Source organism: Polaromonas sp. DSP2-3-2b2, assembly GCF_049895905.1.
In the GTDB taxonomy this organism is placed as follows: domain Bacteria; phylum Pseudomonadota; class Gammaproteobacteria; order Burkholderiales; family Burkholderiaceae_C; genus Polaromonas.
Map to the genome: position 1 here is coordinate 1 of NZ_JAFCTH010000001.1, position 229244 is coordinate 229244.

Here is a 229244-nt window from a genome sequence, read left to right on the forward strand (position 1 = left end):
AAAGAAAAGGCTTGGCGTCCTGGTCGATCAGTCGCTTGCGCATGATCATGCAGGCGGGCTTGCCGAGGTCGGTGGTGCCCAGGTTGCTATGCAGCTCGGCATCCGTTTGCAGCAGCCCCACTGCTTTTTGCAGTGGAGCCAGTGCATCCCCAACCCGCCCCTGCTGCAGGAGTATGGTTCCAAACATTTTCCAGCCAAATCCGTATCCGGGAAAGCGCGTCGTGAGTGATCGGGCCAACACTTCCGCTTCCGTGAGCCGCCCTTTGCCGTACAAGGCCATCAAGGCATTGACTTCTTTGGCACCTGGTGTTTTTTTTCTGCTGCTGTGCAGTGCCGCTTGCCTGGCTGGCTTTACTGACTGCGCCAGCACATCGGATGGCGCTGCACCCGGTGGGCCTTCGTTCAGGCGCCCTGCCAGCACTTGCACCTCATCGCCCTGCAATCCGTGCTCACGCCCCAGCGCCAGCACCTGCTGCGCAGTTTGCGTTTCGTCGGCTTGAATCAGCGCGTCGATGTAACTCAACCAGTATTGCTGCTGCTCCGGCCTGGCTTCGAGTGCTGCGGCCAGGTAAGGCAGCCCGGCACTGGCTTGCTTTGCCTGCACTGCCAGAACGCCCAGGCTGTGGTTGGCCTCCGGGTGATCCGGCTGGGTTTGCAGGATGGATCGGTAGATCGTCTCGGCTTCTTCAAGCTGGCCGGATTGCTGATGATTCAGCGCCAGTTGAAGGGCCTGTGCCAGAGACTGCTCCAGGTCTTTCAGCGCTTGCGCCATGGCCGGATCGGCGGGTTGCTGCGGGGGGGTGGAAACGGTCATAGTAGGTGAATTAACACATCAAATCGGGCTCTAGCGCATACAGGACGGGCGCAAGCAGCTATGAATAACAGAGCAGTTCAGCCTCAAGCCGCCATGTTCATGATTTCCTGATACGCCGCCACGACCTTGTTGCGCACCTGGATCCCCGTTTGAAAGCCAATACCGGCTTTCGCCATATCGACCATCACGTCGTTTAGCGCGACGCCGGGCTTGCCCATTTCAAACGCTTCGGCCTGGCGGGACGCGCTTTCCTGCGCACTGCTGATGCGCGCCAGCGACTTTTGCAACTCGCCGGCAAAGCCGCCGGCAGCTGCTTCGCCGCCAGAAGCCGGCGCGGCGCCCATTGACGGGGCCAGGGCGCGCATTTGCTGCAGGACGGATTCAATGGACGAGATGGACATTTGTGTGGGGTGGCTGCGGATGAGCCCATGGGTAAGGATGGACTGAAGCGTAGCAGCGCGACTTTGCCCGGCATCGCGGCAAAAGATGGCAAAAGCCCCGGCTATTCAGCCGATCAAGCGCAGGCCTGCACTCTGACAATCGTCCAATAAGGCCGGGGTGCCCTGGCTGCCATGCACGGGCCAGCCCCTTTCCCTCCCCACACCACTCGCTCTATGCCACCCCTTGCCCTGCCGCGCTACCTGCCTTGCCTGTTCGCCTTGCGCGCTGCTGACCTGCGCCGCACGGCGCTGGACTGTTAACGCATGAGCACCCTTGCCGCCGGAACTGGCGCGCAGGCAGCGCCTGGCGCCCTGCCCTTCCTGCAGCAGCTGCGCGCCAACCCGCGCCTGCCGCTGATGATTGGCGCGGCTTTTGCCGTGGCGGTCATTGCCGCCATGTGGATGTGGAGCCGCCAGCCCGACTACGGCGTGCTCTACAGCAACCTGTCGGACCGCGACGGCGGCGCCATCATTGCCACGCTGCAAAAGATGAATGTGCCGTACAAGTTTGCCGAAGGCGGCGGCGCCCTGCTGGTGGAAAAAAGCAAGGTGGCCGAAGCGCGCCTGCGCCTGGCCGCTGAAGGCCTGCCCAAGGGCGGCACGGTCGGCTTCGAGCTGATGGACAACCAGAAATTCGGCACCAGCCAGTTTGCCGAACAGATCAACTACCAGCGAGCATTGGAAGGCGAGCTGGCGCGCTCGATCAATTCGATCTCGGCGGTCGAGTCGGCGCGCGTGCACCTGGCGCTGCCCAAGCCGTCGCTGTTCGTGCGCGACCAGAAAAAACCCAGCGCGTCGGTGGTGCTGTCGCTGCACCGGGGGCGCAGCATTGACGAGGGCCAGGTCAGCGCCATCGTGCATTTGATCTCCAGCAGCGTGCCCGAGCTGTCGGACAAAAGCATCACGGTGGTGGACCAGACGGGCAAGCTGCTGTCGGCAGCCAATTCAGGAACGCGCGGCCTGGACGTGAGCCAGCTGAAATACGCGCAGGAAATCGAGCAGGGCTATATCCGGCGCATCGAGGCTATCTTGCAGCCGCTGATGGGAACGGCCAACGTGCATGCGCAGGTGGCGGCCGAGATTGATTTTTCGGTGGTCGAGAACACCGACGAGAAATACCGGCCCAACCAGACGCCAGGCAGCGCGGCGATTCGCAGCCAGCAGTCGAGCGACTCCATCCAGACCGGCAGCAACCCGGCAGGCGGCGTTCCAGGCGCGCTGAGCAACCAGCCGCCGGTCAACCCGGTGGCGCCGATTGCCACGCCGGCAGTGCCTGCCGCTGGCCAGGCGGCGGCGGCAGCGGCCGCAGTGCCGCCGGGAAGTACCCGCAAGGACGGCACCATCAACTATGAGCTGGACCGCACAATTCGCCATGTGCAGCAAGGCGCGGGCGGCATCAAGCGGCTGTCGGTGGCGGTGGTGGTCAATTACCGGGACACGGTCGATGCGCAGGGCAAGCGCACGGCCAAGGCCTTGAGCGCCGCCGAACTGGAGCAGGTCAACAACCTGGTCAAGGAAGCCATGGGCTTTAGCGCCGACCGGGGCGACTCGGTGAACGTGGTGAACAGCGCGTTTGCATCCGACGCCGCCAACGTCGTTGAACTGCCGCTGTGGAAGCAGCCCGAAAACATCGAGCTGGCCAAGACCGGCGGGCAGTATTTGCTGATCGGCATGCTGGCGCTGTTTGCCTGGTTTGCCGTGCTGCGGCCCTTGCTGCGCAAACACCTGACCCCCCCGGCCCTGCCGCTGGCAGAGCAAGAAGAACTGGCGCTGCCAGCCCCGGGCACCGCGGAACAGACGCCGTCGCCAGCGCAGACCGCAGCCAGCCGCCAGGTCGAAGCCAAGGCTCGGCGCGAGCAGCGCAACGCCGAAAACATTCAGTACGCGCACGCCACTTCTGCGAAGAACCCGCAGGTCGTGGCCATGCTGATCAAGCAATGGATGGCTGAAAAAGATGAATAAGCACATAAGAAAAAGTGCCATTTTGCTGATGTCGCTGGGCGAAGAAGGCGCGGGCAGCGTGCTGCAGCACATGTCGCCGTCTGAAATCGGGCTTCTGGGCGAAGCCATGGCCAAGCTGACGCAGGTCAAGCAAGACGAAGCCAATGCCATCCTGGAAGAGTTCAGGGTCGAGACCGAGCAGTATTCGGCGATTCACATCAATTCCAGCAGCTACCTGAAAACGGTGCTGAACAAGGCGCTGGGCAACAACCGCGCAGCCTCCCTGATCGAAAGCATCTTTGAGCCCAGCGAGGCGGCCACGGGCATTGAACGCCTGAATTTCCTGGAGGCCGGCGAGGTGGTCGAGCTGATCCATGACGAGCATCCGCAGATCATTGCCACGCTGCTGGTCCACATGGACCGCGATAAAGCCGCCGCCGTACTTGAAAAACTCCCCGAGCGGACGCGCGACGATGCGGTCATGCGCATCGCCACCTTTGGCGGCGTGCAGCCGGCGGCGCTCAAGGAGTTGACCGATGTGCTGAACAACATGCTGTCGGGCGAAGGCACCAAGCGCAGCCGCCTGGGCGGTGTGCGGGCTGCGGCGGAAATCGTCAACCTGATCAACAGCGCGCAGGAGGAAAGCGTGATCAAGCACCTGCGCTCGCACGACGAGCAGCTGGCGCAGAAGATCATCGACGAGATGTTCCTGTTCGAAAAGCTGCTGCTGATCGAGGACCGGGGCATCCAGCTGCTGCTCAAGGAAATCGAGTCGGAGTCGCTGATCATTGCGCTCAAGGGCTCGCCGCAGGAAATGCGCGACAAGTTCCTCAAGAACATGTCCACCCGGGCTGCGGACATGCTGCGCGAAGACATCGAAATGCGCGGCCCGGTGCGGGTGTCGCAGGTCGAGGCCGAACAAAAGAGCATCTTGCAAATTGTGCGCCGCCTGGCCGATTCGGGCGATCTGGTGCTAGGCGGCCAGGGCAACGACGCCTATGTCTAGCAACGCCCGCCTTCACGGATTCGATACCGGCAAGTTTTTGCCGCAAGCACCCATGGCACCGCAGGCGCTGGCCGGCAAGCCAGCGCAAACCGCCTGGGAGCGCTGGGAAATGGCGTCGTTCGCGCAAAAACCCGTTTCGCCCGCCAGCGTCCTGAATACGCCAGTGCCCGAACAGGCTCCGCCAGTGCCAGCCTTGCAAATCGACGAGGCCGAACTGGCCGAACTGCGGCTTCAGGCCCAAAAGGCAGGCGAAGCCGAAGGCCGCGCGCAAGGCCATGCACGCGGACTGGCCGAAGGCCATGCTGCCGGACTGGCGGCCGTGCAGGCGCAGGCCGGGGAACTGCTGGCCTTGGCGCAGGCCTTGCCCGCTGCCCTGCAGCTGGCCCAGAACAGCGTGGCCGATGACCTGATGGCGCTGGCGCTCGACATTGCCCGGCAGGTGCTGGGCCAGGCGCTGGCCGCCGAGCCGCAGGCCATTTTGGCCGTGGTGCATGAGCTGCTGCAGGCCGAACCAAGCCTGTCCGGCGCGCCGCAACTGCTGCTGCATCCCGACGATGCGGCGCTCGTCAAGGAATTGCTGGCCGACGACCTGAAGGCCGCCGGCTGGCGCGTGCGACTCGATGCGCAAATCGAACGCGGCGGCTGCCGGGTCACGGCCCACAGCGGCGAGCGCGACGCGACCGTGCAGGCGCGCTGGGAGCGGGTCAGCGCCGCGCTGGCGCGCCACCCTGTCCCCGAAACCCTTGCGGCGCCAGAAATTGCCGAGCCAGCATGACGGAACCCGCCGCGCCCCTTGATACCAATTCGCACCTGGCGGCCTGGCAGTCGGCGCTGGGCGAGGCGCGGGTGGCGGTTGGGCTGACAGTGCCGGTTCGCAGCTACGGGCGGCTGACGCGCGCGGTCGGGCTGGTGCTGGAAGCGGTGGGCTTGCGCCTGCCGGTGGGCAGCGACTGCCTGATCGAGCTGCCGCCCGGTTACCCGGACAAGACCGCCGAAGCCGAGGTGGTCGGTTTTGCGGGTGACAAAATTTTGCTGATGCCGCTCAGCGTGGTCGACGGCCTGCTGCCGGGCGCACGTGTTTATGCGCCGGAGTCGCCGGCGGGCGGTGGCGCCGGTCCGCGCACCAAGCGCCTGCCGGTGGGCGACGGCATGCTGGGCCGCGTGGTCGATGCCTCGGGCCGGCCGCTCGACGGCCTGGGGCCGCTCGATGTGGACCAGGAGGTGCCGCTGTCGCGGGCGCCGGTCAATCCGCTGACCCGCGCACCGATCAAGGACGTGCTGGACACGGGCGTTCGCGCGATCAACGCGATGCTGACCGTGGGGCGCGGCCAGCGCATGGGACTGTTTGCCGGCTCAGGCGTGGGCAAAAGCGTGCTGCTTGGCATGATGGCGCGCTACACCAGCGCCGACGTGATCGTCGTCGGCCTGATTGGCGAGCGCGGCCGCGAGGTCAAGGACTTCATTGACAACACGCTGGGCAAGGAAGGCATGGCGCGGGCCGTGCTGGTGGCGGCGCCGGCCGACAACTCGCCGCTGCTGCGGCTGCAGGGCGCGGCCTACGCCACCTGTCTGGCCGAATATTTTCGCGACCGGGGCAAAAGCGTGCTCTTGATCATGGATTCGCTGACCCGCTATGCCATGGCCCAGCGCGAGATTGCGCTGGCCGTGGGCGAGCCGCCGGCGACCAAAGGTTACCCGCCGTCGGTGTTCGCCAAGCTGCCGGCGCTGGTCGAGCGCGCCGGCAACGGCGAGATCAATGCCGAGGGCCAGGGCGGCTCGATCACCGCGTTCTACACCGTGCTGACCGAAGGCGACGACCAGCAGGACCCGATTGCCGATTCGGCCCGGGCCATCCTAGACGGCCATGTGGTGCTGTCGCGCAGCCTGGCCGAGTCGGGCCACTACCCGGCGATTGACATCGAAGCGTCGATCAGCCGGGCCATGACGGCGCTGATCACGCCCGAGCAGTTCGAATCGGTGCGCGCGGTCAAGCAGATGCTGTCGCGCTACCAGCGCAACCGCGACCTGATCAGCGTGGGCGCCTACGCGCCCGGCCATGACGCGCAACTGGACAAGGCGATTGCGCTGTATCCAAAGATCGAAGCCTTTTTGCAGCAGACCATGGACGAGCGCGCCGACTACGCCACGTCCGTCAGCCAGCTGCATGCCATTTTCAATGCCCGCTAGCCACCTCACCCCCTCGCCCAAAGCACCCCATGTCTGAAAAACTCCCGCTTGCCACGCTCATCGAACTGGCCCAGACCAAGACCGACGAAGCCACGCGCCGCCTGGGCCAGCTGCAAAACGCCCAGACCAGCGCCAGCGCCAAGCTGGACATGCTGGTGCAGTACCGGCAGGAATATGTGGCGCAGTTCAACGCACAGCTGCAGGGCGGCCTGGCGGCCTCGCAGGTGCGCAACTTCCAGAATTTCATCGGCACGCTCGACGGCGCCATCGAGCAGCAGCGCGCGCTGACGCTGCAGGCCAGCACCCGCCTCGGCCATGGGCGCACCGACTGGCAAAGCAGCAAGCGCCGCTTGAGCTCGTTTGGCACGCTGGCCGATCGGGTTCGCCAGTTTGAGCTGGCGGTGGCCGGCAAGAAGGAACAGCGCGAAAGCGACGAGCGTTCCGCCCGGCAGTTTTTCCTGCGTTCCACGGCATTGGCCGACTAAACCCCTCGGTGCACTGAGCCCGCCATGACGTTCATTCTTTCATCCCCCGCCGCCGCGCCAGCGTCGCCCGCCAGCCCGACCAGCCGGGCGCCTGCCCGGTCCAGCGACCAAGACACCAGCCAGCCAGGCAGCTTTGGCGACGCCATGGCCCGCTCACGCGAAGCCAGTCAGGAAAAGGCTGCGGAGCCGGCAGTCAGGCCCGCGCCGTCCAAGCCCGTGCGCCGCCCGGCCGACGCTGAAAAAGCGCCTGTGCAAGACAGCATCAACCCGATGGCGGCGCTGCTGATCCCGCTGGAAAGCAGGCTTGCTGCCACCGCCATGCCTGTCGGCGCTGCTGCCGGTGCCGCTGCCGCTGCCGCTGCCGCTGGCCCCGCCGAAAACCCTGGCATACCCGATGCCAGCCTGAGCGGCCTGCTGGCGGCAGCGCCAGCGCCAGCGGCGCCAGGCGGGCTTGCCGGTGCGTCCGACATCGTGGTGGACACGGACGTCCAGGCAGCGCTTGCCTCGGGTCTTGTAGCCACCGCCCGAAAAGGCGCTGATCTGGCGCCGGTTCAGGTGCGGGAAACCCCGGCCAGCCACGGCCTGCCGATTGCCGCAGATCCCCGCGCCGTGACGGCGCAGGCCGATGCCGCCAGCGCTGGCCTGCCGGACCCGTCGTCTGGACAAGGCGACGATGGCCTCGAAAGTGCGCCCCTGCCCGCTCTTGTTGGACTGGCAGAACGGTCGCCGGAGGCAGCGGACACCACGCCTTTTGCAGGCACGGGACCGCTGGCAGCGCCTGCAGGCGCTGCGCTGCAGCAGCCCGGCGGCCTGGCGGCGCCGAACGCGCCAACGCCCGTGGCATCGGCCCTGTTGGTACCCGACGTGGGCAGCAGCGAATGGGGCAAGGCGCTGGGCCAGCAGGTCATCCATCTGAGCGCAACCGACCGGCAAGTAGCCGAACTCCAGCTCAATCCGCCCGGGCTCGGACCGCTCAAGGTCACGCTGAGCATGAGCGACCAGCAGATGCAGGCGGCCTTTGTTTCGGCGCATTCGTCGGTTCGGGCTGCCGTGGAAGCGGCCTTGCCGCAGCTGCGGGCGCTGCTTGCCGAGAGCGGCATCAGCCTGGGCCAGACCTCGGTTGGTGCCGAGAGCCAGTCACAAACAGCGTTTGCCAACACCCAGGGTGATTCCGGCGGCGCCTCGCCACGCGCAAGCTACCGAGGACGGGAAGCCGACAAGGCCGCGCTGCTTTTCTCAGCCCAGCCAGCTGCGGCACAGCGCCGCGCCGGCCAGGGTCTGCGCATTGACATCTACGCCTGAGCCGGCCTTAAGGGATTGATTTTTCCGGCGCGATGCAAACGCCTGAGTTGAAGCGCTTTACCCCTTTTTATCAAGCCATGCGGTCCAGCCCTTCTGGCCAACAATGGCTCTTCAACCTAACCCATACCCCTCATGGCCACCAGCACAGAAACCACCGCCCCTGCCAGCAAAGGCAAAAAGAAAATACTCATCATTGGTTTGGCGGTCGTGGCACTGGCGGGCGCGGGGGGCGGGGGCTACTTTTTCATGAAAAGCAAATCCGCGCCGGCCCATGTGGAAGTCAAGGCCGAAGCGCCGATCTTTTTCCCGCTGGAGCCCTTCACCGTCAATTTGCAGCCCGGCGGCCGAAACCGTTTTCTGCATGTCGGCGTGACACTGAAAATGGCCAACGCGGCATCGCAGGCGCAAATGACCCAGTACCTGCCAGAAGTGCGCAGCCGGGTGCTGAGCACGCTGTCCAACCGCGAAGCCGAGAGCTTGGCAACGCCCGAGGACAAAACCCGGTTGAGCGGTGAAATCATCCAGTCGCTGGAACGGCCCTTCGGCCCGAACACGCCACAGCAAAAAATTGCCAGCGTGATGTTCACCACGTTCATGCTGCAATGAAACCGCCCCAATGAAGTTTGTCCATGGCTTATGAACAGCAGCTGTCGCAGGACGAGGTCGATGCCTTGCTCCAGGGTGTCACGGGCGACACCGACTCGCCTGCTGCGCCTGCTGCTGCTGCGGCGGGCATGGCTTCGGGGCCGCCGGCCTACCGCTTCGGCACCGACGAGCGCATTGTGCGCAGCCGCATGCACACGCTCGAAGTCATCAACGAGCGTTTTGCCAGGCATCTGCGCGGCGCATTGCTGAACTACATGCGCCGCAATGCCGATATTTCAGTCGGCGCGATACAGATCCAGAAGTACGGCGACTTCATCCGCAACCTGCCGGTTCCCGCCAACATCAACCTGATCCAGATGAAGCCGCTGCGCGGCACGGCGCTGTTCGTGTTTGACCCAAAGCTGGTGTTCCTGGTGGTGGACAACCTGTTCGGCAGCGATGGCCGCTACCACGTCCGGGTCGAGGGCCGGGACTTCACGCCAACCGAGCAGCGCATCATCAAGCGCCTGCTTGACCTGAGCCTGGAGAGCTACGGCAGCGCCTGGCAACCGGTCTATCCGCTTGACTTCGACTACGTGCGCTCCGAAATGCATGCCCGGCTGGCCAATATCGTCACGCCCAACGAACTGATCGTCAACACCACCTTTCACATCGAGTTCGGCCCCGTGGGCGGCTCGCTCAATGTCTGCATTCCGTATTCGATGATCGAGCCCATCCGAAGCCTGCTGTCGAACCCGCTGCAGGACGAGATCGAGGTGGACAAGCGCTGGGTCAGGCAGCTGGCGCAGCAGGTGAAAAGCGCCGATGTCGAGCTCAAGGCCCAGTTCCTGACCGTGCAGTCGAGCATCGGCCAGCTGCTCAAGCTCCAGGTGGGCGATGTGCTGCCGGTCGATATCCCGGAGACGGTGCTGGCGCGTATCAACGGCGTGCCCGTCATGGAATGCAGCTATGGAACGTCCAACGGCCGCTATGCCCTCAGGGTGCAGAAAATGATCAACCACCAATACCTCGATTCAAGCAAGGGAAGAGAACATGAGTGATCTCGACAAGTCCGACCCCGTGGACGACGCAATGGATGACTGGGGAAGCGCCATGGCCGAGCAGGCGTCGGCGGCAGCGCCTGAGGCTGCGGTCGCAGCGCCAGCCGTGCCGGCCGCCGGCCGGGTGTTCCAGCCGCTGCAGGGCCAAGCCGGACAGGACGCCGGCCAGGGCGACATCGACCGGGTGCTTGATGTGCCGGTGCAGCTGACGGCCGAACTGGGCCGCGCGCGCATCACCATCAAAAGCCTGCTCCAGCTGTCCCAGGGCTCGGTGGTCGAGCTTGACGGCCTGGCCGGCGAGCCGTTGGACATCTTCATCAACGGCTACCTGATCGCCCAGGGCGAAGTGGTGGTGGTCAACGAGAAGTTCGGCATCCGCCTGACGGACATCATCACCCCGTCCGAACGCATCCAGAAGCTGAGCCGATGAGCGCGCTGTGGCTTTTGCGGGCGGCGGCTGCGCTGCCGGTTTTCTCCTGGCACGCAGCCCATGCAGTGCTGCCCACCGTGGCCAGTCCAGCCGCCGAGCCGCATCGCTCGTTCGCGGCGGCCGGGCTGCTGCAGGCCGGCTTCGGTCTGGCCGTGGTCATCGGGCTGATTTTTCTGTTTGCCTGGGTGGCCAGACGCTTTGGCCTGCAGCCGTCTGGCAACGGCAAGCTGATCAAAGTGGTGTCCAGCGCCATGGTCGGCCAGCGCGAGCGCGTGGTGGTGGTGGAAATTGGCGACGCATGGCTGGTGCTGGGCGTTGCCGCCGGACAGGTGCGCGCGCTGCACACCCTGCCGGCCCAAAGCCCGCACGAGCCGCTGGCCGCGCCGAACATGAGCGGCTTCGTCGCCCCAGGAAGTTTTTCACAAAAACTGTGGGAATCCATCAACAAGCCGGCAAAGCGCAGCTGATGGACAAGCGCCGGGTCCATTTTCCAGGGCGTTTTCGAAGGAATTTTCGGGAATACACGGCTTGGCTGCTCCTCACGCTGGTGCTAGTGCTACTGATGATATGGCCGGATATGGCATCGGCCCAGGGCCTGCCTGGCATCACCAGCACGACCGGGCCGGGCGGCGTGCAGACCTGGTCGCTCAGCGTGCAGATGCTGGTGCTGATCACGTCGCTGTCGTTCCTGCCGGCGCTGCTGCTGTCGATGACCAGCTTCACCCGCATCCTGATCGTGCTTGGCCTGCTGCGCACCGCCATTGGCACGCAGTCGTCACCGCCCAATCAGGTGCTGGTCGGGCTGTCGCTGTTCCTGACGTTTTTTGTCATGTCGCCGGTGTTCGACAAGGTCTACCTTGACGCCTACAAGCCGTTCTCGGAAAACACCCTGAGCGCCGAAAAGGCGCTGGAGCGCGGCGTCGAGCCGTTCAAGCAGTTCATGCTCAAGCAGACCCGAGAAGCCGACCTGGCGCTGTTCGCCAAGCTGGCCAAGATTGACAGCATGGACGGGCCGGAGCAGGTTCCGCTGCGCATCTTGCTACCGGCCTATGTCATCAGCGAATTGAAGACCGCGTTCCAGATCGGCTTCACCATCTTCATTCCTTTCCTGATTGTCGACCTGGTGGTGGCCAGCGTCTTGATGTCGATGGGCATGATGATGGTTCCGCCGGCGACCATTTCGCTGCCCTTCAAGCTGATGCTGTTTGTGCTGGTGGACGGCTGGCAGCTACTGATCGGCGCGCTGGCGCAGAGCTTTTACCTGTGAGCGGATTGACATCGGCATGACCCCAGAATTCGTCATGAGCATGGGCTATGAAGCCATGAAGCTGGCCTTGCTGCTGGCCGCGCCGATGCTGCTGGTGGCGCTGGTGACCGGCCTGCTCATCAGCCTGTTCCAGGCGGCCACGCAGATCAATGAAGCAACGCTGTCCTTCATCCCCAAGCTGCTGGCGGTATTTGCCACCGCCGTGATCGCCGGCCCCTGGATGCTCGGGCTGGTGCTGGACTACATCCGCACCCTGTTTTCCTCGATTCCGCAACTGGTGGGCTGATGCCGCCGGTGTTTTCGGTCACCTCGGACCAGCTGAACGTCTGGCTGGTGGCGTTTTTCTGGCCTTTTGTTCGCATGTTGTCGCTGGTCGGCACCGCGCCGCTGTTCAGCGAAAAGTCGGTTTCGCGCACGGTCAAGGTCACCCTGGCCGGTCTGATGGCGATGGCCATCGCGCCCACGCTGGGCCCGCTGCCCTCGGCGCCGCTGGTGTCGGCGGCCGGCCTGTGGATCGTGGTGCAGCAAATCCTGATCGGCGCGGCCATGGGTTTTTCCATGAAGATGGTGTTTGCCATGGTGCAGGCAGCGGGCGAATATGTGGGCCTGCAGATGGGCCTGTCCTTCGCGTCCTTCTACGACCCGACGAGTGGCGGCAACACCATGGTGCTGGCGCGGTTTCTGAACGTCATGGCGATGCTGGTGTTCCTGGCGGTCGATGGCCACCTGGTGCTGATCGCCACGCTGGCCGAAAGCTTTCAGATATTGCCGATTGCCGATGCGCCGCTGGCAGCTTCCGGCTGGTTCCTCTTGGCGTCGGCAGGCGGCCAGGTGTTTTTGGGTGGACTCATTTTGGCGCTGCCGCTGATCGCCACGCTGCTGACACTGAACCTGGCCATGGGCATCTTGAACCGCGTGTCGCCCCAGTTCAGCATTTTTGCCGTGGGCTTTCCCATCACACTGCTGGCAGGCATTGCCATGTTGCAGTTGCTGATGCAGTACCTCGCGCCCTTTCTGGAACCCCGGTTCGCTGCCAGTTTCACCTCGATGCTGGAAGTTTTACAAGGTTTAAGGCCCTAGCGCTTGACGGGCCGGCGTTAGCAGCTATGTTTTCGATAGCTAATCCGATTTACAGATAGTTGAACAGGGAAAGCTGCTGGATCTTGACGAAGGTTTGCTGGCTGGCCTGCAGGGCGGTCTGGCGCTGGTAGAACTCGGCGATGGCGCTGCTGTAGTCCAGGTCCTGCAGGTCCGACAGGTAGCTCTTGTCAAACAGCGTGCGGTTGTCCGCAGTGACCGCCAGCACGTCGAGTTCCTGCAGGCGCGAGCCAACCGATGAGCGCACCGTCAGCACGTTGTCGTGGGCGTTGGTGATCTTACGGTTCGCAGTGCTCAGGGCATTGAGCACCAGCGCCTGGTTTTCCGGGCCATCGACCGGTGTCTTGAGCGCCTTGATCACATCGCCGATGGCGGCAAAGACGTCCGAGCCGGCATTTTTGGCGGTGGCGACATTGATTTTGTCGTTAATAGCGGGCGTGCCGCTGATGCTGATCTGCAGTCCGCCAAACGCGATGGCGCTGCCAGGCGTGAAAGGCGTTGCGGCCACCAGCGGGGTTGTGGACGCCGGCACCGTGTCCACCTGGTAGCTGCCGGCGGCCGGAAAGCTGATGACGAAATCCTTGCCGTAGTTCACGTCTTTCGGGTTGATCACCGACGTCGAGCCAAAAACGCCGCTGCCCTGGTTGCTGCTGGGCACTGAGGCCACATAACCGGCGCCAGACTGCACCGACTGAAAAATACTGCGGCCGTCGTCGGTGCCCGCCATTTGCCGCGACACATCGACCTGCACCTGCCGCTGCCCCTGGTCGCCGTTGTACTTGATGGCGCCGTCGGCCTGGCGCACGAAAGGTGCGCTGCCGCTGCGAAAGCCGGCGAACAGGAACTGGCCGTTGCCGTCGTCGGTGTTGGCCAGGCCCTGCAACTGGTCCAGGTTGCTTTGCAGCGTGGTGGCAATGGTGGCGCGGTCGGCGTCAGTCATCGTGCCGTTGCCGGCTTCAATCAGGCTGCTCTTGACGTTCTGCAGCAAGCTGGTGACGCTTTGCAGGGTGCTTTCTTCCAGCGACAAGGTCTGTTCGGCATGGCGGCGGCTGGTCGAATACTGCGCCGTAAGCGAAATCGACTGGGAAACGGCTAGTGCGCGGGTGGCGCCCAGCGGGTCGTCCGAAGGCGCCAAAATTTTGGTTCCCGCGCCAAGCTGCTGCTGCACGCGCAGCAGGCTGCTTTGCTGCGAGCCCATGGTGGTGCGGCTTTGCTCGTAAAAAGTCTGGGTGCTGATGCGCATGTGGGCTCCTGGGTGCGTTTAGCGGATGCCCAGCACGGCATCGAACATGGTCGATGCGGTCTGGATCACCTTGGCGTTGGCCTGGTACATCTGCTGGAACATCAGCAAATTGGCGGTTTCCTCATCCTGGTTGACGCCCGACACCGACTGCTGCGCGGTGCGGATCTGCAGCGTCAGGCTGGACTGGGCGGTGTTCGATATCTGCACCTGCCGGGCTTTGTTGCCCACCGTGCTGACCAGTTGCGCGTACGCATCGTTGAAGCTGGCACTGCCGCCGGCCATAGTTTTCTTGTTCTGCAGCGCGCCGAGCAGCAAGGCATTGCGGCCGTCGGACACGCCGCTGGGCGAGTCGGGAAGGTTGGTAAACGGCGAACTGGCGGCGGCCACTTCTGCCGGATCAATCAACACCACCGCGAAATCGCGGGCACCCGCGCGCGTGGGCTGAATCAGGAAGGAGTCGCCGGCAACGCCGCCGGTGAATGTCAGCGCCAGGCCGTCATACGCTCCTTTGGAATCAGCAGCTACCGCGCTGTTGTCCGACAGGCGTGTCACGTTGAACCCAGTTTGGGTGGCATCGACGCGGTAGTCGCTGGTGGTCAGCTTGCCAATGTCAACAGCAAAGCCTGCCGTCAAGACACCGACCGGCACGGTCTTGCTGTTCGTCGCATTGGGAAGAACGGCGGGGCTGGCTTGCGAAAAGAATTCTTTGCCTTTCACGCCATTCAGGTCATACCCTGCCTTTTGCTGGGTGTTGAAACTGTCCGCCAGCGAAATGGCAATGCGGCCCAGCGAATTTTTCGCATTGGACAGCGTTTCGGCCCGGAACTGCAGCAGGCCGCTCAGCGAGCCGCCGGTGATCAATCCCTCCTGCATCTGCACGGCCTTGCCGGCATTGTTCACGGTCGCCAGCGTGGTGCGGCTCGCATCGCTGGCAGAACTGACGGCGGCCAGCATCGTGGCCTTGCCGCCCAGCACCAGCGTTTGCCCGTTGCCGATGAAGACATTGAACTGGCCGCCGTCCTGCACCACGACCTTGGTTCCGACCAGCTTGCCCAAGTCGCTGACCAGTTGGTCGCGCTGGTCCAGCAGATCGTTGGGGGCCTGCGTGCCCGAGGCATTGCCGAACCTGGCCACCTGCTTGTTGAGGCTGGCGATTTCCTGGGCGTAGGTATTGATCTGGTCCACCGTGCCTGAGATCTGGTCGTTCACACTGGCGTTCAGGCCGGTCAGGAACTGGTCCATGGACCGGAACTGGTTGGCCAGCGCCTGGCCGGAGCTGATCAGTTGCTGACGGGCCGATGTGTCGGCCGGGGTGTTGACCACGGCCTGCACGTTGGTGAACAGCGTCTGCATCTGCGGCGCCAGGCCCGCCGTCTGGCTGGCCAGCAGGTTGTCAATCTGGCTGATCTGCGTTCCGTAGGTGGTCAAGGACTGGTTCAGCGACTGGGCCTGGTTGAGTTGTGACGAGAGGTACTGGTCGTAACTGCGGCTGACGTCGGTGACCTTGGCGCCGTTTCCGAAGAAGCCCACGCCGGGAACGTTCGAGCCGCCGCTCGCGGAAATCTGCGCGGTCTGCCGGCTGTAGCCCGGGGTGTTGACGTTGGCCGTGTTGTGGCCCGTCGTCACCAATGCCGCCTGCGCGGCATTCAGGCCGCTAAGACCGGTATAAAACATGCTGTTTGACATAAACCTGATTCCCTGAAGCAACGACCTGTGTCCTGAAGGCTTTTGACCGCCTTCATGGTGAATAACGACAAGCCGCTAGAAAAACTTGAGCCTAAAACGGTCAGAATTTGTAACGACTGATTTCTATGCGCCCAACCCGGTCGGTGCCGCCCTGCAGCGCATCATGGCTAGGCCATCCAGTTGGCACTGGCGGCCAAGCTTCGAACGAGCGAATCAATCGTTGTCACATCTGCGGCGTAAAGATCGATGGGTCCGGACAAGTTGTATTGTTGGAATATCTTTTTGGTTTCATCGTTCCAGGTCAGCAAACCCATCGACCAGCCGGGAAATGCACGCTCGGAGACTGGCTTGTTGACCAGAATTTTCGGGGTGGAGTGGCGGGAGTCTTCCTCGATTCGCTTGTACAGCGTGTTGACGACGCTCGCCTCGCCCTCCAGGCACTGCAGATAGAGTCCGTCAATAAAGCCCATGACCCCGGTGACACCCAATACACGGTTGTGTCCGCGAGACGAGGTGAGGATATCTTTCAGCTCCAGCGGCAAAGGAGAGCTGGCCCGACTGACATAAATAATGCGAAGCAACATGGGGTTTATCTTGATGACAATGAATGCGCTGCGTTCTGGTGCAAATGGCTGCACCAGAACAAACTTGAAAAAACCATACAGCCAACCTGCGGCAAACAAGGCTGCGTATGGAGGAAATGATGTTACGTTTTCTTGCGCCCTTGAGGCCTGTGGCGGTTAAAACTCTTCCCACTGGCCAGCAGCACTTGACGCAGCCATCTGCGGGGCGGGCTCGGGCGTTTTGCGGGTCTCTGGCGCTGGCGCGGCAATGCCGCGCTTGGCCGCAGGCGGTTGCCTGTGCTGAACGCCTCGCTGGCCTGGCGCATGCCGCACCGAGGAAGCGCGGCTTGGCGAGGCAAGTTGCTGGCTTTCGTTGCCCAGCTGGAACACGCCGACCACCTGGCTCAGCCCGCTGGCCTGCTCTTGCAGCGAAGCTGCCGCCGCCGCCGCTTCTTCAACCAGCGCGGCGTTTTGCTGCGTGACCTGGTCCATCTGCGTGATGGCCTGGTTGATCTGTTCGATGCCTGAGGTCTGTTCCTGGCTGGCCACCGTGATCTCGGCCATGATGTCGGTGACGCGTTTGACGCTGCTGACGATCTCGTCCATGGTCTGGCCGGCTTCAGCTACTTGCTTGCTGCCTTCTTCGACCTTGTCGACGGAGTCTCCGATCAGGGTTTTGATCTCTTTGGCCGCTGCTGCGCTTCTTTGCGCGAGGCTTCTGACTTCTGCAGCCACAACAGCAAAGCCGCGTCCCTGCTCGCCGGCTCTTGCCGCTTCGACGGCGGCGTTGAGCGCCAGGATGTTGGTTTGAAAGGCGATGCCGTCGATGACGCCGATGATGTCGACGATCTTTTTGGAAGAAGCGTTGATGGCGCTCATGGTGCCTACCACCTGGGCGACGACTTGGCCGCCCTTCACGGCGACGCTGGAGGCGGATTCGGCGAGCTGGTTGGCCTGGCGCGCGTTGTCGGCGTTTTGCTTGACGGTGGACGTCAGTTCTTCCATCGAAGCTGCGGTTTCTTCCAGTGAGCTGGCCTGCTCTTCGGTGCGCGAGGACAGGTCCATGTTGCCAGCGGCGATCTGGCTGGACGCGGTGGCGATGGTGTCGGTGCCCTGGCGCACGTTGCCAACAATATTGACGAGACTGTCCTTCATCGCCGAAAGGGAGATCAGCAGTTGAGACACTTCGTCCTTGCCAGTGACATGGATGGGGTGGGTCAGGTCGCCCTGCGCTACGGCGTTGGTTGCGGCCATGGCCTGGGCCAGTGAGCGCGAAATTCCGCGTATCAGGGCCAGACCGACCATGAAGGCAAACAACACGCCAGCCAAAATAGCGGCAATCGAGACAAGGCGCACGGTGTTGTAGCGTGCGATGGCGGCTTCATACTCCTGCTTGGCCACATCAAGCTGGAGCTTCATCAGCGCAGCAATGCCTTCACGCACGGGTGCAAAGAGCGGCACAATTTTTTCCCGCATGATCTCCTTGGTGTCTTCCATGTCGTTGGCGCGCAGCGCCTCGACTGCCGGGTTGATTCCTTCTTGTACAAACCTGGCGCGGTTTGCGGCAAAGGCCTTGGCAAGCGTTGCCTCTTCGGGGGTCAGGTGGGTAGCCGTGTAGAGATCCCAGGTCTTGGTAATCACGCCCTTGTTGGCCTCGATCTCGGTAATATTTTTAGTGATTTCATGAGGCGACGGCGTAATCAGGCTGGAGGCCACCGCCAGCCGGTTGCGCAGAAGCAAGTTCTCGATCTCGGCAAGCTGCCCCATCGGCACGGTTCTATCTTCATAGACTGTTCTCAGCGCGTCGTTGGACGCGCTGATGCCGAACAAGCCCATGCCGCCAATGGCCACCAGCAGCAAGGACAAAACGCCGAGCAAGGTAATCAAGCGAGTGGAAATTTTGAAGTTATTCATAACGCATAAACGAACAATTAAGCAAACAGTTGAACAGCCAGTTTCTTGATCAATCCCATTCCTAAATGGGTCATCCGCTGGTTGGTATTCCCCCGGATCAGCCTGTGTTCATGAGTCGTGTCCAGGCCGGGTGGTTTTAGACGGTTTCCCAGTCGCCACCGGCGACGGGCAGTGCGGGTATGGCAGCGGTTGGCTTGCGCAGCGGCGCAGCAATGGCAGGTTTGGCACAGCTGGGTTGCTTGGGCGTTGTCTGCGGGACAGCCATGGGCTGAGACGCTGCCCGATTGCCTTGCTCGCTGCCCAGCTGGAACACGCCGACCACCTGGCTCAGCCCTTGGGCCTGCTCTTGCAGCGACGCGGCTGCCGCTGCCGCTTCCTCCACCAGCGCCGCGTTTTGCTGCGTCACTTGGTCCATCTGCGTGATCGCCTGGTTGATCTGCTCGATCCCCTGCGTCTGCTCGCGGCTCGCCGCCTCGATCTCGGCCATGATGTCCGTCACGCGTTTGACGCTGCCCACGATCTCGTCCATCGTCTGGCCCGCCTCGGCCACCTGGCGGCTGCCCTCACCGACCTTGTCCACCGAGTCGCCGATCAGCGTCTTGATCTCTTTGGCCGCCGCCGCGCTGCGCTGGGCCAGGCTTCTAACTTCAGCAGCCACCACCGCAAAGCCCCGGCCCTGCTCGCCGGCCCTTGCCGCTTCGACCGCCGCATTAAGCGCCAGGATGTTGGTCTGAAAGGCGATGCCGTCAATCACGCCGATGATGTCGACGATCTTTTTCGACGAGGTGTTGATCGCCTCCATGGTCTGCACCACCTGCGAGACCACCGCGCCGCCTTTGACAGCGACGCTCGACGCCGAAACGGCCAGCTGGTTGGCCTGGCGGGCGTTGTCGGCGTTTTGCTTGACAGTGGAAGTCAACTCTTCCATCGAGGCGGCGGTTTCTTCCAGCGACGAGGCCTGCTGCTCGGTGCGGCTGGACAGGTCCTGGTTGCCGGCCGTGATCTGGCTGGACGCGGTGGCGATGGTGTCGGCACCTTGGCGAACCTGGCCGACGATCTGGGCCAGGCTGTCGCGCATGCCGTGCATGGCAAACATGAGGCTCAATCTATCGTCCGGCTTGATGTCGATCGTGGTGGCCAGATCGCCGGCGGCAATCCGGGAAGCGACACTGGCCGCATAGGCTGGTTCGCCCCCGAGCTGCTTTAACAGGCTGCTGCTGATGAACCAGGCCACCATCGTGCCGACGGCAAGGGAAGCGCCACACAAAAGCAGCATGAACAGCGAAAAATTGCCCACGATGCTGCGCGACTTCGCTGCCAGCGTCTCATTCATTTTTTCTTCAAGATCGATCAGCCGATTGATCGAGGCCAGCCACTCGACAAAAGCCGGCGCAGCTTGCCGGCGCAGCAGCTCGATCGCCTCCGGGGTGTTCTCATTGAGGCGCAACTCAATCAGTTTGGCAATCATGGGCTGTGTTTTGGCTTCAACTGCCTTGATGTCCGCCAAGGCCTGCTTTTCTTCAGCGCTGACCGTCTGACTGTTAATGGAAAGAATTTGCGCCAGCACTACATCCGATTTGGCATATTTGTCGGCCAACACCGTGATGCGGTCAATCTCTGCCTGGACAGACGCCTTGTCGGTTGCGAGCACCGCGTCGCGCACGGCAATGGCGCGGTCATGCACGCTGCCGCGAAAGTTGATGGCTTGGCGCTGTTTGGCGCCGTTGACATCATTGATCGTTGCCAGTATGGCGTCGATGCTGTTCACCCGGCCAATGGCCAGCGCGGCCAGAACGATCATCAGCACAAAGACGATGCCAAAGCCAGAAGCCAGCCGGGTGCTGACTTTCATGTTTCCAATATTCATTTAATAAACCTCGCAAGATTGATCCGGCACCTGCCCCTGGCGGAAAAGAAATTTATATTGGGTTGCGGGGACAACCACTTGCACGTTTGATTTCATGCACTGTTTTGAGGACGGGCTGGGCCACATCTGGCGCCAGTACCAGCGGTGCTGCACACCATCGGTTTTTTGGACAGACACAGACCGATGAAGCGCTGGCCAGCAGGGATGACCACCATTTCTCAGAACTCTTCCCAGTCGTCTGTCCCTGAAGCGGCGACCACCGCCGAACGCTGAAGTGGCTTTTGCTGCGACACGGGCCGTGGTGCAGCAATGCCGCGCTTGGCCACTGCCGGCGGCTGCCTGAGCTCGGTAAGTTGGGGATTGTCTGGCGATTGCCGAAGGGTCGCGCCACGCTGGACGACCTGATGCTCGCTGCCCAGCCGGAACACGCCGACCACCTGGCTCAGCCCTTGGGCCTGCTCTTGCAGCGACGCGGCTGCCGCCGCTGCTTCCTCCACCAGCGCCGCGTTTTGCTGCGTCACTTGGTCCATCTGCGTGATCGCCTGGTTGATCTGCTCGATCCCCTGCGTCTGCTCGCGGCTCGCCGCCTCGATCTCGGCCATGATGTCCGTCACGCGTTTGACGCTGCCCACGATCTCGTCCATCGTCTGGCCCGCCTCGGCCACCTGGCGGCTGCCCTCGCCGACCTTATCAACCGAGTCGCCGATCAGCGTCTTGATCTCTTTGGCCGCCGCCGCGCTGCGCTGGGCCAGGCTTCTGACTTCGGCCGCCACCACGGCAAAGCCACGTCCCTGCTCACCTGCGCGGGCTGCTTCGACTGCGGCGTTCAAGGCCAGGATGTTGGTCTGAAAGGCGATGCCGTCAATCACGCCAATGATGTCGACGATCTTTTTCGACGAGGTGTTGATCGCATTCATCGTTTGCACCACCTGCGAGACCACCGCGCCGCCCTTGACGGCCACGCTTGAAGCCGAGACAGCCAGCTGGTTGGCCTGGCGTGCGTTGTCGGCGTTTTGTTTGACGGTGGAAGTCAGCTCTTCCATCGACGCGGCGGTTTCTTCCAGCGACGAGGCCTGCTGCTCGGTGCGGGACGACAAGTCCTGGTTGCCGGCGGCAATCTGGCTGGACGCGGTGGCTATCGTGTCGGTGCCTTGGCGGACATTGCCGACAATGCCCACCAGGCTGTTGCGCATGAACTCCACGGACCGGCTGATCACGCCGATCTCGTCCTTGCGATCCGGCAGCAGCAAGGGCTGGGACAGGTCACCCTGGCCGATGGCTTCCAGGTTCAGGCTGATGCGCTGCAAGGGTCGTACCGCCCGGCGAATCGTGACGCTCAGTGCGATGGCCATCACCACCATGACCAATGCCAGCACGCCGCTGAGCCACGCCATCTGCCGGTACAGGTCAGCCAGCGCCTCGTCAGCGGGAACTTCGGCCACCACCAGCCAGCCCGTTGCTTCGCTTTTGGCGACAGAAGCAAAATGCTTTCCGGCTCGCAGGGGATCAAGAACTGCGGGCGCCTTGTCAAGCCAGCGCCTGTCGTCACCCTGCAAACGCGTGAGCCAGTCGGCAGCATCGACTGGCACAATTTCAGCCAGTTTCTTGCCTGCTGCCTTCGGATGAAACACCAGGCTCGCCTCGGCAGGCACACGGCCGGGATTGATGACGTAAAGACCACCACTGTCGAAGACTTGGGACTTGTTTACCGCAGCCGCCATGGAGGCTTCCTGACCGGATATGTTCAGACCGATATACAAAACGGCAACCACCTTGTCAGCCGCGTCGCGCACCGGCATGTAAACGGTGATGAAAGGTTGACCGAACAGCACCACCCGCCCGACAAACTTTTTCCCGTTGCGCAGCGCTTCATAGGCGGCACTTTTGCGGTCAAGCAGGGTTCCCACCGCACGCTCGCCATTTTCCTTTTTCACCGAGGTCGCAATCCGCCGGAAGTCTTCGCCCTGCACCACGAACACGGCGGCATTGCCACCCGGAAAGATGCTGGTAAAACTGTCAACTTCCGTGGTGTTGTCGTTGATCAAGGTTCCGTAGTTCGACAAAGATCCCTTGCTTTCATCCTCAAGCGCAAGCACCGCCCCGAACTGGCGACGAAAGATGCTGAAGGCGTTTTCTGCCGTCAGATTCATGGTCTGGTTGAACACATCCAGCGACTGGGAAATGCTTTCTGCCTTGGCATTGGCGTATTGCGAAGCGCTACGCTGTTGTTGCGATGACACCATGACGTAAAAAAAGACAAGCACAAGGGTCATGCCTAAAAAAATGGCGGCGCTGGCCTTGAGCGTCATGGTCCGCGCCATCGACACAAAATGAAGCGGTGCGTGGCCCTCACGCATGACGGGCTCCAGTTGAAAACACAACCGCGCTGATGCGGTCCAGCGAGAGCAAAGACGCCCTCTGCGGGTTGAGAATCTTGCGGCTTGCCTGGGCGTTCATCATGTTCATGCTTTCAGTGGGTTTTTGCGGTGCGGCCTGCTTCTGCGCTGCGCCCTCAGACAAGCGTTTTTTCAATCAAACCCATCTCATCGCTGGACATGAGCCGGTCCAGGTCGATCAAAATCAGCATGCGTTCGTCCAGCGTGCCCAGGCCCATCAGGTATTCGGTGTCCAGCACCGACCCCATCGACGGCGCCGGCCTGATTTGTTCGGGCTTGAGCGTGATCACATCGGACACGCTGTCCACGACCATGCCCATGACACGGCCGCCAATGTTGAGAATGATCACGACCGTGAACTGGTCATAGGTCGGCGTTCCCAGGTTGAACTTGATGCGCATGTCGATGATCGGCACGATGATGCCGCGCAGATTGACCACGCCCTTGATGTGTTCGGGTGCATTGGCGATGCGGGTCACGGTGTCGTAGCCGCGCAGTTCCTGCACCTTCTGGATGTCAATGCCATATTCTTCCTGACCCAGCGTGAAGGATAGAAATTCCAGTGCCTTGGGAACGGAAGACGTCATTGAACTGCCTGTTTTCGTGTGCATGCGCACTCCTCTGTTAACAATAAGGTGGGAGATGCCCGGTCACGCGCCGGCCATCGCAGGTTTGAAGAAAGTCGGCAGTCGGAAATCCCAGCATATTTATCGGCCGGATTTGAAAATTCTTGAGGATAAATCGGCTTTTTTTACCCATCCACTGGCCCCTTCAATCGGGGATATCAGCTGCCTTGCGGAGAATGAAAGGCGTGGGCGGCGGACAGCGCCGGCAACGGTGTTCGCCTGACGCCAGAGATGGGGGTGGGTTGGCGCTCCTGACTCGCCGCCCTCCCCAACTGGAACACGCTGACCACCTGGCTCAGCCCGCCGGCCTGTTCCTGCAGCGACTGCGCCGCCGCCGCCGCTTCCTCGACCAATGCCGCGTTTTGCTGCGTCACCTGGTCCATCTGCGTGATCGCTTGGTTGATCTGCTCTATGCCCTGGGTCTGCTCCTGGCTGGCCGCTGTGATCTCGGCCATGATGTCGGTCACGCGTTTGACGCTGTCGACAATCTCGTTCATTGTCTTGCCTGCCTCTTTTACCTGCGCGCTGCCTTCTTCGACCTTGTCCACCGAGTCGCCAATCAGGGTCTTGATCTCTTTGGCCGCCGCCGCGCTGCGCTGGGCCAGGCTTCTGACTTCGGCGGCGACCACGGCAAAGCCCCGGCCCTGCTCGCCAGCCCGTGCCGCCTCGACGGCTGCATTGAGCGCCAGGATGTTGGTTTGAAAGGCAATGCCGTCGATCACGCCGATGATGTCGACAATCTTTTTCGACGAGGTGTTGATCGCCTCCATGGTCTGCACGACTTGCGAGACCACCGCGCCGCCCTTGACAGCCACGCTTGAAGCCGAAACGGCCAGCTGGTTGGCCTGGCGCGCGTTGTCGGCGTTTTGCTTGACGGTGCTGGTCAGCTCCTCCATCGAGGCGGCGGTCTCTTCGAGCGAGGACGCCTGCTGCTCGGTGCGGCTGGACAAATCCTGGTTGCCGGCGGCAATCTGGCTGGAGACGCTGGCCACGCTTTCGACGCTGGCGCTTATGTCGGCGACAACGGCCAGCAAGTTGGCGTTCATCTGGTTCAGCGCCTGCAGCAAGGGCTTGGCTTCATCCTTGGCATGGATTTCGAACTTGGCAAGATCGCCGCCCGCGATGGCCTGCGCCACCTTGGCAGCGGCGTCCAGCGGGCGAAGCAGGGTGCTGACCAGGAAATAGCCAAAGCCCAGCCATGCCAGCGAAGAGGCAAGAACGCCTCCGATAAAAACAGTGGGAATCCAGGCGGTCGTTCCCGCTGGCAAGGCATGCTGCGTCATTTCGCGCCATCCCATCAGGCCCAGGCCGAGCGTGAGCACGGCGGCAAACGCCGTGCTGCCCATGACGCGTTGCGCGATCGGGATTCGGCGCAGGCTTGCCATCGGCGCCTGCCATACCGGCTTGATCACTTCACCGTGCCAGATTTTCAGCCCAGCCGATGTGCCGTCCCTGAAGCTGGCATAAATGCCTTCCGCCTCGGCAACCTGGGCGGACGTGGGCTTGCTTCTGACCGACATGTAGCCCTGGGTGACGCCCTGGCGGCGAATTGGCGTGACGTTGGCCTGGACCCAGTAAAAATCGCCATTCTTGCGCCGGTTCTTGACCAGCCCGGTCCACGGCAGGTTGCTCGCCAGCGTATCCCACATGTCGGCAAAGGCCTGAACGGGCATGTCGGGATGACGGATGACGTTGTGCGCCTTTCCCATCACCTCGTCCAGGTCAAAGCCGCTGACCTTGAGAAATGACGGGTTCAGGTAGGTGATGCGTCCTTTGAGGTCGGTACGTGTTACCAGCGTACTGTCCTCGGCAAGAGGGTATTCGTTGTTCGTGACGGGAGAATTGATGCGCATGGCTGATCTTTCGCGATTTAAGGTAGCAATAACAAGCCGGCGTGACCAAAGAAATCAAACCGGCCCTTGCCTAAAACTCTTCCCATTGCCCAGCGTTTCCAGCCGCCACAGCCAGACGCCGTGATGGCGCAGCCTGGCTGGCCTGGCTGGCCGATGACTGACTGGCTTTGGAAACCGCAAGGGCTTCTCTGGCGGCCGGTGCTTGCTTGAAGGCAACGGCTGTCGGGTGGCCAGCGCTTGCGCGCCGGGCTGAAGGGGGCCGGGTCGCAGGCCGGTCGTGATGCGCGGCTTGCCCCAGCTGGAATACGCTGACCACCTGGCTCAGCCCGCTGGCCTGTTCCTGCAGCGATGCCGCTGCCGCTGCTGCTTCCTCCACCAATGCGGCGTTTTGCTGCGTCACCTGGTCCATCTGCGTGATCGCCTGGTTGATCTGCTCGATCCCCTGCGTCTGCTCGCGGCTCGCCGCCTCGATCTCGGCCATGATGTCCGTCACGCGTTTGACGCTGCCCACGATCTCGTCCATCGTCTGGCCCGCCTCGGCCACCTGGCGGCTGCCCTCGCCGACCTTATCAACCGAGTCGCCGATCAGCGTCTTGATCTCTTTGGCCGCCGCCGCGCTGCGCTGGGCCAGGCTTCTGACTTCAGCAGCCACCACCGCAAAGCCCCGGCCCTGCTCGCCGGCCCTTGCGGCTTCGACTGCGGCGTTCAAGGCCAGGATGTTGGTCTGAAAGGCAATGCCGTCGATCACGCCGATGATGTCGACGATCTTTTTCGACGAGGTGTTGATCGCATTCATGGTCTGCACCACCTGCGAGACCACCGCGCCGCCTTTGACGGCCACGCTGGAGGCCGAGACGGCCAGCTGGTTGGCTTGGCGTGCGTTGTCGGCGTTTTGTTTGACGGTGGAAGTCAATTCTTCCATCGACGCGGCGGTTTCTTCCAGCGACGAGGCCTGCTGCTCGGTGCGGGACGACAAGTCCTGGTTGCCGGCGGCAATCTGGCTGGACGCGGTGGCAATGGTGTCAGTGCCTTGGCGAACCTGGCCGACAATGGCCACCAGGCTGGTGTTCATGTCTTTGAGCGCCTGCATCAGCTGGCCGGTCTCGTCTTTGGTGGACACCTCGATCTGGCTGGTCAGGTCGCCGCCGGCGACAGTTTGGGCTACCCGGAGCGCCTGGCCCAAAGGACGTGTAATACCGCTGGTCAGCCGCCAGGACAGAAGGACGCCCAGCCCCAGGGCCAGCACCGTAAGCACCAGCATGCTGATCTGGCCCGAGCGGTACATCGCGTCAATGGACGTGACCGTCTGGTCAATCGTGGCCTTTTGGTGAAGCAGCATGTTTTTGATGCTGGCATCGTAGGCACTCAATGCCGGCAGCATTTTTTCTTCGGTCAGCTGTGTCGCCAGCGCATTCTGGCCTTGGGCCTTCAGTTTCATGACGCTGCTGCGCACGCCGACATACGTTAAGCGTTTGGCCACGCCGTCTTCAAACAGGGCTTTTTCTTCTGCCGTGTCCAGCAGGTCGAAGAGTTTTTTTGAATTTTCGGTAATGCCCAGGCTGGTCTGGGCCATGCCCTTCTGGAAATACTCCTCGTCTGCGGCATCGTCGCTCTTGACCAGCGCCAAGGCCCGGATGCTGTTGGTGCTGGTGGCTACCAGCCATTCGGCGGCAATGCGCTCCTTGACCAACGTGCGTTTGGCCATCGCATCCGCAGCCTGCCCCACTTCCTGAAGGCGCCAGATGCCGAGTCCGGAAATAATGCCCAAGAGCAGCAGCACAGCGCCAAAGGCCAGCGCCAGGCGGATGCTAATACTCAGATTCCTGATGTTCATAAAGTTTTAAAGGTTGATTGACTGAATGGACTGAATGGACTGAATGGACTGAATTTCTGAGAATTCACAAAAAAAAACACGGATTGGCCTGTCTCGAACCAGTACAAAATCATCCTGACCTTGCCTCACGGCGCGCAGGAAACCAAGCTATTTTCACTATATATTTCATAGCTGCTCGCACACTCTGCACAAGCGCAAAAAGCATATTTGATGATGGAAGTTGGTTGGCAAGTTACCACGAATATGCGCTAGGTCATCTGCTCCATGATGCGGACCAGTTTTCCACCGTAGTTCGGGTCGGTGGCATAGCCGGCGCGCTGCAGGCCGTGCGCCGCTTCGGCAGCGTTGGGCGTTGCCAGCACGTTGGCATAGCGCGGGTTGCTGGTCAAAAAGCGGGCATAGTCGGCAAACGATTCCTCATAGGATCCGTAGGCGCGGAACCTGGCCTGGGTTTTCTGCGCCGCGCCGTTGACATATTCGGTGGTCGTTGCCTCCACCACCGGGCCTTTCCAGCTCTTGTCGGCCTTGATGCCAAACACGTTGAAGCTGGTTTTTCCGTCTTCGGCACGAATCTCGCGCTTGCCCCAGCCCGACTCCAGCGCCGCCTGCGCCATGATCAGCTGCGCCGGCACGCCGCTGGCCTGGCTGGCCCGCTGGGCGGCAGGAAGCATGCGGGAAACAAATTGCTCGACATGCGCCTGCGGCAGGACGCTGCGGCTCATCGTGGCCTGGGCGGTCGCCTTTTCATAGAACGACAGGTCTGGCGCGCGGGTCAGTGCGGGCGTGACCGCTGCTGGCACAAGCGGCATGCCCAAGGAAATGACGCCCGGCATCTGGCCGCTGGCAGCGGTCGCAGGCGAATCGCCGCCCATGGTGCGGCTCAGCTGGGTGAACATGGCCTCGGCCAGCCCCAGGCCCCGGCCGGAGAGGTTTTGCGACAGCTGCTGGTCGAGCATCGAGGTGTAGGTTTTTTCCTGCGAACTGCTGAACATGCCGTCCGACGGCGTGGCGTCGCGCATGCTCTTGAGCATCATCTGCAGGAACATCACCTCAAACTGCTTGGAAGCCTGCTTCATGCCCTCCTGCGGCGACGTGCGAACGGTCCGCCGCAGGGCGTCAACGCCCTGGACATCGAGCGACAGCCGCTGGTCAAGCACGCCACTGGCGGCAGCGCCGGAAGGGCTCAGATTGGAAATGCCAGCGCTGTTCATCAACGTTCCTTAGATAATTTCCAGCTCGGCGCGCAAGGCGCCGGCGGCCTTCATGGCCTGCAGGATCGACACCAGGTCCTGCGGGTTCGCGCCCAGGGTGTTCAGCCCCTTGATCACGTCGGCCAGCGACGCGCCGCCGCGCACCACCTGCAGCGCACTGCCCGCCACGCTGATCTCGATCTGCGACTTCTGCGCCACCACGGTGGCGCCGCCCGACAGGGGGTTGGGCTGGCTGATGACCGGCTCGGTGTTGATCACCACCGACAAATTGCCGTGCGCCACGGCGCAGTCATTGAGCCTGACGTTCTGACTCATTACCACCGAGCCGGTGCGGGCGTTGATGACCACCTTGGCCACCGCCTGCGCCGGGGAAACGTCGATGTTCTGCATGCGCGCCATGAAACCCACGCGTTCCTCGGGCCGGGCCGGCGCCGTGACCTGGATCACCCGGGCATCCAGCGCCGTGGCGGTGCCGGGGCCAAACGCGCGGTTGATGGCGTCCGTGGCCATCTGCGCGGTGCCGAAATCGCTGGTGTTGAGTTCCAGCATCAAGGTGCCGTCGCCGCCGAGCGGGGAATCGACGCCGCGCTCGACAATGGCGCCCGCCGGAATCCGGCCGGAACTGAGCTGGTTGATCTGCACCTTGCTGCCGTTGGCCGAGGCGCCCGCACCGCCCACCACCATGTTGCCTTGCGCCAGCGCATAGACCTGGCCGTCGGCGCCCTTGAGCGGCGTCATGAGCAGCGTGCCGCCGCGCAGGCTCTTGGCATTGCCCAGCGAGGAAACGGTGATGTCAATGTTCTGGCCCGGCCGCGCAAACGGCGGCAGCGTGGCCGTGACCATCACGGCCGCGACGTTTTTCAGCTGCATGTTGGTGCCCGCCGGAACGGTGATGCCGAGCTGCCCGAGCATGTTGTTCAGGCTCTGCGTGGTGAACGGCGTCTGCATGGTCTGGTCGCCGCTGCCGTCGAGGCCGACCATCAGGCCGTAGCCGATCAGCGGGTTGTCGCGCACGCCCTGGATGCTGGCAAGGTCCTTGAGCCGCTCCGCCCGGCCGGACTGGCTGATGAGCAGGCAGGCCAGCAGGCACAGCTTCATGCCCAGCCTGAAGGTTGCGTGCAGCTTGTGGCCAGGTTTTGCGGTTGGAATTGGTAAATTTTGCATGGTCAGAATGGCAGCACGTTGAGGAAGGCGCGCTGCAGCCAGCCCATGGTCTGCGCCTCGTCGATGTAGCCCTTGGCGCTGTATTCGATGCGCGCGTCGGCCACCAGGGTCGAGGGCACGGTGTTGTTGGCGCTGACGGTGCGCGGATTGACCACGCCCGAGAATCGGATGAACTCGGTGCCCTGGTTGATCAGCATCTGCTTTTCCCCGCTGACCAGCAGGTTGCCGTTGAGCAGCACTTCCACCACCGTGACCGTGATCACGCCGTTGAAGGTATTCTTGGAGTTGGCGCCGCCCTTGGCGCTCATGGCGCTTTTGCCGCTGGCACCGGCATCCAGGTCGCTACCGATCAGGCCCCTGATCAGCGTGGGAACGACGCTCAGCACGGTGCTGGCGCTGCCGGTGCGGCTGGCTTCGGCGCCCGAGTTCTTGCTGGCGTTGATGTTTTCGCTCACCACGATGGTCAAAATGTCGCCGATGTGGCGTGGCCGCCGGTCTTCAAACAGGGCCTGGGTGCCAAAGCCGGTGCGGTAGATCGACCCGTTCGCCGGACCGGCGGGGCGCACCTGGAGGTCGGCGCGGGCGCTCATGGGCTGCTGCACCAGCGGCTCGCGCGGGAGCTGCGCGCAGCCGCCGAGCAGCAAGCCAGTGGCCCCCAGCACGCAGCCGATGAAACGGTGAATGTTTAGCATGACGGGCTTTACAGCTGCGACAGGCGGGCCAGCATCTCGTCGGATGTCTTGACGGCCTTGCTGTTGATCTCATAGGCGCGCTGCGTCTGGATCATGTTGACGAGTTCCTCGACCACATTGACGTTGGACGATTCGACATAGCCCTGGGCAAGCGTGCCCGCGCCGTTCTGCCCGGGCGCGGTCTGGTTGGCGCCGCCCGACGCATCGGTTTCGACATACAGGTTTTCGCCGCTGCTTTGCAGGCCGGTGGCGTTCAGGAAGGTCGCCAGCTGGATCTGGCCGATCTGCACGCTGGCGGCGCTGCCGGCCTGAACCACCGACACCGTGCCATCGCGGCCTACCGTCATGCTGGTGGCGCCGGGCGGCAGCGTGATGGCCGGCTGCACCGGGTAGCCGCTGGCGGTCACGAGCTGGCCGTTCTGGTCGGTCTGGAAGGAACCGTCGCGGGTGTAGGCGGCCGTGCCGTCGGGCATCAGGACCTGGAAAAACCCGTCGCCGTTGATCATCATGTCCTTCTGGTTATCGGTTTTGGTCGAATTGCCCTGGGTGTGGATGCGCTCGGTGGCGACCACACGCACGCCGGTGCCCAGCTGCAGGCCCGAAGGCATGCGCGTCTGGTCCGACGTCTGGCCGCCGCTCTGGCGCAGGTTCTGGTACATCAGGTCCTCGAACACGGCGCGGCTGCGCTTGAAGCCGGTGGTGCCCACGTTGGCCAGGTTGTTGGCCACGACGTCGAGCTGGGTCTGCTGGGCATCCAGGCCGGTCTTGGCAATTGAAAGGGAGCGAATCATGGGGAAATCCTGTGGGTCGGAAGGGCTTGGTAGGATGGGTTTGATGAATCCGTCCGGCCCCTTCCCCCGCTGGGGGAAGGCTGGGATGGGGGCCAGCGGAGACCAAACACCAGCCGGTGGCATTGCCGGAAGCAAGCATTTGCATGCTGGCTGCGAGGAGTGGTCGGGCCACAGTCCGATTCGGGGAAGCCCCCATCCCGACCTTCCCCCAGCGGGGAAAGGAGGAAAGCCGGGGAAGCGGACATGGCTTTTACAGGGGTCAGCATGACGGCAGCCCTAGCTGTTGGACAGCAGCTTGTTGGCCTGCTGGTCGTTGCTCTCGGCGGTCTGCAGCGTTTTCATCTGCATGTCAAAGCGCCGGGCGTTGGCGATCATGTCCACCATGACCTCGACCGGGTTGACGTTGCTGCCTTCGAGCGTTCCCGTCAGCAGGCGCACGGCCGGGTCGGCTTCGGCTGGCGCCGCGCCAGGCTGCATGCGAAAAAGCCCGTCGTCGCCACGCACCATGTCGCCGGCAGGCGGGTTGACCAGTTTCAGGCGCCCTACTTCGGCCGCACCGGTGGCCGGACCGCCGAGTCCCAGCGCGCTCACCATGCCGTCGCTGGTGATCATCAAGGCCACGCCGGGCGGCACCACCAGCGGTCCCGTTCCGCCGGAAACCGGCCGCGCATCCATGGTCATCAGCTGACCCTCGGCGCCGACCTGGAGGTTGCCGACGCGCGTATAGGCTTCGCTGCCGTCAGGCATCTGCACCGTCAGCCAGCCATCGCCGCGCACGGCCACATCCAGCGCGCGGCCGGTTTGCGTCATCGGGCCGCTGCGCATGTCGGCGCCTGGCGTTGACGCCACCACCATGGCGCGCGTGGCCGCTTCCTGGCCGACCACCGGCACGGCGCGAAAATTGTTGATCTGGGCGCGAAAGCCGGGCGTCGAGACATTCGCCATGTTGTTGGCGACGGATGCCTGCTGCTCCATGGCCTGCTTGGCACCGCTCATGCCCACGTAGATCATCCGGTCCATGGTGCTTTCCTTGTGCTATCAGCGCAGGTTGACCAGCGTCTGGAGAACCTGGTCCTGCGTCTTCACCGTCTGGGCGTTGGCCTGGTAGGTGCGCTGGGCAATGATCAGGTTGACCAGTTCGGAGGTCAGGTCGACGTTGGACGCTTCCAGTGCGCCTGAAGTCAGCGCGCCCAGCTTGGTGCCAGCGCCCGGGGCTCCGGTCAGGGGCTGGCCCGATGCGGCGGTTTCCGCCCAGACGTTGTCGCCCTTGGACTGCAAGCCATTGGGATTGACAAATGACGAAAGGACAATCTGCCCCAGGGCCTTGGCCTGTTCGTTGGAGTATTTTCCAGTGACGGTGCCGTCCTGGTTGATGGCATACGAGGTCAGCGCGCCCGACGTGTAGCCGTCCTGGGTCAGCTTTTTGACATCGTTGACATTGCCGAACTGCGAAGTGCCGGTCACGTTGATATCGAAACCCATGGGGGCCGAACCATTGCTGAAATCAAGGCCGGCAATATTTATTTTGCCGCTTGCAAGGGTGCTCGGTGGAGAAGCAGGTGCTGGACCATTAAGGATACCTGTGTTATTGAAACCGAGCGTGCCTGTTGCAAGCGCGCTGGCAACTGGGGGAGTGGCAGTGTCAATTGCCCCTGCCGACGTAAGCGGCTTGCCGTCTGCAGTCGCGTAAACCTTCCATTCATTCGGCGCACTCTTCACGAAGAACGTCGACAGTTCATGCGAAATTCCCAGCGAGTCAAAGACCGTGACCGCATTGGCATAGTTGTAGGTATTCGAATTGGCGGCGTCGAACGGAGTCGCCGTCGGCGTCACGCTGCGCGAATCGAGATTGAACTGGGCGGCGATGTTCCGGGTTGAATTCGGCGGCATGGACGCTGTCGGCAATTGCAAGGCGGTAGGACTGCCTCCCGCAACGGCGCCGTTGGCCCCAACCGCAAAACCCGTCAGCCGCAAACCGGCCGAATTAACGATGTAGCCGTCCTTGTCCATGTTGAACTGTCCATTGCGTGAATAGGCAATTTCGCCGCCCGGGCTGGCCAAGCGAAACAGCCCATCACCATTGGTAATGGCCACATCCAGCGCCCGCGAGCTGGTTTGCACCGCACCCGAAGTGAAATTTTGCGCCACGCCGGCCACCTGGGTGCCCAGACCGACGCGGGAACCCGCATACACATCCGAAAACTGCACGCTGCCGGATTTGAAGCCGATGGTTCCCGAATTGGCAATGTTGTTGCCGATGACATCGAGATTGCTGGCCGAGGCATTCAGCCCGCTGACACCTTGTGCGAAACCCATGGTAATTCCTTGTTTTAAATTGCTTGCGGGATAAAGACTTGCCCTGCCGGACGGCTCAGAGAATCAGGCGCACATCGGCGAGCGTCGCCTTGGCGCCAGACGCCAGTTCCAGGGCAACGCCGGCGGGGCCTTGCGACACGCTGGCAACGCCTGCATACGTCAGAGTGCCGGCCTCGACCTTGGCGTCGCCGGTGGCGGCCACCACATTGACGCTGTAGGCGCCATCGGCCAGCGCAACCCCCGCATCGTCCAGGCCGTCCCAGGACAGGGTCTTGAGGCCTTGCGGCAGCGCACCCAGGTCGAAACTGCGAACGGTGGCGCCGGCGGCATTGGTGATGCTGACCTTGACCGAGTCGGCTCCCTGCGCCATATCAACCGCGAACGGTGTTTCTGCGCCTTTTTTCAGCGCCAGCTCGGCGCCGGGCACCAGCACGGTGCGGCCGATCATCGAGGCCGATTGCAATACCTGGCTGGCACCGGTTTGCGCCAGCATGGCGGCAAAGGCGCTGTTGAGTTTTTCAATGCCGCTGACCGTGCTCATCTGCGCCAGCTGCGAGGTCAGCTGGGCGTTGTCCAGCGGGTTGAGCGGGTCCTGGTTGTTCAGCTGCGTGACCAGCAGCTTGAGAAAGCGCTGCTCGCTGTCGCTGCCCGATCCGGCGGACACGGCGGACGCGGCAGGGGCGCCCAGCACCGGGCTGGCGCTCTTGGCTGCATTGATGGAATCAAGGGACATGGCGGTTTTTTTCCTGCGTACTGAAATTGGGGATGTCGATAGCCGATGGGGACGCTTACTGGCCGATGGTCAGTGTCTTGAGCATCATGGTTTTGGCGGTGTTGAGCACTTCGACATTGGCCTGGTAGGAGCGCGACGCCGAAATCATGTTGACCATCTCCTCAACCACATTGACATTGGGCATGGCGACATAGCCGTCGGCATTGGCCAGCGGATTTTTCGGGTCATGCTGCATGCGCAGCGGCGACGAGTCCTCGACCACGCGGGCCACGCGCACGCCGCCAATGCCCTGGCCGTTGCTAGGGGCCATCTCGAAGACCACCTGCCGCGCGCGGTAGGGCTTGCCGTCCGGGCCGGATACGCTGTCGGCATTGGCCAGGTTGCTGGCGGTGGTGTTCATGCGCTGGGATTGCGCGGCCATGGCCGACCCGGCAATCTGGAAAATACCGATGGAGCTGTTGGAATACGGCATGCGGGGCTTCGCTTATCTAGGACTGAACCGCTGACAGCAGCGACTTGATCTTGGAGGTCAGCACCGTCATGTTGGCTTCATAGCGCATGGCGTTGTCGGCAAAGCTGACGCGCTCGGCATCCATCTCGACCGTGTTGCCGTCGATGCTGGACTGGGTCGGCATGCGGTAGAGTAGGTCGGCATCGCCGCCGCCCAGCGACTCGCCGGCGATATGGCGGGGCGACGTGGTCGCCATCGAGCTTGACGTGGACTGCCGGCCACGCTCGACCGCCTGCGACAAGGCACTACTGAATTCAAAGTCGCGCGCCTTGTAGTTGGGTGTGTCGGCATGGGCAATGTTGGCCGACAAAACTTCCTGCCGCCGCGCGCGCAGGTTGAGAGCCTCCTGGTGAAAGCGCAGCGCTGAATCGAGCTTGTCGATCATTTTTTCCCCATCCATCAAGTGATTTGCCTGGCCGTCCAGACACCTGGATTGAAAATAATTGTAAGAAAGCACTCCTGAATGCAATCAGCTGAACAGATGGGTTTTCGAGGTCCAGTTCACCTTTCCCTGCCTTACCCGGCACTGTCCGGCGCTGTCCGGGAGCGATACGACCAAAGCTGCAGCACGCCTTCAATCGGGTGAACAGGGTCGGGTTTTCGAAGCAGTTCAAGCCGTTGAAAAACCCGCGATTTTTTAAAATAAACCTTGCCCGTTTGCTGCGCCGGTGCATGCGTGGCGGCGCCTGATGCCGCCAAAGTCGTTGATGTTGAAAAGGAATTCATGAACAAGCCGATCCGCCAGCCGCTGCAGAGGCCGTTTGCTGGCGTCATGGCCGTGCTGCTGGCGCTGGCCGTGCTGGCCCTTGATGCACACGGCGCCGCGCCGCTGCCGCTGTCGGGCTACGCGCGCCCGGTGATCGAGCAGTTCCTGGTCAGCCAGACGGCGGGGCTGCCAGGCAAGGTGCAGATCAGCATCGACGCGCCGCTATCAAGCAGCCTGCCGCCGTGCGATGCGCTCGAAGCCTTCCTGCCCGGTGGCGCGCAGCTGCGCGGGCGTGTTTCGGTCGGGGTGCGCTGCAATGCAAGCCCGCGCTGGACGCGCTATGTCCAGGCACGCATTGCGATCATTGGCACTTACCAGGCGGCGGCACGGCAGATTGAAGCCGGTCAAGCCTTGGCCCTTGCGGACACGGTCGTTCGGGAAGCCGACATGGCGACCCTGCCCGCTAGCGTCGTGGTCGATGCAAGCCAGCTGGTGGGCCGGGTCGCGCTCAACCGCATCGCCGCGGGCGCGCCGGTGCGGCGCGAACAGCTGCGCGGCGTTGCACTGGTGCAACAGGGACAGACCGTCAAGGTGGTGTCACGGGGCCAAGGCTTTGTGGTGAGCACCGAAGGCAAGGCCATGACCCCCGGCGCCGCCGGCGCGCTGGTCCAGGTCAGGATGCAGGGCGGGCAACTGCTCACCGGCACGCTGGGTGCCGATGGCACCGTCGAGCGCGGCAACTGATGCACTGAAAGGTTTGGCCAAAGAATTTTTTCATCGGACCGCCTCAAGTTTCTGGGCAGACTGCCGTTATGCCGGTAAGTGCCTGAGGAAAACATCATGAAAATCAATCAAAACGTCATCTTTTTAAAAGCCGGGGCCGCTGCTCCGGCCGTGGCGCCCGGCAAAAGCAGCGCCGCAGCCGGCGCCTCCGCCGTACAGACGCCGGTTGCCGCCAGCCAGGCCCGGCTGCCCTCGACCACCGGCGACTTCGATGCCGCGCGCGTGGCTGAAATCCGCGAAAGCATCCGTGCCGGTCGCTACCAGGTCGACACCGCCAAAATTGCCGATGGCCTGATCTCCAGCGTGCGCGACCTTCTTGGAAAGAGCCCCTAATGACCACTTCACTGTTGCAACGCCTGACGCTTGAGCATGGCGCGGTGGCCGAATTTCTTGACCTGCTGAACCGGGAAACCGACGCCATGACGCAGGGCCGTTTCATCGACCTTCCGCACCTGGCCGAGCGCAAGTCGCAGCTGGCCGACAGGATCGCCATCTTGCGCCGGCACCGGGAAAATGAACAGATGACGCTGGGCTTCCGGGCGGACCGCAGCGGCGCCGAGGCGGCCACCACCGCCGCCGGTCCCCTGGAGCAGGAAGCCTGGAGCAACTTGCAGGCATGCGCGGCCCAGGCGCACGAGCGCAACCATGCCAACGGCGTGATGATCCACACCCATCTTGATTTCACCCGGCAAGCGATCAATTTCCTGAAGTCATCCGGCAGGCCGCTGTACGGACCGGACGGCGCGCATTACAGCGGAACGGCCAGCGGCAACCGCCTGGCCATGGGCTGAAGCGGCTTCAACCCGTTTGAGCGGGTACTGGCCTTGTTCCGGGGCTTTGGGTGGCTTCTTCTGGGGTTTAAGGGGTGAGTGCCTTCCCGCCGGGCTACCGTATGCACACATCTCCGACTCGGGAATTAGGGTTTGCCCAGAATGTCGGTTTTTGTCACCAGGGAGAACGCAGATGCAGCACGAAGAACTGGCGTGGGATTTCGGTGATGCGCGGCTAAAAAAACCGCCAACTGCCTGCACGCGGCGATGGTCGCGCTGCAGACGGTGTGCGTTCGCAAGCTCGGCCAGCAGCGCTCGGGCGAGGTGCGCTTCGGGCGCTGGCTGCGCAACGGGCGCGTGAGTGTGAAGGCGCTCGTCGAGGGCGTCTGCGGGGGCATCTCAAAGCGCGTAGCGGGGCGCCATGTGCTGCTGCTCGAGGACACCAGCGATATCAACTACCAGGCGCATGCTGGGCGCGTGCAAGCGCCGGGCGCGGTCGGCAACGGCAAGGATGTGGGATTGTTTTTGCATCCCGTGCTGGCCATTGACGCGCAGGACTACACCTGCCTGGGGCTGGCGCACCTGCAAGAAGGCGCCAGGCGATCGCAAGCTGCCCATAGAGGACAAAGAGAGCGGGCGCTGGATCGAGGCGGCCCGCTGTGGGCTGCAGCGCACGGCCAGAGCAGGCATGGCCACCGTGATTGCCGACCGCGAGGCGGACATCTACGAGATGTTTGACCGCCTGCCCGATACCGGCAACGCCGGCCAGGCCAGCACACACCTGCTGATCCGCGCCTGTTCCAACCGCTTTTCTAGCCTGCCCTGAAAAGCCGCCCGGCAGCGCAGCGCAGACGCTCTTCGAGTGGCTCTGCAGCCTGCCCCCGAGCATGACCGTTATGAAGTCGATTTGCCGGCCTCGCAGAGCCATTGCAACGACAAGGGCAAGAGCTGGCGCAGCGCCCACCGGGCGTAGCTGGTGGTGCGGTTCGCACGCACGCAGATCCGGCGCCCGCAGTGGGCGGACCGCAGCGCCGCTGGCTCGATAGGGCTGTGGGCCATAGAGGTGTGTGAGGATCCATCGAGCGTGCTCAGCCAAGAAAAACCGGTGCACTGGCGGCTGCTGACCACGCACGAGATTGCCAGCAAGGAACAGGCACGCCGGTGCATTGATGGGTACCGCCAGCGCTGGCACATCGAGCAAATGTTTCGCACGCTCAAGCGCCAAGGACTCGATGTGGAGTCGAGCCAGCTCGAACAGGCTGGGCGGCTGCAAAAGCTGGTGGTGCTGGCGGCCTCAGCGACGGTGCACACGCTGCAGCTGACGCTGGCGCGCGAAGGCCACAACACGCGCCCGGCCAGCGACTGCTTTGACGAGCAGGAGCAGGCGCTGCTCGGGGACGTCAACCCCACGCTGGAGGGCAAGACGCAAAAGCAGAAGAACCCGCATACGCCGGCCAGCCTGGCGTGGGCCGCCTGGATCGTCGCACGCCTGGGCGGCTGGAAGGGCTACGCCAGCGAGCGCAAGCCCGGGCCCATCACCATGCTGGGCGGCCTGCAGGCGCTGGCGCAAATCCACCGCGGCTGGACCCTGGCTCGGGGGATTGGGTAGATGTGTGCATACCGTAGCCCGCCGGGCAGGCGCTCACCCGCCAAACCACAGAAGAACTCACCAAGCCAAAGGCAATCAACAATCGACGCAGCGATCAAATCGGAAGCGTTAGTAGTTACTATAAGTTTCGCCCACGGGCCACCCTCCATGCGCTCCAACCATTTTTTCCATTGACACCCACCATGACCTTTCCCCGCGCCAGCGGCGTGCTGCTGCACCCGACGTCCCTCCCCGGCCTGCACGGCAGCGGCGACCTCGGCCCGGCTGCTTACCACTTCGTGGACTGGCTGGTCACGGCAAAGCAGCGACTCTGGCAGATCCTGCCGCTGGGCGGCATCGGACCCGGCAACTCGCCCTACATGAGCAGTTCGGCCTTTGCCGGCAACCTGCTGCTGATTGACCTGACCGAGCTGCAGCAACGCGGCTGGCTGGACGAAGCCGACCTGCTGCCGGACGCCGGCTTCAGCGATGCCCGCGTTCACTTTGGCGCTGTCGTGCCTTGGCGCATGGCCCGGCTGCAACAGGCCGCCGCCCGCTTTGCGCACAACATCAGCGCCGCCGACCAGGTGGACTTCGCCGACTTCTGCCTGCACCACGCCGTCTGGCTGGAGGATTACGCCCTGTTCATGACGCTGGCCGAAATTCACGCAGGGCGCGACTGGAGCGACTGGCCCGCGCCGCTGGCCAGTCGTGACGCGCAAGCCTTGCAGCAAGCGAGCAGCGCGCATGCCGAACGCATCGCCTTCTGGAAATTCGGCCAGTGGTGCTTTTACCGGCAATGGAAAAAGCTGCGCGCTTACGCCAACGAGCACGGCGTGAAAATCATCGGTGACGCGCCCATCTTCATCGCCTTCCAGAGCGCCGAGGTCTGGGCGCGTCAGGAATTGTTCGAACTCGACGCCGACGGCCGCGCCACCGTCATCGCCGGCGTGCCGCCCGATTTCTTCAGCGCCACCGGCCAGCGCTGGGGCAACCCGCTGTACCGCTGGAGCGCGCATGCAGCCGAAGGCTATGCGTGGTGGATCGAGCGCGTGCGGCGCATCTTCGAGCTGGTGGACATCGTTCGCATCGACCATTTCCGGGGCTTTGCCGGCTACTGGGAAATCCCCGCCAGCGAGCCCAATGCCATCCGGGGGCGCTGGCTGCCCGGCCCCGGCGCCGCGCTGTTCCAGGCGATTGAAGCCGCGCTCGGCGCGTTGCCCATCATTGCCGAAGACCTCGGGGTCATCACGCCCGACGTGGACGCATTGCGCCATGAATTCAGCCTGCCCGGCATGCGCATCCTGCAGTTTGCCTTCGGCGAGGATAGCGACAACACCAACGCCTACCAGCCGCACAACTATGACAGCAACACCGTGGTCTACACCGGCACCCATGACAACAACACCTCGCAAGGCTGGTGGCTGGATGCCTCGCCCGCGCAGCGCCAGCATGTGCTCGACTATCTTGGAACGGGCGACGGCCACGACATCCACTGGCAACTGATCCGCGCCGCCAGCGCCAGTGTCGCCGACACGGCGATTCACCCACTGCAGGATGTGCTGGGCCTGGGCGCCGAGCACCGCATGAACCAGCCAGGCCAGAGCGAAGGCCACTGGGAATGGCGCTTTGGCTGGCACCAGATGCAGCCCGTGCATGCCGAGCAGCTGGCCCGGTTTGGCGCGCTGTACCGGCGCGAATGACGGATCGCGCGGGCGGCCAAACCGTGGTTTGACAGGTCCGGAAACGGCCAGTTGCCGTTCCGTGCGTACCGTATCATCGCCGCATGATGACGAAAACCGCCCTGCTGGCCGATGACGATTGCTACCGCGCACTGGAGGCGAAGGACGCCCGTTTTGACGGCTGCTTCTTCACCGGCGTGACGTCCACCGGCGTTTACTGCCGGCCGGTCTGCAGCGTCAGGACGCCGCTGCGCCAGAACTGCCGATTCTTTCGCCACGCAGCGCAGGCCGAAAGCGCGGGCTTTCGGCCCTGCCTGCGCTGCCGGCCCGAAATGGCGCCGCATTCGGTGGCCTGGTCGATCCAGGATGCGTCGTTCATCCTGGCGCACCAGGCGGCCCGGCTGCTCGATGAGCCGGAGCTTGCCCCCACGCTTGTCGCTTCGCGTACTGCGCTGCCCCCCGAGGGGGCTGGCCTTGCTTGGGGCGGCCCGGCGCTGCGGCCGCCATCTATCAAAGGCCTGGCCGCGCGGCTGGGCGTCTCCGACCGCCATGTGCGGCGCATTTTTGAGGCTCAGTTCGGCGTCACGCCGCTGCAATATCTGCAAACGCGCCGGCTGCTGACAGCCAAGCAATTGCTGACCGACACCGATATGCCGGTCACGCAGGTCGCCTTGACGAGCGGCTTTTCCAGCGTGCGCCGCTTCAACGCCGCGTTTGCCCAGCACTACCACCTGAACCCGACGCAGCTGCGCCGCCAGGGCGAGCGGCCCGTGGGCGACGGCATCACCGTGCGACTCGGCTACCGGCCGCCTTATGACGTGGCGGCGATGCTGGCATTCCTGGGCAGGCAAAGTATCAATGCTATTGAATTCATGGCATCTACTGCTGACCAGCACAGCGCCGGAATGACGTTTGGCATCGAATCCGACGGCAAAATGCAAGCCGGCTGGCTGCTGGCCCGGTTTGACGAGGCGCGCTGCCAGCTGGTGCTGCAGGTCAGCGACTCGCTGCTGAGCGTACTGCCGCTGGTGATCCGCCGGGTGCGCGCGATGTTCGACCTGGACGCCGACCCGGCCGCCATCAGCAGCGTGCTGCAAGCGCGCTTTCCCGCGGGCGACGGACTGCGCGTTCCCGGCGCGCTCGACGGCTTCGAGCTGGCCGTGCGGGCGGTGCTCGGCCAGCAGGTCACGGTCGCGGCGGCGCGCGCGCTGGCGCAGCGCATGGTGGACCGCTTCGGCGCGCCCATTGAAACCCCGTGGCCGCAATTGACCCGGCTGTTTCCGACGGCCGCCGTGCTGGCCGCCGCCAGCAGCGACGCGCTCGGCCAGATCGGCATCTTCAGGCAACGCCAGGCCGCCATCGTCGGCATCGCCCAGGCCGTCGCCGACAAGCGCCTGCAGCTGAACGCTAGCGCCGATGTCAACGCGACCATCGCATTCCTCAAGGAACTGCCCGGCATCGGCGACTGGACAGCGCAGTACATCGCCATGCGCGCGCTGCGCTGGCCCGACGCGTTTCCGGCGGGCGATGTCGCCTTGCACAAGGCGCTGGGCGTGCAGGCGCTGAAAAATCCGGCCCGCCAGGCCGAACTGGCATCAACCGGCTGGAAACCGTGGCGCAGTTATGCCGTCATCCGCGCCTGGAGCGGCCTGTTGCCCCCAGCGCCAGTCACGCCACTGCTTCTGGGAAAAGGCTAAATTGCTATACAAATAATAGCTGCTTGCGCAAGCCCCACCTGCGCAAAGCCCATAAAATGCTTAAGAAAACGATTTTATCCCCTGGTCACAGAGACACCGGCAAACCAGCGACACTTCAGGAGATCACCATGAAATTCGATTCCTCCATCGTTCAAACCCGCGTTCCCAGCCCGCTGGGCTCCATCGCCATCGCGGCCACCGACAAGGGCCTGGCCGGGCTCTGGTTTGCCGAAAACCAGCGCTATTTGCCATCCGAACTCACGGATTCAAAAGCCTGGCCGGAAGACGCGAATCATCCGGTGCTACAGCAGGCCAGCCAGCAACTCGGCGAGTATTTCGCCGGCCGGCGCTGCCGGTTCGACCTGCCGCTGGACTTGAGCAGCGGCACGGCTTTCCAGCAATCGGTGTGGCAGGCGCTGCTGGCCATTTCGCACGGCGAAGTCACCAGCTACGGCGAAATCAGCCGCCGCATCGGCCATCCGGCGGCGGTGCGCGCCGTGGGCGGCGCCATCGGGCGCAACCCCGTCAGCATCATCGTTCCCTGCCACCGGGTGACTGCCAGCAGCGGCGCGCTGACCGGCTACGCCGGCGGGCTGGCGCGCAAGACCGCCCTGCTCAGGCTGGAATGCGCACTGACCGAGAGCCTGTTTTGAGCGCCCGGCCTTCCGCGATGGGCGCGCTCGCCGCCGCTGGTCTTGCAACGGCCGGCCCGAAAAGCTGGGTCACCGACTTCTTGCTGCTGGCCGCCATCTGGGGCTCGTCTTTCCTGTTCATGCGCATCGGCGCGGTCGAGTTCGGCGCACTTCCGACCGCCGCTGTGCGGGTGGCGATTGCGGCGCTGTTTTTGCTGCCGCTGGTGTGGCTGCGCGGCCTGCTGCCGGTGCTTCGGCAAAACTGGAAGCGGATCTTTTTCATCGGCCTGCTCAACTCAGGCATTCCGTTTGCCTGCTTTGCTTTTGCGCTGCTGTCCATCAGCACCGGGCTGTCGGCCATCTTGAATGCTACGGTGCCGATGTTCGGCGCGCTGATTGCCTGGGTCTGGCTCAAAGACAAGCTGACCGCCTGGCGCGTCGCGGGCCTGGCCATCGGCTTTGCCGGCGTCGCGCTGCTGGCCTGGGACCAGGCCAGTTTCAAACCCGGCGCCTCGGGCGTGGCGCCCGCCTGGGCAGTGCTGGCCTGCCTGCTGGCCTGCATCTGCTATGGCATTTCGGCCAGTTACACCAAGCGCTTCCTGTCCGGCATGCCGCCGCTGGTCACGGCTGCCGGCAGCCAGATCGGCGCCACGCTGGGCCTGGTCCTGCCGGCGCTGTGGCTGTGGCCGGCGCGCATGCCGGGCGCCCCGGCCTGGCTGGCGCTGCTGGCCGTCGGCGTGGTCTGCACCGGGATCGCCTACATCCTGTTTTTCAGGCTGATTGAAAACGCCGGACCGCCGCGCGCGCTGTCGGTGACCTTCCTGGTGCCGGTGTTTGCGGTGCTGTACGGCGTGCTGTTCCTGGGCGAGTCGGTCACGCCCTGGATGGTGGGCTGCGCCGGCGTGATCGTGGGCGGCACCGCGCTGTCCACCGGCCTGCTCAAGCCCGGGCGCGGGCGCGCACCGCCGCGCTGACCGGCGCTATTGCCTATTGCAGTGCGCCGGCCACCACATTGATGCTGAGCGCCAGCACCAGCATGTTGAAGCCAAAGGACAGCACGCTGTGGACCAGCGTGAGCCGGCGCATCTCGCGCGAGGTGACCTGCACGTCGGAGACCTGCGAGGTCATGCCGACCACATGGGCGTAGTACAGGAAATCGAAATAGTCCGGGTCCAGCCCGCCCGGAAATTTCAGGCCTGGCCCGTCGGGCTCGTTAAGCATTTCTTCCTGGTAATAACGGTGGGCATAGCGAAACGCAAAAATCGTCTGGATGAACAGCCACGAGGCGATCAGCGCCACCACCGACACCGCAATGTGCAGGGTTCGCGCGAAGCCCGACAGGTCCTTGCCCTGCTGCATCATGACCACGATGGCCGCCACGCAGGCCAGTGTCGCCAGCAGCATCAGCAAAAACAGCACCACGCTGGGTTCGTCCTGCGCCTGCGCCCGCTCGCGGGTCCGCCTGGCGTCGAAGCGTTCGCACAGCCACCAGGCCAAGGCCAGGTAAACCCCCACGCCAAGGCTCCAGCCCAGCAGCCCGCGAAACTGCCAGACCAGCGGCAAGGGCAGTGCTGCACCGGCCAGCCCTGCCAGCAAGCCCACAAGCAGGCGCTGCAGACCCGTGGTTTCGGAAAGATGTTTGCGCATGGCGCCAATTGTGACCTGCGCCGACAGGGGCTACGCGCCCCGCAAACGGCTGGGCCGACGACGCTTCATTCCAGCGATTTGACAGCGGAATGCTTGCAGGCAGCGCGCACTACCCGCTGCGTGGGCGCGCCCTGAATTTCCCTGAAGGCCATGAGACGAATATCCGTCGGGCCAAACGTGACGGTCCTGAATGGCTGGCCTTTGAAGTCGGGCTCCGCATAAAACGAAGCACGCACGAAGCGAGCGCTTGCCTGCTTGCAATCCACCGCTACGGCACTTTCAAAAGACCGAAACACAATGCCCTCCTTGCTGGTTCTTGGAAGCACCCGGCTGACCCGAATCGAAATCACAGGAAGGCCGTTTTCTCGCGCCAGCGAAGCAGGGTCGAATTCGATGTAATCCGCCACCGGGTTGGTCGGGTCGCCCACAAGCGTCAGCCAGCTGGACGCCGCCAGGCACGGCATTGAGGCGATGGCCAGAACGCAGCCCACCCATGCGGCGCAAGTCAGCTTCATCGCTGAACGCTGGTCGTTATCGGGTAGACAGTTAATTGAGCCAAGTATTGCATTCATTTCCCTTGAAAGTTCATTTGGTCAAGCCCGCATGGCGACTCGATTCGCAGCATTGGCCGCAACAGCGGTTCAAATCCAGCCGCCGCATGGCAATCCTGGATTTTATGCATCATTGAAAAGCAGCCGTAAAACGCCAGCCCTTGAGTCGGCAAAAAGGTTTGAAAAACGATTGACTATCTTCAATAGGCGAAGGGTGATCTGCGGAAGGCGTGGCAGCCTGGACAGGGGCATCATGGAGCTGGAGTTGAACCCCATTTCGCGGACACCTTGTGGCTCACACCTTGCGTGCCTTGACGCGCACGCCGTCCTGCACCGCAGCCGGCGGGTACACGATCACCTGCTGGCCCGGCGCGAGGCCGCTGCGGATCCAGGCCGCGCTGCCGTTGCGCGCGCCCAGGACTACGGGCACCTGACGGGCGCGCCCGCCGTCGGCCAGGAACACCGCATAGCGCGGCCCGAGCGCCGGGCCGCCGCTGGCATTCCTTCCAGATCCTGCAGCGTCGGCCGGCAGCGGAAACACCGCGCTCACGGGCACCTGCACGGCCTTATCTTCGGCCAGCGTGACGATGCGCACGCTGACGCGGTAGCCGTCACCGAGCGCCTGCCAGTCGGCCTGCGGGCTGGTGATGTCGATCAGCACGCGCACCCGTTGCTCTTCCACGCCCAATGCCGAAACCTTGGTGAACGCTGCCGGCTCGACGCTGCGCACGCGTCCCTCCAGGGTGGTCGGGCCACCCCAGCGTTCGATCATCACGCGGCTGCCGGGCCGGGCCGTCGGTGCGTCGGTGGTCAGCAGCTCGGCGACGATTTCCAGCCGGTGCGTGTCGCCGATCTCAAACAGCGGCGCGCCGAGTGCCACCGCGCCCTCGCTGGTTTGCAACACGCGCAGCACGCGGCCCGCGCTGGGCGCGCGAACGGTGAAGCCGCGCTGGCCAGCTCCGGCCGACGGCTCCCGCGTCGCGCCGAGTGCGGCGCGGGCCTGTTCAAGGTCGTGCACGGCGATGCGACGCTCTGCCGCAGCGGCTTCGACTTCGCGCTGCACGCCCAGCGACGCGAGCCGGTCGGTGTCGAGCTTGGCCGGTGCGATGAATCCCTGCTGCGCCAGTTGCTCGCTGCGGCGAAAGTCGTTTTTCGCCTGATCGAGCGCTACCTGCGACCGGGCGATGCGGGTTTCGGCACGCTGCACGTTGTCCTCCGCGCTTTCCACGCGCGCCTGCAGCTCGCGCAGTGTGCGCTCGTCGCGCATGGCAGGCAGCACCGAACTCAGCAGCGCCAGCGCCATGTCGGCTTTGACCGCGTCGCCTTCCTTCAGCGTGATGCGCGCCAGCTTTCCGGCCAAGGGTGCAGACACCACATACCGGTCGGCCAGCCGGGTCTTGCCGTCTTCGTCGATGGTGGTCTCGAAACGGCCCTGCGTCACCGGCACCAATTCCACTTCCACCGGTCGCGGTGCGAAGGCCCAGGCGACGGCGAGCGCCAGCAGCACCGCAGCGCCACCTCCTGCGATCCAGGTTTTACGTTTCATGGCTGTTTCATTTCATCATTCGAAGATTCAATCATTCGATCACTCGCGTGTCTTCAACGCGGCCACCATGTCGAGCTTGTCGATGCGCCTGCGCACCACCAACGCACTGGCCACACCCGATATCAACACCGCGATGCCGGCCCAGGCGTAGGTAGCCGGCTGAATGACCACCGGGAATAAAAATTGGTCAGACTTCAGCAATCCGGCAATCAGATGCACCAGGCCATAGCCAAGCACCATGCCCAGCGGCAGCGCGACGGCAATGCCAATCGCCATTTCGCCGAGCAGCAGGCCCGACACCTCGGTGCGCGTGAAGCCCAGCACCCGCAGGCTGGCCAGCTCCCAGGTGCGCTCGGCCAGCGCGATGCGCGCATTGTTGTACACCACGCCGACGGCAATCACGGTGGCAAACAGGGTCAGCACCGTGCTCATGATGCGGATGTTGCGCGCGCTCACCTCCTGCATGTTGCGCAGCAGGCTGGCCTTGCTGAACACGCCGACCACGCGCGGCAGTTGCTTGCTGGCTTCCAAAAACGCAGCCTCGCGTCCGCGTTCGACCACGACTGCAAACCAGCTCGACTGGTCACCTTCCTGCAACAACCGGTTCAGCGTGCGGCGCTCAATGTAGGCATTCATTCCCATCATTTCCTGCACTGTCATGCTGAGCCGCACGTGGAGCATGCGCTGCCGGCCTTCCAGCACCTCGACCTGCACCAGATCGCCGATGCGCAGGCCGAGCTTGTCGGCCAGCCGGTCGGTCATGACCAAACCATCGTCATCCAGGCGGCTTACCTCGCGGTTGCGCTGATCGATGATGCGGGTCAATTGGGGATGCTGGGTCAAACCCCGTATCGAGCCGCGCTCATCGCGGTGGCCGTTGACGAAACGGACCGCCACGTCGCGGCCCGACTCCACCGCCGTCACGCCGGGCAGGCGCGCCACTTCATGGCGGGCGCTGTTGTCTGCGGCATCCAGCATCCAGACGATCACATCGCTGCGCATGCCGACGTTGAACTGCGAATCAACGATGTAGTCGATGGCGTCACTGAAGAAGTTGCCCATCACGACGATGGCGACCGAGGCCGCCACGCCGCCTATCGACAGCGCCGTGCGAAGCAGCCGCCGCTCCATGTTGCGCAAAATCATGCGCAGCGCCGGGCTGATCTGCGTGATGCCCAACCGCTCGACCACCGTGCGCCGGTACTGCCCGGGCGCTGCCGGCCGCATTGCTTCGGCGGGGGCCAGCCGTACTGTGGCCAAAATCGCATTCAGTGTGCCGAGCACGGCCGTCACTACCGTAATGCCGATGCTAATTACCAGCAGCCACGGCGCAACGCTGTGCTCAAAATTCGGGAAGTGGAAAGACTGCGCGTATAAGCCGGTGAAGAGCGAGCCCAGCCAATTGCCGAGGGCTACACCAAGCACCAGGCCAAGCGCGACGATCACCAGCACCAGTTTGAGGTAATGCAGGCCGATGGTGCGGTTCGGGTAGCCCAGCGCTTTCATCGCCGCGATCTGCTCGCGCTGCGTGGCCACCAGCCGCGACACCACCACATTGAGCAAAAAGGCCGCCACGCCAAGAAAGATGGTCGGCAGCAGGGTGCCCAGCACCCGCTGCTGCTTGATTTCATCTTCAAGTGTGGCATGTGAAGACTGGTCCGCGCGGCCATAAGCCTCGCGGCCGCCATAGCGCGCGAGCTGCGCCGACAGCTGGGCAATCACGTCATGTTCCGATGCGCCAGGGGCGAGCTTGACGGCAATGCGGTTGAATGCGCCTTCCATGTCGTAGGCTGCAGCCAGCGCTTCCAGTGGCACCCAGAACACGCCAAAGCCGCGCAGGTCGGGCACGCCTTGCTGCCCGGCAAAGATGAACTCGGGCGACAGGGCAATGCCCGCGATTTCCAGCGTGCGGCGCTTGCCATTGATCAGCGCGGAAATTTGCGAGCCTGGCACCAGGCCGCGCGCGTCGGCAAACGCCGCCGATACCAGCGCCGGAATCGCCTGCCCCGTGCGCTGCGTCGCGTCCAGCGCGCGGCCATTGCGCACGGTCACGCGGTTCATGCGCGCCGGCGCCCGTGGGTCAACACCAATCAACTGGCCCACGACCGGGTCGGCCACGCCCGGCAGCTCGATGCGAACGACCTCCTCCAAGGTCGTTTGCACATCTGCCACGCCAGGCATGGCAAGGACGGTTGCGGCCAATGCATTGGGCGCGCGCTTGACGCTGGCAAAAACGTCAGCAAAGCCGGCGCTGGCGTAAAAGCGGTCGCGCGCCAGGGCGAGCGAGTCCACCGCCGACAAGGTGGTGATAAAGCCGCCGACGCCGCTGGCCACCACCAGCGCGATGGTCAGCACCTGGCTCCACATCAGGCGCATGTCGCGCAGCAGCTTGCGGTCGAGCGCCTTCACCAGCTCAGCTCCGACGGGCTGACCTTGTGCGTATTGATCTCGATTTTCTGGATCCGCCCGTCGCCCAGATAAATCACCCGGTCGGCCATGCCCGCAATGGCCGCGTTGTGCGTGATCACCACCGCCGTCGTGCCAAGCTCGACATTGATTTTGGCGATCACTTCAAGCACCAGTTTGCCGGTTATGTAGTCAAGAGCGCCGGTTGGCTCGTCGCACAGCAGCACATCGGGCCGCTTGACGATGGCACGCGCTATCGCCACCCGCTGCTGCTCGCCGCCCGATAGTTGTGCGGGAAAGTGGTCGCGCCGCGGCGTCAACCCAACCAGTTCGATGGCTTCATCGACCGGCATCGGGTTGGTCGCAATGTCGGTGACGAGCGCCAGGTTTTCGCGCACCGTCAGGCTGGGAATCAGGTTGTAAAACTGAAACACAAAGCCGACATGCTCGCGCCGGTAGGTGGTGAGCTCGCTGTCGCTGGCGCCCGTTAACGCATGGTCGCCAAACCGGACTTCTCCGCTGGAAGGCAGATCAAGCCCGCCGAGAATATTGAGCAGGGTAGATTTTCCACTGCCCGAGGCGCCGAGCAGGACGACAAACTCGCCACGGCGAATTTCCAGGTTCACATCGCGCAGCGCATGCACCTCGACCTCACCGCTGCGGTAGACCTTGGCCAGGTCGCGAGCGCTGAAGACCACTTTGCCGGTCGTTGCGGCGGCCTGTGTGGGTGGCACCGTTGGTACGGGCAAATCGGCTGCGTGCGTCATTTACCTGATGCCCTTGGTTGGCGCTCTGGCGGTTGAGCGCCGTCATCGGGCTTAGAGTTTTCGGGCAGCGCCTTGTGGGCCAGCAGTTTCAAGATTTCGGCCCGGACCTCATCGTCATGGCCGACCCAGGCATGCCCGCCATGGTCGAAGCCGAGAAATTTCGCTCCTTTTATTTGGCTGGCCGTGTACTGCGCGCTGGAGTAAGTGCCATAGCCGTCGTCGCGTGCGCTGACAACCAGTGTGGGCGCTCGGATCGTTTCCAGCGCATAGCGCCCCAGGCTTTTGCTAAGAACCGAGTCGCTGGCAAGGCCCGCCGCACGTGCGGACACCGGCAGGATGTGGTCGAGCATGGCATTGACCCGCGCCCGTTCCTGCGCGCTGGCCGCAGCCACCTGCTCAGGCGGTGTGGCCAGCACCAGCTCGATCAACGTATTGCGCGCCACATGCAGCCCGGTCCAGAACAAAAAGTCAGAACTGACCAGCTTCATCAGCATGGTCAGGGCAAACGACGGTAATGCCGGCGCAGAAGCGGTCAGCGCGTCAGGCTTCCAGGCCAGCGGCACCATCAGCACCAGCGCGCTGACCCGCTTCGGGTGGCGAATCGCCATCTGCATGGCCGATGGGCCACCGGCTGAGCCGCCCATCACTGCGGCCCTTTCAACGCCCAGCGCGTCGAGCAGGCAGATATGGGCATCAGCCTGCGCAGCCGGCGACGGGTCAGCCGGCATCGGCGTGCGCAGGTAGCCAAAGCGCGACATCGCGATCACACGAATGCCGTGCTGGGCCAGCGCGCCCGCAAACGCCATGCCCTGGTCATGTCCGCCGCCACTGCCGTGCACCACCAGCAGCGGCCTGCCAGCGCCAGCTTCCTGGTATTCGATGGGACCGCAGCGCGTGGCAACCAGTACGCTGCCTTGCGAGGCACGGGCAGTGGCCTGCAAGATGTCCTGGTTGAAGCGCCACCAAATCAGCAAGGTGGCGATGAGAGCGATGAGCGCGATCAGACCTGCTGCAGCTAACTGGACAGAGCGTTTTAAAGTCACCTGAAATTTCATGCGATACCGTCAGGTCTTGCAGCGGTGGCTTTTGATCGCACCAGCAAAACGATACCAACACCGCCCGCAACAACGAGTCCAAGGTCTGGCGGTACATTGAATAAAAACGCGGCCTGGCTACCCACAAAACACCACAGAACTGGAACAACAAGTGGACTGTGCGGGTACGGCGCGACCAAAAATGCAAGCAGGCCGATCGTGAATATTGTGGTCGGGCACGGCAGGCCAAATGTTGGCACGGCCGGGTAACGATGTCCGGCGAGATATGTCCACGCCGGGTATATGAACGTGGCAAAAATCAACAAGCCCCATCCTGCCCGCATGCGCCAACCCGATGATGGTTTGAAAATCAATTTGCGGCGAACGACCCCTTGCCAACAGAAAACCGCTGCGCCGCCGACAAATAACGCAGCGAATCCATACGCCAGTGGATTGATCGCCGTGAAAAAAGCCAAGTGGTAGGCCAGCGCTTGCCAAGCCCAAAAAATCGTGAGGATGGCCGAGATGCCTACGCTTGAATACCTGCGCTGCCTTAATAAAAGCACGACGGCAAGCACACCCAAGGCCATCACAGGCAATTGCATGGGCCAAACGGCAGCGTTGTAGGCGCTGAAAACCCCATAAAACTCGGCAGTGGTAAACGGTTTGTTCACTCTGCCTTTGCCCCAAGACGCTTAAGCTTGGCTAGCCATTTGGCGGCATCTGATGCCTTCATGTCGCCTGTTAGTCCAATCAAGGTTTCATTTACTGGCGCAATGCCCACAAAGCCCAGGATGTTTCGCTCCAGCGATTTGATGCTGTGGGCTCGAAAGTACCAGCGGTACACCAGGGCGGGCATGCCCATGGTGACCACCACCCGCGCCGAGCGTCCGGTCAAGGCCTTTTCGCCCCAGGGACTGCCACCTGCTTCACGCGTGAATGCAAAGCCGGGTCGCGCCACCTGTTCCAGAAAACCCTTGAGCAATGCAGGCATGTCGCCCAACCACAAGGGGAAAAAGAAAACAATGTGCTGAGCCCAGGCAATGTCAGCTTGCGCTGGCTTCAGACTGGCTGGAACCGCACCCTTTTCCCATTCATGCTGACTGCGCAACAACGGAAAATCAAGCTCGGCCACGTTGATCTGACGCACAAAGTGTCCGGCCCCTTCAGCGCCAGCGCGGTAGTTAGCGGCCAGCGTATGGGCTAAATGTGGCTGGCTCGTATCAGGGTGACCTTGAATCAACAGGATTTGTTTGGACATCGTTAATTTCATTGGGATTGGAATCGACCAACTGAAGACCTTTGCAGGAAAGCCGGCAACGCGGTCAGCTGCTCGGCCGTGAATGCAATTAGCATAGTCAGTCCTGATGGCTGTTGCCAATGCGGCAAATCACCGTGCCGCCATAAACACGATTTCCCTGCGACTGCGCTGCGCTTCAATCGTTTCATGTCAGCACAGCATCCACAGGCCGGCGCAAGGCACGCGGCATTTCAGGCCCACGGCCGAACCGAACAACGAGGTCGGGGCGGCGATCCCCGATGCCTAGGAAACCGGCGAACTGCGGCCGGATTGCCGAGACTTCCACAGGCTGATTCAAAAAGGCATTTCGAATACCGAGCGCGGTCGCCTGCAAGGCAAAACGCTCGTAGCAGCGGCCGGCTTCAATCCAGTGGGCCTTGTCGTTTGCTTGTGAAACAAAGATGGCGATGCCGGCCGAGCTGCGAACCTGTTTGGCATACTTTTCGTTTTCGTGATCGGTCCTGAAGAACGCGGGAAACAGCGCGCTTCCCAGCCAGCGCGGCACCGATGGATTGCCCGACGCGCGCGAGAACAAGCCATCCCCCGTCCGAATCGCCTCGGCATCACCAAAACGGATCCAGGCCTTGAGTTCTGCCACAAAAGCGGGGTCGTTCATTTGCGCTGTATTTCCCTGGACGACGTACTCAAGCGCTTTTTCCATCGCCGCTTTTTCAGTCAGAAAAATGAGCTGCACACCGTCGCCTCTGCCGGCTTGTTGCAACAGCTTCAGCTCTCCGGTGGAAAGAGGTTTGCCATCGAACTCGGCCCGGGTGCATTGGCGTGCGGGAATGGCTTGATAAAGCAGCGACGTGACGGCTTGGGTCGGCTCCAGCGCCACCCGAATTCCGCCACCCGGCGCCGTATCGAAGCGCGGCTGCGCCTTCAGGCCATTCGCCAGTGCTGCCTGAACCAAATTTTCGGTGGCGCAGCCCAGCGAAACGTAAAGATGGTGGTCGTCCGGATCGACAGCGGGCGTGCGCCGCGTCAGGTCTGGCAGGATGGTGATGGCGTCCTGCTCGACGCGGAACTTCCAGCACTGGGTGTTGTGGCTCGACGACGCCAGAGTCGCATAGCGCACCAGTTCACGCCGAACCGCCAGGCTGTCGCCGGTCGCAATTTCAGCCGGGCGCCAGATCCTGCGCACGGTTGTGTCGTAACTGTCGTCGCCGGAAGCTGAAGAACAGGCTTGCAGAACAAGGGGAACGCCTGCCAGCGCCGCCCCTGACCGGATGAATTGCTTGCGTGTCAGCATGGGTTGATGTCCTGGTTGGAACGCGTACCGGCCAGCTCCATGGGCGATGCTTCAAGAGACCGCACCGAACAGCGACCCGGCAACCGCCATGTCTGCGCCAACTGATCCATGATCGGCCGGGGCGTAGACCTGCTCGACCGGGAAAGACAAATTCATGGAGCAAGCTTGCAGCTTGTGCTGGCACGCCATGCCCGTCATGCCCAAGATTGCGGTTGACCAATGAAACCATGCTACGCAGGCGGCGTAGCAACTCGTTGATCTTCGTCCATTCGAGGCGATGGCGTACGTTTGATCTGGCAACCAGATGTTAGGCAGTGCGAAGCCATCTGCAAACCTGTAGGACCGCACAAACTGCTGAGTCAGCCAGTGTGCCAATATGCGAAAAATGTAATAAAAACACCATCTATCGCATGCAGGACGGGCGCGATAAGCTATTTTTTGCATAGCATCAACCCATTTCCAAAGGAATCGGCATGGCGACATCGAACGCAAAAAAGAAACCGCTCAAGGACCCCAACGGCAGATTGACCGACACAGGGCGCGCAGCCTACAAAGCCAAAGATGGCTCCGATCTCAAGCCGGGCGTGCAAGGCCCGGCGGACACGCCCGAGAAAATGCTGCGCAAGGGCTCGTTCCTGCGCCGCCACTTTGCCACCTTGCGCGGCCCGCTGGGCAAGCCCACTCGGCTGGCGCTGCAGGCCCGGGCCTGGGGCGAGCCGGCCCCCAAGACCGAGGCGGCCGCGGCCAAGCTTGCCGAGAAGGGCACGCGCTTGCTGGCGCGTTACAAAGAAACTAAATCTAACAAATAACCGGTCTACCGCGCCAGAACGAAACGCAGCAGCATCGCAACGGCCAGCAAGACCAGGATGCTGGTGGCCCAGACGCCGGCCATCCACAGCAGGCGCATGCCAAGCGGCGCCGGCGAATCGCCCTTTCGCGGCGCGCCGATGTCAGGCCATCTCAGGCGGGGCAGCTTCATGAGTGATAGCCGTCGGCCTGGACCTTGCCGCGAAACACCCCAGTACGACCAGGCGGTGTAGCCCAGGATCATCGGCATGACCACGGCGGTGCCCACCAGCATGAACACCTGGCTGCTGCGGTCAGTGGCCGCTTGCCAGATCGTCACCGAATCCGGAATCACATAAGGAAAGACAGTGATCCCCAGGCCGATGAAGCACAGCAGGAAAATCGACAGAGTCAATAGAAAAGGTGCCAGTTCACCGCCTGATTTCAAGCTGCGCACAAAAGCCAGGCTGGCGATGCCCAGCAGAACCGGAACTGGCGCCACCCACAAGATGTTGGGGAAACTCAGCCAGCGGTCGAAATAATAGCCCGCCAAAAACGGCGTCGCCAAACTGACCAGTCCGATGGCCGCCAGGGTCGCGGCCCCAGCCACCAAGTTATTCGGGCGGCCTGCTTCTGCAGCTCGCCCTCGACCTTGAGGTTCAGCCAGGTGGCACCCAGCAGCCCATAGGCCAGCGGGACGCTCACACCGGTCAGCAGTGAAAAAGGCGTCAGCCAGTCCCTGATGGGCTGGGTCGCGCCAACGAAATTCGAACGCCACGCCGCGAAATATCAGCGCCAGCAGCATGGCGATGATCGGCGCATACAGCGCCGACAAGATCACGCCATAGGCCAGCGGAAAAGCCGCCAGCAGGCCTCCGCCGCCCAGCAGCAGCCAGTTTTCGTTGCCATCCCACATCGGCGCAATGATGTTCATTGCGGTGTCGCGCTCATGGCCGACCTTCAACACTGAAAAAGCATGCCGATTCCCAAATCGAACCCGTCCATCACCACATACACAAACAGGGCAAAAACGAGGATCAGCGCCCAGACAACCGTCAAGTCGAAGTTCATGGCATGCATCTCATCCAGGTGCCAGTGCCTCACGCGCGGCCGCCGCCATCGGGGTGGTACCCGCAGAGCGCACCGGCATGTTGGGCAGCGGTGACTTGTGAGATTCGGGCGGCTTGCCCATCAGTTTGAGGATGTAGACGATCCCCGCGCCGAAAACCGAAAAGTAAATCAGCACAAACGCGACCAGCGAAGCCGCGACGGCGAGGCCGAATCCGCGGTCCGCATCAAACCGTAAATCGTCCACGGTTGGCGGCCCACTTCGGTGGTGACCCAGCCGGCAAGCACCGCCACCAGGCCCGACGGCCCCATCGCCAGTGCAAAGTGGTGCAGCAGTCTGGAGTCGTAAAGCCTGCCCTTGACGCGGGCATACAGGCTCAACGCACCGAGCGTGGCCATCAACATGCCCAGTCCCACCATGATGCGGAACGACCAAAACACGATGCCCACCGGCGGGCGGTTTTCCGCAGACACGGTGTCGAGCCCCGCCAGCGACGCATTCAGGTCATGCTTGAGCAGCAGCGACGCGGCTTTTGGAGTCTGGATGGCGTAGTCGATGCGGTTTTCGTCAATGTTCGGAATGCCAAACAAAATCAAGGGCGCGCCATTGGGATGGCTCTGGTAGCGGCCTTCCATGGCTATCACCTTGGCCGGCTGGTGCTCCAGCGTGTTCAGGCCGTGCAGGTCGCCCAGCACGATCTGCATTGGCGCGACGAGGGTCGCCATCGACATGGCCATCGAGAACATGATGCGCGCGCACAAATTGGTCCGTTCCCTGAGCAAATGCCAGGCGCTGACGCCGCCGACGATGAAGGCGGTGGTGAGGTGCAGCCGACAAGGTGTGTGCCAGCCGTTACGGAAAACTTGGGTTGAAAATGATGGCCAGCCAGCTTCCGGCAGAAATGTACTGGCCGACAGCATTCATGGCATAGCCCGTGGGCGTATGCATCCAGCTGTTGACCGACAGAAGCCAGAAGGTGGACACGAAAGTGCCAAAAGCCACCATCAGCGTGGCGATGAAATGCAAGCCCTTGCCAACCCGGTTCATGCCAAATAGCATCACGCCCAAAAAGCCGGCTTCCAAAAAAAGGCGGCGAGCACCTCATAGGCCATCAAAGGTCCGATGATGGGACCGGCCCGGTCAGAAAAAGCCGCCCAGTTGGTGCCAAATTGATAGGACATGACGATGCCCGACACCACGCCCATGGCAAAGACGAGCGCAAAAATCTTGATTCAGTAGCGAAACAGGTCCATGTACTCCGCACGTCCGGTCTTGAGCCACAGACCTTCCAGGACCGCCAGGTAACTGGCCTGCCCGATCCGTGATGGCCGGGAACAGAAAATGAAAACTGACCGTGAACGCAAACTGGATACGTGCAAGCCAAAGAGCGTCTGGGAGGTCCAAGATAACTCGCTATTTTCACCATAAAAGCAAGCGCATCGAAGACCTGCAGATTGACAGGAACGCCGCCGCAGCGCGTGAGATGCAGATAACTAATTTGTCCACGACAAGCAGGCACGTTTTTTCGACAATATTCCAAATCAGGGAATAAAAAAAGCTCGACTGACAGATAGCCATCCACAGAAACGCGTTTTTTAAACCATTTTGGGCTTGCAAAAAGCAGGTGACTTTCCGCAAGAAGAAAATTCAGAAGCTGAGAAGTTTTACCAGCCCGAAGTCAGAGAACCACCAACAGCCACCATGTGGCAAAGGATCTAGCAGCGCCCTGACGGACAAAACGCAGCTCGGCGCATGGACAGTGTCGGTCGACGGCCCGGTAGCGTGTACGGATGGTTTCGGACATTGCGCACAAGCGTGATGAAACACCTTAACAACCGTCTGACAATTTGCTGGTCTATTCAGCAAGACCGGAGCGAATTGAAACCCAAAAGTAAAACCCCAAGCAGATCAACTACTTGGGGTTTAATTTGGCGGAGCGGACGGGACTCGAACCCGCGACCCCCGGCGTGACAGGCCGGTATTCTAACCAACTGAACTACCACTCCTGGTAGAAAAGCGTTTGCTCTTGCGAGCCAAGTGCTTGACAAACTTGTGCTTTGCTTCTTCGCCTTGCAGCGAAGAAATTTGGCGACCCTACGGGGATTCGAACCCCGGTACCTACCGTGAAAGGGTAGTGTCCTAGGCCTCTAGACGATGGGGTCTTAACCTGGTGACTTCCGGCGCATGCTTTTAACGGCTTGCAACAAAACTTCAAAAAAACTTTTTAAACCGCAAGGCGATCTAAGAGGAAAGCCCTTGTAACTCAACGAATTGCAAGGGCTTCAATCTGGCGGAGCGGACGGGACTCGAACCCGCGACCCCCGGCGTGACAGGCCGGTATTCTAACCAACTGAACTACCACTCCTGGTAGAAAAGCGTTTGCTCTTGCGAGCCAAGTGCTTGACAAACTTGTGCTTTGCTTCTTCGCCTTGCAGCGAAGAAATTTGGCGACCCTACGGGGATTCGAACCCCGGTACCTACCGTGAAAGGGTAGTGTCCTAGGCCTCTAGACGATGGGGTCTTAACCTGGTGACTTCCGGCGCATGCTTTTAACGGCTTGCAACAAAACTTCAAAAACTTTTTCGACCTTGGTGGAGGTAAACGGGATCGAACCGATGACCTCTTGCATGCCATGCAAGCGCTCTCCCAGCTGAGCTATACCCCCTTAGTCACCAATTTCTCAGCAACCTGTCGAGCCTCAAATTATATCGACAAAAATCGGTCTTTTGAAAAGTTTCAAACTAAATTCAATCTGGCGATGACTTTTTCTCGCGCCATCAGTTCCACCACGGCATCGAGCGAAGGCGTCTGCGGCGTTCCGAGAAGCAGTACGCGCACGGGCATTGCCAGATGCGGCATCTTCAGACCGGTATCAAGCAGCACCTGCTTGATCGCAGCGGCAATGGCCGGCCGACTCCATTCGCAGCCTGCCAGCGCCTGCGACAGCTTTGCCAGTGCAGGCCGAACCGCCTCGGTGACATGCGTGCTGATATCCGCCTGACTGGCTTCGCCGCCATTCACCAGCAGTTTCAGCCAGCCGGCCAGTTCCACCATCGTGCTGCAACGGTCCTTGAACAGCGCGCAGCCGCGTGCCAGCCAGGCGGGATCGACATCGCCCACGCCCTGCTGCAGCAGGAAAGGCTGGACCAGCGCCGCCAGTTTGTCATCGGCCGTTGCCTTGAGATGCTGGGCATTGACCCAGCGCAGCTTGGCCTCGTCGAACTGCGCGGCGCTTTTGCCCAGATGATCGAGGTTGAACCATTGCAGGAATTGTTCGCGGCTGAAAATCTCGTCGTCGCCGTGGCTCCAGCCCAGGCGCGCGAGGTAGTTGACCATGGCGTCGGGCAGGTAGCCTTCGGCGGCGTATTGCGTCACTGGCTTGGCGCCGCTGCGCTTGCTCATCTTCTCGCCCTGCTCGTTCAGCACGGTCGGCAGATGGGCATACACCGGCACGTCCCGGCCCAGCGCGCGGAAGATGTTGATCTGGCGCGGCGTGTTGTTCACATGGTCATCGCCACGGATCACATGCGTGATCGCCATGTCCATGTCATCGACCACGACGCAGAAGTTGTAGGTCGGCGTGCCGTCGGGCCGGGCGATCACCAGGTCGTCGAGTTCGTCGTTGCTGATCTCGATGCGGCCCTTGACCTTGTCGTCCCAGACCACGGCGCCGCCCTGCGGATTCTTAAAGCGCAGCACCGGCTTGACGCCTTCGGGAATCGCCGGCAGCGTCTTGCCAGTCTCGGGCCGCCAGGTACCGTCGTAGCGTGGCTTTTCCTTGGCGGCCATCTGGGCTTCACGCAGCGCGTCGAGTTCGGCCAAGCTCATGAAGCAAGGATAAACATGGCCGGCGGCCACCATCTCGGCCAACACGGCCTTGTAGCGGTCCATGCGCTGCATCTGGTAGAACGGGCCTTCGTCGTAGTCCAGGCCCAGCCAGCGCATGCCTTCGATGATCACATCGACGGCCGCCTGACTGGAACGTTCCACATCGGTGTCTTCAATCCGCAGAATGAAATCGCCGCCGGTGGCACGGGCAAAAGCCCACGGGTAAAGCGCCGAGCGGATGTTGCCCAGGTGGATGAAGCCGGTCGGAGACGGCGCGAAACGGGTTCTTGTTTTTGGTGTCATGTCAGGCTGTCCAGACCGCGTGCGAGGTCGGCTTTCAAATCGTCGATGTATTCCAGGCCGGCCGCCAAGCGGATCAGGCTCTGCTTGATACCGGCCGCCTGGCGCTGGGCTTCGGTGAGTCGGCCATGGGAAGTGGTTCCCGGATGGGTGATGATGGACTTGGTGTCGCCCAGGTTGGTGGCGATGCTGACCACCTGCGTGCTGTTGATCACGTGAAAAGCGTTGGCGCGCGCCGTTTCCGCATCGCCGCCGCGCACGTCGAAGGACAGCACCGCGCCACCCAGGCCGCCCTGCTGGCGCATCGCCAGTTCGTGCTGCGGGTGCGAAGCCAGGCCGGGGTAATAGACGCGGGTCACGGCCGGATGGGTTTCCAGCCATTGCGCAAGGCCCAAGGCCGTGGCGCTTTGCGCCTGCATGCGGATGCGCAGCGTTTCCAGGCCCTTGAGCACGACCCAAGCGTTGAACGGCGCGAGCACCATGCCGGCGGTGCGCACGATGGGGCCGAACACATCGACGATCAGTTTCGAAGGCCCGCAAATCGCGCCCGCCATGACGCGGCCCTGCCCGTCGAGATACTTGGTGCCCGAGTGGATGATCAGGTCGGCGCCCAGCGCGCTAGGGCGCTGCAGCGCGGGCGAGCAAAAGCAGTTGTCCACCGCCAGCAGCGCGCCGCCCGCATGCGCCAGGTCGGCCAGCGCCCGGATGTCGCAGACCTCGGTCAGCGGGTTGGTCGGGGTTTCGGCGAACAGCAGCTTGGTATTCGGGCGCATGGCGGCCTGCCATTGCGCGATGTCGGTCTGCGAGACAAAAGTCGTTTCGACGCCGAACTTGGCGAACTCCTTGCCGAACAGGTTCAGCGTCGAGCCAAACACCGACTGCGAACACACCACATGGTCGCCGGCCCTGAGCAGGCCCATGCCCATCATCAGGATCGCGCCCATGCCGCTGGACGCAGCAATAGCGGCTTGCGTGCCTTCGAGCGCGGCCAGCCGCTGCTCGAAAGCGGCCACCGTCGGGTTTGACGTGCGCGCGTAGGTGAAGCCTTCCTCGGTGCCGGCAAAGCGGCGCGCCGAGGTTTCGGCATCGGGCTGCACGAAGCCGCTGGTCAGGTAAAGCGCTTCGGAGTTCTCGCCGAACTGGCTGCGCTCGATGCCAGCGCGCACGGCCAGCGTGTCGGCGTGCAGGTTGTCGGGCAGTGCTTTGGGGCTCATCTCAGGCTTCCTGCGGATTGGGCAGCGCCAGGCGCGAGACATCGACATCGCTGTCGTCGCCAATTTTCTCTGCGGTGTCGCCACGCGATGAATTCATCGCGGCAATGGTTTCGGCGGTCACATCGCCGGTGACGTACACGCCGTCAAAGCACGATGCGTCGAAACCATCGAGTTCGGGGTTCAGCGATCGGATGGCGCGCTTCATGCCCTCGACATCCTGGTAGATCAGCGCATCGCAGCCAATTTCCTGGCGAATTTGCTCGACCGTGCGGTTGTGCGCGACCAGTTCGTCCGGCGTCGGCATGTCGATGCCGTACACATTTGGAAAGCGCACCGGCGGCGCGGCGCTGGCCAGATAGACCTTGCGCGCGCCGGCATCGCGCGCCATCTGCACGATCTCTCTGGAGGTGGTGCCGCGCACGATCGAGTCATCTACCAGCAGCACATTGCGGCCCTTGAACTCGCTGGCAATCACGTTGAGTTTCTGGCGCACCGATTTCTTGCGCACGCCCTGCCCCGGCATGATGAAGGTGCGGCCGACGTAGCGGTTCTTGACAAAACCTTCGCGGTAGGGAATGCCCAGCAGGTGCGCCAGTTGGGTGGCGCTGGGGCGGCTCGATTCGGGAATCGGGATGATCACGTCGATATCGTTCGGCGGCACGGTCGAAACGACGCGCTTGGCCAGCGTCTCGCCCAGGTTCAAGCGCGCTTGGTAGACCGAAATGCCGTCGAGCACCGAATCGGGCCGCGCCAGGTAGACAAACTCGAAAATGCAGGGCATGAGTTGCGGGTTGGCCGCGCACTGCTCGGCATGCACCTTGCCGTCCATGTCCACATACACCGCTTCGCCGGGCGCAATGTCGCGCTCAAACTGGTAGCCGGTGCCTTCGAGCGCCACCGATTCGCTGGCCACCATCACGCTCGCGCCGCCTTCGTTCTGGCCATGGCCGATGCACAGCGGGCGAATGCCGAACGGATCGCGAAACGCCAGCAAGCCGTGGCCGGCAATCAGCGCCACCACGGCATATGAGCCCTTGACGCGCTGGTGCACGCCGCGCACGGCGGCAAACACATCGGTCGGCGTCAGCGGCAGGCCGCGCGTGGTTTTTTCGAGTTCATGCGCCAGCACGTTGAGCAGCACTTCGGAGTCGCTGTCGGTGTTGATGTGGCGATGGTCGGTGTTGAACAGCTCGGCCTTCAGCTCGGCCGCGTTGGTCAGGTTGCCGTTGTGCGACAGCACCAAGCCAAACGGCGCGTTGACATAAAAGGGCTGCGCTTCGTCCTCGCTGAAGGCGTTGCCCGCCGTCGGGTAGCGCACCTGTCCCAAGCCAACATTGCCCGGCAGCGCGCGCATGTTGCGTGTGCGAAACACGTCGCGCACCATGCCCTTGGCCTTGTGCATGTAGAACTTGCGTCCCTGCTGGGTGACGATGCCGGCGGCATCCTGGCCCCGGTGCTGCAGCAGCAGCAGCCCGTCGTAAATCAGCTGATTGACCGGGGCCTTGCTGACGATTCCTACTATTCCGCACATGGTGTGTTACTCATGGTGTGTTGATTTCTCAACGTGAAGACAAAACAACAAAAACAATTAACCCAGATACCTTGCAAACTGCTCTGGCAGCATCGGCTTCAGGCTGGCAAGCACAGCTGTGAGTGTTTGCGCCCCGACGGACTCCTGCCACCAGTCGCTGGACTTGAGCGCCGTCATGTCCATGACCACCGTGGCGGCGAGCAGCAGGATCAGGCCGCGCAGCGCGCCAAACGCCGCGCCCAGCGTGCGGTCCACGGGCCGCAGGCCGATGGCGTCCACCAGCCGCTTCAGCAAGGCGGCCAGCAAGCCGGCCACAAACAGCGCGGCAATGAAAACCAGCACGAAAGCCGCTGCATAACGCATTGGCTCGGTGGCCGACTGCCAGGCAAGCAGCAGCGCCACCTGCGGCGCGAACCATTGCGCCGCATAAAACGAGGCCGCCCAGCCCAGCACCGACAACACTTCGTAAACCAGCCCGCGCCAGGCGCCCAGCAGCAGGGAAAAAAACAAAAGCCCCGCCAGAATCCAGTCGAGCGTTGTCACAAAACGGCAACAGCTTTAAAAACTCAAAATCGCCACAGGCAAATCGAGCGACCTGATCTTGTTCACCGCCCTTTCAGCCTCCGCCTTGTTGGCAAAGGGCCCGACGCGAACCCGGACGCGTTTGCCGTCCTTGGTGTCAGCTACCTGGGTGTAGGTGGTCAGGCCCGCCTTTTCCAGCTTGCGGCGTGTTTCCTCGGCCTTGGCGGCATCGGCAAAAGCCCCCACCTGCACCACCATGCGGCCTTTGTTTTCAGCGGCGGCCGCCTTGGTTTCTTCGGTGGCTGCCGGTTTGGTCGGCGGCGCCGCCTTGGGGGGCTGCGCTGCGGGCGTAGCGTTGAGCAGCGCAATCGCCCGTGCGCCGTCGTCGCTTGAAGTGGCCGGCTTGGCGGGAACTGGTTTGGGCTCGGGCTTGACGACAGGCCGGGCTTCAACCTTCTCGACTGACCGGGGTTCAGCTTTGGGTTCGGGCTTGGGTTCAGGGCGTGGCTTGACCTCTGGCTTGACTTCGGCTTTTGCCTCCTGCCGGGGTTCCGACTTTACTTCTTTTTTAATAGCTGGAGAAGCAGGCTCAGAAAGCGGCGGTGCCGGTTTTGATGGGTAAATTTCTTCGGTGGGCGACAAGCTGGCCGCCGCCGTTACCGCCTGCTCTACAGGCGCAGGCGTTTTAACCACCGCAGGCGCAGGAACCACCAGCGGCCTGACGGCATTTTTTCCCGGAATCTCAATCGGAATATCGACAGCCACCTGGCGTGGCTGGGTTTCGAACAGGATCGGAAAGCCGACGACGCCCAGCAGTACCAGCACCGAAGCGCCTATCAGGCGATGCTTGGCACGCTTGCGCAGCACTTCCACACTTTGCGCCTGGGTGGCCGAACCGGCAGGAGGGGTTGGACTGGCGTCACCCCGGCGGAACTTGAAAAACGGCATGGTGTGGTTGAAATCCGTTGAAGGCCAAATAGGGGTTGCGGACCGCTTGCCGTTCTGGCGCAGGCGATGGGTCCGGTTGATTCGGCCTCAGGCCGAAAAGTGCGGCGCGGAAAGTCGCGGCACGCCGTTCTTGAGGATTCCGCCCACGGTGTAGAACGAGCCAAAGACGACGATTCTATCAGTGGGGTTTGCCGCCTTGACAGCCGCTTGCAATGCTGAATCAGGAGTTTTGTAAGCGTTGGCCGTGGCATCAAGCCGGGTGTTGCCGGCCTGCCAGGCGGCGCGCAATGCTTCGCCGGTGGCCGCTCGCGGCGTGGGCAGGTCGGTGAAATACCAGTTGTCGATCAGCGGGCCGATACGCGCCAGCATGGGGCCGACGTCCTTGTCGGCCATGGCGCCGAACACCGCATGCGTACACGGATAAAAACCCATGGCGTCGAGGTTTTCAGTCAGCGCGGCGACCGAATGCGGGTTGTGCGCCACGTCGAGCACCAGTGCTGGCTGGCCGGGAATGATCTGGAAGCGTCCGGGCAGCTCGACCAGCGACAGGCCGTTGCGCACCGACTGCGCCGTGACCGGCAGCCGGTCGCGCAGCGCTGTCAGCGCCGCCAGCACGCCCGAGGCATTGACCAGCTGGTTGGCGCCGCGCAGGGCCGGATAGGCCAGTCCGGCATAGCGCCGGCCCCGGCCAGCCCAGCTCCACTGCAGCTTGTCGCCCGAAAAATTGAAGTCGTGGCCAAAGCGCCACAGGTCGGCGCCCAGGGCTGCCGCATGGTCCAGCACGCTTTGCGGCGGCACCGGGTCGCTGACGATGACCGGCCGGCCAGCGCGCATGATGCCGGCTTTCTCGAAGCCGATGGCTTCCCGGGTCTGCCCCAGCAATTCCATGTGGTCCAGGTCGATGCTGGTGATGACGGCGCAGTCGGCGTCAAGGATATTGACCGCGTCGAGACGGCCGCCCAGGCCGACTTCCAGGATCACCACGTCGAGCCTGGCATCGGCCAGCAGCTGCAAAATCGCCAGCGTCGTGAATTCGAAATAGGTCAGCGATATTTCATCGCCATTTTGGCATCTTGCGCTTTCCACACGGGCGAAGTTTGCTACCAGATCAGTAGCACTGACGATGTCGCCGCGCACCCGGCAGCGTTCCTCGAAATGCACCAGGTGCGGCGAGGTGTAAACGCCGGTCCGGTAGCCCGATTCCATGAGAATCGCTTCAAGCATGGCGCAGGTCGAGCCCTTGCCGTTGGTGCCGGCCACGGTGATGACCGGGCAAGCAAACTTCAGGCCCATGCGCTCGGCGACGGCCCGGACGCGGTCCAGGCCCATGTCGATGCTTTTCGGGTGCAGGCGCTCGCAATGCGCCAGCCAGTCGGCCAATGTGGTGAGGTGTTTCATAGAGTCATGCATTGTCGCGCAAGGCGCAAAACCCTGAACAGCAGCGTTCATGGCGCTCAAGCGTACGAATCGGTTGGTGGCGGGGTTCTTTGAAGTGCAAGAATCACCCATGATCAAACTCTACGGCATTCCGAATTGCGACACCGTCAAGAAAGCCCGGACATGGCTCACGGAACACGGGCAGGCCTACACCTTTCATGACTTCAAAAAGCAAGGCGTTTCGCCCGAACTGCTGGCGCCGTGGATACAGGCGGCCGGCTGGGAAACGCTGCTGAACCGCAAGGGCACGACCTGCCGCAAGTTGGAAGCTGGCGATCAAGCCGCCGTGGTGGACGCCGCCAGCGCCTGCTCGCTGATGCTCGCCAACCCGAGCGTCATCAAGCGCCCGGTCGTGGACTGGGGCGGGGACATCACGGTCGGCTTCGATGCCGCCGGCTGGGCCGGGCGGATTTGAGCCAGAACTCCCGCCCTTGCCGATCACCAGCTTTACAGACCGCAGACCGAACTTTATCTCTCCAAACCGGTCTGATTCACTAAAATCGGCAGCTGAGAAAAGGGGTTTGGACATGACACACACATTCGTTAAAACCATCGTGGCTTCGGCTGCCGCCGCAGCGGCGGCCATGGCGTCATTGCCGGCATCGGCCATGGACATCCTGGCCCGGGTCATCTCCAGCACGCCGGTGGTGCAGCAGGTCGCCGTGCCGCGCCAGGTGTGCAGCCAGGAAGCCGTCATGACGCAGGCGCCGCCTTCGGGCACGGGTGCGCTGATGGGCGCCATCGCAGGCGGCGCGGCCGGCAATGCTGTTGGCAACGGCGGCGGCCGGGCTGTGGCGACCATGATCGGCCTGGTCGGCGGCGCCATGGTGGGCGACCGCATCGAAGGCCCCCGCAACCAGCTGCAAAACGTCCAGCAGTGCAGCACGCAGACGTTTTACGAAAACCGCGCCAGCCACTTCAACGTGGTGTATGAATACCAGGGCGCCCAGTACACCGCGCAAATGCCCAGCGATCCGGGCTTGCATGTGCGCCTGCGGGTGACGCCGGTCGGTGCCATCGAACCCGCGCCGCAAGCGTTTGTGCCCCAGCCGCAAAGCTACTACCCGCAGGCACAGGTTCAGCCGCAGCCGGTTTACGTGCAGCCGGTGGTGGCGCCGGTTTACTACCCGGCCTACGCTCCAAGCCCCTACTACGCCCCGTATTACCCGCCCATCGGCCTGTCGCTCAACTTCGGCTACAGCCGGGGTTTTGGCGGCGGGCACCGCGGCCACTGGCGCTGAGTTTTCGTTGAAATAAAAAAAGGGACGTTTTTAAACGTCCCTTTTTTGTGTGCTGCCACGACCCTGTGCGGCGGCAGGGCTCGCGCTATTCAGGAGTCCTGATCAACGCGCCCTTGAACAGGATCGGACCAGTGGCCGCCGTTCCAGGCGGCACGCCGCCCTTGGGCTCCAGGGTGATCGCCAACGCGGGCGACTGGCGGATGTCGCTGCCTGCGGCGGTCAGTTGCACCACCGCGTCACCGCTCATCACGCCCAGCGACTTGGCCGGCGCCCCCGGCGGCAAGGCCCACAGTTCGAGCGACTTGTCGGGCTGCTCGCGGAAATCGCCCACGCGCTTGAGCATCAGCTTTTGCGTGTTCGGGTCAAAGGTCACCAGGATCGATGCGTTGGCCTTGTCATCGGCCAGCACGGCGACATACTCGATGGCAGGGGTGGCGGAAAGCTTGGCGCTGAGTTCCCGCACCTGGCCGTTCAGCTGGTTCGTGAAATTCACGCTGACCACTACGGCCAGCACGGTGGCGAGTGCGCCGGCTGCGGTGGCGCCGCGCCACAGGCCCAGGCTGGCCCACCAGCCGCCGCTGGCAGGCGCTGGCGCCGCCTGGCTGCGCGCGGACTGCATCGCCTGCGCCTGCTTTTCCGCCTGGACGAGGTTTTCAATCCGCTTCCAGACCGCCGGGCTGGGTGCCACTTCGGGCTGCAACTCGGCCACCGAGGCCAGCCGGCCTTGCCAGATCAACGCGGCCGCCCGCAGTGTGGCGTTGTCGCGGGCCAGGGTTTCAAAGCGGCGCCGCGCGCCGCCGCGCAAGGTGCCCAGCGCATAGCAGGCGGCCAGCTGATCCACCAGAGAAGGGTTGTCATGGATGTTCATGCGAACCTCGCCATGCAACCGCGCAGCTGCTCCAGCCCCCGGCGAATCCAGGTTTTCACCGTTCCCAGCGGCAGCCGGAGCTGCTCGGCGAGCTCGCTATGGCTCAGGTCGCGCAGATAAGCCAGGCTGACCACTTCGCGCTGCTTGTTCTCCAGCTGGCTCAGGCACTGGTGCAGCGCCCAGGCCTGCTCGCTGGCCTGCGTGGTGTCCATCGGGTTGGGCGAGTCGCCCGCCACCGTGTCCGAAATGACGTCGTCGAGTTCCTGCATCCGGTCGGCCCGGTCGGATGCCCGGCGGCGCAAAAAGTCCAGGCCCCGGCTGCGCACCAGCAGGCCCATCCAGGCCATGGGCGGCGACAGCGTGGCCTGGTACGTCCCGGCCACCTTCCAGATATTCAAATAAGCCTCCTGCAGCACATCCTCGGCCCACTCGCGGTTGGTCACCACGCGCAGCGCCACGCCGTAGAGCTTGGAAGAGGTCAGTTCGTAGAGCGCTTTGAGCGCCGATTCGTCGGCCAGCGCCACACGGTCAAGGAGTGCAATCAATTGGCTATCCGGGCTTTCTGGTTTCATGAACGTCATTGTCCACACTATTCATACGCCGCCAACAGGCCTTTGGATTCATGCGGCGCCCGGCCGGGCTGCGGGCTGACCTAAAATCCGGGCCTGATCCGCCCGCCTGCCCTGCGCAGCGTTTACACCCGTACAAAACCCTCATGACCACCGAAAAAATCGACAACGTAAGCATCACCACCCAAGCCAATGTGTACTTCGACGGCAAATGCGTGAGCCACGGCTTCACGCTGGCCGACGGCACCCAGAAATCGGTCGGCGTGGTGCTGCCGTCCACCCTCACTTTTGGCACGGGCGCGCCCGAAACCATGGAATGCGTGGGCGGCGCCTGCGAATACAAGCTGGCCGGCAGCGACGAGTGGGTGAAGTCCTCGGCGGGCGAGTCCTTCAGCGTGCCCGGCAACTCCAAGTTCGACATCCGCGTCGAGCAGGCCTACCACTACATCTGCCACTACGCCTGAACCTAGATCCCACGCAGCAACCAGGAACACCCCATGGCCACCATTCTCCAAAACCTCCCCATCGGCCAGAAAGTCGGCATTGCCTTTTCCGGCGGCTTAGATACCAGCGCCGCGCTGCACTGGATGAAGCTCAAGGGCGCGATTCCCTACGCCTACACCGCCAACCTGGGCCAGCCCGACGAACCCGACTATGAAGACATCCCGCGCAAGGCGATGCAGTACGGCGCCGAGCAGGCCCGCCTCATCGACTGCCGCAGCCAGCTGGCCGCCGAAGGACTGGCCGCGCTGCAGGCCGGCGCCTTTCACATCACCACCGCCGGCGTGACCTACTTCAACACCACGCCGCTGGGCCGCGCCGTGACCGGCACCATGCTGGTGGCCGCCATGAAGGAGGACGACGTCAACATCTGGGGCGACGGCTCGACCTACAAGGGCAACGACATCGAGCGCTTCTACCGCTACGGCCTGCTGACCAACCCATCGCTCAAGATCTACAAACCCTGGCTGGACCAGTTGTTCATCGACGAGCTGGGTGGGCGCGCCGAAATGTCGGCTTTCATGACCGAAGCGGGCTTTGGCTACAAGATGTCGGCCGAAAAAGCCTATTCGACCGATTCGAACATGCTGGGCGCCACGCACGAAGCCAAAGACCTGGAGCACCTGGGGAGCAGCATGAAGATCGTCAACCCGATCATGGGCGTGGCTTTCTGGAAGGACGAAGTCTCTGTTTTGCGCGAGGAAGTCACGGTGCGCTTTGAGGAAGGCCGTCCCGTCGCGCTGAACGGCGTCGAGTACACCGACCTGGTCGAGCTGATCCTGGAGGCCAACCGCATTGGCGGGCGCCACGGCCTGGGCATGAGCGACCAGATCGAGAACCGCATCATCGAAGCCAAAAGCCGTGGCATCTACGAAGCACCCGGCCTGGCGCTGCTGTTCATCGCCTACGAGCGCCTGGTCACCGGCATCCACAACGAAGACACCATCGAGCAGTACCGCGACAGCGGCCGCCGCCTGGGCCGCCTACTGTATCAGGGCCGCTGGTTCGACTCGCAAGCCATCATGCTGCGCGAAACCGCCCAGCGCTGGGTGGCAAGTGCCATCACCGGCGAGGTCACGGTCGAGCTGCGCCGGGGCAATGACTATTCGATCCTCAACACCGACTCGCCCAACCTGACCTACCACCCCGAGCGCCTGAGCATGGAAAAGGTCGAAGGCGCGTTCACGCCGCTGGACCGCATCGGCCAGTTGACGATGCGCAACCTGGACATCGTGGACACGCGCGCCAAGCTGGGCATTTATGCCAAGAGCGGCGTGCTGTCGCTCGGCACGGGTGGGGATTTGCTGAATTTGACGGGCAAGGCCGCCGACGACGCTGCAGAATAAGGTTGCACTGGTTTCAAACCACGCCAAGCCGCCTTCGGGCGGCTTTTTTGCGCCCGACGCAAGCGCGTTAAACCACCACTGGCTCAGGCTCCAGCCGCAGGCCGAAACGCTCATAAACGCTGGTCTGGATGGCCTTGGCCAGCGTCATCACCTCGCCGCCGGTCACCGGGTTGGCGGCGCCGCCACGGTTGACCAGCACCAGCGCCTGTTTTTCATACACTCCGGCGTTGCCGATGGACTTGCCCTTCCAGCCGCAGGCGTCGATCAGCCAGCCGGCGGCCAGCTTGACCGAGCCGTCGGCGAGTTGGTAATGAACGATCTTGGGGTCGCGCTGGATGATGTCCTCGCACTGCTCGGGCGAGACGGTCGGGTTCTTGAAGAAACTGCCGGCATTGCCGATGACTTTCGGGTCGGGCAGCTTGGCGCGGCGAATCTCGCAGATCCACTCATAAATCTGTAGCGCACTTGGCACGTCCACGTTCCGGGAAAGCCTCTTTTTCTCTATATCCGCATACCCCAGCACCGGTTTCCAGGCCTTGGGCAGCAAGAAGCGAACGCGGGTAATCAGCGCCCTGTCCTTCAGGCCCAAGGCTTGCGCGCCCGAGGCTTCGCCAGGCGTACTTACATGCTTGAACACCGAATCGCGGTAGCCAAAGGCGCATTGCGCGGCATTCAGCGTGAAGGGCTGGCCGGTCGTCAGGTCCACGGCGTCGAGCGAGTCGAAGCGGTCCTGCAATTCAACACCGTAGGCGCCGATGTTCTGCACCGGCGAGGCGCCGACCGTACCGGGAATCAGCGCCAGGTTTTCCAGGCCGGGAAAGCCGTTTTCCAGCGTCCAGGCCACCAGTTCGTGCCAGTTTTCGCCGGCGCCGGCCTCGACGATCCAGGCCTTGGCGGTCTCGCTGACTAGGCGCTTGCCCATGATCTCGACCTTGAGCACCAGCGGCTTGACGTCGCCGGTCAGCACGATGTTGCTGCCGCCGCCAAGCACGAACTTGGGCACCGCCTGCCAAGTGGGGTCCTGCTTCAGCGCGGCAATATCGGCTTCGCTGCGAATGCGCACCAGGGAAAGCGCCTTGGCATTGATGCCGAAGGTGTTGGAAGACTGCAGGGGGACGTTTTTCTCGACTAACATTCCAGGATTGTCGCACCCCTGCGGCACCCCTTTTTTCAGGAAACCACCACCATGCCTTCATTCGACACTGTTCTTGAAACCGACCTGGTCAAGGTCAAAAACGCGGTGGAAAACACCGCCAAGGAAATTGGCACCCGGTTTGACTTCAAGGGCACGGCCGCCTCGGTCGAGCTGAAGGAAAAAGACAAGGAAATCATCCTGATCGGCGACGGCGATTTCCAGATCGAGCAGATCCACGACATCTTGCGCAACAAGCTGACCAAGTCCGGCGTCGATGTGCGTTTCCTGGACATCGGCAAGGTCGAGAAAATTGGCGGCGACAAGGTCAAGCAGGTCACCAAGGTGCGCGACGGCATCGAGACTGAAGAAGCCAAAAAAATCCAGCAGCTCATCAAAGGCAACAAGATGAAGGTTCAGGCCGCGATTCAGGAAGGCAAGGTGCGCGTGACCGGCGCCAAGCGCGACGACCTGCAGGCCGCGATGGCCTTGATCCGCGCCGAGATCAAGGACTTGCCGCTGAGTTTTGACAACTTCAGGGATTGAGCCCCCACGCTTGTCGCTTCGCGTACTGCGCTGCCCCCCCGGGGGGGGGGCCGCTGCCCTTGCAGGGCGCCACGCCGCCAGAGCCGGCGCATCTGAAGGCTGTCCAAGCCCGCGCAGGCGGACTTGGAGCCGCGGCCCCGGCTGGTTGGAACTGCCCCCACGTTTCTCCCCTATTGAATTGCTTGCAGTGAACTTCTTTAGCCTTTTCACAACCCTCTTGCTGGTGATGCTGGCGTGGCTTCCGGCTGGCGCGCAGGCTGAAAGTGTCGCCCTGGCCGGCATGCTGGGCGGCAAGGCGCTGCTGGTGGTCAATGGATCGGCGCCAAAAACCGTTGCCGCAGGCGAGACGCATCAAGGCGTCAAGGTGATTTCCACTTCGGGCGACCAGGCGGTCGTCGAGCAGTCGGGCAAGCGCCAGACGTTGCGCGTCGGCGAAGCGCCCGTGAGCCTGGGCGGTGTCAGCGGGCGCGGCAGCCGCATCGTGCTGACCGAAAGCAGCGGCGGCCACTTCATGACGGCTGGGCAGATCAATGGTCGCGCCGTGCAGTTCATGGTCGATACCGGTGCCACCGGCATCGCCATGAGCATGCACGATGCCGAACGGGCCGGCATCAACTACAAAAATGGGCAAGCCGTGCAGATCAGCACCGCCAACGGGGCGATCCAGGGCTTTCGCCTCAAGCTCGATTCCGTGCGTGTGGGCGATGTCGAGGTGTACGCCGTCGATGCCGTGGTGACACCCCAACCGATGCCCTTTGTACTGCTGGGCAACAGTTTCCTGTCGCGCTTTCAAATGAAACGCGACAACCACCTGATGACGCTGGACAAGCGTTACTGACGCGGTTTTTTTCCGCCCTGCTTTGAGGCGCCGAGTTTGGACTCGGTCCCTTTGAGCAGCTTGCCAATGTTCTCGCGGTGGCGGTAGACCAGCAGCGCAGGAATCGCCACGAGCGCCAGCACGATGGTGTTGTCAACATTCCAGGCGGCGCGGTCGCCGAGCAGGTAGAAAAACGGCGCGAACACGGCGGCCGCCATCGACGCCAGCGACACATAGCGCGAGAAAAACACCACGATCCCGAAGGTTGCCAGCGTGGCCAGCCCCAGCACCCCGTTGATGCCCAGCAGCACGCCGGCCGCCGTGGCCACGCCCTTGCCGCCCTTGAACTGGAAGAACACCGGGTACAAATGGCCGACAAAAGCCGCCAGCGCAACCGCCGCCACGGCGCCATCGCCCAGGCCGTAATCGCGGCCAAACCAGCGCACCAGCACCACCGGCAGCCAGCCCTTGAGACCGTCGAGCAGCAGCGTGGCGATGGCCGCTGCCTTGTTGCCCGAACGCAGCACGTTGGTCGCGCCGGGGTTCTTGCTGCCGTAGCTGCGCGGGTCTCTCAAGCCGGACAAGCGGCTGACGATGACCGCAAAAGACAGCGAGCCGAGCAGATAGGCCAGCAGCGTGGCGCCGAGAAAGTAGGCGTAGTTCAAAGTCAGGTCTCCTTGTTGTTGTTATTCAGCCAGCGCGCACTGCACCGGCTGTGCGCCGAGCAGCGTCACGCACACCTGCGGGTCAAGGCGCACCAGGTAGCCGCGCCGCCCGCCGTTGATGGCGATCTCGCTCAAGCCCAGGATGCTTTGCTCGATGTACACCGGCATGGTTTTGCGCGTACCAAACGGCGAGGTGCCACCGACCAGGTAGCCGCTGTGGCGGTTGGCGACTTCGGGCTTGCACGGTTCGACCGACTTGGCGCCGATCTGGCGCGCCAGGTTCTTGGTCGAGACCTTGCGGTTGCCGTGCATCAGCACCAGCAGCGGCCTGGCGTCCTGATCCTGCATCACCAGCGTCTTGACGACGGTGAAGGGGTCCAAACCCAGCACCGCCGCGCTGTGCTGCGCACCGCCGTGCTCCAGGTACTCGTAGGAATGCCCGGTGAAAGCGATCTTGTGAGCCTTGAGCATTTGCGTGGCTGGCGTCTCGGACACGTGGTCTTTTTTGGCCATGGCGGCGTCTGGAAAAATTCGGACTTACAGCGCCGGGTCCCGGCTTTCCCAGCGGATTTGGTCGATTTCTTCCAAAACCCCGGCGGGCAGCGTGATGCCGTAGGCATCGAGGTCTTCGTCCAGCTGCGCCACCGAGGTCACGCCGATGATGGTGCTGGCGACCTGCCACTTGGTGTAGCAAAACGCCAGCGCCAGTTGCGTGGGTGTCAAGCCGTGGTCGCGCGCCAGCTGGTTGTAGCGGCGCGCCGCAGCCAGCGCCTCGGGGCGGCCCCAGCGCTGCTTGCGAACTGATTCATATTTTGCGATGCGTCCGTCCTGCGGCGCACTGGCACCCTCGATTCCGGACGCGTCGTACTTGCCGGTCAGCAGGCCGAAGCCCAGCGGCGAATACGCCAGCAACGACACGCCCAGGCGGTGCAGGGTTTCGTCCAGGCCGTTTTCGACGGTGCGGTTGATCAGGCAATACGGGTTTTGCACCGTGGTCACGCGCGGCAGGCCGTGTTGCTCGGCCAGGCGGACGAACTCGTGCACACCGTAAGGCGATTCATTCGACAGGCCGATGTAGCGCACCTTGCCCTGGCTGACCAGCCGGCCCAGCGCTTCGAGCTGCTCGTGGATGGAAGTTGCCGTGCGCTCCTGGGCCGGGTCGTAATACAGGGCGCCGAAGGCGGGCACATGGCGCTCGGGCCAGTGGATCTGGTAGAGGTCGATCACGTCGGTCTGCAGGCGCTTCAGGCTGGCATGGCAGGACGCGGTGATGTCATCAGCCGTCATGCCCGTGCCTTCGCGAATCCAGGGCATGCCGCGCGACGGTCCGGCGACCTTGGTGGCCAGCACCAGTTGCTGGCGCGCGCCCGGATGCCTGGCCAGCCAGTTGCCGATGATGGTCTCGGTGGCGCCGAAGGTTTCGGCGCGCGCCGGCACCGAATACATCTCGGCCGTGTCAAGGAAATTGATGCCACGCGCCAGCGAGCGGTTCAGGATGGCGTGGGACGCAACTTCATCGACCTGTTCGCCAAACGTCATGGTACCCAGGCAGACCGGGGTCACGTGCAGGTCGCTTGCGCCGAGTTGAACTTTATTCATGGGGATGGAAGGGTTAGAGTAAAGGGGTTGGCAAAAGTAAGCAGCCTCGCCGGCAATGACCGAAAGGCGGTAGTTTAAAGGCAGTAAAAGTGGCTTCATCGCACCCTTGTCTGGGCGTTTGTCTGACACTTTCATACAATTGCAACGTTTAGTATTCACTTACTGGCGCTCTAATGCGCAGTTCGAATCAAGCAATATTAATATTTTTGAGGAGTTTCCCATGAGAAAAGCATTCACCACCACCGTCACCTGCGCAGCGCTGTCCCTGGCCGTTTTGTCGGGTTGCGCGAACATGAGCGAAACCCAGCGCGGCACGGCGCAGGGCGCGGGCATCGGCGCCGGTCTGGGCGCATTGCTGGGCGCGGCCACTGGCGGCTCCAAGGGCGCGGCGCAGGGTGCGGTGCTGGGCGGCGCGGTCGGCGCGGGCGGCGGCTACATCTGGTCGAAGAAAATGCAGGACCAGAAAATCGCCATGGAACGCGCCACGGCCGGTACCGGCGTCGGCGTCAGCCAGACCCAGGACAACCGCCTGAAGCTCGACATCCCAAGCGATGTGTCGTTTGACATCGGCCGCTCGGCCATCAAGTCGAACTTTGCTCCCGTGCTGACGAATTTCGCGACCAGCCTGAACCAGAACCCGATCACCACCGTGTCCATCATTGGCCACACCGACAGCACCGGCTCGGACGCCATCAACAACCCGTTGTCGATAGACCGCGCCAACGCAGCGCGCGACTACCTCGTCGGCCGTGGCGTGGCCGCGCAGCGCGTTGCTACCGACGGCCGTGGTTCACGCGAGCCGATCGCCGACAACGGCAGCGACCAGGGCCGCGCCAAGAACCGCCGCGTTGAAATCTACGTCGCCGAACCGGCTCCACGTTAATTCCCGCCTGACGGGTTGACCTAAAAAAAAGCGCCTTCGGGCGCTTTTTTCATGTTTATTGATTAAATTCGGCTTTTACGCTTTACAGACGGGCGTTAGAAGCTATTAAATCAGGAGCATTCGACAACCAACCTCAGCACTGCTGCAGTCCTCGTCCACCTGCCCGCTGAAGCTGCAGTGCCGTTCGGCATAGCGCTCGGCCCTGTCGCTGCCTTGACTGCATTTGAACATCCGTCTCCTTATGATGTGCGTCCAATGTACAAAGAAAACCGACCATTTCGCAGCGAGTTTGTCCCTATACGCGGACTCGACCACCATGTTCTGACCTGGACCAGTGAGCAAGCCGCAGCGCTGCCGCCGTTAGTGCTGGTACATGGCTGGATGGATGTCGCGGCGTCCTATCAGTTCATGGTCGATGCCTTCACCGACGCCTTTGCCGCCGGCCGCACCATCATCGCGCCAGACTGGCGCGGTTTCGGGCAAACCGGACTGCTGCCTTCGGGCTGGCAGGCCGACAGCTACTGGTTTGCTGACTACCTGGCCGACCTGGACTTTCTGCTCGACCATTACGCGCCCGGCCAGGCGGTGGACCTGGTCGGCCACAGCATGGGCGGCAACGTGGCCATGCTGTATGCGGGCGTGCGGCCGGCGCGCATTCGCCGGCTGGTCAACCTGGAAGGCTTCGGCCTGCCAGCCAGCCGGCCCAGCCAGGCGGCCGGACGGCTGGCGGAGTGGATGGACGGGCTGAAAAGCGTGCGACTCGGCGAGATGGCGCTGAAAAGCTATGACGATGTCGGCGGCGTCGCGCAGCGCTTGACAAAGACAAATCCCCGGCTGACGCCAGACAAGGCGCGCTGGCTCGCCAGCCACTGGGCGCGGCCCGATGCATCGGGCCAGTGGCAAATCCTGGGCAATCCGGCGCACAAGATACCGAGCGCGCAGCTTTACCGGGTCGATGAGGTGCTGGAAATTTACCGGCGCATCAGCGCGCCGGTGCTGGCGGTTGAAGCCTCGGGCGACTCGATGGCGCAGTGGTGGAAAGGCAAGTATTCGCTCGATGAATACCATGAGCGGCTGCGGCAGGTGCTTGACGCGCGGGTGGCCGTGGTCGAGGACGCCGGCCACATGCTGCACCATGACCAGCCCGAGGCGCTGGCCCGGCTGATCGAAGGCTTCCTGGCCTGACGCGCTGCGCTGCCGGGTCGGGGCGCCGGGCTTTTTAGGGCAAACTTGACGCTTTTTGCATCCCTTGGCACCAAGCCCCCACCCATGAACGATTCGCAACCCGTCAGCCAGGACAGCTTTCGCCGCATCCTGTCGCGCAACATCAGCTTTCCGCTGGGTCTGGGCGCACTGAGCGCCGTGCTTTTCCTGGCCTTGATCGTCTATCTGCTGTCCATCCTGAACTGGGTGGAGCACTCCGAGCGGGTCATTGGCAACGTCAACCAGGTGGCCCGGCTGAGCTCGGAAATGGAGTCGGGCATGCGCGGCTACCTGGTCACTGGCGAGGAATCCTTCCTGCAACCTTATGAGGCGGCGTTGTCGCGCTTTGACAGCGAGGTCGCGGTCCTGTCCGCCACGGTCAGCGACAACCCGGTGCAGGTGGCCCAGATCAAGCGGATCATCGGCCTGCAGCAGCAATGGAACGAGTTTGCGAAGGAGTCCATTGCCCTGCGCCGAGGCAAGCTGGACTATGTCGCGCTGGCGCGCACCGGACGGGGCGAGCGCCTCAAGGACAAAATACGCCAGGAAATAGACGCCTTCATCGCCATGGAGCAGCTGCTGCTGCTGCAACGTAATGAAGAGGCGCGCAGCACCACGTTCTGGAGCGTGCCGGCTTATCTGCTGTTCACGCTGGGGGTCAGCGGCCTGCTGGCGTTTCGGGGACGGCGCGAACTGCTGGGCCTGTCGGTCAGCTACGACGAGGTGCTCAAGCAGCAGGCCGACGATGCCGACCAGCTCAAGCAGCAGGCCTGGCTGCGCAACGGCCAGACGCGGCTGGCCGAACAGATGCTCGGCCAGCCGGACATGGCCCGGTTGGGGCACAGCGCGCTGGAATTCCTGGCGCACTACCTCGATGCCCCGGTGGCGGCGCTTTACAGTCGCGACAGCGATGACCTGCTCAGGCGCGTGGCCACCCATGGCTTTACCCCGGGCAGCGAACAGGTCGAGCAGACCTTCTACGGTACCCAGGGGCTGGTGGGACGGGCGGCACTGGAAAACCGCATCGTCCGGCTGGACGACGTGCCGCCCGACTACCTCAAGGTGGCTTCGGGCCTCGGGCAGGCCGCGCCGCGCCATGTGCTGGTGGTGCCGCTGCACCACGATGCGCAGGTGACGGGCGTGGTCGAGATGGCCTTTTTCCGGGGGCTGCAGCCGCGCGACATGGAACTGGCCGGGCTGATTGCCCACACCATCGGCACTGCGATGCATGGCGCGGTGTACCGCCAGCGCCTTCAGGATGCGCTGGGCGAAACCCAGCAGCTCAATGAAGAACTGCAGGTCCAGCAGGAAGAACTGCGCACGGCCAACGAAGAACTGCAGGAGCAGTCGCACATCCTGTCGCAGTCGCAGGCGACGCTGGAAAACCAGCAGGCCGAGCTGGAGCAGACCAACGAGCAGCTGGCCGAGCAGGCCATGTCGCTGGACCACAAGAATGCGGCCCTGCGCCAGGCGCAGGTCGAGCTGGAAGCACGCGCCGAGGAACTGGCGCGCGCCAGCCGCTACAAGTCCGAGTTTCTGGCCAACATGTCGCACGAGTTGCGCACGCCGCTGAACAGTTCGCTGATCCTGGCCAGGCTGCTGTCCGAGAATCCGAAAGGCAACCTGAGCGACGAACAGGTGCGGTTTGCCCAGTCGATCCATTCGGCGGGCAATGACTTGCTGGACCTGATCAATGACATCCTGGACATTTCCAAGGTCGAAGCCGGCAAGCTCGAACTGGTGCCGGAACAGGTCTCGCTTGCTACTCTGGTCGATGCGCTCAAGACCAGCTTCGAGCCGCTCGCCCGGCAAAAAAAGCTGACCTTTGAAGTGCGGATCGCGCCGGGCACGCCGGCCGCCCTGTTAACCGACCGCCAACGGGTCGAGCAGATTTTGAAGAACCTGCTGTCCAATGCGCTCAAGTTCACCGAAAACGGCGCCGTGCGCCTGATGGCGTCATCCGAACCCGGCGGCGGTATCGCGCTGGCCGTGCAGGACTCGGGTATCGGCATCCGCCAGGACCAGCAGGACATCATTTTCGAGGCCTTTCGCCAGGCCGACGGCACCACCAGCCGGCGCTACGGCGGCACCGGGCTGGGACTGTCGATTTCACGCGACCTGAGCCTGCTGCTGGGCGGCTCGATCTCCGTGCAAAGCGTTTCCGGCCAGGGCAGCACCTTCACCCTGCACCTGCCTGCCGCGCTACCCGCCCTGCCCGCGCTGCTGGACAAGCCGGCAGCCGCCGCGCAGCCGCCTGCTATTACGCCTGCCGGCCCGGCGGCGGCCCTGCCAAGCGCTCCCGTCCCATCGCAAGCAGCGCTGCCCGCTTTTGCCGATGACCGCTTCATGAAGGGCAAGGGCCGGGTGGTGCTGGTGATCGAGGACGACGCTGACTTCGCCCGCATCCTGTACGACCTGGCGCATGAGCTGGGCTTTAACTGCCTGGTGGCGCACAGCGGCGAAGACGGCTTCCTGCTGGCCGGGCAGTTCGTGCCCGATGCGGTGCTGCTCGACATGGGACTGCCCGACCGCTCGGGCCTGTCGGTGCTGCAACGCTTGAAGGAAACGCCCCAAACGCGCCATATTCCGGTGCATGTGGTGTCCGGCCAGGACCACAAGGAAGCCGCCTTGCTGCTGGGCGCCGTGGGCTATGCCATCAAGCCGTCGAGCCGCGAGCAACTGAAGGAGGTTTTCACCACCCTGGAGAACAAGCTGGCGCAAAAGCTCAAGCGCGTCCTGCTGGTGGAAGACGATGAACTGCAGCGTGAAAGCGTGATCCGGCTGATTGCCGACGACGAGGTGAACATCACCGCCGTGCAGACCGGCGCCGAAGCGCTGGCCCTGCTGGCCAGCACCATCTTCGACTGCATGATCGTGGACTTGAAGCTGCCCGACATGCAGGGCAATGAACTGCTCAGGCGCATGTCGGCGGGCGACATCTGCTCGTTTCCGCCGGTGATCGTGTACACCGGCCGCAGCCTGAGCCGCGCCGAAGAGGCAGACCTGCTGAAATACTCCCGCTCCATCATCATCAAGGGCGCGCATTCACCCGAGCGCCTGCTCGATGAAGTCACGTTGTTCCTGCACAAGGTCGAGTCCAGCCTGTCGGCCGAGCAGCAAAAGCTGCTGAAAGCCGCCCGCAGCCGCGACGAGGTGTTCGAAGGCCGAAAAATCCTGCTGGTCGATGACGATGTGCGCAACATTTTTTCGCTGACGAGCGCGCTGGAGCAAAAGGGCTTCGTGGTGGAAATAGGCCGCAACGGTTTTGAGGCGCTGGCCAGGCTCGACGAGGTGCCGGGCATCGAGCTGGTGCTCATGGACATCATGATGCCGGGCATGGACGGTCTTGAAGCCATGCGCCGCATCCGTCAGAATCCACGTTTGCAAAAACTTCCCATCATTGCCGTGACCGCCAAAGCCATGAAGGACGACCAGGAGCAGTGCCTGGCTGCCGGCGCCAACGATTACCTGGCCAAGCCCATTGATCTGGACCGGCTGTTTTCTTTGCTCAGGGTGTGGACGCCCGTGGCTGGGCGGGCTTGAGCCATGCCCGAAAAAACCAGCTCCGCAGGTTCACCGCTGGCAACCGGCGCGGCGGCTGAACCGGGCAGCATTCTTCATGCCGCCACCGCCGACATCGAGGTGCAGTTGCAGCAGCTGATAGAGGCCATCTACCTCCAGTACAGCTACGATTTCCGGGATTATTCCGGCGCCTCGCAAAAACGCCGCGTGCTGTACGCGCTGACGCAACTGGCCTGCCCCAGCATTTCCGAACTGCAGTCCCGGGTGGTGCACGACCCGAGGGTGTTCCAGCAGGTGCTGCAGTACCTGACCATCCCGGTCAGTGAAATGTTTCGCGACCCGACTTTCTTTCTGGCCCTGCGCGAGCAGGTGATTCCGCACCTGCGGACCTATGCGTCCCTCAAGGTGTGGATTGCCGGCTGCAGCACCGGAGAAGAGGTGTATTCGCTGGCCATCCTGCTCCGTGAGGAAGGCTTGCTGGAACGTTCGCTGATCTATGCCACCGACATCAACCCCGCTTCGCTGGACAAGGCGCGGCAAGGCATCTTTCCACTGAACAGCATTCGCGGCTTCACCGCCAACTACCAGCAATCCGGCGGCCAGCGGGCCTTTGCCGACTACTACACCGCCGCCTACGATGCGGCCATCTTCGACAAGTCGCTGCGCGAGAACATCGTCTTTGCCGACCACAGCCTGGCCACGGACAGCGTTTTTTCGGAAACCCAGCTGGTGCTGTGCCGCAATGTGCTGATTTATTTCACCAAGAAACTGCAGGACCGCGCCTTTGGACTGTTTCACGAATCGCTGGGGCACCGCGGCTTTCTGGGCCTGGGCAGCAAGGAAAGCATTGATTTTTCCAGCTACGCCACCCGTTTCGACCCGCTGGTGCGCGCCGAACGGATTTTTCGCAAGCGTCCGGGGCCAGTGTGATGGACGTGTTGACCCAAGCGAAACTGCAGCGCGTCAAGGCCGTGGTGATAGGCGCTTCGGCCGGTGGCGTGGATGCGCTGCTGGGCATCCTGTCGGGACTGCCTGCCAGCTTTGGCTTGCCGCTCGTGGTGGTGCTGCACCTGTCTGAGAGCCATCACAGCCAACTGGCGGAGATTTTCCGGCTGCACACGCCCATGCAGGTGCGGGAGGCGGCGGACAAGGATACGCTGACGCCAGGAACGCTCTACTTTGCACCGCCAGGCTACCATTTGCTGGTCGAAACAGACCATTCGCTGTCCCTGAGTTGCGAGGCGCCAGTTCATTTTTCACGGCCGTCGATCGATGTGCTGATGGAGTCGGCAGCCGACGCCTACGGCCTGAACCTCGCCGGCATCGTGCTCACCGGCGCCAACGCGGACGGCGCCCGGGGGCTGGCCAGAATTGGCCAGCAAGGCGGCCTGACGGTCGTGCAGGACCCGGCCGAAGCCCGCATGGCCGCGATGCCGGAAGCGGCCATCCGCCTGCGCCAGCCTGACTTGATACTTGATTTGAAAAGCATCCACAGCCTGCTGCTGGAAATGGGAAAGAATTCATGCTGAACGACAACAACGTCAACGTCATGATCGTTGACGACCTCCCCGACAACCTGCTGGCGCTCGAGGCCGTCATCCGCCTGGAAGGCCGGACAGTTTTTCAGGCGTCCAGCGGGGAGGAAGCGCTGGCCTTGTTGCTGACGCATGAATTTGCGCTGGCCATCCTGGATGTCCAGATGCCGGGCATGAACGGTTTCGAGCTGGCCAAACTGATGCGCGGCACGGAAAAAACACGCCACATCCCGATCGTTTTCGTGACGGCTGCCGGCAAGGAATCGAACTTTGCGTTCAAGGGCTATGAAAGCGGCGCGGTGGACTTTCTGTACAAGCCGCTCGATGTGCAGGCCGTCCAGTCCAAGGTCAATGTGTTTGTCCTGCTTTACCGGCAGCGCCTTGAGACCCGGCGACAGGTGCTGGCGCTTGAAAAAAGCAGGAAGGAACAGGAAGCCTTGCTGGAAAACCTGCAGGCCACGCAGATGGAACTGCAAAAAGCCCTGAAGCTGCGCGACGAGTTCATGTCGGTGGTGGCGCATGAACTGCGAACGCCGCTGAACACCCTGTTCATGGATGTCCAGATGCGAAAAATGCTGCTGGAGCGCGGCAAGCTCGCGGTTTTCGACGCCGCCTACCTGGAAAAAATGGTCGCGCGTGACCAGCGCCAAGTCCAGAGCATGATGCGGCTGATCGACGACATGCTCGATGTCACGCGCATCCGCAGCAACCGGCTGTCACTCCGCCCCGGCCCGGTCGACCTGCCGGCCTTGCTGGCCTGCGTGGTGGGCCACCTCAGCCATCAGGCGCAGGCCGCGGGCAGCGCCATCACCCTGCATGCCGACCAGCCGGTAACCGGTTGCTGGGACGAATTCAGGATTGAGCAGGTGGTGACCAACCTGCTGACCAATGCGCTGCGCTACGGCAACGGCAGGCCGGTCGAGGTCAGCCTGGTCCTGCTGGGCGACAGCGTGGCCATCCACGTCCGCGACCAGGGAGGGGGAATACCCGCCCGGGACCAGCAGCGCATCTTCGATCCCTTCGAACGGGCCGTGGGCCAGGACGACAGCACGACCGGCCTAGGGCTGGGCCTGTACATCACCCGGCAGCTGGTCGAAGCACACGGCGGAACGATCAGCGTGCAGAGCCGGGAAGCCGAAGGCGCGCAGTTCAGCGTCACGCTGCCGCTGGCCGTGCCTGCCACGGCGTCACTCTGATCTGCCTGCAAGGCGGTGCCCGGCGGCCCTGCTGCGAGCATGAGAAAATGGCCGATTGAATTTCAGACAACGACAGGACTTTCCCCATGGACGCAGAACACATCAACATCATTTCCAACCAGATCGAGGACCTGAGCAACCGGGTGAATGAACTCAGGGGGTATCTTTGACTATCCTGCCAAAGCCCGAAAACTGAACGAAGTCAACGCCGCGCTAGAAGACCCGAAGGTCTGGGACAACCCCAAGCGCGCGCAGGAACTCGGCCGCGAGAAAAAATCGCTCGAAGACGTGGTGCTCATCCTGGACCGGCTGGAGCAGGAACTTTCGGACAACACCGAGCTGTTCGAAATGTCCAGGGACGACAACGACGAGGCCGGCATGCGCGCCATTGAAGGCGAAGCCGCCAAGGTCGCCGCCGAAGTCGAAAAGATGGAATTTCGCCGGATGTTCAACAACCCGGCCGATCCGCTCAATTGCTTCCTTGACATCCAGGCCGGCGCCGGCGGCACCGAAGCCTGCGACTGGGCCAGCATGCTGTTGCGCCAGTACCTCAAGTACGCCGAGCGCAAGGGTTTCAAGACCACCATCGAAGACGAGTCCGCTGGCGACACCGCAGGCATCAAGGGCGCGACCATCAAGATCGAGGGCGAATACGCCTTTGGCCTGCTGCGCACCGAAACCGGCGTGCACCGGCTGGTGCGCAAGTCGCCGTTCGACTCGTCGGGCGGGCGCCACACCTCGTTTGCCTCGGTGTTCGTCTATCCCGAGATTGACGACTCGATCGAGATCGACATCAATCCCGCAGACGTGCGCACCGACACCTACCGCGCCAGCGGCGCCGGCGGCCAGCACATCAACAAGACCGACTCGGCGGTGCGCCTGACGCACATCCCGACCGGCATCGTGGTGCAGTGCCAGGAAGGCCGCTCGCAGCACGGCAACCGCGATGTCGCCTGGAAACGCCTGCGCTCGCGCCTGTATGACTTTGAGTTGCGCAAACAGCAGGAAGCGCAGCAAAAGCTCGAAGACACCAAGACCGACGTCGGCTGGGGCCACCAGATCCGCAGTTATGTGCTGGACAACAGCCGCATCAAGGACTTGCGCACCAACTACGAAACCTCGGCCACGCAGAAAGTGCTCGACGGCGACCTGGATCCGTTTATTGAAGCGTCCCTGAAACAGGGCGTCTGACGCCGGTTCATGCCGGTTATTTGAGTTTTGAAAAAATAATTAACAGGAAGTCACCATGCTGCAAATGATTGATGATCGCGGAACTGGACCGGGAGCCGTGGTCATCAACCGCGCCGACTACACCGCTCCCGCTTACTGGATTGACACCGTCGACCTGTGTTTTGACCTGGACCCGGTGAAGACGCGCGTGCTCAACAAGATGCTGCTCCGCCGCAACCCGGAGGTGCCGGCACAGCCGCTACGGCTGGACGGCGAGGAACTCAACCTGGCGCGGGTGCTGGTCAACGGACAAGGCGCGTCGTTCAAGATGGAATGCGGCCAGCTGGTGCTGTGCGACCTGCCCGATGCCTTCGAGCTCGAAATCTTCACCACCACCTGCCCGGCCAAGAACACCAAGCTGATGGGCCTGTACGTCAGCAACGACTCGTTCTTCACCCAGTGCGAAGCCGAGGGCTTCCGGCGCATCACCTATTTCCTGGACCGGCCGGACGTGATGGCTAGCTACAGCGTGACCTTGCGCGCCGACAAGGCGAAATACCCGGTGCTGCTGTCCAACGGCAACCTGGTGGCGCACGGCCCGCTCGACGATGGCCCGAACGGCGCGCGGCATTTCGCCAAATGGGTCGATCCGCACCGCAAGCCCAGCTACCTGTTCGCGCTGGTCGCCGGCCAGCTGGTGGCGCGGGAGCAGCGTATCACCACGCGAGCCGGCAAAGAGCATCTGCTGCAGGTCTATGTACGACCCGGTGACCTTGACAAGACCGAGCACGCCATGGTCTCGCTGATGCATTCGGTGGCTTGGGACGAAGCGCGCTTTGGCCTGCCGCTGGACCTGGAGCGCTTCATGATCGTCGCCACCAGCGACTTCAACATGGGCGCGATGGAAAACAAGGGCTTGAACATCTTCAACACCAAGTACGTGCTGGCGAACCAGGCGACGGCCACCGACATCGATTTCTCGAACATCGAAAGCGTCGTCGGCCACGAGTATTTCCACAACTGGACCGGCAACCGCATCACCTGCCGCGACTGGTTCCAGCTCAGCCTGAAGGAAGGCCTGACGGTGTTCCGCGACCAGGAGTTCTCGCAGGACTTGTGCGACCAGCCTTCAGCTAGAGCCGTCAAGCGCATCGAGGACGTGCGCGTGCTGCGCACGGCCCAGTTCCCCGAGGACGCGGGCCCGATGGCGCATCCGGTGCGGCCTGACAGTTACATTGAGATCAGCAACTTCTACACCGTCACGATCTACGAAAAAGGCGCCGAAGTCGTCCGCATGATGCAGACGCTGGTAGGCCGTCAGGGCTTTGCCAAGGGCATGACGCTCTACTTCGAGCGGCATGACGGCCAGGCCGTGACCTGCGACGATTTTGCGCAGGCCATTGCGGACGCCAATCCGATGTCGGATCTGGCGCGCCTGCTGCCGCAGTTCAAGCGCTGGTACAGCCAAGCTGGCACGCCGCGGCTGGAAGCGCAGGGCCGGTACGACGCAGCCGCCCGCAGCTACACGCTGACCCTGTCGCAAACCTGCTGGCCCACTCCAGGCCAGCCGGCCAAGGAACCGTTCGTGATTCCGGTCGGCCTCGGCCTGCTCGGCGTAGACGGCCAGGATGTGCCGCTACAACTGGATGGCGAAAGCGCGCCTGCTGCAGGAACGCGCACCGTCGTGCTGACGCAGGCGAGCGAAAGCTTCACCTTCGTCAACCTCGACGCCGAACCCGTTCCGTCCATTCTTCGCGGCTTCACCGCGCCCGTCGTGCTGGAGTTCGACTACCGGGATTCCCAACTGCTGCATCTGCTGGCGCACGACAGCGACCCCTTCAACCGCTGGGAAGCCGGCCAGCGCCTGGCGGTCAACAGTGCTGTTATCGCTATTAAAAAAATAGCTAATGATGCAGGCGCATCATGCGCAAACGTGTTAAATGATGCTTATTTAGACGCTATGCGCGAGATCCTGCGCCACCCGACGCTCGATTCCGCCTTCAAGGACCTGGTGCTGACGCTGCCATCCGAAACCTATCTGGCCGAGCAGCTCGACGTGGTCGATCCGCAGCACATCCACGCCGTGCGCGAAGCCATGCGCCAGCAACTCGCCACCGCCTTCCGTGCCGATTGGGAGGCGGCGTACGAAGCGAATCACGACACCGGCGCCTACACGCCCGACCCGGTTTCGAGCGGCCGGCGCGCGCTGGCCGGCATGGCCCTGACACACCTGTGCTTGGCCGCGCGGGAAAGTGGCGACACCGTATGGCCCGGCAAGACGCTGCAGCGTTTCAAGGACGCCGGCAACATGACCGACCGCTTCAACGCCCTGGCGGCGCTGGTGTCCAGCAGCCATCCGCTGGCTGCCCAGGCGCTGGCCATGTTCCATGCCCTGTTCAAGGACGAGGCGCTGGTCATCGACAAGTGGTTCAGCCTGCAGACCGGCGCACCCGATCGCGGCGGCAACATCCTGCCGGCGATCAAGCAACTCATGAAGCATGCCGACTTCAGCCTGAAAAATCCGAACCGCGCGCGCAGCGTGGTCAGCACCTTCTGCCAGGGCAACCCGGCGGGCTTTCACCGCCTTGACGGGGCTGGCTACACCTTCTGGTGCGAACGCGTGGTCGAACTCGACGCCATCAATCCGCAGGTCGCCGCCCGGCTGGCGCGCGCGCTGGACCGCTGGAGCAAGCTGGCCGAGCCCTACCGCAGCCAGGCGCACCAGGCAATTGCCCGCGTTGCCGCCCGCACCGACCTGAGCAAAGACACGCACGAAGTGATCACGCGCGCCCTGGGCCACTGAGCCCGGCAGGCCCCTTATTCATTTACCGACTGGAGTTTTTCCTGATGTCCAAAAAGATTTCCCTCACGCGTTACCTGGTCGAGCAGCAGCGCCTTGAAGGCCACATTCCGCCCGAGCTGCGCCTGCTGCTAGAAGTGGTGGCTAGAGCCTGTAAAGGCATCAGCCAGGCCGTCAACAAAGGCGCGCTGGGCGACGTGATGGGCACCGCCGGCAGCGAAAACGTCCAGGGCGAAATCCAGAAAAAGCTCGACATCATCGCAAACGAAGTGCTGATAGAAGCCAACGAATGGGGCGGCCACCTCGCCGCCATGGCGTCTGAAGAAATGGAAGGCATTTATGTCGTGCCCAACCGTTACCCCCAGGGCGAATACCTGTTGATGTTCGACCCGCTCGACGGCTCCAGCAACATCGATGTGAACGTCAGCATCGGCACCATCTTCAGCGTGCTGAAAATGCCCGATGACGATCGCGGCGTTGACGAAGGCGACTTTCTGCAACCGGGCAACCAGCAAGTGGCCGCCGGCTACTGCGTCTACGGCCCGCAAACCACGCTGGCGCTCACCGTGGGCGACGGCGTGGCCATGTTCACCCTGGACCGCGAGCAGGGCTCGTTTGTGCTGACCGAAGAAAACGTGACCATCCCGGCGGACACCCAGGAATTTGCCATCAACATGAGCAACATGCGGCACTGGGACGAGCCGGTCAAGCGCTACATCGACGAGTGCCTGCAGGGCAAGGAAGGCCCGCGCGGCAAAGACTTCAACATGCGCTGGATTGCCTCCATGGTGGCCGACGTGCACCGCATCCTGACGCGCGGCGGCGTGTTTTTGTACCCGTGGGACAAGCGCGAGCCCGAAAAGGCCGGCAAGCTGCGCCTGATGTATGAAGCCAACCCCATGAGCTGGCTCATCGAACAAGCCGGCGGCGCCGCCACGAACGGCAAGCAGCGCATCCTTGACATCCAGCCGACCAAGCTGCACGAACGCGTCAGCGTGATGCTGGGTTCCAAAAATGAGGTCGAGCGGGTAACCGCCTATCACTCCGGGCTATAATCTAAGGCTTAAGCCGGTGTAGCTCAGTCGGTAGAGCAGCTCATTCGTAATGAGAAGGTCGGGTGTTCGATTCATCTCTCCGGCACCAAACCAGACAAGGGTTCATTACTATTAAAATAGTAGTGGACCCTTTTTCTTTGGCAATCTGTCAAGAGCAGATGCAAGAGGATTTCCGGGAATCTGACCCGCCCATGCACAGCCGCGAAGCCTGTACAGCCAAGGATTCCTTCGCGCCATTCCAGCTACGCCAGCCGAGCCGCCATCGGCCATGTGCATAGTCTGCGGTTGTCTGCACAACCTCACCAAATACCTGTCGGTCATTCATCCGGGAAAAACCCCATCCATGGCTGGAGTAGTTAAAGTTGCAGGCAGCCCAAAGCATCTGGTCATCGCTGCTATAAATGGAAAGTCTGGGCATGAATCGTGCGTCCGGAACAATCGTCCAGTTTTCAGCGATACGGCCCAGTCCGCGTCTCCCCCTCGTTCATCGAAAGGCATCCTCCCATGGCCATCCGTGTCGCGCTGCACCACAAAACCAGCTACCACTATGATCGCCCGGTCACCCTGTCGCCGCATGAGGTTCGGCTGCGACCGGCGCCCCATGCACGCACGCCGATTCTTTCGTATTCGCTGACCGTCACGCCAGAAGACCACTTCATCAACTGGCAGCAAGACCCTTACGGCAATTACATCGGCCGCTACGTATTCCCTGAAAAATCAGACAAGCTTGAATTCACGGTTGACCTGGTGGCGGACATGACCGTCATCAATCCGTTTGATTTTTTTGTCGAAAAGTATGCCGAGTTTTTTCCCTTCAGCTACCCGGTACAGCTTGCTGCGGAGCTGAGCCCCTACATGCGGTCGGAAAAACCAGGCGAACTGCTGGTTGAATGGGTGGCGGCGGCCCGGCGCGATATTTTGAAAAAAAACCTGGCGACCAACGACTTTCTTGTGGCCGTCAACCAGCGCCTGCAGGGCGACATCGCTTATTTGCTGCGGATGGAACCCGGCGTGCAGACACCCGAGGAAACGCTGCAAAAGCGCTCGGGCTCCTGCCGCGACAGCGGATGGCTGCTGGTGCAGATCATGCGCGAAATGGGCCTGGCCGCACGCTTCGTGTCGGGTTACCTGATCCAGCTGCGCGCCGACCAGGCCTCGCTGGACGGCCCGAGCGGAACCGAAGTCGACTTCACCGACCTGCATGCCTGGACCGAGGTGTATGTTCCCGGCGCCGGCTGGATCGGGCTGGACCCCACATCGGGCATGCTGGCCAGCGAAGGCCATATTCCGCTGGCCTGCACGGCCATGCCGTCGTCGGCGGCGCCGGTGACCGGCTTTACCGACAAGGCCGAGGTCACGTTTTTTCATGAAATGACGATCACGCGCATTCATGAAGACCCGCGAGTCACCAAGCCGTACAAGGAAGAAGACTGGCAGAAAATCAACCTGCTCGGCCAGCTGGTCGATGCCGACCTCAAGCGCCAGGACGTGCGCCTGACCCAGGGCGGCGAGCCGACCTTTGTGTCCATCGACGACATGGACGGCGCCGAATGGAACACCCTGGCGCACGGCGACAAGAAACGTGAACTGGCCGGCCAGCTCATACACCGGCTGAAAAACCACTTCGCGCCTGGCGGCATGCTGCATTACGGCCAAGGCAAGTGGTACCCGGGCGAGCCCTTGCCGCGCTGGGCGCTGAACATTTACTGGCGCATCGACGGCCAGCCGATGTGGTTTGATCCCACGCTGTTCTCGGACGAGGCCAAACCTGACGGCTATGGCAGCGAAGACGCTGAACGCTTCAGCGCTGAACTGGTCAAGGCGCTGGGCTTGCCGGCCTTCAGCCAGATTCCGGCCTATGAAGATGTCCTGCAGCAAGCCCGGCTAGAGCAAGGCATGCCGGTCAACCTGGACCCGCTTCAGGCTGACCTGAAAGCGCCGGAACAGCGGCGGCGCCTGGCGCGCCTGCTGGAAGACGGGCTGGGCGAGGTCGTCGGTTATGTCCTGCCGCTCAAGCCCCGGGACCTGGACCCCACCATCGCACTGGGAACTGCCTGGCGCACGTCCCCCTGGCCGCTCAAGCGCGAACACCTTTACCTGACCGAGGGTGACTCGCCCATGGGGCTGCGCCTGCCGCTCAATGCGCTGCCCTGGGTGCTGCCAGACGAAAAAGAGCCTGAGTTCGATGTCGATCCCTTCGCACCGCATACTTCGCTCGATGCCGGAAGGAAGGAAAAACGGGGAACGGCCAAGGCGAAAAAGCCTGTTCCTGCCGACGAGCAGCCCGAGCCACGTGAAGTGATCCACACCGCGCTGTGCGTGCAGGTGCGGGGCGGCCGGCTGCATGTTTTCATGCCGCCGGTCAAACGCATCGAGGACTACCTGGCGCTGGTCACGTCGGTCGAGAACACGGCGGCCAAGCTCAAGCTCAAGCTGTGGATGGAAGGCTATCCGCCGCCGCGCGACCCGCGCATCAAGTTGCTCAGCGTCACGCCCGATCCCGGCGTCATCGAGGTGAACATCCACCCGGCAGCCAGCTGGAACGAGCTGGTCTACAACATGACGACCCTCTACGAAGAAGCTCGGCTAACGCGCCTGGGCACCGAAAAGTTCATGGTCGATGGCCGCCATACTGGCACCGGCGGCGGCAACCATGCGACCCTTGGCGGCGCGACCGCCGAAGACAGCCCGATGCTGCGCCGGCCCGACCTGCTGAAAAGCCTGATCACCTACTGGCAGAACCATCCGGCGCTGTCGTACCTGTTTTCGGGCACCTTCATCGGGCCGACCAGTCAGGCGCCGCGCGTCGATGAAGCGCGGGACGACAACCTGTACGAACTGGCGATTGCCTTCCAGCAGATGGACAAGGTGCTGCCCACCCTGCAGCCGGGCGACAAACCCTGGATGGTGGACCGCCTGCTGCGCAACCTGCTGGTCGATCTGACCGGCAGCACCCACCGCTCGGAATTTTCCATCGACAAGCTGTATTCCCCTGACGGCCCGACCGGCCGCCTGGGGCTGGTCGAATTCCGCGCCTTCGAGATGCCGCCGCACGAGCGCATGAGCCTGCTGCAGATGCTGCTGTTGCGCGCGCTGGTGGCGCGTTTCTGGCGCCAGTCTTACCAGTCAAAATTAGTGCCTTGGGGCACCGCCCTGCATGACCGCTGGATGCTGCCGCATTTCGTGGCGCAGGACATCCGCGATGTGGTCAAGGATTTGCGCGCTTCGGGCTATGCCTTTGAAGAGCATTGGTTCGACCCGTTCATCGAATTCCGGTTTCCGCGTTTTGGCACCGTCGCCTATGAAGGCGTGGAGATGGAACTGCGCCAGGCCATCGAGCCGTGGAATGTGCTGGGCGAGGAAATGAGCGCCGGCGGCACCGCGCGCTATGTCGATTCGTCAGTCGAACGCATGCAGCTGCGGGTGCGCGGGCTGACCGACGGGCGCCACGTGATTGCCTGCAACGGGCGCATGCTGCCGCTGCATCCGACCGGCGTTCCGGGCGAGTATGTGGCCGGCGTGCGTTTTCGCGCCTGGAGCCCGTGGTCCGCACTGCACCCGACCATCGGGGTGCAGGCACCGCTGACGTTCGACCTGGTGGACACTTGGAGCGGCCGCGCCATCGGCGGCTGCACCTACCATGTCGTGCATCCGGGCGGGCGCAGCGAGGAGCATTCGCCAATCAATGCCAATGCTGCCGAGGCACGGCGCTTCGCCCGCTTCTGGTCGCACGGGCATACGCCGGGGCCGATGAATGTGTACAAGGAAGACCTGAATCCGGGCTTTCCCATGACGCTTGATTTGCGCTGGCAGCCTTATTGACGGTATCCTTACGCTGTCCTCCCCAACGCGGATGCCTCGTTCTGAGTCATCCGCGTTTTTGCTGGAGCGAAATCACGCTGACCTTCCATCACGGGGGCGCAAGGCGCCTGACCAATTTTTGCTACTGAATTTATAGCTGCTTTCGTATACAGGAATTGCGCAAAAGGTATATTTGATACTAAAAAAGTTGCTGGCTGGTTAAAACGAATGCGCTCCAGAGAAATACCCGATCCGATGCTCAATCAACTGCTTGCCGGTTACCCCGCTTCGCCCGACAGTTTTGATGAAATGCTGGATGGCTCGAACCAGCCACGCGCGCACTGGCGCACCTTCCTGGACAGCCTGGCGCACGAAGCGCCTGACGTGATGCGCAAGCGCACCGAATCGGTGCAGCGCCAGGTGCGCGAAAACGGTGTGACCTACAACGTCTACACCGACGACAAAGGCATGCAGCGCCCCTGGGACCTCAATGTCCTGCCGATGATCCTGCCGCATGACGAGTGGGCGGGCATCGAGGCGGCGGTGATCCAGCGCGCAACGCTGATGAACCGGCTGCTGATCGATGTTTATGGCGAGCAAAAAATGCTGGCGGAAAGGCTGCTGCCGCCAGCGCTGATTCATGGCCATGCCGGCTTTTTGCGTCCATGCCATGGCATGCGGCACAAGGACGGCATTGCACTGCATTTCTACGCCATCGACCTGGCACGGGCACCCAACGGCCGCTGGTGGGCCGTGGCCGACCGGACGCAGGCGCCCTCGGGCGCCGGTTATGCGCTGGAAAACCGCTCGGTCATCTCGCGGACCTTTCCTGATCTGCTGCGCGACCTGAACGTCCAGCACCTGGCGGGCTTTTTTGACACCCTGCGCGAAAGCCTGGCCACCTGGGGACGCCAGTGCGCAGCCAGCGGCAAGGGTGCCGTGCCGCTGCGGGGCAGCGAAGCGCCGCTGATTGTTTTGCTGACGCCCGGGCCGTACAACGAAACCTATTACGAACAAGCTTACCTGGCGCGCTATCTGGGATTGCCGCTGGTTGAAGGCAGTGACCTGACGGTGCGGGGTGGCATGGTCTGGCACAAGACGCTGTCCGGCATGCAGCGGGTGCATGTGATCATGCGCCGGGTTGATGATGACTACTGCGACCCGCTTGAATTGCGCACAGACTCGGCGCTGGGCGTGGCGGGACTGACCGAGGCGGCCCGGCGCGGCAATGTGCTGATTGCCAACAGCCTGGGCTCCAACCTGCTGGAGTCGGGTGCGCTGCTGGGCTTTTTGCCGTCGCTGTGCAAGCGACTGCTGGGCGAGGAGCTCAAGATGCCGTCCGTGGCAACCTGGTGGTGTGGCGAACCGGCTGCGCTGGAAGTGGTGATCAACCGGCTTGACCAGCTCGTCATCAAACCAAGCTTTTCACAGCTCCGGGAATTTCCCGTTTTTGGCAAAGACCTGACCGGAGAGGCGCGCACGGCCTTCATCAAGAAGATGCGCGCCAATCCCAAAAACTACGTGGCCCAGGAACTGGTCCGGCTGTCCCAGGCGCCGGTGTTGAGTTCTGAGGCAGGCAGCGGCCTGAACGCCCGTGCCATCGGCCTTCGGGTCTATGCGTGCGCTACGCCAAAAGGCTATGTCGTGATGCCGGGCGGACTGACCCGCGTGGCGACAGGCGTGGATTCGCGCATCATCACCATGCAGCGCGGGGGCGGCAGCAAGGACACCTGGATACAGGCCAGCAACCAGGTCGAGGTGCCCAACCTGCTCAAACGCACCATCACCTGCCAGGACCTGATCCGCGACGACACCCATCTTTCAAGCCGCGTGGCGGAGAATCTTTTCTGGTTCGGCCGCAATGCCGAGCGTTGCGACAACACCGCCCGCCTGCTGCGGGTCGCGCTGAATTTTCTGTTCAATGTGGGACCGGCAAATCGCGGGGATGAATGGCCGACGGTGGTGGCGCTGTGCACCTGGTTCGGCTTGATTGAATTGCGGAAAAGCACGCAAAGTCAAAGCCAGGCGCAGGCCGGCAAGGTGGCAGCGCTCCTGAGTGATACGAAGGTCGAGGCAGAACTGATGCTGGCAGTGGCTTCGCCCGACGTGCCGGGGCTGGCCAGGCAGCAGCAGCAGCTCTACCAAAGCGCCAGCCAGTTGCGCGAACGCTTTTCCGTTGACAACTGGCGCGCCTTCAACCAGATGGTGCAAAGCGTGTCCGGCGCCGATGCCCGGCTGTCCCAGTCGGAAGCGATGGCCATTCTTGACAACGCCACCACCGCCTTGATGACCATGTCCGGCTTTGCCCTTGACGGCATGACCCGGGACCTGGGCTGGCGTTTTCTGTCGCTGGGCCGGCGCCTGGAACGCCTGCAGTTCCAGGCGGTGACGCTGCAGCATGCACTTAGCATGCAAGCCAACGGCAGCCTGGACTGGCTGCTGGAATTGTCCGACTGCATCATCACCTACCGCGCCCGCTATCGCGTGCAGCCCGAATGGCTGCCGGTGCTGGACCTGCTGTTGCTCGACGAGAGCAATACCCGCTCGATCCTGTTCCAGCTCAAAGGCGTCCTGAAAAGCCTGACGAAGATATCGCTGACCTACGGCTCGTGTGGCGAAGAACAACTGGAGCTGCTCAGGAACGAACTGGTGTTGCTGGATCCCGACACGGACCTGTATTGCGGCAATGCGCACTTGAATAAGCTGCTCTACCGCATCCAGGTGGCCAGTGCGGAAATGTCGGAACGGGTCAGCGTTCAATTCTTCAGCTACACCGGCAGCCATCCAACGAAGACGCAGACAGCATGAATCCTTTGCCCCTGAGCGCTGCCGCGCGCGCCCGTTACCACGTCGTTCACGAAACCGAAGTGAGCTACCGCAGCCCGGTCACGCTGTCGCAGCAATTCCTGCACATGACGCCGAGGTCCTTCGCCCACCAGCAGATCGAGTCGCACGAGGTGTGGGTGACGCCGATAGAAAACGATGGCGTGGACGGGATGGATTATTTTGGCAACAAGACCCGCCAGATCACCATCACCGCTCCGCACCAGAGCCTGCTGGTGCATGCCGAATCGACGGTCGCGCTGATGCGGCGGCTCGATCCGGGCGGCATCGAGGGAACGTCTTCATGGGAAAGCCTGCGCGACCGGCTGCAGCAAGGCATGGACGCCGCCATGGCCGACGCCTACCGTTATCTGTATGCCTCACCGCATGTGAGCTGCAGCCTTGAACTCGAAGCGTTTGCGCGCATCAGCTACACACCGGGCCGGCCACAGATGGATGCCGCGCTCGACCTGACCGAGCGGATTTTTGACGAGTTCGAGTTCGACGGCACCGCGACCGACATTTCCACGCCGCTGGAAGAGGTTTTGCGCGGCCGCCGGGGCGTATGCCAGGATTTTGCCCAGCTGATGATCGGCTGCCTGCGCAGCCTGGGCCTGCCTGCGCGCTACATGAGCGGCTACATCCTGACGCACCCGCCTGTCGGCCAGCCGCGCCTGATCGGTGCCGATGCGTCGCATGCCTGGGTGTCGGTTTTTTGCCCGGGCCTGGGCTGGGTCGATTTCGACCCGACCAACCGCTGCCTGGTGCAGCACGACCACATCACCCTGGGCTGGGGCCGCGACTTCAGCGATGTCACGCCCATGCGCGGCGTGGTGCTGGGCGGCGGCGAGCAGGATCTTGCGGTGCGAGTGACCGTCACGCCGCTGCCGCTGGAGGGCGCAGTCCGGCAAGGCAAGCAGCTAGCAACGGATTGCCAGGGCTGAGCCTTGATGCAGCGGCTTGCCGGCCGGCCGCAGCCTTGGCAGACTCTTTTTTTCGCTGCGTTTTTTTCACTTTACACATCGAGTCACTCCCATGAAGCAACTTTCCAACAGCGGCCAGCAGGCCGTCAACGACATCGCCCAGCGCCACGGCTTCAGCCCGGAGGCGGTCGCGAGCATGCTCGAATCGGTCATCAACGGCAACGGCAGCATGGCGCAGTTCAACCATTTCGAATTCAGCGGCTCCGGCCAGTGGATGCGCGGCGGCATGACCATGGTCTCCGACATGTTCAACGGCCAGCTCAAGGGCCGCGTCGATTCACTGTGCGCCGAACTTTCAAGGCTGCTGGCCAACCAGCCCGGCCTGCTTCAGCTAGGTGGCTTCCAGTCGCAAAACCAGGGCGGCCAGCAGCAGACCAGCCATTCTGGCGGCGGCTCGAACCAGGACGCCCATGCGCCCATGAATCCTTCGGCAAGCCTGTTTGTCGCGCCCGCCCCGGGCACCTCGCCTGACTGGTGGCCGGCCGACCTGCGCTGGCCCAACAGCACCGGCGCGCAGAACGGCGTGCGCTATGCGTACTTTGCGCAGGCGCGCCGCCTGGCCATCGAGTTGAATGGCAGCGTCACCGTCTATGACACGCAGGACCACCAGATCGGCGGCTTTTCGCAGCAGCAGTCCTACGGCGGCTCCGTCACCTTTTCCAGCCAGTACGGCCTGGTGGATGTGACCCGTCTGCCGGTGATATCGATCAATGGCGTGCAGCAAAACCTTAACGTTGCCGGCAACACGAACGGCTTCGCCCCAATTCAGGCAGCTATTCCTGAATTCCTGCCCGAGCACCTGCCGGCCGCCTCCGGGCCGCAAGCCCCTTTCGCGCTCCAGCCTGAATCGCAGTCCCGCACTGGCAACGCCGTGGCAGTTGATGCCGACATTTTCCTGATGATCGAAAAGCTCGCCGACCTGCGAAGCCGGGCCATCATCAGCGATGAAGACTTCAACGCCAAGAAAACCGAATTGCTGGCGCGGCTGTAGGCCCGCCTGCGGGGCTGCAGCGCACCGCCCCGGTCAAGGTAGGACGCATCCGACAGCCTTGTCTGTTGATCACTGATTGCACCGTTGAGTCAAAAAGAGGACGCTCTGCAATCATCAACAGCCGAGCCTTGACGTGTCCGCCATCTTCGACATCACCCACACCACCCACTACCGATATGCCCAGCAGGTCATGCTGGGCGAGCACTGGGTGCAGTTTCGCCCGCGCGACAGCCATGACCTGCGGGTGCTGGCCACCGACATGCGCGTCACGCCCAGCCCGGTGGACATCCGCATGTTCCAGGATGCCTATTCCAATTCCATCGCCATGATCCAGCCGCAAAGCCCGGCGAACGAGCTGGAGGTGGTCTGCATGTCGTCGGTTGAACACACCGGCACCCGCGCCGTCAACTTTCCCATGAGCTCGCGCGCCCAGCAGTTTCCGCTGGCGTATGGAGCCGAAGAACGCCTGGTGCTGCACCACTACCTGACGCCGTTTTATGACGACCCCAGCGGCATCCTGCAGGCCTGGGCGAACCAGTTCATCCGGCCTGACGAGACCACCGGCACCCGCGAGTTGCTGGCGGAAATGACGGAATTCATCCGCAACACCATGAGCTACCACGTGCGCCTCAATCCCGGGGTGCAGACACCGTATGACACGCTGCGGCTCAAAAGCGGCGCCTGCCGGGATTTTGCGACCCTGATGATCGAGGCGGTGCGCCGGCTCGGCTATGCGGCACGCTTCGTTTCAGGCTACCTGTACACGCCCTGGCTGGACACCGAGGACCAGCACAGCCACGGCAACGGCTCCACGCATGCCTGGGTGCAGGTTTACCTGCCTGACGCCGGCTGGATTCCGTTCGATCCGACCAACAACCTGATCGGCGGCACCGACCTCATCCCCGTGGGCGTGGCTCGCCACGCCAGCCTGGCCAAGCCGCTCAGGGGATCGTGGCACGGCGCGCCCGGAGACTTCCTGGGCATGGATGTCACCGTCCAGGTCCGCAAGCGCAGCTGAATCGGATCAAACAGCCCGCAACGGCGGGTTTCGTCCTACGCCGCCAGTTCCGGCCTGCCGATGTGCCGGCTCCGCCAGGGCTGGTTTAATTCATAAGCCTTCGAATTCGCTTGAGCCATGCCTCAAGACCTCCCATTGCCCCGCAGGAACCCTGATGAACGATACCTTGACGAACAGCCCCAGCCCTGCCTTGTCGTTACAAGACGAGCTGGCCCCCACCGCCACCATGGCGCAGCCGTTCAATAGCAACCGGCTGCAAATTGATTCGACGCTGGACTATGTCATCGATGGACTGGCTGAATTTGTATTTCTGATCCATGTGGCCAACGGCATGGGCCAGACGCTGGTCCAGGAAAGCCTGCAGATCGAGCCGCCAACGCCTTTTCGCACCTATTGCGACGGCCCGTCGGGCAACCGCTTTCTGCGATTTCAGGCCCAGCCCGGCCCGCTCAAGGTGGTCTACCGGGCCTTGGTTGACCGCATGATCGAACCGGCCGATGTCAATGCGCCGGAAGTGCCGGTGCACGACATTCCGGACGACATGCTGCATTACCTGCTGCCGACCCGTTACTGCGAATCCGACCTTCTGGGGCCGAATGCCGCCCAACTGTTTGGCCAGTTGCCTCAGGGCTACTCGCGCGTGCAGGCGATTTGCGAATGGGTTCGCGGCAACATCGAATACCGCATCGGATCGACCAATGCCACCACGACAGCGCGCGAAGTCTTCACGCAGCGGGCAGGCGTCTGCCGGGACTTTGCGCACCTGGCGGTGACCTTTTGCAGGGCGCTGAACATTCCGGCCCGGCTGGTCAGCGGCTATGCCACGTTCGACGAACCGCCGCCGGATTTTCACGCCGTCTTCGAGGCCTATCTGGGTGGGCGCTGGGTGCTGTTCGACCCGACCGCCATGTCGCCGCTGGACCAGATCGTGCGCCTGGCGCATGGACGCGACGCGAAAGATGTTGCCTTTGCCACCATTTTCGGCCCCGCGCGCATGATCTCGATGAGCCCCGATGTCATGCTGGTGAACCGCAACGCGGCCTTTGCGGGATGAACAACCACGCAGGGCGGCTTTCGTGCGAGGCGGCGGCCAACCCTCTTGCCGCTATATAGTTAATAGCTGCTCACGCAATGCTGGCCTGCGCAAAAAGCCTATTTCGCTTAAATATAGCCTTCGGGGTTGCCGCTTTGCCAGCGCCAGGCATCCAGGCACATGTCGGCCAGGTTGCGCCTGGCGCTCCAGCCCAGTAACTGCTGCGCCAGCGCGGGGTCGGCATAGCACTGCGCCACATCGCCCGGCCGGCGCGGGGCAATCTGGTAGGCAACTGGACGACCGCTGGCCTTTTCAAACGCCTTGACCACTTCGAGCACGCTGTTGCCCCGGCCGGTTCCCAGGTTGACGGTAAAGCTTTTTTTCGTTTCCAGCAGCGACTGGAGCGCGGCCACATGCCCTTCGGCCAGGTCCTGCACATGGATGTAGTCGCGCACCCCGGTGCCGTCTGGCGTGGGATAGTCGTTGCCGTACACGTTCAGGAAAGGCCGCTTGCCAATCGCCACCTGCGTCACGAAAGGCATCAGGTTGTTCGGAATGCCGCTCGGGTCTTCGCCGATCAGGCCGCTCGGGTGCGCGCCGACCGGGTTGAAATAGCGCAGCACGCCAAGCTGCCAGGACGGGTCGGACACCTGCAGCGCGGACACGATGTCCTCGATCACGAGCTTGGTGTGGCCGTAGGGATTGGTGTGGCTGCGCGGGAAACTTTCGGTGATGGGCACCGACGCCGGGTCGCCATAGACCGTGGCGCTGCTCGAAAACACCAGCGTGCGGCAGCTTGAGGACTGCATCGCCTCCAGCAGGCTGACCGCGCCGCCAATGTTGTTGCGGTAGTACTTGAGCGGCTGGGCCACGCTTTCGCCGACCGCCTTGTCGCCGGCGAAGTGCAGCACGGCAGTAATCTGGTGGCGCGCCAGCACGCTGCCCACCCACGGCGTGTCGAGCACATCGCCTTTTTCACACGCTATGCGCTGGCCGGTGATCTGCTGCAGGCGCTCCAGCACGGCCGGATGGCTGTTGGAAAAGTTGTCCAGGATCACCGGCGTGAAGCCCGCCTCGATCAGCGCGACGCAGGTATGGCTGCCGATATAGCCGGCGCCGCCGGTCAGGAGTATGTTCATGGAGGGGTGGCCTATTTGGATGGAAGGTGTCTGAAAGGTCTGAATCGCCGGGCTCGGACCCTTATGGCGGGCCGGGCAGCCCGGAGTTCATTCACACCGTTGAGTTTCGTCTGATTATGATCAAATCGCTCCCTTGCGCAATACCCATCTGCGCAAGCCGCTATGGATTCAGGAGTTCTTCAGGCGCTGCGCCGGCCGGCGGACGGCAGCCCGGGCGGCCTTGCATCGAAATGAAATTACAGGTTGCGGGCGCCAAAGGTGTCGCAGGCCTTGACGCTGCCGTTCTTCAGGCCGGTGTCGAACCACCGCTGGCGCTGGGAACTGGTGCCATGGGTGAAGCTTTCGGGCACCACGGCGCCCCGGCCCGAGGCCTGCAGGGCATCGTCGCCAATCTGGGCCGCTGCGTTCATGGCTTCCTCGACATCGCCCTGCTCCAGGATCTGCCGAGCGCTCTGGGCATGGTTGGCCCAGACGCCGGCAAAGCAGTCGGCCTGCAGTTCCAGGCGAACGCTCAGCGCGTTGTACTCGGTCTTGCTGACGCGGCCGCGCATCTGCTCCATTTTTTCGTTGATGCCGAGCAGGTTTTGCACATGGTGGCCGACTTCATGCGCGATCACATAGGCCTGCGCAAAGTCGCCGGGCGCGCCCAGCTTGGTTTTCAGGGTTTCATAAAACCCGAGGTCGATGTAGACCTTCTGGTCGCCGGGGCAGTAAAAAGGCCCCATGGCGGCCTGCCCCTGGCCGCAGGCGGTTTGCGTGGCACCGCGAAACAGCACCAGTCGGGGCTCCTGGTAGGTGCCGCCGCCCTTGGCGAACACGTCTTTCCAGACGTCTTCGGTGTCGGCCAGCACGGTGGAGACGAAGGCGGCCATGCGGTCGTCGGCTGGCGGCCTTTGCGCGGGGGCTTGGCTCTGCACCTGCGCGGTGGGCGCGCCGCCGCCGCTGAGCATGCCCAGCAGGGTCAGCGGGTTGATGCCGAACATCCAGCCACCCAGCAATGCCACGACGATGGTGCCAATGCCGATGCTGCGACCGCCCAGCAAGCCGCCACCGCCACCAAAACCGCTGCCGCTGCCGCTGCTGCGCCGGTCCTCGACGTTGCTAGATTCTCGATTGCCTTCCCATTTCATGGTGCCTCCGGATACAAAGTGGTCAACAGGCCGATGGTAATCAAATCGGCGGGACAGGTGGCGAACCCTGTGAAGTCAGCGCTGGCTGCGCGTCCACAGCCCGCCCCGCCCTAGTGGCGGACAAAAACTGCCTCGGTGAAGCGGTGCGTAGCCAGGCCAGGCGACCCGGTCGACGAGCCCTGCCCGGCCAGCACGGCCGGCGGCTCCAGCTGGACGCCCGTCTGCACTTCAACCTCGGGGAAATGGGTTGAGTCCAGCGCAAGCCGTGCATTGACTTGCGCACTGCACTGCCTGCGCGCCGCGCCGGAATAGTTGGCGGCACAACCGGACAAGGCGGTTTGCGCAGCCTGGTATTGCGCCTGGCGAAGATGCGCCTGTATGACCTGACCGTTCACCACCTGCACAAGGGCAGCCAGAAGCAGCAGAAACAGCAGACCGGCGGCCATGGCGTACCAGGCACGGTCCGACGACATGCCCAACTTGTTCACACGATCAGAAATCATCACCCTGCTCCCTTTTTTCTCTGGAGCGATGCTAATGGTCGAGCTTTGCGGCAAGCGCGGCAATTTGCGCATCCCTGCGTAGGATAGAAGCGTTTTCTATGGTCTGCGCAGGTCAGCGAACCAGACTGGTGCGGCTGCGCCACTTCGAAAAGCTGCCGCAGAGTTCGGCCACCGGCGTGAACAGCCTGGGTGCGGCATGCTGCCGGACCAGGGCTGGCAGCCAGGGCTTACCGACGGCGCGCAAGTGCGGGTCGGACAGCAGATGCACCGAGCGCGCCGAGCGCAGGGCAGCGCCAATGGTTTGTGCGGGTGCATACCAGCAAAGCGGCGCCAGTTGCCGCACCCGCTGGGTGGCAAAGTGCCAGCGCTGCGCTGTCCAGGGATGCTGCTCGTGAAACTCTGCCAGAGCTATGCCCAGCGCCAGTGTGCCTGCGGGCAGGTCGTCGGGCAGCGCGCCCAGTGCCCACGGATGCACCAGCCAGACATCTCGCCCCTGAACGGCCTGCGCATCGACCGGAGCAAAATCGTCCGGCCGTGGCGGCAGGCTGAACCGTTCGGGCTGATTGACGCCGGCTGCGGCGCTGCGTCCAGCAATGGCCGGCTTCGCACTGCGGGCCATGCGGTCCAGCGCCTCATACGATGTGTCGATGACGCTGCCCGGACTGTGCCAGGCTGCAGGCGCATAACGCTGCACGTTCTCGGCATTGAACACATACGGCTTGCTGCTGCCGGTGCCGGCCACCCACTGCCAGCTCAGGTGGTTGCTGGCCAGGTCGCCGTCAAGCAGGTGTGAATACAGCCATTCGGCGCCGACATGCCAGTGGACCTTGCGCAGATGCACCACATAGCTGGCCAGCCACATGCGCGCATGGTTGTGCAGATAGCCGGTGGCGTAAAGCTCGCGCACCGCGCAGTCGATGGCGGGCACGCCGGTTCTGGCTTGCACGATGTCTTCGGGCAGCTCGTTGGCATAGGCAGCCTCTGGCATCAGGCCTTCGTGCAGCGACTGGTGAATGCCTGCTCCGAGATGACTCCACACATGCTGAAAATAGGCGCGCCAGCCCAGCTCGAAGACAAACTTGTGCTGGTCATCGAGCGGGAAGCTTGAGGCCACGCCCGCATACACCTCGGGCAGCGAGACAAAACCATGCGTCAGGTAGGGCGAGAGCCGGGTGACAGCGCCATCCAGGGCATTGCGCGTGCGCGCATAGTCCTGCGGGCGCACGGCCTTGATGCGTTCATGGGCGGCCTGCAAGGTGGGTTCAAAAACAAAGGATGTCATGGGGAAACGGGAGGGTTGACGGCGGACTGGTGAGACTGCGCTTGCTGGATGATGAGAGCGCGCTTTTCAGGGCTCAAGCGGGCGATGTTTTTGACCTGCAGGGCCATGCGCGGATTTTTGGCCAGCTTTGCCTCATGGCGCATTAAAAAATCCCAGTACAGCGTGGTGAAGGGACAGGCTTTGTCGCCCACCGATTCGGCCGGATCGAAGCGGCAGCCCTTGCAGTGGTTGCTCATGCGCTGGATGTATTTGCCGGTGGCGGCGTAAGGCTTGCTGGCCATCAGCCCGCCGTCGGCGAACTGGCTCATGCCCAGCACATTGGGCAGCTCGACCCATTCGACTGCATCGACATACACGCTTAGATACCAGGCATGCACCGCCTGCGGCTTGACGCCGAGCAGCAGCGCATACAGGCCGGTGACCATCAGGCGCTGGATGTGGTGCGCGTAGCCGTGGGTCAGGGTTTGCGTCAGGGCGTCGCGCAGGCAGGTCATGTCGGTCTGGCCGGTCCAGTAAAAACCGGGCAACGCCTGCTGCGCATCCAGTTCGTTGCGCTCGATGTAGTCGGGCATCTGCGTCCAGTAGATGCCGCGCACGAATTCGCGCCAGCCCAGGATTTGCCGGATGAATCCTTCGACCGCAGCCAGCGGCGCGTGCCCTGCCCGGTAAGCAGCCTGCGCCGCCTCGACGACTTCGCGCGCGCCGAGCAGCTTGAGGTTCATCGACGACGACAAATGCGAATGGTAAAGCCAGGTTTCGCCGTTCCACATGGCGTCTTCGTACTGGCCGAACAGCGGCAGCCGCTGGGCAATGAAGGCGTCGAGCGCCAGCAGCGCCTGCGCCCGGGTGACCGGCCAGCCAAAGCTGTCGAGCTTGCCGGGATGGCTGGAAAAACGCGAATTGACCAGCGCCATGACGCCCTGCGTGATGGCATCGGGAGCAAAGACGCTGCGCGGCGGCAGCACGCCCGGCCCTGCAGCGCCAAAGGATTCACGGTTGTCGGCATCGAAATTCCATTGCCCGCCTTCGGGCTTGCCGCCTTCCATCAGGATGCCGTTTTTGGTGCGCAATTCGCGGTACCAGTATTCCAGCCGCAGTTGCTTACGCCCCTGGGCATGGGCGGCAAAGTCGCGCACGGTGCTGAAAAAATGCCGGTCGTCGCGAATGTCGAGCAGCGTGCCAGCAGCTTTCGCCGCCTCGCGTATGGCCTGCAGCACGCGCCAGTCGCCCGGCGCGGTCATGACCAGCGCTTCGGGTGCCAGCCTGGCGGTGGCAGCCTGCAATTCGCCAGCCAGCGTGCCGCAGTTGCCGCTGTCGTCCAGCCGGGTGTAGTGAACCGTCCAGCCCCGTTCGCGCAGCTGGTCGGCAAAGTGACGCATGGCGCTTAAAAACAGGGTGATGCGCTGCTTGGCCGACCACACATGGGTGGACTCCTCGGCCACTTCAGCCATCCAGACGGCATCGAGTTCGGCGTCAAAGCCATCGAAGGCCGAAGCTTGTTCGTCCAGCTGGTCGCCCAGCACCATCACCAGATGGCGCAGCCGCCCCGGCTGGGCCGGAATGGCCGCAGCCAATGCAGCACGGACCCCGGTCATGGCGCTGCGCCGTTGTGCTTTTTCCTGGCCCGGCAGGCATCGGAGCAGTACAGCACCTCGGTCCAGTTTTTCGCCCAGGCCTTGCGCCAGGTCATGGTGCGGCCGCAGACGGAGCAAAGTTTGCTCGGCAAAGCCTGCTTGTTGCCTTTGAAGTCATTTTTCATGGTCTGATTGTGTCAAGACCGAATCGTCAGCTACGGCCAGCCCGATTTTCAAGGGTCATTGCATGCTATATATTTAATAGCTGCTTACGCTTACGGGTATTGCGCTAGACTGGTTTTTTTATTCAAAAACAGCAGCCAGGGCTAGCGTTTTATTTCTCCAGCATCCACTGGATGAAGTACTTGGCGACAAAGCCCACCATGCCAAAGGCCAAGCCCAGAAAGATCACGAAAGTGCCGAACTTTCCAGCCTTGGACGACCACGCCAGCTGCCCGATGATGAACAGCATGTAAAGCATGAACGCGCCCACGCCGAACGACAGGCCAAAGGCGGCCACCTGCTCCTCTGAATAGCCGAACATCAGGCGGCGCCCTCCGGCGGCAGGCGTTCGGGCAGCGAACTGGCATCAACCAGGTCGCGATAGGCATGCCAGCTGGCATGGCCCAGCAGCGGCAGCACCACCACCAGGCCGAGCAGCAGCGTGCCCAGGCCGAGCAGCGTCAGCACCAAAATCAGCGCCGCCCACAAGGCCAGCGGAACCGGGTTGGTCAGCACCGCCTGCCAGCTGGTCAGCACCGCCTGCAGCACATCGACCCGGCGGTCGAGCAGCAAGGGCATGGCGATCACGCTGGAGGCAAAGATCGGCGCCGCCAGCAGGCCGCCCATGGTCATCCAGAGTTCGAAAACATAGTGGCCCGGCGCCAGCACGACGTAGCGCAGAAAATCCAGCGGCGTCTTGACGGGTTCGGGCGCCAAAAGAGTGATCAGCGCGGCCGACGTCAGCACCCAGCCGGTGCCGGCCAGGGCCAGCAGCAGGCCGAAGCGCACCATGCTCCAGTAGCCGCCCCTGGCCGCATAGCGCGAGTACTGCCAGCGCGTCCAAGTGTTGACGATGAGCCGGAGATCGACCGGCTCGCCGCGTTCAATCGCCCGGCTGATGGCATACAGGCTGGTGGCCAGCACCGGCGCCACCACCAGAAAACCCGAAAACGCACCGGCCAGCAGCCAGAAGCGGTCGCGCGCCAGCAGCACCAGCAGGCCGCCGAACGCGGCAGGCACCAGGCCGTGCAGCAGGCTCAGCCAGCCGCCGCGCCGCATGTCGCGGGCACCGCGTGCCAGCCATTTCAGCGGCTGGGCCACGCCGATGCTCCGGATGCCGGGCAGGGCCAAGGCACCGCGACTTGCGCGCGGCGGAAGGGGTGGAGGTGGAGGAAGGTTGGATGGAGGCACAGTGGGGTGAAAGCTTACCTGCAAATCTTCGGGCAGATCCTGATGCGCCGGCAATATCGCTGAAAAATCGACTGGCATTGCTTCATGCAGGCAGGCGATGCGGGCGCTGCGTCGGCGTTTTACGCCCGTTGACCCTTGTCAATGACGAAAATTACGGGCGGGTGCATGATGAACTTAAATTTACCAAGGAGCCCCTCCCATGACCCCAGAACAAGCAACGTCTTACCGTCAGCAATTGACAGACATACGCACCGCCATCCTGGCGCAGATCAGCGACCAGCGTGGCGGCACGCTGGGCCGCGCCGAAGCGGCAGCCGACCATTTCGAGCGGCGCGAGGACTCCAGCGCCCAGGTGGCCACCGAGCGCGAACTGGAGTTTGCCATTGGCGAGCGCGAAACCAGCGAACTGGCCATGATCGACGCAGCCCTGGCGCGCATCGGAGCAGGCACTTACGGCGAATGCATCGACTGCGCGGCTCCCATCCCCGCGCCAAGGCTGAAGGCCAGCCCCGAAGCATCGCGCTGCGTTCCCTGCCAGGAAAAATTCGAACAGCACCAAGCCGCCTGAAACCCGATTTTTTCTATTTTTCCGTACTCTGGAGCAACCGCATTTCAGGCAGTCCGGCAGCATGGCCAGCGACCCATCGCTGGCTTGACCCGCCCATCGCCCTGCCCGCCCGCCCGCCCAAATCCAGGGCGACGCGCATGCTTTGGAATCCGCACCGGCAACGCATGTTGGTACTTGCCTACTGGTCAGGACACGGGGAACTGGTTAGGCTGACGACTGATAACAGACTCGCCTTTTCAACCAAAGCCCCATGACATCCTCCCCTTCCCGAGACAACGGCAGCGTTCCGCCCGCAGCCCTTACGTCACAACCCGAGACGCTGCACGACGAGCTGCCGGTCATGGCCGTGCCGTACGTGCCTCCGCCCCCGGTCGGGCCGCAGGCGATCATGCGGCCGCTCAGTCGGGGCGCGCCCTTTGCCTGGCTGGCCGCCGGATGGCGCGACCTGTCGGCCCACCCCGGCATCGGCCTGTTTTATGGGATTTGTTTCTGGCTCATGGCCATGACGCTCGGCGCCGTGTTTCGCGCCAAGCCCGAATACACGCTGACGATTGCCTCGGGCTGCCTGCTCGTCGGCCCGTTTCTGGCGATGGGGCTGTATGAAGTCAGCCGCCGGCGCGAGCAAGGCCTCAAGCCCGAACTCAGGGCGTCGCTGACCTGCTGGGACAGCCACATCCGCAGCATGGGCATGCTGGTGCTGGTGCTGATCGTGCTGGAACTGCTCTGGGGCCGGGCCTCGCTGGTGGTGTTCGCGGTGTTTTTCAACACCGGCCTTCCTTCGACCACCGGCGTGCTGAACGCCGTGTTCAACCCCGAGAACTGGGAATTCGTCGCCGTTTACCTGGCGGTGGGCGGGATGTTCGCGGCGCTGGTTTTTTCCACCGCCGTGGTGTCAATCCCGATGATCCTGGACCGCGACACCGACGCGGTTTCAGCCTCCGTCACCAGCATCCGGGTGATGTTTTCAAGCCCCGGCGTGATGCTGCTGTGGGGGCTGATCATCACCACGCTGATTGCCGTGGCGCTGCTGCCGTGGGGATTGGGCCTGGTGGTGATCGGGCCGCTGCTCGGCCATGCAAGCTGGCACGCCTACCGGGGAACGGTGAGTTGGCGGGAAGCCGAAGTCCCAGCGGCTCAGACTTCTCCGGGCTGACCAGGAAAAAGAGTCAGCGCAGCGACCTGCTCCTGTGGAAAACCGCTGGCTCAGGGCGTCTTGATTTCCATTTGAATTTCGTTTCGGCGCCACATCGACAAGGTCCAGGGCGGGTCGTAACGCGCAAGCTGGGGCGCGCCGACAGCCTCCAGGTTTTTTGACTTCATCCAGAAGGCTAGATCGTCAGTTTTCTCCTGAACCCTGGAGGCCGTGTTGAAACCGGAGTAGCTCAGCACCGCAAAAGTCCTGGCGGGCATTGCGCGCAACTTCACCGCCTCATTGTTCGGTTTGGGCAGCGTTTGCATCGAGTACTGGCTCGGCATCACGAAATGAATTCGCCATTGGGTAGCGCTGGCCATGGAGGAGGCAGCCGCCACGGGCTCCACGGTCACCGGAGCGGTCATCGCGATCTTCCCGGACGCTGCCACAGGCTCGGCAGTGACCGGAGCCGTCATCGCGATCTTTGCTGACGTCTTCTCTGCCGCTGTGCCTGCCAGCTGGTTGTTGCCAAAAATGTAATCCGCTATCAGCTTGAAGCCCTTGCGGGTAGCCGCATCCATATCGCCTTCGACAAAGGTTTCAGCCACGATGACCGGGGCATAGCGGCGCACTTCGCGGTTGCCGTCCTGGGCCGTGACTTCAAACTTCGGTTCTTCAACGGCCATGACCATGCTCCCTGCGGTTAATCCAATCGTCAAGATGCCTGCAAAACGCGCCTGGCGCAGCAGCAGGCCACGAGGATTCATGCGCTTGCCGGCCTTCATACCCACCCCTGCTTCCAGACTTCGTCATTTTGCAGATCACGCCAGGCGACCCTTTGCGCTGACCGCGAAAACACAGCCTCGATGTCCACCCACTCGGTTTTGTCGCCTTCAACCTCAGGCGCGACAACCTTGGTGACCAGGAAATGCTTGTCCTTGCGGATGGGCTGCACCGCCGTCCATTTGGAAAGAAGCAGCTTTTTCGGATTCAGGGGATTCATGGTGGATGCCATTGTTTAGTCAGCCGAACTGCCGGCCAAACCGCCATCCAGGCTGCCTGATCGTTTTTCGCGGGGTTCAGAAGAAGTTTTCACCTGGCCAGCCGGCTCATTTTGCAAAGCGGGCGGGCACATTTTTTCACCATCCCAGCGCTGTCCGCACCAGCAGACGCCTTCTGCATTGATCATGCAGGTACCGGTTCCGCAGCAGCGGATGTCGTCATTTCTCATGGGTACATTGCCTTTCCTGGTTTGATTTCAAGTCCTGGGCGCCTCACGCCTTGGGCAGCGTCACGCCAACCTGGCCCTGGTATTTGCCGCCCCGGTCCTTGTAGCTGATTTCGCAGACATCGTCCTTGTCGCTTTCAAAAAACAGCACCTGCGCACAGCCTTCACCGGCGTAGATGCGGGCAGGCAGCGGCGTGGTGTTGGAGAATTCCAGCGTCACGTAACCTTCCCATTCGGGCTCGAAGGGCGTGACGTTGACGATGATGCCGCAGCGCGCGTAGGTGCTTTTTCCCAGGCAGATGGTCAGCACGTTGCGCGGAATCCGGAAGTATTCCAGCGTGCGGGCTAGAGCAAAGCTGTTGGGCGGAATGATGCAGCTGTCGCCATGCATGTCAACGAAGCTTTTCTCATCGAAATTCTTCGGGTCCACCACGGTGCTGTGGATGTTGGTGAAAACCTTGAACTCGGGCGCGCAGCGGATGTCGTAGCCGTAGCTCGACGTGCCGTAGCTGATGATCTTGTGGCCATCGCGCTCACGGACCTGCTTGGGTTCAAAAGGCTCGATCATGCCGGTGGTTTCCGCCATGTGGCGTATCCATTTATCGCTCTTGATGCTCATTGTCAGTGCTCTCCAGTACCGCCGATTGTAAGCAGCGGCATGGCTGATGACCCTTGGGTTGAAAGGCGCATCGTGCCCAGACTGCCAGGAGTCTGTATGCTGATCGGATGTGGTCCAAATAATTTAACGAGGTGTTCAACATGCTCATTCGTTTGTTCTATGTCAGCGCCGCTGCGGTTCCGCAAACCACCACGGTGACCGGCACAATTCTGAAGGCAGCGCACGCCTGGAACGCGCACAACGGCATCACCGGCGTGCTGTGCCAGGGACAAGGGGTGTTTTTGCAGGTGCTCGAAGGCGAGCGCGACGCGGTCACCGCCCTGTTCGAGCGCATTGCAGCCGACCAGCGCCACAAGAATGTGGAGATGGTTCACTGCGAAACCATCACCCGGCGGCGCTACGAAAAATGGGCGATGGCGCATGTCCAGCTCTGCGACCTGGACCCGATGACCCAGATCGAATGGCCTGCATTCGACCCTCATTCGGTGACCGGGCTGCTGGTCATGGCCCGGATAGACGAGCTGATTGCCCAGGGAACAGTCCTCAGCGCGCCAGACGCTTGAGCGGCCCGGCGGGCCACCCGCCCTGGCCGGCTTGCCGACTCAGCCAGCCTGCGAAATCACGGTCTTTTCCACCAGCCGGTCGTCGCCCAGCACGATCATGGCAAACAGCTGCTCGTCCAGGCTGGCCGCCAGCGCCGTCCTGCGCGCCAGCAGCGCCGTAGCCTGCGGATTGATCACGACAAAGTCAGCCTCGCAGCCGGGCAGCAGGTTGCCGACAACGCCCGACAAACCCAGCGCCTGCGCGGCGCCGGCGGTGTGCTGCCACCACAGGTGCTGCGGGTTCAAGGAAACGCCGGGCTTGGTCTGCCCTTCCCTGCCGACATAGTACGCGGCCAGCATGGTGTGAAACGGACTGAACGAGGTGCCGCCGCCCACGTCGCTGGCCAGCCCGTAGCCAAAACCCACGCGGTCGGCGCCGGCGTAGTCGAAAAATCCGCTGCCCAAAAACAGGTTGCTGGTCGGGCTGACGGCAGCGGCAGCGCCCGTGCGGCGCATCAGCGCCCGGTCTTCGTCGTCAAAGTGAATGCAGTGGGCATAGATGGCGCGCGGGCGCATCAGGCCGAACTGCTCATACACGCTCAAGTAGCTGCGCGCTTCGGGGAACAGCGCGCGCACCCAGGCGACTTCGTCTTTGTTCTCGGCAACATGCGACTGAATCCACACGTCCGGGTATTTCGCGGCCAGCTCGCCGGCGCCGCGCAGCTGGGCGGCGCTGCAGCTGGGCACGAAGCGCGGCGTGATGGCATAGCCCAGCCGGTCCACGCCGTGCCAGCGCCGGATCAGCGCTTCGGTGTCCGCCAAGCTTTGCTGCGTTTCGTCGCGCACGCCGTCGGGCGCATGCTGGTCCATCAGCACCTTGCCGGCGATCAGGCGAAGCTGGCGCTTTTGCGCCTCGGCAAACAGCGCATCGACCGATTCGGGATGCGAGGTGGCAAAGGCCAGCGCCGTGGTGACGCCGTTGCGCAGCAGCTCTGCTATGAAAAATGTAGCTATCTGCGCGCTGTGGTCCTGCGCAGAGAAGCGTTTTTCTTGTGGAAAGGTGTAATTTTCCAGCCACGGCAGCAAGCCCTCGGCCGGCGAGCCAATCACGTCGACTTGCGGAAAATGGATGTGCAGATCAACAAAGCCCGGCGCGATGATGCGGCCGGGTAAATGCTCGGTCGGCAGGCCGGCAAAGCGCGGCGCCAGTTCGGCATGAGGGCCAAGCGCCTGCACCACCTGCCGGCCCCGGGCATCCGGCCCGACGACGAGCAGGCCGTCGGCTTCCAGCACCGCCCGGGGAACCGCAGGATCGGGGAAATAAAGAATCGAGGCGCGATAGGCTTTCATCGCGGCAAGGTTACCCGATCACAGCAGCCGGCTCACCCGGCAGCCGTCGCCAATCGAGACGCGCCAGACCCGCACCGAGCTCAAGGCCGGCAGCGCGGGCAGCAGTTTTCTGAAAATGAACTGGCACAGGTTTTCCAGCGTTGGCGGACCCAGCCCTTGCACCTCGTCAAGCAGGTGGTGGTCGAGCTGCTCGCGCAGCAACGCCACCTCGCGCCGCACCAGCCCCAGGTCGATCACCATGCCCGTGGCCGGGTCGGGCTGGCCGGTCAAAAACACCTCGGCGTTGTAGGTATGGCCGTGGATGCGCTTGCTGCTTTCGGTTTCAATCGCGCGGTCCAGCGTGTGCGCGGCGTCAAAAAAGAAGGTCTGGCTGATTTCGCAGACCATGGGCGCACTGTTCATCGGATTCCTGTGATCTTGTGGGTTTGCAGGCTGAGCCGCCAGGCGGGCTGCGCCAGGCACAGCGCAATGCAGGCATCAAGGTTGCGCTGCCGGTCCGGGTTGTCCATCGGCTGCAGGAAGCGATGGCTGAAATGGGCCGCCTGCAGTTCAGCCCAGTCAAGCGCCGGCTGCGGCCAGACGACCTTGAGCTCATCGCCTTCGCGCTGGACCCAGGGCGCGCCGGCCTTGGGGCTGACGCAGATCCAGTCAATGCCGGGCGGCGCAGCAATCGTGCCGTTGGTTTCCACCGCGATGGTGAAACCGCGCGCATGCAGCGCCTCGATCAGCGCGCCATCGACCTGCAGCAGCGGCTCGCCGCCGGTCATGACGACAAAGCGGTGCGCGCGGTCGCCGGCGGGCCACTGGGCCTCGATCTGGCGCGCCAGCGCCTCGGCCTCCCGGAACCTGCCGCCCAGCGTGCCGTCGGTGCCGACAAAGTCGGTATCGCAAAACCGGCAGACAGCGCTGGCGCGATCGGCTTCGCGGCCTGACCACAGGTTGCAGCCGGCGAAACGGCAAAAAACTGCTGGCCGGCCGGCATGGCTGCCCTCGCCTTGCAGCGTGTAAAAAATTTCCTTGACCTGGTAGCTCATGGTGATTCCTGCGTCCTAGTTGTTCAGCTTGCCCTGAATGCCCTGCACCAGGAAGTTCATGTTCAAAATCTGCTCGTCGCTGAACGTTTTGCCGGCGGCCAGCACTTCATGGCCTTCGTTGTCCAGCAGCGCGGTGCGCGCCTTGAAGGGGTGCAATCTGCCGGCGGCAATGTCGCGCTGGCGGGCCAGCACTTCGGCGGCGACCTGTTTCGGCACCTTGGGGCCGAAGCTGTCCACGCGGATCATGCCTTCCTTCACGCCGCCCCAGAGCGCGGCGCTCTTCCAGCTGCCGTTCAGCACGGCTTTGGCGCGGCCGGTGTAGTAGTCGCCCCACTGGTGGGTGATGGCCAGCAGCTGCGCATCGGGCGCGACCTTGCGCATGTCGGAATGGTAGGCAATCGCCAGCTTGCCGCGCTCCTGCGCGGCGCTCATCACGGCGGTCGAGCCGGTATGAAAGGCGATCACCTCGACGCCCTGGTTGAACAGCGTCATGGCTGCTTCGCGCTCGCGCGGCGGGTCGAACCAGGCGCCGAGCCAGACCACCTTGACCGTCGCCTGCGGATTGACCGAGCGCATGCCCAGCGCAAAAGCGTTGATGCCCTGGATCACCTCGGGAATCGCAAAGCCCGCCACATAGCCGGCGCTGCGGGCCAGCCGTCCGGCGGCAATGCCGGCCAGGTAACGGCCTTCGTAATAACGCACATTGGCCACCGCCACGTTGGGAGCGGTCTTGTAACCGGTGATGGACTCGAACTTCACATCCGGAAAGTCTTTGGCGACCTTGAGCGTCGGCTCCATGTAGCCAAAGCTGGGCGTGAAGATCAGCCGGTGGCCTTGGCTGGCCAAGTCGCGGATCACCCGTTCGGCGTCAGCGCCTTCGGCGACGTTTTCGACATGGGTGGTCTGGACCCGGTCGCCCAGCGCCGCCTGAACGGCCTGGCGTGCTTCGTCGTGCTGGTGCACCCAGCCGGCTTCGGTGACCGGCGCGACATAGACAAAGCCGATTTTCAAGGGCGCCGCTGCCGGGGATTGAGATAGGGCGGAAGAAATAAAACAGGCGGCCACGAGCGTGGCGGCGAGGTTTTTATACATGGTAGTCCTCTACATGGCCCCGGAAAAATAAAAACACCAGCGCGCCGGGACAGCGCGCTGGTGAAAACCTGATTTTAGCGGTTTACTTTAAAACCGGATAAGCGCGCACCATCCAGGCATACATGACCGCGCCGACCAGCAGGGCGCTGGCGGCAATCTGCAGCGACAAGGTGAAGCCTTCGCCGGTGGTCGCGCTGTGTCTGAGCAGCAACGCCACCAGCGGCGGGCCGGCGATCTGGCCCACGCCGTAGGCCGCCGTCAGCAGGCCGATGAAGCTTGATGCCGTGGCAGGGCGCAGGCGCCGCACCTCCTGCAGCCCGAAAAAGGTGATGGCGGTAAAGGGAAAGCCCAGCAACAGGCTGCCGATGACAAAGCCGGCCAGAGTGGGGCTCCACAGGCTGGCGGCAATGCCCAGCGCCTGCACCGCATAGCAAATGCCCAGGCGCACCCGCATGTCGCCATGCGGCAGGCGCGTGGCCAGCAGCGCGCCCGCCATGACGCCCAGGCCGAAGATCGGCCAGAACAGGTCCAGCCAAGCCGAACCGGGCAGTGCCGCGCGCGCGATCACCGGCAAAAAGGTGGCGGTGATGATGTAGCCAAAACCGGCCAGGCTGTAGGCCAGCGTCAAGGCGGCCATTTCAGCCGGGCCATGATGCGTGGCCGCTGCGCCGGACAGGCTGGCGGCGTGCGGGCCTGGCGTGCCGAGCGCCTTCAGGCGTTCGTCGCCGCCGCGAAAAATGCGCCACACGGTCGCCGACAGCGCGAAGGCCAGCACGCCCAGGATCATCCAGCCGGTGGCCGCCGCTAAGTGCCGCGCCACCATGCCGCTGGCCAGCAGACCGCTCACGATGATGCCCGCGCCGGGGCCGGCGTAGATGATGCCGCCCATGCTGGGGACGCCCAGCCGGGCCAGATGCGACAGGCACCAGCCCGAGGTGTAGACAAACACCACCGCGCTGGTCACGCCGGCGGCAAAACGCAGCGCCGGCCAGGCGGCCGGAAAAGGCCAGGCCATCGCCAGCGTCAGCGCGCCGGTCGCCAGCAGGCCGGCGCGCACCAGCGACGAAAAAGCCAGCGCAGGCAGCCAGCGCAGGCGCGCCCAGAGCCACGGCTGGAGCGTGCAGAAAATGGCGCCCAGCATGTAACCAAGGTAATTGGCGCTGGCCAGCCAGCTGGCGCCCGGCAGATCGACCACGCCGTCGGCGAGCATCATCGGCAGGATGGGCGTGAAGGCAAACCGGCCGATGCCCATGGCCACGGCCAGCGACACCAGCCCGGCCAGTGCAATCGGCCATGCGCTTGACGGCGTTGCAGATATCGGTTTTGTTGTCGAAAGCGCCATGCCGGGTGTGTCTTTTCTCGTTTGCTCTTGTTCCGGGGGCCGGGAATCCGGCAGGTGCGCGAAAGCCGCAGGGTGCTATTGTTTCAGGTCAGCCTGAAGTCAAGCCAGGGTCGATTATCAAGGGCGTGCCGCCCATACCTGGCGCAGTTGCTCAGACAGCTTCATCGGGTCGAAGGGCTTGGAAATCACCTCCAGCGCGCCCAGGGCCTTGTAGAGCGCCACTTCGGCGGCCTGCACCTTGGCGGTCATGAAGACCACCGGCGTGTGCGCCGTGGCGGGCAGTTTGCGCAAGGCCTGCAAGGTGCTGGGCCCGTCCATGCCGGGCATCATCACATCGAGCAGCAGCAAGTCGGCCATGGCGTCCGGGGCGCAATTGAGCGCCTCCTGACCCGAAGCGCAGGCCATGACGGTAAATCCGCCCACGACCTCCAGCGCCATCTTGGCCACCAGACGAATGTCGGGCTGGTCTTCAACATAAAGGATGCGGCACAGCGGTGAGGACATGATCAATCTTGATGGGTGGGATGAATGCGCTCGGGGTTCCCGCAATGTTCGGGAATCAGAAGAGCGTGCTGAATCGCATTGAGCAATTCGGTGTTCGAGGTATTGGATTTGACCAGGACGGCTTCAACCTGTCTGCTTTGAGCCGGGTCTTCATCGCAGGCCGAAAACACGATCACCGGCGGCCTGGGGTTGAGTTTGTCGATGTCTTCGAACAGGCTCCAGCCCGAATCCTCGCCCAGCGCAAGGTCCAGCAGGATCAGGTCAAAGGAGTTCTCGCGCAGCCGGGCACGGGCTTCACTGAGCGTGGCCGAAAACTCGAACACGGCGCTGTCCTGCACGACGGCGGCAACGACGCTCTGGATGTCGGGATCGTCTTCCACATGCAGGATGCGCGGCTTTGCGCTCTTGGAGCCCGCCACGGCCCGGCGCACGCTGTGCACCAGACGACTTTCGTCGATGGGTTTTTCAAGCCAGTCCGACACCGTGAGCAGCTTTTTATTGAATTGCAGGCGCCCTTCCCCGGCCATGGCGGAGATCACCACGACCGGCAGGTGGCGTGTGCGTTCATCGGCGCGCAAGGCATTGATAAAGGAGGCGCCGCCCTGGAGATTCAAGTCCACGGTCAGCGCCACAAAGCCGCCGCGCAGAACGCGTTCCATCGCCTGCGATGCGCCATGCACCATTTCCGAATCAAATCCCGCTTTTTCCAGCATCATGCTGATCAAAAGCGCGACGTCCGGATCGCTCTCGCAGATCAGGATGCGTGGCCGCGCGCGGACGGCGTGAGCGCCCGGAGGCGGCAGCTGCGCCGCTGGGTCCGGGCTCTGCCATTCGGGCAACTCGAAGAAAAACGTGGATCCCGCGCCAGCCTTGCTGGCAAAGCCGATCTGGCCACGCATCTTGTGGACCAGGGCCTGTGAAATATTGAGCCCCAGGCCGGTTCCGCCTTTTTGCCGGCTGTCGGAAGCATCGGCTTGCGAGAACTTCTGAAATATCCGGTCGCGAAAATCCTCGGGAATGCCCGGGCCGCAGTCAACCACCTCCACACGGACACCCTGCTCGACCCGCAACACCTTGACGGTCACCGTACCGTCTGGCGGTGAAAACTTCACGGCATTGGACAACAGGTTGGTCACGACCTGCACCAGCCGGTCGCTGTCGACGCTTGCCTGCAGCGAGGCATCGGGCGCTTGCAGCAGCAGCTTCACGCCGTGCTGGTCGGCAAAGCCTTGGTTGGCCGCCATGGCCTGCTGCACCAGTTGCGCCATGTTGACAACCTTCAACTCCAGCCGCATCTTGCCGGACTCGATTTTTTCGCTGTCCAGGATGTCGTTGATCAGGCGGATCAGGCGTTCGCAGTTCTTGTTCGCAATGTCCACCAGGGTTTTCACGGCGTCGGGCAGTTCACCTGCCACACCGCCGAGCACCAGCCCCAGCGAGCCCCGGATGGAGGTCAGCGGCGTGCGCAGTTCATGGCTGACGGTCGAGATGAATTCGGTTTTCATGCGGCTGATCCGCTTGAGCTCGGTGATGTCAGCGCCCAGCGAGTAAAAACCGATGACCTGGTCTTGCTCCGGTCCTTCGCCATAACGCGGGGCGTATTGCAGGTCGTAGATTCTGAGATCGCCCAGCCGGTTCCTGAAGGCCTGCTCGTAGCGAACCGGGTAACCGCGCAGCACCTCGTCGAATTCGTCCTTCACCCGCTCGTAGACTTGCGGGCCGGCCAGTTCTTCCAAGGTGCGGCCATGGATCTGCTTGGCACTCAGGTTGAAGAGTTCTTCATAGGCCTGGTTGTGAAAGCGAAATCGCTGGTCGCGGTCCCGGTAGGCAATCAGGGCGGGCACGGTGTCGGTGATCTGGCGCAGCATGGACTCGCTTTCCCGGGCTGAACTGACGGCCTGGCTCAAGTCCGTGTTCGTGAGTTCGAGCATGACCAGCGCCGCCAGATCGTGCAACGCGGCAGCATCTTCCGGGCTGAATTTCCGTGGCGCCGGATCAATCAGGCACAAGGTGCCGACTTTATGGCCTTGCGGCCCCTTTAGCGGCATGCCTGCATAAAAGCGGATGCCCAGGGGCCCCGTCACCAGGGGGTTGTCCGCGAAACGCGGATCAAGCGATGCATCTTCAAGGACAAAAGGCCCATCGGCCAGAATCGCGTGGCCGCAAAACGAGACAGTTCGAGGCGTTTCCCGTGCATCAAGCCCCTGGCTCGACTTGAACCACTGGCGTTCCTGATCAACCAGCGACACCAGCACGGTGCGCACGCCGAACAGGCGCTGCGCAATGCGCGTCAGACGGTCAAAGCGTTCTTCTGGCAGCGTATCGAGCAGGTGCAAATTGTGCAGTTCGGCCACGCGGTCCAGTTCATCCGGCGGTTTTATCGGTTCAAGCATCTGTATTGTTCGTTTCCCATTCAAGGACTGGCTTCATCCCTGCGATGAGGGCGCACGGTGTAACAGCACTATAAGCAAATCCGTGAAGGCGTCATTGGACAAGCTGCGCTGGAAATTCGGTCGTTCTGTGCGCATTGGCGGGCGCCGGTGCTCAAGGTGCCCGATGGTTTTTTGCTACTGAATTCATAGCTGCTTGCGCATACCAGGCATGCGCAAGCAGCCTATTTGATAACAAAAAATTTGTTTTCCGGCCCGAAACAATGCGCGCTATTGGAAAGCCTCGAAAGTCGCATCCAGCCGGTCGATATGGCGCCGCTTGGCCGCGTCGTCGATGAAGCTGGCCTCGAAACTGTTGCGCGCCAGGCGGTAGGCGTGTTCGGCGTTGAGCGGGCCGGCGGCAAAGGTCTGCGTGAAGTTCTCGTTCAAGTAGCCGCCAAAGTAGGCCGGGTCGTCGGAATTGACGGTGGCGGCCAGCCCCGCGTCCAGCAACTGGCGCAGGTTGTGGCTGGCCAGGTCGGGGAACACGCACAGCTTGAGGTTGGACAGCGGGCAGACAGTCAGCGCGATGCGGTCCTTGGCCAGCCGCTGCATCAGCAGCGCGTCCTTGCTCGACTGCACGCCGTGGTCGATGCGCTCGACCTTGAGCACATCGAGCGCGGTCCAGACATAGGCAGGCGGGCCTTCCTCGCCGGCATGCGCTACCAGGTGAAAGCCCAGTTCGCGGCAGCGGGCGAACACTCTGGCGAACTTCTCGGGCGGATTGCCGACCTCGCCGGAATCCAGGCCAATGCCGATGAATTTTTCCTGAAATGGCAGCGCCCGTTCCAGCGTTTCAAACGCTTCTTCTTCGCTCAGATGGCGCAAAAAGCACAGGATCAGTGAAGCGCTCACGCCCAGTTCCGCCTGCGCATCGACGCAGGCGCGGTGCAGGCCGTTGATCACCGTTTGCATGCTGACGCCGCGCGCCGTGTGCGTCTGTGGGTCGAAAAACAGTTCGGCGTGGACCACGTTGTCCTGCGCCGCCTTGACAAAATAGGCGCGCGCCATGTCGTAGAAATCCTGCTCTCTCAAGAGCACGCTGGCGCCGGCGTAGTAGATGTCGAGAAAGCTCTGCAGATTGGTGAAGGCATAGGCGCTGCGCAGTTCGTCCACGCTGGCATACGGAATCTGCACGCCGTTGCGCCTGGCAAGCGCAAAGATCAGTTCAGGCTCCAGCGAGCCTTCGATGTGGATGTGCAGTTCGGCCTTGGGCATCTGCCTGAGCAGCGCGGGCAAGCGGTCGGCGGCAACGGGTTTGACGATGTTCATGGCAACTCCAGAAATAAAAAAGGCTGCCCGAAGGCAGCCCGCAAGTATCTCTGTTTTGCCGTCCTCCCCCAACGGGAAAAGGGCGCAACCGGAGATCAGCCGCCCGGAACCTTGCCTTCGACGCCCTTGACATAGGTCTTCAGGCCGCCGAGGAACTTGTCGTCGGCGACCACGTCCTTGGCTACCAGCTCCTTGCCGGTGTTGTCCATGATCGGGCCTTTCCAGATGGAAAAGCTGCCGTCCTTCAGGCCTGCCCTGACTTCGTCGATGCGCTTTTTGGTGTCTTCGGGAACGTCGGCGGCGATGGACACCAGGTCAATCGCGCCTTCCTTCACGCCCCACCAGGCCGAGGTGCCGCCGGTCCACTTGCCTTCGAGCGCCTCGCCCACGGACTTGACGTAGTACGGACCCCAGTTGATCACGGCCGATGCCAGGTGGGCCTTGGGACCATAGGCGGTCATGTCCGAATCCCAGCCGAAGGCGCGCTTGCCCATTTTCTCGGCGGTCTGCAGCACGGCCGACGAGTCGGTGTTCTGGAACAGCACGTCGGCGCCGCCGTTGATGAGCGCCGTGGCGGCTTCGGTTTCCTTGGGCGGGTTGAACCATTCGTTGACCCAGACCACCTTGGTGGTGATTTTCGGATTCACCGACTGCGCGCCCAGCGTGAAGCTGTTGATGTTGCGAACGACCTCGGGGATCGGCACCGAGCCGACCACGCCCAGCGTGCCGGTCTTGCTCATCTTGCCGGCCACGACGCCGGCCATGTAGGCGCCTTCGTAGGTGCGGCTGTCGTAGGTGCGCAGGTTGGCGGCGGTCTTGTAGCCGGTGGCGTGCTCAAACTTGACATCCTTCAGGTCGGCGGCGACCTTGAGCATCGGCTCCATGTAGCCGAAGGTGGTGCCAAAAACCAGCTGCGCGCCTTGAGATGCCATGTCGCGGATGACGCGCTCGGCATCGGCCGACTCGGGAACTTTTTCGACAAAACTCGTGACAACCTTGTCGCCAAATTCCTTTTCGACCGCCTTGCGGCCGTTGTCATGCGCGTAGGTCCAGCCGCCGTCGCCGACCGGGCCGACATAGGCGAACGCGATTTTCAGGGGTGCGGCCTTGGCCGGGGCAGCAGCGGTTGGCGCCGGTGCGGGCGCAGGCGCCGCTTCCTCTTTCTTGCCGCAACCCGCGAGGGCGGCCGCAGCCACCGCCGAAAGGGCCGCCAGCTTGAGCAGGGAACGTTTTTGCAGGTCTGTCATGTCATGTCACTTTCGTTCAAGGGTCAAAAAAATCGGTCGCGCCAGGGTTGGGAAAGCGCCATTATCGGGCGCGAAAAACTCAGGCTCCAGGGTAAAACGGCTTGCCGATGGACGTCGGCATGTTGATGCGGATCCACAGCGGATTGCGCGAAATCAGCACCAGCACCACGATGGTCGCCAGGTAGGGCAGCATCGACAAAAACTGCGGCGGCACATCGACGCCCAGCCCCTGCAGGTGAAACTGCAGCATGGTCACGCCGCCGAACAGGTAGGCCCCAAGCAAGACCCGGGCCGGGCGCCAGGTGGCAAAGGTCGTCAGCGCCAGCGCGATCCAGCCCTTGCCGGCAATCATGCCCTCGACCCACAGCGGCGTGTAGACCACCGACACATAAGCGCCGGCCAGCCCGCACAGCGCGCCACCCGCGACCACGGCGGCCAGGCGGATGCGCCGCACCGGGTAGCCCAGCGCATGCGCCGACTCGGGGCTTTCGCCGACCGAGCGCAGCACCAGGCCGGCGCGCGTGCGGTACAAGAACCAGATCAGCCCGGCGGTCAGCGCCATCGCGATGTAGACCATCGGATGCTGGCGAAACAGCGCCGGGCCGATGAAGGGAAGGTCGGCCAGCCACGGAATCGGGTAAAGCGTTTGTTCGGGCAGCTTTTCCTGCACATAGTTGATGCCGGCAAAGGCCGAAAAGCCCGCACCAAACAAGGTCAGCGCCAGCCCGGTGGCGTACTGGTTGGTGCCCAGCCAGATCACCAGCCCGCCAAAAATGGCCGCTAGACCAGCTCCGGCCGCCATGCCGGCGGCAAAGCCCAGCCAGGTGTTGCCGGTGTGCACCACCGTGGCAAAGCCGGCGATGGCGGCGCACAGCATCATGCCCTCGGCGCCAAGGTTGACGATGCCGGCTTTTTCATTGATCAGCAGGCCGAGCGAGGCAATGGCGAGCACGGTGCCAGCGCTCAGGGTCGAGGCCAGCAGCAAGGCGGTGGAATCCATCAGCGGGCTCCTTGGGCGGAAAGGGGAAGCGGCCGGGACAGCCGCAGGCGATAGGCAATCAGGGTGTCGCAGGCCAGCAGGTTGAACAACAAGAGCCCCTGGAACACGCCGGTGATCGACTTGGGCAGGCCCAGGCGCGACTGCGCGAGTTCGCCGCCGATGTAGAACATGCTCATCAAGAGGGCTGAAAACACCATGCCGACCGGATGCAGCCGGCCGACAAAGGCGACGATGATGGCAGCAAAGCCATAGCCCGCCGGCACATAGGGCGTGAGCTGGCCAATCGGCCCGGCCACTTCCAGCGCACCGGCCAGCCCGGCCGCGCCGCCCGAGACCAACAGCGCCACCCACAGCGCGCGGCGCGACGAAAACCCGGCGTAACGGCTGGCGGCCGGCGCCAGGCCGCTGACTTCCTGCGCAAAGCCAGCATAGGTGCGGTAGAGGTAAAGCCACAGTGCGCCCACGCCGACCAGCGCCAGCACAATGCCAATCGTCACCCGCGAGCCGGCCATCAGCCGGGGAATCTGCGTGACGGCCTCGAAGTTCTTGGTCTGCGGAAAGTTGTAGCCGTTCGGGTCTTTCCACGGGCCGAACACCATGTAGTTCAGGATCAGGCCGGCCACATAAACCAGCATCAGGCTGACCAGGATTTCGTTGGCATTGAAGCGGTCGCGCAAAAACGCGGTGATGCCCGCCCAGAACATGCCGCCCAGCACACCCGCCAGCAAGATGGCCGGAATGATCCACGGCCCGGTGGTCTTGTCGGCCAGCAGCGCCACGCCGCCCGCCGCCAGCGCGCCGATGACGAACTGCCCCTCGGCGCCGATGTTCCAGACATTCGAGCGAAAGCACACCGCCAGCCCCAGCGCAATGATCAGGAGCGGCGTGGCCTTGACCAGCAATTCGCCGATGGCATAGGGCGACCTGACGGGTTCCCAGAAAAACACCTGCAGGCCCTTGACCGGGTCCTTGCCCAGCGCCAGGAACAAAGCAATGCCGATGGCCACGGTCAGCAGCAGCGCCAGGATGGGCGAGGCGTAGCTCCAGAAGGACGACGGCTGCGGCCTGATTTCGAGCTTCATGCCGCACTCCCCGCAGTGGCGGCAGGGGCCCACAGGCCGCTCATCCACAAGCCGACCTTTTCCACCGTCGCGTCGGCACGCGGCAGCGAAGGCGACAGCTGGCCCTTGGCCATGACATACAGCCGGTCGCAGATTTCAAACAGTTCGTCGAGTTCCTCGCTGACCACCAGCACCGCGCAGCCGGCGCCGGCCAGCTTGAGCAGTTCGCCGCGAATCTGGCTGGACGCGCCCACATCGACGCCCCAGGTCGGCTGCGAGACGATCAGCAGCGCCGGGCCGGCATCGATCTCGCGGCCCATGATGAATTTTTGCAGGTTGCCGCCCGACAGCGACTTGGCCGCCGCCTGCGGTCCGCCGCACTTGACCTTGTAGCGCTCGATCGTCTGCCGGGCCTGTGCCAGCAGCTTGCCGCCGCTGATCCAGCCGCTGGAAGACACCGCATCCCGGCGCGTGAGCAGCAGGTTGCGCGCCAGTGACAGGGTCGGCACGGCGCCGCGCCCCAGCCGTTCCTCGGGAACGAAATGCAGGCCGAGCTGGCGGCGGCGCGCCGGGCTCATCCGGCCGGCACTTTGCCCCCTGACGGTGATCGCGTCGCTCGCGGCGCGCGTGTCCTCGCCCGACAGCGCGTACAGCAGTTCCTTCTGGCCGTTGCCCGAGACCCCGGCAATGCCGACCACCTCGCCGGCGCGCACCTGCAGCGCCACCTGGCTCAGATCGACGCCGAACTGGTCTTCCCTGGCCAGGTCGAGCTGCTTCACATCGAGCACGATGTCGCCGGTTTTGACAATGCGACGCTCCAGCGCGGGCGGCTCGGCGCCGATCATCAGGCGGCTGAGCGACGCATTCGATTCCTCGCGCGGGTCGCATTCGCCGGTGACCTTGCCGCCGCGCAAAACCGTGCAGGCGGTGCACAGCGCGCGGATTTCGTGCAGCTTGTGGCTGATGTACAAGATGCTGCAACCCTCGGCTGCCAGCTTGCGCAAGGTGACGAACAGGTTTTCCACCGCCTGCGGCGTGAGCACCGACGTCGGTTCGTCCAGGATCAGCAGCTTGGGGTGGGTCATCAGCGCGCGAACGATCTCGACCCGCTGGCGCTCGCCCACGCTGAGCGTGTGCACCGGCCGCGTCGGGTCAAGCTGCAAACCATAGGCCTGGGTGGTTTCCAGGATGCGCCGGGACACCTCGGCCAGGGTCAAATGCTTGCCCAGCCCGAGCCAGACGTTTTCGGCCACGGTCAAGGTGTCGAACAGGCTGAAATGCTGGAACACCATGCTGATGCCCAGCGCGCGTGCCTCCTGCGGATTGCGCACGGTAACCGGCTGGCCGTCGATGGCCATGCTGCCGGCGTCGGGCTTGACCGAGCCGTAGATGATCTTCATCAGCGTGGACTTGCCGGCGCCGTTCTCGCCCAGCACCGCATGGATCTGGCCGGGCAGCACGTCAAGGGCAATGTCGCTGTTGGCGACCACGCCGGGATAGCTTTTGCTGATGCCGGCAAGCTGCAGCCGGGGCGTCGGGGCCGCGCCGGAGGCCGCGAAGGTGGAGGGAGCAGTCAAGGGCATTCTGGTGATCTGGATATCTTGTTTTTTTAAGGCTTTTAGCCTTTATACGCTTACGTTACGGGCGTAGTCAGCTATTTTTTTAAGAGCACTGGGGTCATGGGAAAGCACGCTTGGCAGCGCGGCATTTTCCTTGCTTTGCATGCTGGCTGCCAGCCTTGGCGCAAAGCTTGCAGCAAGCTTGATGCCACGCCGGCGGCATCGAGCGCTTGGCATGCCGGAGCGCTGATACCTGCCTACCCTGGCGGGTAATATGAAGCGCTGCAGGCAGCGCACGGCCCGATTGTTTTAACCTGATTTCCATGACCATCCACCCTCTCGCTGTTCAGCCCGCTGTCAAAAACATCCGCTTCATCCGCAAGGGCGAAGTGGTCAATCTCGGCAATGTACCACCCGAACGCACCGTTTTGGAGCTGCTGCGCGAAGACCTCGGCTGCACCGGCACCAAAGAGGGCTGCGGCGAAGGCGACTGCGGCGCCTGCACCGTCGTGCTCGGCCAGATCGAGGACGGCGCGCTGCGACTGCGCGCGGTCAACAGCTGCATCCGGCTGGCGCATTCGATTGACGGCATGGCGCTGTGGACGGTCGAGGATATTGCCCCCACGCTTGTCGCTTCGCGTACTGCGCTGCCCCCCGAGGGGGCGCTGCGCCAGCGGCCCGGCGAAGCCGGTTCCGCGGCCCCGGCTGGCGAGGAAGTCAGGGCTGAGCCAACACTTCATCCAGCGCAGCAGGCCATGGTGGACTGCCACGCCAGCCAGTGCGGCTTTTGCACGCCAGGCTTCGTCATGAGCCTGTTCGGCATGTACCACAACCATGTCAGCCGGGGCGAGCCCGTCACGCGGGCGATGGCGCAAGAGGAACTCTCGGGCAACCTGTGCCGCTGCACCGGCTACCGGCCCATCCTGGACGCCGCGCAGCACATGGCCAGCCTGCCGCCAGTGGTGCTTGACGAGAACACGCTGCTATCAAAACTGGAGCTGCTTGCGCAGGCGGGCTATGCGCAGGAGCCTGATTCGGCTTATAAATTGCCGTACACGCTGGCCGAACTGCTCAGGCTTCGCGCCGCGCATCCGGCGGCGCAGCTGGTGGCCGGCTGCACCGACGTGGGCTTGTGGGTGACCAAGCAGCACCGCCAGCTTGACGAGGTCATCGACCTGACCCAGGTGGAAGAGTTGCGCCACATTGAAGACCAGCCCGACCAGTTGTTGATTGGCGCGGCCGTGACGCTGGCCGACGCATTTGCCGCGCTGGCGAACGACCGGCCGCAGCTGCACCCCTTCGCCAGCCGCTTTGCCGGCCTGCCGGTGCGCAACTCGGGCACGCTGGGCGGCAACATCGCCAACGGCTCGCCGATTGGCGACTCGATGCCGCTGCTGATTGCGCTGCGGGCGCGGATCGTGCTGGTGAGCGGGCGCGGCCGGCGTGAGATGCCGCTGGAAAATTTGTACACCGGCTATCGCACCAACGTGATGGCGGCGGATGAAGTGCTGGCATTTATTCGGGTACCGAAGCCGGGGAGCGCTCACCCCTGCCCTCTCCCAGAGGGAGAGGGAGTTAAAACCGGGACAGACCATCGCAAGCTGCCGACCCCTCTTGCTCCCTCGCCCCTTCGGGGAAAGGGCGGGGGTGAGGGGCGACCCGAATTCCTGCGCATTTACAAAATCTCCAAACGCTACGACGACGACATTTCCGCCGTCTGCCTGGCCATCAACTTGCAAATTGAAAAAGGCATCGTGACCCGTGCTTCCATCGGCGCAGGCGGCGTGGCGGCCACGCCGGCCCGGGCCTTCCAGACTGAAACGTTCCTGACCGGCCAACCCTGGACGCTAGCCACGGTGCAAGGCGCCATGGCGGTACTGCGCGCCGAGTTTTCGCCGCTGTCCGACATGCGGGCCTCGGCAAGCTACCGCAGCGAAGTGCTGGGCAACCTGCTGCAGCGCTATTGGCTGGAGAGCCAGGGCGTGCAGCAGATCAACCTGGAATCTTTCGTTCTGGAAGAAAGGGCATGACCATGGACAACGAATTCTCCCTGAGCCGCGATGAAGTCGCCGACCCGGACGTGGTCAACGCCAATGCGCATGCCGACCGGCTGGCCAGCCCGCAGCCGGCCGCCGTCAGCCCGCCGCCCGCGCCGCAGGCGGCCGGAACGTCGCGCTTTCACGAAAGCGCCCGCGCGCAGGTCCAGGGCGCGGCCACCTATGTGGACGACATTCCCGAGATCAAGGGCACGCTGCATGCCGCGCCGATTTTGTCCACCGTTGCCCACGGCCGGCTCCTAAGCGTCGATACGGCGGCCGCGCTGGCGATGCCCGGCGTTCGCGCTGTAGTCTTGGCACGCGACATTCCCGGCGACCCGCTGCTGAGCAATTTCTCGCACGACGAGCCGGTGTTTGCGCTCGATACGGTGCAGCACATCGGCCAGGTGATCGGCGTGGTCGTGGCCGACACGGTGATGCAGGCGCGGCGCGCGGCCCGGCAGGTGAAATGCCAGATCGACGCGCTGCCCGCCATTTTGAACGTGCATGACGCGCTGAAGGCGCAAAGCTACGTGCTGCCGCCGGTGTTCGTCAGGCGCGGCGATGCCGGGGCCGCGCTCAAAATGGCGGCGCACATGCTGCACGGCACGCTGGAGGTCGGCGGCCAGGAGCATTTCTACCTTGAAGGCCAGATCGCCTATGTCGTGCCGCAGGAGCAGAACCAGTGGCTGGTGTATTCCAGCACACAGCATCCGGGCGAGATCCAGCACTGGGTGTCGCATGCGCTGGGCATTGACAACCATGCGGTGCGCGTCGAATGCCGGCGCATGGGTGGCGGCTTCGGCGGCAAGGAAACGCAGTCGGGCCACATGGCGGTCTGGGCGGCGATTGCCGCGCGCAAGCTGAAGAAACCCGTCAAGCTGCGCATGGACCGCGACGACGACTTCCTGGTCACCGGCAAGCGCCATCCGTTTGCCTATGACTACACCGTCGGTTTTGACGACAGCGGCCGCGTCACCGGCCTCAAGCTCTTGATGGCGGTGAACTGCGGCTTCAGCGCCGACCTGTCCGGCCCGGTGGCCGACCGCGCCGTGTTCCATGCCGACAACGCCTATTTCCTGGAAGATGTCGAGATCGCCTCCTACCGCTGCAAGACCAACACCCAGAGCCACACCGCGTTCCGGGGCTTTGGCGGGCCGCAGGGCATGATCGTGATCGAGACCATCATGGGCGACATTGCGCGCCAGCTCGGCCTGGACCCGCTCGATGTGCGCAGGCGCAACCTGTACGGCATTGGCGAGCGCGACGTGACGCATTACCGGATGTTGGTCGAGGACAACATCCTGGAGCCGTTGCTATCAAAACTGGAGCTGTCTGCACAATATCGACGCCGCAAACAGGCTATTTCGGCATGGAACGCAAGCAATTCGATCATCCAGCGCGGCATGGCCCTGACGCCGGTCAAGTTCGGCATCTCCTTCACCGCCACGCTGTTCAACCAGGCCGGCGCGCTGGTGCATGTGTACACCGACGGCTCGTGCCAGGTCAACCATGGCGGCACCGAAATGGGCCAGGGCCTGAACACCAAGGTCTGCCAGATCGTCGCCGACGAACTCGGCATTGCGTTCGAGCAGGTTCTGGCGACGGCCAGCGACACCGGCAAGGTGCCGAATGCCTCGGCGACTGCCGCATCGGCCGGCACGGACTTGAATGCCAGAGCAGCACAATACGCCGCCCGCAATGTTCGTGACAACCTGGCGCAGTTCGTCGCCGGACTGGACGGCTGCGGCGCGGGCGCCGTACGTTTTCAGGGCGGCATGGTGACGACACCAGCCGGCAGCCGGCCGTTCACCGAGGTCGTCAAGCTGGCCTACGCCAACCGTATCCAGCTCTGGAGCGACGGCTTTTACCGCACGCCCAAGATCCACTACGACAAGGCCACCTTGAGCGGCCGGCCGTTTTACTATTTCGCCTACGGTGCGGCCTGCACCGAAGTAGCGATTGACACGCTCACCGGGGAAAGCCGCGTGCTGAAGGTGGACATCCTGCACGACGTGGGAAACTCCATCAACCCGGCGATCGACATCGGCCAGATCGAAGGCGGCTTCGTGCAGGGCATGGGCTGGCTGACCACCGAGCAGCTGGTCTGGAACGAACGCGGCTTGCTGACCACCCACGCCCCCAGCACCTACAAGATTCCAACCACCGGCGATGTGCCCGAGCACTTCAAGGTGGACCTGTGGCCCGAGCCCAACCGCGAGGACAATGTGTTTGGCAGCAAGGCCGTCGGCGAGCCGCCGTTGATGCTGGCGATCAGCGTGTTCGAGGCGCTGCGGGATGCTGTGGCGTCGGCGCGGCCGGGAAAACGCGTGCAACTGGAAGCGCCCGCCACGCCGGAAAACGTGTTGAAGGCATTGGGGCGACTGCACGCCTGAGCTCGCAACCGTGGGCGATCTCGCAAGAGAACACGCCCACGGTTCGGGAAAAACTTAGGCACATTACTTGCGTTCCAGCAATGCAGGGATACGAGTTCGCTACCTTTGTTGCGAACCGTCCATAGCGATGCCGGGCGATCGGCGCCTTCACCTGTTCGGCAAGGTGCTGGTGGACAGGGTCAGCACCAAGCTGTCGCAGACCGGCGTGAAACGCACCACCGCCACGCTGGGCTACGACTTCAACCTGTCCAAGCGCACCGACGTGTATGCGATGTACATGAACGACCGCATCACCAACAAATCCACCGGCAACAGCGTCGGCGTTGGCGTTCGCCACCGTTTCTGATTCCCGGGCCGGGGCGCGGTGAGGCGTCCGGCCGTCTGCGGCCGGCAGGCAAGCAAGGGCTTTTGCCGTGCCACGTTTGGCCTATGCTGGGACATCCATTTTTTTGAGGGAAGCCCTTGTGTCTCACGAATCCAGACTGACCCTGGCGCTGCGCACGCTGTTGCACTCAAGGCGAATTGCGGCCATGGGAACCCTGGGCGATGACGGCGCGCCCTTCGTCTCCATGGTTCCCTACGCCATGGAGCCGACGCTGGGTTGCCTGGTCATTCATGTGAGCGGGTTGGCGGCCCACACCGGCAACCTGCAAGCCCGACCGAAAGTGTCACTGCTGATGATGCAGCCCGAGGTGCAAGGTGAGCCGGTGCACGCTTTGCCACGCGTCACGCTGGACGGCATCGCACGAACGCTGGATGTCGGCAGCCCGGACTGGAACGCCTGCCGGGCGGCGTATCTGGCGAGGTTTCCAGAGGCTGAATTCATGACGCAGCTGGGCGATTTCAGGTTTGTGGCCATCGAACTCAAAGGCGCCCGGCAAGTCGCCGGCTTTGGCGCTGCACGCTCGATTGAAGAGAAAGAAGTCCGACAGGCTTTGCAGGCGTAGGGCCTTTGCAAGTGATGTAGCCCTGGCCGGTCTGTTAGCCTTTGCTGATTGTTTTCCCCACAGCAAGGCAACCTCATGCAATACCGACGTCTTGGCTGCAGTGGCCTGCAGGTCAGCGAGCTTTCTCTGGGCTCCTGGGTGACTTACCACAACCAGGTGGATGTGGCGGCTGCCCGCGAGATGCTGGCTGCAGCGTCGGATGCCGGCGTCAACTTCTTTGACAATGCCGAAGCCTATGCCCGTGGCAGAAGCGAGGTCGTCATGGGCGAAGCCATCAAGGCGTTGCAATGGCCACGGCTGAGCTACATCGTTTCGACGAAGTTTTTCTGGGGTTTGGACCGCGATGCCCAACCGGTCAACCACAAGGACACGCTCAATCGCAAGTACCTGATGCAGGCCATCGACGGCTCCCTCAAGCGCATGGGCCTGGATTTCATAGACTTGGTGTACTGTCATCGACCGGACCCCCGCACGCCCATCGAGGAAACCGTCTGGGCGATGAGCGACATGATCAGCCGCGGCAAGGCGCTGTACTGGGGCACCAGCGAATGGTCGGCCGACGAGATTCGCACCGCCTGGGACATTGCCGATCGGCACCACCTGCATAAACCGGTGATGGAGCAACCCCAGTACAACCTGTTTCACCGCAAGCGCGTTGAGCAGGAATACAGCCGGCTTTACGAAGACATCGGGCTGGGGCTGACCACCTGGAGCCCGCTGGCCGGCGGCTTGCTGACCGGCAAATACCGAAACGGCGTCCCGGCAGGCAGCCGCGGGGCGCTTGAAGGGATGGAGTTTCTGGTCAAGGACCTCACCGACGCCGCCAGGAATTGCGCGGTCGCACAACTCGAAGCCGTCGCTGGCGACTTGGGGTGCAGTCTGGGCCAGATGGCGATTGCCTGGGTGGCCCGCAACCCCCGCGTCAGTTCCGTGATCACCGGGGCATCGAAACTTTCACAGTTGAAAGAAAATCTGGCCGCCGTGGACGTCATTGCCCAACTGACGCCCGAGGTGATGGCGCGCATCGACGAAATCACCTCGCCCCTGGCCAGCTGACGCGCCGGCCAGGCTGTAGCTAGCGGAGGAATCGCGCGCTTTGCGACAAAAACACCGTCCAGGGCAGCCCAGAGCCAAACGCCGCGCCTGCGTGTAGGCGGCGATGCCGGATGGGTCATCCATCGACCGCGCTGCCGATGACGCCAAGGCCGCCATGGCGCAGTAATGAAAGACACGTTTGCACATGGCGGCAAGCCAGCGCACAGGCCTTGGCTTCTTGCACAAAATAGGCTGCGGCGCAATGAATACAAGCGTAAACAGCTATCAACTTAATAGCATTTCAGGAACGACAGCCGGCCCGAAACGCATGCAACATGCGGTCTCCTTGGGCATTACGAAAGCCTGTGGGAAAAGCGCCAGCTCTGCTTTTTTCACCCTGAAACTGCCAAGCCCTCGCCGCCGCATGGTTGATTGTCGAGTGATAAGCTCCCTCGAAAATCCATCTTTTTGGCGGGGACCATGTCATCCACCAGCCCCAACTGCCCCCCGGAGGAACCCCCTGATGCCAAGCGCCGATTTATGCACCGAAGACGAAATCGTCCAGTTGGTTTATGGGTTTTACGACCGGGTGCGCAAAGACGAGGTGCTCGGGCCCGTTTTCAACCGCCACGTGAAGGACTGGAACACGCATTTGCCCACGATGGTCGATTTCTGGTCGTCGGCGCTGCGGGGGACCGCCCGGTTTCGTGGCGCGCCCATGCCAAAGCATGCGGCACTGCCAGGCCTGACGATCGAGTTGTTCCAGCGCTGGCTGCTGCTCTTTGGGCAAACCACCGACGCCCTGCCGAATGCCGCCCTGGCAGAGCGCGCCAAGGACCTGGCCAAGCGCATTGCCCAAAGTCTGTGGTACGGCTACCAGATGAAGCAGGGCCAGCGCCTGCCGTCAGGCGAGCCGGCATGAATACAGTTTTGGCCCTTGATCCAGCCTCAGCCGCCGCGCCCCGGCCGCATTTTTCCTGAAAGCCAGCACGGCGCTGGAATTGAGCCCGCCCTGCCCCGCCGGTGCATGAAGCATGCATTACCCATCCCATCAGGAACCGTATGAAAACCCAAGCCTTCACCTCCCAGCCTTGCTGCAAACGCAAGCCCGCTCCTGGCGCTTTTAGTTCGCATGGCTGCAACACTGGCCAGGCGGCCCAGGCTGTGCCGGCGCCGGCAGGAAACGCATGATGGACAGCGCCATCCTGAGCCTGCTGGGCGCATTTTTGCTGTCGATCATTGGCCTGTTCGTCTTCATCTGGTCTTTGCGCAAAGGACTGCTGGTCGAAAACCCGGCCGCCGCGTCGGTAATCTTTGCGCGCGGCGAGATCGGACAGGTGGACGACCCGGCGCTTCCGGACGACGCGCAAGCTGCGATGCAGCAGGCGGTCAAGAAAGGCGGCATTGAGGTGCATGCGGCTGACGCCGCCGAACTGCAGGACCGCATCACGTCTGACCAGTCGAGCGCCTTTCCGGTCTTCATGTTCATCGCCTTTGCCTGCTTCTGGCTGCTGCTGGGCTCGATCGCCGGCTTGACCTCATCGATCAAGCTGCACCAGCCCGACTGGCTGACCGACCAGGCCTGGCTGACCTTTGGCCGCATCCGCACGGTGCACCTGACCGCTGTGCTCTACGGCTGGATCAGCAATGCCGCGCTGGGCATGATCCTGTGGCTGCTGCCGCGCCTGCTGCGCACGCGGCTGCACGGTGCAATCTGGGCCATGCTGGGCGGCGCGCTCATCAACATGGGCATTGCCGCTGCCATTGGCGCCATCTCGGCAGGCTGGACCGACGGCATGGAATACCTCGAAATTCCATGGCAAATCGCCATCCTCATTTTTGTCGGCTTTGTGCTGGTGATTTTGCCGGTGCTGTTCACCTTGGTGAACCGCAAGGTCGAGCACTTGTACGTGAGCGTCTGGTACATGGTGGCGGCGCTGCTGTGGATTGCGCTGCTGTTCCTGGTCGGCAAGCTGCCGGGCGTGCACACCGGCGTGCAGCAGGCCACCACCAACTGGTGGTACGGGCACAACGTGCTGGGGCTGTGGTTCACGCCAGTCAGCGTGGGCGCGATTTACTACTTTTTACCCAAGATCATCGGCCGCCCGATCCGCTCCTACAACCTGTCGCTGCTGGGATTCTGGACGCTGGCATTCTTCTACGGCCAAGTGGGTGGCCATCACCTGATTGGCGGCCCGGTGCCGGGCTGGCTGACGACGCTGTCGATCGTGCAAAGCATCATGATGGTGATTCCGGTCGTGGCCTTCAGCATCAACATGGGCGGCACGCTCAAGGGGCGCATGCATCTGGCGCGCTACTCGCCAACGCTGCGCTTCATGATGTTTGGCGGCCTGATGTACTTTGCGTCTTCGGTGCAGGGCTCGCTCGAAGCGCTGCGCAGCGTCAACCAGATCGCGCACTTCACGCACTTCACGGTGGCGCATGCCCACCTGGGCGCTTATGCGTTTGTCACGATGGTGCTGTTCGGTGCGATTTATTTCATGATGCCGCGCGTGCTGAACTGGGAATGGCCCTACCCACGGCTGATCACGCTGCATTTCTGGCTCTCGGTGGTCGGCATTTCCATCTACTTCACAGGCCTGTCGATTGGCGGCTGGCTGCAGGGCGTCGCCATGCTGGACGCGGCCAGGCCCTTCATGGACTCGGTCACGCTGACCCTGCCCTACCTCAAATGGCGCAGCGTCGGCGGCAGCCTGATGGTGCTGGCCCACATCGTCTTCGTCGGCCACTTCCTGGCCATGGCACTGCGATTTGGACCGACACGCACCGGCGCGGCCCTTTTCCTGCAAAACAACAAAAAAGAGCTTCGCTATGGACAATGATGTCAAGCTGGTTTCCGGCGCCATGGTGGCCCTGGCAGTGGCCACGGCCGCACTGGTGGTCATGCCTTACATGGAGGTGCGCGACATCAAGCCGCCGCCCGGCCTGCAGCCCTACACCAGCGCCGAATTGCGCGGGCGGGCGGTTTACATTGCCAACGGCTGCGTTTACTGCCACAGCCAGCAGCCGCGCGACCGCCAGTTCGGCCCGGACTTTGCGCGCGGCTGGGGCCGCGCTTCGGTGCCGGGCGACTACACCTACGACAAGCCGCACCTGCTGGGCAGCATGCGGACCGGGCCGGACCTGTTCAACATCGGGGCGCGCCAGCCCAGCAAGGACTGGCATCTGGGCCACCTCTACCAGCCGCGCGCCTACACGCCGGGCTCCATCATGCCGTCCTACCCCTTCCTGTTCAACGTCAAGGATGCCAAGGAGGCCGAAAGCGAAGGCGAGCAGCCTTTGAGCCTACCCCCGGCCTATGGTCCGAACGTCGGCCAGGTGGTGGTGCCGACGCCAGAAGCGCTTGATCTGGTGAAATACCTTTTGTCGCTTAACCACACCTATCCGGTGTTGCCGCCGGCCCCCAAACCCTGATCGCGAGGCTGAAAAAATGTGGAACAAATCAGAAACTCGCCGGCAAGCCCAGCAGCGCGAAGAAGAAGACCCGTCTGAGCTCGACCGGCCCATTCCGATCATCGTTGCGCTCATCACGCTGGCGGTGGTGCTCTCTGGCGTGGCTTACATCCTGTTGTCTGAACCGTTTGGCCAGCTTGACATGGGCGACCGGCGCACACTGGCTGACCTGCGGGCGCCCGCAGCCGGGGCGCCGGGTGCCGTGGCTGATGGCAAGCAGGTCTTCAGCGTTAATTGCGCGGCCTGCCACCAGGCGACCGGCAAGGGCTTGCCGGGGGTGTTTCCGCCGCTGGACGGCTCCGAATGGGTGGTGGGCGACGAGCGCACGCTGGTCAACATCCTGCTGCACGGAATTTCTGGCGAAATTACGGTGATGGGCAACACCTACAAAGGCGCCATGCCGTCCTTCAAGCAGCTCGGCAACAATGAACTCGCTGCCGTGGCCAGCTACGTTCGCGCCGAATGGTCGAACAAGGCTGGCGCCATCAAGCCAGAGCTGTTTGAGGCCGAACGCAAGGCCAGCGACCGCAGCACGCCGTTCAACGGCGGTGCCGAGCTCAAGGCGCTGACGGCCAAGGCGCCCTGAGCTATTTTTATGAAAACCAGCGTGCGCCTTTTCACCCCGACCGGTCCCGAGCGGCGCCGCTTCACGCACACGGCGCAGCCGGCCTGATGTTCCGCTCCGCCTTGCTGAGCGCCTTGCTGGCCCTGGCCGCGTATGCCGGTTCAGCTTGGCTCACGCATGATTTCCAGGTCTGGACGGCAGAAGGCGCGCGGCGGCTTGAAGTGGCCCTGCAACCGATTGCCGCGCCTGCGCTGAAGATCGACGGCCCGGGCTTGAGACCCCAGCCGCTGTCGCAATTCCTGGCGGACGGGCAGTCGGTCACGCTGGTTGATTTTGTCTATACCCGCTGCCAGACCGTGTGCCTGGCGCTCGGCAGCGTCTACCAGCAGATGCAGGCGACGCTGCAGGCAGCGGCCAGCGCACCCGGTGCCCCGGCGCAGCGGGTGAAACTGCTGTCGATCAGCTTTGACGGGCAGCACGACAACCCGCTGGTGCTGCAGGCTTATGCAGCGCGCCTGAGCGCCGACCCACAGTTTTGGCAATTCGCCCGCCTGCCTGACGCGCAAGACACCCAGCGTCTGCTGGCCGACTTTCAGGTGGTGGTGGTGCCCGATGGGCGCGGCGATTTCGAGCACAACGCGGCGCTCTTGGTGGTCGATCAGCGCGGCCGGCTGGTGCGCATTTTTGACTATGCCGAGCAGCAGCTCGCGCTCGACTACGCCCGCCACCTGGCCAGCGCGGTTTCGCCATGAGTTGGCTGCCGCCGGCCTGGCTCGCATGGCGCCTCCCGGCCGCAGGCCTTTTGCTCGGCCTGCTGGCCCTGCCTGCAGCGCGCGACTGGCTTGAAGCCAGCATGACCCGGCACATGCTGGTGCAGTTTCCCTTGCTGGCCCTCGCCGGTTTCGGGCTGGCCGCCAGCTTGGGGCAGCACTGGGTCGAGCGCATGAATCGCTGGAACGGCCACGGCATCACCGGCCTGTTGGCCGCCGCCCTGTTGCTGGCCCTCCTGATGATTCCCCGCCTGCTGGACCTCGCGCTGGTCGATGCTTGGGTCGAGCTGGCCAAATTCCTGGCGCTGCTGGTGTGCGGCGCGGCTGTGCAGTTGTCGTGGCAGCCAGCGGGCTTGCTGGTGCAGGGATTTTTTCTGGGCAATGTGTTGCCGATGACGGTGGTTGTCGGTTACCTTTTCGAGAGTTCGCCGGTGCGCCTGTGCAATGCCTACCTGCTCGGCGACCAGGAAAGGCTGGGGCAAGGACTGGTCTGGATTGCGGCAGCCGTCGCTCTGGCCTGGTTTGCCCGCCTGGTGCTTGTGCTGATGCGCCGGGACATCGCGGCAGACGCGTAGGGCGCGACATCACAAGCCGGAAGTCAGAGGGGCTTGATTACAAAATCAATATCGCCCTGAAGTCATTGACATTGGTGAAGGTCGGCCCGCTGATGACCAGGTCATCGAGCTTTTCAAAGTAGCCATAGGCGTCGTTGCGGTCCAGGAACTGGTCCAGCTTCATGCCGGCGGCCAGCGCGCGTTGCAGCGTGTCGGGCGCGACGAAAGCGCCGGCGTTGTCCTCGACGCCGTCGATGCCGTCGGTGTCGGCCGCCAGCGCAAATACGCTGCTTTGCCCCTGCAGCGCCAGCGCTAGGCCCACGCAGAACTCGCCGGCGCGACCGCCGCGTCCCTTGGGCGTGCCCGGCGGCTGCTTGCGGATGGTCACCGTGGTTTCACCCCCGCTCAGGATCACGCACGGTTTCTGGAACGGCTCGCCGGTCTGCGCCACGGCGCGGGCCAGCGCGGCATGCACCTTGCCGACCTCACGCGACTCGCCTTCCATCTCGTCGCTCAGGATATAAGCCGCCAGACCTACAGCGCGGGCGGCTTCGGCGGCGGCTTGCAGGCTTTGCCGGGGCGTGGCAATCAGGTGGACTTCATGGCCGTCGAACAGCGGGTCGCCGGGCTTGGGGGTTTCGAGCGCGCCCTGCTCCAAAAGGCTCATGATGCCGCCGGGCACGTCGATGCCGTAGCGCTGCAAGATGGCCACCGCGTCGGCGCAAGAGCTGGCGTCGGGCACGGTCGGGCCGCTGGCAATGACCGACGGGTCGTCACCCGGCACGTCGCTGATGGTCAGCGTGACGACTCTAGCCGGCGCGCAGGCGGCAGCCAAGCGGCCGCCCTTGATGCGCGAGAGGTGCTTGCGCACGCAGTTCATCTCGCCGATGCTCGCGCCGCTGGCCAGCAAGGCCTTGTTGACGGCCTGCTTTTCTTCCAGGCTCAGCCCCTCGGCCGGCAAGGCCAGCAGCGACGAGCCGCCGCCCGAGATCAGGCACAGCACCAGGTCGTGCTCAGTCAAGCCTTGGACCATCGCCAGGATGCGCTCGGCCGCCACCTGCCCGGCTTCATCGGGCACCGGATGCGAGGCCTCGACGACCTCGATGCGCTGCGCCAGGCCCTCGGGCCGCGGCGGCACATGGTGATAACGCGTCACGACCAGGCCTTCAAGCGGTGCGTCCGCCGGCCAGAGCGCCTCGACCGCCTGCGCCATCGCGCCGCCGGCCTTGCCCGCGCCAATCACAATCGCGCGGCCGCCGCTTTCAAGCGTGGGCGGCTCGGGCAAAAACCGGGCGGTGTTGGCCAGCGGCAGGGCGCGCGTAACGGCGGCCTGGAACAGATGGTCGAGAAACTGGCGCGGCTGCGCGCGCACGTCGGAAATGGAACAAAAGCGTGTTGTGGTCATGAAATGGGTGTCTCCAGAGCGGATTGTGCCGCGCCAGACCGACAGCAGTCGTCCTTCACACCTGAACCTTTTGAAAGCGCAGCGCATTGATGCCGCAAACCCAGGCAGGCTTGGAAATCTTTGGTTTTCATGACCAAATAGTTCTTTTGCGCAAGCGCTGCTTGCGTAATCAGCTATTGATTGCATAGCATGTACCTAGCGTCACGCGCGTCCCTGCGGCTCGCCAAGCGTCTGCAACAACTGCGCCGCCACGGCGACGGCAATCACTTCGGGCTCCTTGCCGGCAATGCCCGGAACGCCAATCGGGCAGGTGATGTGCGCCAGTTCTTTGGCGCTGAAGCCGCGCGCCTCCAGGCGGTGCCTGAACGTGGCCCATTTGGTCTTGCTGCCAATCAGGCCGACAAACGGCAGGTCGGCCTCCTTGCGCTGGCGCAGCAGGCAACTGGCGATGATTTCCAGGTCTTCGGCATGGCTGAAGCTCATGACGAGCACGCGCGACTGCGGCGCCAGGCCGGCGACCGCCGACTGCACCGGCTCGGAATGCTCGCAGGCCACGCGCACCGGCAGGTCCTGCGGAAAAACACCGTCGCGGCTGTCGATCCAGCGGAGCCGGAACGGCAGCGGCGCCAGCACCCGCGCCAGCGCATGGCCGACATGGCCGCCGCCGAACAGCGCCACCGGCGTCAAGGCGATCTCCAGCGTCAGCGCCAGCGCCGGCAGGTCGCTGGCGCTGACGCGTTCAAACGCCAGATGCACCACGCCGCCGCAGCACTGGCCCAGCGAAGGCCCAAGCGCAAACCGCGCTTGCCTGGGCATGGATTCATCCGGGCAGGGGGAAGCGCCGGGCGCCGCCAGAAGGGCTCGCGCCCGCGCCATCGCCTCGAATTCCAGGTGGCCGCCGCCAATCGTGCCGACCACCGAATCGGCAAACACGCCCATCCAGGCACCGGCTTCGCGCGGCACCGAGCCCTGGGTCGAAACGACACGCACCAGCACCGCAGGCTGGCGGGCCAGCGCTGCAAAAAAGTGTTCGGCACAATGAACGCAATCGCTGAGAATCATGAATGGAAGCGTCCTGAAATAAAAACCATACGGATGGAAAACGGCAATATCGGTTCCCGGCCCGAATCACTCTTACCAAAATATACCCATGTCTGAATCTAAACCTCGCCGATTCTGGCTGCTCCGATGGCTCTCGGGTGCCGCCGCGCTGGTGGCCAGCGCCTGCAAGATGGGGCCTCCGACCCTCCCCGGTTCAGCGCCGTCCCAGCCGACCGGGGTCGTCGGGCCGGTGCCCGCTGCTCGCGGCTCGGCGCGCAATTCCTCGGCGGCGTCGCCCCGGGCCTACCGGGAAGATGGCGCCAGCCACCTGTACGGTCTCAATGCCGAGCGTATCTACAAGGGCAGGCTGCCGCCGCTGCTGTACGCCGTGGGCGTGATGAATGTGGAGATTGACCGGGTCGGCCGCGTCACCCGGCTGGACTGGATGCGCGCGCCGCGCCATGCGCCCGAAGTGATGGCCGAGATTGAACGCACCATCCGGCAGGCTTCGCCCTTCCCGGCGCCGGTCCGGCTGGGCAAGGTGGTCTACACCGACACCTGGCTGTGGCACAAGAGCGGCAAGTTTCAGCTGGACACGCTGACTGAGGGGCAGGACTGAAGGCCCCCACGGTCGCTCACTTCGTGTAGCTCCCTGCCCCCCGGGGGGGGCCGCTGCGCCTGCGGCCCGGCGAAGCCAGTTCCGCGGCCCCTGCTGGATGGGGAAGTGTCACCCCCACGCTCCCCACTTCGTGTGGTTCGCTGCCCCCGAGGGGCCGCTGCGCCTGCGGCCCGGCAAAGCCGGTTCCGCGGCCCCTGCTGGGTGGGAGGTGTCGTCCCGACGCTTGTTGAAAGGCCGCTGTTGCAGCCTTTCCCTTGCCCGCAGATGCGCGGGCTACTCGATCTTCAGGTTCTGCGTCTTCACCACATTGCGCCAGGCGCGGTAATCGGCTCCGATGAATTGGCCTAACTGCGCGGGTGAGCCGGGCGCGGCTTCGACTGCATCGACCTTGAAGCGGACCAGCACTTCGGGCAGCGCCACGACCTTGTTGATGGCTGCGTTCAGCTGGTTGACGATGGTGGGCGGGGTGCCGACCGGGGCCATCAGCGCAAAGTAGTTCACCACGTCAAAGCCTGCCAGACCGGCCTCGCTCATGCTGGGCACATTCGGCAAGGCGCTGGCGCGTTTGGCGCTGGTGACCGCCAGCGGCTTGATGCTGCCGTTGTTGATGAACGGCAGCAAGGCCGCAATGGTGCCGGTGACCAGCTGGATCTGCCCGCCAATCAAGTCCATGGTGGCCGGCGCCACGCCCCGGTAAGGAATGTGCGTGATGAAGGTGCCGGTGCGCGTCTTGAGCAGTTCGAGCACCAGGTGGTTCACGCCACCGGCACCGGCCGAGCCGTAATTGAGCACGCCGGGTTGCCGCCGGGCCAGTGCGACCAGCTCCTGCATGCTGTTGGCCGGCAGCGCGTTGTTCGCCGCCCAGACCAGCGGCCCGGTGGCAATCATGCCGACCGGCGTGAACTGGCGCAACGGGTCGTAGCGGGCGCCGGGCACCGACGCCGCGACGGTGGTGAAGGGCGACGCGGCCAGCAGCAGCGTGTAGCCGTCGGCCGGGGCCTGCGCCACGTATTGCGTGCCGATGGCCCCGGAGGCGCCTGCGCGGTTGTCCACGATAAAGCTTGCGTGCATGACCTCGCCGAGCTTTTGGGCCACCAGCCGGGCCATGGCATCGGTGCCCGCGCCGGGCGCAAAGGGCACGATGATCCGGACGGCCCGCTCCGGATACACCGTTGAAGGCGTGGACGGCGCTTGCGCCAGCGCGGCGGGCATCGACAGGCTGGCGGCTATGCCAGCGATCAGCGCCAGCATCTGGCGGCGTCCCGGTGCGCTTGTTGAACTGGGATTCATGGATGGAGCAAAAAAGTGGCGGAAAAAAGATTGTTGCCTTGACGCATGATGTCGCGATGACGCCCAGGCGCGGGCTTCAAGCGCTTGGCTTGCGGCGCAAAAAACACCGCCTTCGGGCCGTTGCAAGCCAAAAAGCGGCCACCGTCGGGCATGCGATACCGTGCATTTGCAGTACCCTTTACCGTTCTCTGCACGAGTTCAACAAAAAATCAGGAGACACCATGGACAAAGTTCTTTCCCCCGCCGAAGTAGCCCTGCGCGAAGCTGCGCGCGACTACCACCGCCTGCCCACGCGCGGCAAGATCTCGGTCAACGCCACCAAGCCCCTGTCCAACCAGCGCGACCTGTCGCTGGCCTATTCGCCCGGCGTGGCCTATCCGTGCCTGGACATCCAGGCCGACCCGTCGCTGGCGCACGACTTCACCTCGCGTGGCAACCTGGTCGGCGTGATTACCAACGGCACCGCCGTGCTGGGCCTGGGCAACATCGGCCCGCTGGCCGCCAAGCCGGTGATGGAAGGCAAGGGCTGCCTGTTCAAGAAGTTCGCCGGCATCGACGTGTTCGACATCGAACTCGACGAGAACGACCCCGACAAGCTGGTGGACATCATCGCCGCCATGGAGCCGACGCTGGGGGGCATCAACCTTGAAGACATCAAGGCGCCCGAATGCTTTTACATCGAGAAAAAGCTGCGCGAGCGCATGAACATCCCGGTGTTCCACGATGACCAGCACGGCACCGCCATCATCTCGTCGGCTGCGCTGCTCAACGGGCTGGAGCTGGTCGGCAAGGAGATCGGCGAAGTGCGGGTCGCGGTTTCAGGCGCGGGCGCCGCCGCCCTCGCCTGTCTGGACGTGATGGTCGGCCTGGGCGTCAAGCGCGAGAACATCTATGTCTGCGACTCCAAGGGCGTGATCTACCAGGGCCGGCCCGGCGGTTTTGACGAATCTAAGGCGCGTTTCGCGCAGACGGGCGACGAGCGCACCATGGCCGATGCGGTCAACGGCGCCGACGTGTTCCTGGGCTGCTCGGCGCCGGGTGTGCTGACGCAAGACATGGTCAAAACCATGGCCAGCAAGCCCATCATTCTCGCGCTGGCCAACCCCGAGCCTGAAATCCGGCCCGAGCTGGCCAAGGCGGTGCGGCCCGACTGCATCATTGCCACCGGCCGCTCGGACTACCCGAACCAGGTCAACAACGTGCTGTGCTTTCCGTACATCTTTCGCGGCGCGCTCGACTGCGGCGCGACCAAGATCACCGAAGCCATGAAGCTGGCCTGCGTGCGCGAGATCGCCAACCTGGCCAAGGCCGATATCAGCGAGGAAGTGGCCCGCGCCTATGCCGGGCAAGAGCTTTCTTTTGGCCCCGACTACCTGATCCCGACGCCGTTTGACTCACGCCTGATCCTGCGCATCGCCCCGGCCGTGGCCAGGGCAGCCGAAGCGTCCGGCGTCGCCACCCGCCCCATTGAGGACATGGACGCCTACCGCCAGAGCCTGAGCCGCTTTGTCTATTCAACCGGCATGCTGATGCGGCCGGTGTTTGGCGCGGCGCAGGCCTCTAGCGCCAAGCGCGTGGCCTATGCCGAGGGCGAGGACGAGCGCGTGCTGCGCGCCGCCCAGCTGGCGCTCGACGACGGCATTGCCACGCCCATCCTGATTGGCCGCCCGGCCGTGATCGAGGCGCGCATCCTCAAGGCCGGCCTGCGCCTGCGCCTGGGCAAGGACGTGGAATGCGTCAACCCCGAGGACGATGCGCGCTTTCGCCAGTACTGGGAAACCTACCACCGGCTGCTGGGCCGCGAAGGTGTCAGCCCCGAGGCGGCCAAGGCCGCCGTGCGCCGCTCGACCACCAGCATTGCCGCGCTGATGGTCAAGCTGGGCGACGCCGACGCCATGCTGTGCGGCCTGCACGGCCGCTTCGACGTGCACCTGGACCATGTGCGCGACATCATCGGCCTCAAAGCGGGCGCGCCCGGTTTTGCCACGCTCAATGCGCTGATGCTGCCCAAGCACACGCTGTTCATCGCCGACACCTTCGTCAACGAAGACCCGAACGCCGAGCAGCTCGCCAGCATTGCACTGATGGCCGCTAGCGAAGTGCGCCGCTTCGGCCTGCCGCCCAAGGTGGCCTTTTTGTCGCACTCCAACTACGGCTCGTCCAAACGCGCATCGGCGCTCAAGATGCGCCGGGCGCGCGAGTTGTTCGCCAAGATGGCGCCCGACATCGAATGCGACGGCGAGATGCATGGCGACGCCGCCCTGTCCGAGACGATTCGCCGCAACTCGCTGATGGACACTACCCTGACCGGCGAAGCCAACATCCTGATCTGCCCGAACTTGGATGCCGCCAACATCTTGTTCAACGTGCTGAAGGTGACGGGCGGCGAAGGCATCACGGTCGGTCCGATCCTGCTGGGCGCGGCCGCCACGGTGCATGTGATGACGCCGTCGGCGACGGTGCGGCGGATTTTGAACATGACGGCGCTGGCCGTGGCCAACGCGGGCGCGGTGCGCTGAAGGCGCGATTTTTGCGCGGCCGCCTGCCGTGCTCCCTCTCCCCGCTGGGGAGGGCTGGGGTGGGGGCTGCACCCGAATCTGGGCTTCATCCCGGACCTGAGCGGTCAGGTTACAAGCTTGAGCATGTTTTTAGCCTCTTGCGCAATGGCAGCCTTCGCAAGCTGCTATTAATTTTGCAATGTTTGGCTGGATTGCCATGGATAACTATGGATAAAAAATGGGCACAAGACTTGCCGCAGTCCACCAGGCATGGAGACTCGTTCCCGAGCAAGTGACAGGACCGATGGCATTCAGCAAAGACGCCACGGTCCAGATTCAGAAATCCTTTCGACCTTACCCTCATCTTCGAGTTTTCGCATGAGTGCGACCACCCAGTACTGCTGATTTGATGATGTTGCTTTCTTGCATTCGCCCCAGTCAAACCCGCAGGCTCGAAAAATGAGAGACAGCCTAATTCCCTCGCGACCTGGTTGACAAAGATCCGCGGATTGCATGAACTCATATACAAGCGCCTTTGCCTCGATCCGAAGCTGGTTTCCTCTTATTTCGAATTCCTTCACTACATCTTCTCCTTCTAGTTGAACTCGTTTTGGGGCTGTTGGAGTATCCCGAACCAATCAAACCAACACAGGATGCCGCATGAAAGTTCAAATCACATTATTGAACATCTTCATGGATAGCCCCGTTCGGATGTGCTAAATCAGCTATTAATTCAGTAGCATATTGCGCCCTTCCAGCCTGCGCAAAATCTCTATTTCATTCGCAAATCTAAAAAAATCCCTGGCGGCAGACGCGACAGCGGCGGGAGACCTTTCGATCCGCTGCCGCATAAAAAAACCTCCGCTGAAAACCTTACAGCCCGATCACACCGCCGTCGTTTTTCGTGATCATCACCGTGGCCGAGCGCGGGCGCGCCGTGGCGCCGCCGGGGCCGTAGGCGGCGGCAATGCCCGCGCCATTGCCAGGCCAGCTGCTTTCATACGCGCCGGCCGCGTACGTGGCGGCCGAGGTGTTCTCACCGGGGTGCTGGATGTTGATGAACAGCGCGCGGCCGTCGGGCGATTCGGCCAGGCCAGTGACTTCCGAGCCGGTGGGTGCGGTCAGGAAGCGCTTGAAAATGGTGTCGTTCATTTTCTTGCCGGCAAAGGTCGTGACGGTGACGGGCGCCGTGCCTGCCGCGCCGGGCTTGCCGTTGGCCTGGTTGACCACATCGACTTTTCCGCCATCGCCGTGGCGGCCCGGAACGGCGGCCAGCAGCATGCAGTTGGTCACGTCGGTGAAGGTGTTGTCATCGGTCTCGATCCACAGGATGCCGCTGGCGCGCGAGAACCAGCAGCCGTCGGGCTTGGACAGGTCGTTGAATTCGCTCAGGCTAGACAAGTTGACGTTCTTCTGGTAGTTGACGTTGTCCAGCCCGATGTCGGCGCTGGCCTGGCTGCCGAACAGGAAAATATCCCAGTTGAAGCTGGTGGCTGCTGCGTTGTCGCCGGTTTCGCGCATGCGCATGACCTGGCCGTTGACATTGCCCTTTTGCGTACTGGGGGCGGCGTTTTGCGAGGAAACGCCTTTGTTGTCGAGCCAGTAGCGCGGAAAGGCCGGGTCCACATTCGGGTTGGGCTGGTTGTTGGCACTTAGGCTGCCGACGTTGCCACGGTCGGGGTTTTCGGTCATGGTGATGTAGATTTCGCCGTTGGCCGGGTTCACCGCCGTCCACTCGGGGCGGTCGCACTTGGTGGCGCCGGCGGCATCGGCGGCCAGCCGGGCATTGACCACCACATCGGCCAGGTCGGCAAAGGCATAGGCCACGTTGCCAGCGATGGCTGGATTGCTCAGGTCGAGCTTGAGCCAGGTGCCCGTGCCGTCGGCATTGAACTTGGCGGCGAACAAGGTGCCTTCGCCCAGGTACTTGGCGCCGGTCGCCATGCGGTCGGCCGGGTTGGCGTCGGCGGCGGACCAGACGGCCTTGGACACGTATTTATAGACATATTCGCTGCGCGAGTCGTCGCCCATGTAAAAGGCCAGCGGCTGGCCTTCCACCGGGTTGCTCGGCCAAGCGCCTTCGTGCGCGAAGCGGCCCAGCGCCGTGTGCTTGGCCGGCGTCGCGTTGGGGTTGTAGGGGTCGATCTCGACCACCCAGCCGAAGGTGTTGTGGGTGTTGCGGAAATCGTCGCTGCCATCGACCGACGTGCCGGTCTTGCTGGCATCCCAGCGGGCGTATTCGGTGTTGGCCGCATCGGCCGGCACCACCGTGGCCCAGCGCTGGCCGCCGGGCGCATTCTGGTTCAGGCCGATGCGCTTGAAGGCGGTCAGTTCATTGGCGCTGCGCTGGGCGTCGTCGGTGGCGCTGCGGCGGAAAAAGCCGGCAAAGTTTTCCTCGCAGGTCAAATAAGTGCCCCAGGGCGTGTAGCCGCTGGCGCAGTTGCCGATCATGCCGCGCGTCATGGTTCCATCAGGCGAATACTTGGTTTTCAGCAGCGCCGAGCCACGAGCCGGGCCGCCCAGCGTCATGGGCGTGCGCGGCGTGACGCGGCGGTTGAAGCTAGAAGCCTTGACCACGCCAAACCGGCCGCCGGCCTTGGCGATCTCGACGACCGATGCGCCGTGCGCCTCGACTTCCTTCAGGGTTTCGGCTTCGGGGCGCGGGCCGGCGCTGGCGCCGAGGTTGGTCTGGCCCTTGGGGTGCATGAACTGTACCGTACCGTTGATGGCTTCGTGGTTGATGCACATCAGCGCGCGGCTGTTGCTGCTGGCGGCGGGCTTGCCGTCAGCACTCAGGCCAAAATAATGCATGCCGTCGTGGTGGTCGCCGCTGCGGCGTCCAAAATTGCCGTCGCTGCCGTCGTTTTTGTAGTCGCTAACCGATGCGTCGATGGAGTCGCCGGTGGCGTAGATCACGGTGGCGGTGTAGCCCTCGGGCACGGTGACGCGGTCCACCAGTGATTTGCCGACCGCGCCAAAGCCCAGCACCGGCCTAGAGGCGGAGGCCAGCGGGTTAACGGCGCAGGCGCTCAGGCCCAGCGAGCCCAAGCTGGCCATCGTCAGCGCGCCGACACCGCCTTTGAGGACGTGGCGGCGGTGCATGCGGGCGGCCATCACGTCATGCAGGCTGGCATTGGCACTGGCGTTGTTTTCCAGGTCATCCGGGTCAATCGGTGCGGCGGACGTGGGCGTGAATAATTTGTTCATGGTGGTCGCTTCTGGTTGACGATGAAATCCCTGGGGGCAGGGTGCTGTCGGCTTGTGACAAAACCGTGACAGAACCGTGACAACGCCGGACGCGGTGAACCGCCGAGCGGCGGGGCGCCGATGAATGCACCTTCAAGCTATTGAATCAATAGCTGACTGCGCACGCTGGGCCTGCGCAAAAGCCATATTTCATTATAAAAACCGCTCCAGCAGCCGGCGCGACGCCTTGTCCAGCGCCGTCATGTCGGCAATGCGGTACTGCACGCCTTCGCTGGCGGCGATCAGCAGTTCGCTGCCTTTGAGCCGGCGGATGTCTTCCTCGCCCTTGAGCACGAAGGCCGTGTTGCCCCGGTCGGTTTCCACCGTCCAGGTGCTGGGCGTGCCGAAGGACGACACGCTCACCAGCCGCTGGATTTCCGGCACGAAGTCGCGCAGCGCCAGTTCCTCCTGCAGCAGCAGCCGCACCGCCGCCGGCAGGGCCGACAGCTGCTCGATCCAGACCAGTTCATGGCCCTCGGTGCTGACCAGTGAAATGCCTTCTTCGGGCGCGGCCAGCGGAAAGGCGCGCACCGGCACGACGCCCTGGTGCACCTCGCCATGCGGGCTGATGTACTTCAGCCGGCCCGAGGCTTCGCGCTGAAGCTGGAAAGCGGGAATGAAGGTGAAATTGGTCATGGTTAGTGCGTCCTTTTTCCGCGCTGCCGCGCTGTCACGGGGTGCCGGTCTGCTGCGGCGCACGCTGAGCGGTGTGTTCCACCTGCGCCGTGGCTATGGCGATCAGGCTTTCCTGCGCTGTAGCGTCCGTCTCTTCGGTATCGACTTGGCGCGCCTGCGCCTCGTACAGCCGCCAGTAGTGGCCCTGGCGCGCCATCAGTTCCTCGTGCGGCCCGACTTCGACCACCTGCCCCCGGTCCATCACCACCAGCCGGTCGGCCTTGCGCAGGGTGGACAGGCGGTGGGCAATCGCAATCGTCGTGCGGCCTTGCACCAGGTTATCCAGCGCTTTCTGGATTTCCTTTTCGGTTTCGGTATCGACCGACGAGGTGGCTTCGTCCAAAATCAAAATGCGCGGGTCGATCAGCAGGGCGCGCGCAATCGAGATGCGCTGGCGCTCGCCGCCCGACAGACCCTGGCCGCGCTCGCCGACCAGCGAGTCGTAGGCCTGCGGCAGCCGCAGGATGAATTCATGCGCATGGGCGGCACGCGCGGCGGCGACGATCTCGGCGCGGCTGGCGCCGGGCTTGCCGTAGGCGATGTTCTCGGCGATCGTGCCGAAAAACAAAAACGGCTCCTGCAGCACCAGACCGATGTGGCGCCGGTAGTCGGCCACGGCAAAGCGCCGGATGTCGGTGCCATCGACCTGGATGGCGCCGTCGCTCACATCGTAAAAGCGGCACAGCAGGTTGACCAGCGTGCTCTTGCCCGAGCCGCTGTGGCCGACCAGGCCGATCATCTCGCCGGGTTTTATTTCCAGGTCCAGGCCGCGAATCACCGAACGGTTGCCGTAGCGAAAGCCCAGGCCCTTCATTTCAATGCGGCCCTGCAACTTGTCGATCTTCACCGGCTGCGACGGTTCGGGCACGTTGGACACATGGTCCAGGATGTCAAAAATGCGCTTGGCGCCGGCCGCCGCCTTTTGCGTGACCGAGACAATCCGGCTCATCGAATCGAGCCGGCCGTAGAAGCGCCCGATGTAGGCAATGAAGGCGGTCAGCACGCCGACCGTGATCTGCTGCTTCGACATCAGCCAGATGCCGAAGGCCCAGACCACCAGCAGGCCCATTTCGGTCAGCAGCGACACCGTGGGCGTGAACAGCGACCAGACCTTGTTGAGCTTGTCGTTCACCGCCAGGTTGTGCTGGTTGACGACGCGAAAGCGCTCGGCCTCGCGCTTTTCCTGCGCAAAGGCCTTGACCACGCGGATGCCGGGAATGGTGTCGGCCAGCACATTGGTCACGTCCGACCAGACGCGGTCGATTTTCTCGAAGCCGGTGCGCAGCTTGTCGCGCACCACGTGGATCATCCAGCCGATGAAGGGAAGCGGCAGCAAGGTGGCCAGCGCCAGATACGGGTTGATCGAAAACAAAATGGCAGCGGTCATGCCGATCATCAGCACGTCGGTGGCGAAGTCCAGCGCATGCAGCGACAAGAACACGCAGATGCGGTCGGTTTCCGAGCCGATGCGCGACATCAGGTCGCCCGTGCGCTTGGCGCCGAAATAGTCCAGCGACAGCTCCAGCAGATGGTCAAACGTGGCGGTGCGCAGATCGGCGCCGATGCGCTCGGACACCAGCGCCAGCAAATAGGTGCGCGCCCAGTTCAGCGCCCAGCCCAGCACTGCCGCGCCCAGCAGCGCGCCCAAAATCAGGCCGACCTTGCCCGGCTCGATCTGCTGGCCGTTCTGGAACGGGATCAATATGTCGTCCATCAGCGGAATCGTCAGGTAAGGCGGCACCAGGGTGGCGGCGGTCGAGGCCAGTGTCAGCAAAAAGCCCGACAGCAGCTGCCAGCGGTAGGGCCGGGCAAAGCGCCACAGCCGCAGCAGCACCCAGGTCGAGGGCGGTGTGTGGACCTTGCCCTGAGCGCAGGCCGGGCATTCGTCGCTGTCTGGCGGCAGCGGCGCATCGCATTCGGGGCACAGGGGAAGCTCGTGGCCCGCGCGGTCCAGCTCAATCGCCTTGAGCCGGGCCGCGCTGGCCTGGCGCTGGGCCTGCTGCTGCGCGAACAGCCGCACCATGCGCAAGGCCTGCGGATTCGCACCCAGGGTGAAGCGCCACTTGGCCAGGCGCCGTGAAGGCTCGCCCTGGACATCATGCAGTTCCAGCGTTCCGACACCGGCATGGTCGAAATGGCGCAAATCGAGCTTCTGGATGGGCTCGTCGTCAGGGTTCTGGAGAAACAGGCTGGACCAGTTACCGGCAGCATTGCGGGACAGCAGGCGGCGGTCCGTCAGGACCAGCGCGCCGGCGGCAAAACGCAGCGCCTGGTCCAGGTCAACCAGCAGGCTGCACAAAACGTTCTCTTGGGTTGCCAGTTGCGATGCAAGCCCTGCGAGTGCCGGGTCGTCGGAACTGGAATCTTCCATAGGGTGCTGATGTTGCATGTTGTCTCGAATTCATTTTCCGGTCATGACCGTGTTGCCGGTTGCGGCCCCGATACCCTGAGGGCTACGGACGCGGTGCGAAAGGCATTCAAAACAGCGATTTTCGCCCAAACGGCCTGCCCGCCCGAGAAGTTAACCCCCATCAGCCATGGCAGGCCCCGCCCGTGAAATCCTGAATTCGTAAAGCGGCACAATGAGGCCGGCCCTATGGATCACGATGACCTAACCATCGCTGCCCACACTTTTTTCCCCGCACCCCTGACCGGCATGTCGCCGGACTGGAACCAAAACGTTGCACCGGCCCAGCCGGTTGACCTTAAAAATTTTGCCCACCATGCGCAAACTGGACGATATCAAGTTACTCCGCATCCATTACCTGCGCGGACCCAACATCTGGACCTACCGGTCGGTGCTGGAAGTCTGGCTGGACCTGGGCGCGCTGGAAGACTTTCCAAGCAACCTGCTGCCGGGCTTCAACGACCGGCTGCTGGGCCTGCTGCCGGCGCTGCTGGAGCACCACTGCGGCGTCGGCGAGCGCGGCGGTTTTCTTCAGCGTCTGAATGAAGGCACCTGGACCGGCCATGTGCTCGAACACGTGGTGATCGAGCTGCTCAACCTGGCCGACATGCCGACAGGTTTCGGCCAGACCCGCAGCACCTCGACGCACGGCGTGTACCGCATGGTGTTTCGCGCGCGCGACGAGCAGGTGGCCCGCACCGCGCTGGCCCAGGGCCATCGGCTGCTCATGGCCGCCATCAACGCCGAAGCCTACGACGCGGCCGAGGTGCAAGCGGCCGTGCAGGCCATCCGCGACCAGATCGACGACTGCTACCTCGGCCCCAGCACGGCGGCCATCGTCGCGGCCGCGACCGATCGGGGCATTCCGCACATCCGCCTGAACGACGGCAACCTGGTGCAGCTTGGCTACGGCGCGAGCCAGCGGCGCATCTGGACGGCCGAGACCGATCTGACCAGCGCGATTGGCGAAAGCATTGCCCACGACAAAGACCTGACCAAGAGCCTGCTGGCCAGCTGCGGCGTGCCGGTGCCCGAAGGCGAGATCGTGAGCAGCGCCACGGAAGCCTGGGAAGCTGCGCGGGACATCGGCCTGCCGGTGGTCGTCAAGCCGTCGGACGCCAACCACGGCCGGGGCGTGTCGCTGGACCTGAACACCCGCGAACAAGTCGAGGCGGCCTTTGCCATCGCCGAACCTGAAGGCAGCGACGTGATGGTCGAGCGCTATGTGCGCGGCCATGAACACCGCCTGCTGGTCGTGGGCGGCCGCGTGGTGGCCGCCGCGCGCGGCGAGGTGGCATCGATCACGGGCGACGGCCGGCTGAGCGTCAGGCAGCTGATCGACGAACAGCTCAACAACGACCCGAGGCGCGGCGCCGGCGAGGATTTTCCGCTCAGCCCGATTGATACGGCCGTGGACGCCGCCATCGTGCTGGAATTGCAGCGCCAAGGCTTCGCGCCCGATGACACCCCGCCGGCCGGCCGCCAGCTGATGGTGCAGCGCAACGGCAATGTGTCCATCGACTGCACCGACGAGGTGCATCCCGAGGTTGATTACATCGTCTCGCTGGCCGCCCGCGTGGTCGGCCTGGACATCGCCGGCATCGATGTGGTGGCGCAGGACATCTCGCGCCCGCTGCATGCCCAGGGCGGCGCGATCGTCGAGGTCAACGCCGGCCCCGGCCTGTTGATGCATCTCAAGCCCGCGCAGGGCGCGCCCCGGCCGGTGGGCCGCGCCATTTGCGACCACCTGTTTGCGCGCAACGCCGAAACGCCAGACCACCGCAGCCAGGGCAGCGACGGCCGCATTCCCATCGTCGGCATTGCCGGCACGGCCGGCACGCAGCACATTGCGCGGCTGGTGGCGTGGCTGCTGCACCTGTCGGGCCGCTACACCGGCCTGGCCTGCCGGGACGGCCTGTTCCTGGACCAGCGCCGCGTGGAAAGCGCCGACAACACGAACTGGGAAGCCGGCCAGCGCCTCTTGATCAACCGGGCGGTGCAGGCCGCCGTGTTTGAAAACGGCGCCGACACGATCCTGCGCACCGGCCTGGCCTATGACCGCTGCCAGGTCGGCGTGGTCACCGACTTGGGCGGCGCTGCCGGGCTGGCGGAATTCGACATTCTTGACGACACGCAGATGTTCAAGGTCCTTCGCTCGCAGGTCGATGTGGTGCTGCCCGGCGGCGCGGCGGTGCTCAATGCCACCGATGCCGGCGTGGTGGAGATGCAGCAGCTGTGCGACGGGGAAGTGATCTTTTACAGCAGCGACCCGGGCGTGGCGGCCATCGCCGCGCACCGCGCCAGCAACGGCCGCACCGTGTTTGTGCGGCAAAACCAGGTCGTGCTGGCCACCGGCGGGGCCGAGTCCTTCCTGCCCGGCCTGGGCAAACTCAGTGCCTGGTGCAAGCGCCATGCAAAAAGCGGCATCACCGAGCCTTCGCTGCTCGCCGCCGTCGCCACGGCCTGGGCGCTTGATATTCCGCTCAATTTGATTGGCGCGGGCATCGAGGCTTTTGAATCCAACCCACTACCTGCCGGGAGGGCAGTCTGATGGAAGTTTCCCGCATCCGGGCCCTGCGCGGCCCCAACCTCTGGAGCCGGCGCACGGCCCTTGAAGCCATCGTCGCCTGCACGCTTGAGGAATGCTGCATCGACAGCCTGAGCGGCTTCGAGCCGCGCCTGCGGGCACTGTTTCCGGACATCGGCATTTTGCGCGAGACCGGCCACACCGGGCCGTTGTCGCTGGCGCATGCGCTTGAAGCGGCCACGCTGGCGTTGCAGGCCGCCGCCGGCTGCCCGGTCACCTTCAGCCGCACTTCGGCGACGCTGGAGCCAGGCACCTACCAGGTCGTGGTCGAGTACAGCGAGGAAGCGGTGGGCCGCCTGGCCTTCAAGCAGGCCCAGGCGCTGCTCCTTGCGGCCCTGCAGGACGCGCCGTTCGACTTGCAGGCCGCCATTGCCCGTTTGCGCGACCTTGATGAAGACGAGCGCATGGGGCCGAGCACCGGCGCGATTGTCGAGGCCGCCCTGGCGCGCGGCATTCCCTACCGGCGCCTGACCAAGGGCAGCATGGTGCAGTTTGGCTGGGGCTCGCGCCAGCGCCGCATCCAGGCCGCCGAACTCGACAGCACCAGCGCCGTGGCCGAATCGATTGCACAGGACAAGGACCTGACCAAAAAACTGCTGCGCGCCGCCGGCGTTCCGGTGCCGCTGGGCCGTCCGGCCAGCAATCCGGACGATGCCTGGGCCGCAGCGCTGGAGGTCGGCCTGCCGGTGGTGCTCAAGCCGCAGGACGGCAACCAGGGCAAGGGCGTGACGGTCAACATCACGACGCGCGAGCAGCTCGACATGGCCTGGCGCGCCGCCGCCGAGCATGGCGAGGTGCTGGTCGAGCGCTTCCTGCCGGGCTGCGACTTTCGCCTGCTGGTCGTGGGCAGCAAGCTGGTCGCCGCATCGCGGCGCGAGCCGCCGCAGGTGGTGGGCGACGGCCGGCACACGGTGCGCGAGCTGGTCGATATCGTCAACCAGGACCCCAGGCGCGGCGAAGGCCATGCCACCTCGCTGACCAAGATCCGCTTTGACGACATTGCCGTGGCCCGGCTCGATGTGCAGGGCTTGAGCCCCGAATCGGTTCCGGCCAAGGGGCAGCGCGTCATCCTGCGCAACAACGCCAACCTGAGCACCGGCGGCACCGCCACCGATGTGACCGACGAAGTGCATCCCGAGGTCGCCGCCCGCGCCGTGGCGGCCGCGCAGATGATTGGCCTGGACATCTGCGGCGTCGATGTGGTGTGCGAAAGCATGCTCAAGCCGCTGGAAGCGCAAAACGGCGGCGTGGTCGAGGTCAATGCCGCGCCCGGCCTGCGCATGCACCTGTCGCCGTCTTACGGCAAGGGCCGCGCCGTGGGCGCCGCCATGGTGGACGAGCTGTTTCCTGCCGGCGAGAACGGCCGCATTCCGGTGATTGCCGTGACCGGCACCAACGGCAAGACCACCACCACGCGCCTGATCGCCCACCTGCTGGCCGCGCACGGGCTGCGCACCGGCATGACAAACACCGACGGCGTGTACATCAACGGGCGGCAGACCGACAGCGGCGACTGCAGCGGCCCGAAAAGCGCGCGCAACGTCCTGATGCACCCCGACGTGGACGCCGCCGTGTTCGAGGTCGCGCGCGGCGGCGTGCTGCGCGAGGGCCTGGGCTTTGACCGCTGCGAAGTCGCCGTGGTCACCAACATCGGCAGCGGCGACCACCTGGGGCTGAACTACATCACCACGGTCGAAGACCTGGCGGTCTTGAAGCGCGTGGTCGTGCAGAACGTCGCGCCCACGGGTTATGCGGTGCTTAACGCGGCCGACGCCATCGTCGCCAAAATGGCCAAGGCCTGCCCCGGCAAGGTGATCTTTTTTGCGGCCGACCGCCATCAACCGCTGATGGCGACACACCGCGCGCAGGGCAAGCGCACGGTGTTTGTCGATGGCGCCATGCTGGTGGCCGCCGAAGGCTCGCGCGTCGAGCGCATCGCGCTGCAGGGCATTCCAGTGACGCGCGGCGGCACCATCGGCTTTCAGGTCGAGAACGTGATGGCGGCGGTGGCGGCGGCCTGGGCCGTCAACCTGAGCTGGGACACGATCAAAAGCGCCCTGGCCAGCTTTGTGACCGACTCCCACAACGCGCCCGGCCGCTTCAACGTGATGGACTACGCCGGCGCCACGGTGATTGCCGACTACGGCCACAACCCTGACGCCATGCAGGCGCTGGTGGCGGCGGTCAACGCCATGCCGGCGCAGCGCCGCAGCGTGGTCATCAGCGGCGCGGGCGACCGGCGCGACAGCGACATCACCGGCCAGACGGCCATTCTGGGCGCGGCGTTCGACGAGGTGATCCTGTACCAGGACGCGGCCCAGCGCGGCCGGGCCGACGGCGAGGTGATGGCGCTGCTGCGCGAAGGCCTGCAGGACGCCAGCCGCGCGGTGCGTATCGACGAAATACGCGGCGAGTTCGCCGCCATCGACGAGGCACTGTCGCGCCTGCAGCCGGGCGACCTGTGCCTGGTGCTGGTCGATCAGGTGCAAGAAGCGCTGGAACACCTGGCACTGCGCATCGCTGAAGCGAAGGACAAGCTGCTGGCGCTTCCCTGAAGCCACGGCGGCCGCCGACCGAAACTTTTAATGAAACAGGCCTCTTGCGCTCGTTCCACGGGCGTCACCAGCTATTAATTTAGTAGCGTCTTGAGCGCCTTCCGGCCAACTGTCGCGTTAAACTGCAGCGATGACATGGAACGCAACCCTCGCACTCGACTACACGCTGCAGGCTGAAAAAACCGTCGCCCATTTTCGCCACAGCGGCCCGCTGCGCATCCTGCAAAGCCTGTACCCCGAAGGCGACGGCATCTGCCACAACGTCATCGTCCATCCACCCGGCGGGCTGGTCGGCGGCGACACGCTGGACTTGGCGTTCAGCGCCGGGCCGGGCGCGCATGGCCTGGTCACCACGCCCGGCGCCACGCGCTTTTACCGCTCCACCGGCGCGCCCGCGCTGCAGCGCACCCGGCTGTCGCTGCAGGCCGGCGCACGCATGGAATGGCTGCCGCTCGAAGCGATCGGCTACAGCGGCTGCCTGGCGGAAAACCGCTTGAGCCTGGATCTTGCGCCCGGCGCCGAACTGATCGGCTGGGACGTGACGGCCTTCGGCCTGCCCGCTGCCAGCCTGCCGTTTGCGCAGGGCAGCTTTTGCCAGCACATCGAAATGCCCGGCGTGTGGCTGGAGCGCGGGCGCCTCAAAGCCAGCGACACGCTCTTGATGGACAGCCCGCTGGGCCTGGCGGGCCACCGCTGCATGGCGTCGATCTTTTTCGTGGCCGGCAGCAAGCTGGAGCGAAACCGCCGGCAGGCCGCGCTGGAGATGGCGCGCGAAGTCATCGAGGCGCATGAACTGCGCGCCACGGCAGGCGCCACCAGCCCCAATGGGCAGGTGGTTGTCGTCAGGGTGCTGGCGCCGCTGGTCGAGCCGGCAATGGCATTGCTCAGGCAGGTCTGGCAGGCCTGGCGCGGCCATTTCTGGCAGCAGCCGGCGTCCATGCCGCGCATCTGGTCGATGTGATGCAAGGCCCTCAGGCGTTTGACTTTTGAGCACCCGTGCTGAAAGACATGTCCTACAACTAAATCCGGCATTGCACGTGCCCGGCCCGCCGCATTTCCTCTCAAGCTGCAAAGCCTTGTGGTTTCACACTCTTTTTATAAATCTTTATCTGGAGTCCCGATCATGTTCTCGTCGCTCAAGCCCCGTTGCCTGGCCTCTTCGCGGCTCAACCGTCTGGGCAAGGGTGTCAGCTATTTCGGACTCACCGCCCTGCTGGCCATGAGCGCTGCCACTGCCCAGGTTGCCCCCCTGGACACCACCGGCCTGGATGCCTCGGGCAATGCCAGGAGCGAAATGGCGGCCTGCAAGAGCGGCAAGACCCAGCAGGACCGGGCGGCTTGCCTGCGGGAAGTGCGCAATGCAAATGCGGAAAAGCGCGCCGACAAGCTGGGTAATCGGGGTAATGGCACTGACTACACCGCCAACGCCATGCGGCGCTGCGAAGTATTCAAGGACACCGAAGACACAGCCGCCTGCCGTGCGCGTGTCGAGGCGCAGGCCACTCTGGACGGCAGCGTGGCCGGCGGCGGCGTGCTGCGCCAGAGCGAAACCGTGGTGCCTGCCGCACCCCGCTAAGCTACGTCGTAGCTTCTGCGGCCAGCGCTGCGGGGAGCGTGAAGAAAAACGTCGCGCCTTCGCCCACGGCGCCCTGCGCCCAGATGCGGCCGCCATGGCGGGCAACGATCCGGTGAGTCGTGGCCAACCCTATCCCGGTGCCTGAGAATTCTCCCGGCGAATGCAGGCGCTGGAAAGTGCCAAACAGCTTTTCGACATACGCCATGTCAAAACCGGCGCCATTGTCGCGAACAAAGAACGTCGTCATTTCCGGGTCATCCTGCGCCAATTGACCGATCAAGATTTGCGCATCGGCCGCATGCGCCGTGAACTTCCAGGCATTGCCGATCAGGTTTTCCATCACCTGGCGCAGCAAGGCGCGGTCGCCCATCGCCACCAGACCGGCCTGCACATGGACTTTCACCAGCCGGCCCGCATCGCGCTCGCGGCAGGCCTGCAGCACCTCGCCAGACACCGCGCCAAGGTCGATGGTTTCATTTTTCAGACTGGTGCGCGATACCTGGGCCAGCAGCAGCAGGCCATCGGTCAGTTCGCCCATCTGCCTGACGCCTGCGCGAATGCGGTTCATGTAGTGACGCGATCGTTCCGCCGTCTCGATGGCGATGGCTTTTTCAAGCAAATGGCTGAAGCCGTCAATCGAGCGCAGTGGCGCCCGCAGATCGTGCGCCACGGAATACGAGAAAGCCTCCAGCTCCTTGTTGGCCGACTCCAGCTCGGCGGTACGTTTTTTGACCTTGTCTTCAAGCTGCGTGTTCAGCGCATGTATCTCGGCCTCGGCCTGCTTGCGTTTGGTCACGTCGCGCAAAAACAGGTTGTTGCACGCCTCGCCGCTGGGCGTCCGGTAGCTGGTCAGCGACAGTTCGCATTCAAACCGCAAGCCGTCGCCCCGGTGCATCGTGACCTCGCCCTTGGCATGGTCGGACAGCATCGCCTGCGCGACCAGGATATGCAGACGCGAGTCATGCGGGTCCACCAGTCCGGCACGCCCGCGCTGCCGGATCTCATCCTGGGTCAGCCCGAACAGCTGGCAGGCGGCCGGATTGGCGTACTGGATCGAGCCGTTGGGCATGGCCTGCAAAATGCCGTGGAGGCTGCTTTCAAACAACTGGCGAAAATTCTCCTCGCTGGTGCGCAGCGCCATCTGCGCGGCCTGCCGGTCGGAAATATCCATATGCGTTCCGGACATCAGGGCAGGCTTGCCCGCCAATGTCCAGGTGGACACCTTTCCCCGGTCCAGCACCCAGATCCAGTGCCCGTCGCGATGGCGTATCCGGTGCTCGCATTCAAAATACTGGCTTTCGCCCCGGAAATGGCGTTTGAGCGCGGCTGTCATCGCTTGCACATCGTCAGGATGGACGCGGTTGCGCCAGTCGCTGATCTGCTGGGGACCCAGCCGTGCATGGTCATAACCCATGATCGTCGCCCATCGCTCATCGAGCTGAAGCGCTCCGGTCTGCACCTGCCACTCCCACGTCCCCACATGGGTGCCTTCCACAATGTTGTGCAGCCGCTGGCGTTCGTGCGCCAGGTCAGCCGTCATCCGCTGCGCCAGCGCCAGGGCGCGTTCCCGGCCGCTGCCCAGCAACCAGATAGTCAAGGCCAGCAGGCCGCTCAGCACGCTGCCTGACAAGCCCAGCAGCCAGGGCGTCAGCCTGCCCTGCTGGGCTTCAAAGGCGGGCGTGCTGCCCATGCGCAGCGTCAGCGGCCGGCCGCCGACGAGCACGACGCGCGAGGTCTCGAACATCGGCCTGGCATCCCTGGCCAGGCTGGAAAAGCCTTCGAGTTCAAACAACAAATTGCCTGGTGTCGCGCCCGAATCATCCAGGCTGTCATGAACGGCCAGGCGGGTCTGGCCGCTCATTGCGGCAACGACCTGGGCCATGATTTCCTCCACCACCACGGGTGCGAACAGAATGCCCAGCAGCTCGGCTTCCCGCTGCTGCACCGTGGCGGGCTGCAGTCCTTGCCGGTAAAGCGGCAGGAAAAATGCAAACGCAGGTCGCTGGCGGTCATCCTGGATCAGCTGAATGCGCCCGCTGAGCGTTGCCTGGCCGGTCGTGATGGCGCGCTCGATCGCCTGCATTCGCACTGGGTTGCCGGCAAGATTAAGGCCCACCGCAGCCTGGTTGGACGCGCCTGGCTCCAAAAACTTGATGATGTACAGGTCCGGCGCCGTACCCCGGTTTTTCACCGTGAAGCCGGGGCTGCCATCGCGCCGCTGGGCTGCGACAAAAGCATCAACAGCGCCGCTTTTGACCCGCTCGACAAAGCCAAAGCCGCGGATTCCGGGGTATTCGAGCCCGACATTGCTCGATTCGACAAAGGCGCGGAACTCGGCCCGCTCCACCGAGGCGCTGGCCGCATAAACGCCCGCCGCCCCTTTCAGGCCGGTGAAGGGCAGGTTGAGGTGGTGCTTGACGTCGGCTTCGATGCGCTCAACCTGCTGCTCGAAACGGTTCTTGGCGCGGGCGTGAAGGTCTTGCTGCTGCCAGCGCAAGCTTGCTGCCGTGGCGCCCAGCCCGACGACGAGCACCAGTGCCGTGACCAGCCGCATGGTGCGCACATTGCCGTCGGAACTGATTTCGCCAGCGGGCAGGTGTTGGAAAAGGGCTTTCATCAGGTTGGGCGCGTCGTTGGAGCGCCCAGTGGGAGTAACCCGATAGTATCCCCCCAGCAGCCCGACGCTTTGGCCTGGCGCCTGGCAGGCTAGACCGTGGATGTATTGACTACGCGGTCAACCAGCTCGCCCGACAGGACCGGGCACCTGCCTTGTCGCCCGGACCGCGTTCAGATCGCCACCAGCTGGCGTACGCCGTCGGCCTGCATGTTTTTGCCCAGCCCGCGCGCGATGAACTCGCCGCGCTCCATGACCAGGTAGTCGTCGGCCAGTTCCTCGGCGAAGTCGTAGTACTGCTCGACCAGCAAGATGGCCATGTCGCCCCGGTCGGCCAGCATGCGGATGACGCGGCCAATGTCCTTGATGATGCTGGGCTGGATGCCTTCGGTCGGCTCATCGAGGATCAGCAGCGTGGGTTTGGCGGCCAGCGCACGCGCAATCGCGAGCTGCTGCTGCTGCCCGCCCGACAGGTCGCCGCCCCGGCGATGCAGCATCTGCTTGAGCACCGGAAACAGTTCATACAGTTCGGCGGGGATCAAGGTGCTGGCGCTTTTGTAGGCCAGGCCCATGCGCAGGTTTTCCTCGACCGTCAGGCGGGCGAAGATTTCGCGGCCCTGGGGGACGAAGCCGATGCCGGCCCTTGCGCGTTCGTAGGGGGTGTGTTTGTGGATTTGCTTGCCGTTGAATTCGATGGTTCCGGTCTTGATGGGAACCAGGCCCATGAGGGACTTGAGCAGCGTGGTCTTGCCGACGCCGTTGCGGCCTAACAGGACGGTGACTTTTCCCAGATGCGCTTCCAGGCTCACGTCGCGCAGGATGTGGGAGCCGCCGCCGTAGTATTGGTTGATGTTTTTGACATTTAGCATGACTTTGTTCCCGGAATGGCAGCAGAGGTTTGCAGGGTTGGGAGGCCGGGCTACCCCCGGCCAGCAGGTCACAGCCGAGAAAACCCAACCAAGAACCAGCACAAAAGCCGAAATGGCAAAGCTCATCGCCCAAGATAGACCTCGATCACCCGCTCATCCGCCTGCACCTGGTCCAGCGTCCCCTGCGCCAAAACAGAGCCGTCGCACAGCACCGTAACGATCTCCGAAATCGTGCGGATAAAGCTCATGTCGTGCTCGACCACCATCAGCGAATGCTTGCCCTTCAACGTCAAAAACAACTCAGCCGTTCGCGCAGTCTCTTCATCCGTCATGCCAGCAACCGGCTCGTCAAGCAGCAGCAGCTTCGGGTCCTGCATCAGCAACATGCCGATTTCCAGCCACTGTTTCTGCCCATGGCTCAGGTTACCGGCCAGCCGGTTCACGCTGCCCGCCAGCTGAATAGTTACCAGCATCTCGGCCAGCCGGTCACTCTGCAGCGAATCCAGCCGAAAGAACATTGACGCCTTCACGCCCTTGTTGGTCTTGAGCGCCAATTCGAGGTTTTCAAACACCGTGAGCTGCTCGAACACCGTCGGCTTCTGGAACTTGCGGCCAATGCCCAGTTGCGCAATCTCGGCCTCCTTGCGCTCCAGCAGTTCAATCGTGCTGCCGAAAAAAACCGTGCCTTCATCGGGCCGGGTCTTGCCGGTGATGATGTCCATCATCGTCGTCTTGCCGGCGCCGTTGGGGCCGATGATGCAGCGCAGTTCGCCCGGGGCGATGTCCAGGCTCAGCTGGTTGATGGCCTTGAAGCCGTCGAAGCTGACACTGACATTTTCCAGATACAAGATGCGGCCGTGCGTCACATCGACCTCGCCCGGCGTGGTGATGCGCCCGGTGCTGGCGTTGCGCCCGCCCGATTCGGTGTTGTTCAGGCCGGTTGGCGCAGCGCTGTGCCGTTCAACCCGGCGCGCGCCCTCTTCCAGAAGATCGGGGGTCATTGCTCGCCTCCCTTGCGCAGTTTCTTCACCAGCCCGACGACGCCGTTGGGCAGGAACAACGTCACGCCGATGAACAGCGCCCCCAGAAAATACAGCCAGAACTCGGGATAAGCCACCGTCAGCCAGCTCTTGGCGCCGTTGACGATGAAGGCCCCCACGATCGGCCCGATCAGGCTGGCGCGTCCGCCGACCGCCGCCCAGATGGCAATCTCTATCGAGTTGGCCGGGCTCATTTCGCCCGGGTTGACGATGCCGACCTGCGGCACATACAGCGCGCCAGCCACGCCGCACATGATGGCCGAGATGACCCAGATGGTCAGCTTGTAGCCCAGCGGGCTGTAGCCCGAGAACATCACCCGCGTTTCCGCATCGCGGATCGCCTGCAGCACCCGGCCAAACTTGCTGCCGACCAGCCATTTGGCGAACAGAAAAAAGCCCAGCAGCGTCAGCCCGGTCAGGACGAAGAGCAGCATGCGCATAGCCGGCGTGGCAATGGGGATATCCAGGATGCGCTTGAAATCGGTGAAACCATTGTTGCCGCCAAAGCCGGTCTCGTTGCGGAAAAACAGCAGCATCGCGGCAAACGTCATGGCCTGCGTGATGATGGAAAAGTACACGCCCTTGATGCGCGAGCGAAACGCAAAGTAGCCGAACACAAAGGCGACGACACCCGGCACCGCGACGATCAGGAACAGCGTGGCGACAAAGCTGTCGCTGAAGGTCCAGTGCCAGGGCAATTCCTTCCAGTCGAGAAACACCATGAAGTCGGGCAGATTGCTTTTGTAGTTGCCGTCGCTGCCGATCTGGCGCATCAAATACATGCCCATGACGTAGCCGCCGAGTGCAAAAAACACGCCGTGGCCGAGCGACAAAATGCCGGTGTAGCCCCAGATCAGGTCCATGGCCAGCGCCGCAATGGCGTAGCACATGATCTTGCCCAGCAGCGCCACCATGTAGGTGCTCATGTGCAGCGCATGGCCTTCGGGCACCCAGAGGTTGAGCATCGGCGCCACGGCGCAGACCGCGATCAGCGCCGCCATGAAGGCGCTCCAGCCGGTACGGGTCAGCAGCGGGCCTTTGCCGGGCAAGACCAGTGCAGCCGCCTTTACTCCCTCACCCCTCTGGGGAGAGGGGCCAGGTGCAGAAAAACTTTCCACTACTGGCAAAGAAGGCTGCCCGCCCTGCTCCGAAAGCAAAGAATCATTGATGGTGGAAAAAGGTGCGCTCATTTTTATGCCTCCGCCGAACGGCCCTTCATCGCAAAGATGCCCTGGGGCCGCTTCTGGATGAAGATGATGATGAGTACGAGCACGGCGATCTTGGCCAGCACGGCGCCGGTCCAGCCTTCGAGGAATTTGTTCAGGATGCCCAGGCCCATGGCGGCATACACCGTTCCTGCCAGTTGCCCGACGCCGCCCAGCACCACGACCATGAAGGCATCGACGATGTAGCCCTGGCCCAGGTCCGGCCCGACGTTGCCGACCTGGCTCAGCGCGCAGCCGGCCAGCCCGGCAATGCCCGAACCGAGCGCAAACGCGTAGGTGTCGATGCGCGCGGTGTTCACGCCCATGCAGGCGGCAATCGGGCGGTTTTGCGTCACGCCGCGAACGAACAGGCCAAGCCTCGTCTGGCTGATCAGCCAGGCCACGCCCAGCAGCACGCAACAAGCAAAGCCGATGATGACGAGCCGGTTGTAAGGCAGCGACAGGTTGCCCAGCACCTGCACGCCGCCGCTCATCCAGACCGGGTTTTCAACGCCGACGTTCTGCGCGCCGAAGATAGTCCGCACCAGCTGCTGCAGCATCAGGCTGATGCCCCAGGTGGCCAGCAGGGTTTCGAGTGGCCGGCCGTACAAAAAGCGGATCACGCTGCGCTCCAGCAGCGCGCCCATCAGTGCCGACGCCAGGAACGCCACCGGCACGGCAGCCAGCAAATACCAGTCGAACGCGCCGGGCAGATATTTCTGGAACAGGCCCTGCACCACGTAAGTCGCGTAGGCGCCGATCATCATCAGCTCGCCGTGCGCCATGTTGATGACGCCCATCAGCCCGTAGGTGATAACCAGCCCCAGCGCCACCAGCAGCAAAATGCTGCCCAGGCTGACGCCGCTGAACATCGCGCCCAGCTTGTCGCCCCAGGCCAGAGATGCCTCGACTTTGGCCAGCGCCGCGCGCAGCGCGACCTTCACGTCGGCATCTCCTTCGGTGCCCAGGCGCTCGATCAGCACGGTCTTGGTGGCGGGGTTGTTGCTGGTCGACAGTTGCGCGGCGGCGTCGAGGCGTTTGGCCTTGTCGCTGCTGCCCAGCAGGATGGCGGCGCGCATCAGTTCCAGCTGGCTTTTAAGCGCGGGCACGGTTTCCGCCGCGTAGGCTTTTTCAATCAGCGGCAAGCGGGCTTCATCGCTGTCGCTGCCCAGCGTCTTGATGGCGTTGCGTCGACTATTTTCATCGTTGGAAAACAGCTTGAGCGCCGCCAGCGCATTGTCGATTTCGCTGCGCATCAGGTTGGGGTTGATCACGTCTTCGGCATCTGGGGGCAAGGACAGTTCGGCGCCGGTGAGCGGGTCAAAGGCCTTGTCATCCCTGACCACGAACACCTGGCCGCCGCTGGTTTTGACGGCATCGTCAGACAGCGCCTGGATGAAAGCCGCCGTTTTTTCATCGGCGTTGACGGCCGCCTTGTTCAGCGCTTCAACGCGCGCCTCGGTTTCGCCAAAAATAATGGCTTTTATCTCTTCTGCGCTTAAGGCATGGGCATTAGTAGCTATGAAAAGCGTAGCAATTAGGAGTAGATGTCGAAGTAGCATAAAAGAACCTGTAGGTTGGGCGGGCACGCCCCGTGGCGGTACGCCCAGACTGCAACTTCCTGAATCGTTGAGGGAGGGGGAGCCCCCTTCCCGACCTTCCCCCAGCGGGGGAAGGAGCAAAACCAGGGCAAGGCGGGACCCCAACTGTTGCTTCCCCGTCTTACTCCCTCCCCCACTGGGGGAGGGCCGGGGTGGGGGCTGGCCTCGAATCAGCGTTACTTCTTGGCGACGGTAGCACCCTTGACCGGCTCGTCAGGCTTCTTGTCGTTGCCTTCGATGTACGGGCTCCATGGCTTGGCCTTGACCGGGCCAGGCGTCTTCCAGACCACGTTGAACTGGCCGTCGGCCTTGATCTCGCCGATGAAGACCGACTTGTGCAGGTGGTGGTTTTTCTCGTCCATCTTGCTCACGATGCCCGATGGTGCCTTGAAGGTCTGGCCGGACATGGCGGCAATCACTTTGTCGGTGTCGGTGGACTTGGCTTTTTCAACTGCCTGCTTCCACATGTTGATGCCGATGTAGGTCGCTTCCATCGGGTCGTTGGTCAAAGGCTTGTCGGCGCCGGGCAGCTTCTTGGCTTTGGCGTAGGCAGACCATTTGTTGATGAACTCGGTGTTGGCCGGGTTCTTGATCGACATGAAGTAATTCCACGCCGCCAGGTGGCCGACCAGCGGCTTGGTGTCGACACCGCGCAGTTCCTCTTCACCCACGCTGAACGCGACGACCGGCACGTCCTTGGCCTTCAGGCCGGCATTGCCCAGTTCCTTGTAGAAAGGCACGTTCGAGTCGCCGTTGATGGTCGAGACCACCGCCGTCTTGCCGCCTTGACTGAACTTCTTCACGTCGGCGACGATGGTCTGGTAGTCCGAATGGCCAAACGGCGTGTACTTTTCGTCGATGTCCTTGTCGGCCACACCTTTGGATTTGAGGTAGGCGCGCAAAATCTTGTTGGTGGTGCGCGGGTACACATAGTCGGTGCCCAGCAGCACCCAGCGCTTGGCGCCGCCGCCGGCCTTGCTCATCAAATAGTCGACCGCAGGAATGGCCTGCTGGTTGGGCGCCGCGCCGGTGTAGAACACGTTCTTGGACAACTCTTCGCCTTCGTACTGCACCGGGTAGAACAGCAGGCCGTTCATTTCCTCGACCACCGGCAGCACCGACTTGCGGGACACCGAAGTCCAGCAGCCGAAAATCACGGCGACCTTGTCCTGGCCCAGCAGCTGCTTGGTTTTTTCGGCGAACAGCGGCCAGTTGGAAGCCGGATCGACGACGACGGGCTCCAGCTTCTTGCCGAGCACGCCGCCCTTGGCATTGATCTCGTCAATCGCCATCAAGACGGTGTCTTTCAGCACGGTCTCGGAAATCGCCATGGTGCCCGACAGGCTGTGCAGGATGCCGACCTTGATGGTGTCTTCTGCTGCATACGCAGGCAGCGCGGACAGGGTGGTCAGGGCGACAGCAGCAGTAAGCGCCTTGAGGGTGAATCGACGTTGCATGAGTGCTTCTCCGGTGGGTTGACAAGGTTTCCATCTCGCTGGTGGGCCAGGGGAACCGGGCCTTTTCGTCGCGATGGGTGAACTTTAGGGAGAAGCGGGGGATTGGGAAATACGCCGGGTGGCGTACGCACAGACCGGGTCATGTGAAATGAGCAGACATCTGGCAAGGAACTTCAGCGCGATAGAAACCGGCTTGACCTTCTGCTGTGCCCCCTGTGTGACGAAAGCTGCGTGGCCCCTGGCAGTCCGGTCTTTCTGCCCTGACCTGGCGCGGTCCTTCAGCCTAATTCGTGATCAGCAGATTGACAGTCGCCACCTGCACCGAATCAAAGGTGGACGTGGCGACAAGGGATATGGGAACCGGGGCGCGCAGCCGGAAGTCGGCGCGGGTGTCCACCGCCACTGCAGACTGGTTCAAGGTGGTTGCCGTGATGTTTGCACCCGCAAAGAACACCTGCGCTCCCCCACTTACCGCGCTCCCGCCCACCAGCAATGTCCAGATCGCTGGTTCGCCTGCATCAAGAATGATCGACTCGCCCGCACGAATGGCAAGGTCCAGCGAACCACCGGGAGACACGGGCGTTCGGCTGACAAACTGTCCGCCCACGGTGACGCCAATGTTGAAATTTCCCGCCGACCCGGGGTCGTCGCCACCACCGCAGGCACCCAGTATCAAGACAGCCGCGACCATGGCAAGAACCATTTTGGATCGATACTTTCCCGCCCAGCGGCCATGCTGGCCGGCTTGGCTTTCGCCGGTTGTCGTCAAGCTTTCCCACATATGTGCCTTTCATTGCCCAAAAAATGCTTTTCCAGCGGTCGGCCCTGTGACTTGGGCTGTATGCGTCACTTCAACATGGGCGTTAGAAATTGGCAAGCGCGACAGCTGAAAATGTTTCCCTTCAAAGCCGCCAAAAGAGCAAGCCATCGCAGGCAATCGGCGACGCGGCTACTTATGTAGCCCCGTAACATCAGGTCAATGGCGGACGCCTGGCAGGGCCATCAGCAGCCACCATGAGCAGGTCAGGTTCTCCAGATCGCCGGCGACCGGATAAAGCGGGGCGGGATATTTTGTGGACGGTGAATCCGACTGCGAACCAAACAGCCGCGCCAGTTCCCGCTGCAGGCCATCGTCCATCCCGGCATCGAAACCGGGATGAAAGCCATCGTCCAGCAGGTGTTTTTTCGATGACCAGGAAAATCTGACGATTTCCAGACCGTAGAGCGACTGCAATCGGTCACAACGTTCAAAAAAGGCGGCTGGCGTGCTGTTGTAGCCATGCAGGTAGAGCAGAAGCGGTCGCGCTTCCTGAAACAAGGGTAACAATTCATTCATAGATTCGGCATCGTCCACATCGCAGTCCATTTGCACCACTTTCCAGGGTACTTGCGCTGTCTGCTGCGTGTGCGTCGGGCGCTTGTGCCCAGCCTGCGCCCGCCGGGCGACATTGGCTGTCATTTGTTGATCAATGGCGGACATGGTGGCCCGGCCTTCAAATTCACGGTTGCTGAAAATAAGCATCTTCATCTCCTCCTGTTACTCTGTATCCAACAGTGCGTCCGCGCACCGTCCAGCTATCGTCACCAAAGAGCCTGCCGTTGTCTATCCCCCAAACAAGGGGCTTTGCAGGCAGGTGCGGCGGTAAATTCGACCAGCGTTTTAAACGCTCATTTACTATCTGCTACAAAATAAATAGCTATTCATGCTTTCCTGATCTGCGCAAAGCATGCAAATCATGTGTGAAATGGACGATTGAAAAATGAAGTCGGGTCCTACGCGGGTTTAGGCGGCCGGGTCATGCGGCAGACGCCCTAAAGGGCTAGGATCACCGGCTTGCCAACGCTCAACACCTGGATTTCGTCATGACCCAAGCACTCGGCTACGCCGCCACCTCCGCCACCAGCCCGCTGGCGCCTTTCACTTTTGATCGCCGTTCACCGGGCCAGCTCGATGTCGCGCTCGACATCCTGCATTGCGGCGTCTGCCACTCCGACCTTCACACAGCGCGCAATGAATGGCAGAACACGGTGTATCCCTCGGTGCCCGGCCACGAAATCGTCGGTCGCGTCACGGCCGTTGGCGATCTGGTGAGCAAGTTCAAGGTCGGCGACATCGTCGGCGTGGGCTGCATGGTTGACAGCTGCCAGCATTGCGCGCCCTGCGAAGGCGGCCTGGAGCAATACTGCGACAACGGCTTCACCGGCACCTACAACGGCCCCGAGCAGGGCACCGGCGCCAACACCTATGGCGGTTATTCCAATCACATCGTGGTGCGCGAGTCGTTCGTGCTGCGCATTTCGCACCCTGAAGCCGACCTGGCCGCCGTGGCGCCGCTGCTGTGCGCCGGCATCACCACCTTTTCGCCGCTGCGCCAGTGGAAGGTTGGCCCGGGCCACAAGGTTGGCATTGTCGGCCTGGGCGGACTGGGCCACATGGGCGTGAAGATTGCCGCCGCCATGGGCGCGCATGTGGTGCTGTTCACGACCTCGGTGAACAAACGCGAGGACGCGCTGCGCCTGGGTGCCAAGGAAGTCGTGGTGTCCAAGAATGCCGACGAAATGGCCGCGCATGCCGGCAGTTTCGACTTCATCCTGAACACGGTGGCTGCGCCGCATGACCTGGATGCCTTCCTGGTGCTGCTCAAACTCGACGGCACCATGACGCTGGTTGGCGCACCGGCTACCCCGCATCCGTCGCCCGGCGTGTTCAACCTGATCATGAAGCGCCGCCGCCTGGCCGGCTCACTGATCGGCGGCATCCGGGAAACCCAGGAAATGCTGGATTTTTGCGCGCAGCACGGGCTGGTGTCGGACATTGAGGCGATCCGCATGGACGAGATCGAAACGGCCTACGAGCGCATGCTCAAGAGCGATGTGAAATACCGCTTCGTGGTGGACATGGCCACGCTGCCCGTCGGCCAGCAGCCGACGCCGGTTCAGCCTGCTATTTAATCAATAGCTGCTTGCGCCCGTAGCCATTGCGCAAACAGCATTTTTTATCAATAAAAGCGGTGATTCAGGCCAAGGGTGGCTCGGGAGGCGCTTCCTCCCGGGCCTTCATGAAAATAGCCCATGCTGCCATGAACATCGCCGCGATCACCGGGCCGATGACAAAGCCGTTGAGCCCGAACAGCGACATGCCGCCAATCGTGGAGACCAGCACCACATAGTCGGGCATCTTGGTGTCCTTGCCCACCAGCACCGGGCGCAGGATGTTGTCAACCAGGCCGATCACCAGCACGCCATAGACAACCAGCAAAACACCCTGCCAGATGGCGCCGGTGGCCAGGAAATAGATGGCGACGGGAATCCACACGATGGCCGCGCCGACCGCCGGCAGCAGCGACAAAAACGCCATCAGCGTGCCCCACAGCACCGGCGCGTGAATGCCGAGGAACCAGAACATGAGCCCGCCCAGGGCGCCCTGCAGCATGGCCACGACGATGTTGCCCTTGACGGTGGCGCGAATGACGGTGGTGAATTTGCTGAAGATGTCGCGCTTGATCTCGGCTTCGAGCGGAATCGCTTCCTTGATGCACCGCGACAGGGAGCCGCCATCGCGCAGGAAGAAAAACAGCAGGTACAGCATGATGAAAAAGCTGACGAAAAAATCAAACGCGTTCTGCCCGATGCTGAGCGCCTGAGTGGCGATGAACTGGCTGCCCTGCGTCAGGCTGCTGGTCACGCGCTCCTGGATCAGCACCAGATTTTCCAGGCCCAAACGGCCAAGGATTCCGTTCACCCATGGCGGAAGGGCGTTGTAGATTTGCTGGAAATAGCGACCAAAACTCAGTTCGCCGGACTGCACGCGCTGGTACACGCCGGCCGCTTCCTGCGTCAGCAAAGCACTGATCAACCCGACCGGCAGGATGACCAGCACCAGGATGATGGAAAGCGTCACCAGGGCGGCAAGCGTTCGCTTGAGCGGCATTTTTCTGAGCAGCCGCAGGAACAGCGCATTGAACAAAATGGCCAGCACCGAGCCCCAGAAGACCGCGCCGTAATAGGGCCAGAGCACCCAGAAAAAAGCCAGAGAAACCAGCACCAGCAAAAGCATGAAGGAGCGGTCTTCCAGACGGGAAGACTTGGCTATTTTTGAGATTTTCATAAGCTTGCGCGGAGGTTTGAAAAAACTGGAGCGCCCATGGTAACGGTATCGATCGCTGCTACCGTTTCCCGCTGCGCCCAGGCGAGCGCGCCAAGCCTGAATTGTCCTGGTTGCCGCATTCGCGGCCTGCCCGGGAGCCCGCTACACTGCGCAGGCATGAACCGAAAACGCGGCTACCGCGACGCGGCACTGCATCGGGTGCTGCGCATGGCCGCAAGCCGCTGGCCGGGAAAAGGCAGGATTTCAGCGAGACCCGTTTGCGGTTCCGTCGCCGTCATCTTTTACATCGATGTCCAGGTTAGCGCTGTCATCGGCCAGGTCATCGACTTCGCTCAGGTCGTTGAGGTCAAGGTCGGTGTCCGCATCATCGCCAGGTGCTGGTTCAATGTGATCGGGCAGGATGTCCGCATCGGGCTGGTTGCGGCCAAGGCCTGCCGAAGCGCGCTCGCCGGTGCCCACGGAGTCGCTGTCGCTCGACAGTTCATCGTCGCCGTAGGCGCCCACTGCATCGCTGCCGCTGTCGGAGTTATCGCTGGGACCCAAGGCCTGCAAGTCTTTACCGCTGATTTCCTCGGGGGCTTTGGCGCCGCCCAGAATGCTGCTGGTTGCCATGGTGTTTCCTTGTGCTTTTAAAATCGATATGGGAGTCTTGATTGTCGAAAGCCGGCCCAGCGGCTGCTGTGGGACAGTCCATGCCCCGGCTGTCAGCCGCAAGCGCATGCATGGCCATGGCATGCAACCGGATCAAGCCTGTTGACAAGGCAAAGCAGTGTGTGCGCTGGTGTGCTGGCCGCGTAAAGCTGCGAAACACGCTGCAAGTTTGCTGGAGCCGCCGTGCAAACTGGCGTCCAATAGCGCGCATGTCTGACTTTTTGATTAGCCGATTCATGAATTTTTCCAAGGTCTTTTCCCTCCATCGCGTTGACCGAAATCCTGCCCTTTTTGCCGTGCGCACCGGCAGAACTTCATTGCAGGTCTGGGCCAGGATGCTCGGCGTGAGCGCGGCCGCTGCGCTGTTGGCCCTGGGCGCCCAGGCCCAAGGCACCGATGCCCCCGCTGCCACTTCCGGCGCGGCCGCTGCGCAAGCTCCCGCGCCGGTGCCGCGCTACGCGGCCAGTGACCTGGAACGGGCCTTCGGTTTCATGGACGGCAACCGCGATGGCAAGATCAGCCGGGAGGAAGCCTCGGGCTTTCGCGGCGTGGCGAAAAATTTTGATCGAGCCGACACCAACCACGACAGTTTCCTGTCGCGCGAGGAATTCGACACGGCCATGAATTACGTCAAGCCCAAGTGACGGCTTTTCACGCCTTGGGCCGCACCCAAGCCAGGCGGCCGAAGCTGCCAGCGAGCGCCTGAATTGAGCTATGTCGTCGCTGTCAGGGCGCTGTGCGAATTCACCGCCAAGCAAGGCGACCTGGACCTGCGCTTCACGCCCTCGCCTTCCGCGCAGGAAGGCATCGCCGGCCATGCGCTGGTGGCCTCGCGCCGCGGTGCAGGTTACTTGGCAGAGTTGAGCCTGAGTGGCGACTACAAGGAATTGCGGGTGCGCGGCCGCGCCGATGGCTACGATCCTGAACAAAACCAGCTGGAAGAGGTCAAGACCTTCCGCGGCGACCTGGCCACCATGCCCGACAACCACCGCCAGTTGCACTGGGCGCAGGTCAAGGTTTACGGCTGGCTGCTGTGCCAGAAGCTGGAACTGGCCGAGGTGCGGCTGGCGCTGGTCTACCTGGACATCGGCAGCCAGCAGGAAACGCGTTTGACGGAGCGCTTCACCGCCGATGCGCTGAGAAGCTATTTTGAGGCGCAGTGCGAAAAATTCCTGGGCTGGGCGCGGCAGGAACTGGCACACCGCGCGGCACGCGATGCAGCGCTGGCGGCGCTGGCTTTTCCGCATGCGGCCTTTCGCACCGGCCAGCGTGAACTGGCCGAGGCGGTGTACCGCTCTGCCGTCAGCAGCCGCTGCCTGATGGCGCAGGCGCCCACCGGCATTGGCAAGACCATCGGCACGGTCTTTCCGCTGCTCAAGGCCGCGCCCCGGCAGCACATCGACAAGGTGTTTTTTCTGGCAGCCAAGACGCCGGGCCGCCGCCTGGCGCTCGATGCGCTGGCGCTGATCAAAAGCAGCGCGCCGCCGCTGCCGCTGCGCGTGATCGAGCTGGTGGCGCGCGACAAGGCTTGCGAGCACCTGGACAAAGCCTGTCATGGCGAGTCGTGCCCGCTGGCCCGGGGGTTTTACGACCGCCTGCCAGCTGCGCGCAGCGCCGCACTGGCCGAACCCGGAGTTGGCGCCCTGCTCGACAAGGAAGCGCTGCGCACGGTGGCGCTGGCGCATGGCGTGTGCCCCTATTACCTGAGCCAAGACCTGGTGCGCTGGAGCGATGTGGTGGTCGGCGACTACAACTATTATTTTGACGTGAGCGCCCTGCTTCATGGCTTGATGCTGGCCAATGGCTGGCGCGTCAGCGTGCTGGTTGACGAGGCGCACAACCTGGTGGAGCGGGCGCGAAAGATGTATTCGGCCGAGCTTGACCAGTCCGAACTGGCCGGCGTGCGGCAGTCGGCCGGGCCGGCGCTGAAAAAGCCGCTCGACCGCCTGCACCGCGTCTGGCGCGACCTGGCCAGGGACCCGCAGCACCTGTCGGAGCAGGCTTACCAGGTTCGCGCCTGCCTGCCTGACAAATTCTTGCTGGCCTTGCAGCAAGCCACCACGGCCATCACTGACGACCTGGAGGCGCATCCGACGCGGGTCGATGCCGCGCTGCAGCGCTTTTATTTTGATGCGCTGCATTTCTCGCGCATGGCCGAGAGCTTTGGCGCGCATTCGCTGTTCGACATCACGCTTGACGATGCGCGTGTCCGCAATGCCCCTTTCGGCTCCAGCCGCCTGGCGGCCAGGTTCAGCCGGCTGTGCATCCGTAATGTCGTGCCCGCGCCCTTCCTGGCGCCGCGCTTTGCCGCTGCCCGGTCGGCCGCGCTGTTTTCAGCGACGCTGAGCCCGCAAAACTACCATGCCGACACGCTGGGCCTGCCGGCCGACACGGCATGGATCGATGTGCCGTCGCCGTTTCTGGCCGAGCAGCTGGCGGTGCAGGTGGTCAGCGATATTTCGACCCGTTACCAGCACCGCGAGCTGTCGCTGGCGCCCATCGCGCACCTGATGGCGCGGCAGTACGACGACAAGCCGGGAAACTACCTGGTTTTTCTGAGCAGCTACGACTACCTGGAAAAGCTGGCCGAGCGCTTCCAGCAATTGCACCCGCAGGTGCCGATGTGGCAGCAGACCCGGCGCATGGATGAAGCGGCGCGTGACGAGTTCCTGGCGCGCTTTGTGCCCGAGGGACGCGGCATTGGTTTTGCCGTGCTGGGCGGCGCGTTTGCCGAGGGCATCGACCTGCCCGGCCAGCGGCTGATCGGTGCCTTCATCGCCACGCTGGGCCTGCCGCAAGTCAACCCGGTCAACGAGCAGATCAAGCTGCGGATGGCTGAAAATTTTGGCGCCCGGCAGGCTTATGACTACACCTATCTTTACCCGGGCATTCAAAAAGTCGTGCAGGCCGCAGGCCGGGTGATACGCACCACGCAGGACCAGGGCGTGGTCTTCCTGATGGACGACCGGTTTGCACGGCCGGAAGTCAAACGCTTGCTGCCCGCATGGTGGCAGGTGCAGCAAATGCGCATCCGCCCTGCCAACGCGGCCGACGCAGACAGGCTCGGACGGGCGTCAGCCGATGGCACGCGGCTATGAAAAAACCCGCCGAGGCGGGTTTTTTGCATCCTTGACAGGCTGGCCGGCGGTTTTTCAGAACACCCCGAAAAGCATCAGCAACAAGATGACGGTGATGGGAACACCGAGTAACCAGGCAATGATGGGCATGTTGATCTCCTTTGAAGTGGATGTGTCCGGTTGACAGCCCTAACTTAAAAGGAATCGCTTGCGGTTCATGCCAGTGTGCAAGACAGACGCCCGTAAGAAATCTCCGAAGACCGTGTAGTTCTGTAAAGCCGCACCGACCCTAGGCAAGTCATAAAACCGGTCTGAAATAAACGGTAAATAGGCTTTTTACGCAATACTGGCGGGCGTTGCTTGCTACAAAAAAAGAGCATCGCGCATTGTAAGAAAACACTCCTGCACGCACGCTGTCAGGCGCGATTTGCAAACATTCTTCTAGCTTGCAGCAACTCATTCATTAGGGTTGTTGCCCTTGATGCCGTGCTGTTCCTTGAAAGCGAGCTGAACCAGTTCAAGCTGGTCAACCAGCGCATCAATTCTTTTGAAATCCTTGTCGGGTTCGGTCAGCAGACGCTCCAGCTCTTCACGCAATCGGGCGTATTCGGTGGGGAAGTCGGTATTCGCTGGCTCATCGGGAAGGTAACCGCTGCGAAACGAAGGCGTCGTGTTCAAAGGCATGGAGGAGCTCCTTGTGTGGGTATCGCCGGCTTGATGAGCAACTGATGGCTCACGCCGACAGGCCCATCATCAAAGCATTCGCCATCGCGCGAGACTGTAGGACGGCAACGTATTTTTTGTTTTTCAGCGCCTGTTGAGATATCCACAAAAATTGACTGGTCATAAAATCTGAAAAAAACAATCATTACTAATTTAAGTGATGAAAACGCGCATATTTGTGGGTACTACGTATATTCAATCGGCACGCGCTGGCTATATTGGCTTTCCTCAATCTTTTACTGGCGCATCAACCGATGCACCACGCCCATGACCACCTTAGAACTCCCGCGCAAATTGCCGCTTTACCGTTCCCTGTACTTCCAAGTGATCTGCGCTGTCGTCGCCGGCGTCGCACTGGGATTTTTCTATCCCTCGGCCGGCGAAAGCATGAAGCCGCTTGGCGATGGCTTCATCAAACTGATCAAGATGATGATCGCGCCCATCATTTTCTGCACCGTGGTCGTCGGCATCGCGGGCATGGAAGACATGAAGAAGGTGGGCAAGACTGGCGGACTGGCGCTGCTGTACTTTGAAGTCGTCAGCACCTTTGCGCTGATCATCGGGCTGGTGCTGGTCAATCTCCTGCAACCGGGCGCAGGCATGAACATTGACCCGGCCACGCTGGACACCAAGGCGGTCGCGGCTTACACCGGCCCAGGCAAGATGGCAAGCACCACTGATTTCCTGCTGAATGTGATTCCTACCGCGTTTGTCGATGCTTTTGCCAAGGGCGAGATCCTGCAGGTGCTGCTAATTGCCATTCTGTTCGGCTTTGCGCTGCACCGCTTTGGCGGCCGCGGCACGCTGGTGTTTGACATGATCGAGAAAACCTCGCACGTGCTGTTCACCATCGTCGGCTTCATCATGAAGGTCGCGCCCATCGGTGCGTTTGGCGCCATGGCTTTCACGATTGGCAAGTACGGCGTCGGCTCGCTGTTTTCGCTGGGCAAGCTGATGGGTGCGTTTTACCTGACCTGCCTGATCTTCATCTTTGTCGTGCTCGGCACGATTGCCAAGCTCCACGGCTTCAGCATCTGGAAGTTCATCAAGTACATCAAGGAAGAGCTGCTCATCGTGCTGGGCACCTCGTCGTCCGAATCGGTGCTGCCGCGCATGATGGAAAAGATGGAAAACCTGGGCGCCAAAAAGACCACCGTGGGCTTGGTGATTCCCACCGGCTATTCGTTCAACCTGGATGGAACGTCGATCTATCTGACGATGGCGGCGGTCTTCATCGCGCAGGCCACCAACACGCCGATGACGCTGATGCAGGAAATCACGTTGCTGGGCGTGTTGCTGCTGACCTCAAAAGGCGCTGCGGGCGTGACCGGAAGCGGCTTCATCGTGCTGGCGGCAACGTTGTCTGCGGTCGGCACGGTGCCGGTGGCCGGCCTGGCGCTAATCCTGGGCATCGACCGCTTCATGTCGGAAGCGCGCGCGCTGACCAACCTGATTGGCAATGGCGTGGCAACACTGGTCGTGGCCAAGTGGACCAACGAGCTCGACGTGGAGCGGCTGCATGCGGGCCTGAACAACGAGACGTGGGAGGAAGCCCAGGAACCGGAAATGGTGCTGGACAAAAAGACGGAGCATATGGCCGCGGGGCGCTGATCTGCCCGGGAAGCTGCACCCTGCCGGGTGCACCGGGTGCCTGACCCGCACGCCATGGCACCGGGTGCCGTGGAAAATTGCGGGAAGGGCCTGGCGCTTAGCGGTTCTGGCGCGGAGCAGGTCCTGGCCCGCGACCGGCAATGTGACGGAAGGTGATACGGCCCTTGCTCAGGTCGTAGGGTGAGAGTTCCAGCGAGACCTGGTCGCCTGCCAGGATGCGGATATGGTTCTTGCGCATCTTGCCCGAGGTGTAGGCCACGAGCTTGTGGCCGTTGTCCAGCGTCACGCGAAAGCGCGAGTCGGGCAGGACTTCGTCGACCAGTCCATGCATTTCAATCAATTCTTCTTTGGCCATCTATAACTCCTGATATTTGAAAATTATGGGGGTTTCGCCAGCCCACACGGGCTGGCAGTGCCTCATGCGCAAACGGGCGATGAGCGTTCGTGAATCCAGCCCAGCGCGTGCTCGGTAGCGTAATGTACGGCAGCGGCGGCGCTGTCGAAAAGTCCGGTGAAACGCAGCACCCGGTCATGGGTGCCGCTGCCGCGACCGGAGCGGATGGAAACTGATGCCGCGTAGCGGCCTTCGGCCTGCTGCTTGGCAAGCGGCGATACGAGGTATTTGCCTACCTCTAATTGAGAGTCGTTCATGTTCATAAAGTCTTTACCGGATATTTTTCCGGCTTCTTGGGGAGAGAGTAACCAGCCTGCGAGCAAGCCAACGTTTATTCGGTATCTAGCCGCCAGGCGGTTTAAGCCTGGGCAGGTTGAGCCATAAGTGGGCACCGTTGGGGAAAGTGCTCGCCAGGAAATGGAACAGTGCTGTGGGCATCAAGGCTGATAAACCTTGAAAGCAGTGCCAGATCGCTGGGAATTGGGGCTCCAGGAAGCGCCGCATTTGAGAAAGAAGCCGGAGTGGATAGTGACTTCGATGAAAAACGCTGATGCGTTACCGAACCCGCCATTATAACCGGCCAGCCCAACCATGCAGGTTTTCCTTCAGCATTCAAACTGAGGATGAAGCTGGCGGATGCGATTCATGGCGCGGCCCGCTGCTGCCGTGCGGGTTTCCACGCCGAGCTTGGCGTACACGCGTTCCAGGTGCTTTTTGACCGTGGCCGGGCTGGAACCCAGGATATCGCCAATATCGCGGTTGACTTTTCCCTTGACCACCCAGTACAGCACCTCGGCCTCGCGCACGGTGAGTTTGAAACTCAGGCTCAGGCCCTCGACCACCGCATCGTCCGAGATTTCACGCATCACGATAAGCCAGTCGCCGCCGCTGTCGCTGTCATCGGTTTGCTGGTGCAGCCGGAATGTCAGGCGGCGCGGCCCCTGCTCGATGGTCAGGCGCGGCGGCTCGATCTGGCGCTCGGCATCCGCGAGGTGGCGGCGCAGCCAGTCCAGCACGGGCGGCGGCGTTTGCGGCGCCGTGGTGCCGTAGTAGCGCATGAGCAGCTCGCGCGCCAGCGGGGTTTGCCAGACCAGCTTGCCGTCTTCTTTTCCATCGGCATGCATGCGCACGGTCATGCTGGCGTAGCCAAACGCGTCGAGTGCATTGCGCGCCTGCCCGGCCTGCCGCGCCTCCTGACGGGCCCGGCGCGCGCCCTGCAGATGCACGCCCATGCGCGCCATGACTTCCTTGGGCTTGATCGGCTTGGTCACATAGTCCACGCCGCCAGCCTGCAGGGCGGCCACCAGATGCTCGGTTTCGGTCAGGCCGGTCATGAAGATAATGGGAATGTGGGCTGTTTCAGCCGTTGCCTTGAGTTGCCTGGCCACTTCAAAACCATCCATGCCGGGCATCATGGCGTCGAGCAGCACGATGTCGGGCACCGCCTGCTGGGCGCGCTGCAGCGCGGCTTCGCCGCTGGTGGCGATCAGCACGGTGAAGCCCGATTCATCGAGCGCGTCATGCAGCACCGCCAGGTTGTCGGGCACGTCGTCAACGATCAGCACCACGTCGCTGTTGGCGCGGTTCAGCGTGTCGTCCAGGCGACGGTCGCTTATCGGGGCGGGTTCAGGCATCTTGTTCATGGCCGGGTTCTTTCTGTAGGAGCTCTGTAGCCATTGCTTCAAACCGGAACTGCCGCGCCAGCAGCCGCATCTCCTCGACAAAGGCAGCGGTGGCGGGTTGCTGCTTTTCAATGTCCGCCAGCTTGTTGAGGATGCCACGGTAAAAGCCCAGATTCACCACTTCGAGCAGGCTGGCAAGATGGCGCGCATCCGGCAGGACGCGTGGCGCGGGCATGGCAACCACCGGGTCGGAGTTCGCTGCCAGGGTTTCATAACGCCAGACCAGGCCAAGGTTTCGCTCCAGCCAGTCGATCAATTCGGTGTGGCGCACCGGTTTGAGGATGAAATCTTCAGCGCGTATGCCCACGTCGTTGTCGAGCCCCTTGTCAAAGGCGTTGGCCGACACGATCGCCAGGTGAATGCCGGTGTGGCCCGACTTGCGCACGCGGCGCAGCGTTTCCCAGCCGTCGATGCCGGCCATGGCCAGGTCCATGAAGATCACGTCAGGCCGCAAGCCCGCCGCCAGCAAATCCAGGCAGTCGTGGCCGCTGGCGGCGGTACGCAGCTCGAAACCCATGGGCTCCAACAATTGCACCAGCAACTCGCGGTCGGGCTCCTCGTTGTCCACCACCAGCAGCTTGCGGCGTGGTCCTTCGTAACCCTGCGGCCGGCGCCGGGCATCGCGGACCTTGGTGGCGGGAAAGCTGGCAGTCCCCAAGTGCACTTCGGGCAGGAACAACCGGATGCGAAACACCGAGCCCCTGCCCGGCGTGCTGTCTACCCGCATCTCGCCGCCCATCAGGTCGGTCAGCATCTTGGCAATCGTCAGCCCCAGGCCAGCGCCCGATGTGCCGCCCACGCTCTGCCCCGCCGTGCTGCCACGCGCGAACGGCTCGAAAATCTTCTCCAGCTCGGCCGCGCTCATGCCGGGGCCGGTGTCCTCGATGTCGATATAGGCCATTTCACGCGCATGGCGCACCCGGAAGATGACCTGGCCTTCGGCGGTGAACTTGATGGCGTTGCCCAGCAGGTTGATCAGCACCTGACGCACCCGCTGTTCGTCGGCCCGCACCAGTTCGGGCAGGTTACCGACCGCTTCAAACACAAATCGCAGGCCCTTGGCTGCCGACTGCAACTCGAACATGCCGGCCACCTCGTGCACGCAGTCGGCAAACTGCATCGGCCTGACGCTGAGCGTGAGCTTGCCGGCTTCGATGCGGGCAATGTCCAGCGTGCCCTCGATCAGCGACAGCAAATGCTCGCCGCCGCGCTTGATGACGCTGACCGCCTGCTTGCGGTGCGGCGGAATGCCGGCGTCCTCGCCCATCAGCTGCGCATAGCCCAGGATGCTGTTGAGCGGCGTTCGCAACTCGTGGCTTATGGCGCTGATGTAGCGGCTCTTGGCCTGATTCGCCTGGTCGGCCGCCCGCTTGGCCTGTTGCAGGGCTTCGTCGGTCTGCCGGTGCGACTCGATTTCCTGCATGAGCAGATGGGTCTGTCGGTTCGATTCCTCCTGCGCCACCTGGCGGCTCTTGTGCGCCAGCACCAGCCACCAGGCGACCAGCCCTGCCATCACCAGCAGCGCCATGTAGGCCTTCAGAAACCCGGAGCGCAAGGCCGATTCGGACGCCGCCAGTTCGGCCAGCAAGGTGATTTCCTGGCGGTACAGCAGGCCGAACATGGCCGCCAGCAGCGGCACGATGATCCCCATCAGCAGCAAAAAGTGGCTCAGGCCGGTGTCCAGATACGGCCAGATGCGGCGCGGCAGCAGCCAGCGCAGCGCAGCCGACCACTGCACGGACACGCGCGCATGGGGCTTGCACAGGTCGCCGCAGCGCGCGTCCAGCGTGCAACACAGCGAACAGATCAGGCCCTGGTAGGCCGGGCAATGCGCCATGTCGGGGCCTTCATAGCTGCGCTCGCAAATCACACAGCGCTGGGTGGCCTGGCGCTGGTAGAGCGCCGAATCGGAGTTGCGCGCGATGTAATAACGCCCCTTCGTCGCCCAGGCGATCAGCGGCGCCGCGACAAACGCGGTCGTCATGGCGATCACTGCCGAAAACGCCTGTGCCAGTTCGCCATACAAGCCCAGATGCGCCGTAATCGACAGCAGCGACGCCAGCGCCATCGCGCCCACGCCGACCGGGTTGATGTCGTACAGATGGGCGCGCTTGAACTCGATGCCTTTGGGCGACAGGCCCAGCGGCTTGTTGATGACCAGGTCAGCCACCACCGCCATCACCCAGGCAATAGCGATGTTCGAATACAGCCCGAGCACCTCGCCCAGCGCCTGGAACACATTCATTTCCATCAGCATGAAGGCAATGGCGGTGTTGAACACCAGCCAGACCACGCGTCCCGGATGGCTGTGCGTCAGGCGCGAGAAAAAGTTCGACCAGGCCAGCGAGCCGGCATAGGCATTGGTCACATTGATCTTGAGTTGCGACACCACGACAAACAGCGCCGTCGCGCCGACCGCCCAGCCGTAGTTGGGAAACACGTATTCATAAGCTGCCAGGTACATCTGGTTCGGGTCCACGGCCCGGTCCAGCGGCACCATGTTGGAAATTGCCAGATAAGCCAGCAGCGCGCCGCCCAGCATCTTGACCACGCCCAGCAGCACCCAGCCCGGCCCGCCGACCAGCACTCCAGCCCACCAGCGCCAGCGGTTGGCGGGGGTCTGCACCGGCATGAAGCGCAAATAGTCGGCCTGCTCGCCCATCTGGGTAATCAATGCGATGCCGACCGTCAAAGCAGCACCAAACAAGTGCAAATCAAACACGCCGCTGCGCCCCTTTTCGCCGGCGTAATCGACAACGCCTGAAAACGCACCAGGAGCGAGCACAAAAACATAAACGAAAGGCACGACCAGCATCACCAGCCACAAGGCCTGCGTCCAGACCTGCAGCCGGCTGATGGTCGAAACGCCGTGAGTCACCAGCGGAATCACCACCAGCGCGCAAACCAGATATCCCCATGTGGGCGGAATCCCGAAAGCCAGCTCCAGCGCATAGGCCATCACGGCCGCTTCGAGCGCAAAGAAAATGAAGGTGAACGACGCGTAGATCAGCGACGTCAGCGTCGAGCCGATGTAGCCGAAACCAGCGCCGCGCGTCAGCAAGTCCATGTCCACGCCATAACGCGCGGCATAGATGCTGATCGGCAGGCCGGCCAGTAAAATGATCAGCCCCGTCGCCACGATGGCCCAGAAGGCATTGGTAAAGCCGTACTTGACCAGCAGCGTTGCGCCCACGGCCTCCAGAATCAGGAACGACGCCGCGCCAAACGCGGTGTTGGCCACCCGCCATTCAGACCATTTGCGAAAGCTTTGCGGCGTGAAGCGCAGCGCATAGTCTTCCTTGGTTTCGCTGGCAACCCAGCTGTTGTAGTCGCGGCGGACCTTGATGATGCGCTGCACCGCCACTTCGACGCCGGAGCCCCGCCCCTTGTCCGGCGGGGCCGGGGGAGGCGGTGGCGGTAAAGGCGTGGCGGCAGTTTTCATGAACAAAAAATGGCGGCAGGTCGGGTGAAAGTTAAATAGCCGGTGCTTGCTGCACCTTCTGTGCCACCTGCGCGCCGCACCTGGCTAACGCCCAAAAGGCGGGTGGCACCAATCTTGCAATTTTAAAAAAGCCGAACCCGAAAGAGCCCCATGGAACTGACCCCCCGCGAAAAAGACAAGCTGCTGATCTTTACCGCTTCGCTGCTGGCCGAGCGGCGCCGCGCCCGTGGCCTGAAGCTCAACTACCCCGAAGCCGTGGCGCTGATCAGCGCGGCCGTGATGGAAGGCGCGCGCGACGGCAAGACCGTGGCCCAGCTCATGAGCGAGGGCCGCACCATCCTGACCCGCGCCGACGTGATGGACGGCATTGCCGAGCTGATTCCCGACATCCAGGTCGAGGCCACCTTTCCCGACGGCACCAAGCTGGTGACCGTCCATCAGCCGATTGTGTAGAGCGCAGCATACAAACCATGAAAACAAGTACGACTATGAAAATAATAGCGGCTACTGCAATAACCATGAGCGCAAACGCCGCTTTTGGCCATGATGGACATGCCATGGATGGCACGCACTGGCATGCGACGGATGCTTGGGGTTTTGCAGTCCTGGGCATCATGATGGCCACCGCGATCTGGATGTCGCGCGGCGGCAAATAGGTTCAGCGGAGTACCCGTTAGATGACACCCGGCGAACTCTTTACCGACGGCCCCGACCATCTCCTCAACGAAGGCCGGCGCACGATCACCTTGGTGGTGCAAAACACCACCGACCGGCCGATCCAGGTCGGCTCGCATTACCACTTTGCGGAAACCAACGCGGCGCTGGGTTTTGACCGGATTGCCGCGCGCGGCATGCGGCTCAACATCACGTCGGGCGCGGCGGTGCGTTTCGAACCGGGCCAGCAACGAACGGTGGAGCTGGTGGACTACGCCGGCGAGCGCAACATCTTCGGCTTTCGCGGCCTGATTCAGGGAGCGCTTTGATGGCAACGATTGGCAGACGCGCCTATGCCGAAATCTTCGGCCCCACGGTGGGCGATCGGTTGCGGCTGGCCGACACCGACCTGCTGATTGAGGTCGAGGCCGACTACACACTGCGCGCCGGCAGCTATGGCGAGGAAGTCAAGTTCGGCGGCGGCAAGACGATCCGTGACGGCATGGCCCAGTCGCAAAGAACCAATGCCGAAGGCGCCATGGACACGGTGATGACGAATGCGCTGATCCTCGACCACTGGGGTATCGTCAAGGCCGACATTGGCCTGAAGGGCGGGCGCATTGCCGCCATCGGCAAGGCCGGCAACCCCGACGTGCAGCCGGGCGTGGACATCATCATCGGCCCCGGCACCGAGATCATCAGCTGCGAAGGCATGATCGTGACGGCCGGCGGCATTGATTCGCACATCCACTTCATCTGCCCGCAGCAGATCGAGGAAGCATTGACCAGCGGCGTCACCACCATGATGGGCGGCGGCACCGGCCCGGCCACCGGCACCTTTGCCACCACCTGCACGCCCGGACCGTGCAACATCGAGCGCATGCTGCAGGCCGCCGATGCCTTCCCGATGAACCTGGGCTTTCTGGGCAAGGGCAACGCCAGCCTGCCGGCCGCGCTGCACGAGCAGGTCAACGCCGGCGTGATCGGGCTGAAACTGCACGAGGACTGGGGCACGACGCCAGCCGCCATCAGCAACTGCCTGGACGTGGCCGAGGAGCTTGACGTGCAGGTCGCCATTCACAGCGACACGCTCAACGAATCGGGCTTTGTCGAGAACACCATTGCCGCGACCAAGGGCCGCAGCTTGTGCGCGTTTCACACCGAAGGCGCGGGCGGCGGCCATGCGCCCGACATCCTGCGCGTGGTCGGCGAGGTGAACTTTCTGCCTTCGTCCACCAACCCGACCATGCCCTACACCGTCAACACGCTCGACGAGCATGTGGACATGCTGATGGTCTGCCACCACCTCGATCCGTCGATTGCCGAAGACCTGGCCTTTGCCGAAAGCCGCATCCGCAAGGAAACGATTGCCGCAGAGGACATCCTGCACGACCTGGGCGCCATCAGCATGATGTCCAGCGACAGCCAGGCCATGGGCCGGGTCGGCGAAGTCATCATCCGCACCTGGCAAAACGCGCACAAGATGAAGCAGCAGCGCGGCAAGCTGCCGGGCGACACCGAGCGCCACGACAATTTCCGCGTCAAGCGCTACATCAGTAAATACACCATCAACCCGGCGATTGCCCACGGCATCTCGCACGAGGTCGGCTCCGTTGAAGTCGGCAAGTTCGCCGACCTGGTGGTTTGGAAACCTGCGTTTTTCGGCATCAAGCCGTCGATCATCCTGAAAGGCGGTTTCATCGCGATGGCCGCCATGGGCGATCCCAACGCGTCGATTCCCACACCACAGCCGGTGCATTACCGGCCGATGTTCGGGGCGTTCGGCGGCGCGGTGGCCAAGGGTTCGCTGACCTTCGTCTCGCAGGCCGGGCTGGCCGCCGGCATCCAGGAGCGCTTTGGCCTGGCCAAGACGCTCAGCGCGGTGAAGAACATCCGGGGCGTGCGCAAGCAGCACATGGTCCATAACCATTACCTGCCGAAAATGGAAATTGATGCCCAGACCTACCTGGTGCGCGCCGACGGCCAGCTCTTGAGCTGCGAGCCAGCCGCCAGCCTGCCGATGACGCAGCGCTACTTTTTGTTCTGATCCCGCAAACCCGTGGGGCTGACGCGTCGCACCCTCATGGCACACTGATGCATTTGTCACTTTGTGTTCCCACCATGAAAAACCTCTTGTCCTTTGTTGCCGCCGCACTGCTGTCAGGACTGGCGGCAGTGACACAGGCAGCACCCGATGAAGATGCGCTGGGCAAGGCCTGGGGCTACCCGGTGGCGCGCAACATGGCGCAGGCGCAGCAGGAAGCCTACCGTGTAGGTTCTTTCAGCGCCATGGACAGCTTTGCGCCGCATTGCGTGCTGCAACCCTCGATTGAGCCGCTGGCGCTCAGTAAAACAGCCACCGAACCGGCTTTTCGCTACCGCTTCGAGGGCCGCTCGCAGTCTCTGGACGACTACATGCAGCGCCAGCGCGCCACAGCCGTTCTGGTGCTCAAAGACGGCGACATTGTGGCCGAGCGCTACAACTATGGGCGCACGCCGCAGCAGCGCATGCTGTCGAACTCCATGGCCAAATCCATCGTGGCACTGGCCGTGGTCAAGGCGCTTGAAGAAGGCCGCATCCACTCGCTGGACGATACGGCTGCCACTTATGCGCCGGTGCTGGCGGGCACCCTGTACGGCGAAACGCGCATCATCAACCTGCTGCGCATGGCTTCGGGCGCGCAGTTTGTCGAAGATTATTCGGGCCATGACGACTTGGCTCTTTTCGGCCAGGCCGTTCGCAAGCAGGGCGCGGCCAAGGCAGCACAGACCATCACCGTGCGCGCGGCACCCGAAGGCGAACGCTTCAATTACGCCAGCGCCGAAACCCAAATGCTGGGCCTGGTGCTGCGCGGCGCCACCGGGCGCACGCTGTGCGACTACGTAGCAGAGAAAATCTGGCAGCCCATGGGCGCCGAGTCCATGGCCACCTGGCTCATCAATCCGCTCGATGGCGTGGAATACGCTGCCGGCAATTTCAACGCGACAGTCCGCGACTACGCCCGGCTGGGCTGGCTGCTGGCCAACGACGGTCAAGCCCGTGGCCAGCCCGTCATTGCACGCGACCAGGTGCTGGCCATGACCGACGCAGCCCGTCAACCTGAGATATTCAGGCCCGGCCGAATGATCAACAAGGGCAGTACCTATATGGGCTACGGCCTGCAGACCTGGCTGCTGCCCGGCAGCAGCCGACGTTTTGTCCTGTTGGGCATCTACGGTCAGGCCATTTTTGTGGACCCGGCCTTGAAGCTTGTGATAGTGCATATGGCCGTGGGCAAGGATGCTTCCGGCGACGCCAGCGGCACGCACCTGGGCGCGGAGCGCGATGCGTTGTGGCGGGGTATCGTGGCCCGCTACGGCAACTGGTGAAATCAGCCGCTAAAGTTTCTCTCGTCCATTGATCGACCATTCCATTGAACGCCATGTTTCAAATTTCCAAACTTATTTCGCAGGGCGCCGGCCTGGCGCCGGTGCTCGTCAAACGCGCGTCCACCCTGGAACTCGACTGGGACGTGCGCCAGAAAAGCCGCTTTGACGCGCTAGATTCGCTGGGTCGCCCGCTTGGCGTTTTTTTGCCGCGCGGCACGCTGGTGCGCGGCGGCGACGTGCTGATCGCCGAAGACGGCTCAATGATCAAGGTGATTGCCGCACCACAGGCGGTGCTGCGCATCACGGCCTGCGCGGCGCACGGCTCGCCGTTCGACCTGACCCGCGCCGCCTACCATCTGGGCAACCGCCATGTGCCGATTGAGCTGAAACCCGACCACCTCAAAATCGAACCCGACCATGTGCTGGCCGACCTGCTGCGCGCCATGCACCTGATTGTTCATGAAGTGCTGGAAGCGTTCGAGCCCGAAGGCGGCGCCTACAGTTCTGCCGGCCACAGTCACGAACATGCGCATGCGCCAGAAGTTGCCACCGCGCCGCCAGCAGCCCATGTCCACGGACCGGATTGCAACCATGACCATGACCACGGCCATGCGCCGCCGGCCATCAAGCCGGTGGCCATCCAGATCCATCCGCGCAAGCCGCACAGCCATTGACGCCAGCGACAGAAATCCTGCCTGCGGCCAGCCTGCTCCAGCTGATCTGGCTCGCCTCCCCGGCCTTGCCCGTGGGGGGATTTTCATACTCGGAAGTGTTTGAGGCGGCCGTGGAACGGGCGGGAGTAGCTACGGAAAGCATAGCATCCGACTGGCTGACCGATCAGCTCCACCTGACGCTGGCGCGCGGCGACCTGGCGGTGATTGCCCAGGCGATTCCCGCTTGGCGCGAAGCCGACCTGCCGCGCATCGAGCAACTCAACGACTGGGTGCTGCAGACGCGCGAAACCAGCGAACTGCGGCTGCAGGCCGAGCAGATGGGCCGTTCGCTGCTCGACTGGCTGCGCAACCATGACGGCGCCAACCCGGCGCACATAGCCGCCTGCGCCCGGATGCAGCCAACCTATCCGGTGGCTTTTGCGCTGGCGGCGTCGCAAACTGCGGCCGGCACGCGCGACTGCATGCTGGCCTACGCCTTCGGCTGGGCCGAAAACATGATGCAGGCCGCCCTGAAATCAGTACCGCTGGGCCAGAGCGCCGGCCAGCGCATCCTGGCTAGATTGAGCCGGGACATTCCGGACGCGGTCGAAGCGGCCTTACTGCTTTCTGACCATGAACGCCAGGCGTTCTCACCCATGCTGGCGATCCTTTCGGCGCAGCATGAAACCCAGTACTCGCGGCTGTTTCGCTCCTGACCGAAGCGCCGCCCTTTTGAACTGTCCAAGGAAAGTCCGCATGAGCCTGCACCACATCGCCAACCGCACCAAGAAACTGCCACCCCTGCGCGTGGGCATAGGCGGCCCCGTCGGCTCGGGCAAGACCACCCTGCTGGAGATGCTCTGCAAGGCCATGAAAGACAAATACGACCTGGTGGCCATCACCAACGACATCTATACCAAGGAAGACCAGCGCCTGCTCACCGTCAGCGGCGCGCTCGACGCCGAACGCATCATGGGTGTGGAAACCGGCGGCTGCCCGCACACGGCGATCCGCGAGGACGCCTCAATCAATTTAGAGGCCATAGACCGCATGCTGGAGGAGTTTCCCGATGCCGACGTGGTGTTCATCGAGTCTGGTGGCGACAACCTGGCGGCCACCTTCAGCCCGGAACTGAGCGACCTCACCATCTACGTGATCGACGTGGCTGCCGGCGAAAAAATCCCGCGCAAGGGCGGCCCGGGCATCACCAAGAGCGACCTGTTCGTCATCAACAAGACCGACCTGGCACCCTACGTCGGCGCCGATCTAGGGGTGATGGAGGCAGACACGATCCGCATGCGCACCACAGCCAAAGGCCTGAAGCCTTTCGTCATGACAAACCTCAAAACCAACACCGGCCTGGCCGAGGTGGTCGCCTTCATCGAAACCAAAGGCATGCTGCAGGCGGCATGATCCATATTTTTCAAGGCCGCATCCGAAGTCGCCATGCCCTGCGGTTAAACTAGTCGGCTTGGAAGCGTGGCAGAGCGGTTGAATGCAGCAGTCTTGAAAACTGCCGAGGATGCGAGTCCTCCGTGAGTTCGAATCTCACCGCTTCCGCCAAGAACCCTAGCATGCAGGCTTCATGGCAATCAGGGGACGCTCCCCGCACTGTTACCCCCACCGCTGAAATGCCTGAAAACAGTTTCTCATGGCGACCAGAGGCAGCCAGTCCTTCGGGCGATCGGCATCAACTCAAAAGTTTAAAAATCCAGTCTGGCGACACGTCTGGTTCCGCAGCCAAGCCACAATGAGCGGACTCGCTCTTACAGCAGGAACGAGCGCGTAAAACTGGAAACGTACTCCGAATCCGCCTTCAATTTGGCGGCCAGCGCCTTGTGGACAGGCGCATAGGCAATCTTCTCGCTCATCTCCACAAAAGGCGTTTTCACCCGGTCGCCGTCCGCGTCGACCCAGAACCCCTCCCGCGCCAAGAGCACGGCGTTGAGTTTTCGCGAGACAGTTCGGTCATCGACTTTTTTCTCATCGGTGAAAAGCATCGCGGCGCCCACGTGGCCGTCGTCGAAGGTGTAGGCTGCGGTGGCAAAAATATCGCCAAACGGCGTGATGATGCGCAGGCGGGCCAGGCCATCTCCTTGCGGCATCGGCTCTGAAGAAATATCGAGGCTGAAGAGCGCAGGCCTGAACTGGTCGAACAGCGCGAAAAACTGCGCATGGAGCTCCCGGGCGTGCTCGACGCCCTTGTTCAGCTTCTCAGCCCTTGTCGCATCCTGGTATTTCTTGAGTTCTAGGTTCGCCACATTCACCTCCAAACGCCAATATCGGCACTCGAAAGGTAGCACTTCTTCTTGGCGCCGGGCCATGCCCGCGTGAAAAATCAAGCGACTTTTTCTGGCTCGGGCTCAAGCAGGTCAGCGCTTCTGGCTTGCCTGCCCTTTTTCCATCTGCTGAAGCTGGCGCTTGCGTTTGCTCTTGTTTTTCGATTCCGGCTCGGCAGGCCGGTCGCGCAGGGCTTTTGCCCCGCGCTCTTGGGCGTCTTTTTTCTGCTTTTTCTTGCGAAAATGCATGAAGGTGCGCCCCAGGCCGAAGCTCACGGCGGTGCTGAGGGTCAGCAGGACAATGCTTGAAGTTTCCAGTTCCATGGTGTGAGGGGTGCCCGGTCAGTCGGCCAGGAAAAGCGATTGCAGGTCGTTCAGAAAGTCAAAACCGCGCTCGGTCGGCTTGACGTGCACAAAATCGCGCTCGACCAGCCCCTTGCGCTCGGCCTCTTCCAGCCCTTTCTGGATCGCGGTGAACGGCAGGCCGGTCTTGTCGGCAAAGTCCTGCAGCTTGAAGCCGTCCCGCAGCCGCAAGGCGTTGAGCATGAATTCAAACGGCAGATCGGCGCGGCTGACCTCGGTTTCCTGCGTCACCGCTTGGCCAGCCAGCGCCTTGTCCATGTAAAGCTTGGGTTCGCGGTAACGCACCTGGCGAACCACCCGGTGCGCAAAACTGAGCTTGCTGTGCGCGCCGGCGCCAATGCCCAGGTAGTCGCCGAACTGCCAGTAGTTGAGATTGTGAAAGCAGCGGTGGCCGTCCTTGGCATAGGCCGACACTTCATAGCGCTGCAGCCCGGCGCTTTCCGTCATTTCGGTGATCTGGTCGAGCATGGCGTAGGCCGTGTCCTCCTCGGGAACCACTGGCGGAAACTTCGCAAAGTAGGTGTTGGGCTCGATCGTCAGGTGATAAATCGAGATGTGGGGTGGGTTCATGGCCAGCGCCTGGCGCATGTCCTGCGCCTGGTTTTCGAGCGTCTGGCCTGGCAGCGCGTACATGATGTCGAGGTTGAAGGTGTCGAAGGCCTGCGCCGCCTCTTCCACCGCCGCAATCGCCTGGGCGCGGTCGTGCACACGGCCCAGTGCCTTCAGGTGAAGGTCGTCGAAACTCTGCACGCCGACCGACAGGCGATTCACCCCGGCGCTGCGAAACGCCTTGAAGCGGTCTTTCTCGAACGTGCCCGGATTGGCTTCCAGGGTGATTTCGCAGTCGGCCGATAGCTTGAGCCGGGCGCGGATGTCGCCCAGCAAGCGGTCGATGGCCTGCGGCGAAAACAAGCTGGGCGTGCCGCCGCCAATGAAAATGCTGTGCACCGTGCGGCCCCAAATCAGCGGCAGCGACGCCTCCAGGTCGGCCACCAGCGCATCGATGTAGCGCTGCTCGGGCATCTCGCCGGCCACTTCGTGCGAATTGAAATCGCAGTACGGACATTTTTTGATGCACCAGGGTAAATGCACATACAGCGACAGCGGCGGCAAGGCCGCCAGTTGCAGCGTGCCAGCGCGCATGTAGTGCTGGACATCGTGCGGGCTCATGGCGCGGTGCGTCCAGTTGACAGCCAGCGTTCGCCCAGCAATTCAATCATCTGCCGCATGGCCTTGCCGCGGTGGCTGTTGGCATTCTTCACGCTGACCGGCAGTTGCGCAAAGGTCTGGCCGAACGCGGGAACGAACATCACCGGGTCAAAGCCAAAGCCGTTGCTGCCCACGGGCGCCAGGGCGATTTCGCCGGCCACGCGCCCGCTGGCGATCAGCGGCTCGGGGTCATCTGCGGAGCGCACCGCGACCAGCGTGCTGACCAGGGCTGCGCGCCGCTGCGCGCGCTGCGTCAGGTGGGCCATTTGCTCCAGCAAGGCCTTGACGTTGTTGTCGTCGCCCTTGGCATAGCCAAACTGCGTGGCATAAAACGCGGTGTCCACGCCGGGCTGTCCGCCAAACGCTTCCACGCACAGACCGGCGTCATCGGCCAGCGCCGGCAGGCCGCTGAGGTTTGACGCATGACGCGCCTTGGCGAGCGCGTTTTCGACAAAGGTGCGAAACGGCTCTTCGGCCTCCGGAATGGCCAGATCGGACTGCTTGAGCAGCTGCAGGCCGAGCGGCGCCAGCATGGCCTGGAGCTCGGCCAGTTTGCCCTGGTTGTTTGATGCAAGAACAATTTTCATGATGGAATAGGGCTTTTGCGCTTACCTGGTGTGCGTAAGCAGCTATTAATTTAATAGTGAATGCTGTTGCAGCAGCAATGGGGGAAACAGATTTACCAAGGCCTGCGGGCCGGGGCAGGTTAATGGCGCCGATCAGGCTTTCCTGGCAGCCGAACGGCGGATGGCCGCGTTGATTTCAGCAATCGAGCGCTCGATCATGGCTTCATCGAGGTCGTCGGCCTGGGTGTCAAAGCCTCCTGCATCGAGCGTGGAGGCGAAACCGCCGTCCATCGCACTGTCGGCAGCGCCGAGGCGTGTGGGCGCAAACACATCGGGCGTTTCCCATTCCATGGCCAGCACGGTCACGTTGTCGCTGTGCTCGCCCCCGGCCAGCAAGGCGCTTTCGACCAAGGCCGGGACCGCCTTGGAAACGCTCTGGCCGCTCAGTTGCGCAACGATTTCCACATCGCTCAGGCTGCCCCACAAACCGTCCGAGCAGAGCATCAGCTTGTCGCCCTGCTGCAAGGCAAATGGACCGGCAATCTCCAGCGTCGGCTTGGCGGGCGAGCCCAGGCAGGTGAACAGGATGTTGCGGCTCACGGGCTCGAACTCGTGCAGACCGGCCCGCTCCTGCTCAAGAAATGAATGGTCGCGGGTACGCATCAGCAACTGACCATCGCGCACCAGGTACAGACGCGAATCTCCGCAATGCACCCAGGTGGCACTGGCACCCTGCACCACCGCCGCCACCAGCGTGGTTCGCGGGGTGTCAAGCATTCCTTTCTGGGACGCATGGCGAATGATCCGGTGATGCGCAGCCATCGCCGCGCTGGCAAGAAATTCAGCCGGATTGCCGATGGTGGGTTTGGCTTCCTTCTGGTACAGGGCCGAAATCGTGTCGAGCGCGAGCTGGGCGGCGACTTCTCCTTCAGGATGTCCGCCCATGCCGTCAGCCAGCACGAACAGGCCCGACTCGCGGGTGTAGCAGTAACCCATGCGGTCTTCGTTCATGGCCCGGCCGCCGATGCGACTGAGCTGAAAAACCGAAAATTTCATTTGAACCGGGTTCCCAGCACATTGGCCTTGCGCGCTGTTTTCTTGGTGTCGGATACCACGCTGTCAAACTGCAGCCGAACCCGTTCGCCGACCGTGAGCTTGGTGTAGCGGCGCGCGCTTTCCCGGCTCAGTTCCTTTTGCAGGGCAAACACCGATTGCGGCCGGGCCAGCGGATCGAGCGCCATGCACCACTGGACGACCTCGATCAGGTTGTCGGAATAAACACCGCGCAGCCGGGACAAGGCCAGCAACAGCCGGTCTTTTTCAATCCGCTGCGGTGCGTCGTTGGGCGGATAGCCCTGCATGCTGGCGTAGATGCACGCGCCGATCGCATAAATGTCGGTCCAGGGGCCCATGGACGAATCGCGTCGGTACATTTCTGGCGCTGCAAAGCCGGGCGTGTACATGGGGCGGATAAAGTTGCCCTCCTTGCTCAGCACCTCTCTGGCTGCGCCAAAGTCAATCATCACGGCCCGGTTGTCGTCGGTGATGAAGATATTTGCCGGCTTGATGTCCAGGTGCAGCATCTTGTGCTGGTGCACGATGCGCAGCCCACGCAGGATTTCGTCGAACAGCGAGCGAATGGTGGATTCGCGAAACACCTTGGGTTTTTTCAGGTCGCGGGCGGTGATGATGAAGTCCTGCAGGGTTCCTCCCTCCAGATAGTTCATGACCATGTAGACGGTTTCGTTCTCGCGAAAGAAGTTCAGCACACTGACCACCGAGCCGTGCGAAATCTGGGCCAACGAGCGGCCTTCTTCGAAAAAACTCTTCAGGCCCAGTCGATACAGCGAAAGTTTTTCAGGCAGTACCTGCGGCAGCAATTCGCCGACGGCGCGGCTTGCCAGGGACGACGGCAGGTACTCCTTGATGGCAAACTGCTGACCCTCACTGTCAACGGCCAAGTAAACTACACCGAATCCACCGGCCGAAAGCTTTCGTTCAATGCGATAGCCCCCGATCATGGTGTCAGGCGGCAGGGATGAAGGCTTGACCTTTGACATAAATTCTCTGGTGGGCTGGGTGAAAATTCGCCCAGTCTCTTTTCTCTTTAGTAAGGCGTAAAAAGCTAATGTCAGTTTACAGCATGACGGGCTATGCAAGCCTGCAGTCCAGCACCGCGCAAGCGGCACTTGAAACCGAACCGTCACAGGGCAGCAGTTCCCGGCTGGGCATTGAAATCCGTTCCGTCAACAGCCGCTTTCTGGACCTGACTTTCCGTCTTCCCGATGAATTGCGCCAGGCCGAACCGGCGCTGCGCGAGCTGCTCACCAGCACGCTCAAGCGCGGCAAGGTCGAGGTACGCGTCTCGCTTGAAAGCACGGCGGTCAGCAGCCTGCGCGCGCCAACACCTGCCACGCTGCAGCGGCTGGGCTCGCTTGAAGACAGCATCAAGTCATGGTTGCCGCAGGCTGCACCGCTCAGTGTGGCGGACGTGCTGCGCATTGCCACGAACGAAGATAAAAAGCCGCATGATTTCAGCGAGGAATTGCTGCAGACCGCCCGACAGGCGGTGCATGAGCTGATGGCTGCGCGTGAGCGCGAGGGCGCCCGCCTGAGCCTCATGCTGCTGGACCGGACAGCCCAGTTGCGGGCGCTGGCTGAATCTGCCGTGCCCATGGTCCCCAAACTGGTCGAGCAGCAAAAAACCCGCTTTATGGAACGCTGGAAAGAAGCACTGGCGCTGGGCAGCAGCAGCGTGCTGCCGGAAATCGCCCAAGACCGGGCGCTGACAGAGGCGACCGCGTTCGCCATTCGGATTGACGTGGCCGAGGAAATCACCCGCCTGGCATCGCACCTTGATGAAATCGACCGCCTTCTGGCCGGCGGCGGCGAACTGGGCAAGCGCCTGGACTTCCTGATTCAGGAACTCCACCGCGAGGCCAATACCCTGGGCTCCAAATCGGCGTCGCTGGAACTGACGCATGTGTCGGTCGACATGAAGGTGCTGATCGAGCAGATTCGCGAGCAGGTCCAGAACATCGAATGACCCCGCAAGCTCCCTATAACTTCTAAATCAATAGCAAATATCGCTCGCCAAGTATGGACTATCCCGGAAATCTCTTTGTTGTAGCCGCCCCCAGCGGGGCCGGTAAATCCAGTCTGGTCAAAGCCCTGATGGAACTCGATTCGGCCATCCAGCCGGCGGTTTCGCATACCACCCGCCCGCCGCGCGGACAGGAAAAGCACGGCAGGGAATACTTTTTTCTCTCGCCCGAAGAGTTCGACAGCATGGTGACGCGCGATGCCTTTCTGGAGTGGGCGCATGTCCATGGCCACCGCTACGGCACGTCGCGCCACACCATTGAGGAACGGGTTGCGCATGGCGCCGACGTGATCCTGGAAATCGATTTTCAGGGCGCCATCAACATCAAGCAGATTTTTGCCAATGCGGTCCTGATCTTCATTCTTCCGCCAAGCTGGGAAGAACTGCGCTCGCGCCTGCAACGGCGCGGGGAAGACAGCGCAGAGGTCATCGAACTGCGGCTCCAGAACGCCGCCGTGGAGATGGCACAGGCGCAAAAATTCGACTTCGTTATAATCAACGAGTTGTTTGAACGGGCAGTTTTCGACTTGAAAACCATTGTGCATGCCCAGCGGCTGAAATATTCGGCTCAGCGACGCGCCAGAGCCGAGACTTTCATGGCGCTTCACATTCCCTAAATAACCGCCCCCAAGTCAGCGATCACTTGAAAGAACACCATGGCCCGCATTACCGTTGAAGACTGCCTCGAAAAAATCCCGAACCGCTTCCAGCTGGTTCTGGCTGCCACCTACCGCGCCCGCATGCTCAGCCAAGGCCACGCCGCCAGGATCGAAAGCAAGAACAAGCCCGGCGTGACCGCCCTGCGGGAAATCGCCGCAGGCAAGGTTGGCCTCGAAATGCTGAAAAAAGTGCCCAACTAGAACTGCCAAATCCATGAAAAAAGCACCTAGCAAGGTGCTTTTTTCATTTTCAAAGCCTTCTAAAGCCATTTTCCATCGACTTTGTTCAGCTGGCGTTACAGTCGGGGATATGAACGCAATGCCGACCACCGCCGTTCCCCACAAGCCGACACCTGCCGCAGCCAATGCGGCGGCGGCAAGCTTTGCGGCCCTGACCGCCAAACTCGACTACCTGAACGCCGCCGATATAGAAAATGTCAGGCAGGCCTACCGCTTTGCCGACGAGGCCCATCTGGGGCAGTTGAGAAACAGCGGCGAGCCCTACATCACGCATCCGATTGCCGTGGCCCAGCAATGCGCCGAATGGAAACTCGATGCGCAAGCCCTGATGGCGGCGCTGCTCCACGACGCAATGGAAGACTGCGATGTCAGCAAGCCCGAGCTGATCGAGCGCTTTGGCGCGCCAGTAGCCGATCTGGTCGACGGGCTGACCAAGCTGGAAAAACTCGAATTCAACACCCGCGAAGAAAATCAGGCGGAGTCATTTCGCAAGATGCTGCTGGCCATGGCGCGCGATGTGCGGGTCATACTGATCAAGCTGGCGGACCGCATCCACAACATGCGAACGCTTGGCGACGCGCCGCGCACGAAATGGAAACGGATTTCCAGCGAAACCCTGGACATCTACGCCCCGATTGCGCACCGCCTGGGCCTGAACTCGACTTACCGCGAACTGCAGGACCGGTCGTTCCAGCACCTGCATCCGTGGCGCTATGCCATTTTGTCCAAGGCCTTGATGCGGGCGCGAGGACGCCGGCGCGACGTGATCAAGCGGGTTCAGTCGGAAGTCGAGGCGGCCTTTGCCACGGCGCAGATTCCCGTGCGGATCTATGGGCGTGAAAAAACGCTTTATTCGATCTACCACAAGATGGACCAAAAGCACCTGTCTTTTGCGCAGGTAACCGACCTGTACGGGTTCCGGGTCATCGCGAACGATGTGACCGCCTGCTACAGCGCCATGGGCATCCTGCACCAGCTCTACAAGCCCTTGCCGGGAAAGTTCAAGGACTACATCGCCATTCCCAAGGTCAACGGCTACCAGTCGCTGCACACCACGCTGGTCGGCCCGTTCGGAACCAACATCGAGTTCCAGATGCGCACCGATGCGATGCATGTGGTGGCCGAGGCGGGCGTGGCCGCCCACTGGCTGTACAAGGCGTCCGATCCGAACAGCGACACCTCGCAGCGCCTGGGAACCAAATGGCTGCAGTCACTGCTCGACATCCAGCAAGAAACCCATGACGCAGCCGAGTTCTGGGACCACGTCAAGATCGACCTGTTCCCCGAGGCGGTTTACGTTTTTACCCCCAAGAGCCAGATCATGGCGATGCCGCGCGGCGCCACGATCGTTGACTTTGCCTATGCCATTCACAGCGATGTGGGACACCATGCGATTGCCGCCAAGGTCAACGGCGAACAGGTCCCGCTGCGTACCGAACTGCTGAACGGTGATGTCATCGAAATCATCACCGCGCCGGTTTCCACACCGAACCCGGCCTGGCTGGGATTTGTGCAGACCGGCAAGGCGCGCTCAAAAATCCGCCATCACCTCAAGAGCATGGCGATCACTGAATCGCAGGAACTCGGCGAAAAGATGCTCGCCCAGGCGCTGCGGGCCGAAGGCATAGACCGGCAGCATCTTTCGGAAGACGACGACGCTCACCACGCGACCTGGGAAAACATCCTTCGCTTCACCGGCAACCGTTCGCGCGCCGAGTTGCTGACCGACATCGGCATGGGCAAGCGCATCGCCAGCATGATCGCCAAGCGCATCGTCTCGCTTCTGGCTGAGAAAGGCGAGAAACCCGATGCCTTGCTGATGAGCCGGGAACGCTATATTCCGCACGAATCCATCTCGCAAGGCGGCTTGGTGCTCGATGGCAGCGAGAAAAGCTCGGTCCAGTTTGCCCGATGCTGCAGCCCGATTCCCGGCGACGCCATCGTGGGTTACCTCGGGCGGGGCGAGGGCCTGTTCGTGCACACCGAGGACTGCGCAGTGGCCAAGCGCCTGCAGCAACGCGACATTGAGCGCTTCATCGCCGTCGACTGGTCCGACGAGCCCACCAGAGCGTTTGAAACCAATCTCATGGTCACGGTTTCCAATGGCAAGGGCGTTCTGGCCAAGGTGGCTGCCGCGCTTGCCAGCGCCGAGGTGGACATCACCCATGTGGACATGGGCCATGAGCCGGCAAACGGCGCCACCGACCTGAGGTTCAGCGTGGCAGTGCGCGACCGCGTTCACCTGGCCGCAGCGATGCGCAATGTCAGGCGCGCGCCGTCGGTGCTTCGGGTGCAGCGCTTCAAGGCCAGCGCCTGAAGCGCGTGGCCTTTGCCTTTGCCTTTGCCTTCGTGCATTGAACGATTCAAGCTTGCCCGCCCTCCGTGCCGGACTTCGGATAGTCCACTTTCAGCACTTCCAGCAACTGCATTCCCTGGGGCGTAACCAGGGTCACTTCGTCGCTCGTCCGCGCTTTCAACAACGCACGGGCCACCGGCGAAATCCAGCTGATCTGCCCCATGGCACTGACGGCTTCGTCAATGCCCAGAATGGTCACGGTTCTTTCTAGCCCTTGCTCATCGGCATAGGTGACCGTGGCGCCAAAAAACACCTGGTCATTGCCGTGGTGAATGCCAGGGTTGCTGATTTCAGCGATTTCAAGCCGCTGCGTCAAAAAGCGGATACGCCGATCAATCTCCCGAAGGCGCTTTTTGCCGTACAGGTAATCGCCGTTTTCAGACCGGTCGCCGTTGCTCGCCGCCCAGTGAACGACATCCACGATCTTGGGCCGCTCGTTGTCGATCAGGTCGAGCAACTCCCCCCTCAAACGCGCATAGCCTTGAGGCGTGATGTAGTTCTTGCCGCTGGCCGGCTGGCTGGGAACGGGAAGCTCGTCCTCGTCGTCAGCATCGGTTTCTTTGGTGAAGGCTTTGTTCATGCTGGCGCCAGAATAGCATTCGCACACACCGCCGATGCCCGGTGCAAACGGTGCTAAACGAAAAACCTGCAACTTTGATTGCCGGCTTTTCCCTTCCTGTGCGACCACCCGCATTGAATCCCGAAAACGATTAAAAAAATCTAGAGAAAAGCGGTGAGGAAACGATGAAAAAGAACAGAATGCTATCAAATAAATAGCTGCCTGCGCCCGTGCTTATTGCGCAAAAGGCATATTTATTCATCAACCCATCCAGCGCAGGCCATGCGCGGGCGTTGCGGGCCAGGCCAGATCGCATGACGGCGCTTCTTCAGCCGGCGGCTGCAGCACGCGCTCCGGAATCCTTTTTTCGTGGCGTTCTCTGTTTTTGCTCTGCGTAAGGGGGGCTTGGTGCTTGCGATGGCTGGGGCTTATTTCTGCGTGTAGATCTGGTCGAACGAGGCGCCGTCGGCGAAGTGGTCCTTGTCGGCCTTGGTCCAGCCGCCAAAACCCTGGTCAATCGTGAACAGCGTCAGCTTGGGGAACTGGCTGGCGTACTTGGCCTTGGCCTTCTCGCCGGTCGGGCGGTAGTAGTTGCGTCCGGCAATGTCCTGGCCTTCGTCGGAATAGAGGTAGTCGAGGTAGGCGGTGGCCACGGCGCGCGCGCCTTTCTTGTCCACGTTTTTATCGACCAGCGTCACCGTGGGTTCGGCCAGAATGCTGATCGAAGGAACGACGACCTGGAACTTGTCGGCGCCAAATTCCTTGAGCGCCAGGAAGGCTTCGTTTTCCCAGGCCAGCAGCACGTCGCCCACGTTACGCTGGACAAAAGTGATGGTCGAGCCGCGCGCGCCGGTATCCAACACGGGCACGTTCTTGTACAGGTTGCCGACAAACTCCTTGGCCTTGGCCTCACTGCCGGCGTTCTTGCGCTTGGCGAATTCCCACGCCGCCAGGTAGTTCCAGCGTGCGCCGCCCGAGGTCTTGGGGTTGGGCGTGATGACGGCCACGCCCGGCTTGGTCAGGTCGTCCCAGTCCTTGATGCCCTTGGGGTTGCCCTTGCGCACCAGAAACACGATGGTCGAGGTGTAGGGCGCCGAGTTGTGCGCCAGGCGCTTTTGCCAGTCCTTCGGAATCAAGCCGCCGTTCTTCACCAGCGCATCGACGTCGCCCGCCAGCGCCAGCGTGACCACATCGGCGTCGATGCCGTCGATCACCGAGCGCGCCTGCTTGCCCGAGCCGCCATGCGACTGCTTGATCGTGACAATCTGGCCGGCCTTGGCCTTCCAGTATTTGGCGAAGGCGGCGTTGTAATCCACGTAGAGTTCGCGTGTCGGGTCGTAGGACACGTTGAGCAGCGTCACGGGTGGCTGCTGGGCATGACCGACCAGGCTGGCGCCGCCAAGTGCCGCCCCGAAGCCCAGGGCCAGCAAGGCACGGGTTGAGAAATTAACAAAGTGACGACGTGTGGCCATGGCGATTTTCCCCGATCAATAGATGCAAAAAGTTGAATGCGTGGATTTTGAAAGCATTTGTTTAAAACTCAAAAGAATAATAAGTAACTTCTTTATGCAAAAAAATGGTTTTCATCCGCTGGGGGTTCCGGCTTACAAACGCGCTGTTAGCGCCAATCCGGTTTTGATCCAAGCTGCCGATTTCAACTGGCGAATGGGAAACCCGTCAGATAAGACGATGTGCCTGGAATTTTCGGATCCATGGATGGATCAACGATTTTCGGCCGCCTGGCCCCAACTTTGTTGGCGCCGATTGAATACGTAGGCGATCAAAACCACGCAAAACCTGCATGAAATTAAACGCGCATGTTTTCTAAGTTACCAACGGGTGAGTAAAAATGCCGTATCAAAAATGTGAGCGTATGAAGTCGTCTGCAGGCAACACTTGACCTGTTTTCTGGATTGCATGTTCCATGATCGAAGTGATAAGGTGGCTCTTGCTTGAATTGAGTAGCCATTCTGTTTTGTGCTGACTGCACTGGGGCGGTGCGTCATTGACCAAGGTGCGCTTGGGTAATCGCCAACTCAGGCGATTGCTGTTTGGACCAAATTTTCGGACGAAGTATGCAACTCATTACCTGGAACATCCAATGGGGACGCGGCGCCGACGGCAGGGTTGATCTTGACCGGATCGTGGCCCATGCACGCCGCCTGGCTGATTTCGACGTGCTTTGTCTCCAAGAAGTCTCCGCCGGTTATCCCGAATTGCCGGGCTGCGATGGTCGGGACCAGTTCCAGGATTTGGCCGGTCTTCTGACGGGCTATACCGCAGTCGCGGGCGTGGCCACCGATATCCCCCATCCAGCGGGTGGTCGCCGCACATTCGGCAACATGATTTTTTCGCGTTTTCCTGTGCTGCAGGTATTTCGTCACCTGTTGCCATGGCCGGCTGATCCGGGTGTTTCCAGCATGCAACGGATTGCCCTGGAAGCCACGCTGGACACACCTTTGGGTTTGGTGCGCGTCACGACCACCCATCTTGAATACTATTCCAGCCGACAGCGCGCTGCTCAGGTAGAGCGGATGCGCCAATTGCATCAGGAAGCCACAGCCCAAGCCCATAGCCTGCGACCGGGCCAAATATCCGAAGGTCCGTTCTTTTCCGTACCACGTGCTGCGGCATCGATCCTCACTGGTGACTTCAACTGCCTGCCTGAGTCTGCTGAAATGGCGCGAATGCTGGCTGCGATGGACGATGCCACGCGCCCTTACCGTGATGCTTGGGAAATTACCCATTATGGCCAGCCACATGCCCCAACAGTGGGCATTTACGATAAGACCCAGTGGCCCGACCCCCCGCTCACCTTAGACTTCATCTTAGTTAGCGAGGATCTTGCGCACCGGGTAAAGGAAGTGCGAGTGGACGCGATGAGTGACGCATCTGACCACCAGCCTGTACTGCTTGTACTGGTCTGATGAGGAAAAAAGCCCGACAAGTCCGGTTCAGCGTCTGATTTTGAGATCAAACGCCGAGATTTTTGCAGCAACTTAGCGTCAGCCAAGCCAGCTTTTCACTGCATGGGCGTGGAGAACTCTTCCTTGTGTTCCCAGTGTCGACCTTGGTTTTCACTAGAACGATTCTTTGAAATCCTAGTCGCGTTTAAATCAATTTCATGCTTCACCTGCATGACCAACTCATCGTCCGGGCCATACCGGCACTGCAGTTTTTGGCAGAGTCGTTCCAGATTTTGAATGTGTTTGCGCATCAGCTTTTTCTCCACTTAAAAGTCACAATAGCCTCTGAAAATGCCTCAAACCGCTCAACTCTGCACCGAAAATGTGAAAGTCCGCGTCAGTGACAACGAATCCATGCAAAACCGCATGCAGGCATCGAATTCAAAAGTGTAACAAGAAATACAAGAGAACCGGGCATGGCTGGCTGCAGGACGCCGTAGCCGGAACTGTTGGCGGATTTACTTGTTTACGCTTTGCCTACGTGCTGTCAAGCCGCGTATTTTGCATGCTTGTCCTAAAAGGCCTACCTTAAATTGGTAGAAGTTCGTAACTTAAAACGGGACTTCTAAAGGCTGATCAAGCAGCTTTCCTGAGCTTGGGCGACCTTGGGTAAAAATTGACTACAGCTGCCGTAACAATTTTCAGTTGCACACACTCAGCCAGCCCGGCATCCTCTGGCAGGTCGCTCCTTGAACCATCAACTTGTGAAATTTGAACGGAACGCCATGAAAAAAGACGACGCCTTGTCCCCCCGACCAGAAGAGATAGAACTCAAGCTTGCGCTACCAGCATGCGATCCCGCTGAACTGGAAAAGAAACTGGCCCGCATGCCAGGGCTGGCGCGCAACAAGCCAAGCCACCTGCAGTTGCACAACACCTATTACGACACCCCTGAGCAAACGCTGCGCCGCAAGCGCATGGCCTTGCGGCTCAGACGCGTAGGCAGCGATGCAAAACCCGAATGGCTGCAAACCCTCAAGATGGGCGGCACAGGCAACTCGGCCTTGAGCCAGCGCGGCGAATGGGAAACCTCCGTGCCTGGTGGCGAATTGGACTTGCCTGCGCTTAAAGCCACGCCCTGGTCGGACATCGATCCTGACGGCGATCTGTTTCGCAAGCTTGTTCCGTGCTTTGTAACAAGCTTTGACCGGACCAGCTGGACCGTGCGCAAACGTGACGGCAGTGTTGTGGAGGTGTCGCTGGACGTCGGGCAGATAGTGGCTCAAGGCAAGAGCGTTCCTATCTTCGAGCTCGAACTCGAACTGCTGGCAGGCCAGCCAGCAGCGCTGTTCGGTCTTGCCCAGCAGATCGCACGCAGCATCGCGGTGGTGCCGGAAACCCGGAGCAAGGCCGAGCGTGGCTATGCATTGGCCGAGGATTCTCTGAATCGCCCACTGCGAGCGCAGCCGCCACAGTTGACCGCCAAAATGGCACCTACCGAGGCGGCGCAATATGTGCTCCGGGAGATGTTTTGTCAGTTCACGGCCAACCTCAACACCTTGCGTCATTCGAATGACCCCGAAGTCCTTCACCAAGCGCGGGTCGGCTGGCGACGATTTAGAAGTGCCTTTCGGCTTTTCAAGCCCGTCCTTGATGCCGATACGGTGCCCTCCAGGGAACCACTGGAAACGCTTTTGACGCTGGTGGGTGAACTGCGGGATCTGGATGTGGCCCGAACTGAAACCCTTCCAAAGTTCACGGACGCCTACATCGCAGGCAATGCCCGCCGGGAAGAAAAGTGGCAGGCGTTGAGCCAGGCCTTGACGCAGGCAGCAGACGTTCAGCGAAAAGCTGTTTGCTACGCACTTGCCGTTCCATCGGTCGGCGCGGCCTTGCTTGCCATCACGCAATGGCTGGAAGAGCTGACCCATAATCAGGAATCGGAGAATGCTCGGGATGCTCTCAAAATTTCACTTCGCCGCTGGGCCAGGCGTCGCATTGCCCGCCTGCACAAGCAGCTCACAAATGCGCTGCAGGATGTCGACACGCTCGAAGGTCAACACCGCGCCCGCATTCTGGCCAAGCGAACCCGCTATGGCATCGAAGCGTTGAAACCGCTCTTGAGCCGGCGTCGCACCAAACCCTGGTATCGGCAGGCCACGGATTTGCAGACGAACATCGGCATGGCGCGCGATGTTGTGCAGGCAAATCTGCTGGTGGTGAAAGTGCAGGCAGACCATGAACTGGCAGAGTTCTTGCGCGGCGTCGCGGTGGGTCAGGAGCGTTCGGGTTGACTTTCAAATCTGACCATGCCTCTGAAAAAACCTATTCATTGCTGAGTATTCAATTCAGACAAGAAAAACCGAAATGATGAAAACATCAAGGGCGCGGTGACGATGAAATGCAGAAGTCAGATTCTGCTGTCAATCGCTTCGCGGTTCAGCCACGGCGGAAATCTGTTTGACAAAAGTGGGGGAGCCCTTGTGGCCGAGGTAAGGAGCTAAAAAAGAAAGTCTGTTGTTGTCATTCATTTGACACATCCAACTTTTAGCATTTCTTGTGAATTTCACTCCATATCGAGAGTTCACATGCTTAAAGAAAAAGCGGTCGCATCCCTGGGGCAGTCATCCCTGTTGATGCCCGCCTGGGTCAAAGCGGCGCTGCTGGCGAATGATCGCCTGAAGTTGTACCTGACGATGATTCAGTCTGCGGCCCAGCATGCCGCTTCGCCGGACAACCCTGCGGCAGACTGGGGGCGGGAGCTTGCGCAGTGCGGCCTGCATGGCGCGGCATGGCTCCAGGAACTGGTCAAGACGGCTTACCTTGATGACCGGACGCTGGTTATTCCCCAGCTGGGGCAGTTGATTGATTCGCTGGCGTCGGATTTATCCCTGATGGCCCGTCCTCTTGCCGAAGGTGGGCGTGAACGTCATCCGGAGCTGATGGCCCGGCGGGACCTTTGGTTGCAGAAACTCCATGTTATGGAAGACGAGGAAGGGCTTGGCCCTCAGGCAATGGCTGAGCTGACCCGTGGAGACCGAAAGCACGGCGACAGTTTCCATATCCTGGTGATGGATTTGCACAAGCAACTCAACGCCATGGCCAGCGAGATCGCCACCGAAGACATTGAAGGCGCCCACGTCTGGCAGATCGACGAAGCCGACCGCCCACTGATCAAGGCCTTCATGCGGGGCCTGCATCGAACGGCGCCGCTCAAGTTTTCCCACCCCGGCCTGGATACCGCCGTAACCCGCAATGACTCGCAACTCCTGATCCAGAACGACATTGGCACCAACGATGTGCATGTCTTGGTGATCGAGGTGGAGCAGCGCACCATCAACCTGACCTATTCCGATCTTCATGCCGGACGCTTTGAATTTTTTCGCCAGATGCTGCAGGCTGCAGGTTTCGAGTGGACGGTGTATGACCCCGTAACCTCCGACGGTCTGAATGCAGGCAAGCCGTACCAGATGGGAAAGGCCAAACTCAAAGCCAATGACGACAAGACGCTCATGGACGGACTAGAGACCGTCGCATCGCGCATCGTGTTCGTCATTGACTGGAACCGTGCTCGCAAGCGTCTGCAGAACTTCGTTAAAAAGCCTCAGGCGCAGGCAATCCTGCGCCGAGCCGCAGATGAGGAATTGGGGCATATGGCATGGCTTCTGGCGGGCGGGGAACGACTGGTTTTCAGCGCGATGCAGGCGGTGGACAGCGAGTCTTTTCGCGTCGGTGATCGTCTCGATGACGTTCTAGGGGAGGCTTCGGCAAGCGAATTTTTAATAGAGCTCCTACGCATGTCCAGCATCATGCTGCGTCAGCAGCAGCCTGTGGCACTGGTGGCCGACGAAGCACAAATGCTGCTCGCTCGCGTGCTGCGCCAGCGCACTTTTGAGTTCGATTTGCTGGCTGAGCATGCGGCGTACTGTCATGCGATTGCGCTGGCACTTTGCGATGCACTTGAAAACGGAGCAGTGATGGATTCGTCTCAAAGTGCCAGCCTCGTGCTGCGTGCCAAGACCTGGGAACGGCAGGCGGATCATCTGCTGATGGACGCTCGCCAGCGCGCGGAGAGGCAAAGCCGGTGGCGCCCGTTAGTAGAACTGCTGGAGAAGTCGGATGACGTGGCCGATGCACTGGAAGAAGCCTTCTTCATCCACTCCATGACACTGGGGGAGCCTCTTCAGGGGCTCCCAGCACCGGTCACCGAGGCGCTACGCAAGCTGGCGGACACGACCCTTGCGGCCATTCAGGACCAAGTCAAGGTCATCGAGATCGCACGCCAGGTGAGTGAGCACGGCGACGCTGCCGACAGCGACTTGTTTTTGCAGACACTCTGGCGCATGTTGCGCGCGGAGCGGCTGTGCGATGAATTGTCGCGTCAAGCCCGCAAGAGCATCGTCATCTCGCTTCATGCCTCGCCTGCCGGCATGCTCCTGGCCAGCGACTTGGCCACCACGATCGAAAAAGCTTCTGACGGACTGCTCGCAGCCGGTTATGCGCTGCGAAAGATGGTCCTCACCAAAACAGGTATGACTGCATGAACTCAGTAAGCCTCTGGCCCAAACATCTGTATCTGATTGCCGAGGGCAACACGCCGCCTCATCACAAGCCAAACCGGGAGACCATGGGATCGAAGGCCTACAACCTTCTGCGCATGACGGGTATCGGCCTCCCCGTTCCGCCGGCGCTGGTGATCGGCACGCACTACGCAAAATCACCTGAAGAGTGCATGCTGCCCGTGTTCACCATCGGGCTGCCGGCGCTGCAAGAAGCGACGGGACACGTGCTTGGCGATGTGCGCAGGCCATTGATTGTTTCGGTTCGCTCTGGCGCGCCCGTGTCCATGCCGGGCATGATGGAAACGCTGCTCAATATCGGACTATGTGACCAGACCCTGCCCGGCCTGCTGCGCCAGACCGGCAATCCCAGACTGGTCTGGGATGCTTACCGCCGTCTTGTTGCCAGCTATGGCGAAGTAGTCGCAGGCTTGCCAGGCTCCCTGTTTGAGGACGAGATCGAGCGCGTTACCCAAGGGCGCGACGAGCGGCAGTTGGACTTCGCTGAATTACGCAGCCTGACGCGCCAGTTTCTTGCGCTGTACCGGTTGCACGCTGGGCAGCCCTTCCCGCAGGATGCCAATGCACAGCTGTCAGGGGCTATTCGGGGAGTTTTTATGTCATGGCACGCGCAAAAGGCGCAAGCCTACCGCGAGATCAATCAGATCGACTCTGCCATGGGAACGGCCGTGACAATTCAAAGCATGGTGTTTGGCAACAGCGGTGGACATTCGGGTGCCGGCGTCGGCTTCACCCGCAACCCCACAACCGGGGAGCGCCAGCCATGGGTGGATTTTCTGGCCAATGCCCAAGGCGAAGACGTCGTTTCAGGCCGGAGGAATGCCCACGGACACGAGGCTCTGGCCAGCATGGCGCCGGACGCCTGGCGCAAGCTGCAGGACGCTTTGCAGACCTTGGAGCGGGAATTTTCGGATATGCAGGATTTTGAATTCACGGTACAGGACGGCGTTTTGCACATGCTGCAGACACGGTCTGGCAAACGAACGCCCCTGGCGGCCGCCCGCATCGCATTGGACCTGCTCGATGAGGGCCTAATAGATGCTGCCACCGCCCTGGAGCGCACAAAGGACTTTAGGGAGGAAGAGCTTGGTACGGTGCAACTGGCGTCGCAAGGCGACCCGGATGCGCAGGCCAGCACGATCGGTCGTGCCCTATCGGCATGCTCCGGCGTGGTATCCGGTGAAATTGTCTTGGACAGCGCACGCGCTGCAGCTCGTGCCGCTGAAGGCGCCAGCCTGGTTTTGGTCCGACAGGACGCCGAGACCAGTGACATCGCTGCGCTGGAATTTGCAGCAGGCGTACTGACGCAGCGGGGCGCGCGGACTTCCCACGCCGCCGTGGTGGCCCGACAGCTGGGTAAAGTCTGTCTTGTCGGGTGTGAAACACTGCGGATCGACCTGAGCGCACGGACCGTCCGCCTAGGGGACCTGCTGCTCAAGGAAGGAGATGTCATCAGCCTGGACGGCAACGAAGGTAACGTTTACGCCGGCGGGGTTGCCGCCGTCTTGGTGCCCGATGGCGCTCTGATCAAGCGACTCAGAGCACTTCGAGCGGCGCAGACCCCCACCCGTCATCAACACAAACACAGCACTTCGTGAGTGCCGCGATTCCACCTGCGTATTCCGGCGATCGTGACCGACGATTCTGGTTTGTCGTGACCGCTGATTCTGGTCGATCGTGACCGATTTTGTGCTTGGACCGGAATGACCGGTCACGATCGACCAGAATACCCACAGCCGGTCTCCGGCACGCGGTAGGTCAGCGCACCGGCCATCATGAAGACAAAGTAAACCAGCGCCATCACCACAAACGTCTGCGTCACACCGGCATCAAAGGGGGTGGCGAAGTACTGCATCAGGTCAGCCGCCAGCGGCGAGCCGATCATGGCGCCGCCGCCAAAACCCATGATAGCCATGCCCGTGGCCATGCCCCGGCGGTCAGGAAACCATTTGATGAGCGTGGAAACCGGCGAAATATAGCCCAGGCCCAGGCCGATGCCACGCCGGCCTTGCGCGGGCCGGCGCGCTCCAGCCAGCCGCCCCAGATCGCGGCCGACGAGCCGAGCAGCACAAAGAACAGGGTGTACATCCAGCCCAGCGTGGAGATTCTCCAGTCGCACCGGGTGGTGAACAACTCGGCCCAAAAGCCCATTTCCGGGCCGCACGTGAGCGGCTCCTTGATGCCCAGCGCCCTGGACAGGGGTAGCCAGAACACCGAAAAACCGTAGGCCTTGCCAATGCACAGGTGAATGGCCAGCGCGGCCGGCGGCACCAGCCAGCGGTTAAAGCCCGGACTGGCAATGATCCTTTCCTTATCCAGAAAGCCCGAGGAAGAAACTGCCATGGTGATGGGTTCTGAAAAGTTCTTGAAAAGAAACCCGCCCACCTGCTGCCATGCCGGGCGGCGCTCGCTCAGCGCCAGCCGGTCAGGTGTTCTTGCTGATCGTGATGGTCGGGAACTTGGCCGAGAAATCCTTGGCCTTGGCCGCGACAGTGATCGCGACCTTGCGCGCCACGGCCTTGTAGATGCCGGCCACGTCGCTGTCAGGGTCGGCCACCACGGTCGGCATGCCGCTGTCTGCCTGCAGGCGGATCTTGATGTCCAGCGGCAGCGCGCCGAGGTAGTCCATCTGGTAGTCGGCTGCCATTTTCTTGCCGCCGCCCTCGCCAAAAATATGCTCGGCATGGCCGCACTGGCTGCAGATGTGCACCGCCATGTTTTCGACAATGCCCAGGATCGGCACACCGACTTTCTCGAACATCTTGATGCCTTTTTTGGCGTCGAGCAGGGCGATGTCCTGCGGCGTGGTGACGATGACCGCGCCGGTCATGGGCACGCGCTGGCTCAGCGTCAGCTGGATGTCGCCGGTGCCGGGCGGCATGTCGACGATCAGATAGTCCAGGTCTTTCCAGTTGGTCTGGCGCAGCAGCTGCTCCAGCGCCTGGGTGGCCATGGGGCCGCGCCAGATCATGGCTTCGTCCTGCGCGACCAGAAAACCGATGGACATGACCTGCAGGCCGTAGTTTTCCATCGGCTCCATGTTCTTGCCGTCGATGCTTTCGGGCCGGCCCTCGATGCCCATCATCATCGGCACGCTGGGGCCGTAGATGTCGGCGTCCAGCAGGCCAACGGCCGCGCCTTCGGCCGCCAGCGCCAATGCCAAGTTGACGGCGGTGGTGCTCTTGCCCACGCCGCCCTTGCCCGAGGCCACGGCGATGATGTTCTTCACATTGGGCAGCAACTGCACGCCGCGCTGCACGCTGTGGCTGGCGATTTTCACGGTGACGTTGACCGACACATTGCCGACGCCTGCCACGCCCCGGGCGGCGGCGATCAGGCTTTTGCGCAGGCTGGCGATCTGGCTTTTGGCCGGATAGCCGAGTTCGATGTCAAAAGACACATCGTCGCCATTGATCTGAAGATTTTTCAGCGCCTTCGTCGTGACGAAATCCTTGCCGGTGTTGGGATCGAGCACCGTTTGCAGCGCGTTCAAAATTGCCTGTTGTTCTACAGCCATCGGGAAAATCTCCATGTGATTCGGACAAGGCAAGCCGCCACTTTTTCAAGCAAAATGCGCGGGCTGCCGGGGTTGGTAGCGAGTCTAACGCCGCCGCACTGGCCGGCGTTGCCTGGGGGAAATCAACTTGCTATTTATTCAATAGCAAGTTGCGCCCGCAGGACAAGCGCAAGCAGCCGATTTCATGCATAAAACCTTCAGGACTCGGGGTCCAGGGCGGCGCTCAAGCCCGGGTCACCCCTTAAAATCAAAAGTCAGCCTCTACCGCGAAATGCCTTCAACATGACCCAGCGCCGCCTCTTCGTCACCACCGCCCTGCCCTACGCCAACGGCAACTTCCACATCGGCCACATCATGGAATACATCCAGGCCGACATCTGGGTGCGGTTTCAACGCATGCAGGGCAATGCGGTGAATTTTGTCGGCGCCGACGATGCGCACGGTGCGCCCATCATGATTGCCGCCGAAAAAGCCGGCAAGACGCCGCAGCAGTTCGTAGCAAGCATCGCCGCCGGCCGCAAGCCCTATCTGGACGGTTTTCACATTGCTTTTGACAACTGGAGCTCGACCGACTCGCCGGAAAACCATGAACTGGCCCGGCAGATCTACCGCGACCTGCGCGACAACCCGCAAGGCTCGCTGATCGAGACCAAAGTCATCGAGCAGTTCTTCGACCCCGAAAAGAACATGTTCCTGCCCGACCGCTTCATCAAGGGCGAATGCCCGAAATGCCATGCCAAGGACCAGTACGGCGACAACTGCGAGGTCTGCGGCGCGGTGTATGCGCCGACCGACCTGATCAAGCCGTATTCGGCGCTGTCGGGCGTCACGCCGGTCCTCAAAAGCTCAGAGCATTTTTTCTTCAAGCTGTCGGACCCGCGCTGCGTTGAATTCCTGGAAGGCTGGACGCAAGACGGCAAGCTGCAGCCGGAGGTGGCGAACAAGGTCAAGGAATGGTTCAGCGTGCGCACCAATGCCGACGGCACGCAGAGTGAAGGCCTGGGCGACTGGGACATCAGCCGCGATGCGCCTTATTTCGGCATCGAGATTCCCGATGCGCCGGGCAAGTATTTCTATGTCTGGCTGGACGCGCCGGTCGGCTATTTGGCGTCGCTGAAGAACCTGCTTGACCGGCGCGGCGAAAGCTACGACGACTACATGGCCGACCCAAAGCTGGAGCAGTACCACTTTATCGGCAAGGACATCGTCACTTTCCACACCCTGTTCTGGCCGGCGATGCTGCATTTCAGCGGCCGCAAGACGCCGGACAACATTTTTGTGCATGGATTTTTGACGGTGAACAACGGCGAAAAGATGAGCAAAAGCCGGGGCACCGGCCTGGACCCGCTCAAGTACCTGAGCCTGGGCATGAACCCCGAATGGCTGCGCTACTACCTGGCCGCTAAGCTCAACGCGAAGAATGAAGACATCGACTTCAATGCCGACGACTTCATGGCGCGGGTGAACAGCGACCTGGTGGGCAAGTTCATCAACATCGCCAGCCGGGCGGCGGGCTTCATCGCCAAGCGCTTTGCCGGCAAGCTGGGCGAAGTCTCGGGCGACGGCGCGGCGCTGCTCGACGGCCTGCGCGCCCAGTCAGGCGCCATCGAACTGCTGTACGAAGGCCGCGAATACGCCAAGGCGCAGCGCGAAGTCATGCTGCTGGCCGACCAGGTCAACGCCTACGTGGACCAGAACAAGCCGTGGGAGCTGGCCAAGAAGGAAGGCATGGAGGCGCGCCTGATTGACGTCTGCACCGTCTGCATCGAGGCCTTTCGCCTGCTGACGCTCTACCTCAAACCCGTGCTGCCCGCGCTGGCCGCGCAGGTCGAGGCCTTTTTGAAAACCGGCCCGCTGACTTTTGCGGACGCGGCCGGCAGCCTTGGAAACGGCCACCTGATTGGCGACTACAAGCACCTGATGCAGCGCGTCGATGCCAAGCAACTTGAAGTATTGTTCGAGCCTCCCGCGCAGGACGCACCCGCGCAAGCAGCTATCGAATCCGTAGCTCCCGGCGGAGAGGACATCGCGCCCGCCATCACCATCGACGATTTCGCCAAGGTCGATTTGCGCATTGCAAAAATCGTCAATTGCGAAGCTGTCGAAGGCTCGACCAAGCTGCTGCGCCTGACGCTGGACGCCGGCGAAGGCCGGATGCGCAATGTCTTCAGCGGCATCGCATCAAGCTATAAACCTGACGACCTGATCGGCAAGCACACGGTGCTGGTCGCGAACCTGGCGCCGCGGAAAATGAAGTTCGGCATCAGCGAAGGCATGGTGCTGGCCGCCAGCCATGCCGACGAAAAAGCCAATCCAGGCATTTACGTGCTGGAACCGCTGCCGGGCGCGACGCCGGGAATGCGGATTCATTGAGCCGATTAAAGACAAACCCCACGGAGCCCGGCCATGACCGCATTGCCTTACTTTCTTGCACGCGGCCTGGCCGCAGCAGCGCTCATCGGCGTGTCGGCTGCTGCCCTGCAGGGATGTGCGGTTGTCGCCGTCGTTGATACCGTGGCCTCGGTGGCGGTCGGCACGGTCGGGCTGGCGGCCAGCGCCGTCATCGGCACGGCGCGCATCGCCGGCTCGGCCATTGGCGCCACGGCCGATGCGGTGCTGCCCGCATCGGAGAAATAAGGCGACGCGCTGAACCGTCCGGGTTCGTCATTGTGCAGGCGGGAATGCCGGTGATTTTGCGGTTTCCGTGTCGATTTTCACGCCACGAAATACAGGCGCAAGCGCACAATCTTCGCTCATGCACCTGCCCATTCAATTCGCCCGGTTTCGTCCGCGCCTGCTGTCGTCGATGGCTGGCTACACCCGCGAACGGTTCTTCAAGGACGCGGGCGCCGGCCTGACAGTCGGCATTGTCGCGCTGCCGCTGGCCATGGCTTTTGCGATTGCCTCGGGGCTCAAGCCCGAAGCCGGCATCTGGACGGCGATCATCGCCGGCGCCATCATTGCCTCGCTGGGTGGCTCGGCGGTGCAGATCGGCGGCCCGGCGGGCGCCTTCATCGTGATCGTGTACGGCATCATCGAACGCTACGGCTTGGCCAACCTCCTGATCTCCACCACCTGCGCCGGGGTGCTGCTGTTTTTGCTCGGATTTTTCAAGCTCGGCACCTTGGTGCGCTATGTGCCGGTCAGCATCGTGGTGGGGTTCACCAACGGCATCGCGGTGCTGATCGCGCTATCGCAAATCAAGGATCTGCTCGGGCTGGAGATTGCCAGGATGCCGGCGGATTTTTTCTCGCAGCTCAAGGCGATTGCGCTGAACATCGGCACGCTGAACCTGTATGCGCTGGGCCTGGGGCTGGCCTGCCTGATCGGTCTGCTGGTCTGGCCGCGCCTGTTTGACACCCAGACGCGCTATGCCCACGCCCTCACCAACCGCCTGATCCGGCTCATCCAGGCCGGCGAGGGCCTGCAGCTCAAGCGCGCCACCCGGCTGGCCTCGCGCCTGCCGGGGCCCATCGTGGCGCTGCTCACGCTGACGGCGCTGGCCTATTTTCTGAGCCTGCCGGTGGAAACCATCGGCTCGCGCTTTGGCGGGATTCCGCGCGCCCTGCCCGGTTTTGAATTTCCCGATTTCTCCTGGGCCACGGTCCGGCTGCTGGTGGCGCCGACCATCACGATTGCGCTGCTGGGCGCGGTCGAGTCGCTGCTGTGCGCGCGCGTGGCCGACCAGATTTCAGGCTTGCCGCGCCACGACCCGAACCAGGAACTGATGGCCCAGGGCGTCGCCAATTTCGTCGTGCCTTTCTTCGGCGGCATGCCGGCCACCGGCACGATTGCCCGCACCGTGACCAATGTGCGGGCCGGCGCCACCTCGCCCATTTCCGGGCTGGTGCATGCGCTGACGCTGGCCCTGGTGGTGCTGGTGGCCGCGCCGCTGGCGGTGCATGTGCCGCTGCCGGTGCTTGCCGGCATCTTGCTGTACGTCGCCTGGAACATGGGCGAATGGCGCGAGTTCGCCGAACTCAAGCGCGCCAGCAACCATCACCGGCTGATCATGCTCGGCACCTTCTTTTTGACGGTGGTGTTTGACCTGACGGTGGCGCTGCAGGTCGGCCTGCTGCTGGCCTGCGTGCTGTTCGTGCGGCGCATGAGTTCGCTGTTCCAGGTGGTCGAGCTGTCGAACAGCGGCGACGAGGCCTGCTTCCGGCTGTACGGTTCGCTGTTTTTTGGCGCCGTGGCCAAGATCGATCCGATCCTGAACGTCGTGGAAAGCGCCCCGCAGGGCATGACCATCCGTCTTGACGTGCAGTCGCTGCAGGTGCTCGACGCCTCGGGCCTGGATGTGCTGGAGCAGCTGCAAAAAGCGATTTCGTCGCGTGGCGGCCGGCTGGTGCTGATCGGGCTCAATGCCCAGCCCCGCGAAGTCATGGAACGCTCGGGCTTCCTGGCGCATATTGAAACGCTATAAAAATAATAGCTTCCTACGCCCGTCCGTATTGCGCAAAAGTCTGTTTTTCTTCAACAAACCTGATGATTACCGCCGGGGATTCAGGCTTTCCTCGTCCATCGACCCGGTGCTCAGCACGCGCAGGTCCGGGTCGAACACCACGGTGAAGATCATCGCGGTGTTCGGCGGGTTCAGGTAGCGCCAGTCGTAGTGGGTTTCGCGCTGAAGCGCATAGGGCGTGACCTTCATCGGCTTGCCCAGCATCTTGCGCACCGTCTCCATCGGCATGCCGGGCAACACGCGGGCGAAATTTTGCGGCGTGAGCACCTGGCGCAGCGCGGTCATACGGCCGTCGGGGCCGATGGTGATCATGAAATTGACATTGCCTGCGGGCTGGCGGTTGTATTCGAAGGTTCGGGCGCCGGGCTCGGCCGCCGCGCCCGGCATGGGCAGCGACGCCATGTCGCCCGCCTCCCAGACTTTCTCGGGAACGCCAAAGCGCGCCCGCACATCAGCTTCGGTGGAAACGCCTTCCTCCAGCTCCTTGATGCGTTCCTGGTCGCAGCCGGCCAGGCCCAGGATGAACGACAGCAACCCCATACACAGCACCGCCCTTTTCGAAGCCATCGGCAAAACCGCAGATAAACGACCTGTTTCGGCCGCGACAGGCCCACGAATGGATGAACGCATGGCAGACCCCGGTAAAATCCAGCAACTATACGTTTTAGGCGGCCAAGCACCATGTCTCTTTTTCAGCGCACCCATTACACCTCTGAAATCACCTCGTTCATCGACGGTCTGAAGGCGAAGAAGCCGACCCTGGAAGCCGAGCAGCGCGCCGGCCGCGCCATCTGGTGGGACAAGAACCTGAACCTGGCCGACCAGGCGGACTATGGCGAGGCGCGCGTGGCGCAGCAGGCCTATGTCTATGGCACCAGCGCCCATCCGAACGGCGACTGATTCCGCATTTCGCCTTCAGCCGGCAGCCAGCCGGCCCAGGCAGCCTGTTTTCCATGGCGGCAAGCCCATGAACCGATCCCTCCTGCTGCTGCCCTGATGTCACCTTCCCTTATCCCCGTGCAGGAAATGCACTCCCCTGACGCGACGGCCTTGAGCGAACCGGTCAACCCTGAACTGCCGGGGCTGATCGACCCGGTCGCGCTGGCCCGGCTTTATGGCGAGCCGATGTTCGCCATGCCCAAGGATTTGTACATCCCGCCGGATGCGCTCAAGGTCTTCCTCGAAGCCTTCGAAGGCCCGCTGGACCTGCTGCTTTACCTGATTCGCAAGCAAAACTTCAACATTCTCGACATTCCGATGGCGGCGGTGACGCGGCAATATTTGGCCTATGTCGATGAAATCCGCGCCACCAACCTGGAGCTGGCGGCCGAATACCTGCTGATGGCGGCGATGCTGATCGAGATCAAGTCGCGCATGCTGCTGCCGCCGCGCAAGGCGGCCGAAGGCCCGGAGGCCGAGGACCCGCGCGCCGAGCTGGTGCGCCGCCTGCTGGAATACGAGCGCATCAAGCTCGCCGCGCACCGGCTGAACACCGTGCCGCAGCGGGGCCGCGATTTTGCGGTGGCGCAGGTGCATGTCGAACAGTCCACCGAGCCGCGCCTGCCCGACGTCACGCTGGTCGAACTGCAGGAAGCGTGGCAGGCCATCGCCCGGCGCGCCAAGCTGGTCCAGCACCATGTCATCAGCCGGGAAGAACTCTCGGTGCGCGAGCACATGAGCATCGTGCTGCGCCGGCTGCAGGGCCGCAAGTTCCTGGAGTTCGAGGAGCTGTTCGATGCGCACGGCGGCATGCCGGTGCTGGTCGTCACCTTCATCGCACTGCTGGAGCTGGCCAAGGAATGCCTGCTTGAAATCACCCAGGCCGAATCGTTTGCCCCGATCTATGTCCGGCTTGCCTACACGCCGGCCTGATTCTTTAACCACCAGCAAGGCCCTGCCCACCATGACGCATGATTTTGATGTTTTGATCGTTGGCAGCGGCCTGGCCGGCCTGTCCGCCGCGCTGCACCTGGCGCCCACGCACCGCGTCGCCGTGATCACCAAGCGCTCGATCAGCGACGGCTCCAGCGGCTGGGCGCAGGGCGGCATTGCCGCCGTGCTGGCCGAGGGCGACAGCTTCGCCGCGCACATCGAGGACACGCTGGTGGCCGGCGCCGGCCTGTGCGACCTGGCCGCCACGCGCTTCGTGGTCGAGAACGCGCCCGACGCCATTGGCTGGCTGCGCGGCCTGGGCGTGCCGTTCTCGCTCGAAGGCGAGCAGCTTCACCTCACGCGCGAAGGCGGCCACGGCGCGCGCCGCATCGCCCATGTCACGGACGCCACCGGTGCGGCCGTGCAGCGCACGCTGATCGACGTGGTGCGCAGCACGCCCGGCATCACGGTGTTTGAAGACCACACGCTGGTCGATGTGATCACCTCGCGTAAGCTGGGCCTCCCCGGCCCGCAGCGCTGCCTAGGCCTGTACGCGCTGGACGACGCCATCGACGAGGTGCTGACCTTTCGCGCGCCGCAGACCATCCTGGCCACCGGCGGCGCGGGCAAGGTCTACCTCTACACCACCAACCCCGACACCGCCACCGGCGACGGCATCGCGGCCGCCTGGCGCGCCGGCTGCCGCGTGGCCAACCTGGAGTTCATCCAGTTCCACCCGACCTGCCTGTACCACCCGCTGGCCAAGTCCTACCTGATCAGCGAGGCGGTGCGCGGCGAAGGCGGGCGGCTTTTGTTGCCCGACGGCACGCGCTTCATGCTTGACCACGACGCGCGCGCCGAGCTGGCGCCGCGCGACGTGGTGGCCCGGGCCATCGACTATGAGATGAAAAAGCGCGGCCTGGACTGTGTGCTCCTGGACATCTCGCACCAGAGCCCGGCGTTTTTGCACGCGCATTTCCCCAACATCCTGGCGCGCTGCGCCGAGCTGGGCATCGACATCACCAGGCAGCCGATTCCCGTGGTGCCGGCCGCGCATTACACCTGCGGCGGCGTGCTGACCGACCTGGCCGGGCGCACCGACGTGCCGGGCCTGTTCGCCATCGGCGAGGCCGCCTGCACCGGCCTGCACGGCGCGAACCGGCTGGCGAGCAATTCGCTGCTCGAATGCATGGTGTTTGCCCGCGCCGCCGCGCAGGTGATTGCCAGCGCGTCAGCGGCGCTGCTGCCCGAGCTGCCGCAGTGGGACGACAGCCGCGTGACCGATGCCGACGAGGCCGTCGTCATCTCGCACAACTGGGACGAACTGCGCCGCTTCATGTGGGATTACGTCGGCATCGTCCGCACCAACAAGCGGCTGGAGCGCGCCGCGCACCGCATCACGCTGCTGGAGGCGGAAATCAGCGAGTTCTACGCCCACTTCCACGTCACGCGCGACCTGCTGGAACTGCGCAACCTGGTGCAGGTGGCCGAGCTGATCGTGCGCTCGGCCCAGCTGCGCCGGGAAAGCCGGGGCCTGCATTTCAGCCGCGACTATCCCGACATGGCAGCGCCGGCGGCGGCGACCATCCTGGTTCCGCTGGTGGCCTGAGCGGGGCCGGGGACAGTCCGGAACGACTGCATGGCCTTTTTTCATAACTACTTACCTTGCCGCAGGTCCCTTGTCGGTCCTTGATGTTGGCTTTGCTTAGCGAAGCGCAGGGTTGCGTTTTCAGTCTTGAGGCTTTGAGTGGCTTCTTCTGTGGATTGAGGGGTGAGCGCCTTCCCGGCGGGGGGTAGCTTTCTTTTCTGGCAAAAAAGAAAGTCACCAAAGAAAGTTGCCCTGGGGACGGGAGCGGGTTAGAGCTGAACGCTCTGACGGGCCATCGTTTCGCTGGGCCCTGGGTTCTTTGTCCAGCAGCCAGTGGCCAATGCCGATGGCTGGCTGGTGCTACCGCTCGTTCGCCAACAGCTTCACGCTCTGCTTGATCGGTTCTTTTGTGCTTCAAGCACTGCGAGAGCGGCATCATGCTGACTGGCAAACACAGCATTCCAGCAGCGAACCGTGATTTTTCCCTGTTTTTCTCTTTCCCCCGCTGGAGGAAGGCCGGGATGGGGGTGGGCTGCCCGAATCGGGCTGCGGCCCCATCCCCCTGGCAGCGGACAGGCGCACTTGTGGCCCGACAAGGAAGCCCGTTGACATTCAGCCACCGCTAACCCCCATCCCAACCTTCCCCCAGCGGGGGAAGGAGCAAGGCGGACGGCATTGCCAAAAAGGGCGATTCCGCTCTAGATCAAGCAGAGCGTGAAGCTGTTGGCGAACGAGCGGTAGAACCAGCAGCCTTCGGCATCGCTACCAAGCCATCGATCAGAGAACCCAGGGTCCCAGCGAAGCGATGGCCCGTCAGAGCGCTCAGCTCTAACCCGCTCCCGACCCCCAGGCAACTTTCTTTGGTGACTTTCTTTTTTGCCAGAAAAGAAAGTCACCCCCGCCGGGCAGGCGCTCCACTCTCAAACCAAAGAAGAACCCGCCAAGCCAAAGGCCATCAACAAACAACGCAGCGATCAACACCGGAAGCGTCAGCAGTGACTTTTTATCAATCAAATAAGGCTTTTGCGCAACACCGGCTTGCGCTGACAGCTATCGATTAAAGAGCGTCTAGCGGATGCGAAATAGCCGGTCCAGCGACAGTATTCCGGCACCGCGCCCGACCAGGTAAAGCAGCAGGCCAGCCCAGGACAGGTGCGTTGCCCAGGCATCGGGGTAGACAAACACCTGGATCACCAGCGTCATGCCCAGCAGCGCGAAGGCGGACAACCGGGTGAACAGGCCCAGCACCAGCAGCAGGGGAAACAGGTGCTCGGCGTAAGCGGCCGCATGCGCAGCGATTTCGACCGGCACCAGCGGCAGCCGGTATTCGTCCCGGAACAGCGAATAGGCGCTGTCGGTGACCGTCAACCAGCCTTCGACCTTGGTGCGGCCGGACATGAAAAAAATGGCGGCAATGGCGACCCGGTTCACCAGCGCCAGCGCGTCATGCGGCACCAGGCGGGTGAGCCGGTCGGCCAGGCCGTGCCAGAGGCCGCGCAGCCCGGCGGTTTCCGGGCTGGCGACGGTGGCAGCGGTGGCGGCGGGGGATGTCGTGGAAAAAGCGGGGTTCATGTCAGCTCCTGGTTAAAGGTGGGTAAAACAGACTGCGCACTGCAAAAGGCGCCGGCCTGCAGCAGCGCGGCCATCAGCCGCGCCAGGTCGCAGTCGGCCTGCCGGGCCAGCGCTGCATCGGCCGCCAGCGCAAGCGGCTGGCCGGCGGCACAGGCATCGAGAAATGCGCAGCCGCCCGCCTCCGGCGCGGTCCAGGCGACAGCACCGCCCGGCCGGGTCAGCAGCGCGCCCTCGCCGGTCCAGTCCAGCGCCTCGCCGCTGTCCATGCTTTCGGCGCTGCGCCGGTTGCACTGCCACAGGGTGTAGACCGGCTGCCCGTCGAACCAGGCCCAGCGCGCGGCGGGGTGCGGCTGCAGCACCAGGTCGCCCAGTTGCTGGGGCGGCAGGCCGGCCAGCGCCGATGGCTCCAGCACCCGGGCGTCGGCCGCCACATGCGCCTCGGTCCAGAAGCGGTCGAGCCGGGCCACGCCGCTCAGGTAGGGCAATTCCGCAGCCGGCGCGAAAACGGCCATAAAGTCGGGAAAATCCGCGCCATACAGCGGCAGCCGCGCATCAAAGGGTGGCCGGGCGCGCACATGCAAGGCGGCTGCTGCGCGAAACCAGTCCTCGCCGACCAGCCGCGACACCGCCGGAAAGTTGGCCTGCAGGGCATCGATGCAGCCCTTGACGACCGTGTTGCGGTACACCGCGAAGCCGGGCTGGTCCGCCAGGCCGCGCAAGTGTTCTGGAACCGCGTCGGGCAGCGCCCACAGTGCCTGGACAAAGCCGTCCTGGAAATCACAGAGTTCGGTGGTCATGACGCCAGCGCCGCCTGTTCGCGTTGCGCCAGCGTGTCCTGCAGCAGCGCATGCGCCTGCCGGCGTTCGGCCAGCAGTTCAGAAAAAGCCGGCAGCTGGTCATCGCGCTCGATCAGCGTCGGGCGCGGGCCGATACGCGCGATCAGGCGTTCATACAGCGCCCAGACCTCGGGCGCGACCGGCGCATCGTGCGAATCCACCAGCAGCGCCTGGCCCAGCCGGGGGTCGGGCATGTGGCCCGCCAGGTGGATCTCCATCACCGCGTCGCCGGGAAAGGCGTCGATATAGGCCTGTGCGCAAAACCCGAGGTTGCGGGCGCTGACAACCACATTGTTGACGTCAAGCAGCAGGCCGCAACCGGTGCGGCGCGCGAGTTCGTGCAAAAAATCGATCTCGTCCCAGGCATGGCCTTCCAGGCGCAGGTAGTGGGACGGGTTTTCTATGGCGATGCGCCGCCTAAGGGCATCCTGGGTGCGGGCGATGTTGCCGGCTACGCGCAGCAAGGCAGCCTGCGTGCGCGCAAAGGGCAGCAGGTCGGGCAGGTAGCTGCCGCGCCAGGCCGACCAGGCCAGGTGCTCGGACACCAGCGCCGGCTCAATGCGGTCCGCCAGCGCGGCCAGCCGCGCCAGCTGGGCCGCGTCTGGTGGGGCATCGGCCGCCAGCGACAGCGACACGCCGTGCAGCGACAGCGGATGCCGGGACCGGATGGCGTCAAGCCAGGCCAGCCTCGGGCCTCCGGCCACGGCATAGTTTTCCGGATGCACCTCGAATCACAGCCCGGCATCAAGGCAGGCCAGGGCCTCGTCGAAATGCGCGGGCTTGAGGCTAAGACCGGCGCTCAGGCGGGCGGAGTTCATGGCGTGCTTTCCTGGGCGGCGCTCAGGCCTTGATTGCGCTCAGCGAGCCCATGCCCTTGGGCGTCTGGATGGTGGTGCAGGTTCCGGCGGGCACCTGCTTCCAGGCATTGCCCTGGTAGTCGGTCTTCGATGTACCGGCGCAGGTCGTGCCGGGACCGGCGGCGCAGTCGTTCTTGCCGGCCAGGGAAACGCCATAGCATTTTTCCATGGCTGGCTTGCCTTCCATGAACTTGTCCTGGGCCATGGCGGCGCCAGAGGCGAGTGCGGCAAGGGCGAGTGTGGTCAGTGCGATTGAACGGGTGATCATGAAAGTGGCTCCAGTAAAAACAAAGGGTTGAACAGGCAGGCAGCGCTAAAGGCAATGGCCTGCGGACCTGGCAGAAAGACTCCGCTACAGTCTGCCCAGTAGTTCGGCGCAACCCGGCCGCCGGTTACACGCCGGCGGATAATTTTTGAAAATATTTTTTTGACCCGCGCTGTAACCCAAACCCTTCATGGACCGAATACAAGAAAGAGACCGCCGCTTCACCGACACCGAAAGCCGACTGCGCGGCCTTATGCTGCAGGGCCTGGACGGCGATGCGGCGGCCTACCACCAGTTCCTCAAAGCATTGAGCGCGCACCTGCGGGCCTATTTCAGGAAACGGCTTTTCGAGCGACCCGATGAAGTGGAAGACCTTGTGCAAGACACACTGCTTGCGGTACACAACCAGCGGCACACCTACCGCGCCGACCAGCCCCTGACCGCATGGGTGCATGCGGTGGCGCGCTACAAGCTGATCGATCTGCTGCGCGCACGCGCCTCGGGCGAATCGCTGAACGTTCCACTGGACGACGAACTGGAGCTGTTCGCCGCATCCGACACCGAGGCAAGGGAAGCGAAAAAAGACCTGGATACGCTGCTGGCCGGCCTGCCCGACCGGCAGCGCCAGCCCATCGTGCACGTCAAGCTCGAAGGCCTGTCCGTGGTTGAGGCAGCGCGGCTCACCGGCATGTCGGAATCGGCCATCAAGATCGGCGTGCACCGGGGCCTGAAGGCGCTGGCCGCCAAAATCAGGGGAATTGCATGAAGACCGATGAACTTGTCAGCCTGCTGTCGGCCGGCGTCACGCCGGTGCCGGCCACCGCCGTGGGCCGGCGCTTTGCCGTGGCCCTGGGCTGGGGCTTGGCAGGCGCGATGCTGCTGCTGGTCACCGTCCTGGGCCTGCGCCCCGGCCTGGCCGAAGAGGCCGGCTCGCTGGTGTTCTGGCTCAAGCCGGGTTTTGCGGCCGCGCTGGCGCTGGCCGGACTGCTCGCCACCGAGCGGCTGGCCCGCCCCGGCGTGCAGCTCGGACCGGTGAATGCCGCGCTGGCCATGCCAGTGCTGCTGCTGTGGCTGATCGCGGCGCTGGTGCTGGCGGATGCGGCGCCGCCGCAGCGCGCCGCGCTGATTCTGGGCGAGACCTGGAAGAGCTGCCCCTTTAACATTGCGCTGCTTTCGCTGCCGCTGTTCGCGTCAACCCTGTGGGCGCTCAAGGGCCTGGCGCCGACGCGCCTGGCGCTGGCCGGGGCCAGTGCCGGCCTGCTGGCCGGGGCGCTGGGCGCGCTGGTGTATGCGCTGCACTGCCCGGAATCGGCCGCGCCTTTTCTGGCGGTCTGGTACGTTCTGGGCATCGCGATTCCGACGCTGGCCGGCGCGCTGCTCGGGCCGCGCGTGCTGCGCTGGTAGGCAAGGCGGCGCCAACGCATGCGCCATGGATCATGGCCGTCGGGCCAGGCGCCGTTTTGCAAGCCCCTGTCCAGGCCGCGCTATGCGGCCTGTGATGCCTGTGCAAGACTGACCTTTATTTTTTGAGGTGCCCCATGAAAATCCAGAAAATCCATCACGTCGCCTACCGCTGCAAGGACGCCAAGGAAACCGTCGATTGGTACGGCAAGTTCCTGGACATGAAATTCATCCTGGCGATTGCCGAGAACGAGGTGCCCTCGACCAAGGCGCCCGACCCCTACATGCACGTTTTTCTCGACGCCGGCAACGGCAACGTGCTGGCCTTTTTCGAGCTGCCGACCCAGCCGCCCATGGGCCGCGACCCCAACACCCCCGAATGGACCCAGCACCTGGCGCTGCAGGTCGAATCGCTCGATGCGCTGATGGACGCCAAGGCCAGGCTGGAGGCCGGCGGCATTTCGGTGCTGGGGCCGACCGACCACACGATTTTCAAGTCCATCTATTTCTTCGACCCGAGCGGCCACCGGCTGGAGCTGTGCGCCAACACCGGCACGCCCAAGATGGCACAGATGCTCGACGAGGCCAAGTGGGACATGCTCAACGAGTGGGCGCTGACCAAGAAAGCCCCCCAGCATGCGCGCTGGATGCATGACGGCAGCTACGCCGGAGAATGATGCCCATGACGCTACTCAACGAAACCCATGACCCGGCGCTGCGCAGCTGGGTCGCCTCCGCCCATGCGGCGGGCAATGACTTTCCGATCCAGAACCTGCCGTTCGCGGTCTTTCGCCGCAAGGGCACGCTTGAGGCCTTTCGCGGCGGCGTCGCCATTGGCGACCAGATCCTGGACTTGGCTGCGCTGGCGGCATCTGGCGTGTTCAGCGCCGAAGCCGCGACGGCGGTGCAGGCCGGCGCGCACGACAAACTCAATGCCCTGATGGCGCTGGGGGCCAGCGCCTGGCATGCCCTGCGCCTGGCGCTGTCGCGCGCCCTGCGCGAAGACGCGGCTGAAGAGGCCGCGCTGGCCGCTTGCCTGGTGCCGCAGTCAGAGGCCGACTACGGCGTGCCGGCGCGCATCGGCGACTTCACCGATTTTTATACCTCGGTGCACCATGCCACCAACATCGGCCGGCAGTTCCGTCCCGACAACCCGCTGCTGCCTAACTACAAATGGGTGCCGATCGGCTACCACGGCCGGGCGTCGAGCATCGGCGTGTCGGGGCAGCGCTTTCACCGGCCCGTGGGCCAGACCTTGCCGCCCAGCACCACGCAGCCGGTTTTTGGTCCGAGCCAGCGGCTGGACATCGAGCTCGAACTCGGCATTTTTATCGGCACCGGCAATGCGCTGGGCGAGCCGGTGGCCATGGCGCAAGCTGAAGAGCATGTGTTCGGCATCTGCCTGCTCAACGACTGGTCGGCGCGCGACCTCCAGGCCTGGGAATACCAGCCGCTGGGCCCCTTCCTGTCGAAAAACTTCGCCACCACGATCTCGCCGTGGATCGTGACGATGGAGGCGCTTGCGCCTTACCGCGTCCCCTTCGTGCGCCCCCAAGCAGACCCGCAGCCCTTGCCCTACCTGGACTCCGAGGCGAACCGCCGGCAAGGCTCGTTCGACATCCAGTTGCAGGTCGGCTTGACCACGCCCAGGATGCGCGACGCCGGCCAGGGTGAAGCCACGATTTGCCGCACCAGCTATCGCCACGCCTACTGGACCATGGCGCAGATGGTGACGCACCACACCGTCAATGGCTGCAACCTGCAGCCCGGCGACCTGTTCGGCAGCGGCACCCTGTCGGGCCCGACGCTGGACCAGGCCGGCGCGCTGATCGAACTGACCACCGGCGGCAAGCACCCGCTGCAACTGCCCAATGGCGAAAGCCGCACCTACCTTGAAGACGGCGACGCCGTCGTGATTCGCGGCTGGTGCGAAAAGGCCGGCGCCGCGCGCATCGGCTTTGGCGAATGCCGGGGAACCGTGCTGCCGGCACGCGCCTAGACTGCGGTAGGATGCGGCCGGCATTGTGATGCGGGCCGCCGCAAGCCACCCGCCACCCGCCACCCGCCACCCGGCCAGATTTTTCAACCCAAGCTGTTTATGAATAAAAACAGGCTCTAGCGCTCGTCCTGCTTGCGCAGATAGCTCTTTTTTTGATAGTAAACACCCGCGTTACCGAGAACCTGCCCATGACGCCCGCCCCCAGCAGACGCCTGCTCTGCACCGCCTGCCTTCGACCGCAAAGCGCCTGCATCTGCCGCTGGGTTACCCCTGTCGAGCATGTGGTCGAGGTGCTGATCCTGCAGCATCCGCTGGAAGTTAGCAACCCCAAGGGCAGCGCGCGTCTGCTGCACCTGAGCCTGCCGCGCAGCCGGCTGGTGACGGGCGAAGTGTTCGACCTGCCCGCCCTGCTGGCCGGGGCAGGCGGCGCAAAGCACAACCTCCTGCTGTACCCGGAGACGCCGCAAAACCAGCCGCTGGAAATGGCGCCGCAGCCGCTTGCGCCAGGCGCGCTGAACGACCCCGCCCGGCTGCGGCTGGTCGTGCTGGACGGCACCTGGCGCAAAAGCCGCAAGATGCTTTACGGCAATCCGCTGTTGCAGCAGTTACCGCGCCTGGCGCTGCAGGACGTGGGGGCTTCGCATTACCTGATACGCAAAGCGCACCGGCTTGATCAGCTTTCCACCCTGGAGGCGACCTGCGCCGCGCTGGCCCAGCTGCATGGCGGCGCTGAACCGCTCCAGCCCTTGCTCGCCGCCTTCGATGGCTTTGTAGCCCAGCAAATGGGCTACCAAACCCAGCGCGGCACCGGCAGCCCTTGCACGCCAGATTATTGATTAAATCAGGCTTTTTCGCTTGATTGCAAAGCGTAGTTTGCTATTTTTTCAATAGCAAATTTCGCCACTTCGCGACGACCTGCATCTGGCGGCCAGGGGTAAAACCGGCCATGCAGCGCTTGAACTGAAAACCGCTTTGCCGTCGCGGATTCAGGCAGCGGGTGGAAATTCACGCTTTCAAACTCGTTACTTTTGTATTTGTCAATAGTCCATTTGTGAGAGTTTATTAGTCCGTTCATGAGATTGACGACTTTTACTGTTCTCGCAAACACTTAAGCCAATCAACAAATCTTCACGAATTGGCCCAAACGTAATGCACCGACCCGCAATTCCAGGCAAAACACTGAACGGGATGGACATGGCAACAGCACGCTTGGCAGTAACCCGGACCGCTCTGGTTCCTCTCGGGGGCCGTCAATGAACACTGAAAAAATGAAACCAAACATTGTCTTTCTGGTGATGTCGGCGGTTGGCAAGCCAGAAACGGTCGATCAGCTGGCGCGTTCCCTGGCGCCCCACACGGTGCTGGTGCATCATGATTTTTCCCAGACACCGGACTTTGTGCTGACCGCGCCAAATGTCCGATTTATTCCGAACCCCAAGCGCACCGGCTGGGCATTCTTCGGCTTTGTCGACGGGATTTTTCATTCGATGAAGTACGCACTGGCCAACCTGGAGTTTGACTATCTGCAACTGCTGAGCCCAAGTTGCCTGCCGATCAAGCCCATGAAAGCCTTCGAGGCGCGCATCTCGGGGCGCGAGGAAGCCCATTTCGACTGCATTGATCTGTTTGCCGACCAGGACGCGCTGATGTCGGTCGGCTTCAGGGCCCTGACGCCTGAAAAATCGTTTCGCCACCGGGTCGTTCGGCGCCTGGGCGATGCCTACTTTGGCGCGTCGAGCGGCCGGCGCGACGAGGCCGGCATCTGGCTGCACAGCGGCGGCCGCAAAAGCATCTTGGCCTTGTTGGCGCTCGGCGTGCTCAAGGCGCTCAGCCGGCCGTCGATCGGGCAGCATATTTTTAACGAAAAATTTCGTCCCTATTACGGCTCGGTCTGGTTCGGTGCCAGTCGCCACGTTGTGGCCGCCATGCTGGAAAAATTCGCGCACCCCGGCGTGCGCGACTATTTCAGCCGGCTGTGCATTGCCGATGAGTTCCTGATTCCGACGCTCTTGATGCATGTCGCGCCCGCCAAGGGCTCGATGAACCATTTCATCCAGCGATTCGACCATGCGCATCCGGGAAGGATCGAGGACAAGGACATGGAGCAGCTCAAGGCCAATCCCGCCTTCTTTGCCCGCAAGTTTCCCGATGATCCGGCGGCGCAGATTCGCATCCGGGTGCTGGCCGAACTGGTAGGCAGTAGCCTGCCTGCGGAAAGCTCCGCAACGGCAGGCGCAAAGCTGCAGGACAGCAACGCTCCAGCGTCGGCTACCGCCAGCCAGCCGGCAGACGGCAATTATCTAGCTGGTTTTTTTGGCCAGGGCAAGGTTGCGTAGTAGGAAAAGCTTCTCCATGCGCTTGGAACAACATCAACCAATCAACAATAAAAGGGAAATCAACATGCAGGCAATCATTCTGGCCGGCGGACTCGGAACGCGCATCAGCGAAGAAAGCGCCGTCCGCCCCAAGCCGATGGTCGAGATTGGCGGCAGGCCGATCATCTGGCACATCATGAAGATGTACATGGCCCACGGCGTGAACGACTTCGTGATCTGCTGCGGCTACAAGGGCCACCTGATCAAGCAGTTCTTCCGCGACTACGCCATGGACGGCGCGGACATCACCTTTGACATGCGCGACAGCACCACAACCATGCTGCGCACCTCGACCGAGCCGTGGAAGGTCACACTGGTCGATACCGGGCTGGACACCATGACCGGCGGGCGCATCCGGCGCGCGGCGCGCTATCTTGAGGACGGGCCGTTTTGCTGCACCTACGGCGACGGCGTCAGCGACGTGGACATCACCAAGCTGATCGCCTTTCACCGCGAGCAGGGCGTGCTGGCCACCGTCACGGCAGTGCAGCCGCCCGGCCGCTTTGGCGCCTTCAACCTGCATGCCGACAGCGCGCTGGTGCCGAGCTTCAAGGAAAAGCCGGGCGGCGACGGCGCCTGGATCAACGGCGGTTTTTTCGTGCTCGACCGCACGGTGGTCGAACTGATCGAAGGCGACGACACCATCTGGGAGCGCGGCCCCATGGAGCACCTGGCCGCCAACAACCAGATGGCTGCCTTTCGCCACGAAGGTTTCTGGCAGCCAATGGACACGCTGCGCGACAAGCAGACGCTCGAATCCCTGTGGGCTTCGGACAAGGCGCCCTGGAAAACCTGGTGAGCGCAGGCACCCGAAATTTTTTCACATTTGTTTTTTCAAGGTAACCCCATGATTTTCACCAAGACGGCGCTGCCGGGAGCATGCATTGTCGATATGGAGCGGCGCGAGGACGCTCGCGGCTATTTTGGCCGCACCTACTGCGAGCGCGAGTTCGAGGCCAACGGCCTGCCGACCCGCATGGTGCAGACCAACATGTCGCTGACACGCCGGGCAGGCACCCTGCGCGGCATGCACTACCAGATGGCGCCGCATGCCGAAGACAAGCTGGTGCGCTGCGTGCAGGGCGCGATCTGGGACGCGATTGTCGATCTGCGCCTTGATTCGCCCACCTACTGCCAGTGGATCGGCGTGGAGCTGAGCGAAGCCAACGGCCGCATGCTGCTGGTGCCCAAGGGCTTTGCCCACGGCTTTGTCACGCTGACGGACGATGCGGCCGTCACTTATCAGGTGTCTGCCTTCTACACGCCGCAGGCCGAACGCGGCGCCCGCCACGACGACCCGGCGTTTGCCATCACCTGGCCGGTGCCGGTGATTGACATGTCCGACAAGGACCGCAACTGGCCCGCCTTCGCGGCCGAAGGAGTCTCAGCATGATCATCATTGACACCGCCCTGCAGCAGCGGGCACGCGAAGGCAAACCCATCCGCGTCGGGCTGGTCGGCGCCGGCTTCATGGCGCGCGGCGTGGCGCTGCAGATTGCCCTGTCGGTGCCGGGCATGCGCGTTGCCGCCATCGCCAACCGCACGCTCGAAGGCGCCAGGCGCGCCTACCGCGAGGCCGATGTCTCGGGCGTTCGCGTGGTTGAAACCGTCATGCAGCTGGAGCTGGCCATCGAGTCCGGCGTGCCGGCCATCACCGAGGACGCGATGCTGCTTTGCCGCGCCGCCGGCATCGATGCGATCATCGAAGTCACCGGCACCATCGAGCATGCCGCCCGCGTGACGCTCGAAGCGATTGCCCACCGCAAGCATGTGGTGCTGATGAATGCCGAGATCGACGGCACCATTGGTCCGATCCTCAAGACCTACGCCGACCGCGCCGGCGTGGTGCTGACCACCGCCGACGGCGACCAGCCGGGCGTGATGATGAACCTGTACCGCTTCGTTCGCGGCATCGGCGTCAAGCCGGTGATGTGCGGCAACATCAAGGGCCTGCACGACCCCTACCGCAACCCGACCACGCAGGAAGGCTTTGCCCGGCAATGGGGACAAAACCCGGCCATGGTCACGTCGTTCGCCGACGGCACCAAGATCTCGTTTGAAAACGCCATCGTCGCCAACGGCACCGGCATGCGGGTCGGCCAGCGCGGCATGTTCGGCCCCACCGTACCAGCCGGCACGCCGATTCAGGAGGTCGGCGAACGCTACCCGCTCGAAGCGATGCTTGAAGGCCCGGGCATCGTGGACTATGTGGTCGGCGCCATGCCCGGCCCCGGCGTGTTCGTGCTGGGCACGCACGACCATCCGCAGCAAAAGCATTATTTGTCGCTCTACAAGCTGGGCAACGGACCACTTTACTGCTTCTACACGCCCTACCACCTGTGCCATTTCGAGGTGCCCAACACCGTCGCGCGGGCCGTGCTGTTCCAGGACGCGGCGCTGGCCCCGCTGGGCGCGCCCTGCGTCGAGGTGCTGGCCACCGCCAAGATCGACCTGAAGGCGGGCGAGCAAATCGATGGGCTGGGCGGCTACATGACCTACGGCCTGGCTGAAAACGCCGACATCGCCCGGGCCGAGAACCTGCTGCCCATCGGCCTGGCCGAAGGCTGCACCCTGAAGCGCGACGTGCCCAAGGACGCGCTGCTGACCTTCGACGATGTCGAACTGCCGCAAAACCGTTTGTGCGACCAGCTCTGGCGCGAACAGATGGCGCGCTTTTTCCCCGAACATTCAAAAACCACTTCAGGAGTCAACTAAATGAAACTGCTCGTCACTGGCGTCGAAGGCTACATCGGCTGCCTGCTCGCCCCCTTTCTTCAGGCACGCGGCCATGAAATCGTCGGCCTGGACACCGGCTACTACCGCGACGGCTGGCTGTTCAGCGACAGCAAGCTGGTTCCGGGATTCCCCCGCACCATCAACCGCGACATCCGCAACATCCAGGCTGCAGACCTTGAAGGCATCGACGCCGTCGTTCACCTGGCCGAACTGTCGAACGACCCGCTGGGCGAGAACGTTCCGGAACTCACCTTCCAGATCAACCACCAGGCCTCGGTGCGGCTGGCCGAACTTGCCAAGGCGGCCGGCGCCAAGCGCTTTGTCTACACCTCCTCATGCAGCGTCTATGGCGTGGCCAACGGCGACGAGCCGATGACCGAGCTGTCGCCGACCAATCCGCAGACGGCTTACGCCAAATGCAAGACGCTGGTCGAGCGCGACGTGATGGCCATGGCATCGAGCGACTTCTCGCCGACCTTCCTGCGCAACGCGACCGCCTACGGCGCCTCGCCGCGCATGCGTTTTGACATCGTGCTGAACAACCTGTGCGGCATTGCCGCGACCACCGGCAAGATCGTCATGACCAGCGACGGCACGCCGTGGCGGCCGCTGGTGCATGTGCTCGACATCTGCCAGGCCGTGGCCAGCGCGCTGGAAGCGCCGCAGGATGCAATCCACAACGAGATTTTCAACGTCGGCCATGACGAAGACAACTACCAGGTGCGCGAAATCGCGCAGATCGTGGCCAACGTCTATCCGGGCTGCGAACTGAGCTTTGGCGATTCCAGCGCCGACAACCGCAGCTACCGCGTCAGCTTTGCCAAGATCCACGAAAAGCTGCACGGCTTTCACTGCGCCTGGGACGCACGCAAGGGCGCGCAGCAACTGCACGATGTGTACGAACGCATCGCAATCGACGACGCGACTTTCAATGCGCGGCCCTTCACCCGGCTCAAGCAGCTCAAGTACCTGAGCGCGACGGGACAGATCGATGACCGCTTTTTCTGGAAGTACTGAAAGCAGAAACTTTTCTGGCAAGCGCCTGATGGTGTTTAGCCAGCAAAAGATATTGTGTCCAGAGCGGTTTTGTCCTGACCTGAAAAAATCGTCCGTCATGGCAGCGCTGACGGGATCCAGTCCGGTACGTTCCAGGCGCACCGCCCCCTTCTGCATTGCCGGCTGCGCGGGAATGACGGCAGGGTTTGAGCCTTGCGCGCCAACCTGATTGAGCTGAATCCGCTGGTGTTCAGCGCCTCCGGCGACGGTCCGCGCAATACTGCCGGCAGCCTCCATGGCCTGAGCTATGGACAGCCCGAGCTGCTGGACGATGCCTGCAAAAGAAAGGGCGGTCATTTACCGTCGTGTCCACGTCGGCGCATCCAGACTGTAAGGCCAGGGAAGACGCCAGCGGCGCATCCATCAACGACTTCGATGCCATGCATCTGCGCAGGTCGGCGGCGCAAAACTTTTTCGTAGCGCTGGTAAAAACAGCGCTAGCCCGCCAGCGACTCTGCTCTCAAGCCATAGCGGCATCTGCGCAGCAACCGGCCACCTGCGCAGGCTGTTTGAATACAAAAATAAGCGGTCGAATCGGCATTTCGCGCTTGATGGACGTGCGCAAGCTGCTATCAAAAAAAAATGACGTTCAGGCACGGCAAACGCCCAGCATTTCGCATCTTTGATGACATCGTTCGACGGGTTTGTGAAGCAGCTGCCAGCAATGAAAACAGCTCGCAAACTGGTGTTTGCGAGCTGTGAATTTCACTGGCCTTTACCGGCCCTGAAAGTCATCCTGGTGGATCAGGCCGCAGGCAGCAGCACCGCGTCGATGACGTGGATCACACCGTTCGTGCACTCAATGTCAGTCGTCACGACGTTGACATTGCCATTGAGTTTCACGCCGCCGGTGGTGCTGATTTTCAGCAGCTTGCCGTTGACGGTGGCGGCGGTTTTGCCGTCCATCGTCATCACGTCAGCGGCCATCACTTTGCCAGCCACCACGTGGTATGTGAGGATGGCCTTGAGCTTGGGAATGTCATTTAGCAGGCTTTCCACCGTGCCGGCAGGCAACTTGGCGAAGGCTTCGTCGCTTGGCGCAAACACGGTGAAAGGGCCCGTGCCCTTCAGTGTGTCCACCAGGCCAGCGGCGGTGACGGCGGTTGCCAGGGTCTTGAAAGTACCGGCGGCTACGGCTGTATCAATGATGTCGTGCATGTAAAAATCCTTCAACAATGATTGAAAACCTAGGTCAGGCTGACGTAGGAAAACAGCACGTGCGCTTGATGGAGCGGATTACGATCAAAACCATTCAGCTTAGCCATCGCCCGTACTGCGAGATAAGTCTAGGGCCCCAAGGTAAATTAGGTTTCCCTGAGGGTCATTACGCCTGCCATGCGGCGTGTGGTGCCAGGGCCAGGGCAGTTGCATTTGAAGAAATTTGAGCGGAAAGGACAAAAACTGGTGTTCACTCAAGCATTTTTCATTGCAAGTGAACCTGATGCTGATTCAAGCTTTCTCGATACTGCCCGATCCACGCACCGGTCCTGCACAGCGCCATGATCTCAAGGAGATGATCGTGATGACGCTGAGCGCCGTGCTGTGCGGAGCGGACAACTGGGTAGACATCACTGAGTGGGCCAGCGACAACGAAGGCTGGCTCAAAAAATACCTGGTCCTGGAGCAGGGAACACCTTCGCACGACACGTTCGGGCGCGTCTTTCGCCTGTTGGACGCAGAGGTTTTTGAGCAATGCTTTCGCCGCTGAATACGAGGCATTGCGGGCCATGTCAAAGGCGTGATTGCCCTGGATGGCAAAACGCTGTGCGGCTCGCGCGATGGCGCGAAAACGGCGCTGCACATGGTCAGTGCCTTTGCGACACAAAGCGACTTGTGCCTGGGCCAGGAGGGCACGCGGGGAAAGGACCACGAGATTGTGGCCATCAAGGCGCTGCTGGAGGCGCTCACACTCAAGGATTGCACCGTGACCATCGATGCCATAGGCTGTCAGACGGAAATCGCCGAGAAGATCGTTGTACAAGGCGGTCACTACCTGCTGGCGCTCAAGGCCAATCAGGGCACGCTCTTCGATAGCGTGGCGGAGCTCTACGCCGAGGGCCAGAGGCACGGCTTTGGCAGCTTGGCAGTGAGCCGCTTCGAGACGCTGGAAAAAGACCACGGGCGCATTGAGACGCGGCGCCATGTGTGGGTGGGCAAGCTCGACTGGATGGAGCCGTCGCTGCGCGATGACTGGGAAAACCTTGCAGGCGTTGGTATGGTCGAGCGCCAGCGCCAGCGCCAGCGCCAGATCAAGGGCAAGGTCTCGGTGGAGCACACGTTCTACATTGGCTCCAAAGGCGTTTCATCAGCCCAGGCGCTGGCCGAGGCAGCCAGGGGCCACTGGGGAGTTGAAAACCGCCTGCACTGGGTGCTCGATGTCACGTTTCGCGAGGATGAGTGCCGGGTGCGCACAGGGCATTTGCCGCGCAATCTCTCGACCATGCGAAAGTTCGCCCTGACGCTGCTGCGTCAGAACCAGCAGTATCCCAAACGCAGTTTGCGCAGCCGCCGCAAAACCGCTGACCGCCTCACCGATTACAGAGAATCACTCCTAGACCTTCAGGCTCGGGAGTAAATGTAATTGCCCTGTGGCCGTGAGGACCACTTCTATTGACTGTCTGGCGGAAGCGGTGTTTTTATGATGAGTGGTATCACGTTGTATCTGTGAACAATATTTGTCCTTTAAATATCAACTGGGCAAAGTAAAGTAAAAACTCGCCCCGCACCCGG

At 62.8% G+C, this 229244-nt stretch carries 211 protein-coding genes, 7 tRNA genes and 4 pseudogenes (1 of these 222 running past the window's edge); 107 read left to right on the forward strand and 115 right to left on the reverse strand.

Translation table 11 applies throughout. The features are described from left to right. On the reverse strand, positions 1–772 hold a 772-nt coding region (locus tag ACP7AD_RS00005), incomplete at its 3' end, for a tetratricopeptide repeat protein (RefSeq protein ID WP_426165920.1). 125 nt (positions 773–897) lie between these two features. Continuing rightward, complete coding sequence (gene fliE / locus ACP7AD_RS00010; protein WP_426144909.1) at positions 898–1215, reverse strand: flagellar hook-basal body complex protein FliE; 318 nt, start codon at positions 1213–1215, stop codon at positions 898–900. Between the two features lie 303 nt (positions 1216–1518). Here fliE and fliF point away from each other — a divergent pair, with 303 nt between their 5' ends. From fliF to fliR, 13 genes are all read left to right on the forward strand, one after another. Then, positions 1519–3216: a flagellar basal-body MS-ring/collar protein FliF gene (gene fliF / locus ACP7AD_RS00015; RefSeq protein ID WP_426144911.1), complete on the forward strand. Its 1698-nt coding sequence runs from the start codon at positions 1519–1521 to the stop codon at positions 3214–3216. Continuing rightward, a complete protein-coding gene (fliG, locus tag ACP7AD_RS00020) occupies positions 3209–4201 on the forward strand; it encodes a flagellar motor switch protein FliG (protein ID WP_426144912.1) in 993 nt (330 codons plus the stop codon). The genes fliF and fliG overlap by 8 nt, the downstream gene beginning before the upstream one ends. Then, on the forward strand, positions 4194–4976 hold the full coding sequence (gene fliH / locus ACP7AD_RS00025; RefSeq protein WP_426144914.1) for a flagellar assembly protein FliH: 783 nt from the start codon (positions 4194–4196) through the stop codon (positions 4974–4976). The genes fliG and fliH overlap by 8 nt, the downstream gene beginning before the upstream one ends. Next, the gene (gene fliI / locus ACP7AD_RS00030) at positions 4973–6388 is read left to right on the forward strand and encodes a flagellar protein export ATPase FliI (protein ID WP_426144916.1); all 1416 of its coding nucleotides are present in this window, start codon (positions 4973–4975) and stop codon (positions 6386–6388) included. The genes fliH and fliI overlap by 4 nt, the downstream gene beginning before the upstream one ends. A gap of 29 nt (positions 6389–6417) precedes the next feature. Further along, positions 6418–6873, forward strand: coding sequence for a flagellar export protein FliJ (fliJ, locus tag ACP7AD_RS00035; protein ID WP_426144918.1), 456 nt, complete (start codon positions 6418–6420; stop codon positions 6871–6873). A gap of 24 nt (positions 6874–6897) precedes the next feature. Further along, complete coding sequence (locus ACP7AD_RS00040; protein ID WP_426144919.1) at positions 6898–8175, forward strand: flagellar hook-length control protein FliK; 1278 nt, start codon at positions 6898–6900, stop codon at positions 8173–8175. A gap of 132 nt (positions 8176–8307) precedes the next feature. Beyond that, positions 8308–8781 (forward strand): flagellar basal body-associated protein FliL, encoded by a 474-nt coding sequence (fliL, locus tag ACP7AD_RS00045; protein ID WP_426144920.1) that lies wholly within the window; start codon positions 8308–8310, stop codon positions 8779–8781. A 23-nt stretch (positions 8782–8804) separates the two neighbouring features. Then, positions 8805–9821 (forward strand): flagellar motor switch protein FliM, encoded by a 1017-nt coding sequence (gene fliM, locus ACP7AD_RS00050; RefSeq protein WP_426144922.1) that lies wholly within the window; start codon positions 8805–8807, stop codon positions 9819–9821. Further along, positions 9814–10251 (forward strand): flagellar motor switch protein FliN, encoded by a 438-nt coding sequence (gene fliN / locus ACP7AD_RS00055; protein WP_426144924.1) that lies wholly within the window; start codon positions 9814–9816, stop codon positions 10249–10251. The genes fliM and fliN overlap by 8 nt, the downstream gene beginning before the upstream one ends. Beyond that, positions 10248–10718 (forward strand): flagellar biosynthetic protein FliO, encoded by a 471-nt coding sequence (gene fliO / locus ACP7AD_RS00060; RefSeq protein ID WP_426144925.1) that lies wholly within the window; start codon positions 10248–10250, stop codon positions 10716–10718. The genes fliN and fliO overlap by 4 nt, the downstream gene beginning before the upstream one ends. Before the next feature lie 95 nt (positions 10719–10813). Beyond that, on the forward strand, positions 10814–11518 hold the full coding sequence (fliP, locus tag ACP7AD_RS00065; RefSeq protein ID WP_426144927.1) for a flagellar type III secretion system pore protein FliP: 705 nt from the start codon (positions 10814–10816) through the stop codon (positions 11516–11518). 16 nt (positions 11519–11534) lie between these two features. Next, a complete protein-coding gene (gene fliQ / locus ACP7AD_RS00070) occupies positions 11535–11804 on the forward strand; it encodes a flagellar biosynthesis protein FliQ (protein ID WP_426144929.1) in 270 nt (89 codons plus the stop codon). 8 nt (positions 11805–11812) lie between these two features. Then, positions 11813–12598 (forward strand): flagellar biosynthetic protein FliR, encoded by a 786-nt coding sequence (fliR, locus tag ACP7AD_RS00075; protein ID WP_426145247.1) that lies wholly within the window; start codon positions 11813–11815, stop codon positions 12596–12598. Positions 12599–12647: 49 nt separating this feature from the next. Here the strand turns inward: fliR and flgL are convergent, their stop codons facing one another. From flgL to ACP7AD_RS00175, 20 genes are all read right to left on the reverse strand, one after another. Then, the gene (gene flgL / locus ACP7AD_RS00080; RefSeq protein ID WP_426144931.1) at positions 12648–13859 is read right to left on the reverse strand and encodes a flagellar hook-associated protein FlgL; all 1212 of its coding nucleotides are present in this window, start codon (positions 13857–13859) and stop codon (positions 12648–12650) included. Between the two features lie 18 nt (positions 13860–13877). Next, positions 13878–15545 carry a flagellar hook-associated protein FlgK gene (gene flgK, locus ACP7AD_RS00085; protein WP_426144933.1) on the reverse strand — a complete coding sequence of 556 codons (1668 nt, stop codon included), beginning with the start codon at positions 15543–15545 and terminating at the stop codon, positions 13878–13880. A gap of 167 nt (positions 15546–15712) precedes the next feature. Next, the gene (locus ACP7AD_RS00090; RefSeq protein WP_426144935.1) at positions 15713–16228 is read right to left on the reverse strand and encodes a BLUF domain-containing protein; all 516 of its coding nucleotides are present in this window, start codon (positions 16226–16228) and stop codon (positions 15713–15715) included. A 57-nt stretch (positions 16229–16285) separates the two neighbouring features. Then, entirely contained in the window at positions 16286–18022 is a 1737-nt protein-coding gene (locus ACP7AD_RS00095) for a methyl-accepting chemotaxis protein (protein ID WP_426144937.1), read from the reverse strand. 136 nt (positions 18023–18158) lie between these two features. Beyond that, entirely contained in the window at positions 18159–19874 is a 1716-nt protein-coding gene (locus tag ACP7AD_RS00100; protein ID WP_426144939.1) for a methyl-accepting chemotaxis protein, read from the reverse strand. Between the two features lie 233 nt (positions 19875–20107). Beyond that, a complete protein-coding gene (locus ACP7AD_RS00105) occupies positions 20108–22246 on the reverse strand; it encodes a methyl-accepting chemotaxis protein (protein WP_426144941.1) in 2139 nt (712 codons plus the stop codon). Continuing rightward, complete coding sequence (locus tag ACP7AD_RS00110; protein WP_426144943.1) at positions 22239–22421, reverse strand: hypothetical protein; 183 nt, start codon at positions 22419–22421, stop codon at positions 22239–22241. Before ACP7AD_RS00110 ends, ACP7AD_RS00105 begins: the two co-directional genes overlap by 8 nt. Next, a complete protein-coding gene (locus ACP7AD_RS00115; protein ID WP_426144944.1) occupies positions 22402–22872 on the reverse strand; it encodes a chemotaxis protein CheW in 471 nt (156 codons plus the stop codon). The genes ACP7AD_RS00110 and ACP7AD_RS00115 overlap by 20 nt, the downstream gene beginning before the upstream one ends. Positions 22873–23069: 197 nt before the next feature. Beyond that, positions 23070–24764, reverse strand: a complete 1695-nt coding sequence (locus tag ACP7AD_RS00120) for a methyl-accepting chemotaxis protein (RefSeq protein ID WP_426144945.1) — start codon at positions 24762–24764, stop codon at positions 23070–23072. Between the two features lie 70 nt (positions 24765–24834). Continuing rightward, entirely contained in the window at positions 24835–26598 is a 1764-nt protein-coding gene (locus tag ACP7AD_RS00125) for a methyl-accepting chemotaxis protein (RefSeq protein WP_426144947.1), read from the reverse strand. A 248-nt stretch (positions 26599–26846) separates the two neighbouring features. Further along, positions 26847–27809, reverse strand: a complete 963-nt coding sequence (gene flgJ, locus ACP7AD_RS00130; RefSeq protein WP_426144949.1) for a flagellar assembly peptidoglycan hydrolase FlgJ — start codon at positions 27807–27809, stop codon at positions 26847–26849. 9 nt (positions 27810–27818) lie between these two features. Then, entirely contained in the window at positions 27819–28973 is a 1155-nt protein-coding gene (locus ACP7AD_RS00135) for a flagellar basal body P-ring protein FlgI (protein ID WP_426144950.1), read from the reverse strand. A 2-nt stretch (positions 28974–28975) separates the two neighbouring features. After that, entirely contained in the window at positions 28976–29665 is a 690-nt protein-coding gene (locus tag ACP7AD_RS00140) for a flagellar basal body L-ring protein FlgH (RefSeq protein WP_426144952.1), read from the reverse strand. 8 nt (positions 29666–29673) lie between these two features. Next, the gene (flgG, locus tag ACP7AD_RS00145) at positions 29674–30456 is read right to left on the reverse strand and encodes a flagellar basal-body rod protein FlgG (RefSeq protein ID WP_426144954.1); all 783 of its coding nucleotides are present in this window, start codon (positions 30454–30456) and stop codon (positions 29674–29676) included. A 276-nt stretch (positions 30457–30732) separates the two neighbouring features. Continuing rightward, positions 30733–31476 carry a flagellar basal body rod protein FlgF gene (locus ACP7AD_RS00150; protein WP_426144955.1) on the reverse strand — a complete coding sequence of 248 codons (744 nt, stop codon included), beginning with the start codon at positions 31474–31476 and terminating at the stop codon, positions 30733–30735. 18 nt (positions 31477–31494) lie between these two features. Then, complete coding sequence (gene flgE, locus ACP7AD_RS00155; RefSeq protein WP_426144956.1) at positions 31495–32772, reverse strand: flagellar hook protein FlgE; 1278 nt, start codon at positions 32770–32772, stop codon at positions 31495–31497. A gap of 55 nt (positions 32773–32827) precedes the next feature. Continuing rightward, entirely contained in the window at positions 32828–33505 is a 678-nt protein-coding gene (locus ACP7AD_RS00160; RefSeq protein WP_426144957.1) for a flagellar hook assembly protein FlgD, read from the reverse strand. Positions 33506–33560: 55 nt separating this feature from the next. Next, positions 33561–33977, reverse strand: a complete 417-nt coding sequence (gene flgC / locus ACP7AD_RS00165) for a flagellar basal body rod protein FlgC (RefSeq protein WP_426144958.1) — start codon at positions 33975–33977, stop codon at positions 33561–33563. 16 nt (positions 33978–33993) lie between these two features. Further along, positions 33994–34401, reverse strand: coding sequence for a flagellar basal body rod protein FlgB (gene flgB, locus ACP7AD_RS00170; RefSeq protein WP_426145248.1), 408 nt, complete (start codon positions 34399–34401; stop codon positions 33994–33996). Between the two features lie 131 nt (positions 34402–34532). After that, the gene (locus tag ACP7AD_RS00175) at positions 34533–34748 is read right to left on the reverse strand and encodes a hypothetical protein (protein WP_426165923.1); all 216 of its coding nucleotides are present in this window, start codon (positions 34746–34748) and stop codon (positions 34533–34535) included. On the opposite strand from ACP7AD_RS00175, the gene flgA reads away from it, so the two are divergent. From flgA to ACP7AD_RS00225, 10 genes are all read left to right on the forward strand, one after another. Next, positions 34741–35466 (forward strand): flagellar basal body P-ring formation chaperone FlgA, encoded by a 726-nt coding sequence (gene flgA, locus ACP7AD_RS00180; protein ID WP_426144962.1) that lies wholly within the window; start codon positions 34741–34743, stop codon positions 35464–35466. The two genes, ACP7AD_RS00175 and flgA, sit on opposite strands and share 8 nt — an antisense overlap. 96 nt (positions 35467–35562) lie before the next feature. Then, positions 35563–35838: a flagellar biosynthesis anti-sigma factor FlgM gene (gene flgM / locus ACP7AD_RS00185; RefSeq protein WP_426144964.1), complete on the forward strand. Its 276-nt coding sequence runs from the start codon at positions 35563–35565 to the stop codon at positions 35836–35838. Beyond that, positions 35838–36296: a flagella synthesis protein FlgN gene (locus ACP7AD_RS00190; RefSeq protein ID WP_426144966.1), complete on the forward strand. Its 459-nt coding sequence runs from the start codon at positions 35838–35840 to the stop codon at positions 36294–36296. The genes flgM and ACP7AD_RS00190 overlap by 1 nt, the downstream gene beginning before the upstream one ends. Positions 36297–36542: 246 nt before the next feature. Further along, entirely contained in the window at positions 36543–37013 is a 471-nt protein-coding gene (locus tag ACP7AD_RS00195) for a hypothetical protein (RefSeq protein WP_426144968.1), read from the forward strand. Next, entirely contained in the window at positions 36964–37101 is a 138-nt protein-coding gene (locus tag ACP7AD_RS00200) for a hypothetical protein (RefSeq protein ID WP_426144970.1), read from the forward strand. The genes ACP7AD_RS00195 and ACP7AD_RS00200 overlap by 50 nt, the downstream gene beginning before the upstream one ends. A 153-nt stretch (positions 37102–37254) precedes the next feature. After that, complete coding sequence (locus ACP7AD_RS00205) at positions 37255–37884, forward strand: transposase (protein WP_426165926.1); 630 nt, start codon at positions 37255–37257, stop codon at positions 37882–37884. 182 nt (positions 37885–38066) lie between these two features. Next, positions 38067–39566: a 4-alpha-glucanotransferase gene (gene malQ, locus ACP7AD_RS00210; protein WP_426144975.1), complete on the forward strand. Its 1500-nt coding sequence runs from the start codon at positions 38067–38069 to the stop codon at positions 39564–39566. 83 nt (positions 39567–39649) lie between these two features. Then, the gene (locus ACP7AD_RS00215; protein ID WP_426144976.1) at positions 39650–41242 is read left to right on the forward strand and encodes a DNA-3-methyladenine glycosylase 2 family protein; all 1593 of its coding nucleotides are present in this window, start codon (positions 39650–39652) and stop codon (positions 41240–41242) included. 128 nt (positions 41243–41370) lie between these two features. Continuing rightward, on the forward strand, positions 41371–41895 hold the full coding sequence (locus ACP7AD_RS00220; RefSeq protein ID WP_426144977.1) for a methylated-DNA--[protein]-cysteine S-methyltransferase: 525 nt from the start codon (positions 41371–41373) through the stop codon (positions 41893–41895). 17 nt (positions 41896–41912) lie between these two features. After that, entirely contained in the window at positions 41913–42848 is a 936-nt protein-coding gene (locus ACP7AD_RS00225; protein ID WP_426145251.1) for a DMT family transporter, read from the forward strand. Positions 42849–42861: 13 nt separating this feature from the next. Here ACP7AD_RS00225 and ACP7AD_RS00230 read toward each other — a convergent pair whose 3' ends face one another. The 9 genes from ACP7AD_RS00230 to ACP7AD_RS00270 form a co-directional block, all read right to left on the reverse strand. Continuing rightward, positions 42862–43521 carry a DUF1345 domain-containing protein gene (locus tag ACP7AD_RS00230; protein WP_426144979.1) on the reverse strand — a complete coding sequence of 220 codons (660 nt, stop codon included), beginning with the start codon at positions 43519–43521 and terminating at the stop codon, positions 42862–42864. A 65-nt stretch (positions 43522–43586) separates the two neighbouring features. After that, positions 43587–44036, reverse strand: a complete 450-nt coding sequence (locus ACP7AD_RS00235; RefSeq protein WP_426144981.1) for a surface-adhesin E family protein — start codon at positions 44034–44036, stop codon at positions 43587–43589. Between the two features lie 331 nt (positions 44037–44367). Then, a complete protein-coding gene (locus ACP7AD_RS00240; protein WP_426144983.1) occupies positions 44368–45618 on the reverse strand; it encodes an efflux RND transporter periplasmic adaptor subunit in 1251 nt (416 codons plus the stop codon). 39 nt (positions 45619–45657) lie between these two features. Beyond that, positions 45658–48027, reverse strand: a complete 2370-nt coding sequence (locus tag ACP7AD_RS00245; protein WP_426144985.1) for an ABC transporter permease — start codon at positions 48025–48027, stop codon at positions 45658–45660. Then, positions 48024–48791: an ABC transporter ATP-binding protein gene (locus ACP7AD_RS00250; protein WP_426144987.1), complete on the reverse strand. Its 768-nt coding sequence runs from the start codon at positions 48789–48791 to the stop codon at positions 48024–48026. The genes ACP7AD_RS00245 and ACP7AD_RS00250 overlap by 4 nt, the downstream gene beginning before the upstream one ends. Then, positions 48788–49834: an alpha/beta fold hydrolase gene (locus ACP7AD_RS00255; protein ID WP_426144989.1), complete on the reverse strand. Its 1047-nt coding sequence runs from the start codon at positions 49832–49834 to the stop codon at positions 48788–48790. The genes ACP7AD_RS00250 and ACP7AD_RS00255 overlap by 4 nt, the downstream gene beginning before the upstream one ends. Positions 49835–49842: 8 nt before the next feature. Next, on the reverse strand, positions 49843–50499 hold the full coding sequence (locus ACP7AD_RS00260; RefSeq protein WP_426144991.1) for a DUF6064 family protein: 657 nt from the start codon (positions 50497–50499) through the stop codon (positions 49843–49845). Continuing rightward, entirely contained in the window at positions 50496–51086 is a 591-nt protein-coding gene (locus tag ACP7AD_RS00265) for an NAD(P)H-dependent oxidoreductase (RefSeq protein ID WP_426144992.1), read from the reverse strand. The genes ACP7AD_RS00260 and ACP7AD_RS00265 overlap by 4 nt, the downstream gene beginning before the upstream one ends. A gap of 184 nt (positions 51087–51270) precedes the next feature. Continuing rightward, complete coding sequence (locus tag ACP7AD_RS00270; RefSeq protein ID WP_426144994.1) at positions 51271–52377, reverse strand: Acg family FMN-binding oxidoreductase; 1107 nt, start codon at positions 52375–52377, stop codon at positions 51271–51273. 473 nt (positions 52378–52850) lie between these two features. Here ACP7AD_RS00270 and ACP7AD_RS00275 point away from each other — a divergent pair, with 473 nt between their 5' ends. Beyond that, positions 52851–53186 (forward strand): DUF6321 domain-containing protein, encoded by a 336-nt coding sequence (locus tag ACP7AD_RS00275; protein WP_426144996.1) that lies wholly within the window; start codon positions 52851–52853, stop codon positions 53184–53186. 5 nt (positions 53187–53191) lie between these two features. Here ACP7AD_RS00275 and ACP7AD_RS00280 read toward each other — a convergent pair whose 3' ends face one another. From ACP7AD_RS00280 to folC, 14 genes and pseudogenes are all read right to left on the reverse strand, one after another. Next, positions 53192–54097: a cytochrome d ubiquinol oxidase subunit II gene (locus tag ACP7AD_RS00280; protein ID WP_426144998.1), complete on the reverse strand. Its 906-nt coding sequence runs from the start codon at positions 54095–54097 to the stop codon at positions 53192–53194. A gap of 147 nt (positions 54098–54244) precedes the next feature. After that, positions 54245–54409 carry a hypothetical protein gene (locus tag ACP7AD_RS00285; protein WP_426145000.1) on the reverse strand — a complete coding sequence of 55 codons (165 nt, stop codon included), beginning with the start codon at positions 54407–54409 and terminating at the stop codon, positions 54245–54247. After that, positions 54403–55437 (reverse strand): annotated as a pseudogene (locus ACP7AD_RS00290) (cytochrome ubiquinol oxidase subunit I). The gene ACP7AD_RS00285 and the pseudogene ACP7AD_RS00290 overlap by 7 nt, the downstream one beginning before the upstream one ends. A gap of 724 nt (positions 55438–56161) precedes the next feature. Beyond that, positions 56162–56238: transfer RNA gene (locus ACP7AD_RS00295), tRNA-Asp, on the reverse strand. Positions 56239–56318: 80 nt separating this feature from the next. After that, positions 56319–56394, reverse strand: a tRNA-Glu gene (locus tag ACP7AD_RS00300). Between the two features lie 126 nt (positions 56395–56520). Beyond that, a tRNA-Asp gene (locus tag ACP7AD_RS00305) sits at positions 56521–56597 on the reverse strand. A gap of 80 nt (positions 56598–56677) precedes the next feature. Further along, a tRNA-Glu gene (locus tag ACP7AD_RS00310) sits at positions 56678–56753 on the reverse strand. Between the two features lie 68 nt (positions 56754–56821). Then, positions 56822–56897 (reverse strand) — tRNA-Ala (locus ACP7AD_RS00315). 71 nt (positions 56898–56968) lie between these two features. Further along, the gene (gltX, locus tag ACP7AD_RS00320; protein ID WP_426145001.1) at positions 56969–58363 is read right to left on the reverse strand and encodes a glutamate--tRNA ligase; all 1395 of its coding nucleotides are present in this window, start codon (positions 58361–58363) and stop codon (positions 56969–56971) included. Next, complete coding sequence (locus ACP7AD_RS00325) at positions 58360–59574, reverse strand: O-succinylhomoserine sulfhydrylase (protein WP_426145003.1); 1215 nt, start codon at positions 59572–59574, stop codon at positions 58360–58362. The genes gltX and ACP7AD_RS00325 overlap by 4 nt, the downstream gene beginning before the upstream one ends. Before the next feature lies 1 nt (position 59575). Continuing rightward, positions 59576–61105 (reverse strand): amidophosphoribosyltransferase, encoded by a 1530-nt coding sequence (gene purF / locus ACP7AD_RS00330; protein WP_426145005.1) that lies wholly within the window; start codon positions 61103–61105, stop codon positions 59576–59578. 57 nt (positions 61106–61162) lie between these two features. Continuing rightward, complete coding sequence (locus ACP7AD_RS00335; protein WP_426145007.1) at positions 61163–61648, reverse strand: CvpA family protein; 486 nt, start codon at positions 61646–61648, stop codon at positions 61163–61165. 15 nt (positions 61649–61663) lie between these two features. Next, positions 61664–62575, reverse strand: a complete 912-nt coding sequence (locus ACP7AD_RS00340) for an SPOR domain-containing protein (RefSeq protein ID WP_426145009.1) — start codon at positions 62573–62575, stop codon at positions 61664–61666. A gap of 87 nt (positions 62576–62662) precedes the next feature. Continuing rightward, on the reverse strand, positions 62663–63973 hold the full coding sequence (gene folC / locus ACP7AD_RS00345) for a bifunctional tetrahydrofolate synthase/dihydrofolate synthase (RefSeq protein ID WP_426145011.1): 1311 nt from the start codon (positions 63971–63973) through the stop codon (positions 62663–62665). 109 nt (positions 63974–64082) lie between these two features. Here folC and ACP7AD_RS00350 point away from each other — a divergent pair, with 109 nt between their 5' ends. Together ACP7AD_RS00350 and ACP7AD_RS00355 are read left to right on the forward strand one after the other, a co-directional pair. Next, positions 64083–64427, forward strand: a complete 345-nt coding sequence (locus ACP7AD_RS00350) for an arsenate reductase (RefSeq protein WP_426145012.1) — start codon at positions 64083–64085, stop codon at positions 64425–64427. 112 nt (positions 64428–64539) lie between these two features. Further along, positions 64540–65253: a glycine zipper 2TM domain-containing protein gene (locus ACP7AD_RS00355; protein ID WP_426145014.1), complete on the forward strand. Its 714-nt coding sequence runs from the start codon at positions 64540–64542 to the stop codon at positions 65251–65253. 85 nt (positions 65254–65338) lie between these two features. Here ACP7AD_RS00355 and ACP7AD_RS00360 read toward each other — a convergent pair whose 3' ends face one another. Beyond that, positions 65339–66121, reverse strand: a complete 783-nt coding sequence (locus ACP7AD_RS00360) for an anti-sigma factor (protein WP_426145016.1) — start codon at positions 66119–66121, stop codon at positions 65339–65341. Beyond that, positions 66118–66693, reverse strand: coding sequence for a sigma-70 family RNA polymerase sigma factor (locus ACP7AD_RS00365; RefSeq protein ID WP_426145017.1), 576 nt, complete (start codon positions 66691–66693; stop codon positions 66118–66120). Before ACP7AD_RS00365 ends, ACP7AD_RS00360 begins: the two co-directional genes overlap by 4 nt. A gap of 143 nt (positions 66694–66836) precedes the next feature. Between ACP7AD_RS00365 and ACP7AD_RS00370 the strand changes: the two genes are divergently transcribed. Beyond that, the gene (locus ACP7AD_RS00370; RefSeq protein ID WP_426145019.1) at positions 66837–67154 is read left to right on the forward strand and encodes a pyrimidine/purine nucleoside phosphorylase; all 318 of its coding nucleotides are present in this window, start codon (positions 66837–66839) and stop codon (positions 67152–67154) included. 33 nt (positions 67155–67187) lie between these two features. Further along, the gene (gene argG, locus ACP7AD_RS00375) at positions 67188–68537 is read left to right on the forward strand and encodes an argininosuccinate synthase (RefSeq protein ID WP_426145020.1); all 1350 of its coding nucleotides are present in this window, start codon (positions 67188–67190) and stop codon (positions 68535–68537) included. Between the two features lie 67 nt (positions 68538–68604). Here the strand turns inward: argG and murB are convergent, their stop codons facing one another. Then, entirely contained in the window at positions 68605–69672 is a 1068-nt protein-coding gene (gene murB, locus ACP7AD_RS00380; RefSeq protein WP_426145022.1) for a UDP-N-acetylmuramate dehydrogenase, read from the reverse strand. Between the two features lie 51 nt (positions 69673–69723). Between murB and ACP7AD_RS00385 the strand changes: the two genes are divergently transcribed. Together ACP7AD_RS00385 and ACP7AD_RS00390 are read left to right on the forward strand one after the other, a co-directional pair. After that, a complete protein-coding gene (locus ACP7AD_RS00385; RefSeq protein ID WP_196868940.1) occupies positions 69724–70215 on the forward strand; it encodes a YajQ family cyclic di-GMP-binding protein in 492 nt (163 codons plus the stop codon). 226 nt (positions 70216–70441) lie between these two features. Continuing rightward, positions 70442–71053 (forward strand): retropepsin-like aspartic protease family protein, encoded by a 612-nt coding sequence (locus ACP7AD_RS00390; RefSeq protein WP_426145024.1) that lies wholly within the window; start codon positions 70442–70444, stop codon positions 71051–71053. On the opposite strand, the gene plsY is transcribed toward ACP7AD_RS00390, so the two are convergent. Genes plsY through ACP7AD_RS00405 form a run of 3 tightly spaced genes read right to left on the reverse strand, consistent with a single transcriptional unit; the run spans position 71047 to position 73296 of the window. Further along, positions 71047–71697 (reverse strand): glycerol-3-phosphate 1-O-acyltransferase PlsY, encoded by a 651-nt coding sequence (gene plsY, locus ACP7AD_RS00395; RefSeq protein ID WP_426145026.1) that lies wholly within the window; start codon positions 71695–71697, stop codon positions 71047–71049. The two genes, ACP7AD_RS00390 and plsY, sit on opposite strands and share 7 nt — an antisense overlap. A gap of 21 nt (positions 71698–71718) precedes the next feature. Further along, complete coding sequence (locus ACP7AD_RS00400) at positions 71719–72210, reverse strand: aminoacyl-tRNA deacylase (protein WP_426145027.1); 492 nt, start codon at positions 72208–72210, stop codon at positions 71719–71721. A gap of 24 nt (positions 72211–72234) precedes the next feature. Continuing rightward, positions 72235–73296 carry an aldo/keto reductase gene (locus tag ACP7AD_RS00405; protein WP_426145029.1) on the reverse strand — a complete coding sequence of 354 codons (1062 nt, stop codon included), beginning with the start codon at positions 73294–73296 and terminating at the stop codon, positions 72235–72237. A 220-nt stretch (positions 73297–73516) separates the two neighbouring features. Here ACP7AD_RS00405 and ACP7AD_RS00410 point away from each other — a divergent pair, with 220 nt between their 5' ends. The 16 genes from ACP7AD_RS00410 to ACP7AD_RS00485 all read left to right on the forward strand — a co-directional run bounded on the left by ACP7AD_RS00410 (position 73517) and on the right by ACP7AD_RS00485 (position 97330). Further along, complete coding sequence (locus ACP7AD_RS00410) at positions 73517–74179, forward strand: OmpA family protein (RefSeq protein ID WP_426145031.1); 663 nt, start codon at positions 73517–73519, stop codon at positions 74177–74179. A gap of 255 nt (positions 74180–74434) precedes the next feature. Next, positions 74435–75364, forward strand: coding sequence for an alpha/beta fold hydrolase (locus ACP7AD_RS00415; protein ID WP_426145032.1), 930 nt, complete (start codon positions 74435–74437; stop codon positions 75362–75364). 84 nt (positions 75365–75448) lie between these two features. Then, the gene (locus ACP7AD_RS00420; protein WP_426145033.1) at positions 75449–78925 is read left to right on the forward strand and encodes a response regulator; all 3477 of its coding nucleotides are present in this window, start codon (positions 75449–75451) and stop codon (positions 78923–78925) included. Positions 78926–78928: 3 nt separating this feature from the next. Next, the gene (locus ACP7AD_RS00425; RefSeq protein WP_426145035.1) at positions 78929–79834 is read left to right on the forward strand and encodes a CheR family methyltransferase; all 906 of its coding nucleotides are present in this window, start codon (positions 78929–78931) and stop codon (positions 79832–79834) included. Continuing rightward, on the forward strand, positions 79834–80433 hold the full coding sequence (locus ACP7AD_RS00430; RefSeq protein WP_426145037.1) for a chemotaxis protein CheB: 600 nt from the start codon (positions 79834–79836) through the stop codon (positions 80431–80433). Before ACP7AD_RS00425 ends, ACP7AD_RS00430 begins: the two co-directional genes overlap by 1 nt. Continuing rightward, positions 80427–81635 (forward strand): hybrid sensor histidine kinase/response regulator, encoded by a 1209-nt coding sequence (locus ACP7AD_RS00435; RefSeq protein ID WP_426145038.1) that lies wholly within the window; start codon positions 80427–80429, stop codon positions 81633–81635. Before ACP7AD_RS00430 ends, ACP7AD_RS00435 begins: the two co-directional genes overlap by 7 nt. Before the next feature lie 86 nt (positions 81636–81721). Then, a protein-coding gene (gene prfB, locus ACP7AD_RS00440) for a peptide chain release factor 2 (RefSeq protein WP_426145039.1) occupies positions 81722–82826 on the forward strand; the annotation gives its coding sequence in 2 pieces (ribosomal slippage) (positions 81722–81802 and positions 81804–82826; 1104 coding nt in all). A 55-nt stretch (positions 82827–82881) separates the two neighbouring features. Continuing rightward, entirely contained in the window at positions 82882–85608 is a 2727-nt protein-coding gene (gene pepN, locus ACP7AD_RS00445) for an aminopeptidase N (protein ID WP_426145040.1), read from the forward strand. Between the two features lie 44 nt (positions 85609–85652). Continuing rightward, a complete protein-coding gene (locus tag ACP7AD_RS00450; protein ID WP_426145041.1) occupies positions 85653–86660 on the forward strand; it encodes a class 1 fructose-bisphosphatase in 1008 nt (335 codons plus the stop codon). A gap of 12 nt (positions 86661–86672) precedes the next feature. Next, positions 86673–86748, forward strand: a tRNA-Thr gene (locus tag ACP7AD_RS00455). Positions 86749–87164: 416 nt separating this feature from the next. Beyond that, a complete protein-coding gene (locus ACP7AD_RS00460) occupies positions 87165–90482 on the forward strand; it encodes a DUF2126 domain-containing protein (protein ID WP_426145042.1) in 3318 nt (1105 codons plus the stop codon). Between the two features lie 234 nt (positions 90483–90716). Next, positions 90717–93269, forward strand: coding sequence for a circularly permuted type 2 ATP-grasp protein (locus ACP7AD_RS00465; RefSeq protein WP_426145044.1), 2553 nt, complete (start codon positions 90717–90719; stop codon positions 93267–93269). After that, a complete protein-coding gene (locus tag ACP7AD_RS00470) occupies positions 93266–94228 on the forward strand; it encodes a transglutaminase family protein (RefSeq protein ID WP_426145045.1) in 963 nt (320 codons plus the stop codon). The genes ACP7AD_RS00465 and ACP7AD_RS00470 overlap by 4 nt, the downstream gene beginning before the upstream one ends. 91 nt (positions 94229–94319) lie before the next feature. After that, positions 94320–95258, forward strand: coding sequence for an SHOCT domain-containing protein (locus ACP7AD_RS00475; protein ID WP_426145046.1), 939 nt, complete (start codon positions 94320–94322; stop codon positions 95256–95258). Between the two features lie 133 nt (positions 95259–95391). Then, complete coding sequence (locus ACP7AD_RS00480; RefSeq protein WP_426145048.1) at positions 95392–96276, forward strand: transglutaminase family protein; 885 nt, start codon at positions 95392–95394, stop codon at positions 96274–96276. 154 nt (positions 96277–96430) lie between these two features. Next, positions 96431–97330, forward strand: coding sequence for a transglutaminase-like domain-containing protein (locus ACP7AD_RS00485; RefSeq protein ID WP_426145050.1), 900 nt, complete (start codon positions 96431–96433; stop codon positions 97328–97330). A gap of 107 nt (positions 97331–97437) precedes the next feature. On the opposite strand, the gene galE is transcribed toward ACP7AD_RS00485, so the two are convergent. The 8 genes from galE to ACP7AD_RS00525 all read right to left on the reverse strand — a co-directional run bounded on the left by galE (position 97438) and on the right by ACP7AD_RS00525 (position 104290). After that, positions 97438–98448 (reverse strand): UDP-glucose 4-epimerase GalE, encoded by a 1011-nt coding sequence (galE, locus tag ACP7AD_RS00490; RefSeq protein ID WP_426145052.1) that lies wholly within the window; start codon positions 98446–98448, stop codon positions 97438–97440. 236 nt (positions 98449–98684) lie between these two features. Then, on the reverse strand, positions 98685–99578 hold the full coding sequence (gene ypfJ, locus ACP7AD_RS00495) for a KPN_02809 family neutral zinc metallopeptidase (protein ID WP_426145054.1): 894 nt from the start codon (positions 99576–99578) through the stop codon (positions 98685–98687). Positions 99579–99688: 110 nt separating this feature from the next. After that, complete coding sequence (locus ACP7AD_RS00500) at positions 99689–100081, reverse strand: hypothetical protein (protein WP_426145056.1); 393 nt, start codon at positions 100079–100081, stop codon at positions 99689–99691. Positions 100082–100193: 112 nt separating this feature from the next. Further along, complete coding sequence (locus tag ACP7AD_RS00505) at positions 100194–101363, reverse strand: FAD-binding domain-containing protein (RefSeq protein ID WP_426145057.1); 1170 nt, start codon at positions 101361–101363, stop codon at positions 100194–100196. Next, positions 101360–102958, reverse strand: coding sequence for a cryptochrome/photolyase family protein (locus tag ACP7AD_RS00510; RefSeq protein WP_426145058.1), 1599 nt, complete (start codon positions 102956–102958; stop codon positions 101360–101362). Before ACP7AD_RS00510 ends, ACP7AD_RS00505 begins: the two co-directional genes overlap by 4 nt. After that, positions 102955–103122: a DUF2256 domain-containing protein gene (locus ACP7AD_RS00515; protein WP_426145059.1), complete on the reverse strand. Its 168-nt coding sequence runs from the start codon at positions 103120–103122 to the stop codon at positions 102955–102957. Before ACP7AD_RS00515 ends, ACP7AD_RS00510 begins: the two co-directional genes overlap by 4 nt. Before the next feature lie 149 nt (positions 103123–103271). Further along, positions 103272–103481, reverse strand: coding sequence for a DUF2788 domain-containing protein (locus ACP7AD_RS00520; RefSeq protein ID WP_029523834.1), 210 nt, complete (start codon positions 103479–103481; stop codon positions 103272–103274). Continuing rightward, positions 103481–104290: a DUF2189 domain-containing protein gene (locus ACP7AD_RS00525; RefSeq protein ID WP_426145061.1), complete on the reverse strand. Its 810-nt coding sequence runs from the start codon at positions 104288–104290 to the stop codon at positions 103481–103483. Before ACP7AD_RS00525 ends, ACP7AD_RS00520 begins: the two co-directional genes overlap by 1 nt. 259 nt (positions 104291–104549) lie before the next feature. Between ACP7AD_RS00525 and ACP7AD_RS00530 the strand changes: the two genes are divergently transcribed. Together ACP7AD_RS00530 and ACP7AD_RS00535 are read left to right on the forward strand one after the other, a co-directional pair. After that, positions 104550–104918, forward strand: a complete 369-nt coding sequence (locus tag ACP7AD_RS00530) for a TraR/DksA family transcriptional regulator (RefSeq protein WP_426145062.1) — start codon at positions 104550–104552, stop codon at positions 104916–104918. Positions 104919–105258: 340 nt separating this feature from the next. Then, positions 105259–106071 carry a DUF2189 domain-containing protein gene (locus ACP7AD_RS00535; protein WP_426145252.1) on the forward strand — a complete coding sequence of 271 codons (813 nt, stop codon included), beginning with the start codon at positions 105259–105261 and terminating at the stop codon, positions 106069–106071. 50 nt (positions 106072–106121) lie between these two features. On the opposite strand, the gene ACP7AD_RS00540 is transcribed toward ACP7AD_RS00535, so the two are convergent. The 3 genes from ACP7AD_RS00540 to dcd form a co-directional block, all read right to left on the reverse strand. Beyond that, positions 106122–106835, reverse strand: a complete 714-nt coding sequence (locus ACP7AD_RS00540) for an SOUL family heme-binding protein (protein WP_426145063.1) — start codon at positions 106833–106835, stop codon at positions 106122–106124. Next, the gene (locus tag ACP7AD_RS00545; protein WP_426145065.1) at positions 106832–107053 is read right to left on the reverse strand and encodes a TIGR02450 family Trp-rich protein; all 222 of its coding nucleotides are present in this window, start codon (positions 107051–107053) and stop codon (positions 106832–106834) included. Before ACP7AD_RS00545 ends, ACP7AD_RS00540 begins: the two co-directional genes overlap by 4 nt. Positions 107054–107324: 271 nt before the next feature. After that, on the reverse strand, positions 107325–107897 hold the full coding sequence (gene dcd, locus ACP7AD_RS00550; protein ID WP_036809536.1) for a dCTP deaminase: 573 nt from the start codon (positions 107895–107897) through the stop codon (positions 107325–107327). 140 nt (positions 107898–108037) lie between these two features. Between dcd and ACP7AD_RS00555 the strand changes: the two genes are divergently transcribed. Then, on the forward strand, positions 108038–108460 hold the full coding sequence (locus ACP7AD_RS00555) for a BLUF domain-containing protein (RefSeq protein ID WP_426145066.1): 423 nt from the start codon (positions 108038–108040) through the stop codon (positions 108458–108460). A 39-nt stretch (positions 108461–108499) separates the two neighbouring features. Here ACP7AD_RS00555 and guaD read toward each other — a convergent pair whose 3' ends face one another. From guaD to ACP7AD_RS00615, 12 genes are all read right to left on the reverse strand, one after another. Beyond that, a complete protein-coding gene (gene guaD, locus ACP7AD_RS00560) occupies positions 108500–109789 on the reverse strand; it encodes a guanine deaminase (RefSeq protein ID WP_426145067.1) in 1290 nt (429 codons plus the stop codon). An 18-nt stretch (positions 109790–109807) separates the two neighbouring features. Continuing rightward, a complete protein-coding gene (locus ACP7AD_RS00565; protein WP_426145255.1) occupies positions 109808–110176 on the reverse strand; it encodes a 6-pyruvoyl trahydropterin synthase family protein in 369 nt (122 codons plus the stop codon). Between the two features lie 11 nt (positions 110177–110187). Beyond that, entirely contained in the window at positions 110188–110823 is a 636-nt protein-coding gene (gene queE, locus ACP7AD_RS00570) for a 7-carboxy-7-deazaguanine synthase (protein WP_426145068.1), read from the reverse strand. Positions 110824–110838: 15 nt separating this feature from the next. Further along, a complete protein-coding gene (locus ACP7AD_RS00575) occupies positions 110839–111915 on the reverse strand; it encodes a BMP family ABC transporter substrate-binding protein (protein ID WP_426145070.1) in 1077 nt (358 codons plus the stop codon). Between the two features lie 82 nt (positions 111916–111997). Continuing rightward, positions 111998–113257, reverse strand: a complete 1260-nt coding sequence (locus ACP7AD_RS00580; protein WP_426145071.1) for a YbfB/YjiJ family MFS transporter — start codon at positions 113255–113257, stop codon at positions 111998–112000. Between the two features lie 117 nt (positions 113258–113374). Then, complete coding sequence (locus ACP7AD_RS00585; RefSeq protein ID WP_426145072.1) at positions 113375–113761, reverse strand: response regulator; 387 nt, start codon at positions 113759–113761, stop codon at positions 113375–113377. 2 nt (positions 113762–113763) lie between these two features. Next, entirely contained in the window at positions 113764–116154 is a 2391-nt protein-coding gene (locus tag ACP7AD_RS00590) for an ATP-binding protein (protein WP_426145073.1), read from the reverse strand. Between the two features lie 267 nt (positions 116155–116421). Then, positions 116422–117462: an adenosine deaminase gene (locus ACP7AD_RS00595; protein WP_426145075.1), complete on the reverse strand. Its 1041-nt coding sequence runs from the start codon at positions 117460–117462 to the stop codon at positions 116422–116424. 95 nt (positions 117463–117557) lie between these two features. Further along, on the reverse strand, positions 117558–118709 hold the full coding sequence (locus ACP7AD_RS00600; protein ID WP_426145077.1) for a BMP family ABC transporter substrate-binding protein: 1152 nt from the start codon (positions 118707–118709) through the stop codon (positions 117558–117560). Positions 118710–118788: 79 nt separating this feature from the next. Continuing rightward, the gene (locus tag ACP7AD_RS00605) at positions 118789–119709 is read right to left on the reverse strand and encodes an ABC transporter permease (protein ID WP_426145078.1); all 921 of its coding nucleotides are present in this window, start codon (positions 119707–119709) and stop codon (positions 118789–118791) included. Next, the gene (locus ACP7AD_RS00610; RefSeq protein WP_426145079.1) at positions 119709–120791 is read right to left on the reverse strand and encodes an ABC transporter permease; all 1083 of its coding nucleotides are present in this window, start codon (positions 120789–120791) and stop codon (positions 119709–119711) included. The genes ACP7AD_RS00605 and ACP7AD_RS00610 overlap by 1 nt, the downstream gene beginning before the upstream one ends. Then, the gene (locus tag ACP7AD_RS00615; protein ID WP_426145081.1) at positions 120788–122353 is read right to left on the reverse strand and encodes an ABC transporter ATP-binding protein; all 1566 of its coding nucleotides are present in this window, start codon (positions 122351–122353) and stop codon (positions 120788–120790) included. Before ACP7AD_RS00615 ends, ACP7AD_RS00610 begins: the two co-directional genes overlap by 4 nt. A 299-nt stretch (positions 122354–122652) precedes the next feature. On the opposite strand from ACP7AD_RS00615, the gene ACP7AD_RS00620 reads away from it, so the two are divergent. The 11 genes and pseudogenes from ACP7AD_RS00620 to ACP7AD_RS00670 all read left to right on the forward strand — a co-directional run bounded on the left by ACP7AD_RS00620 (position 122653) and on the right by ACP7AD_RS00670 (position 134127). Next, the gene (locus tag ACP7AD_RS00620; RefSeq protein ID WP_426145082.1) at positions 122653–124359 is read left to right on the forward strand and encodes a xanthine dehydrogenase small subunit; all 1707 of its coding nucleotides are present in this window, start codon (positions 122653–122655) and stop codon (positions 124357–124359) included. Next, positions 124356–126761 carry a xanthine dehydrogenase molybdopterin binding subunit gene (xdhB, locus tag ACP7AD_RS00625; RefSeq protein ID WP_426145084.1) on the forward strand — a complete coding sequence of 802 codons (2406 nt, stop codon included), beginning with the start codon at positions 124356–124358 and terminating at the stop codon, positions 126759–126761. The genes ACP7AD_RS00620 and xdhB overlap by 4 nt, the downstream gene beginning before the upstream one ends. Before the next feature lie 208 nt (positions 126762–126969). After that, a pseudogene (locus ACP7AD_RS00630) lies at positions 126970–127107 on the forward strand (porin); the annotation flags it as partial. A 118-nt stretch (positions 127108–127225) separates the two neighbouring features. Beyond that, positions 127226–127708 carry a HugZ family protein gene (locus tag ACP7AD_RS00635; protein ID WP_426145086.1) on the forward strand — a complete coding sequence of 161 codons (483 nt, stop codon included), beginning with the start codon at positions 127226–127228 and terminating at the stop codon, positions 127706–127708. 75 nt (positions 127709–127783) lie between these two features. Next, positions 127784–128764, forward strand: a complete 981-nt coding sequence (locus ACP7AD_RS00640) for a potassium channel beta subunit family protein (RefSeq protein ID WP_426145088.1) — start codon at positions 127784–127786, stop codon at positions 128762–128764. A 502-nt stretch (positions 128765–129266) separates the two neighbouring features. Next, positions 129267–129665, forward strand: coding sequence for a group III truncated hemoglobin (locus tag ACP7AD_RS00645; protein WP_426145089.1), 399 nt, complete (start codon positions 129267–129269; stop codon positions 129663–129665). A 268-nt stretch (positions 129666–129933) separates the two neighbouring features. Continuing rightward, positions 129934–131586: a cbb3-type cytochrome c oxidase subunit I gene (locus ACP7AD_RS00650; protein ID WP_426145257.1), complete on the forward strand. Its 1653-nt coding sequence runs from the start codon at positions 129934–129936 to the stop codon at positions 131584–131586. Then, complete coding sequence (locus tag ACP7AD_RS00655; protein WP_426145090.1) at positions 131576–132178, forward strand: cbb3-type cytochrome c oxidase subunit II; 603 nt, start codon at positions 131576–131578, stop codon at positions 132176–132178. Before ACP7AD_RS00650 ends, ACP7AD_RS00655 begins: the two co-directional genes overlap by 11 nt. 16 nt (positions 132179–132194) lie before the next feature. Then, complete coding sequence (locus tag ACP7AD_RS00660; protein WP_426145092.1) at positions 132195–132803, forward strand: c-type cytochrome; 609 nt, start codon at positions 132195–132197, stop codon at positions 132801–132803. An 86-nt stretch (positions 132804–132889) separates the two neighbouring features. Next, positions 132890–133534: an SCO family protein gene (locus ACP7AD_RS00665; RefSeq protein WP_426145094.1), complete on the forward strand. Its 645-nt coding sequence runs from the start codon at positions 132890–132892 to the stop codon at positions 133532–133534. Then, positions 133531–134127, forward strand: coding sequence for a hypothetical protein (locus ACP7AD_RS00670; RefSeq protein ID WP_426145096.1), 597 nt, complete (start codon positions 133531–133533; stop codon positions 134125–134127). The genes ACP7AD_RS00665 and ACP7AD_RS00670 overlap by 4 nt, the downstream gene beginning before the upstream one ends. Before the next feature lie 37 nt (positions 134128–134164). Here ACP7AD_RS00670 and ACP7AD_RS00675 read toward each other — a convergent pair whose 3' ends face one another. Next, the gene (locus ACP7AD_RS00675; protein WP_426145097.1) at positions 134165–135511 is read right to left on the reverse strand and encodes a glycerate kinase type-2 family protein; all 1347 of its coding nucleotides are present in this window, start codon (positions 135509–135511) and stop codon (positions 134165–134167) included. A 201-nt stretch (positions 135512–135712) separates the two neighbouring features. Beyond that, a complete protein-coding gene (xdhC, locus tag ACP7AD_RS00680; RefSeq protein WP_426145098.1) occupies positions 135713–136573 on the reverse strand; it encodes a xanthine dehydrogenase accessory protein XdhC in 861 nt (286 codons plus the stop codon). 88 nt (positions 136574–136661) lie between these two features. On the opposite strand from xdhC, the gene ACP7AD_RS00685 reads away from it, so the two are divergent. Then, positions 136662–137171, forward strand: coding sequence for a hypothetical protein (locus ACP7AD_RS00685; RefSeq protein ID WP_426145100.1), 510 nt, complete (start codon positions 136662–136664; stop codon positions 137169–137171). Between the two features lie 273 nt (positions 137172–137444). Here ACP7AD_RS00685 and ACP7AD_RS00690 read toward each other — a convergent pair whose 3' ends face one another. Next, positions 137445–138461: a tripartite tricarboxylate transporter substrate binding protein gene (locus tag ACP7AD_RS00690; RefSeq protein ID WP_426145101.1), complete on the reverse strand. Its 1017-nt coding sequence runs from the start codon at positions 138459–138461 to the stop codon at positions 137445–137447. A 221-nt stretch (positions 138462–138682) separates the two neighbouring features. On the opposite strand from ACP7AD_RS00690, the gene ACP7AD_RS00695 reads away from it, so the two are divergent. Then, complete coding sequence (locus ACP7AD_RS00695) at positions 138683–140980, forward strand: NADP-dependent malic enzyme (RefSeq protein ID WP_426145103.1); 2298 nt, start codon at positions 138683–138685, stop codon at positions 140978–140980. 852 nt (positions 140981–141832) lie between these two features. Here ACP7AD_RS00695 and ACP7AD_RS00700 read toward each other — a convergent pair. The 3 genes from ACP7AD_RS00700 to ACP7AD_RS00710 form a co-directional block, all read right to left on the reverse strand. Continuing rightward, positions 141833–144166, reverse strand: a complete 2334-nt coding sequence (locus tag ACP7AD_RS00700) for a PhoX family protein (RefSeq protein ID WP_426145104.1) — start codon at positions 144164–144166, stop codon at positions 141833–141835. A gap of 192 nt (positions 144167–144358) precedes the next feature. Next, complete coding sequence (locus ACP7AD_RS00705) at positions 144359–144841, reverse strand: DUF1854 domain-containing protein (RefSeq protein WP_426145106.1); 483 nt, start codon at positions 144839–144841, stop codon at positions 144359–144361. Positions 144842–144875: 34 nt separating this feature from the next. Beyond that, on the reverse strand, positions 144876–147269 hold the full coding sequence (locus ACP7AD_RS00710) for an ABC transporter ATP-binding protein (protein ID WP_426145108.1): 2394 nt from the start codon (positions 147267–147269) through the stop codon (positions 144876–144878). Between the two features lie 334 nt (positions 147270–147603). Between ACP7AD_RS00710 and cphA (ACP7AD_RS00715) the strand changes: the two genes are divergently transcribed. The 4 genes from cphA (ACP7AD_RS00715) (at position 147604) to ACP7AD_RS00730 (ending at position 154005) form a co-directional block, all read left to right on the forward strand. After that, on the forward strand, positions 147604–149838 hold the full coding sequence (gene cphA / locus ACP7AD_RS00715; protein WP_426145110.1) for a cyanophycin synthetase: 2235 nt from the start codon (positions 147604–147606) through the stop codon (positions 149836–149838). Next, positions 149838–152429 carry a cyanophycin synthetase gene (gene cphA, locus ACP7AD_RS00720; RefSeq protein ID WP_426145112.1) on the forward strand — a complete coding sequence of 864 codons (2592 nt, stop codon included), beginning with the start codon at positions 149838–149840 and terminating at the stop codon, positions 152427–152429. Before cphA (ACP7AD_RS00715) ends, cphA (ACP7AD_RS00720) begins: the two co-directional genes overlap by 1 nt. A 130-nt stretch (positions 152430–152559) precedes the next feature. Next, positions 152560–153390 (forward strand): urease accessory protein UreD, encoded by an 831-nt coding sequence (locus ACP7AD_RS00725; protein ID WP_426145114.1) that lies wholly within the window; start codon positions 152560–152562, stop codon positions 153388–153390. A gap of 162 nt (positions 153391–153552) precedes the next feature. Continuing rightward, positions 153553–154005, forward strand: coding sequence for a hypothetical protein (locus ACP7AD_RS00730; RefSeq protein WP_426145116.1), 453 nt, complete (start codon positions 153553–153555; stop codon positions 154003–154005). Position 154006: 1 nt separating this feature from the next. On the opposite strand, the gene ACP7AD_RS00735 is transcribed toward ACP7AD_RS00730, so the two are convergent. From ACP7AD_RS00735 to ACP7AD_RS00770, 8 genes are all read right to left on the reverse strand, one after another. Next, positions 154007–156622, reverse strand: coding sequence for a CHASE domain-containing protein (locus ACP7AD_RS00735; RefSeq protein WP_426145117.1), 2616 nt, complete (start codon positions 156620–156622; stop codon positions 154007–154009). A 170-nt stretch (positions 156623–156792) separates the two neighbouring features. Then, positions 156793–157488 carry an urea ABC transporter ATP-binding subunit UrtE gene (gene urtE / locus ACP7AD_RS00740; protein WP_426145119.1) on the reverse strand — a complete coding sequence of 232 codons (696 nt, stop codon included), beginning with the start codon at positions 157486–157488 and terminating at the stop codon, positions 156793–156795. A 122-nt stretch (positions 157489–157610) separates the two neighbouring features. Then, the gene (gene urtD, locus ACP7AD_RS00745) at positions 157611–158489 is read right to left on the reverse strand and encodes an urea ABC transporter ATP-binding protein UrtD (protein ID WP_426145121.1); all 879 of its coding nucleotides are present in this window, start codon (positions 158487–158489) and stop codon (positions 157611–157613) included. After that, on the reverse strand, positions 158486–159529 hold the full coding sequence (gene urtC / locus ACP7AD_RS00750) for an urea ABC transporter permease subunit UrtC (RefSeq protein ID WP_426145259.1): 1044 nt from the start codon (positions 159527–159529) through the stop codon (positions 158486–158488). The genes urtD and urtC overlap by 4 nt, the downstream gene beginning before the upstream one ends. Before the next feature lie 191 nt (positions 159530–159720). Further along, a complete protein-coding gene (gene urtB, locus ACP7AD_RS00755; protein WP_426145123.1) occupies positions 159721–161295 on the reverse strand; it encodes an urea ABC transporter permease subunit UrtB in 1575 nt (524 codons plus the stop codon). Positions 161296–161510: 215 nt separating this feature from the next. Next, positions 161511–162791: an urea ABC transporter substrate-binding protein gene (gene urtA / locus ACP7AD_RS00760; RefSeq protein WP_426145125.1), complete on the reverse strand. Its 1281-nt coding sequence runs from the start codon at positions 162789–162791 to the stop codon at positions 161511–161513. A 283-nt stretch (positions 162792–163074) separates the two neighbouring features. Then, positions 163075–163572, reverse strand: coding sequence for a hypothetical protein (locus ACP7AD_RS00765; protein WP_426145127.1), 498 nt, complete (start codon positions 163570–163572; stop codon positions 163075–163077). A 195-nt stretch (positions 163573–163767) separates the two neighbouring features. Further along, the gene (locus ACP7AD_RS00770) at positions 163768–164145 is read right to left on the reverse strand and encodes a hypothetical protein (protein WP_426165931.1); all 378 of its coding nucleotides are present in this window, start codon (positions 164143–164145) and stop codon (positions 163768–163770) included. A 509-nt stretch (positions 164146–164654) separates the two neighbouring features. Here ACP7AD_RS00770 and ACP7AD_RS00775 point away from each other — a divergent pair. Next, positions 164655–165743, forward strand: a complete 1089-nt coding sequence (locus ACP7AD_RS00775; protein ID WP_426145131.1) for an NAD(P)-dependent alcohol dehydrogenase — start codon at positions 164655–164657, stop codon at positions 165741–165743. A 64-nt stretch (positions 165744–165807) separates the two neighbouring features. On the opposite strand, the gene ACP7AD_RS00780 is transcribed toward ACP7AD_RS00775, so the two are convergent. Beyond that, positions 165808–166884: an AI-2E family transporter gene (locus ACP7AD_RS00780; RefSeq protein WP_426145260.1), complete on the reverse strand. Its 1077-nt coding sequence runs from the start codon at positions 166882–166884 to the stop codon at positions 165808–165810. A gap of 258 nt (positions 166885–167142) precedes the next feature. Beyond that, a complete protein-coding gene (locus ACP7AD_RS00785) occupies positions 167143–167511 on the reverse strand; it encodes a hypothetical protein (RefSeq protein ID WP_426145133.1) in 369 nt (122 codons plus the stop codon). A gap of 383 nt (positions 167512–167894) precedes the next feature. Here ACP7AD_RS00785 and ACP7AD_RS00790 point away from each other — a divergent pair, with 383 nt between their 5' ends. The 3 genes from ACP7AD_RS00790 to ACP7AD_RS00800 all read left to right on the forward strand — a co-directional run bounded on the left by ACP7AD_RS00790 (position 167895) and on the right by ACP7AD_RS00800 (position 170811). After that, a complete protein-coding gene (locus ACP7AD_RS00790; RefSeq protein ID WP_426165934.1) occupies positions 167895–168194 on the forward strand; it encodes an EF-hand domain-containing protein in 300 nt (99 codons plus the stop codon). A gap of 63 nt (positions 168195–168257) precedes the next feature. Next, positions 168258–170648, forward strand: a complete 2391-nt coding sequence (locus ACP7AD_RS00795; protein ID WP_426145136.1) for a helicase C-terminal domain-containing protein — start codon at positions 168258–168260, stop codon at positions 170646–170648. Next, on the forward strand, positions 170632–170811 hold the full coding sequence (locus ACP7AD_RS00800) for a hypothetical protein (RefSeq protein ID WP_426145138.1): 180 nt from the start codon (positions 170632–170634) through the stop codon (positions 170809–170811). The genes ACP7AD_RS00795 and ACP7AD_RS00800 overlap by 17 nt, the downstream gene beginning before the upstream one ends. 272 nt (positions 170812–171083) lie before the next feature. Here ACP7AD_RS00800 and ACP7AD_RS00805 read toward each other — a convergent pair whose 3' ends face one another. Further along, a complete protein-coding gene (locus ACP7AD_RS00805) occupies positions 171084–171311 on the reverse strand; it encodes a hypothetical protein (protein ID WP_426145139.1) in 228 nt (75 codons plus the stop codon). Positions 171312–171617: 306 nt separating this feature from the next. Here ACP7AD_RS00805 and ACP7AD_RS00810 point away from each other — a divergent pair, with 306 nt between their 5' ends. Then, on the forward strand, positions 171618–172961 hold the full coding sequence (locus ACP7AD_RS00810) for a dicarboxylate/amino acid:cation symporter (protein ID WP_426145140.1): 1344 nt from the start codon (positions 171618–171620) through the stop codon (positions 172959–172961). 97 nt (positions 172962–173058) lie between these two features. Here the strand turns inward: ACP7AD_RS00810 and infA are convergent, their stop codons facing one another. From infA to ACP7AD_RS00830, 4 genes are all read right to left on the reverse strand, one after another. After that, on the reverse strand, positions 173059–173316 hold the full coding sequence (gene infA / locus ACP7AD_RS00815; protein ID WP_026780839.1) for a translation initiation factor IF-1: 258 nt from the start codon (positions 173314–173316) through the stop codon (positions 173059–173061). A 62-nt stretch (positions 173317–173378) separates the two neighbouring features. Continuing rightward, positions 173379–173618 carry a hypothetical protein gene (locus tag ACP7AD_RS00820; protein ID WP_426145142.1) on the reverse strand — a complete coding sequence of 80 codons (240 nt, stop codon included), beginning with the start codon at positions 173616–173618 and terminating at the stop codon, positions 173379–173381. A 342-nt stretch (positions 173619–173960) separates the two neighbouring features. Next, positions 173961–174998, reverse strand: a complete 1038-nt coding sequence (locus ACP7AD_RS00825) for a response regulator (protein WP_426145144.1) — start codon at positions 174996–174998, stop codon at positions 173961–173963. Next, positions 174982–178479 (reverse strand): hybrid sensor histidine kinase/response regulator, encoded by a 3498-nt coding sequence (locus ACP7AD_RS00830; RefSeq protein ID WP_426145145.1) that lies wholly within the window; start codon positions 178477–178479, stop codon positions 174982–174984. The genes ACP7AD_RS00825 and ACP7AD_RS00830 overlap by 17 nt, the downstream gene beginning before the upstream one ends. A 150-nt stretch (positions 178480–178629) precedes the next feature. Between ACP7AD_RS00830 and ACP7AD_RS00835 the strand changes: the two genes are divergently transcribed. The 9 genes from ACP7AD_RS00835 (at position 178630) to ACP7AD_RS00875 (ending at position 184718) form a co-directional block, all read left to right on the forward strand. Then, positions 178630–178932, forward strand: a complete 303-nt coding sequence (locus ACP7AD_RS00835) for an urease subunit gamma (protein WP_293633736.1) — start codon at positions 178630–178632, stop codon at positions 178930–178932. Positions 178933–178997: 65 nt separating this feature from the next. Then, entirely contained in the window at positions 178998–179135 is a 138-nt protein-coding gene (locus ACP7AD_RS00840) for a hypothetical protein (RefSeq protein ID WP_426145147.1), read from the forward strand. Between the two features lie 21 nt (positions 179136–179156). Further along, entirely contained in the window at positions 179157–179462 is a 306-nt protein-coding gene (locus ACP7AD_RS00845; protein WP_426145148.1) for an urease subunit beta, read from the forward strand. Next, positions 179462–181180, forward strand: coding sequence for an urease subunit alpha (gene ureC, locus ACP7AD_RS00850; RefSeq protein WP_426145149.1), 1719 nt, complete (start codon positions 179462–179464; stop codon positions 181178–181180). Before ACP7AD_RS00845 ends, ureC begins: the two co-directional genes overlap by 1 nt. Before the next feature lie 74 nt (positions 181181–181254). Next, complete coding sequence (locus tag ACP7AD_RS00855; protein ID WP_426145151.1) at positions 181255–182502, forward strand: serine hydrolase domain-containing protein; 1248 nt, start codon at positions 181255–181257, stop codon at positions 182500–182502. A gap of 53 nt (positions 182503–182555) precedes the next feature. After that, positions 182556–183176: an urease accessory protein UreE gene (gene ureE, locus ACP7AD_RS00860; protein WP_426145152.1), complete on the forward strand. Its 621-nt coding sequence runs from the start codon at positions 182556–182558 to the stop codon at positions 183174–183176. Then, complete coding sequence (locus ACP7AD_RS00865) at positions 183173–183871, forward strand: urease accessory protein UreF (protein ID WP_426145153.1); 699 nt, start codon at positions 183173–183175, stop codon at positions 183869–183871. Before ureE ends, ACP7AD_RS00865 begins: the two co-directional genes overlap by 4 nt. A 40-nt stretch (positions 183872–183911) precedes the next feature. Then, positions 183912–184568, forward strand: a complete 657-nt coding sequence (gene ureG / locus ACP7AD_RS00870) for an urease accessory protein UreG (RefSeq protein ID WP_426145155.1) — start codon at positions 183912–183914, stop codon at positions 184566–184568. A gap of 60 nt (positions 184569–184628) precedes the next feature. After that, a tRNA-Ser gene (locus ACP7AD_RS00875) sits at positions 184629–184718 on the forward strand. 203 nt (positions 184719–184921) lie between these two features. Here ACP7AD_RS00875 and ACP7AD_RS00880 read toward each other — a convergent pair. From ACP7AD_RS00880 to ACP7AD_RS00905, 6 genes are all read right to left on the reverse strand, one after another. Next, positions 184922–185497, reverse strand: a complete 576-nt coding sequence (locus ACP7AD_RS00880; RefSeq protein WP_426145156.1) for a hypothetical protein — start codon at positions 185495–185497, stop codon at positions 184922–184924. A gap of 30 nt (positions 185498–185527) precedes the next feature. Next, complete coding sequence (locus ACP7AD_RS00885; protein WP_426145158.1) at positions 185528–185758, reverse strand: hypothetical protein; 231 nt, start codon at positions 185756–185758, stop codon at positions 185528–185530. Positions 185759–185776: 18 nt separating this feature from the next. Next, complete coding sequence (gene hemW, locus ACP7AD_RS00890) at positions 185777–186967, reverse strand: radical SAM family heme chaperone HemW (protein WP_426145159.1); 1191 nt, start codon at positions 186965–186967, stop codon at positions 185777–185779. Continuing rightward, positions 186964–187593 carry an RdgB/HAM1 family non-canonical purine NTP pyrophosphatase gene (gene rdgB / locus ACP7AD_RS00895; protein WP_426145160.1) on the reverse strand — a complete coding sequence of 210 codons (630 nt, stop codon included), beginning with the start codon at positions 187591–187593 and terminating at the stop codon, positions 186964–186966. Before rdgB ends, hemW begins: the two co-directional genes overlap by 4 nt. 132 nt (positions 187594–187725) lie before the next feature. After that, positions 187726–188628, reverse strand: a complete 903-nt coding sequence (locus ACP7AD_RS00900; RefSeq protein ID WP_426145162.1) for a PP2C family protein-serine/threonine phosphatase — start codon at positions 188626–188628, stop codon at positions 187726–187728. Then, positions 188625–189632, reverse strand: coding sequence for a serine/threonine protein kinase (locus ACP7AD_RS00905; protein WP_426145164.1), 1008 nt, complete (start codon positions 189630–189632; stop codon positions 188625–188627). The genes ACP7AD_RS00900 and ACP7AD_RS00905 overlap by 4 nt, the downstream gene beginning before the upstream one ends. Positions 189633–189700: 68 nt before the next feature. On the opposite strand from ACP7AD_RS00905, the gene ACP7AD_RS00910 reads away from it, so the two are divergent. From ACP7AD_RS00910 to ACP7AD_RS00925, 4 genes are all read left to right on the forward strand, one after another. Then, positions 189701–190618, forward strand: a complete 918-nt coding sequence (locus ACP7AD_RS00910) for a YicC/YloC family endoribonuclease (protein WP_426145165.1) — start codon at positions 189701–189703, stop codon at positions 190616–190618. Between the two features lie 53 nt (positions 190619–190671). Further along, positions 190672–191292 (forward strand): guanylate kinase, encoded by a 621-nt coding sequence (gene gmk / locus ACP7AD_RS00915; RefSeq protein ID WP_426145167.1) that lies wholly within the window; start codon positions 190672–190674, stop codon positions 191290–191292. Positions 191293–191331: 39 nt separating this feature from the next. Further along, positions 191332–191535 carry a DNA-directed RNA polymerase subunit omega gene (gene rpoZ / locus ACP7AD_RS00920; protein WP_029523754.1) on the forward strand — a complete coding sequence of 68 codons (204 nt, stop codon included), beginning with the start codon at positions 191332–191334 and terminating at the stop codon, positions 191533–191535. A gap of 109 nt (positions 191536–191644) precedes the next feature. After that, positions 191645–193891, forward strand: a complete 2247-nt coding sequence (locus ACP7AD_RS00925) for a RelA/SpoT family protein (protein ID WP_426145169.1) — start codon at positions 191645–191647, stop codon at positions 193889–193891. Between the two features lie 46 nt (positions 193892–193937). Here the strand turns inward: ACP7AD_RS00925 and greB are convergent, their stop codons facing one another. Beyond that, positions 193938–194510, reverse strand: coding sequence for a transcription elongation factor GreB (gene greB, locus ACP7AD_RS00930; protein WP_426145171.1), 573 nt, complete (start codon positions 194508–194510; stop codon positions 193938–193940). Between the two features lie 407 nt (positions 194511–194917). Next, positions 194918–195961 (reverse strand): sulfate ABC transporter substrate-binding protein, encoded by a 1044-nt coding sequence (locus ACP7AD_RS00935; protein ID WP_426145173.1) that lies wholly within the window; start codon positions 195959–195961, stop codon positions 194918–194920. 22 nt (positions 195962–195983) lie between these two features. Between ACP7AD_RS00935 and ACP7AD_RS00940 the strand changes: the two genes are divergently transcribed. Beyond that, the gene (locus ACP7AD_RS00940; RefSeq protein ID WP_426145175.1) at positions 195984–196265 is read left to right on the forward strand and encodes a hypothetical protein; all 282 of its coding nucleotides are present in this window, start codon (positions 195984–195986) and stop codon (positions 196263–196265) included. Between the two features lie 299 nt (positions 196266–196564). Further along, positions 196565–197416: an endonuclease/exonuclease/phosphatase family protein gene (locus ACP7AD_RS00945; protein ID WP_426145176.1), complete on the forward strand. Its 852-nt coding sequence runs from the start codon at positions 196565–196567 to the stop codon at positions 197414–197416. 95 nt (positions 197417–197511) lie between these two features. Here the strand turns inward: ACP7AD_RS00945 and ACP7AD_RS00950 are convergent, their stop codons facing one another. Next, on the reverse strand, positions 197512–197706 hold the full coding sequence (locus ACP7AD_RS00950; RefSeq protein WP_426145178.1) for a hypothetical protein: 195 nt from the start codon (positions 197704–197706) through the stop codon (positions 197512–197514). A 438-nt stretch (positions 197707–198144) separates the two neighbouring features. Between ACP7AD_RS00950 and ACP7AD_RS00955 the strand changes: the two genes are divergently transcribed. The 3 genes from ACP7AD_RS00955 to ACP7AD_RS00965 all read left to right on the forward strand — a co-directional run bounded on the left by ACP7AD_RS00955 (position 198145) and on the right by ACP7AD_RS00965 (position 203573). After that, on the forward strand, positions 198145–199689 hold the full coding sequence (locus ACP7AD_RS00955; protein ID WP_426165937.1) for a CHAD domain-containing protein: 1545 nt from the start codon (positions 198145–198147) through the stop codon (positions 199687–199689). Between the two features lie 294 nt (positions 199690–199983). Further along, entirely contained in the window at positions 199984–201939 is a 1956-nt protein-coding gene (locus tag ACP7AD_RS00960; protein WP_426145182.1) for a DUF47 family protein, read from the forward strand. Beyond that, positions 201936–203573 (forward strand): PEP/pyruvate-binding domain-containing protein, encoded by a 1638-nt coding sequence (locus ACP7AD_RS00965; protein ID WP_426145184.1) that lies wholly within the window; start codon positions 201936–201938, stop codon positions 203571–203573. Before ACP7AD_RS00960 ends, ACP7AD_RS00965 begins: the two co-directional genes overlap by 4 nt. A 137-nt stretch (positions 203574–203710) precedes the next feature. Here ACP7AD_RS00965 and ACP7AD_RS00970 read toward each other — a convergent pair. Together ACP7AD_RS00970 and apbC are read right to left on the reverse strand one after the other, a co-directional pair. After that, a pseudogene (locus tag ACP7AD_RS00970) lies at positions 203711–204318 on the reverse strand (MFS transporter); the annotation flags it as partial. Between the two features lie 82 nt (positions 204319–204400). Further along, positions 204401–205492 (reverse strand): iron-sulfur cluster carrier protein ApbC, encoded by a 1092-nt coding sequence (gene apbC / locus ACP7AD_RS00975; RefSeq protein WP_426145186.1) that lies wholly within the window; start codon positions 205490–205492, stop codon positions 204401–204403. Between the two features lie 282 nt (positions 205493–205774). Here apbC and metG point away from each other — a divergent pair, with 282 nt between their 5' ends. The 3 genes from metG (at position 205775) to ACP7AD_RS00990 (ending at position 209918) form a co-directional block, all read left to right on the forward strand. Next, complete coding sequence (gene metG, locus ACP7AD_RS00980; RefSeq protein ID WP_426145188.1) at positions 205775–207865, forward strand: methionine--tRNA ligase; 2091 nt, start codon at positions 205775–205777, stop codon at positions 207863–207865. A gap of 33 nt (positions 207866–207898) precedes the next feature. After that, a complete protein-coding gene (locus ACP7AD_RS00985) occupies positions 207899–208129 on the forward strand; it encodes a hypothetical protein (protein ID WP_426145190.1) in 231 nt (76 codons plus the stop codon). A 118-nt stretch (positions 208130–208247) separates the two neighbouring features. Continuing rightward, a complete protein-coding gene (locus ACP7AD_RS00990; RefSeq protein WP_426145191.1) occupies positions 208248–209918 on the forward strand; it encodes a SulP family inorganic anion transporter in 1671 nt (556 codons plus the stop codon). 66 nt (positions 209919–209984) lie between these two features. Here the strand turns inward: ACP7AD_RS00990 and ACP7AD_RS00995 are convergent, their stop codons facing one another. Beyond that, a complete protein-coding gene (locus tag ACP7AD_RS00995; RefSeq protein ID WP_426145261.1) occupies positions 209985–210497 on the reverse strand; it encodes an outer membrane protein assembly factor BamE in 513 nt (170 codons plus the stop codon). 141 nt (positions 210498–210638) lie between these two features. Between ACP7AD_RS00995 and ACP7AD_RS01000 the strand changes: the two genes are divergently transcribed. From ACP7AD_RS01000 to nadB, 3 genes are all read left to right on the forward strand, one after another. Next, a complete protein-coding gene (locus tag ACP7AD_RS01000) occupies positions 210639–210857 on the forward strand; it encodes a DUF3460 family protein (protein ID WP_196861526.1) in 219 nt (72 codons plus the stop codon). A gap of 126 nt (positions 210858–210983) precedes the next feature. Beyond that, positions 210984–211829 carry a segregation and condensation protein A gene (locus tag ACP7AD_RS01005; protein WP_426145263.1) on the forward strand — a complete coding sequence of 282 codons (846 nt, stop codon included), beginning with the start codon at positions 210984–210986 and terminating at the stop codon, positions 211827–211829. A 31-nt stretch (positions 211830–211860) separates the two neighbouring features. Next, the gene (gene nadB, locus ACP7AD_RS01010) at positions 211861–213438 is read left to right on the forward strand and encodes an L-aspartate oxidase (protein ID WP_426145193.1); all 1578 of its coding nucleotides are present in this window, start codon (positions 211861–211863) and stop codon (positions 213436–213438) included. 807 nt (positions 213439–214245) lie between these two features. Here nadB and ACP7AD_RS01015 read toward each other — a convergent pair. From ACP7AD_RS01015 to ACP7AD_RS01035, 5 genes and pseudogenes are all read right to left on the reverse strand, one after another. After that, positions 214246–214431, reverse strand: coding sequence for a hypothetical protein (locus ACP7AD_RS01015; RefSeq protein ID WP_426145195.1), 186 nt, complete (start codon positions 214429–214431; stop codon positions 214246–214248). 54 nt (positions 214432–214485) lie between these two features. After that, positions 214486–214989 (reverse strand): DoxX family protein, encoded by a 504-nt coding sequence (locus ACP7AD_RS01020; RefSeq protein WP_426145196.1) that lies wholly within the window; start codon positions 214987–214989, stop codon positions 214486–214488. Next, positions 214986–215786, reverse strand: a complete 801-nt coding sequence (locus tag ACP7AD_RS01025; RefSeq protein WP_426145197.1) for a DNA-binding domain-containing protein — start codon at positions 215784–215786, stop codon at positions 214986–214988. Before ACP7AD_RS01025 ends, ACP7AD_RS01020 begins: the two co-directional genes overlap by 4 nt. Next, positions 215783–216643: pseudogene (locus tag ACP7AD_RS01030) on the reverse strand (DUF692 domain-containing protein). Before ACP7AD_RS01030 ends, ACP7AD_RS01025 begins: the two are co-directional and overlap by 4 nt. 22 nt (positions 216644–216665) lie before the next feature. Next, the gene (locus tag ACP7AD_RS01035) at positions 216666–216950 is read right to left on the reverse strand and encodes a DUF2282 domain-containing protein (protein ID WP_426145199.1); all 285 of its coding nucleotides are present in this window, start codon (positions 216948–216950) and stop codon (positions 216666–216668) included. A gap of 187 nt (positions 216951–217137) precedes the next feature. Between ACP7AD_RS01035 and ACP7AD_RS01040 the strand changes: the two genes are divergently transcribed. From ACP7AD_RS01040 to ACP7AD_RS01060, 5 genes are all read left to right on the forward strand, one after another. Then, entirely contained in the window at positions 217138–217713 is a 576-nt protein-coding gene (locus tag ACP7AD_RS01040; RefSeq protein ID WP_426145201.1) for a sigma-70 family RNA polymerase sigma factor, read from the forward strand. Further along, on the forward strand, positions 217710–218351 hold the full coding sequence (locus ACP7AD_RS01045) for a DUF1109 domain-containing protein (protein WP_426145203.1): 642 nt from the start codon (positions 217710–217712) through the stop codon (positions 218349–218351). The genes ACP7AD_RS01040 and ACP7AD_RS01045 overlap by 4 nt, the downstream gene beginning before the upstream one ends. Before the next feature lie 134 nt (positions 218352–218485). Next, on the forward strand, positions 218486–219025 hold the full coding sequence (locus ACP7AD_RS01050) for a VOC family protein (protein WP_426145205.1): 540 nt from the start codon (positions 218486–218488) through the stop codon (positions 219023–219025). Between the two features lie 5 nt (positions 219026–219030). Further along, positions 219031–220347: a fumarylacetoacetase gene (gene fahA / locus ACP7AD_RS01055; RefSeq protein WP_426145208.1), complete on the forward strand. Its 1317-nt coding sequence runs from the start codon at positions 219031–219033 to the stop codon at positions 220345–220347. A gap of 188 nt (positions 220348–220535) precedes the next feature. Beyond that, positions 220536–221183, forward strand: a complete 648-nt coding sequence (locus ACP7AD_RS01060) for a tRNA-uridine aminocarboxypropyltransferase (protein WP_426145209.1) — start codon at positions 220536–220538, stop codon at positions 221181–221183. Positions 221184–221188: 5 nt separating this feature from the next. Here ACP7AD_RS01060 and ACP7AD_RS01065 read toward each other — a convergent pair whose 3' ends face one another. Next, positions 221189–221422, reverse strand: coding sequence for a hypothetical protein (locus tag ACP7AD_RS01065; RefSeq protein ID WP_426145211.1), 234 nt, complete (start codon positions 221420–221422; stop codon positions 221189–221191). Between the two features lie 193 nt (positions 221423–221615). Here ACP7AD_RS01065 and ACP7AD_RS01070 point away from each other — a divergent pair, with 193 nt between their 5' ends. From ACP7AD_RS01070 to ACP7AD_RS01090, 5 genes are all read left to right on the forward strand, one after another. Continuing rightward, positions 221616–222683, forward strand: coding sequence for a hypothetical protein (locus tag ACP7AD_RS01070; RefSeq protein ID WP_426145213.1), 1068 nt, complete (start codon positions 221616–221618; stop codon positions 222681–222683). Positions 222684–222747: 64 nt separating this feature from the next. Further along, a complete protein-coding gene (gene rfbF, locus ACP7AD_RS01075; RefSeq protein WP_426145215.1) occupies positions 222748–223521 on the forward strand; it encodes a glucose-1-phosphate cytidylyltransferase in 774 nt (257 codons plus the stop codon). Positions 223522–223569: 48 nt separating this feature from the next. Beyond that, the gene (gene rfbC, locus ACP7AD_RS01080) at positions 223570–224115 is read left to right on the forward strand and encodes a dTDP-4-dehydrorhamnose 3,5-epimerase (protein WP_426145216.1); all 546 of its coding nucleotides are present in this window, start codon (positions 223570–223572) and stop codon (positions 224113–224115) included. After that, positions 224112–225437, forward strand: a complete 1326-nt coding sequence (locus ACP7AD_RS01085) for an NAD(P)H-dependent oxidoreductase (RefSeq protein ID WP_426145218.1) — start codon at positions 224112–224114, stop codon at positions 225435–225437. Before rfbC ends, ACP7AD_RS01085 begins: the two co-directional genes overlap by 4 nt. Next, on the forward strand, positions 225438–226475 hold the full coding sequence (locus tag ACP7AD_RS01090; protein WP_426145219.1) for an NAD-dependent epimerase/dehydratase family protein: 1038 nt from the start codon (positions 225438–225440) through the stop codon (positions 226473–226475). It begins immediately after the preceding gene. Positions 226476–227258: 783 nt separating this feature from the next. Here the strand turns inward: ACP7AD_RS01090 and ACP7AD_RS01095 are convergent. Next, positions 227259–227672 (reverse strand): fasciclin domain-containing protein, encoded by a 414-nt coding sequence (locus tag ACP7AD_RS01095; RefSeq protein ID WP_426145221.1) that lies wholly within the window; start codon positions 227670–227672, stop codon positions 227259–227261. A 283-nt stretch (positions 227673–227955) separates the two neighbouring features. On the opposite strand from ACP7AD_RS01095, the gene ACP7AD_RS01100 reads away from it, so the two are divergent. Further along, complete coding sequence (locus tag ACP7AD_RS01100; protein ID WP_426145223.1) at positions 227956–228222, forward strand: transposase family protein; 267 nt, start codon at positions 227956–227958, stop codon at positions 228220–228222. Between the two features lie 30 nt (positions 228223–228252). Continuing rightward, positions 228253–229089: an ISAs1 family transposase gene (locus ACP7AD_RS01105; RefSeq protein WP_426145224.1), complete on the forward strand. Its 837-nt coding sequence runs from the start codon at positions 228253–228255 to the stop codon at positions 229087–229089. Between the two features lie 114 nt (positions 229090–229203). Here the strand turns inward: ACP7AD_RS01105 and ACP7AD_RS01110 are convergent, their stop codons facing one another. After that, a protein-coding gene (locus ACP7AD_RS01110) for a PAS domain S-box protein (protein WP_426145225.1) crosses the window boundary here: on the reverse strand, positions 229204–229244 show its end. The gene runs 1864 nt beyond the window's last position; the window shows 41 of its 1905 coding nt (coding positions 1865–1905); its start codon lies beyond the right edge, outside the window — the gene reads right to left on this strand; it ends in the stop codon at positions 229204–229206.

Coding starts and splice junctions, on each gene's coding strand:
- fliE (WP_426144909.1), bottom strand. CDS start 1,215: ATGTCCATCTCGTCCATTGAATCCGTCCTGCAGCAAATGCGCGCCCTG.
- fliF (WP_426144911.1), top strand. CDS start 1,519: ATGAGCACCCTTGCCGCCGGAACTGGCGCGCAGGCAGCGCCTGGCGCC.
- fliG (WP_426144912.1), top strand. CDS start 3,209: ATGAATAAGCACATAAGAAAAAGTGCCATTTTGCTGATGTCGCTGGGC.
- fliH (WP_426144914.1), top strand. CDS start 4,194: ATGTCTAGCAACGCCCGCCTTCACGGATTCGATACCGGCAAGTTTTTG.
- fliI (WP_426144916.1), top strand. CDS start 4,973: ATGACGGAACCCGCCGCGCCCCTTGATACCAATTCGCACCTGGCGGCC.
- fliJ (WP_426144918.1), top strand. CDS start 6,418: ATGTCTGAAAAACTCCCGCTTGCCACGCTCATCGAACTGGCCCAGACC.
- ACP7AD_RS00040 (WP_426144919.1), top strand. CDS start 6,898: ATGACGTTCATTCTTTCATCCCCCGCCGCCGCGCCAGCGTCGCCCGCC.
- fliL (WP_426144920.1), top strand. CDS start 8,308: ATGGCCACCAGCACAGAAACCACCGCCCCTGCCAGCAAAGGCAAAAAG.
- fliM (WP_426144922.1), top strand. CDS start 8,805: ATGGCTTATGAACAGCAGCTGTCGCAGGACGAGGTCGATGCCTTGCTC.
- fliN (WP_426144924.1), top strand. CDS start 9,814: ATGAGTGATCTCGACAAGTCCGACCCCGTGGACGACGCAATGGATGAC.
- fliO (WP_426144925.1), top strand. CDS start 10,248: ATGAGCGCGCTGTGGCTTTTGCGGGCGGCGGCTGCGCTGCCGGTTTTC.
- fliP (WP_426144927.1), top strand. CDS start 10,814: ATGATATGGCCGGATATGGCATCGGCCCAGGGCCTGCCTGGCATCACC.
- fliQ (WP_426144929.1), top strand. CDS start 11,535: ATGACCCCAGAATTCGTCATGAGCATGGGCTATGAAGCCATGAAGCTG.
- flgL (WP_426144931.1), bottom strand. CDS start 13,859: ATGCGCATCAGCACCCAGACTTTTTACGAGCAAAGCCGCACCACCATG.
- flgK (WP_426144933.1), bottom strand. CDS start 15,545: ATGTCAAACAGCATGTTTTATACCGGTCTTAGCGGCCTGAATGCCGCG.
- ACP7AD_RS00095 (WP_426144937.1), bottom strand. CDS start 18,022: ATGAATAACTTCAAAATTTCCACTCGCTTGATTACCTTGCTCGGCGTT.
- ACP7AD_RS00100 (WP_426144939.1), bottom strand. CDS start 19,874: ATGAAAGTCAGCACCCGGCTGGCTTCTGGCTTTGGCATCGTCTTTGTG.
- ACP7AD_RS00105 (WP_426144941.1), bottom strand. CDS start 22,246: ATGCGTGAGGGCCACGCACCGCTTCATTTTGTGTCGATGGCGCGGACC.
- ACP7AD_RS00115 (WP_426144944.1), bottom strand. CDS start 22,872: ATGACGTCTTCCGTTCCCAAGGCACTGGAATTTCTATCCTTCACGCTG.
- ACP7AD_RS00120 (WP_426144945.1), bottom strand. CDS start 24,764: ATGCGCATCAATTCTCCCGTCACGAACAACGAATACCCTCTTGCCGAG.
- ACP7AD_RS00125 (WP_426144947.1), bottom strand. CDS start 26,598: ATGAACATCAGGAATCTGAGTATTAGCATCCGCCTGGCGCTGGCCTTT.
- flgJ (WP_426144949.1), bottom strand. CDS start 27,809: ATGAACAGCGCTGGCATTTCCAATCTGAGCCCTTCCGGCGCTGCCGCC.
- ACP7AD_RS00135 (WP_426144950.1), bottom strand. CDS start 28,973: ATGCAAAATTTACCAATTCCAACCGCAAAACCTGGCCACAAGCTGCAC.
- ACP7AD_RS00140 (WP_426144952.1), bottom strand. CDS start 29,665: ATGCTAAACATTCACCGTTTCATCGGCTGCGTGCTGGGGGCCACTGGC.
- flgG (WP_426144954.1), bottom strand. CDS start 30,456: ATGATTCGCTCCCTTTCAATTGCCAAGACCGGCCTGGATGCCCAGCAG.
- ACP7AD_RS00150 (WP_426144955.1), bottom strand. CDS start 31,476: ATGGACCGGATGATCTACGTGGGCATGAGCGGTGCCAAGCAGGCCATG.
- flgE (WP_426144956.1), bottom strand. CDS start 32,772: ATGGGTTTCGCACAAGGTGTCAGCGGGCTGAATGCCTCGGCCAGCAAT.
- ACP7AD_RS00160 (WP_426144957.1), bottom strand. CDS start 33,505: ATGTCCCTTGATTCCATCAATGCAGCCAAGAGCGCCAGCCCGGTGCTG.
- flgC (WP_426144958.1), bottom strand. CDS start 33,977: ATGCCGTATTCCAACAGCTCCATCGGTATTTTCCAGATTGCCGGGTCG.
- flgB (WP_426145248.1), bottom strand. CDS start 34,401: ATGATCGACAAGCTCGATTCAGCGCTGCGCTTTCACCAGGAGGCTCTC.
- flgA (WP_426144962.1), top strand. CDS start 34,741: ATGAACAAGCCGATCCGCCAGCCGCTGCAGAGGCCGTTTGCTGGCGTC.
- flgM (WP_426144964.1), top strand. CDS start 35,563: ATGAAAATCAATCAAAACGTCATCTTTTTAAAAGCCGGGGCCGCTGCT.
- ACP7AD_RS00190 (WP_426144966.1), top strand. CDS start 35,838: ATGACCACTTCACTGTTGCAACGCCTGACGCTTGAGCATGGCGCGGTG.
- ACP7AD_RS00195 (WP_426144968.1), top strand. CDS start 36,543: ATGGTCGCGCTGCAGACGGTGTGCGTTCGCAAGCTCGGCCAGCAGCGC.
- ACP7AD_RS00200 (WP_426144970.1), top strand. CDS start 36,964: ATGGCCACCGTGATTGCCGACCGCGAGGCGGACATCTACGAGATGTTT.
- malQ (WP_426144975.1), top strand. CDS start 38,067: ATGACCTTTCCCCGCGCCAGCGGCGTGCTGCTGCACCCGACGTCCCTC.
- ACP7AD_RS00215 (WP_426144976.1), top strand. CDS start 39,650: ATGATGACGAAAACCGCCCTGCTGGCCGATGACGATTGCTACCGCGCA.
- ACP7AD_RS00220 (WP_426144977.1), top strand. CDS start 41,371: ATGAAATTCGATTCCTCCATCGTTCAAACCCGCGTTCCCAGCCCGCTG.
- ACP7AD_RS00225 (WP_426145251.1), top strand. CDS start 41,913: ATGGGCGCGCTCGCCGCCGCTGGTCTTGCAACGGCCGGCCCGAAAAGC.
- ACP7AD_RS00230 (WP_426144979.1), bottom strand. CDS start 43,521: ATGCGCAAACATCTTTCCGAAACCACGGGTCTGCAGCGCCTGCTTGTG.
- ACP7AD_RS00235 (WP_426144981.1), bottom strand. CDS start 44,036: ATGAAGCTGACTTGCGCCGCATGGGTGGGCTGCGTTCTGGCCATCGCC.
- ACP7AD_RS00240 (WP_426144983.1), bottom strand. CDS start 45,618: ATGAAACGTAAAACCTGGATCGCAGGAGGTGGCGCTGCGGTGCTGCTG.
- ACP7AD_RS00250 (WP_426144987.1), bottom strand. CDS start 48,791: ATGACGCACGCAGCCGATTTGCCCGTACCAACGGTGCCACCCACACAG.
- ACP7AD_RS00265 (WP_426144992.1), bottom strand. CDS start 51,086: ATGTCCAAACAAATCCTGTTGATTCAAGGTCACCCTGATACGAGCCAG.
- ACP7AD_RS00270 (WP_426144994.1), bottom strand. CDS start 52,377: ATGCTGACACGCAAGCAATTCATCCGGTCAGGGGCGGCGCTGGCAGGC.
- ACP7AD_RS00275 (WP_426144996.1), top strand. CDS start 52,851: ATGGCGACATCGAACGCAAAAAAGAAACCGCTCAAGGACCCCAACGGC.
- ACP7AD_RS00280 (WP_426144998.1), bottom strand. CDS start 54,097: ATGAACATCATTGCGCCGATGTGGGATGGCAACGAAAACTGGCTGCTG.
- gltX (WP_426145001.1), bottom strand. CDS start 58,363: ATGACACCAAAAACAAGAACCCGTTTCGCGCCGTCTCCGACCGGCTTC.
- ACP7AD_RS00325 (WP_426145003.1), bottom strand. CDS start 59,574: ATGAGCCCCAAAGCACTGCCCGACAACCTGCACGCCGACACGCTGGCC.
- purF (WP_426145005.1), bottom strand. CDS start 61,105: ATGTGCGGAATAGTAGGAATCGTCAGCAAGGCCCCGGTCAATCAGCTG.
- ACP7AD_RS00340 (WP_426145009.1), bottom strand. CDS start 62,575: ATGCCGTTTTTCAAGTTCCGCCGGGGTGACGCCAGTCCAACCCCTCCT.
- folC (WP_426145011.1), bottom strand. CDS start 63,973: ATGAAACACCTCACCACATTGGCCGACTGGCTGGCGCATTGCGAGCGC.
- ACP7AD_RS00350 (WP_426145012.1), top strand. CDS start 64,083: ATGATCAAACTCTACGGCATTCCGAATTGCGACACCGTCAAGAAAGCC.
- ACP7AD_RS00355 (WP_426145014.1), top strand. CDS start 64,540: ATGACACACACATTCGTTAAAACCATCGTGGCTTCGGCTGCCGCCGCA.
- ACP7AD_RS00360 (WP_426145016.1), bottom strand. CDS start 66,121: ATGAACATCCATGACAACCCTTCTCTGGTGGATCAGCTGGCCGCCTGC.
- ACP7AD_RS00365 (WP_426145017.1), bottom strand. CDS start 66,693: ATGAAACCAGAAAGCCCGGATAGCCAATTGATTGCACTCCTTGACCGT.
- ACP7AD_RS00370 (WP_426145019.1), top strand. CDS start 66,837: ATGACCACCGAAAAAATCGACAACGTAAGCATCACCACCCAAGCCAAT.
- argG (WP_426145020.1), top strand. CDS start 67,188: ATGGCCACCATTCTCCAAAACCTCCCCATCGGCCAGAAAGTCGGCATT.
- murB (WP_426145022.1), bottom strand. CDS start 69,672: ATGTTAGTCGAGAAAAACGTCCCCCTGCAGTCTTCCAACACCTTCGGC.
- ACP7AD_RS00385 (WP_196868940.1), top strand. CDS start 69,724: ATGCCTTCATTCGACACTGTTCTTGAAACCGACCTGGTCAAGGTCAAA.
- ACP7AD_RS00390 (WP_426145024.1), top strand. CDS start 70,442: ATGCTGGCGTGGCTTCCGGCTGGCGCGCAGGCTGAAAGTGTCGCCCTG.
- ACP7AD_RS00400 (WP_426145027.1), bottom strand. CDS start 72,210: ATGGCCAAAAAAGACCACGTGTCCGAGACGCCAGCCACGCAAATGCTC.
- ACP7AD_RS00405 (WP_426145029.1), bottom strand. CDS start 73,296: ATGAATAAAGTTCAACTCGGCGCAAGCGACCTGCACGTGACCCCGGTC.
- ACP7AD_RS00410 (WP_426145031.1), top strand. CDS start 73,517: ATGAGAAAAGCATTCACCACCACCGTCACCTGCGCAGCGCTGTCCCTG.
- ACP7AD_RS00415 (WP_426145032.1), top strand. CDS start 74,435: ATGTACAAAGAAAACCGACCATTTCGCAGCGAGTTTGTCCCTATACGC.
- ACP7AD_RS00420 (WP_426145033.1), top strand. CDS start 75,449: ATGAACGATTCGCAACCCGTCAGCCAGGACAGCTTTCGCCGCATCCTG.
- ACP7AD_RS00425 (WP_426145035.1), top strand. CDS start 78,929: ATGCCCGAAAAAACCAGCTCCGCAGGTTCACCGCTGGCAACCGGCGCG.
- ACP7AD_RS00430 (WP_426145037.1), top strand. CDS start 79,834: ATGGACGTGTTGACCCAAGCGAAACTGCAGCGCGTCAAGGCCGTGGTG.
- ACP7AD_RS00435 (WP_426145038.1), top strand. CDS start 80,427: ATGCTGAACGACAACAACGTCAACGTCATGATCGTTGACGACCTCCCC.
- pepN (WP_426145040.1), top strand. CDS start 82,882: ATGCTGCAAATGATTGATGATCGCGGAACTGGACCGGGAGCCGTGGTC.
- ACP7AD_RS00450 (WP_426145041.1), top strand. CDS start 85,653: ATGTCCAAAAAGATTTCCCTCACGCGTTACCTGGTCGAGCAGCAGCGC.
- ACP7AD_RS00460 (WP_426145042.1), top strand. CDS start 87,165: ATGGCCATCCGTGTCGCGCTGCACCACAAAACCAGCTACCACTATGAT.
- ACP7AD_RS00465 (WP_426145044.1), top strand. CDS start 90,717: ATGCTCAATCAACTGCTTGCCGGTTACCCCGCTTCGCCCGACAGTTTT.
- ACP7AD_RS00470 (WP_426145045.1), top strand. CDS start 93,266: ATGAATCCTTTGCCCCTGAGCGCTGCCGCGCGCGCCCGTTACCACGTC.
- ACP7AD_RS00475 (WP_426145046.1), top strand. CDS start 94,320: ATGAAGCAACTTTCCAACAGCGGCCAGCAGGCCGTCAACGACATCGCC.
- ACP7AD_RS00485 (WP_426145050.1), top strand. CDS start 96,431: ATGAACGATACCTTGACGAACAGCCCCAGCCCTGCCTTGTCGTTACAA.
- galE (WP_426145052.1), bottom strand. CDS start 98,448: ATGAACATACTCCTGACCGGCGGCGCCGGCTATATCGGCAGCCATACC.
- ypfJ (WP_426145054.1), bottom strand. CDS start 99,578: ATGAAATGGGAAGGCAATCGAGAATCTAGCAACGTCGAGGACCGGCGC.
- ACP7AD_RS00500 (WP_426145056.1), bottom strand. CDS start 100,081: ATGATTTCTGATCGTGTGAACAAGTTGGGCATGTCGTCGGACCGTGCC.
- ACP7AD_RS00505 (WP_426145057.1), bottom strand. CDS start 101,363: ATGACATCCTTTGTTTTTGAACCCACCTTGCAGGCCGCCCATGAACGC.
- ACP7AD_RS00510 (WP_426145058.1), bottom strand. CDS start 102,958: ATGACCGGGGTCCGTGCTGCATTGGCTGCGGCCATTCCGGCCCAGCCG.
- ACP7AD_RS00515 (WP_426145059.1), bottom strand. CDS start 103,122: ATGAAAAATGACTTCAAAGGCAACAAGCAGGCTTTGCCGAGCAAACTT.
- ACP7AD_RS00520 (WP_029523834.1), bottom strand. CDS start 103,481: ATGTTCGGCTATTCAGAGGAGCAGGTGGCCGCCTTTGGCCTGTCGTTC.
- ACP7AD_RS00530 (WP_426145062.1), top strand. CDS start 104,550: ATGACCCCAGAACAAGCAACGTCTTACCGTCAGCAATTGACAGACATA.
- ACP7AD_RS00535 (WP_426145252.1), top strand. CDS start 105,259: ATGGCCGTGCCGTACGTGCCTCCGCCCCCGGTCGGGCCGCAGGCGATC.
- ACP7AD_RS00540 (WP_426145063.1), bottom strand. CDS start 106,835: ATGAAGGCCGGCAAGCGCATGAATCCTCGTGGCCTGCTGCTGCGCCAG.
- ACP7AD_RS00545 (WP_426145065.1), bottom strand. CDS start 107,053: ATGAATCCCCTGAATCCGAAAAAGCTGCTTCTTTCCAAATGGACGGCG.
- dcd (WP_036809536.1), bottom strand. CDS start 107,897: ATGAGCATCAAGAGCGATAAATGGATACGCCACATGGCGGAAACCACC.
- ACP7AD_RS00555 (WP_426145066.1), top strand. CDS start 108,038: ATGCTCATTCGTTTGTTCTATGTCAGCGCCGCTGCGGTTCCGCAAACC.
- guaD (WP_426145067.1), bottom strand. CDS start 109,789: ATGAAAGCCTATCGCGCCTCGATTCTTTATTTCCCCGATCCTGCGGTT.
- ACP7AD_RS00565 (WP_426145255.1), bottom strand. CDS start 110,176: ATGGTCTGCGAAATCAGCCAGACCTTCTTTTTTGACGCCGCGCACACG.
- queE (WP_426145068.1), bottom strand. CDS start 110,823: ATGAGCTACCAGGTCAAGGAAATTTTTTACACGCTGCAAGGCGAGGGC.
- ACP7AD_RS00575 (WP_426145070.1), bottom strand. CDS start 111,915: ATGTATAAAAACCTCGCCGCCACGCTCGTGGCCGCCTGTTTTATTTCT.
- ACP7AD_RS00580 (WP_426145071.1), bottom strand. CDS start 113,257: ATGGCGCTTTCGACAACAAAACCGATATCTGCAACGCCGTCAAGCGCA.
- ACP7AD_RS00585 (WP_426145072.1), bottom strand. CDS start 113,761: ATGTCCTCACCGCTGTGCCGCATCCTTTATGTTGAAGACCAGCCCGAC.
- ACP7AD_RS00590 (WP_426145073.1), bottom strand. CDS start 116,154: ATGCTTGAACCGATAAAACCGCCGGATGAACTGGACCGCGTGGCCGAA.
- ACP7AD_RS00595 (WP_426145075.1), bottom strand. CDS start 117,462: ATGAACATCGTCAAACCCGTTGCCGCCGACCGCTTGCCCGCGCTGCTC.
- ACP7AD_RS00600 (WP_426145077.1), bottom strand. CDS start 118,709: ATGACAGACCTGCAAAAACGTTCCCTGCTCAAGCTGGCGGCCCTTTCG.
- ACP7AD_RS00605 (WP_426145078.1), bottom strand. CDS start 119,709: ATGGATTCCACCGCCTTGCTGCTGGCCTCGACCCTGAGCGCTGGCACC.
- ACP7AD_RS00610 (WP_426145079.1), bottom strand. CDS start 120,791: ATGAAGCTCGAAATCAGGCCGCAGCCGTCGTCCTTCTGGAGCTACGCC.
- ACP7AD_RS00615 (WP_426145081.1), bottom strand. CDS start 122,353: ATGCCCTTGACTGCTCCCTCCACCTTCGCGGCCTCCGGCGCGGCCCCG.
- ACP7AD_RS00620 (WP_426145082.1), top strand. CDS start 122,653: ATGACCATCCACCCTCTCGCTGTTCAGCCCGCTGTCAAAAACATCCGC.
- xdhB (WP_426145084.1), top strand. CDS start 124,356: ATGACCATGGACAACGAATTCTCCCTGAGCCGCGATGAAGTCGCCGAC.
- ACP7AD_RS00640 (WP_426145088.1), top strand. CDS start 127,784: ATGCAATACCGACGTCTTGGCTGCAGTGGCCTGCAGGTCAGCGAGCTT.
- ACP7AD_RS00645 (WP_426145089.1), top strand. CDS start 129,267: ATGCCAAGCGCCGATTTATGCACCGAAGACGAAATCGTCCAGTTGGTT.
- ACP7AD_RS00650 (WP_426145257.1), top strand. CDS start 129,934: ATGGACAGCGCCATCCTGAGCCTGCTGGGCGCATTTTTGCTGTCGATC.
- ACP7AD_RS00655 (WP_426145090.1), top strand. CDS start 131,576: ATGGACAATGATGTCAAGCTGGTTTCCGGCGCCATGGTGGCCCTGGCA.
- ACP7AD_RS00660 (WP_426145092.1), top strand. CDS start 132,195: ATGTGGAACAAATCAGAAACTCGCCGGCAAGCCCAGCAGCGCGAAGAA.
- ACP7AD_RS00665 (WP_426145094.1), top strand. CDS start 132,890: ATGTTCCGCTCCGCCTTGCTGAGCGCCTTGCTGGCCCTGGCCGCGTAT.
- ACP7AD_RS00670 (WP_426145096.1), top strand. CDS start 133,531: ATGAGTTGGCTGCCGCCGGCCTGGCTCGCATGGCGCCTCCCGGCCGCA.
- ACP7AD_RS00675 (WP_426145097.1), bottom strand. CDS start 135,511: ATGACCACAACACGCTTTTGTTCCATTTCCGACGTGCGCGCGCAGCCG.
- xdhC (WP_426145098.1), bottom strand. CDS start 136,573: ATGATTCTCAGCGATTGCGTTCATTGTGCCGAACACTTTTTTGCAGCG.
- ACP7AD_RS00685 (WP_426145100.1), top strand. CDS start 136,662: ATGTCTGAATCTAAACCTCGCCGATTCTGGCTGCTCCGATGGCTCTCG.
- ACP7AD_RS00690 (WP_426145101.1), bottom strand. CDS start 138,461: ATGAATCCCAGTTCAACAAGCGCACCGGGACGCCGCCAGATGCTGGCG.
- ACP7AD_RS00695 (WP_426145103.1), top strand. CDS start 138,683: ATGGACAAAGTTCTTTCCCCCGCCGAAGTAGCCCTGCGCGAAGCTGCG.
- ACP7AD_RS00700 (WP_426145104.1), bottom strand. CDS start 144,166: ATGAACAAATTATTCACGCCCACGTCCGCCGCACCGATTGACCCGGAT.
- ACP7AD_RS00705 (WP_426145106.1), bottom strand. CDS start 144,841: ATGACCAATTTCACCTTCATTCCCGCTTTCCAGCTTCAGCGCGAAGCC.
- ACP7AD_RS00710 (WP_426145108.1), bottom strand. CDS start 147,269: ATGCAACATCAGCACCCTATGGAAGATTCCAGTTCCGACGACCCGGCA.
- cphA (WP_426145110.1), top strand. CDS start 147,604: ATGCGCAAACTGGACGATATCAAGTTACTCCGCATCCATTACCTGCGC.
- cphA (WP_426145112.1), top strand. CDS start 149,838: ATGGAAGTTTCCCGCATCCGGGCCCTGCGCGGCCCCAACCTCTGGAGC.
- ACP7AD_RS00725 (WP_426145114.1), top strand. CDS start 152,560: ATGACATGGAACGCAACCCTCGCACTCGACTACACGCTGCAGGCTGAA.
- ACP7AD_RS00730 (WP_426145116.1), top strand. CDS start 153,553: ATGTTCTCGTCGCTCAAGCCCCGTTGCCTGGCCTCTTCGCGGCTCAAC.
- ACP7AD_RS00735 (WP_426145117.1), bottom strand. CDS start 156,622: ATGAAAGCCCTTTTCCAACACCTGCCCGCTGGCGAAATCAGTTCCGAC.
- urtE (WP_426145119.1), bottom strand. CDS start 157,488: ATGCTAAATGTCAAAAACATCAACCAATACTACGGCGGCGGCTCCCAC.
- urtD (WP_426145121.1), bottom strand. CDS start 158,489: ATGACCCCCGATCTTCTGGAAGAGGGCGCGCGCCGGGTTGAACGGCAC.
- urtC (WP_426145259.1), bottom strand. CDS start 159,529: ATGGCGGCGCTGATCGCGGTCTGCGCCGTGGCGCCGATGCTCAACCTC.
- urtB (WP_426145123.1), bottom strand. CDS start 161,295: ATGCTACTTCGACATCTACTCCTAATTGCTACGCTTTTCATAGCTACT.
- urtA (WP_426145125.1), bottom strand. CDS start 162,791: ATGCAACGTCGATTCACCCTCAAGGCGCTTACTGCTGCTGTCGCCCTG.
- ACP7AD_RS00765 (WP_426145127.1), bottom strand. CDS start 163,572: ATGTGGGAAAGCTTGACGACAACCGGCGAAAGCCAAGCCGGCCAGCAT.
- ACP7AD_RS00775 (WP_426145131.1), top strand. CDS start 164,655: ATGACCCAAGCACTCGGCTACGCCGCCACCTCCGCCACCAGCCCGCTG.
- ACP7AD_RS00785 (WP_426145133.1), bottom strand. CDS start 167,511: ATGGCAACCAGCAGCATTCTGGGCGGCGCCAAAGCCCCCGAGGAAATC.
- ACP7AD_RS00800 (WP_426145138.1), top strand. CDS start 170,632: ATGGCACGCGGCTATGAAAAAACCCGCCGAGGCGGGTTTTTTGCATCC.
- ACP7AD_RS00805 (WP_426145139.1), bottom strand. CDS start 171,311: ATGCCTTTGAACACGACGCCTTCGTTTCGCAGCGGTTACCTTCCCGAT.
- ACP7AD_RS00810 (WP_426145140.1), top strand. CDS start 171,618: ATGACCACCTTAGAACTCCCGCGCAAATTGCCGCTTTACCGTTCCCTG.
- infA (WP_026780839.1), bottom strand. CDS start 173,316: ATGGCCAAAGAAGAATTGATTGAAATGCATGGACTGGTCGACGAAGTC.
- ACP7AD_RS00820 (WP_426145142.1), bottom strand. CDS start 173,618: ATGAACATGAACGACTCTCAATTAGAGGTAGGCAAATACCTCGTATCG.
- ACP7AD_RS00825 (WP_426145144.1), bottom strand. CDS start 174,998: ATGAACAAGATGCCTGAACCCGCCCCGATAAGCGACCGTCGCCTGGAC.
- ACP7AD_RS00830 (WP_426145145.1), bottom strand. CDS start 178,479: ATGAAAACTGCCGCCACGCCTTTACCGCCACCGCCTCCCCCGGCCCCG.
- ACP7AD_RS00835 (WP_293633736.1), top strand. CDS start 178,630: ATGGAACTGACCCCCCGCGAAAAAGACAAGCTGCTGATCTTTACCGCT.
- ACP7AD_RS00840 (WP_426145147.1), top strand. CDS start 178,998: ATGAGCGCAAACGCCGCTTTTGGCCATGATGGACATGCCATGGATGGC.
- ACP7AD_RS00845 (WP_426145148.1), top strand. CDS start 179,157: ATGACACCCGGCGAACTCTTTACCGACGGCCCCGACCATCTCCTCAAC.
- ureC (WP_426145149.1), top strand. CDS start 179,462: ATGGCAACGATTGGCAGACGCGCCTATGCCGAAATCTTCGGCCCCACG.
- ACP7AD_RS00855 (WP_426145151.1), top strand. CDS start 181,255: ATGAAAAACCTCTTGTCCTTTGTTGCCGCCGCACTGCTGTCAGGACTG.
- ureE (WP_426145152.1), top strand. CDS start 182,556: ATGTTTCAAATTTCCAAACTTATTTCGCAGGGCGCCGGCCTGGCGCCG.
- ureG (WP_426145155.1), top strand. CDS start 183,912: ATGAGCCTGCACCACATCGCCAACCGCACCAAGAAACTGCCACCCCTG.
- ACP7AD_RS00885 (WP_426145158.1), bottom strand. CDS start 185,758: ATGGAACTGGAAACTTCAAGCATTGTCCTGCTGACCCTCAGCACCGCC.
- hemW (WP_426145159.1), bottom strand. CDS start 186,967: ATGAGCCCGCACGATGTCCAGCACTACATGCGCGCTGGCACGCTGCAA.
- rdgB (WP_426145160.1), bottom strand. CDS start 187,593: ATGAAAATTGTTCTTGCATCAAACAACCAGGGCAAACTGGCCGAGCTC.
- ACP7AD_RS00900 (WP_426145162.1), bottom strand. CDS start 188,628: ATGAAATTTTCGGTTTTTCAGCTCAGTCGCATCGGCGGCCGGGCCATG.
- ACP7AD_RS00905 (WP_426145164.1), bottom strand. CDS start 189,632: ATGTCAAAGGTCAAGCCTTCATCCCTGCCGCCTGACACCATGATCGGG.
- ACP7AD_RS00910 (WP_426145165.1), top strand. CDS start 189,701: ATGTCAGTTTACAGCATGACGGGCTATGCAAGCCTGCAGTCCAGCACC.
- gmk (WP_426145167.1), top strand. CDS start 190,672: ATGGACTATCCCGGAAATCTCTTTGTTGTAGCCGCCCCCAGCGGGGCC.
- rpoZ (WP_029523754.1), top strand. CDS start 191,332: ATGGCCCGCATTACCGTTGAAGACTGCCTCGAAAAAATCCCGAACCGC.
- ACP7AD_RS00925 (WP_426145169.1), top strand. CDS start 191,645: ATGAACGCAATGCCGACCACCGCCGTTCCCCACAAGCCGACACCTGCC.
- greB (WP_426145171.1), bottom strand. CDS start 194,510: ATGAACAAAGCCTTCACCAAAGAAACCGATGCTGACGACGAGGACGAG.
- ACP7AD_RS00935 (WP_426145173.1), bottom strand. CDS start 195,961: ATGGCCACACGTCGTCACTTTGTTAATTTCTCAACCCGTGCCTTGCTG.
- ACP7AD_RS00940 (WP_426145175.1), top strand. CDS start 195,984: ATGCAAAAAGTTGAATGCGTGGATTTTGAAAGCATTTGTTTAAAACTC.
- ACP7AD_RS00945 (WP_426145176.1), top strand. CDS start 196,565: ATGCAACTCATTACCTGGAACATCCAATGGGGACGCGGCGCCGACGGC.
- ACP7AD_RS00950 (WP_426145178.1), bottom strand. CDS start 197,706: ATGCGCAAACACATTCAAAATCTGGAACGACTCTGCCAAAAACTGCAG.
- ACP7AD_RS00960 (WP_426145182.1), top strand. CDS start 199,984: ATGCTTAAAGAAAAAGCGGTCGCATCCCTGGGGCAGTCATCCCTGTTG.
- ACP7AD_RS00965 (WP_426145184.1), top strand. CDS start 201,936: ATGAACTCAGTAAGCCTCTGGCCCAAACATCTGTATCTGATTGCCGAG.
- apbC (WP_426145186.1), bottom strand. CDS start 205,492: ATGGCTGTAGAACAACAGGCAATTTTGAACGCGCTGCAAACGGTGCTC.
- metG (WP_426145188.1), top strand. CDS start 205,775: ATGACCCAGCGCCGCCTCTTCGTCACCACCGCCCTGCCCTACGCCAAC.
- ACP7AD_RS00985 (WP_426145190.1), top strand. CDS start 207,899: ATGACCGCATTGCCTTACTTTCTTGCACGCGGCCTGGCCGCAGCAGCG.
- ACP7AD_RS00990 (WP_426145191.1), top strand. CDS start 208,248: ATGCACCTGCCCATTCAATTCGCCCGGTTTCGTCCGCGCCTGCTGTCG.
- ACP7AD_RS00995 (WP_426145261.1), bottom strand. CDS start 210,497: ATGGGGTTGCTGTCGTTCATCCTGGGCCTGGCCGGCTGCGACCAGGAA.
- ACP7AD_RS01000 (WP_196861526.1), top strand. CDS start 210,639: ATGTCTCTTTTTCAGCGCACCCATTACACCTCTGAAATCACCTCGTTC.
- ACP7AD_RS01005 (WP_426145263.1), top strand. CDS start 210,984: ATGCACTCCCCTGACGCGACGGCCTTGAGCGAACCGGTCAACCCTGAA.
- nadB (WP_426145193.1), top strand. CDS start 211,861: ATGACGCATGATTTTGATGTTTTGATCGTTGGCAGCGGCCTGGCCGGC.
- ACP7AD_RS01020 (WP_426145196.1), bottom strand. CDS start 214,989: ATGAACCCCGCTTTTTCCACGACATCCCCCGCCGCCACCGCTGCCACC.
- ACP7AD_RS01025 (WP_426145197.1), bottom strand. CDS start 215,786: ATGACCACCGAACTCTGTGATTTCCAGGACGGCTTTGTCCAGGCACTG.
- ACP7AD_RS01035 (WP_426145199.1), bottom strand. CDS start 216,950: ATGATCACCCGTTCAATCGCACTGACCACACTCGCCCTTGCCGCACTC.
- ACP7AD_RS01040 (WP_426145201.1), top strand. CDS start 217,138: ATGGACCGAATACAAGAAAGAGACCGCCGCTTCACCGACACCGAAAGC.
- ACP7AD_RS01045 (WP_426145203.1), top strand. CDS start 217,710: ATGAAGACCGATGAACTTGTCAGCCTGCTGTCGGCCGGCGTCACGCCG.
- ACP7AD_RS01050 (WP_426145205.1), top strand. CDS start 218,486: ATGAAAATCCAGAAAATCCATCACGTCGCCTACCGCTGCAAGGACGCC.
- fahA (WP_426145208.1), top strand. CDS start 219,031: ATGACGCTACTCAACGAAACCCATGACCCGGCGCTGCGCAGCTGGGTC.
- ACP7AD_RS01060 (WP_426145209.1), top strand. CDS start 220,536: ATGACGCCCGCCCCCAGCAGACGCCTGCTCTGCACCGCCTGCCTTCGA.
- ACP7AD_RS01065 (WP_426145211.1), bottom strand. CDS start 221,422: ATGAACGGACTAATAAACTCTCACAAATGGACTATTGACAAATACAAA.
- ACP7AD_RS01070 (WP_426145213.1), top strand. CDS start 221,616: ATGAAACCAAACATTGTCTTTCTGGTGATGTCGGCGGTTGGCAAGCCA.
- rfbF (WP_426145215.1), top strand. CDS start 222,748: ATGCAGGCAATCATTCTGGCCGGCGGACTCGGAACGCGCATCAGCGAA.
- rfbC (WP_426145216.1), top strand. CDS start 223,570: ATGATTTTCACCAAGACGGCGCTGCCGGGAGCATGCATTGTCGATATG.
- ACP7AD_RS01085 (WP_426145218.1), top strand. CDS start 224,112: ATGATCATCATTGACACCGCCCTGCAGCAGCGGGCACGCGAAGGCAAA.
- ACP7AD_RS01090 (WP_426145219.1), top strand. CDS start 225,438: ATGAAACTGCTCGTCACTGGCGTCGAAGGCTACATCGGCTGCCTGCTC.
- ACP7AD_RS01095 (WP_426145221.1), bottom strand. CDS start 227,672: ATGCACGACATCATTGATACAGCCGTAGCCGCCGGTACTTTCAAGACC.
- ACP7AD_RS01100 (WP_426145223.1), top strand. CDS start 227,956: ATGCTGATTCAAGCTTTCTCGATACTGCCCGATCCACGCACCGGTCCT.